We start from the raw sequence: 230,686 nt of genomic DNA, 5'->3' as shown, positions 1-230,686 counted from the left end.
GTACTCGTCAATTGAATTGACTAATAAAGGGAAATTACTCAATAACGAAGAAGTATTAATAGTTAAAGTATAAAAAAATTTAAATAAAGAATCGCTAAAATTTGCATGTTGAATAAAAATGAATAGGAGCTGTCAATACATGACATTAGATAAAAGTTTTTTATGGGGTGGAGCAACAGCTGCGAATCAGGCTGAAGGTGGCGTATTGGAAGGCGGTAGAAAGCTTTCTAATATTGATGTATTACCTTGTGGTGAAGATCGTAAAAAAGTTGCTCTAGGTGAATTAGAAATGCTGGATTGGCAGGATGGCTATTATTATCCAGCAAAAGAAGCAATTGATATGTACCATCGTTATATGGAAGATATTCAATTATTTGCGGAAATGGGTTTTAAAGTTTATCGAATGTCATTGTCATGGTCTCGTATTTTCCCTAATGGAGATGATGCTGAACCAAATGAGGAAGGTCTTGCATTCTATGAAAGTATTTTTAAAGAATTAAGAAAGCATCAAATTGAACCATTAGTAACAATTGCTCACTTTGATGTACCCATTCATTTGATTAAAACATATGGTGGTTGGAAGAACCGTCAGTTGATTGAATTTTATACACGGTATGCTGAAACAGTTTTGAAACGCTATAAAGGCTTAGTTAAGTATTGGTTAACCATTAATGAAATCAATATATTGTTACATCAACCTTTTGTTGGTGGAGGAATTATCTTTAAAGAAGGTGAAAATCAGGAAGAAATTAAATATCAAGCTGCTCATCATCAACTTGTGGCAAGTGCCTTAGCAACTAAAATTGCCCATGAGGTTGATTCAAGAAATCAGGTTGGCTGTATGTTAGCAGGCGGTAGCCATTACCCATATACTTGTCGCCCAGAAGATTATCAAGAAGCGATTAACCGTGATCGTGAAGGTTATTTTTTTATTGATGTCCAAGCGAGGGGGAAATACCCAAATTACGCCTTGAAAAAATTAGCACGAGAAGGTTTAAATATTGTGATGGAAGTAGGGGATAAAGAAATCCTTGCAGCCTCACCAGTTGATTTTGTGACTTTTTCTTATTATTGTTCACGGACCGTGAGTGCGCATTCAGAAGATTATGAGCAATCAACTGGTAACATTTTTGCTTCAATAAAAAATAAAAACTTACCCTCAACTGAATGGGGTTGGCAGATTGATCCCTTAGGTTTAAGAAATTCTCTAAATCAATTATATGATCGTTATCAAAAGCCTTTATTCATTGTTGAAAATGGCTTAGGTGCAATAGATATACCGGATAGTAATGGTTATGTAGAAGATGAGTACCGCATTGATTATTTACGAGAACACATTCAAGCTTTTAAAGATGCGGTAGAAATTGATGGTGTAGAATTACTTGGATATACAACTTGGGGATGTATTGATTTAGTTGCCGCTAGTACTGGACAAATGAGTAAACGCTATGGTTTCATTTATGTGGATCGTGATGACGAAGGAAATGGGTCACTGGCGCGTTCTAAAAAGAAATCTTTTTATTGGTATCAGCAAGTAATTGAGACAAATGGTGAGAATCTGTCTAGCGAAAATTTAAATATTGAAAAGTAAGAAATAGATTTTTTATTGCAATTAGTGGCTAAACATAGAATCTAAGTTAACGAATGCTAGCAGAATTCTTTATTTTTTATTCAATGTTAAATAGAGTTAAACGGATAATTAATTGGTTTGAATGGTAGGTTAACAGAGTTATATAAGTCATACTATACAGTTGAAATTTATTATCTATCTCAATATAGATTAAACTAAAAGAGCTGAAACAGTAGATTTGAAACCATTTTCAGCTCTTTTAGTTAATTAAAAGACATATAGTTAGTTGTGAAATACCTATAGTTTATTCATTTTTTTCAAAATTAAAAGATTTATACTTAATTAGGCAAGCAAATGTAAACGTTTTACTTAATACTTATATAAAAAAGGAGCTGATCTGTATGATTAATTATTAACCCAATAGGATACTTTGTTTTGATTCAATAAATTAAATACAATTTCATCCTATTATACGATATAAAATCGATAAAAGGGTGTAGATGATGAAAAAATATAAAAATATTTTAGCAACGTACAAAAAAATGAGTATAGTTTATTTGATATCGGGAATCCTTATTTCTTGGCTAAGTGCAGCAACTATTTTCTATTTTCAAAAAATAATAGATAGCTCAAGTTTACTTGTTGTAGATAAAAAAGCCGTTTTATTTTATGGGTTAACATTAATTTTTGTTCCAATTCTTTCTTATTTAGATGAATATCCTAAAAATTATTTAGCAAACAATCTGTATTTCCACTACAAACAAGAATCATTAAAAAAGGTTAGCTTAATTAGGTATGATCGCTATGTAAATATTGGTTTCGGAGTTTTGCTGCAACGGATAGAAAATGTGCTACAGCAGGAAAACAAGTTGTTTTTGATTTTTATTTTAGGATTGTCAGAGAATTGATTCCAGATATCTTATTTAATGTATTTTTCATTTTATTAATCAATAAAAAATTGATTATGTATCTGTTAATTGGCTATCTTGTTGTTTTCTTTACAACAAAATTTCTTTTAAAATTTCTGTATGGCATGAAAGAATCTATCTTAGTCAATGAAGAGCAAATTAATCGCGTACTTTCTAGAGGAATTATGGAATTAGTTACATTTAGAATCAATAAACGCTACGAAAAAGAATTAGCTGAATTAAATATCTTAATAAATGAAACGGTTGTGAGTCGAACACGCATCGCACTAATCCATGAGCTTTTTTTTACGCTCTTTGCGGTATTGGTTTCTTTAATTAAAATCTTAGTTGTTTGTTTATTTATTTTTAATCAATTAGAGGGTTCAATTGGAACTTTAGTAGCTTTGATTATTTATATTGATAAAATATATTCACCAATTGCTATTTTTAATGTTCTTTATGTTCAATTTAAAATGAACAGTGTATCATTTGATCGGTTAATAGAATTTTTAGAACTAGAAAATGAAGATAATTTAATCAATGGATATTATGAAGTAGACCCAATAGAATTTATTAATTTGGAAAACATTTCCTATTCAATTGATGAAACATTGATTCTAGATACTATTTTTCTGCAGTTTGAAAAAGGAAAAAGATACGCTTTGATAGGAGAAAGTGGTGCAGGGAAATCTACCCTAGTAAAGCTAATAGTAGGTTTAATAAAGCCAACTAAAGGAACTATTCGTTTCAATCAAAGGAATATAACAGAACTTAATTTTAACTCTCTCTATGAAAAAGTGACTTATATTTCTCAAGACTCACCAATATTTGATGGGTCGTTACGAGAAAATATTATTTTTGACAAAAAAGTAAGTGATGATAAAGTGATTGAAATGCTGAAAACATGTAGATTAGAAAAGTATTTTAATCAATTAGAGCATGGATTAGATGAACAATTGGGTGAAAAAGGTGTTAAATTATCAGGTGGTCAAAAACAGCGTATTGCTTTTGCTCGAATGGCATTTAGTGACTCTGATTTAATTATTTTAGATGAAGCTACTTCAGCTTTAGATCATTTAACTGAAAAAGCAGTTATGCAAAATATACTGCCTTTTTTTGAAAATAAAATAGTTATTTTTATTACCCATAAAATGAATTTTTTAGAATCAATAGATCAGATTATTTGTTTAAAAAATGGATTGGTTATTGAAGAAGGATCGTATGATGAATTAATAGAAAAACAAGGCTATTTATACGAACTAAAGCAAAATTCTAAAAAGGAATAAATGCTTTTTATCTCTTTAGACCAAGTAAAACAACTTGAGAATCCTCCCTCAGGTTGTTTTTTTGATAGAGTAGACAGTATTGACTTCCATAAAATTCTGTGATAAAGTGCCAATTAAGGAAGGTGCATAAAATGTATTGCGTTAAACCAGAACCATTTATTACGAGACTTAGCTCCCTACAACTTGATTTGATGAAGCGTTGTATGGAGCTTAATCGAGAAGTTTAGACTTCTCATATTCATCAGCCAATAGTTTGAAAATAGGTCTAAAAATTAGGCTTATTTGAGTGAAACTATTTGCTGAAGAATATATAGATTAAAGGACCCAAGACAAAGCTATTGTCTTGGGTCCTTTGTTTTTGTATTTTTTGGCAAATGAAATTTGAACCAAAAGCAGAAGGACAACGTATGAACGATACGTTTTCTTCTGCTTTTTTTTAGTAGAAAAGGGGAATTTAAAATGGGTTTATTAAAAGTTGAAAATTTATCACACAGTTTTGCAGATAAAGTTTTATATGAGAATGGTGCATTTAATTTATTTAAGAATGACCATATGGGAATCGTGGGTCAAAATGGCGCCGGTAAAAGTACATTAATGGATATTATTATTGGGAAAACAATTCCAGATGAGGGCAGTATTAAATGGCAATCTAATGTAAAAATAGGTCATTTAGATCAATATGCTGATGTAGATAGAGAGTTGAAAGTAGCAGATTATTTACAATTAGCCTTTAGTAAATTGTTTGAAATTGAAAAAAGAATGACAAATCTATATGAAGAAAGTGCTATTTCTGGCAATGAAGAGTTATTGCTACAAGCAGCAGAGTGCCAAGAACAACTTGAAATTCATGACTTTTATTCGATTGAAAGCACTATTAATAAGATTGTTGTTGGATTAGGGATAGATGTAATTGGTGTCAATCGAGAAATGAAAGTATTGAGTGGTGGGCAACGTGCCAAAGTTATTTTAGCAAAATTATTATTAGAAGAGCCAAATGTTCTCTTGTTAGATGAACCAACCAACTTTTTGGATAAAGAGCATGTTGAATGGTTGGCAAACTATTTAACAGGTTTTTCAGGAGCCTTTATTGTAATTTCACACGATTATGAGTTTTTAGAAAAAATTGCGACATGTATTTGTGATATTGAATTTGGAACCATAAAAAAATACAATGGTAAATATTCAGAGTTCTTAAAACAGAAAGAACATTTGAGAGAAGATTACGTTAGGCAGTATGGCGCACAGCAAAAGAAAATTAAAGAGACTGAGGAGTTTATTCGGAAGAATATTGCGGGAATCAATACGAAGATGGCACAAGGACGTAGAAAGCATTTGGAGCGTATGGAACGTCTGACTGAACCGAGCTTTACCCATAAACCGACGATTAAATTTAAAGAAGTTCCTTTGGCTTCACACAAAGTTTTGACGGTTAATCAGTTGTCTGTCGGGTATGATCACCCTCTGTTGAGTCATTTAAATTTTTCGATTTTAGGCAATCAAAAAATTGTTATTACTGGTTTTAATGGTATTGGTAAATCAACATTGCTTAAAACTTTAGTTGGTATGAATTCGTCTTTGGCTGGTGGTTTTCAATTTTCACCACAAGTAAAAGTTGGTTATTATGAACAGGATTTGGCTTGGGAGAATGGCTTATTAACGCCAATCCAAGTTGTTTCTGATGCGCATCCAAAATTAACGGTTAAAGAAATTCGTCGTCATTTAGCTCAATGTGGTGTAAATGATAAACATGTGACGCAAGGAATTGCAACGTTAAGTGGTGGTGAACAGGCAAAAGTGAAATTATGTATTCTTACTTTAAAAACGGTCAATTTTTTAATCATGGATGAACCAACCAACCATTTAGATGTGGAAGCCAAGGAAGCTTTAAAGGAAGCTTTAATAAAATTTGAAGGAACGGTATTACTTGTTTCCCATGAAGAAAAATTTTATCGGGATTGGACAGATAAAGTAATCTCAATTGAGCAAGAATCTATATAAAAAGTATCATTTGGCTAATGAATAAAAATAAAATAGCTTTAGTTCGCTAAAGAGATTTACAAACAAAGGGCTTTCATGTATAATTGAGTAAATTTTCAGAAAAATTAAAAATAGATTAGATTAGAATGAGGGAGTGGAAAGATGAAAAAGATTTTTGCAGAAGCAGATGACTATCATTTGAAAAGTTTTTTTGAAGAAAACAATTTAAATGTGACAGATTTTAGAATGGGAACTATTTCAATTTTACCAGGAGAAAGAGTCCCTAAAGAAGGACTTTCACGACATGAAGAAAACGAATATAGTTATATTATTTCTGGTGGAATGACTGGTGAAAGCGGTGGGGAAGCTTTTGAAATCAGTGGAGGAATGGGGACTTTAATTCCAGCAGGTGAGGAACATTGGTGTGTAAATAATGGCGATGTACCATGTGAAATTTGTTGGGTATTGATTAAATAGGCTTGACTAGGGGGAGTAATATGAAAAAAAGAATTGGATTAGGTTTAGTTAGTTTGGCTGTTATAACCATTACTTTAATTGGATGTGGATCTAAAAGCGATAAGGAAAATAAAAATGATGAAACAAGTAATCAACCGTTAAATTTGATGGTTGCTTCTGAAGTCACAACCTTAGATTCTTTAAATATGCTTGATTTTCCAGATGCAGTAACTCATACAGCCGTTTTTGAGGGCTTATATGGAATTGGAGAAAAGGAAACTGTCATTCCAGCAGTAGCTAAAGAGTTGCCGGAAATTTCAGAAGATGGTAAAACCTATACGATTAAATTGCGTGAAGATGCTGTTTGGTCGAATGGAACTAAAGTGACTGCCAATGATTTTATTTATGCTTGGAAAAAATTAGCAGATCCAGCAGAAGGGTTAGTCTATAGCTTTTTAATTCAACAAACTATCTTAAATGGTGAGGATGTTGTAAGTGGTAAAAAGCCAGTAGATGAGTTAGGCATCAAGGCCGTTGATGATTATACAATTGAGGTACAACTAAGTGAGCCGAAGCCTTTCTTTACATCAGTGTTAACATTTCCGGTTTTCTTTCCGCAGAATCAAGAATTTGTGGAAAAACAAGGTGATAATTATGGAACAACCAATGAAACTGTTATTTATAATGGACCATTTACGATGGGTAAATGGAAACAAGGTGAACTAGGCTGGGATTTGAAAAAAAATCCAACCTATCATGATAAAAAAAATGTGAAGTCCGATTTAATTCATTATGAAGTGATTAAGGAAAGTTCTACAGCGTTAAACTTATTTGATAATGATCAATTAGATGTTGCAACATTAACTGGAGTTATCGCCTCAGAAAACACCGAAAACCAGGACTTTTTATCTGTGCCAACATCGATTATTAACTATGTTCGTTTAAATCAAAAACGGAATGGCCAAGCAACACCTTTAGCAAATGAAAATGTACGTAAAGCGATGGCACTGGCATTAGATAAAGAGACGATGGCGGATAAAGTTGTAGCTGATGGATCAAATGCTTTAAATGGATTGATTCCATCTGGATTTGTGGGGAATCCGGAAACGAATGAAGATTTTCGTAAAGAAGCTGGCGATGTAATGGCTTTTGATAAGACCAAAGCACTTGATTATTGGAATAAAGCTAAAGCTGAGCTGGGTGATAAGATTGATATTGAGTTAATGGTAACAGATGACGGTGTGTATAAAAAAATGGGTGAATACATTCAAGGAAATTTAGAAGAAAATTTACCAGGGTTAAAATTAAGTATCCGTTCAATGCCAACTGAAGCAGCGTTGAATTTTGCTCGAGAAAGCAATTACGACATGTTCTTGATCTATTGGGCTCCGGATTATTTAGATCCAATCTCAACGTTAAATGTGTTCAAATCACCAAACGCAATGAATTATGAGAATCCAGCCTATAATGAGTTGTTAGAAAAGGCATCTGTAACTTATGCGTTAGATTTAGAAGCACGTTGGAAAACACTAATTGAAGCAGAGAAATTTTTACTAGAAGATGCTGGAACAATTGGACTTAGCCAACGAAATGATGCTATTTTGCAAAAACAAAATGTTAAAGGGATTCAATACCATTCCTTTGGTGCACCAGTTGTGCTTAAAGGAGCCTATAAAGAATAACACTAACGACCCCGTTTCTTTTCCTTTAGAGAAGAGTTAACGGGGTTGTTTGATGTGCTAAGTGCTTTCTTCAACTTGAATTTGAATTTCAGTTAAAAATTCAGCCTCTTTCAAAGTCTCATGAAAATCAATTTTATAAAGTTCAAAAGGCGGCCCAAGAGCAACGAGCTTATGTTCGTTAATATATGTGTATAGCTTCGATAAGTAGGTAAAACTTTGTTGGTAACTTCCACGATAATGAATGGACAGATAACTACCAGCAGCTAAGACAAAGTCAGGTTTAACTTGGTTTTCTTTTAAAATAAAGAAAACTGAGTTGAAACTGGCCTGTTTTTTTAAGTAAGAATTCTCACAATCAAAAAAGGCTCCAATTGCAGATTGGGTTAATAACGGAATTAGGCTTTCATTGCGTTTTTGCAATTTTTTCAAGGTATAATCAACTTCAATTGGACTTTCTAAGGGAGCCAATTCTTGGATACAATAACGAGATTGAAGCTTCAATACGTTAACTTCATTTGCTATTATTTTAGGAGACTCGTCCATTAAATTTATCCGTTCCTTTAGATAGGCTTGCGTTTTTTCAAGCTCTTGGATTTTTTCATTCACTAATTCATATTCGATGTTCAATAAATTTGTTGTCTGTTCGATGGTTCTTTTTTCTAAGTAGTTCCCAATTGCTTCTAGTGAAAAGTCAAGATTGCGTAAATCACGAATTAGATTTAGTTTATATAAATCTTGAACACTATATAAGCGATAGCCATTGCTACTTCGGGAAGGCTTTAATAACCCGATTTTATCATAATGTCTTAATGTATCTGTGCCTATATCATACAAATCAGCCATTTCTTTTATTTTAAAATAAGAGTTCATCTGCAACCTTCTTTTTAGTTTGGCTTGACCTTGGAATCGTTCTAAGGTTTATACTGAAACTATAGCAAAAAAACGAGCTTCCATCAAATTTTAGGCTAAATAAATGAGCTCATGCAGGAGGAAAAAAGAATGTTAGGTGTAGGCATGTTATTTGTAGGTGTTACATTAATTAGTAATGGTTTAGGTGGTTTATTAAAAATTGATAAAAAGTCTCTAGCGGTAATGAATGGATTTACAGGAGTATTATCGTTTATCATTAATTTAGTTTATTTATGGCGTGGCGATTATTATGCTGCTGCAACTGGTTTTTTATTTGCATTTACGTATTTGTTTGTCACACTGGTTTCAGTTTTTAATCTTGATGATCGAGTCTATGGAATTTTTTGTTTATTTGTGGCTATCAATACAGTTCCTTGTGCCTATATTAGTTTTGCTAGTGAAGGAGACTGGCGATTCGCGATTATTTGGTTAGTTTGGGGAGCGCTATGGCTAACTGGTTTTATTGAAACAGTTCTGGCAAAAAAAATAGGCATACCAGTTTATTATTTTGCGATTTTTACGGGGATTTTTACAGCATGGATTCCTGGTTTTCTTATGATAACTGAACTTTGGTAAACAAAATAAGCTTGAAGTAATGAAACTTCAGGCTTATTTTTAATTACTTATGTTTACATTTACGGCATTGGCATTGAGTTTTACTTTGCGATTGATTATCTAACTTTTTTAAGGCTAAATCAGATGAATACCAGGCAACTGCGCCAGTAATTAAGGTAGCACCTACTGCAATAGAAGCTGCTCCGACACTGATAAGTCCATTTCTAATGAGTCTTTTCATGTAATCATCTCCTTTTAGTATAGAATAGTGAAGACGGAATCTAGCTCCAACTTAAGATTAGTGAAAGTAGATTACCGTGATTAACTTGATTTTAGCACAATTTTAGACAGTTAGATACTAATAACCTGCGACGGAACTGAACTTTGTTTTACAATTATAAGGGATATTATTTGATTAATGTTTTATATAGGAGTACCATTAATATTGCAGAGAAGAAATGCAAATAATTGATGGAAGAAGGAATTTTAATGACTAATTACAGTAAGAAAGAGTTTAAAACCCTTGGTAAGATTGAGCACACAATTATTAAGCTGGATGAAACGTTAGGTAAGATGGAAGACACAGATAGCAAAATCAAACATTTCTTTGAACAAGAAAAAGCTATTCATGAAATCAAGAAAACGATTCGTGAAGCGAATAAACTAGATAAACTTGAAGCTAAAGAAATTGAAGCAGGAGCTGAAAATATTGCTTTTGATGAGCATGAAGAAGATCGCATTGTCGCAAGTATTGGCAAGCATTTTGATAAATTAGATGGTACATTAGATAAATTAGATGATACAGATAGTAAGGTAAAAGGCTATATTGAACAGAAAAAGGCAATCCATGAAGTTAAAAAGATTCTTCATAAAGCTGGTAAACTAGAAAAATATACAGAAGATGAATTAAATACACCGATTTAATGATTAGAGAGCTAGGGATTCCCTAGCTTTTTTGATTGTAAAAAATTGTAAATTAAATTAAGCTGTTCGCTTATTTTTTTTGATATATCGTGTTATAGTAAGATTTAATAATAAAACAGTGGAGTGAGTTTGATGATTTGGTATGGAGTACTAGGCTTAATTTTTTTTATTAGTATAATTGGAGGTTGTGTTTCAGGAATCATGTTGATTTTGTTTCGAATCGAATTACATACAGTAACAAAAAGAAAACCTAAAAAAAAGAAAAATATAGCTAGGTGGGAAAAAAGATTAAAACCTATTCGTTTAAAAGTTAACTATATGAAGTATTTATTTTTAACAAGTTTAGCTAGTGTGATCACGTTGTTTTTAATTTTGTGGATCTTTACGATTCAATTGCAAGTTACAAATCAATTACCAGATTTAGAGTTGAGATCTGAACAACAAGCAGAAAAATAAACTGAAAACAGAATAAGAGTAGAGGGAGAAATACTTTGAATAAAATTATTTCACTTTTTGTTTGCAACCCCTTTCTTTAAAGCGTAAAATAGAAGAGTATCATTTATTTTAATCAGACTAGTTCTTATGAGCCAACTCTTCGAGAAAAAGATGAAATTTCGAGATGGCAAAAAACGCCCTATCAAATTTCCCTATTTTCTTGCCAGAGCTAAGCGGCTCAACGAACTTTTTAATTAGACTAGTTCTTATGAGCCAACTCTTCGAGAAAAAGATGAAATTTCGAGATGGCAAAAAAACGCCCTATCAAATTTCCCTATTTTCTTGCCAGAGCTAAGCGGCTCAACGAACTTTTTAATCAAGCTAGTTCTTATGTACCAAAGCTTCAAAAATAGGAATGGAGGAAATAAAATGAATAAAATTGATTTAGGTAAAAGTGGTATACTGGCTTCTGAGATTGCATTAGGCTGTATGCGTATGGCAGATAATTCTGTTTCCGATGCAAGTAAAGTAATTCAAACTGCTTTTGATAACGGAATTGATTTCTATGATCATGCAGATATTTATGGGGGTGGTGCGTCAGAAGAAATTTTTGCGAAAGCACTAAAAGAAACCTCAATTAAGCGTGAAGATATTTTAATTCAATCAAAATGTGGAATCCGTAAGGGGAGTTTCGACTTTTCTAAGGAACATATTATTAACTCAGTGGAAGGTAGCCTAAAACGTTTAAATATGGATTATCTAGATGCTTTAGTCTTACATCGCCCAGATACATTGGTTGAGCCGGAAGAAGTAGCGGAGGCTTTTAATGAGTTACAGCAATCTGGCAAGGTGAAGCAATTTGGTGTGAGTAATCAAAATCCAATGCAAATTGAGCTGCTACAAAAATATATTGATCAAAAACTGATTGTGAATCAACTGCAGTTTGGAATTATGCATACTGGAATGATTGATGCAGGTATCAATGTTAATATGACGAATTCAAGAAGCATTGACCATGATGGCAGTGTGCTGGATTATTCTCGTCTTCACGATATGACGATTCAAGCTTGGTCTCCTTACCAATTTGGTTTCTTCGAAGGAGTCTTTTTGGATAATGACAAATTCCCAGAATTAAATGCAACAATTAATGAAATTGCTGCTACCAAAGGTGTGACAAATACAGCAATTGCAACAGCTTGGATTACAAGACATCCAGCTAAGATTCAAACGATTATTGGAACAATGAATCCAACTCGAATTAAAGATGCAGCAATGGCATCAACAATTACATTGAGTCGTGAAGAATGGTACAGTATTTATCGTGCAGCAGGAAATGTTTTACCATAAATAGAGCAAAAAAGAGCAGTCAGATTGCTATCTGGCTGCTCTTTTTTATTCTTTTCAAGAAAATCAGTTTAAAAATAAGACTTGTTTAGTCAGAATAAAATGTTATCTATCAGCCAAGTTTAAAGCTTTGCTTAAGTCTTAATGAAAACAGATGTAACATTAATTTTTTTTGTTATAATTTAACTGATAGTATAGGAGGCGAAAAAGAAAGTGAAAAAGAATGGAATAGCAATTATTGAACGAAAAATAGGGAATCAAAAATTTATTTTAATCCAAGAAAAAGCAATCGGGACTCCAGATGAAAAAGGTTTACTAGAGCTACCAAGTGGCGAAATAAAAGAAGATGAACAGGCAATTGAAGCCTTAAAACGTGAAGTCAAAGCTATGACAGGTTTATCAATTACAACGATTCAAACGGATAATGATGAAGCCTTTTTTGAAACTAAAACAGTTGAAATGACGGAAATGATTCACTTTCAAACTTATATTTGTGAAGCTACAGGAGTTCATTTAACCAAAAGTGATCAGTATAAAAATATTCGCTGGATTTCTTTAGGTGTCTTAAAAAAATGGCTTCAAACTCCAGAAAAAATTGCGGATCATCATTTTGACGTCTTAACGAAGTATACTGAACAATGCCATTCAAAATGAATAATAAAAAGAGATTCGGCTCATTGTCCAAATCTCTTTTTTGTCACATTAAAACAAGTAAAATTCCAGTCATAATAATCAATGAAATAATAATACTAGCTGAAGATAAAAAGCCTGTTATTGATTCTTTTGCTCCAAATGCGATGGAGTTAATTGTAGAAAGACTAGCAATTGGTGCAAAAGCGATGAGTACGAGGACTTTACGGACTAATTCTGGAAAAGGTAAAACAAAATAAAAAAGACAGGCTGCAATTGTCGCAAAAAAGTAACGTGTGACCAAAATTTTTGCTACAGTTTTTAAGCTTCCGCGATCAATGTTTATTTCCAAATAAAGTCCAATCATAAACATAGATAGAAATGCATTTCCACTAGAAAATAATTTAATAATAGATAAAGCCTTTTCGGGAATAAGTAAATGAAAAAGAGCTAGAACAAACATGACGATATAAATCGTAAAAGGTGGGGATTTAAAAAGTCTTTTTAAGCTACGAACAATGGAAAATTTTTCTTCTTTTTTACCAGTAATACCTTCTACTAAGGCAACGGTTCCCCCGGAAAGCATTAAGGCATTTCCCATATCAAAAATTCCGAGAATGGGGACAGCAGCACTGAAGAAGCCCTGAACAAAAGGAAGTGTAAAGTTTCCAATATTGTACCCGGCAATACTAAACATCAATAAACCGCGCTCAATAGGTTCTTTTTTTCGACCTAAAAAACCAGCTGTTGTAACTAAAATAATATTTGTTAAAAATCCGATTAAAATTAATAAAAAAAAGATTGAATTGACCTTTACTCCGTTAAAACCAACAATAATAGCGGCAGGTAATGTTAGATTTACAATAAGTTTAGACAAAATATGACCATCACTTGTTTTAAAAATACCGGCTTTTTTTAAGATATAGGCGACAAAAATAATTAGCAAAAAGCCAACAGCCTGCAATAGAATAGTCGACATAACTTTATATTCCCCCTTGAATGTAGACTTGACTAGAAAATACCTTTATAAGCATCACTACTTATTATGAAACTCTAATCAGTAAAGTGCAAGTGAAATAAAAAAATCAAGCTTGCTGAAAGTTAGGAATATGCTATACTTTAGGCAAATGAGGTAGAGCGCTTTCTTGTTTTAGAAAGAAAAGGGGGGATGAGCATATGCTGATTTTAAAAGCCGAAATTAAACATAATTTAGTCAAAAGCAATGGTACACCAGCAAAAATTCTTGATATTCAAGGAACTAATTTTTTTCAACCAATGATTTTATTAAATCAACAGCTATTTGCAGGAAGGTATTTAATCACCAGCTGTCAAATTGTACCGGGAGTTACTTACTTGATGGAAATTGGAATGGAAGCATTAACAACTAATAGGGATGTCGAAAAAATCATCTCAAAAAATGCTTCATTTGATATTTTTGAAAAAGAGCTGAAAGTAGGTTCTGGAAAATTGTTAGATTATTGGTTTGATCAAAATCCGCAACTATTTGATATTGAGATTGTGCATAGTTAAAGTAGCTGTTATTTTTTTGTGAAAGATAGAAAATTAGCTTTAATTTTAGCTAATAAAATGAAAAAATTATAAATGTAACTGTTATAAATTAGAACTATATTGTGCTTAAGTGCACAAAGTGTTTTCTATTTGCTCATAAAAGGCATATAATAGAAGTAAGTGATAGTTTTAGCTAGACATATAGGAGGAATGAACATGTTAATTGGAATACCAAAAGAGATTAAGAACAATGAAAATCGCGTTGCCATCGTACCAGCAGGCGTTTCTGAGTTAGTTGCAGCTGGTCACAAAGTTATTATTGAGACAAATGCCGGAACAAACGCTGGGTTTTCAGATGCAGCTTATGAAGCAGCAGGTGCAGAAATTAAAGCGGATGCAAAAAGTGTTTGGGCAGCTGAAATGGTGATGAAAGTGAAGGAACCTTTAGCTGAAGAGTATAATTATTTCTATGAAGGCTTAATTTTATTTACTTATTTACATTTAGCACCAGATTTTGTTTTAACGAAAACCTTAAAAGATGCTGGAGTAACAGCGATTGGTTATGAAACAATGAGAGGCGCAGATGGTAGTTTACCTTTGTTGACGCCTATGAGTGAAGTTGCCGGACGGATGGCTGTTCAAGTTGGAGCTCAGTTTTTAGAAAGTCAAAAGGGTGGAAGTGGCGTTTTATTAGCAGGTGTTCCAGGTGTTTCGCGAGGTAAAGTAACAATTATTGGTGGCGGAGTATCAGGTGTAAATGCTGCTAAAGTTGCGATTGGAATTGGTGCATCGGTAACTATTTTAGATGTGAATCCAAAACGTTTAGCTGAACTAGATGATTTATTTGGAAGCCAAATTGATACGCTTATTTCGAATAGCTATAATATCGCTCATTTACTAAAACATGCTGACCTAGTTATCGGCGCTGTTTTGATTCCGGGAGATAAAGCACCAAAATTGGTGTCAGAAGAAATGGTGAAAAATATGAAGCCAGGATCTGTGTTAGTTGATATTGCTATTGATCAAGGTGGAATATTTGAAACAACGGATCGTGTTACGACTCATGATCAACCAACGTATACGAAACACGGTGTCATTCATTACGCTGTTGCTAATATGCCAGGTGCAGTAGCTAAAACGTCTACGTTAGCTTTAACAAATGTAACCGCGCCTTACGCTTTGCAGATTGCAAACAAGGGCATTGTAGTAGCTGCTAAAGAAAACCCAACGATTTTAACTGGAATCAATTTAATCAATCATCAAATTACGTACCAAGCCGTTGCTAAAGCTCATGGTTTTGATTATGCAGTTGCTTTAGACGTAATATAATTAAATAATTTACTAAATGATAGGGCGCTAGATGTCCTATCATTTTTTGAAATAGAACAAAAGAAACCGTTTTTTAGTAAAGTTTCTGAACAAATTTAGGCATAAGGGTTTTGTTTTTTGTTGAAAAGCAATATACTAGTAGAGAGACAAGCAATTAATGAAGCCATCAAGTTATTAAATTAGTTAAAGGAGCGCGTTCATTTGGCGAGAGGTAATAAGGAAGTAAAAGTTGAAGTACGAGAAACTGAACGAAATACAGAAGATTTTGTTGAGTTAGAATTATTTATTAATGATGAAAAAATTGGAACTGTTCAACAAGAAGGTAAAAAAAATCCAACTGTGTCTATGAAAGACGGCAAGAGTTTTGTTGTTAAAACAGTCGATGCAGGGATTAATGATTTAATTATGGATTACAATTTACACAACTAATGAATGAGAATATTTAGCACCTTTTTCTAGGCTTTTGCCAGAGAAAGGTGCTTTTATTTTCTCCGCAAATCAACCATAACTTTTTTATTTGAAAATTAAATATGGTATGCTTATGATACTATTTTGCATTAGAAGGGAAGTTTTCCTAATGGAGCGCGTTATAAAATCTAAAAAGTCCAGAGAAAAAATTATAAGTGTTTTTCAACTAGCACAAAAAAATTGGGAGAATGCTAATGTTTCTTCCCAAGCAGCACAACTTGCCTATTTTGTCTTACTGTCATTATTTCCTATATTATTAGTAGCAGGTAATTTGATTCCTTTTTTACCAATTAGTACGGAAGAGATCATGCCTTATGTGCAATCCGCAGTTCCGCCAGATATTTTTAAATTATTGCAACCTATATTGGATAATATTTTGCATTCATCAAGTGGAACCGCAATTTCATTTGGGATTGTAACAGCTATTTGGTCGGCTTCAAGTGGCTTTAATGCTCTACAACAAGTGATGAATAATGTTTACGGTACAGAAATGCGTAAAAATTTTATTGTGGCACGAATTTTTTCTTTTATTATTGCATTAGTGATGATTGTTGTTCTAGGTTCAGTAATTTTAATTTTTGTTTTTGGTGAACAAGTCATTCGTTTTGTGCAAGAAAAATTAGCCTTAAATATGGATATTCTTTCTGAATTTACAAGTATTAAATGGGTTACAACGATTTTAGTGTTACTGATTGTCTTTATGATTCTTTATTGGTTAGTTCCAAATGTTCGATGGGGGATTAAATATGCTCTACCGGGCGCTGTTTTTGCAACAGTTGGTTGGCTGCTTTCCTCTCAAGCTTTTTCTATATATGTTCGTTTTCAAGGAGGAAAATCAATCGGCACAGGAACGCTTAGTATTTTTATTGTTTTGATGCTCTGGTTGTATTTAATTGCCACGATATTGCTACTAGGTGGCTTTATCAATGTAATGGTCTATCATTATTTAAAAGAAATTAAAGAACCACATCCAGATGATGATCAGGCAATTCCTCAGGCTAAAGGGATGAAACAGCGACGTAAATTAATACGAATTAAAGCCGAAAATGAAAATCTCATGAAATTTTAGCTGAATGCTCTTAAAATTGTGAGGTTAGATTCATCTTCCTAGAGACTCTATGCTAAAATGAGAGGGAGCGAAGTTGAAAAATTCGGATTATCTTTAATTAGGAGCGTATCTATTTTGAAAAAGAAAACAGCAACAAAATCGGTTTTAAAAACGCAGCAAAAAGTCGGTTTTTTACCATTGATGACCATTGTCATTGGTTCAGCTATTGGAGCGGGTATATTTAATTTAAGTAAAGATATGGCCCTTGGTGCAGCGCCAGGAGCAGTATTGATTAGTTGGGGTATTGTTGGCGTTGGGATTATTGCGTTGGCTTTATGTTTCCAAAATTTATCTGATAAAAGACCGGAATTAGATTCTGGGATTTTCCAATATGCGGAAGATGGTTTTGGAAAATTTGCTGGGTTTGTTAGTGCTTGGGGATACTGGCTATCAATCTGGCTTGGTAATGTAGCTTTTGCAACGATGTTAATGAGTAGTCTAGGCTTCTTCTTTCCAATTTTCAAAGGCGGACAAAATATTCCATCAATTATTGGAGCAAGTATTTTATTATGGTTACTTAACTACCTTGTGGCAAAGGGCGTTGAAAATGCGGCCTTTATTAATTTTGTTGTCACAGTCTGTAAGTTAATGCCGATTTTTGTCTTTATTGTTTTTGCTATAATGGCTTTTCAAACGTCTATTTTCACAGCTGATTTTTGGGGAACTATGACGCAACAGTTTGAGTTTAAAGATGTTATGAATCAAGTTAAATCAACAATGTTAATTACGATTTTTGTTTTTGTCGGAATTGAAGGTGCAAGTATCTTATCTGCTCGGGCTCGAAATAAAAAAGATGTTGGTCGAGCAACTATAATTGGCGTACTTTGCGTTTTAGTTGTCTATATGTTGGTAACGATTTTATCTTTTGGCGTGATGTCACAAAATCAATTAGCTAACCTACCAGAACCAGCAATGGCTTATGTTTTAGAAGAAATCGTTGGATATTGGGGTGCTGCTTTCATTTGTGGAGGTTTATCAATTTCGATTTTAGGCGTTTGGTTATCATGGACAATTTTACCAGCTGAAACTGGCTTAATTGCTGCTAAACAAGGCGTATTTCCTAGCATTTTCGGGCGAATTAATAAACACGGAGCTCCAGCAGAAGCTTTAACAATCACAAGTATGTGTATTCAATTATTTATGTTTACTTTCTTGATCACAGATCAAGCGTATCAATTTGTGGCTTCGTTAGTTTCTAGTGTTGTGATTATTACCTATATTTTTGTCACGATGTATCAAGTTAAATTTTCTTATCAACAACCAAAAGGGCGCCAAAGAACCATTCAATTGGTTATTGGACTAGTAGCAACGGCATTTCAAATTTGGGCCTTTGTCAGTGCTGGACTAAAGTTCATGTTACTGTTAACTTTATTATTTGTACCAGGAATTTTTGTTTATATCAAAGCTCAAAAAGAGCAGCACCAAAGACATTTCTTCTCACCAATCGAGAAAATTGTTGTTGCACTAATCTTTATCGGAAGCCTTTTTGCTATTTATTTCTTAGCAACTGGTACCATTACGATTTAAAAAAAACAGCATCCTTCTCAAATGAATGAGGAAGATGCTGTTTTTAGCTTATTCTTTTTGTTTCACAATCCCAATGAACTTTTGTAATTCATCTAGTTCCATGATATTTTTATTACATTGATGACTATCCTGACAAATATAATTCCCTTTAGATGTAAATTGTCCATCTTTATTATGCTTTCCAATATTCATAAATAAGGAAACTTGAGAAGAAGTGTGGCAAATAGCACAAAATCCTTTATGCGTAGTTGGAGAGAGCGTTCCTTCGATCCCGATTAATTTTTGTTGTTCAAAGAGAATTAAATATTTTCTTTGTTTCCCGGCATCATTCCAACCATAAAATGTATAGTCAGCTAAATTAAGTGTATCCCAATTAGGGATGTGTAATTTTTTAGTTTTGCGAAATAATTTTTTTAATGCTGCATCAGAAGGTTGCTCAAAAGGAATAATAAAATCCTCTAATAGGATTAAATAAGCATCCATTTCTTTTTGAGAATGGCTAAATTGCACGATTCGATTAAGAAGTTCTTTTTCTGATTCAGTTGGTTGATTAAAGCGAGTGAGTATTTTTTCAATGACTACTAATTTCATAGTTTGAATAGTAGCGAAGTCATTGAGTGAACGATGCGCTTTAAGCAATTCATTTGCTTGGAATTGAATAAAATTGTAAGTGTAGGGTTGGATAAATTTTTCCATTATAGTGTTTCCTCCGTATAAAAGTTCTATTTTGTTTAACAATAAAGTTAACTTTAGTAGGGAGGCTTACTATTAAAGTAACTGAAACGACACTACTAAAGTTGTCCCACCCATCGTATAGAAATGCATTTTATATGCACCATTTGATCACCACCTAAAATTTAGTTTATTTAAATTGATACGAAAAAAATTGTCGTTCCTATTATAATTCTAAGCCAGTATACTATAATTTTATAGACTGAATCAAGTTTAGTTAATTGAAACATACTAGAATTTCTAAGTTGAATGTAGCTTTCTTGTTAAAATGCGACTTGAAAAATAAATTTATAAAAAATGTAAGAATTTGGTAAAGATTTATTTCTGTAAATAGCTTATAATAGTAAATTGAGACAAGAATAATTAAACGACTTTTCATAGAAGCTATTTTGGAAGTTTTATTGAAAAATGGTACGTGAAATTCAGTTTATAATAGGGTATGATTAATGAAACAATAAATACAAGTTAATTTTTATGAACCAGCTCTTCGAAAAGAAGATGGAATTTCGAGGTGACAAAAAGCGTCACATCAAATTCCCCTATTTTCTTGCCAGAGCTACCCGGCTCAACAAACTTTTTATTAAGGCTAGTTCTTATGAGCCAACTCCTCGAGAAAAAGATGAAAATTTGAGATGGCAAAAAAACGCCATATCAATTTTCCCTATTTTCTTATCGGAGCTACCCGGCTCAACAAACTTTTTATTTACAAGGAGACTTTAGAAAACATGGCAGAAAACAGCAATAGTGAATCTAAAATAGATTATGGTATCATCTTATCCGTCATGTTACTGTGTATTATTAGTATCGCAACTATTTATTCAACAACAGTAATTGATATGGGCGGGAGTATTAAAGCAACGATTATGCATATCGCTTGGTATGTCATTGGAGCTATAGCGATTGCGGTCATTATGCAATTTGACTCAGAACAGCTTTGGAAATTAGCACCAATCGCCTACTGGGGTGGGATCGTCTTGCTGGTTCTGGTTTTATTCCTTTATGATCGACCAACTGAAGCTGTAACCGGAGCAAAGAGTTGGTTCAAAATTGGTGGTTTAACCTTCCAGCCTTCTGAGGTAATGAAAGTTGCCTTTATCTTAATGATGGCTCGTGTCGTTACGAAACACAATAGCCGTTTTAATCAACATCAACCTTCAACTGATTTTTTATTATTAGGTAAAATGTTTTTAACAGCCGCAATTCCACTAGGTCTTGTATTAATTCAAAATGACTTAGGAACAACGTTGGTATTTATAGCAATCATCGGTGGGATGGTCTTAATGTCAGGAATTACGTGGAAAATTTTGCTGCCGTTATTTACACTAGGATTTAGTACTTTTGGCGGTGCGTTATGGTTAGTTATGAATGACCGACCGTTCCTACTTAAATTAGGCTTTAAAAATTACCAATTTGCTCGGATTGATTCTTGGTTAAATCCTTATCACGATGTTTCAGGAGATGCTTACCAGCTAGTACAAAGTATGAAAGCCATTGGCTCTGGTAAAGTATTTGGTAAAGGCTTTGGTATTTTTGAAGTGTATGTGCCTGTTAGAGAGTCGGATATGATCTTCTCTACAATTGCGGAAAACTTTGGTTTTATTGGAAGTTGTATATTGATTTTCCTTTATTTCTTACTAATTTATCAAATGATTCGCGTATGTTTTGATACGAAAAATGAATTTTATACCTATATTTCAACTGGGGTTATTATGATGATTCTATTCCATGTTCTGGAGAATATTGGGATGAGTATCGGATTACTACCATTGACTGGTATTCCATTACCGTTTATTTCACAAGGTGGGACGGCGTTGCTAGGAAACATGATGGCTGTCGGCTTAATCTTATCGATGCGGTACCATTATAAGAGTTATATGTTCTCTGATGAAGAAAAAGAATTTTAGATTCAACTTTAACTGACAACGTAAATCATGTTATACTAAAGATAATAAAATTTTAGTGAAAAAGAACTCATGCTGAATTCGATTTTTCTAAATAAATTCTGGAGGTATACACACAATGATTCAATTTTACGAACACCCAAGATGTTCTACATGTAAAAAAGCTAGAGCTTGGTTAGATGAAAATAAAGTTGTCTATAACCAAATCAACCTTTTAGAAACGCCGCCAACAGCTAAGGAATTAGCTAGCTGGATTGAAGCTTCTGGTTTACCAATTCGTCGCTTTTTTAACACAAGTGGTGGGAAATACCGTGAACTAGGACTAAAAGATAAGATTGATGATATGGATATCGCTGAAGCCAGTGCATTGCTTGCTACAGATGGTATGCTGATTAAGCGACCGCTAATGACTGATGGTAAAAAATTAACATTAGGCTTCAAGGAAGCAGATTTCGAAAAAAACTGGAAATAAAGTTGGGAGTAGAGGACATGACAGTTTACTATAGTGAAAATGGCTTATGGCTAGAAGAAGTTCAAGAAGGTATAAAAGTAGGGATTTCTGCTAAAGGGCAAGATGATTTAGGTGAGGTTATGTTTGTTGATTTAACTCCTGAAACAACCCAAGTAGAAAAAGATGCAACTTTAATTGGTGTCGAAGCCGCAAAAGCTGTAACAGAATTAACTTCACCTGTAAAAGGTCAAGTTGTTGCGTGGAATCTTGAACTGAGTGAAAACCCAGAACTTTTAAATAGTACTAAAAAGGAAGATAACTGGATTGTTATTTTAGATCAAGTTGATAAAGAATTATTATCTAGTCTGGCAATTTCAGAGTAAGCCTTGACAGAAGGCTTTACCGTCTGCTAAACTTAGAACAATTAAAGAAAAGCGATGATAAGAAGAGTACGTTTTAATGTCATTTAAAAGAGAGCCTGGATAGCTGAAAAAAGGCAATGAATATAGAACTGAAGATGGTCTTTGAGCGAGGAGTAGGCGAATTGGTTTTACCAACAAGCTTATTACGGGAGCACCCGTTACAGTGCCACAGTATAAAAAGTTGTTTTTTTCTTTTGTACTGATTGAGGTCGACTTAGTGATGAGTCAACAAAACAAGGTGGTAACACGAAATGTCCAAAGCTTTCGTCCTTGAATCAAGTATGAAACTTGGTTTAAGGATGAGAGCTTTTTTGTTTTATTAATTAAGCAGATGTTACGAGGATGGAAAGGAACGATAAACAATGATTGAGTTAAAGGATATCAAAAAAATATTCCAAACGAAAAAAGGAACTGTTGAAGCTGTAAATGGGGTTAATTTATCCATCGAAAGTGGCGATATTTATGGAATCGTCGGTTATTCTGGCGCAGGTAAAAGCACATTAATTCGAATGTTTAATGGTCTAGAAGCTCCAAGTTCTGGAACTGTTTCTGTAAATGGAAAAGTGATTTCAACCTTGAAAGGGAGTTCGCTAAGAAAAGAGCGCCAAAAAATCGGGATGGTGTTTCAACATTTTAATTTATTATGGTCGCGTACCGTTGTTGAGAATATCTTGTTTCCTTTAGAAATTGCAGGTGTTCCAAAAGAAAAACGCTTGGCACGAGCCAATGAATTAGTAAAATTAGTGGGTCTTGAAGGCCGAGAAGATGCCTACCCAGCTCAATTATCTGGTGGTCAGAAGCAACGCGTAGGTATTGCTCGCTCGCTAGCCAATGATCCAACACTGCTATTATGTGATGAAGCGACGAGTGCGCTAGATCCGCAAACAACAGATGAGGTTTTAGATTTATTATTGGATATTAACAAACGTTTAAATTTGACGATTGTATTGATTACCCATGAAATGCATGTCATTCGTAAAATCTGTGATAAAGTTGCTGTCATGGAAAGTGGCAAAATTGTAGAACATGGCAATGTAATGGATGTTTTCAAACGTCCAAAAGAAGAAGTGACTAAACGTTTTATTCGTCAAGATTCTAATGACGAAGAAGATACTCATCTCGTTTTAGAAGAATTGTTAGCCGAGTATCCAGATGGAAAAGTCGTGCGCTTAACCTTCCATGGTGAACAAGCAAAACTGCCAATTATCTCTAAAATTGTTAAAGAAGATGAAGTCGATTTAACCATTATTGAAGGGAACATCAAGAAAACGCAAGAAGGCGCGATTGGCTCTTTGTATGTTCAATTAATGGGGCAACCAGAAAAAATTAATCAAGCCATTGAGAATTTAAGGAAAATGCGCGTTGAAGTTGAGGTGATTACAGATGTTAAATAAAATAGATTTTTCAGCCTACTTGGATTTTTCAACTGTTGATCCAGAAAAAATAAAAACGGCAACCTTACAAACACTAGGTATGACAGCAGGTTCTTTATTACTAGTCTTTATCTTAGGTTTGGTGCTAGGTTTAGTCCTATATGAAACAAATGGAAAAAACACGAAACTCGCTAAATTCTTTTATTGGTTCGTGTCAATTCTTGTTAATGTATTCCGTTCAGTGCCTTTTATCATCTTAATTGTTTTATTAATCCCAGTAACTAAAGCTTTAGTAGGGAAAATAATGGGGCCTACTGCAGCTTTGCCAGCACTAATTATTTCGGCAGCGCCTTTCTATGCGCGGATGGTTGAAATTGGCTTTAGAGAAATTGATAAGGGCGTTATCGAAGCAGCAGAAGCCATGGGGGCAAATAAATTTCAAGTTATTTATAAAGTTCTTTTACCAGAAAGCCTACCCGCAATTGTTTCAGGTATCACTGTAACAGCAATATCATTGGTGGGCTACACAGCTATGGCCGGTGTAATTGGTGCTGGTGGATTAGGAAACCTCGCTTACTTAGAAGGCTTCCAACGAAATCAAATGGGCGTGACAGTCGTTGCAACCTTTATTATTCTAGTAATTGTCTTTGCAATCCAGTTATTAGGCGACTTCGCTGTTAAAAAAATCGACAAGCGTTAATTTTAAATTAACGACTAATAAAGTAGAAAATTGGAGGAAAAGAGTATGAAAAAAACAAGAATTTTTGGATTAATTGTGGCTTTAGTTTTAGTAGTAACGTTAGCGGCTTGTGGGTCAAACGGTGCTAAAGAGGATAAAAAAGCTAAAGATAACGTATTGAAAATTGGAGCAAGTAATATCCCACATGCAGTTATTTTAGAACATGTGAAGCCAATCTTAGAAAAAGAAGGCATTGATTTACAAATAACAACTTATCAAGACTACATTTTGCCTAACAAAGCCTTAGCTGATGGTGAAATTGATGCAAACTATTTCCAACATATTCCTTATTTCAATTTACAAGTGAAAGAAAATGACTATGATTTTGTAAACGCAGGGGCGATTCACATTGAACCACTGGGTTTGTATTCTAAACGCGTTAAAAACTTAGACGACTTAAAAGACGGAGCAACAGTAATTGTCAGCAATTCAACAACCGACTGGGGCCGTGTTATCAGTATTTTACAAGATGCAGGCTTAGTTAAAGTCAAAGATGGTGTTGACATAACTACCGCATCATTTGACGACATCGTTGAAAATAAAAAGAATTTAAAATTCACATATGAAGCAGATCCAGCATTGATGACAACCTTCTTGAACAATGATGAAGGGGATATTGTGGCAATTAACTCAAACTTTGCCGTTGATAATGGATTAGATCCTTTGAAAGATGCGATTGCTTTAGAAAAAACAAGTTCACCATATGCGAATATTGTAGCAGTTCGAAAAGAAGATAAAGACAATGAAAATATTAAAAAATTAGTTGAAGTCTTAAAATCAAAAGATGTAAAAGAATGGATTTTAAAAGAATGGAACGGCGCAGTCGTACCAGTAGACTAAATCACTTAAAATTAAAAGCAGAAAAACTCATTATTTTGGGTTTTTCTGCTTTTTTGATGTCGGATTTACTTGGTTTTCAAAATTCTATGGTAAAATAAAAAGATAGCGAATGAGGAGCGGAGGATACATATGAAACGGTTAATTGTCGAAGAAGTAATGAAACAAGAAAAAGCAAAACTCCTCTTAAAAAATATAAGTTTTGATGTCGAGGAAGCTGAAGTAGTTGGGATAAAATGTTCAATAGACGAAAGTCATCTTTTATTTGATTTAATTGAAGGAGAAAAAATACCAACAAGTGGCAAGATACAACGCCAGTTAACTAGTATGGAATCGGATCGAAAGAACGACGGATTGTATGAAAAATTAACAGTAGAAAAGTATCTGACTTTCTTTAATCGTCTAAATGGTCAGAAAATTGACTTAGCCAATTTAAAAGAATCTTTTGCCTTAATAGATTGTTGGAAGACTGCAATTGAAAAACTATCCCTTGCACAAAAGAAGCGAGTCGGCCTTTTAAGAATCTATAGCGCACAACCTGATTTAGTTTTAATCGAAAGTCCGCTAACGGATTTAGATAATGAAGGAATTGAGCTTTATATAAAATGTTTAGAGATATTCAAAAAAGAAGCTATTGCGGTGCTAGTTACGGCACCTTATTTAGAAGAGCTCATTTTGCTTAGTTCAAAAGTCTATGTGAAGCATGAATCTGGTTTAAATCAAGTTGATTTGTCAGAAGAAAAAGGGAACGATGAACCAACTTATTCAGCCAATTTACAGCCAAATGTCTTTAAAATATTATGTAAAATTGATGATAAAATGATTTTCTTTAGTCCGACAGAAATTGATTATATTGAGAGTATTAACGGTGTCAGTCAAGTTCATGTTGGTGGCGAAAGCTTTCCATCGGCTTTGACTATGACTGAACTTGAAGCGCGGCTCATAAAATTTGGCTTTTTCCGCTGTCACCGAAGTTATCTAGTTAATCTGCAAAGGGTGAGGGAATTAGTCAGTTATTCCAGAAATAGTTTTACTTTAGTCTTAGCAGATGAAATCAAAACAAAGTTACCTTTATCCAGAACTCGCTTAGAGGAATTAAAACTATTGCTTGAGATTTAAGTGGTTCAAGGGTGAAGAAAAGGACTATAAACATATGTTTTTTGAATTCTGGGAATGACTAGAATTATTGCCTGGGAAATACTTCTGGCAAGCATCTAATCGTTCCATTTAGGTTAGACACAGTTTTTTTGAATATCACAGGAGGAAAGCACAATGAGTAGTTCCATGCGAAAAATACAGACACTATTTATGTTGAAATTAGAAATGATTTTGAAAAATTTAACGATTATGCTTGGGCCGATTATGGCAATCCTATTTGTTTTTATCTTTAAAACAGTTGTGGAAGTGCCCACTCCAGGGGGAACACAACCAGAATCAGTAGAATTTGTTACAGGGTATATTTTACAGATAGGCGTTATATTTAATGTTACAATGACGGGCATTATGGCGGCTAGTATGCCTTTAGCAGAAGAAAAAGAAATGCAGACGTTACGTGTTTTGTTGAGTTCATCTGTTAGTAAAGTGGAATTTCTGATTGGAAGTTTGGCACCAGTCTTAGTCATTATGACAGCAATCAATTTTATTTTGATTCCAATTAGCGGTGTATTCGTTGGGAACATGCTAGTCTATCTATTAATTACCACCATAGTTAGCGTAATTACAATCATTTTAGGTTTACTTATCGGTATGAGTGCCAAAAATCAAATGTCAGTGTCGTTATTATCAATGCCATTTATGCTTATTTTGATGATGATTCCATTACTTTTTCAACTAAACGATTTAGCTGGTAAAGCTTCTAGTTTTATTTATACAGGCACATTAAATGAAATAATTAGCCGTTTGGCTCAAAATGATCCCAATCCCGTTTCTTTAAAAAATGGTTTGGTTCTCGTAGCTTGGTTCATAGTTGCAAGTGGAAGCTGTCTTTATTTTTATAAGAAAAAAGGCCTGGAATCAGAATAAAATCTCTTTACCTAAAGCCTAAAAAAAGCTATGATAGAAGATAGACTTTGAGAGTTAAAACTATTTTTATAGAAGGAGGAAGCTATGTTAAAACTGTTAAAAACAAAAGAATTTTGGTTAAATTGCTTATTTTTAATTGCTTTACTCGTAATTAATTTTATTCCATCAATTTTATTTGGTGTTGGTATAGGAATGGGTTTATCCAACTCGCCTTTCTTTCCATATGTTGTTAGCTTACTCTTTTTAGCTTCAGTAGCAATTATCGTAATGCTTGCGCTAAAAAGAAAAATAATTACCTTTAAATGGGACTTCTTAACCGGAAGAAACTTGGCAATCATCTTTATTGCTTTCTTCTTAATGAAGGTCGTATCTGTTGTCATCGCGATGTTTATGACGACAGATACAACGGCAAATCAAGAAGCGATTAATCAATTAACGAGTTCAAATTCAAGCCTTTTAATGGCCGTTATGATTGTGATTGCAGCGCCAATTAATGAAGAAATCATCTTCCGAGCATCTATTACGCAATTATTCTTTAAAAAGCATCAAGTCGCAGCTTTGATTGTGACATCTGTCGTATTTGGACTATTTCATGGCCCAACAGACATTCAAAGCTTCTTATTGTATAGTTCAATGGGAGCCGCGTTAAGTGCCGTTTATTTGAAAACAGGTCGCATTGAATGTTCAATCGCTTTACATTTCTTAAATAATGGCCTCAGCTTTGTTGCGATGCAGTTTATTTAAAATACCCGGAGGTAAAAAATGAATTTACAAGCACTACATCATGTGGCGATTATTGTCTCAGATTATCAAAAGTCAAAAGAATTTTATGTTGATTTACTAGGCTTTGAAGTGATCAGAGAGAACTACCGTCCTGAACGGAATGATCATAAATTAGATTTGAAATTTGGCAACAGCGAGCTTGAAATTTTCGCAATGCCAAATAATCCCAAACGAGTTTCAAATCCAGAAGCATGTGGACTGAGACATTTAGCTTTTAAAGTCGATGCTATTGAGGAAGTCATTGCTGAATTAGCTGCTAAAGGAATTGACTGTGAGCCGATTCGGATCGATGATTACACGAATGAGAAGATGACCTTCTTTTTCGATCCAGATGGTTTGCCACTAGAATTACATGAATAAAAAGAGGATTTGAATCATTATAATTAGATACAGCAGGAAAGGTCACCTATAAAATACTTCAAGCATAAGTAAGTTAAAGGAACTAAAATTTTATACAGTAATAAACGATACACAATATGTAGTGAGTTTAAAATATAGGTATGCAATTAGTGGATATTTGATATGTTAGTTATTTTGAAATTTGTAAAATATTCTAGTGTGGCTATCAAGTTGAAACACATCAAAAATAAAGTACTCAATATCAAACACAACAAAAATTTAGGTAAATATTGTTATTGTACTAAAGAAAGAGCTAAACTAATCATAAAGACTAGTTTAGCTCTTTCTTTTTTGAACTTTAAATATGAGGAGCGTCTCCAAATGTTGAAATTATTGGGAATTGTGTTGTGATAGATATTAATAGTGATTCTTCAATAGTCATTATAACAACCTCCTAACTTTGTAATAGATAAATAGATGTTTATACAATAATGCTATCTTAATAATACGAAATATTGTATGATTAATCAAGGAGATAAAAAAATATATATAAGAAAGGACTACATTATGGCTACAAAATTTGGGGAAGAAATTAAGAAAAAAAGGTTAGAAAAAGGATTAACTCAAAAAGAATTATCAGAAAATATATGTACTCAAGCTACAGTGAGTAATCTAGAAAATGGAGCAAGTGTACCAACTATTTCTATTTTGTTGAAGCTAGCTGATAGATTAAACATTGAATTCAGTGACATTTCCGATTATACGTTAGATAATGATAGTGGAAATAATCGAATTTTTAAAGAAGTTAGAGATCTTTGTAGTAAAGCTTTGCATAATAAAGCGTATGAATTACTTAAATCTAGCATTGAATTAGATAAGCTGGAAACTATTTATGAAAAAAAGCTTTATTATTATTTTATGGGTATAACTAGTTTAATGGGAGAAAAAAGCCAAACAGACGTGATTTATTATTTTAATCAAGTATTAACTGGCGAATCAGATAATAGTATTGATTTTATTGATGTTTCTGCAATGAATGGTATTGGCATAGCATACTCTTTGCAAGATGAGGATGAGAAAGCATTAACTTATTTTGAAAAATCATTAGATCAATTGGATGAGTTGTTTAGTTTAATTGATACAATAAATGATAGCCCAGAAATTGCAAAAACCTATTACAATTCAGCAAAATTTTATTCTAAGATTGGAGAATATTCTAAGGCTGTAAATCTTTGTAGTTTAGGAATAGAGTTGTTAAATAAAGAAGGATTGGCTTATCATTTAGATTTTTTATTTTATGAAAAAGCGTTTAATTTAATGAAATTAGATGAAAAAAATGATTCAGCAAAATTTTATTTACGTGCCATGGTAATGGCTGATATAAATGACAATGAAATTTTAATGGAAATAATAAAAAATAATGTCCTAGAATATGATATTGAAGAATATAAATACTATTAAAGGCCTTCAAAAATCTAATTAAGGAGAGACTATTAATGAATGGCATTATAATAGAGGATGATGAAAGAAAATATACGAGCCTTAAGGAAATATTTAATGCTATAAACGATGAGCAAAAAAAGTATAACTGGCTGATAACTGGTAGTGAGTATGCTCCTTCAAATAAAGATATGAAAAATTATGATAGACCATTTGAATGGATATCTGGAGAAGAACTTACTGAAAGAGCTAACTTTGATGATGGTTTTTGGGTTTGGGGTGTATTATCTGCCTTTAATAAAGATATTTCTAAAGAAGAAGTTTTGAAATATGACTTTCCGTATGCCAATGGGTATGTTGGTTTTTGGAATAATCCGTTGACTATTTAACATCCTTTAGCAAGTGTGGAGTTTGTAGAATGGGATAGTACAGCATTTTTAGCTATTACTGAAAACGAAAAAATTATTACAGGGTTAAAAACTAACTTTTCTTCAGCAAGAAATTTAATTGACTATAATAGAGAACCGTAACATAGGGTTAGCGTTTTTGGAAACAAAAATATGGAAAAGAACTGAATGAAACCTTTTCAAATAGACAGATGATAAATAGAAAGTGAATGCTGGCTTGTATAAGCTGAATATTGTGCAAAAAAAGGAAGACTGGACAAAATCATCCAATCTTCCTTTTTTTGTTTATTTTGTTGTACTACGTTGAATTAAATCCGTGAACAACTGTTGCATAACTGGATCTGTTTCTTGCATCAATTCTGGATGCCACTGCACAGCTACAACGCTTTGATCCTGATCCTTAGCTTCGAAAGCTTCCACAAGTCCATCAGGGCTCCATGCTGTCGCCACAAAATCAGAGGCTAAGGTTTTAACCGCTTGATGGTGATAAGAATTAACGGAGTAATTACTACCCATTAATTGACCAAGATGGCTCTGTTCATTAATTGTAACCGTATGAATTCCAATCTCTGGATGGCTAGCTTGTAAATGCTGAACCGTCCATTCCGGATAAGCACTTAAATCTTGGTACAAATTGCCACCTTGTGCGACATTTAATAGTTGCATCCCACGGCAAACAGCTAGAATAGGTTTCTTTTGTTTAAAAGCTTCCTTAATCAAAGCTAGCTCAAATACATCACGTTTAGGTGCTGTTTCTTCCAATTTAATACTTGGTTCCTCACCATATAAGTGCGGCGAAATATCTTGCCCACCAGCCAATAATAAACCATCAACTTTAGCCATGTATTCTTTGGCTTCAGCTGGATCTCCAACTGGGAAGATAATTGGGATGCCTTCCGCTTTTTTGACACCGTCCACAAATCCTTGAGGTGTGTACGTGACAAAATTGTCGTGAAAAACACTCGCATGCTTCGTTAAACTATTTCCTGCAATTCCAATCATTGGTTTCATCCTGCATATCCTCGCTTTCATCATCTCTATCAAGAGGAAATTTTTAATAGGAATAAGATTCACTTTTAAATTAAAGTCATTCTTATCCAATGCTTTATTTTACAACAGAATACTAAAAAAAGCTAATAAAAAGTAAGTGATGTAAGAAACCTAACAATAACGGCACTTAATTGATAAGAATTCTAAAGAAGTAATCAAAAATGCCATTTTTCGCGATTTATTTAGGTTAAATTAGCTTAATTCATTGCGAAAGATTCTCAGTTGGGCTAAAATAAAGGAAGGTCATAAAATTTAAATCGTAAAAATCACACATTTAGTTGTGTAAATAAAAGAGAGCAAAGGGGAAAATAAAATGGCAGTTTTAGAAGTAAAAGATCTACATGTCTCTATAGAAGACAAAGAAATATTAAAAGGTGTCAATTTAGTCATGAATACAGGTGAAATTCATGCAATTATGGGACCAAATGGAACAGGTAAATCAACTTTATCTGCAGCAATTATGGGACACCCAAGTTACGAAGTTACCCAAGGTGAAATTTTATTAGATGGCGAAAATGTGTTAGAAATGGAAGTTGACGAGCGTGCTCGTGCTGGCCTTTTCTTAGCAATGCAATACCCAAGTGAAATTGCCGGAATTACCAACGCTGAATTTATGCGTGCCGCAATCAATGCGCGTCGCGGAGAAGACGATAAGATGTCAGTAATGGACTTTATTAAAAAATTAGATAGCAAAATGGATGTTTTAGATATGCCAGAAGAAATGGCTGAACGTTATTTAAACGAAGGCTTTTCTGGTGGAGAGAAAAAACGGAATGAAATTTTACAATTAATGATGATTGAACCAACTTTTGCTATTTTAGATGAAATCGATTCAGGATTAGATATCGATGCCCTTAAAGTTGTATCAAAAGGCGTGAATGCTATGCGTGGCGACAACTTTGGTTCATTAATTATTACCCATTACCAACGCCTATTAAACTATGTAACTCCAGATATCGTTCACGTAATGATGAACGGAGTTATTGTTAAAACAGGTGGAGCTGAATTAGCAAAACGCCTAGAAGCAGAAGGCTACAAAGGCATTCGTGATGAATTAGGGATTGACATTGAATTAGATGAAGACTAAGGAGGATTCAAGATGAAAGAGACAAAATTTACAGACCATCTTGATGCCTTACGTGATTTTTCATTAAGTCATGCTGAGCCAGAATGGATGTTAGACTTACGTATAACTATGTTAAATAAAATCGCCGAACTAGATTTACCGTTCTTTGAGCGTGTTAAAATCAACCGTTGGCCTTTACTAGAAACACCTGAAATTAACCTTGAAACAGAAGCATTAATGCTTGCTGATGATTTCTTAGAAGTTGATAATGATGCACCAAAAATTGTACAAATTGGACGCCACACGGCTTTAGAACAATTGCCAATGGAACTGATTGAAAAAGGCGTAATCTTTACCGATATCTTTACTGCTTTAACAGAGCATCCAGAATTAGTTAAAGAAGCCTATATGCAATTAGCCGTTAAACCAGATGAAGATAAATTAACAGCTTTCCATGCAGCCTTTATGAATAGTGGAATCTTCTTGTATGTGCCAAAAAATGTCGTGATTGAAGAGCCCTTAGAAGCGTTATTTGTTCAAAATAGCCAAATCAAAGAAAACTTCGTCAAGCACGTTCTAATTTTAGCAGATACAAACAGCGAATTTAGTTACGTTGAAAAATATCAAACAATTGGAAATGAAAAAAACACAGCGAATATCGTTGTTGAAGTCATTACCAAGCCAGGTTCAAAAGTTAAATTTTCAGCTGTTGATCAATTAGGTGAAAACACAACGACTTACTTTAACCGTCGTGGCCATTTGCTAAAAGATTCAACGATTAACTGGGCACTAGGTGTTATGAATACCGGTGATGTTGTCGCTGATTTCGATTCTGATTTAATCGGAGAAGGCAGTCACAGTGAAGTCAAAATTGTTGCCATCAGTATGGGCAAACAAGTTCAAGGAATTGATACGCGTGTTACTAACTATGGCCGTCATTCAATTGGACATATTTTACAACACGGTGTAATCAGAGATAAATCAACCCTAACCTTTAACGGAATTGGACATATTATCAAAGGAGCAAAAGGCGCAGATGCACAACAAGAAAGTCGTGTCCTAATGTTGTCTGATAAAGCTCGTGGCGATGCCAACCCAATTTTATTAATCGATGAAAATGATGTAACAGCAGGACATGCAGCCAGTGTTGGACGTGTTGATCCAGAAGAAATGTACTATCTAATGAGTCGTGGTTTGCGTAAACAAGATGCAGAACGTTTAGTAATTCGTGGTTTCCTAGGTTCCGTAATCGCTGCAATTCCAATCAAAGCCGTGCGTGACGAACTAGTAGAAGTTATCGAAAGGAAGCTAAGCTTATGATTCTTGATGCTGAAGCCTTGAAGAAAGATTTTCCGATTCTATTTCAAGAAGTCAACGATGAACCTCTTGTGTATTTGGATAATGCCGCTACAAGTCAAAAGCCTCAAGCCGTTTTAGATGCTCTTTCAGACTACTATCATTTTGATAATGCCAACGTTCATCGCGGGGTGCATACCCTAGCAGAACGCGCAACAGCAAAATACGAAGCTGCCAGAGAAAAAGTGCGCCATTTGATCAAAGCTAGCGAAACAGCTGAGATACTCTTTACGCGGGGCACAACCACCAGTCTAAACTGGGTTGCTAGAAGTTACGGAGAAGCAAACATAACAGAAAGCGATGAAATTGTGATTTCCTATATGGAACATCACTCAAACATCATTCCTTGGCAACAATTAGCCAAACAAAAAAAAGCGACACTAAAATATATCGACTTAACCCCAGATGGACAGTTAGATATGACAAGTGCTAAAAAACAAATTACCGAAAAAACGAAAATCGTAGCCATTGCTCACGTATCCAACGTTTTAGGCGTAGTCAACCCAATCAAAGAATTAGTTGAACTAGCACATCAAGTCGGAGCCGTTATCGTTGTTGATGGAGCACAATCTGTTCCCCATATGGACGTTGACGTCGTAGACTTAGACGCTGATTTCTATGCCTTTAGCGGACATAAAATGCTGGGACCAACCGGAATCGGGATTTTATACGGCAAACGCCACCTATTAGAAAAAATGGAGCCAATCGAATTTGGCGGTGAGATGATTGATTTCGTCTACCAAAACGACAGCACATGGAAAGAACTGCCTTGGAAATTTGAAGCAGGCACTCCGAATATTGCTGGCGCCATTGGATTAGGAGCAGCTGTTGACTATTTAAATCAAGTTGGTTTACCTGCAATTCATCAGTATGAACAAGAATTGGTGGCCTATGTTTTGCCTAAATTAATGGCAATCCCTGGCATTACTATCTATGGACCAACTGATCCAGCCATTCGCACAGGAGTTATTACCTTCAACTTAGAAGGTGTGCATCCTCACGATTTAGCAACAGCAATGGATATGGAAGGCGTTGCTGTTCGAGCCGGACATCATTGTGCGCAACCTTTAATGAACTATTTAAAGGTCAACTCGACAGCTAGAGCTAGTTTTTATTTCTATAATACCAAAGCCGATGCGGACCGCTTCATTGCAGCCCTTTTGGCGACGAAGGAGTTTTTCAGTCATGGCGCTATCTAGATTAGATAATTTATACAGACAAGTCATTTTGGATCATTCCAGTCACCCGCATCATCATGGCGTCTTAGATCAGTCTACGAACCAAATTGAATTAAACAATCCCACTTGTGGCGATGTGATTCAAATTCAACTGTTAGTCGAAGACGAAACCGTCAAAGACATTCGCTTTTCTGGCAGTGGTTGCACCATTAGTACAGCCAGTGCCAGTATGATGACCGATGCAGTGATTGGAAAACCAGTCAAAGAAGCCTTAGCCTTATCCGAAGAATTTTCATTACTCGTTCAAGGCAAAGAGCTAACCAACCCTGATAGTTTAGGCGACGCCCAGATTTTAAGTGGTGTAGCCAAATTCCCAGCTCGTATTAAGTGTGCGACATTAGGTTGGAAAGCTTTAGAAAAAGCGTTAATCGAAGGAACAAATACAGGAATTGATGGCCATTTAGCGAGCCACTAAAATCTTAAAAAATAGAGAGAAGGAGCGATCTAACATGAGTGAAATACCAGAAGTAAGTGGAGTACCCGAGTTAGACGAATACCAATATGGTTTTCATGACGACGTAGAATCGGTATTTACAACCGGTTCAGGCTTAAGTGAAGAAGTCGTCCGTGAAATTTCCCGGGTCAAAGAAGAACCAGAATGGATGTTAGATTTCCGTTTAAAATCATTAGAACAATTCAACAAAATGCCGATGCAAACATGGGGACCCGATTTATCTGATATCGATTACGATGCCTTAACCTACTACAAAAAATCAAGTGGTGGAGCAGCACGTGATTGGGAAGATGTCCCAGATAAAATCAAAGAAACCTTTGAACGCATTGGAATCCCAGAAGCCGAGCGTAAATACCTAGCCGGTGCTTCTGCCCAATACGAATCAGAAGTGGTTTACCACAATATGAAAGACGAGTTTTCAAAACTAGGCATCGTCTTTACCGATACCGATTCAGCCTTAAAAGAATACCCAGAACTATTTAAAGAATACTTCTCTAAACTAGTTCCGCCAACAGATAACAAACTAGCCGCATTAAATTCAGCAGTTTGGTCGGGTGGTACCTTTATCTATGTACCAAAAGGTGTCCGTTGTGACGTACCATTGCAAACCTATTTCCGAATCAATGCAGAAAACATGGGTCAATTTGAACGTACCTTAATCATCGTAGACGAAGGCGCAAGCGTTCATTATGTTGAAGGCTGTACAGCACCAACCTATTCAACCAATAGTTTGCATGCTGCGATTGTAGAAATCTTTGTTAAAAAAGATGCCTATTGCCGTTACACAACCATTCAAAACTGGTCAGACAACGTCTATAACCTAGTAACCAAACGTGCCAAAGCATTAGAAGGCGCAACAATGGAATGGATCGATGGCAACTTAGGAGCAAAAGTTACAATGAAGTACCCAAGTATCTTCCTAGACGGCCGTGGCGCTCGCGGTACGATGTTATCAATCGCTTTCGCTAGCGAAGGTCAAAACCAAGATACAGGCGCTAAGATGATTCATAACGCACCAAATACTTCAAGCTCGATTGTTTCAAAATCGATTGCTAAAGACGGTGGCGAAGTGAACTATCGTGGACAAGTTACCTTCGGTCGGAAATCAGAAGGATCGATTTCCCATATTGAGTGTGACACGATTATTATGGATGATTTATCGAAATCCGATACGATTCCATTTAACGAAATTCATAACAGTAATGTTTCTTTGGAGCATGAAGCGAAAGTTTCGAAGATTTCGGAAGAACAACTTTACTATTTAATGAGTCGTGGGTTGAGTGAGCAAGAAGCGACTGAAATGATTATTATGGGCTTTGTCGAGCCATTTACAAAAGAATTGCCAATGGAATACGCCGTTGAATTGAATCGCTTGATTCAATATGAAATGGAAGGTAGTGTGGGTTGATTTTTAAATACGAGCTAGAATCGTTGATATATCAATGTTTCTAGCTTTTTTGTTTGCCTGAATATTAAAAATGACCAGCTTTTGACCAGCTTATTTACTGATTAGCCATCATATCAGCAAAGTCCTGACCAGTCTTCTTAGGCGCATTGTTTGTGATATGAACATAAATATCCAATGTGACTTTACTATTTTCATGCCCTAACCGATGTTGAACCACCTTGATAGATTCCCCTGCTTCTAGTAATAAGCTAGCATGAGTATGTCTGAACCCGTGCGGAGTAATACGAGACAATTTATATTTTTTTATGATATATCTTAACCAATCGTTCACGGTATTTGGAACGTACAAGGTGTTCTTAAGGCTTGTAAAAACATGTTGGTTATCTGAGCTAGTATTATAACCTAACTTAAGATAGTCTGTTCTTTGTTATATTCTCCAATCGTTTAAGATTGCCAATGTTTCAGTATCAAGTGATATAGTTCTTTTTGATGCTTTTGTTTTAGGTGTTTGAAGTATGATGTTCTTTTCTTATGTTCATCTATAGCTACAGTTTTGTTAACATGTAGTTCCTTGTTAAAAACATCAATATCTTTCCATTGTAAGGCTAAAGCTTCGCTTTTTCTCATACCTGTGTATGCTACCAATCTAAAAAAAGCATACTGTTTAGTGTTACCAAAGTTTTTGAAAGAATCTAGTAAGGTCTTTAATTCTTCTTTAGTATAGAACTTGCGTTGTTCTTCATGCTCCTTTCTACGAGGAAGCAGGGTACTTCTCATGACATTTTCAATATATTCCTGAGAAATGCCATAGCTTAAAATTTGAGCTGTTTGTTTTCTCATAGTGTCATAAGTTTTATACTTTTTATGCCAATTGTTCACCATTTTTTGACAATAGGAAACAGTAATATCAGTGATTTTCATCTTTCCAAATGCTGGTAGTATTTGGTTCTTAGCATATCTAACATTGATAGATATAGTAGATTTTTTTACACTTGAATGTTGGAAATCAATCAACTCTTCATATAAATCTTCAAAAGTCATGTCGCTAGCTTTTTTTTAGTTCCATATCTTATCTGTTATGCTAGCTCGTCATGTGCTTGTTGAGCTTCTTGTCTAGTTTTAAAGCCTCTACGTGTAGTATTTACTTTCTGACCAGTCCTTGGATCTGTGGCTACATGTCCTTTGAACATCCAAGCTATTTGACCGTTATTTTTTTGTACTTTGTTACTTTTACCATTTGTTTTCCTCCTAGATATTGGTCAATAGATATAGTCTATTGGGAGCAATATTTGAAGTAAATCTAGGTTTTAGCTTCTGCTTGCTTTAAGATGTTACGTTCAGTATCGCTCCATCTTAAACACCTCCATTAGGTTGATCTATATTTTGATGGGCTTATTAAAGAGCAAGAACTTAATAATTTCTATTATGAATTTTTGAATCGGATGGGAGAAACAATTCATCGCATTGAAGGGACTTGGAGTCAAACTACCATTGGGGATTCATTTGAAAACAGGAGACTTTTGTTGTTATATTGAAAATTTGACATTAGAACCATTAATAGCTTAGCTCGCAGAGTACATTCAGACAAATTTTATAGGGATATAGATATAAAAATAATTAAAAGTAATCAAAATAAGATTTGCAAAATTATAAATAAGGAGTTTAAGAGATTAGCGAAATTAAGATTTAATTTTACGAGTAATCATTTAAATTTAAAAGACACAGAACAGCTAGTGAAAATGTTAGAAAATAAAGGAATGAAAATACCGAAAACTATATTGCTGGGCGAGTGTTTAAAGAGATAAGAAATGATTATATATATATCATCGATTTTATGGAAAAATCAAAAGAACAGGAAGAGAATATCATAGATTTTGCTATAGAAAAATTATATAATTTACAACTAGAAACAATGTCGAATGAAGACCTAATAATTTTTAGTAATGGCTTATTTATTTTTTTGAAAAAATAAAAATAAAATGATTGTAAAAATATTACTTAGTAGATTATAATTCTATGAGTTAAGAGGTATATTAGGCAGATTTGAGGTAGAATAAAAATATAGACATCATACATAATAGAGAAAAGTAAAAGACCAATAATTAGGTTATCCGTAGTTATTTTTGAAAGCACACTATTTCTAGTGAGGTCGTTCAAAATAAAAACACCTATAAAAAATGCAAAAAAAATATGACGGTGACTAGATAATTTTTAGAGAATCGTAGTAGTAGATGAAAAATACTAAATAAAAAGAAACACAGAAAAAACGTTCCTAAAAAGATATTAGTAAAGTTTAATAAACTTGCTATAATACTGATATTATGAACTTTAAAGTAATTTTTTTTGTAATTAACTCAACTAAGTATTTTAATGAATCCAACAATTTATATACCACGTTCTAAGTGGACTGTTATTAGTCCCATTGTAACATGTTATTTCTCTAAAATTAAGAGAAATAGGACTTATTTTAGTCCCAAAGGTGTGTTAAACTTGAGAGAAGAAAATATTATTGATTGTAATATACGACGTATTCTTATAAAAAAGGGATGGGACAAACTGAGTTAGTTATTTTTTTGCAATTGAATAATGTTAAGATTATTAGAGAAACATTGGTAAATATTGAGAGTAGAAAACATTATATTAAATTGGAACAATTAAAGAGCATAAAAAATATTGGTAGTAGCGCCCGATGATATTCTGATTAAATAAGTAGGTTATATTGAGAAAATATTAAAAAAATAAAATTAGGAGGGGAATATTATGAAAAGAGTTTTTTTGTCACATAGCAGTAAACAAAAAGAAAGTTATTTAAGACCCGTAGTAAAGAAATTACAGGCAGATAGAGGGAAAGAAAGATTTGTTTATGATGAAGAAACATTTGAAGAGGGTTTGAAAAATGATGAATTGATAACGTCATGGTTAGAAAAAACTGATTTGTTTGTATTGTTTATTTCTGACGAGGCATTAGAATCGCCATGGGTAAGAAAGGAAATATTTGAAGCGAAAGAGTTGCAAAAAAGTGGATACTTGAACAAAATTTACCCTATTATTATTGATGCTCAAATTACACATGAAGATTCTCGTATTCCAGATTGGATGAGAAAGCAATATAATTTGAGACTAGTAAGTAAACCTTCAGTTGCAGCGAGAAAAATAATTAGCAGAATGACAGAGATATCATGGGAAAAAAATCCTAAGTTAAAAGAAATACAGCAATTATTTGTTGGTAGAAATGACATGATGCAGGAATTAGAAATAAGATTGGACTCATTTGATAAGTCTGCACCTAATACGTTAATTGCCACGGGTATGTATAGTATGGGGAGAAGGACTTTTCTAAAAAAAGGATTGACTAAGCTAAATTTTATTTCAGAAAGTTATTCACTTCCAACTATCAAGTTAGATGCACATCAGAGCATTGAGGATTTTATATTACTAATTAATGATTTCGGTATATCAAGTGTGGATATAAGTATTTTTAATTTGATGACAATGAAACAAGTAGAGAAGATTGATTTAGCTGTCCAAATGCTAATAGAAATTAATGATGCAAAAGATATACTGCTGATTATAGATGATGGTGCTATTGTATCTCCTATTAGAGAGATTAGTAAATGGTTTTTAGAAGTAAATAAAGCTATCTCGAATAGAAGCTCAGATATCTATATGTGCGTAGTGAGTAAATATAGAACTAATGTTAAGTCTTTATTTGATAAAGACTATATATATTCTCTTCATGTTCCGGAGCTTTCACTAAGTGAGAGAAAAGGGCTCTTGAAGAGATATTCTAAATTGATTAACCTTCAATTAGAACTTTCTGATATGAATTATATTTCTTCATTTTTTTCGGGATTACCAGAAGAAATTGTTTATACATGTGATGTTATCAAGGAAAATGGAGTTGGATACATTAAAGGTAAAACTGAACTTATTAGTGATTATTCGGATAGAAAAGTATCAAGAGTTATCTCAATATATGATGATAATGAGGAAGCGAAATCTTTATTATCACTAATAGCTCTATTTGATTTTGTTAGTTCAGATATGCTTAAAGATATTATAGGAGAAGATGTAAAATATCTTGCACTTTTAAATGATTTTTTTGCACAAGGGATATGCGACAATATAGGAAGTAATGGTGAGTACTTAGTTTTAAACTCAGCAATAAAAAATTATGTATCAAGACAGAGAATTCCGTTAACTAAAAAATTTAAAAAAGGTATACAAAATCATGTAAAAGATTTTGTTGTTAATTATGAGGAAAATGACGAAGGTAGAGATGTTGCAGATGTGTTTTTCTCTCTAAAAGAGAGTTTAATATTGGGGGAAGATTTAAATACTCATATGCTTATTCCGTCTCATTATTTGAAATCAATGAAGGAACTGTATGATAGAAGAAATAGTGATTTGGAAGTTATTAAATTAGCAGATGCTATTTTGGAACAAGAAGAATTTATGGATAATCATATTATAAGAGAAATCAGATATTTTTTATGTTCCTCACTCGCAAGAATGAAGGATGATAGATTTAAATCAGAGGTCCAATTTATTTCCGGGGCGGAGCATAATTTTTTATTTGGCTTTTATTATAGACATGTTGGAAAAGATGAAGAAGCTGCGGATAGATTAAATAAGGCTTTGAATGAGAGGCCAAGATTTTCGAGAGCAAAAAGAGAGTTAGTAACAGTTTATAATAGTTTAGATGAATATGATAAAGCATATGAATTAGCAAGAGAAAACTATGAAGAAAACAGATCTAATGAATATCATATACAAGCGTATTTTCAAGCGCTGTCATCAATGAGAAATTTGAAGATGAGTAATACTGAAAAGAAAAATATTATGAACCAATTGTTGGAAGATATGAATAAAATTGAATCTGAAAAAGCTAAAAATATGTATTTAATAATGTATGCAAAGTATTATTTATATATTGAAGAAGATATTGAAATGGCAAAAAAATATGTTGAAGAGGCGAACGAAGATTCTCCTGATAATATGTATGTACTGTTGTGTCAGTTTGATATTTATGAAAAGGCTAATGATATAGATAAATTAGGGGAAATAATAAAAGCAATTGAGAATAATATAAAAAACTCACGGAGTAAATATTTCAGAGAATTCAAAAAATGTCAAGCTCTATATCAAGCTAAAATCGGTAATATTTCAAATGCACGAAGTATTGCCAAATCATCTTATTTACCTGAAAATAGCAAACAAATACTTCTAGCTAGAATAGATAAAATGGTAATTCTTTAAAAAAATTGACGGATAATAATAATTTCTAAAACGATACATTAGAGGTAAGAAGATATGGATAGCACAACTGAAGTTTATATTATAGGCTGAGGAATGGTGTTATACTAAAACCATTTTAAATGGCTAGAAATCGAATTAAAATAAAAATTTACTAGTAAAATAAACTGAATTGCTATTGGAGTGGAAGGATATAGAATTCCATAGAGGAATTTTTTATTTTAAATCAATCGAATATCTCGATATTTTAGTATGCAATGAGGATATTTGATTTTTGAAATAGCTCCTCAAAAACGTCAAAATACTAAATGCATATCAAATGCTATTTGGTTGTAACTACCTGATGTTGAATGTTTCAAAGTTGATAAGTTATAACCATTGATATCAAGCCCCTCTGACTATCAATAATTGATTGGAAATAAAAAAAGGTTCTGTGGGATAGTCATTGAACACAAGCTCTAAGTGTAGAAATATCAGGGTTGTTTGTCAAATGATGTGGATAAAGGTTATTGTCAAATGCTGTAGATGAGTGATTGACTAAAGTCTTAGACGATCTGAACTGATTGTGGTTCAGATCGTTTTTTCTTTACTTATAATTGAGGAAGATTCAGTAGCCATAGGCTGTACGTTTGATCACTTTTTTTATTGATACTCCCTTCCGATGGACCATTTGATAGCTTACTTTGAAATGTTTTTTTATCCTCTCTTCATGTTTTCTCAGGGTTCGTAGTGCAGTCGACATATAGTCAGATATCTGTTCTTGGGGGCTGGAAAGAATAGACTCTAGTAAGTTACTATTGTTTTGATTTATGCATAAAGTAGGTCTTGATAACAGTTATAGGTTGCTTTTAAGGTGAAATTTAAGGAAAGTAAATAGTCGGAAATTTCAGAATGGGCATGATTTTTCTAAAGAGTCGGTGATACTGATAGTCTGTATAATTTACTTTCTGAGAGTCTTCTAAATGTAATTTCCAATACCGTTTCAGCTTTCTATAGTCCTTCGCTTCTTCTGGTTTCCACCGTTTAAATTGGTTCATAAGCCGAATCCGGGTTTTATTTAAAGCGATAGTGAGTAATTGAACCAAATGAAATCGGTCAATGATGATCTTCGGATTAGGAATGAGTTCTTTGGCGAGTGTAAAATAACCTGCATTCATATCCACCACAATAGATTGAACCATTGAACGTTCCTTTAATGAATAATGAAGAAAGTGAGCTCTCAAGGTAATTAGTTTTCGATCTGGAAGAATGTCAATAAGACCATGCGTTATGGCGTCATAGTAAATAAAACTCATTTTTTCCTCCAATCGTTTCACCGTTTTAAATTCGTCAAAACAAAGATGGAAAGGTAATGAATCGAACCCATTTAAACAGGTTTTCCCACACGCCACAAGTACTCTGAGGACAGTTGTATCACTAAATAAAATGACGTTTCGCAATGTTTTTTCTTGAGCTGTTATCTTCTAGCTCAAAGGCAACAGATTGTTTCACTCGATTGGAAATGAAATAATTCTTGGTAATCTCCATTTTTATTTTCGATGTGAGAAAGCCATCTTTAACAATGGAAAACTGAGTATTTAAACAACCACAACGTTTACAACAAGCGGGTTTATAGGTGAGTGTGGCATAAATAAGTTTTGTTCTTCTTCCTTTAATTACACGCTCCTCACAATAATTTTCTGGAAACGAGATATTTTTATCTTTTAAATCAATTAGAGTTCGGATACAATGGGTAAGGGACATATGAATTTTCCTTTCAGAGTGGTTTTGGCCGACTTTATTCTATTGGAAAAATTCACATCTATTTTTTATACAAAAATAGATGTGAATGAAGAATCTCTTCATCCACACCAAAAATTATACAACCTAAACATTGTTAAATAAATGTTTGTAGCTTTTTTATTTAGAAATTTTTTGATAATACAGTGAATTATTTAGTGAAATCAATTAGTTTAGCGTCGACAAGTTTGCTATAATGACATTAGTAAGTATTTTTAGCTATTTAATTTGATAATCTAATTATTTAAGAAAGGTGGGTCTTAATCTTAATGACTAATTGGTTAATTCCATGTAATCCTTTAAAGTATGATGTAGAAGGGGTTTTTCAAGAAATATCTGAGATTGATTGGAAGCAAAGTAATCCTATAAAATATGCTGAAATAGGAGATAAGGTTTATATTTATATAAGTAAGCCAGTACAGGCTGTAAAATATTATTGTGAGGTTATAAGTGTAAATAAAAAAGAATCTACTATTGATGATAGCTCATTCGTCATGGAAGGTTCAACATATAAGAATTATGGTCGCTATATGACATTGAGATTGATAAAGAAAATGAATGAGCCTGTAAGAATAGATGAATTGAGTGAGATTGGTATTAGACCTCCTCAAGGACCACATCGTCTCAAACCAGAGATTACGTCTCTTTTTGAAGAGTATATTAATATTGATGAAGTAATTGAAAGTGTAGGGAAAGATTTTCAAAGTATTGTTTATAAAGAAGGAAAGCGAATAGGTTTATATACTTATTGTTACGAGCGTAATCAAAAACTGAGAAAGAAAGCTATTGAAATACATGGGACAAGATGTTTAGGATGTAGATTTAGTTTTTTAGAAATGTATGGAGAATATGGGGAAGATTATATAGAAATTCACCATACCAAACCTTTAAGCAGTATCAAAGAAGAAGTTATTGTTAATCCAGATACTGATTTAGTTCCATTATGTTCAAATTGCCACAGGATAGTTCATAGGAGAAAAGAAATTTTAACTATAAACGAGTTGAAAATGCTAATAAAACAAGCAACAGAACGATTTTAAATTTTAAGTGTATTTATTTTTTATTTCTTGATAGGAATCTAAATTTAGTATAATAAAGAATAAAAGTCGAATCCTGATATATCTATATTTAAAGTCTATTAAAAAAAAGCATCCTAACATTGGAAAATGTTGAGGATGCTTTTTAAGAAATGAGTTTAATTTTTATTATTCATAGTTCACTAATTCAAATACCCCTGCAAGTGTTCTGCAGTATAAGAACCAGTGGCTTCCAATAAATCAATTGGATACCCTTGAAAAAGCACATTACCTCCTAAATTTCCTCCGCCTAAGCCCATATCAATAATCCATTGCGCTTGGCTAATAATTTGCAGGTTATGCTCTAATACAATTAAAGTTTTATTTTTTTTTCAGAAGTTTTTTGAACAAAGATAGCAAGTTCAGCACATCAGCTTCATGTAGTCCCGTGCTAGGTTCATCTAATATCAGTAAATTATCCGTAGTTTGATGAATTATTTTAACAATTTTTAATCGTTGAAGCTCTCCACCTGAAAATGTATCTAAAGACTGTCCCAATTTTACATAGCCTAAATTAACGTCAATTAAATTTTGAATAGCTTCTTTTAATGATGGATCATCAAATAAATCAACGGCTTCCCCAATTATTAACTGCAAAATATCATAAATAGACCTAGCATGCGAGCTTACAGATAACGCTTCTTCATTATATCTTTTCCCATGACATTTCTCACAAGGTTGCTCTACATCGCCCATATAAGTCAAGTCCAATTTTATATAGCCTTTCCCTTTTTAAGCCTTCAATGATTGTTGTCATGCCTAGAATATCTTCTGGATGAAGACCAACACTAGGCTCATCGAAAATGTACAAGACATCTGCAAGGGCGCTAGTTAAATGCTTGGTCATTTTGATTCGTTGGGATTCGCCACCTGAAAGAGTTGAAGTCGGACGATTGAGAAATAAATAGCTTAATCCGACAGTCATTAAGCTTTCTAATTTTTTGATTAAATCTTTAAGAACAATTTCAACACTAGGGGAATCTATTTGGTTGACAAAGGAAATTAAGTCAGAAATAGGCATCATCACGCAATCTGCAATCGATTTTCCGTCTATTTTGGCAGAACGAACCAAATCATTGACTCTTGTACCAAGGCATTCAGGGCAATCTTCCACGTGCAGGATTGTGTTAAGCTGAGACGCATATTTAGGATCTTCTTTTTCGATAAAACTTTTAGTAATTCTGGGAATAACCCCAATATAAGTGGATGTTTTTGGCCATTGTTCCGTTGGGTGAATAGGAGCACTTCCAGTATTGTACAAAAAGAAATTCGCGTTCATTTGTTGTAAAGTCATTAATTTTTTTATCATTATCAAAGTTTCCTGTTTCAGTATATCTAGTTAAACGCCAGCCACCTGGTTGAAAAGTCGGAAAATTGATGGCACCTTCATTCAGTGATTTATCAAAGTTGATTAAATGGTCTAAATCAATTTCTTTTGACTCGCCTAAGCCTTTACATAGTGGACACATGCCTTGAGGATTATTAAATGAGTAAACCATGGAGTAGCCGATAAAAGGCTCAGCAATTCTTGAAAATAACAACCTTAAACTAGTATAAATATCCGTCACTGTGCCAACTGTTGAGCGGGCATTCCCACCAATTTTTTTCTGATTAATGACAATAGAGACAGGTAAGTTTTCAATTTCATCCACAACAGGTTGAGCATAATGAGGCAGCAATTGTTGAATATAGCTAGAGTAGGTATCATTTAGCAAGCGTTGGGACTCGGCTGCTAAAGTGTCAAAGATTAATGAGGATTTTCCTGAACCTGAAACACCAGTTGCAACGGTTATTTTGTGTTTAGGAATAGTTAGTGAGATATTTTTAAGGTTATTTGTTCGTGCACCTTTTATAGTAATAAAATCACTCATGAAAGCCCGTCCTTTCTTCTTTAAGTGCATTAGAAAATTTGCTTGAGAGTTGTGCAAACTTTATCTTTTCTTCTTCTGTAAATATGCTGTCTGCTAATTGTGAAAGTTGTTGATGCCCTAAATTGATAGTTTGAAGAAATTGTTTGCCACTATCAGATAGACTTGTTATGAGTTCACGTCCATCTTTTTCACTTGGTTTTTGGATAATATATCCTGTTAATTTGAGTTCTTTTAAAGCTTTAGAAAGTTTGGTACGGCTAATACCAAGGACGATACTAATTTCAGAAGGCAACTGCTCTTCTTTTAAAGATAAGTGGTGCAAAATATCATATTGAAGCCAACTAATATTTTGTGGATTTTTCATATTTCTTTCCGCGACAAGTTCACACTGCAAATCGATGAGTGCATTTGTTAATAAAGTCATACTTTTCACCTCGGATATAATTTCTATATAGAAACTATATCTTATTTGCAATTAAATTTCGAGTAAGTCTGTTTGTGGGTTAAGCAATTAAATGATAATAATTATTTATCTATTATTAAACATATAGTTATGTTAAAATTATGATAACTAGCGTGTAGTATAAGAAAGGAGTAATAAAAATGAAAATCAAGGAAATTATACAGGAAAATTTAATTTTACGGATAGTTCTCTATTTATTGATAGGCATCCCTGTGGGTTTATTAATGATAGATAACGAAATAGTGGCAGGTTTAGGAATAATGTTATTATTCTTAACTGCACTTAAAACGGAGAGTTCCAAAAAAAGAAAACCGAAAAATAAAATTTAGCAGGTAATTTATGCCTAATTAAATCAAAAAGAAGTTTTATAATATGGTTGTCCATTTGCAAATGGAATAGAGGTTTTGAAGAAACCTTTAAGTATTCAACATCCCTTGGTCAGTGCTGAAGTGGTAGAATGGGATGGTTTAGTATTTTTAGCTAGTACTGAAAAAAATATAATAGTTTTGAAATTAATTTCTTTTAAACGGAAGATTTGGTTTGTGTATAATAATGAACCAAAGAATCAAGTGGTTAAAAAGTCTATTTATAAGTAGAATGGGCTTTTTTATTTATCAAATTAATTTTAGAAATTCACATAAAAATGTAGGGAAAATCATTAAACATAAAATTTGAAGTTAACTTCAAATAATGTTAAAATTAACATTGAATAGAAGTTTACTTCAAAGGAGTGATAGAGATGTTTCAAAGACCTACTTACCTTAAGCAACTTATCCAATTTAAAGATTCTGACTTCATAAAGGTTATTACAGGAGTACGCCGTTCTGGAAAGTCAGTCTTATTAATGCTTTTTAAGGAATACTTACTACAAGAAAATGTACCTGAGGATCACATCATTTACATGAATTTTGAAAGCTTTGACTATCAGACAATTACAACTGAAGAAAAATTTCGTGAAAAATTGAACGAATTGATCCCAAAAGATAATGAAAAAATTTATTTGTTGTTTGATGAAATTCAAGTTGTGGAAGGTTGGCAGCGAGTTGTTAATGGTATTCGAGTTAGTTTCGATAGTGACATCATCATTACAGGATCAAATGCAAATATGCTTTCAGGGGAGCTAGCGACACTTTTAAGTGGACGGTATATTGAAATTCCAATTTATCCATTCTCTTTTCATGAATTTTTAAGCATAAAAGGCATTGAAGCAGATTCTCGTAAAGTAGATGGTGCTTATGTGGAATATGAAAAATATGGTGGATTTCCTAGTGTTGTCATTGCAGAAGAATCCATTAAAGATACTATTTTATCTGGAATTTTTGATACAATCGTTTTAAATGATGTTGCGTTAAGAGCAGGTGTAAAAGATCCTACAGCCTTAAAATCAATCATTCGCTTTTTGTCAGATAATGTGGGTCAGTTAGTTAATGCATCAAAAATTGTAAATACTTTAAAAAATGAAGGTGTTGATACAACGGTTCATACTGTAAATCGTTATTTAGATTTGCTTGAGAATGGCTATTTATTTTATCGAGCCAAACAATATGATATTCGTGGACGAGAATACCTTAGAACTAATGGGAAATATTTTATTGTAGACTCTGGATTACGTAGAAATGCTGTTGGTAGAAAAGATGGTAATTACAGTAATCGTTTAGAAAATATTGTTTTTATAGAATTAAAGAGAAGAGGGTACACGGTAGATGTTGGCAGACTTGATAGTAAAGAAATCGATTTTGTTGCTAGAAAACTAGATGAGACTCTTTACGTACAAGTGGCATACGAATTACCAAATAATACACATGAAACGGATAACCTTTTAAATATCAAAGATAATTATAAAAAAATAGTGGTAACGGGTAGATATCATGATGTGGAGCAAATAGACGGTATTCCAATTATTTATATTGCAGATTGGTTATTGGCAGAGTAATCAATTAACTTTGTTAGGGTGGTGTACAGATGGAAAAGATACAGGTTAACTATGAAGAAATGTATAATAGATCAGACGAAATAGAGTTTTTGAAAAAGCAATTTGAACAATATAAAAAAGAAGCGTATTTTTTTAATAGTTCGGCAGAAGAGATTGCTTTTCTCTATAATTTAGGTTTGTTCTTTTCAGAACATCATGAAAAAAATATTGATTTGAAACATGAGGAGTATATTCAGTATATATTTAGAAATGCAAATGATTACTACTATTCGATATACTGTTACTTACAAGGAATAAAGATTTTTGAAAATAATCTAGATACTTTGGGATACGATGAATCATTCATTGATGAAATAATGAAAAGGTGTTACGTGAACTTAGGAAATGAGCTAAGCAACCATTACAGAACGATTGATGCCTTACACTATTTTAACAAAGCACTATTACTTGATTATAACTTTTCAATGGCTAGAGGTAATCGAGCATTTTGTTTAGAAAAACATTCACCATTCATTGGTTATAATGAACAAGACAAAGTGTTCAACTATATACACGATGAGTACTGGGCAATTGACATATCTGAGGTAGAAAACGGAGAAAGGTTATTTTTAACAAGTATGTTACGATATGATACTTTAAAAAAATCTTATTTAACTAGCCTTACTCAAGGTAAAGATCCACAGTACAGTCCCTTAAATCTATTATCGTCAATTGATTACAAAGAAGAAAGCTATGAAACCTGGTCTGTAAAGAATATCTTGTATTTAAATTTTTTAAATGATTATTGGAGTTTTGAAGAAGCCAAATTTGATATAAATATTGATGACTTTTGTTCAGAGAGAAAAGTACCCGAAACATCTAAGGAGATACTTAATAATATGATAAACAATTTCGTCTCATTGAGAGAAGATTTTTATAAAAATATAAACGACGACGATGAGAATTATTACAGATTAGCAAACATTTTTTGTTCCTCATTTTCTTTTTTTGATAAGGTATCGTTTTTCTTGTATAAGCATTTCGAACTAATTCCACCAAATAATAATGAGCGAAGAGTTAACATGAACAGTATTTGGAACTGTATAAATTCTGAAGGATACAAATTACTGGATCATAAAAATACTTTTCTTTTTAATCTTTATTGGATGAGGAAAGAATATAGGGACGAAAATGATTTAGAATTAAGAAATTTTTTGTTACCAGATGCTCAAGAATTATCAGACTATCGAAACTATTTGGAACATAAAGCTTTTTCTTTTAATGAAAATTCAGAACTTTATTTTATAGATCCTCAATTGTTAGAATCAAAAACATTGAGGTTAATGCAATTAGTTAGAAATATGATTCTTTCAATAATTGGTTTATTAGATATCGATAGTAAATTAATTGATAAAAAATCTGGAAAGAGGGATATTAATTTAACATATCTTAGTTATCAATTATTTTAAGGTGAAGCATACTAATATGTTAACGACGATTTAAATTTAACCTAATTCATAAGTGTGATTGATAGTCAAAAAAGATACAAAATTTTAGAATTGTTTAATATAAAATAGAAGGAGGTTACAGTAATTATGGAAGAACTATTAAATTCTAATGGAGTGATTTTGATAAATAGTTTTATTTACTTTACTTCAGAAGAGAAAAAAGAACTAGAACAAAAATTTGAAAAAAATAATATGAAAATATTTTACTTGGAACAAAGAGGCATTCAAAATTCTATTTTTGAGGGTATGGAAATCATACTGAATAATAATTTATTCAACATGTTAGTTGGTGGATTACTCATGCCAGTAGCCTATGATATTTTAAAAACTAGTTTAGTTAGCATTGTGAATAAAATTAAGAATAGTAATGGTAAAATTGTACGTGCTCATAGAGCTGCTGAGTCAGTAAATGCTGTGATAAAAATTAAAATGGATGCTGGGGAAATAATAGCTTCAATTGAACAAGAACTTTCAACTGAAGAGGTTGAAAAGTATATACAAGCATTTGTTAAAGCGTATGAAATTGCTAATAATACTCCTAATGGGAAAAATCAATACTTTATTGTAGATAAAACATCTGATAATAATCTGGAAATTTTAACTTTACCCGATTATTTGAAGAAGCATAATAAAATTTGAGTGAAAAATACTTTTATATTTAGAAGTTTACTTCAAACTGATACATCATCATAGATGATATAATTGTCATATGTTACCTAAAAATGGTATTAAATTTCTATTAAAAATGAGAATTTAACTGAAAAGGATTTCTTTTGAATAACTAATTATATTAGTATTCATTCTAGCTCGCATATATTTTCTTACTAAAATTTTCAAAAATATCCATAGTAACATATTGAAATAGTTCATAACTAACTATAATTAGCAAAAATTAACGGGATACAACAGTATTCACTAGAAAAACAGAATGCTGTTATATCAACGTTTAGAGCCCCGTAGAGCAATCAGAAAAAGCTAACTTTCTGCTGGAAGGTAGTGTGGGGTGAAATCCTTTTCAGTACTAGAAACGTTGATTTATCAATGTTTCTAGTGTTTTTTTGGTAACGATTTCAATATTCATGGAGGTATCAATTGGGAAAGCAAATTGTTGTTGATGATAATAGAGAATTACTGAACTGGGGAAATCAAATTAACTGACAATAGATTGGATAGTTAGATAAGAAACAAAGCTTTCTCTGTCTTCATTCATGATTTTAGGAAGCCATAAGGGTTCTTACCATCAAATGTTTTTTGTGACATAAATCATGTGATGAAAACAGGGATGCCTAGATACTTTAAAAAAGCCCCCTCTATGAGTGATAGAGGAGGAAGATTGGAAAGCATCATTACTGTGAATAGGGATAGGACGAACGAAGTCATTTGGGTGAAAGTGACGGGGAAGGGGAGCTGTAGATCATTGATAGCGTAGATTACTTTTTCTACGTTCCAAATGCTGGTGTAGCTTTTAACTTTTTTCATATTTTCATACCTTACTTGGTATAATAGTAATGATAGAAAATGAATTTGAGAGGGTTGGTTTCATGAATATAATTGATATTTTAATTTGGGGTGTGTTTATGACGTTTATTGTTATTAACTTACATAAAGCATACGAAAATAACTGGTACAAAAAATGGATAACGGGACGACTACATGGAGAAAAAATTAAATCTCCGGTAATGGAAAGAAGAGAATTTTACGAAAAATTTTATTCTGAAGAAATAAAGGAGATAAAAAGAAAAATACAGAGAAGGGTACTAAAAAAACACCTAGAAAGAATAAAGTCAAAAATTCAAGAATCATTCAATCTAGAAACAACAAATTCAAAATTAATTTTTTTAGCTACTTGTTTAATAATTTTACTGAAATTGATAAATATATCGCCTTGGGTTAATTTTTCACTGATATTGATTAGTCTCACTATTTTTAGTTATATTGCTTATGATAAATTAATGAACTTTGTAAAAAGAGATCCTAGGGGGAGTATTGGGTATCTTATAATTTTTCCTTTGATGGGTTTTGCTTATACCTTTTTATTTCTAGTTGTTATTGATGATGAGATAATAGCGTTGCCTATGTTAATTCTTTCAGTATATTTCATGATAGTTACATTAGTATTTGCAATTAATATATCGAATGTTGTTATTAAGCCTAAATTAATCAAATTACTCTATACTCTATTATTATCTACAGGAATTCTTTTTATGTCTTATTTTGCCTTTGGCTATGCATTGTACATTTTAGAATATGGAGTAAACAATACAAATATATTTATTAATACGGGTTACAAAGAAATCGTTGAGTTTTTTTCATTTGTAATAGCGTATGGACAATCTACTATTCTAAAAATTCCAGAATTAGTATTTATCAATGAAGAGTCTGCTAATAATATTGAGCCAGTAAAAGCCTCTATTTTACAAGTACATATTATCGGGGCTGCATATTTATCAATTCTTACGTCATTAAATTTTGCTTATCTTTCACGAATTATTTTTCAAGAAAATGAGGAATCTATTGGGCAAAGAAATAGTAAACCAAAAGCCAATTTATTTACTAAACGCTGGTAAATAAATTGGCATATAGTCAAAGATTTTATGGAAAGTTATCAAATAGCTTAACTTCTTTTCCGTTAAAATCTTTTAATCTAAAAAAGGTTAGCCTTAGTTCACTGTTCCTTCTCTGTACTGGTTATTGAAATCTTTTTCAGTCATGTAGTATATATCAGTATACTTATAGAGTAAGTCATAGGGCCTGCAAATATTTATTTGCTTCCCTTCTTTAAAATAATGGCCTAATAAAGTGTTATTTCGAATGTTAGTTATGCAACAAATTTTGTCATCTATCTGGATAATTGGGCATTCTCTATTTAATATATAGCGCTTTGCACCAAAATACATGATAATCATCAGGCTTACAAAGCTAATTAAGGTACCCAAAAGATAGTATATATTTAAAAATGAATCAGCAGGACTTCTTTTTAATTGATATCCCATAAAAAACACAATAGTGAATCCAATAAATAGAATTCCTAGGAAATTTTTAAAATAGACATCGTCTCCAAGTAATAATGACTTCCTTACATCGATTGTAAGGGTAACATAAACACAGGAAAACATAAATGCTAATGCTGTCCCAGAAAGAAAAAATTGTATAATTGTCTCGCCCATATTGTTCCTCCAATAAAAAGTTAATTAAGTTAAGCATAAACAAAAAACTTTTTAATGTAAATACTTATATGGTTTTACTGGCCTAAATATTCAAATATCCCATGTGAAGTCTCAAGGAAATTCCCTTCAATTTCCATATCACGTCCCAAAGCATCATAATCAATTTAATTTTGCAAGTTACTTGGCACCTCCCCCAGCATCCCAGTTTCTTCAACATAATATTGGGCTACTTCCCCCATATCATTTGTCCTTTTGTAAAACAGCCCCAAACTAACATCAAAACTAACTACAATTGGCAAAAAATAACAGGATTAAACAGTATCCGTGAAAAATCTGAAATACTGTTATAACAACCTATAGAGCACATTGAGACCTACGGAAACTCCAATCAGTCTCCTGGGAGGGTCTGTGGGGTAACCTTTGAACAAAATCTCTAAGTATTGGTATATCAATACTTAGAGATTTTTTGTGTTGTTAAAAAGTAACATACGATGGGAATCTTTCGTCAATTTCTTTTACTTTCTCTGGAGAACTATAAGCTTAAATGTCGATCGTTATTTTAACGTATTTATGTCCCAAGCGTTTTTGTACTTCCTTGATACTTGCTCCTGATTCAAGTAATAAAATATAATAATGGTAGCTCCTGTTATAAAGTAGTTGTTTTTGACGACTGTGCTTTATTGTAATTAGTAGCTATCTTTTTTGAATTTTAAGTAAACTAAAAAAATGTTTGACAACGTTTTCTTTTAATGCTAAAGTAGGTTCATAAGTTAGATACAGGAGTGTTACTGATACGATCAGGCACCACCAAGTCAATAATAACGTTAAGGGATTCCCTTATTCATTTTGCGATGAAAGTTATTTACGATGTTGGTGTTTTTTTCTGTTTTTGAAGGGGGAAACCGAATGTTGACTGTTGTGAAATCTTTAAATAATAATATCATATTAGCTGTTAATAAAGTGGGCAACGAGTTAGTAGCATTTGGAACTGGCATAGGATTTAAGCGGAAAAAAGGTGACCAAGTACCGATGGAAGAGGTGACTAAAGTTTTTCAATCCGGAATGAACCATCAAGCCAGTCGATTGTTAGAAGGATTAAGTCCAGAATTATTAAGTGTCACTGAAAAAATGATTAGCCTAGGTGAGAACAAATTAAATTTAGACATAAATTCATCCTTACTTTTTACTCTTGCAGATCATTTAAGATATGCTATTGAGCGAAAGGAACAAAAGATAGATATTGATACACCTTTCCAGTGGGAGATACCTCATCTATATTTTAAGGAGTATGAAATCGGCATAGAATCGTTGCAGTTAATTCAAATAGAACTTGGGATTGAACTACCAACTACTGAAGCTTCATTTATTGCTTTGCATTTTGTTAACGCTCAAATGGATAATCAATCGATGAATCAAACGATTCGTATGACAACGTTAACCAAAGACATTGTTAAGATTATTCAAGCATGTTTCAATATAAATTTGGATAAGACGACGATGACCTATTCTCGCTTTATTACTCATTTACGCTATTTTATTGCAAGACAAGAATCGGAAAAATTGCAGAGTGCACCGATGGATAGTACGTTAAAAACTATTATTCAAGAACGATATAGTAAAAGTTATGAGTGTGGTTTAATGATTAAAGATATGTTATTAAAGGTATATGGATGGCAAATTTCGGAAGATGAGCTAGTGTACTTAGTCATTCATATTGAAAGAATAATTAAATAACGTTTTGTCTATGGTGTGTTACTGAAAACAGGCATTAACCTAAACAAAAATGTGCAAAGCTTAATTTTATCATTAAGTTGGCAGATTTTTGTTTAGGTTTTTTTTATAGAAAAATAGATAGAAAAGAGGACTGAGCATGGATAAAAAAGAGTTAGCAAAAGCAATTATTAAAGAAATAGGGGGATCAGAAAATATAAATCAAAGTTGGCATTGTATTACTCGACTGCGCTTTAATTATAAGGACAAGGACCAAATTAATCTAGAGAAAATTCGCCAGTTAGAAGGGGTCTTAGGTGCACAATTTCAAAGTGGACAATTTCAAATTATTATTGGTAACGAGGTGACAAGTGTTTATGCTGAAATTAGTCAGTTATTAGATGGAAAAATACAGGAAAGTACAAAATCTGGTCATCATGGTAATCCAATCGAAGTTGTTCTCGATACAATTTCAGGTATATTTACACCTCTATTACCAGCTATTACTGGCGGTGGTTTACTTAAAGGTGTTATGGCTTTACTTGTTGCGATGAAGCTTTTATCGGAAACAAGTTCAAGTTATGAGATTTTAGCTATGATTTCAGATGCACCTTTTCATTTTTTACCATTTTTAATTGCTTATTCAGCAGCTAAACGCTTTAAAACGGATCAATCTTTAGCGGTTACTTTAGCTGGGATTTTAATGTATCCAACAATTATGAATTACGCAAATGGTGGGGAAGTTAATTATCTGAAATTTTTAGGTATAAATGTTCCAATGAATAATTATGCTTCATCCGTTCTACCGATTATTTTAGGTGTCTTATTATTAAGCTACATTCACAAATATATGAACCAGATTGTTCCAAAATCAGTAAAAATTATTTTTGTACCATTACTAACTTTAGTCATTACAGCGCCCATTTTATTAATGGTAATTGCGCCATTAGGAAACTACATCGGTGTATACTTAGAGCGCTTCTTTGCAACTATGTTTGCAGTTGCAGGACCATTAGCAGGTATGTTGATGGGTGGATTAATGCCACTGATTGTTATTACTGGTATGCATTATGCTTTCTTTCCTGGAACTTTCGCTAGTTTAGATAAAGTTGGTTACGATATCATGTTGCTACCAATGAACTTTGTGGCAAATTTAGCCCAAGCAGGAGCTGTTTTGGGAGTCTTAATTAAAACAAAAGATAAAAAAATGAAACAGCTATCTTTCTCAACGATTATTCCAGCCATTTTCGGGATTACAGAACCAGCAATTTATGGTGTCACGATGAAACTCAAGAAACCATTTTATGCCAGTTTAGCTGGAGGAGCTATTGGTGGCGCAATCTTCGGACTATTTAATGTTAAGAGCTTTGCTTTTGCAGTTCCTGGTATTATGTCATTGCCATCTTATTTAGAAAAAGGTACGAATAATTTTATGTTAGCTGTCATTGGGATTGGTGTGAGTTTCAGTGTCTCGCTGATTATTACTTTATTGCTAAACTTTGAAGAGAGTTCGATTGAAACGCAACAAGCTGAATTTTCTCAGCCTGTCCTCCCAATTAATAAAGACTTGCCAATTGATGTTTTAAGTCCCTTAAGTGGGGAAATTTATCCATTAGAAACGGTTCCAGATGCAACTTTTTCAAATGAAATGGTCGGTAAAGGCGTAGCAATTATGCCTAATGAAGGGATGGTTAAAGCGCCATTTTCAGGAACTGTCACAATGTTAACATCAACGAATCATGCAATTGGTTTAACGTCAGATGAAGGTGTAGAGCTTCTAATTCATATTGGTCTAGAGACTGTTGAATTGGCTGGAAAAGGTTTTGATTTACTCGTAACAAAAGGACAATCTGTTAAACGTGGTCAAGATATTTTAGCTTTTGATTTAGAAACAATGAAAAAAGCGGGAATGAATATGATTTCGCCTATAGTCGTTACAAATTCATCTCAGTATCTTGATGTCATTCACACAGCAAATTTAGTAGTAACTGCTGGTGAAAGTAAATTATTAATGCTAATTAACTAAGGTAACACAGTTCGTTTAGCAATTAAGCTATGCGACTTAAAAATAACTCAACCATTATAGGAGGAATTTACGATGATGAAGGAATTACAAACAGGATTTCCAAAAGGATTTTTATGGGGTGGCGCAACAGCAGCTAATCAAATTGAAGGAGCTTTTGATGAAGGAGGGAAAGGTTTATCAACAAGTGATTTTGCCGCATTTAAAGATCCATATGCCGGAGGAGCAGTTGATAATTTTACTTTTAATGTTAGCTCTCAGGAATTAACCGAATATACTGAAAACCCAGAAAAATATTTATTTCCTAAGCGTTGGGGAATCGACTTTTACCATCGTTATATAGAAGATATTGCGCTTTTTGCTGAGATGGGCTTTAAAACTTTTCGAATTTCAATTTCGTGGGCACGCATTTTCCCAACAGGATTAGAAACAGAGCCGAATGAAGAGGGATTAGCTTTTTATGATAAAGTTTTTGATGAATGTTTAAAATATGGCATTGAACCTTTAGTCACAATGTCACATTATGAAATGCCGATTGAATTAACACGTCGTTATAATGGATGGGTTAGTCGTGAATTAATTCCACTATTTGAAAATTATGCTCGTGCTATTTTTAAACGTTATGCAGAAAAAGTAAAGTATTGGATTACGTTTAATGAAATGAATATGAATTTAAATAGTTTATACACTGGAGCAGGAGCTCAAATTGACCGAGTAGATAATGTTTTACAAGCGACTTATCAAGCTTCACATCATCAATTTTTAGCTAGTGCAATTGTGGTTAAATTAGCCCATGAAATGATGCCACAGGCACAAATTGGTTGCATGATTAACCAAATTGAGTCGTATGCTAAGACAACTAAACCAGAGGATCAATTGCAAGCCTTGAAATCAAACCAATTAAATATGTTTTATCCAGATGTACAAGCCCGAGGAGAATATCCAACATATATGACTCGTTACTTTTCTGATAATAACTTAACAATTGAAATGGTGGAGGGGGACGCTGAAATTCTAAAAGCTGGAGTTGTTGACTTTGTTGCAATTAGCTATTATATGACTCATGTGACAGAGGCTCGTCCAGATGCAAGTAAATTAGCGGGTTCATTTGACAGCCCAATTAAAAATGAGCATTTAGAGTTATCTCAATGGGATTGGCCAATTGATCCAATTGGGTTAAGGATTTCGTTGATGAAATTGTATGATCGTTATGAGTTGCCGTTGTTCATTTGTGAAAATGGGTTAGGAGCTAAAGATGTTGTTTCAGCAGATGGTAAAATTCATGATGACTATCGGATTGATTATATTAAAAAACATATTGAACAAATGAAAGAAGCAATTAAAGATGGTGTTGATTTAATGGGTTACACAACATGGGGATGTATCGATTTAGTAAGTTGTGGCACATCACAAATGAGTAAACGTTATGGATTTATCTATGTTGATCAAGATGATGAAGGTAATGGAACGCTAGCTAGAATACCAAAATCTTCATTTTATTGGTACAAAGAAGTAATTGCAACAAATGGTGAAAATTTAGAAGGATAGATAGTTTGAGCAAGCTAATGAGTGATTAATTAGCTTGTTTCTTTGTTTACGTGGCATAGGTATACTTTTGTCGGTTCACTGGTTCCAATTGTTCCGCTTATTAAAAACCTTTTCAAAGGATTACCTGTAATTTGAAGATGATGCTCTAAGACAATTTTTCTTTCAGAAGTTTTTTGAACAAAGATAGCCAATTCATCGAATAGTAGGAAATTATCCGTAGTTTGATACATTATTTTTAATCGTTGGAGCTCCTTAGCAGAAAATGAATTTAATGACTGTCCCCATTTTAAATTAACGTCAATAAAAAAGTTTTTGTTGACAAAATTAAAAGCGCTTACTATAATACATGTTAAGACGGCTTAATACATGTTAATACAAGTTGAAGAGAAGGGGGATACAATGAAAAAAGAAATTTCTGGAAGCACTCTAGTTCCACTCTATAACCAGTTAGCTAATCTGATTGAAAATAAGATACTATCTGGTAGTTATCAATATGGTGAGAAACTTCCTTCTGAAGGTGAATGGATGAAAACATATGATATTAGTCGCGTTACGGTTAGAAATGCTTTAAAGATGCTTGTTGATCGAGGGATTGTTGAAAAAAAACAAGGGAAAGGCGCTTATGTTGTATTTCCTGTCTACAAAGAAACAATTAGTGCCGGCGGTAGTTTTACGTCAGCAGGTGTCACATCTAATAGTATTCCGACTACCAAAATTTTAAAAAAGGAATACCTAGGTTTAAGTGACGGTCAAAAAGCAGAATTGGGATTTATCGAGTCTGAAATAATTTCCTTAAAGCGTATCCGAAGCATTGATTATCAACCGGTTATTTTTGAAATTGATTACGTTGTGAAAGAAATGGAAGCGCTTGTTGATAATTTGACAGAATCTGATTCCTTAATTGAGGTGTTGAAGTCGCAGGGATATCACATCAATCATTTTGATAATGTCATTGACGTGTCAATTGCATCAGCTGAAGTAGCTCAATATTTGCAAGTTGAAGAAGGGGATCCGTTGCTTCACATTAAGCAACAAGTCTTAAATGCTTCCAACAAACTTATTTACTTCAACGAACAGTTCATTAATTCTAAATTATATAAAGTTGCCATTCGTTCTTATTAAGATAAAAAGGAGATGTACCATGAAAAAAATAATTATTGCAACCCATGGAGAGTTGGCGCTAGGCATTAAAAATGCACTTGAGTTGATTGCTGGTAGTATGGCTAAAGAGATTTCGACCTATTCTTTGACACCTGGGAAAAGTGCTACAGATTTTGTGGCAGAGATTGAAAAGGAGATGATTGACCATCCTGATCAGCAGTTTATTGTTATGGGAGATATGTACGGAGCTAGCGTGGTAAACGCTATGTTAAGTTTGGTAAATTATCCCAATGGTGTGTTGCTTTCTGGTGTGAATTTAAGTTTGGCGTTGCAAGTACTTCTAGATGGATCAGAAATGATTTCAGATGAATCAATTGATGAGATGATTAAAGAAGCTCAGAAAGGGATTCTTCGTATTCAACTTGATCAAATAGAGTTAGAAGAAGAAGATTTTTAGAGAGGAAGTTATCAAATGTCGGAAAAAAAATTATTTTTAGATATTTTTAATACAAGAAAACCAATTATTGCCATGATTCATTTAAAAGGAGAGTCAGAAGCAGAGATTCAAGAGCGTGCCAAAAAGGAAATTGCGATTTATGTTGAAGAAGGCGTAGATTGTATCATGATGGAAAATTATTATGGGGATTTTATTCAGCTTGAAAAAGCCATCCAATACATTGTTTCCCTGAAATTGCCAATTCCAATTGGAGTAAATTGTTTGAATTTAGATAGTATGGGTTTTTACTTGGCAAATAAATACGAGCTAGATATTGTTCAAGTCGATTCAGTTGTTGGTCATGTCAAGCAGCGAGATGAAGCGACGCTCCAAGCTTTCTTTGATCTAGAACGAGGACGAACCAAAGCTTGCTTAATCGGTGGTGTCCGCTTTAAATATCAACCAGAATTATCAGAAAAGAGCTTATCAGAGGATTTAAACATTGCTAAAACAAGATGTGATGCTGTAGCAGTGACTCAAAATGCAACTGGCGAAGAAACATCAATGGAAAAGATTCAAGAATTTAGAGATTCTCTAGGTGAGTTTCCTTTGGTGGTAGCAGCAGGTGTAACAGATGATAATGTCTTGGCACAATTAGCAATTTGTGATGCAGCAATTGTGGGAAGTTGTTTTAAGGATACAAAAAAAGATACTGGCGATGTCAGTCGTGAAAATGTACGAAAATTTATGAAATTGATAAAAAAACATAGGGAGGCGTTATAGTTATGAGTATTAAATTAGTGAGAGTAGATCACCGTTTGATTCATGGACAAGTTGGATTTACCTGGACAAAGTTTTTACAGACCAATTGTATCTTAATTGCTAGTGATACAATTATGCAGGATCCGTTGAAGATGACAGCGATGAAGATGGCTGTGCCAACTGGTGTTAAACTAGTTATGAAAAGCATTGATGATTCTATCGCAGCATTAAATTCAGGTGTAACAGATAAGTATAGTTTATTGATTTTATGTGAGTCAATAGAAGACGTAGCCAAATTAGCCAGTCAAGTGCCGTTGATTAAGGAAATTAATTTAGGTGGCATGAAGGATGGTGCGGATAGAAAGCAAGTCTCAAAATCAGTTCACTTATCAGCAGATGATATCGAGTTGATTCAACAATTGTTAAAAACAGGTGTTGATCTAACCGTTCAGATGGTACCTGATGAGCAAGCTGTTGACATCAGAAAATTGATTTAAGGAGGAGAAATAAATGGAGATTACTGCTGGAAATATAATCTTGATGTTTTTAATTGCATTTTTTGCATACATGCATAGCTTCTTTGGTTCAACTATGTGGAATCGACCGATTGTTGTTGGCCCTTTAGTGGGAGTGGCGCTTGGTGATGTAGAGGCTGGTTTGAAATTAGGTGCTACCCTTGAACTCGTCTTTATGGGAGCCTTTCCAGTTGGTGCTAGCAATCCGCCAGATTTTGTTTCTGGAACGATTATTGCTACAGCATATGTTATTATGAGTGGTCAATCAATTTCAAGTGCCGTTTTACTGGCTGTGCCAATTGCCACATTGGTGCTTTTAATTGATAACTTGCAAATGACCTTTCTCTTAACTCATGCGAGCCACAAAGCTGATAAATATGCCCAAGAGGGGAATATAAAAGGCGTTGAACGAACGCAAATTATCTATTCAATCTTGAATAAATTCATACTTGCTTTGGTGGTTGCCGTTGGATTTGCTCTTGGTGTACCAGCAATTGAGAAAATTTTATCTTTTGTTCCTGCATTTATTACCCATGGCCTTGATATTGCAGCAGGCATCATCCCAGCTATCGGGTTCGCCATGTTGGCTAAAATGATGTTAACCAAAAATATGGTGCCTTTTCTTTTACTAGGTTTTCTATTAACGGCTTATTTAAATGTAACTGTTGTAGGTGTGGCACTTTTCGGGATTGTAGCAGTGATGTTAATGATGTCCGTTAGTAAAAATAAGACACAACAGGAGGATTTTGTCGATGACAACGAATTCTAAACCATTAAATGAAGTAGCAGAAGGATCTAAATTAACACGGAAAGATTTTTGGTCAGTGTTCTTTCGTTCGCTGACACTGGATGCCTCATGGAATTATGAGCGCATGCAGAACGTAGCATTTGCCTACACGATGGCGCCTATTATTAAGAGACTATATGAAACCAAGGAAGAGCGGGCCTTAGCTCTGCAGCGTCACCTAGAGTTTATGTCGATTACACCACATATTTCCACTTTGTTATTTGGTATCACGAGTGCTATGGAAGAGGAAAATGCCCGCAACAATGATTTTGATTCTTCCTCGATAAGTGCCGTTAAATCAAGTTTAATGGGACCGATTGCTGGAGTTGGTGATTCATTTTTCTGGGGAACCCTTAAAGTGATTGCTACAGGAATTGCCATCTCATTATCTAATCAGGGAAGTATCTTTGGTCCCATCGCCTTTTTGCTGATTATTAATGTGCCACACTTTGCGCTGAGATATATCTGTTTAGATAAAGGGATTAAGTTTGGTGCTAAGTTCTTTGGTGAATTAGGAAACAGTGGTTTAGTTCAATCTATTACTCAGTCAGCTTCGATTCTTGGGTTAATGGTAATCGGTGCGATGACGGCATCTAACGTTAAATTTGAGTTAATTATGAAAGTTGGTGGCGGAAAAATTGCTGAGTCATTACAAACCTATGTTGACCAAATTATGTTAGGCTTTTTCCCAGCAATGTTCTTTTTAATTATTTATTGGTTATTAGGGAAGAAAGTCAAAACAACGGTATTATTGTTAGGTGTTATTCTGTTTTCAATAGCAGTAGCATTAGTTGGATTAGCTTAAAAGAGGATTAAAGTCACTATCTATGACATTTGTCTTATTGATAAAAATTTATATCTAAGCAAAAAAGAAATAAAACAAGGTCTGTTTTATTTCTTTTTTGTTTTTAGTATCTGTAACATAAGCACTTTTTTACGTTATCAACTGCCTAGATTAATTAAACCTTTAAAAATGTAAGCAACTCCCGAAGTAACTCATTATCGTTATATTTATCAATAGCTGCGACAATATTTTGATTATTACGAGTTGTTTCTAAATCGCTAATATTGATATGATATTTTTCTTCCAAGGTCCCATCATTTATTCCTGAATATAAGAATACCAGGCCTTTCCCAACTGAAACTAAAGATAAGCCTTTATTCAAGCCTTTTACATAAGAATTTACCTTTAAATTTAATCCATTTTTAATCCCTTGGCTAATGACAAAATCAACAATAACCGGGGACTGCTGTCTTTCAAATAAGATAAAGGTTTCTTGACTTAAATCAGCAAAATTTAATTTTTTGATGACTTAATTTACTGGTATAATAAGGTAGAAGTGAGTTTATGTATCAGCGTTTTTCAGACCCAATAAAAATACAAACAAAGCGAGGGAATGCCACTATGGACTTTAAAAAGTTTGAAGAAAATGACTTAGTTAAATGTACAAAAACGTTTATCGAGATTTTTAATGACCATCCATGGAATGATAAATGGACCGTTGAAAGAGCCAAAAACTATCTATCTGATTACTATCATACACCTGGATTTACTGGGATTTTAGCGCTGGAAGAGAATGAAATAGTTGGCTTTATTTATGGTGTGAGTAAAGTCTGGTGGGATGGAAATGAATTTTATATACATGAAATGGGTGTAAAGAGAAACTTTCAAAATAAAGGAATTGGTAAAGCCCTTTTGAATCATTTAATTAAGGAACTTGACAGTAGTGATATTAATAATTTTGCGCTTCTAACGGATCGCGGAGTGCCTGCTGAAGAATTTTATAAAAGAAACGGTTTTAAAGAAATAGAGAGGCTTGTATTTTATAGTCGAGACCTTTAATTGTTAATTGCTCTCTTTACTGGTACAATAAGCGAATAGATAAGAAGGACAATACTCTTGTAGTATAGCTGTTCCAAGCAATAAAAAATAGAAGAAACTGTTCGAAATAATCTGAGAAATAAGAGGAGCAAAATAAAAACTATGAGAAATATAAAACTTACGATTGAATATGATGGGAAACGTTACTTAGGTTGGCAGAGACTGGGTGATTCTGATAATACGATTCAAGGGAAAATTGAAAATATTTTAAAACAAATGACCACTGAAAAAATTGAAATCATTGGTTCTGGTCGGACAGATGCAGGAACCCATGCGCGAGGACAAATTGCTAATTTTAAAACAGAATCAACGATGGAGTTGGCAAAAATGCTTGAGTTTATGAATCGCTATTTGCCACGTGATATTATCATCAAAAAAGTCGAAGAAGTTCCTGAAAGATTCCATTCTAGATACAATGCGACTGGAAAAAAATATAGTTATTATATCTGGAATGATGCGATTCCTTCAGCATTTGAACGCCAGTATACTTTTCAATATGCAAAAAAATTAGATATTGATCGAATGAATAAAGCGTGCAGTCTATTAATTGGAAGCCACGACTTTATTGGTTTTTCTTCACTTAAAAAGTCGAAAAAATCAACGGTTCGAACAATTGAAGAGCTGTCTATCCAGAGAGAGGGTAAGAAAATTCATTTTACCTTTGTGGGGGATGGTTTCTTACACAATATGGTTAGAATCATCATGGGGACGCTTTTAGAAATTGGTGCAGGCACAATGATTGTGGACTCTATTGAAGAAGTTTTTGAAAGTAAAATTAGACAATATGCGGGGGAAACTGTACCTTCCCAAGGTCTTTTCCTAGATGAAGTTTATTACCGTTAAGATTGAACTGAATAAATTGAAAAGGAACCCATTCAATTTTGAATGAGTTCCTTTTTTGTTTAATAAAGTAGTCTTACCCAATAATTGTGAATGTTACTCTTTTTCTTTAGCCCATGAAATCATGAAAGATAATAAGAATAAACTAATGACTGTTCCTTCACGTACAACAATAGGCAATTGATAAAGCAAGGAAAGAAGCAATGAAAAAGATACGCAGAAGATATCGATGCTATAACGATAGAATTTGAAGCTATGATTACTTCGGTTGGCAATTAAGACACAAAAATGTTCGATTGGAAATTTCAATAGATTTAAGGATAAAGCACGTCCGGTGCTATATCCACTAATTGTTGTTCCGACAATAAATAGGAGGACACGTAGAAAGTAATTAGAAATAGTGACAGATTTTAAAAAGGTATATAGAAAAAGATTAATTATAGTACCAAATAAGAGTAACGCCATAAGCATCAAGAAATAAGGCTTAATCGCACGTTGATTGTCGAGAAACCAACAGAGTAGTAAAAAACAACAGTTAATGATTGTCGTAATAGTTCCAATTTTAATTGTCGTAACGTTTGCTAGAGCAACGTTGAGAGAATTGAAGCTACTGACTCCAATCATTGCTTTAATGGTTAGGCTAATTCCAAAAGCACTAAACATATAAAAAATAAGCGATTTAATTAATTTGTTTGTATTCATTCAAAGAACTCCTTTAGGATTTTCCTTAATTATATGGTAAAATCGATCTAGACTATATGAGATATCTCATAGTTTAAAGGGGTAATTTTATGATTAAAACTGCTTATCAAGTTTCAAGTAAAAAACAACTTTTGCAACAAATCAATTTTTTCTCAGAAGAAACCTTAAAAAATAGTTTTATTTTTGAATTTGGTATGAACGAATTTATTCAGCAAGAAGGGAATGAAATGCCTTTTATCTTTTATATTTTGCAGGGTAAAGCCAAAATTTTAAAGACAGAAGAAAATGGAAAACGTTTGATTATTCAGTTCATTGAACGAAATGATTTTATTGGTGAATTATCGCTAGTCAAAGCTGAAGAGCGAGGGAAAGACGTTGTTTCACTTGGTCAGACAATTTGTTTGGGAATTCCAATGTCTTATGCTCAGTCAGTTTTGTTGAATGATGTCCATTTTTTGCAAAAAATTAGTCAATATATTGGACATAAATTATTGATTCGTATGGAGCATTTTGCAGCAAACCAATCCTTTGATTTGAAGTATCGGCTAGCAGAATTAATGCTTGCGGTTTCAGTAGATGATTTATACAAGGAAAAACACACAGAAATTTCCGAATATCTAGGGGTAAGCTACCGTCATTTATTGCATATATTTAGTCAATTCAAAGAATGGGGATTTATTGAAAAAAAAGGTCAAAACTATCAAATTCATCGAAAGAACTTAGAGCTATTTTTAAGGGAGAAACAGAGTTAATTCTTTTTTTAGGAGAACATAAATAAAAAAAAGGCGTTCCAGTTAAGGAAGCGCCTGTTGGATTAAAAAGTGTGTCCATATATTAGTCATTATTTTCCTTTAAATAATCGACCAAGTTTCTTAAACAAACCATCTTCAATGATATCAATGCCCAATCCCCAATTACTGTTGCGAATTTGATTATTTATCTTGATGTAGTCTTCTAACTCTTTGCCAGAAAGAGTTAAATTACGATATGTTTGATAATTCAAGTAGCAAGAAACACCATGTTCAGAGACTTTTTTAGTCACACGATGTTGTAGGTATTTCGACTTAAAGTCACATTCTTGTCGTGTAAAAATTTCTTGTTGGTCAATAGACTGATCAACGGTCAAATGAATTTCCATCTTAACTGAGTTACGGTCGACCCATAATGGGAAATCTTTATGATGATGATTTTCTGCTTCATCATTTAAAAAATAATTTCGGTCCCAATAATGTAAAAAGCGTTTATTGCCTTCTTTTAAATAGGGCTCAGAAATTGTCGCCTTATAAATGACTTTAAGTTCATTTAATTCTTTATTGTCTTCAATGATTTGAATCGAGGTATCACTAAAATGGTTATCAATTTCGTTTTGCTCATACTTATTGTACAAAACCATATTCGAATAAATAGATCCATTAAAACGTGAAATAATATCTTTATTTGCTTGGTTTTTAAACATTTCCCTCGTATTATTGGCAACCCCACCACGCATTGTTCCTTCTAAGGTGAAAGTAGCAACGTCCTCTTTCACATCACAGTGAATAATTTCTTCAATAGCTGGCAATTGATCTTGAAAAGGTGCTTGCTTTTGCAAAGTCGTTCCAGCTTTAATTTCTAAATAATTCATAAAACTATCTTTGCGACGTTTTTCTAAAAATCCTTGATCATTTGCGACTGTAGCATCAACAAAATAAATGTGATTATCAATATAAATTTTCAAAATTGCATGATTAAAATTAAAGGGTGACGGAGTATAAATCGGTAAAAAGATATCTCCATTGTAATTAACTAAGACGATTTCTGAATCAACACCTAAAGAGTCTAAAATCACCTTTAATAAGACTGTCTTAGCTTTGCAATCTCCTTGTTTCGTTTGATAGGTAACTTCAGCAGCTTGTGGCTCATGTCCATCCATTTCAGAGCTATTGTAAAGATAATAGATTTCTTTTTGAACAAAATCTATAGCATACTTAATTTTAGATTCTAAAGAAGGCAAAGCTTCTAAATCTTTAAGTAAATCAGCAGCAAAAATTCCTATCTCTACTTGGTAAAATTGTTTATACAAGTTTGCTAAGGTATCCGTAATTTCTGGATAGCTTTTTTGCGTAGCAAAATCAATAAACGGTGCAATTTCTAAATCTTTTAGCTCTTTTCCAGTATACTGTTGTTCTTCAATGATAAATGAATCTTGATCTTCTAGAACAATTTTTTCTTTCTCTAAAATAGTGTCTGACTCATCTCGGAAATAACGATAATGACCTTCAATGGTTTGGCCTGTTTCGTTTTTTAATTCCCATTGATAATTGCTGTAAGCCCAATAAGGACCTGGATAGGTATAAAGATATCGGAAAAACTTGTTGCGGATGCTGTCACTAGCATAAGTACGCTCAATCGTTGTTTCAATTAAGAAGATATCATTTAAATGAAGATCTCGAATCAAAATAGTGACGCTTTTTTCATTATCAAAATTGCCATAGTTTTCATCTCGAACATGATCTAGAACTTTGACATTAATGTCGTTTAATTTATCAATAACTTGTCCATTGCGTACAACAGCTAATGTATGAATAATAAGCACTTCGTCTTCCCTTAAAATAAAATTAGTTTTAGCCGCTGAATTTAGTGTATTCGGATCATTTAAGGTATAAGACATGGATGTATAACTCTCTAGTGAGTTTGGTTTTGCCGTTTCGACAATCCGACACCAGAAGCAGTAGTCTCGTTCTTGTGCTACTTGCGCATGATAAAAATCTGTTTTTTGAATGGATAACCAATTTTCAATATTTTCTTGCTTTGTTTCTGCAGAACGTAATGCAGGATTTAATCGATAATATTCTTTTCCCATTAGACAAACTCCCCAACTCTTTTTATTTTATTGTATCTTACTTTATAAAGGAATAAAAGATGCAAAATCACAAACGTTGCATAAATAGCGTTTTAATTCAGTTGGGCACTATGAGAAAAAAATATCAGTCTGCCAATAGGTTCGTTCTAAATGCTGAAAAGAATCTGTCAAAATGAGTCCGTTTTCACTATCTGTGAGTTTTATCCTTTATAATAAAGTGTAAATACAGCGATGAAGGAGTCCTCATAATGAAAATTGAACACATTGGTTTATGGACAAAAGATTTAGAAGGCATGCGTAGATTTTATGAAAATTATTTTAATGCCCAAGCGTCAGAATTATATCACAATACTAAAACAGGCTTTCATTCGTATTTTTTAACGTTCGAAAGTGGCGCCAGATTGGAAATTATGTATCGCCAAGACATTACTCATCGTATAGTTGGTGGAGAAATTCTTGGTTTTGCTCATTTAGCAATTGCACTTGGAAATAAAGAAAAAGTGGATGCGTTAACGAAACAACTTGTCGAAGATGGATATGAGTGTTTAAGTCCAAGCCGGACAACTGGTGATGGCTATTATGAATCAGTCATTGCTGATCCAGAAGGAAATCGGATTGAAATTACAGCATAATGGAGGAAAAATAATGAATGTAAAAGCAATAGTTTTAGATATTGATGGAACACTTTTAAATGATGAAAAAAAGTTAACCGAAAAAACGAAAGAAGCGTTAATTAATGCACAACAACAAGGGATTAAAGTGGTCTTAGCTTCAGGCAGACCAACACCTGGTATGTTGAAATATGTCGAAGAATTACAAATGGATCGTTATAATGGTTTGCTTGTATCTTATAATGGTGCCCATGTTTATGATGTTACGGCAGAAAAAGAGTTATTTAGTCAACCGCTATCAGTCAACACTAGTCAGCATATTTTGGAACATTTGAAGCAGTTTGATGTTTTACCTATGATTGCAAAAGATGAGTATATGTACGTAAATAATGTCTTTAATGGGATGTTAGATTTAGGTGAACCGATGGGGATCTTTAATATTATTGAGTATGAATCACGAGGCGGTAACTTCCAGTTGTGTGAAAAAGAAGATTTAGCTGCTTTTGTTGATTTTCCCTTGCATAAAATTCTAGTAGCTGCCCAACCAGAATATCTAAATGAGAATTGGAAAAAAATTATCGCTCCATTTGAAGCAAAAGTCAGCGGTGTTTTTTCAGCTCCAATGTATTTTGAATTTACAGACAAAGGCATTGATAAAGCCAACGCATTAGATAAAACCTTAACTCCTTTAGGAATTGAAAGAGAACACATCATTTCATTTGGTGATGGGCACAATGACTTATCCTTGATTGAATACGCTGGAATGGGTGTTGCGATGGGGAATGCAGTGGATGAATTAAAAAATAATGCTGATAAAATTACGTTAACCAACAATGAAGATGGCATTGCCAAAGCCTTAGCAGAATTATTGTAAGGATAAAAAGATGAGATGAAATAAATCTCGTCTTTTTTTGCGCTTAAATGGTCAAAATCGTTTATACTAGAGTGAGACAATAAGGGAAAGGAATCAAAACTCAATGAATGTTCTTTTAAAATTAAAAAATTTAAAGCACTTGACGACAAGTGAAACAGTGCTAGTTAACTTTATTTTAGCCAGTCCTGAGAAAGTTATTTATTTTTCACCAAAAGAATTAGCTGAAGCTTCTTTTGTGTCTATTTCGACAATTTATCGTTTAATTAATAAACTAAAACTTGATGGTTTAAACGATTTAAAGCTTGAATTGGTTAAGTATTTAAATGCTCATACCTCTGAAACGATCATTGACATTAATTATCCAATTTCGTCAGAAGATAACAATTACGCAGTTATGAAAAATTTACAAACGGTATACGATCAAACAGTCCAAGCAACGATTGCTACAAATGATTTAGAAAATTTGATGGGCACTAGTATTCTTTTGCAAGAAGCTGAGGTGATTGATGTTTATACCACATCAGCCAATCTTTATTTTGCTGAAAACTTTAAATTTCAAATGCAAGAAATCGGGAAAACGGTCCACGTGCCAAAGGATAATTATACACAAAATTTAACGGCAGCCAATAGTACCAAGCAACATCTAGCAATTGTTGTATCATTTGAAGGACGTGGCACGAATATCCCCCAACTATTTGCCATATTAAAGAAAAATAACTGCAAAATCTTACTGATTACTGCAGAGAATAGTCCACTACTCAGTGAAAAAGTCGATAGTCACTTTCTTTTTCCCTCTCTTGAAAGTCATTATCATAAAATTTCATCCTTTTCGACTAGAACGTCGTTAATGTATATATTTGATATCTTATACCTAAGCTATTTCAACAAAGACTATGACAAAAATATTGCGTATAAACTAGAAAATTATAAAAAAATGAATCCTGATTTGGTCTAAAAATGAGAATGGTGGGACATAGATGAAGCAGTTTAAAATGATTAGCTCATAATGTTTATTTTGTTTTGAAAATACTTTTTAGAAATTAACACGTTCATTTCTTTATAAAATAACTCAACGAGTTTACAATGAGTACACAAAGGGATGATTAGAATGGGAGCAAATGCACCGACTGTAAAAGATGATTATATTCGTGTTCGAACGAATAAAGAATTGAAGAAGAAGGCTACTGAAATTGTAGAAAGCATGCAATTAGATATGAGTACAGTAATCAATATGATACTAGACCAAATTGTGAGACACAATGGTTTACCTTTTGATGTTACGAATGAAGATGAGGCGGAAATTCAATTTAAAAAATTACAGTTAGAAGTAGCTAAAGACACGACAGCGGTTAAAGCTGGAAAAGTAAAGGATATTGATGAAGTAAGAGCTTTATTTACTAAATCAAATTTGGATTAAAGCATGGAAGCCTATGGATTACAGTTATCAGAGCTAGCTATACAGGATTTATTGCAAATAGAAGACTATATAGCTAGTTATTTATTACATAGAGGATAACGATCTAGTTATCACTGTTTCCAGAATATTTCATCAAAAACAAGAGTATAACAAGTTATTTTGATGAGTGTCACTATCATAAAGTACATTAGATAAATAAAATAACCTCAAAGTAGGGATTGGTTATCCTTACTTTGAGGTTGTTTTTATACGATTAACATTTAAAAACCATAAGCATCTTCTTGCTCTTGCCACATTTGTTGATAAGCTTTTGTCAAAACAATTGCGTCTTCAACTAACTTATCTAAGCGAAATAAGACATCGTCGTTTACAATTTCGTTCTGATTAAAATCAACCTCTTCAACAAAAACGTAATTGGGAACTAAATTCCCTTTCATATAATTGATAATGGGTTTTAATTGGGTTTCAGCAACAAGAAAATGTTTTGCTGAACCAGCAGTCATTGCCAAACCAATAATTTTTCCTTGAAAAGCATTTTGAGGCAATAAATCAAAGATATTCTTTAAGGTCCCTGGAATAGAGGCTTGAAACGTTGGAGAACCAATTAAAATAATATCAGCATCCATTATGCTTCTAGTAACAAATCCTGTATCTCCATCATAATCTAAAAAGTTGCGACCATCACTAAACTGAATAGTTAATTCTTTTAAATTTAAGAAAGTTAATTCTACATCAGAATAGTTCGTTTGAATCTTTTGTTCAATGGTTTTCATCATTGTTTGGGTTTTTGATCCTACAGTTGAACCTGATAATAAGACGATTTTCATTTAGTATTAGACTCCTTTGCCGTATATTTTTTAACAGCAGGCAAAATTTCATTTCCGATTAATTCAATATTTTTCATGATTTTATCAAAAGGAACCCCGCCGAAATCTAATTGAGCAACGTAACGTTGATGCCCAAACATCTCATGTTGATAAAGAATTTTTTCAATAATTTGTTGTGGTGATCCAACATTAATAATACTACGCTTATCGGTTGCCTGAGCGAAAGCTTGTTTAGGAAAACCTTGTCCATTACTTAATTGGATTCCTTCATTGACATGTGGATAGTATTCTTTCATCGCATCCTGAGAAGTTTCAGCAACATAAAAGAGTCCTGCTGTAGCAATCGGTAGAGTTGTTTCATCATATCCGACTTCAGCAGCAGATTGACGATACGCATCAATTGTTTGCTTAAATACACTAGCAGGACCACCTAGATGGGCCATATACATTGGAACACCAGCACGTCCAGCTCGAATTGCACTTCCAGGAGAACCTCCTACAGCACGCCAAATTGGCAATTGTCCGCCATTTGGTCGAGGAATAATATGTGCATTAGTAAGAGGACGACGGAATTGACCTTCCCAATTAATGTACTCATTTTGATTGATTTTTAATAATAAATCAAATTTTTCCTCAAATAATTCTTCATAGTCCTGCAAATCATACCCTAATAACTCGAATAAACCGACTCGTGAAGCACGTCCAGCCACAAGTTCAACCCGACCGTCTGATAACAAATCAATCGTAGAAAAATTTTCAAATACGCGAACAGGATCAGATGTACTCATAATCGTTGCGCCACTTGAGACTTTGATTTTGGACGTTGCTTGAGCAATTGCTGATAAAACAACAGCATGGGCTTGTGTGACAAAATAGTCCTGATGACTTTCGCCGACAACAAAGGTATCTAGACCTGCTTGTTCAGATAGAATGGCCATTTCTCTAATATCCTTTAAACGCTGTCCAGCTGAAATTTGAGCACCTGTATGGGGATTCGCGATATGGTCTCCTAAAGTATATAAACCAAATTCAATCCCTTTGGTTGAATCAAACTGTGGTAAATAATTTAAATTCTTTTTCATTCATAACACTCCTTAATAAATAGTTTGTTGAGCCGTTTAGGCCTGGCAGAAAAATAGGAAATTCCAATAAAAGTGTCCTTTTACTTTTTTGGGAATTTATCTTTTTTCCGAAGGACTGGTTCAAAAGAACTGGCCTAATAAATAGTTTGTTGAGCCGTTTAGGCCTGGCAGAAAAATAGGAAATTCCAATAAAAGTGTCCTTTTACTTTTTTGGGAATTTATCTTTTTTCCGAAGGACTGGTTCAAAAGAACAGACCCGATAAAACTATATTTCTTAGTTACTTACTAATAGTAACTTATTTTCAATAATGTTGCAACTATTTGACTTATCAGTAGACAAAGCAACTTTCTACTACAAATGATAAAAAAGTGGATGAAAATAGTTTCTTGCTAAAATTTTTCTGAAGAGACTAAGGAATACATGTAACCCACGTATAAAAGGATTTGTTCTGATTTTTGCATGAAAATATTTTCACGTTTCTTTGAACGAAAAGAAAATACTTGAAAAAATTACCGTAATCGTTTTCTTTTTCGTTCATCCAGAGTATATTTAATAAGAACAAAGGCGAAAGGAGAATAGAAAATGAAGAAGATACATGTAGTAGCCCATACTCATTGGGACCGTGAATGGTATTTTAGTGACAATGAAGCATTTATTCAATTTTCATATCACATGGATGAGGTCATTTATGCATTAGAAAATGGTGAACTAGACTATTACTATTTAGATGGTCAACTTAGTATTTTAGATGATTACCTAAAAGTATATCCAAATCAAGAAACAAAAATTAAAGAGTTAGTTGAGGGGAATAAATTATTTATTGGTCCTTGGTATACACAAATGGATGAATTCGTTGTAGCGGGTGAGTCAGTTGTGAAAAATTTACAAATTGGAATTGATATGTCGAAACGCTTAGGTGGACATACTGCCTTAGGTTACTTACCGGATTCCTTTGGACAAGGGAAAGATATGCCGAAAATTTATAATGGATTTGGGATTGAAGATGCTGTTTTTTGGCGAGGTATGCCAAATGAAGTGACAAAAAGCCGGGAATTTTATTGGACAGCAGAAGATGGATCAAAAGTCCTGACAATCAATATTCGAAATGGTTACTATGCAGGAGTGGCCCTTGTTGAAGGTGAAATTTACCAAAAAAAAGCCATCTTAGATATCGTTTCCGAAGACAGCGCGACAACTAATATAACCTTACCAGTCGGTGGTGACCAGCGAGCAGTCGATCGAAACTTAAAAGCCATTATTGAAGAGGCGAATAAAGAATTCGCTGAAGAGTACCAAATAGAAGAAAGCAATTATCCACATATTTTTAATTTATTAAAAAAAGAAGCCACAGATTTACCAACAGTTCAAGGCGAGTTTATGAGCGGTAGCGTATCAAAAATTCATCGTTCTATCTACTCATCAAGATACGATTTGAAAAAAATCAATGACACAATTGAAAATCGCTTAATTTTTCAATTAGAGCCACTAATGTTGATGGCAGATGACTTAGGAATTCCATTTAAACGTGAATTAATGGATTATACATGGAAATTAATCCTAAAAAATCATGCTCATGATAGCATAGGCGGCTGTAACACAGATAAAACCAATGAAATGATTATGGCCCGTTACAAAGAAGCCGACCAACTATCCTATTCAACCGTTGATTATCTCGTTAGAAAAATCGCAGAATCAATTGAAGGCATTCAAGAAAATGATTTAGTTCTTTTCAATACCTTACCATATAGAAGAACAGAGCCTTACACGCTTGAAGTCAGCACGAAAAAAACAACCATTAAGCTTTTCGATGATCAGCGCCATGAGATTCCATTCCAGTTGATCTCAACCGAAAAAGTCTATGCTGGCGAAGTTAGACGTTCCGAAAGCGACTACGATGAAGCCAAATATTATTACATCCACAAAATCAGTTTTATAAATGAACTACCTGCACTTTCCTATCAGATTGTCTCAGTCGAAGAACAAGACGAATCTGCTACTCAGGAAAAGCCAGTTGCTTCAGAAGAAACCATAATTGAAAATGCGACCTATAAAATTACATTTTCAAATGGTCAGTTTTCTATACTTGCTAAAGAACAAGGCATAACTTATAAAAATTGTTTACATGTCGAAGAATCAGGTGATGAAGGGGATACCTATGACTATTCACCTGCATATTTTGACAGCATTCATCACTTGTTATTTGAGACAGCCGAGGTAGCTATTCAATCTGGAAAGTTCCTTTCAACAATGAGTGTGACAGGAAGTTGGTTTGTACCAAAAGATTTAGCAGCCAGAAAAGCTCAAAAAGTAGATACTGAAATCGAATATACGTTAACTTTATCTTTAAAAAATGACTCAAAACGTGTTGATATGAAATTAAGCGTAAACAATCAAGCGTTAGATCATCGCATGAGATTAGTAGTCAAAACACCAGTGAAAAGTCAGGTAAGTTATGCAGATACGTTATTTGGTATCGTTGAAAGAAATAATCACGATCCACACATTCATGACTGGAGAGAACTCGGTTGGAAAGAAGAGCCAACTGAAATTTATCCAATGATTCATTACGCTAATACTCATGATTTGGAAACAAGTTGGACAGTAATGAGTAAAGGGATTAAAGAATACCAAGTCATTGATAGTGATATGTATATTACCTTGTTTAGAGGTGTAGGATTCTTAGGACGCCCAGAATTATTAAGAAGACCCGGTGATGCTTCTGGTAACCAATTCCGTTACATCCCAACACCAGATAGTCAATTGCTAGGGACCTTGGAAATGGAGCTATCTTTAATAATTGCTACTGACTATAATCCGGCTAAAATTCAAAGAGAGTACCAAATGTATTCTGTTGATGCACCTTATTATCAAGTGCAGACACTAAATCGCTTTACTAATCCAATTCAGTATTTCCAAAGCAATAAAGTCGATCATTTAACCACATTAAAAAAATCGATTGATTTAAGTGAGTTGCCGTTAGTTTTCAGTGCAATTGAATTAAGTAGAGATGGGGAATGGATCAATATCCGACTATATAATCCATTACTAGAAGAAACTGTGAAAGCTGAGATAATTCCTTTAGCAACTCAAGCTCATGTTCGCTTTGTTAATTTAAATGGGGACTTAATCACGTCACTTGGACTAATAAATGAAATTCCATTAGGTGATTTCAAACCAGGACAAATTAAAACAATATCAATAAAAAGATAGAGATAAGGAAGGTAGCGTAAAAAATGAAAATAAATGTTGAGAAACTTCAAGAACCTTTACTAAAAATTGCCAATAAAGTGGATAATAATAGTGTCTTACAGGCCATCAAGAATGCCTTTATTAGCAGTATTCCTTTTACTGTAGTTGGTTCATTTTCAAATCTGATTAAAATGCAAATTGACGCGTTTTTTGGAGACACGTCAATTGGACAAACGGCCTCAAAAATATTTGGCAATGTGTATCTTGGAACCTTAGGGATCGTTGCTTTACTAATCGTATTTTCTACAGCATATAATTATGCGAGAGAGTTGATGCGAAAACATCCGGAAGCTAATATTAATCCTTTGTTAGCAACACTATTGGCTTTTGCAGCGTACTTTGTAATGGTACCAAATAATGTCAACTTTGCAGATAGTACAGCAGATATAGTACAAGGTTACGCCAATAACTTTTTCAGTTATGAAGGGATGTTTACGGCTCTTATTGTAGGATTGTTAGCTGTTTTCTTCTATTCCGTATTAGCTAAACGTAAAATTGCCATTAAATTACCAGGAAATGTTCCACCTAACGTATTTGATTCATTTTTCGCCTTGATTCCAATTTCAATTGTTTTATTAGGCTGTTCAGTAGTAAAAGTTGCGATTGAAGCATTTGACTTCAATTCATTTATGGACTTAGTTAGTCAACTGTTTGTCCAACCTTTAACATCAGTAGGAACGGGATTGCCAGCGATAGTTGTTGTTATTTTACTGCAACAAATTCTATGGTTCCTAGGTTTACATGGCTTTAATATTGTCTGGGGTGTTGTTTCTGCTTTATGGTTGCCAGTTTTCTTAGAAAACGTAGCCAAATTTGCTGAAACAAATAGCTTTGATAATATTTCAATTGCTCCAAATACAATGACAAATGTCTATGCTATGATTGGTGGTTCTGGAGCCACATTTGGATTAATTTTAGCTATTCTAATCTTTACGCCTAAAACCTATAGTGGACGAGAAGTTGCAAAACTTTCATTTATTCCAGGACTATTTGGTATCAACGAACCAATTATTTTCGGTTTCCCAATCGTTTTAAACCCATTAATGTTCATTCCTTTTGTTTTTGTTCCAATTTTTAATGCTGTTGTCGCTTATATAGTGACAAAAATTGGCTGGGTTGTACCATTAGTTGTGTTAAATTCAGGAAATGAACCAATATTTATTAGTACATGGATTTTAGGAGCTTTCCATTTAAGTCCCGTAATTTTGACAGCCGTTTTAGTTGTCCTAGACGTGATTATCTATGCACCATTTGTTCGTATGAATATGAAATTTGATCAAAGTCAATTGCTTAATGCGGAAAATCAAGCTTAAAAGAAACGAATAGAACTGAGATAAAGCTAACTAGTTTTATCTCAGTCTCTAATTTTTTATCATGGCCATCTCTTATGAGTCAATTCCTTGAGAAAAAGATAAAAATTCAAGGTGGCAAAAAGCGCCACATCAATTTTTCCTATTTTCTTGTCGGAGCTAACCGACTCAACAAGCTTTTTATTAAGGCCAGCTCTTATGAGTCAACTCCTCGAGAAAAAGATAAAAATTCGAGGTGGCAAAAAGCGCCACATCAATTTTTCCTATTTTCTTGTCGGAGCTAACCGACTCAACGAGCTTTTTATTAAGGAGGAGTGAGTTAAATGGAAAGCTATATTGAATTAACCATTCAGGCGAATGAAAAGAAGTTTACGGACGTTGAAAAAATTATTGCGCAGTATTTTCTTGATGGAAATAAAGAACTAGGTATTCAAGAATTGGCTAAAGAACTCAGCGTTTCTAACTCTTCTATTACACGATTTTGTAAAAAAATTGGCTTAGCGAATTATAAAGAATTAATTTATCTTTATAAGTACTCTAGCAAAGATAAGCAAAAAGAAGCAGATTCAAGTATTAGTTATGTGAATCAGAATTACTCACTATTACTAAACGATATTATTGAAAAATTAAACCGTGATGAAGTCAAGAAAGCAGCCTTAATGATTGATGCTGGCCGGATTATTCATTATTGGGGAACAGGTTATAACGCTTTTTGTGGAGAAGATTTTCAATTTAAATTTTCACGATTAGGAAAAATTATCAATGTCATAAAAGATGAGCATTCAATTGTAATGATGGCTCACGGGGTTCAAGAAGGTGATCTTGTCGTTTTGTCATCATTGTCAGGAGAAAATAACGCTGTGTTAACAGCTTTGAAAATTGTGGCAGAAAAACGAGCAAAAGCCATAGTGATTACTGCAAATGAAAAAAGTCCTTATAAAAAATTCTCAGAAGCTTTTTGTTTAACTAGCTCAATGGGGAAAAAAGACATGGGTGGGATTTCACCACAAATTCCAGTTTTAACCGTTATTGATACATTATATACCGAAATCTTAGCCATGTACCATGAAGATACCGTTAAATCATGGATCAAATCAGAAGTCATTTTAAAAGGAAAATAGCAAAGGTGGAAAGAATATGACCATTCAATATTCCAAAGAAGTCATCGAAACATTAAAAGCAACTGTAGCCCAAAAATCTAGTAATCCTAGATGGAGTGAAGTCTTTTCTAATTGTTTTGATAATACCTTAGAAACTACAGTGAAATTAACAGAAGCAGAAGATATATTTGTGATAACAGGAGACATACCAGCTATGTGGTTGCGAGATTCCTCTGCTCAAATCAAACCTTATTTAGTAATCGCAAATCAAGATCCAAAAATAAAAGAAATGATTCAAGGATTGTTAGAGCGTCAAGTTAAATGTATCTTAATTGATCCTTATGCAAATGCCTTTAATGAAACCGAAAATGGGGCGTGCTATCACCAAGATATCACTGAAATGAATGGCTGGATTTGGGAGCGTAAATACGAAGTAGACTCCTTATGTTATCCAATCGAGCTAGCTTATCTACTATGGAAAAAAACAGGCGAAACCAACCATTTCACTAAAGAATTTAAGCAAGCAGCCGAAACAATCATTAAGCTTTTTAAAAGGGAGCAACGTCACGAAAATTCTACTTACCGGTTCGAACGTTTTGGTGAACGTCCAGAAGATACATTATCAAACGATGGCTTAGGAGAACCTTGTGGCTACACTGGAATGACTTGGTCAGGATTTCGTCCAAGTGATGATAGCTGTACCTTTAATTATTTAGTTCCAGCAAATATGTTTGCAGTCGTTATTTTAGGTTATTTGGCAGAAATCTTCGAGGAAATATATCACGAAAAGACAGCAGTTGAAGAAGCAAACCAACTAAAAGAAGAAATAAATCGAGGTATAGAAGAATGGGGCATCGTCGAACATGAAGGCAAAAAAGTTTATGCTTATGAAGTTGATGGCTTGGGGAATTATGTATTAATGGACGATGCCAATGTCCCTAGTTTATTAGCTGCTCCATATTTAGGATACTGTGAAATAGACGATGCTATTTACCAACAAACAAGAGCAGTGCTTTTATCGGAAAAAAATCCTTATTATTATGAAGGAAACTATTTAAAAGGTATTGGCAGTGAACATACACCTAAAGAATATGTTTGGCCAATTGCACTGGCTATTCAAGGTTTAACAACCAATAAGAAAGCTGAAAAAATAGAAATGCTAAATAAGTTAGTTGAAACCGAAGCAGGGACAAATTACATGCATGAAGGAATCAATGTGAATAATCCTAACGAATATACAAGAGAATGGTTTTCATGGGCGAATATGATGTTTTGTGAACTGTTACTGGATTGTTTAGAACTGTAATTTTAAGTATTTGTATGGAAAATGAAGCACTACAATGGAGAAAAAACATTGTAGTGCTTTTTTTGAGTAAAAAATAAGTAGAGCTTAGTGTTGACATAAAGCAGAATAAAGCTTAAGATAAAACATACCGAATGAATGTTTTTTTGAAAGGAGAAAAATAATGAGTAAAAAATATAATACAGAAGAAACGATTAAAGCTATTTTAGATGTTTCAACACAATTATTTGTTGAAAAAGGTTATGAGAAAACGACCATTCAAGATATTGTCAACAATTTAGATGGTTTATCACGTGGGGCTATTTACCATCATTTTCAATCAAAAGAAGAAATTATTGATGGTGTAATCAAAAGACTAGTACCAAATACTAAATATATAGACGCGATTAGTAACCGAAAAGATTTAAATGGCTTAGAAAAGATGCAACACTTACTTTTGGAGACTTTATTAAATAAAGAAGTTGGTACATCATTTGGCTTAACCTATTCTTTATTTAACAACCCCAAATTTTTTATGCTCTATATGCGAAATAGCAGCGAAGTCCTATCACCGCAAATTGAAGCCTATATCATTGAAGGAAACCAAGATGGATCTTTATTTGTGAAATTTCCTAAGCAAATCGGTGAGATTGTTGTGTTATTGCTAAATACATGGTTTACTCTTGCTTTGTTTCCCAATACAGTCGACACTTTTTGGGATAAAATTCAAGCATCAAAATATGTTTTAGATTCCATAGGAGTGAATATTTTAAGTGATGAAATAATTAGCAGAATTAAGCATGAAATTAAAGAAAAAGAGGGAAAGTATGAATAAAAATAAACGAAATAAGCCAATCTTGAAATTTTTGAAAATAGGAGCACTGTCTTTGATAGGGTTGATCGTCATAGCCTTTGGAAGTATCTATGTTGCTCACCAAATAAGTTTGAAAAACGAGGAGTCTAAAATAGAGTCCTATGGACAAAAAATAGATGTTTTTGATGGGACCATGAATGTTCTTGTCGAAGGAAAAGGAAAAGAGACGGTTGTATTGCTGACGGGGTATGGGACAGCAAGCCCAGGACTTGATTTTAAGCCGTTAATAAAAGAGCTGAAAACTAAGTATAAGGTTGTTGTAATTGAGCCTTTTGGCTACGGATTAAGCAGTCAAACCAAACGTGAACGAACAGCAGAAAATATGGTTGAAGAAATTCACGCTGTTACAGAAAAGTTAAAACTAGATTCATTTATTCTAATGGGGCATTCAATTGCTGGAATCTATGGTTTAAATTATGTAAATACCTATCCAGAAAATGTTGAAGCATTTGTAGGAATTGACTCCAGTACCCCAAATCAACCTTGGCCAGGTTTTAAAGATGCATTTCCAAACTTCCTACAAAAATCAGGAATCTTTAGATTGATGGTTAAATTAAACCCAGAGAGCTTTAAAGTCGGAGATATGGATGATGCAACTTTTGAACAAATACGTTTACTAACCATGAAAAATATGAGCAATGAGACCATGCGTAAGGAAGGTTATGCCTTAGATCAAAGTTTTGAATCAGCTAAAAAGCTATCTTTTCCAAAAGAGTTACCGGTACTTTTATTTGTAGCTGAAAAAAATGAATCAACTCTTGACGGATGGCTCGAATTACATCAAGAACAAATAGCTCATTCAGTCAAAGGAGAAGTCATTGAATTACCAGGAACACATTATTTGCATCATACGCAATCCAAACAAATAGTCAAAGATTTAAACCAGTTTTTGAATTAAAAAATAGTGGCTCTAACTAGCAAAAAATCCCTAAAGCATCTTTTTTATCAGGTGCTTTAGGGATTTTCGATTACAGCTATTTTATTCTTTTACTAGCTTCTCTTTAACTAAGTAGTTGTGAGCTATAGTTTTAGGAGATTTTCCTTCGACATTGACAGCATAATTCATTTTACGCATTTCAGCATCAGTAATTTTTCCTGCTAGTTTTGATAAAATAGTTTCTAATTCAGGATATTTCTCTATTGTTTTTGTTAAAAGTAAAGGTGCACCTTGGTAAGGTGGGAATAATTCTTTATCATCTTTTAAAACAGTTAACTTGTATTGGGCTAGTTCACTATCTGTTGAGTAAGCATCTAAGACGTTAATACTACCAGATTCAATGGCAGAATAACGCAATTTTGGTTCCATCGTTTGGACCGATTTAAAGGTTAATTTATACAAATCTTGAATACCTTTATAGCCATCTTGACGGTCAGTAAATTCTAAAGTAAAGCCTGCTTTAGCAGTATCTGCTAAAGGAATTAAATCAGAAATAGTTTTTAATTTGTAGTCGTTGGCCAGTTGCGGTGAAACGGCTAAGGCGTAGGTATTATTATAAGCCATTGGTTTCAAATAACTCATTTGAAATTTCTTAGCGACACCATTTTTAGCTTGTTGGTAAACTTTATCAGGGTTATGAGTTTCTGCATTTTCTTCTAAGAAAGTTTCCAGCACAGTTCCAGTAAATTCTGGATAAATATCGATATCGCCATTTTTTAAAGCATTAAATAAAAAGCTAGTTTTTCCCATATTTGGTTTCAATGTCACGGTTAAATCAGAGTCAGTTTCAATTAATTCTTTGTACATATTAATCAAAATATCTGGTTCTGCTCCCAATTTACCACCGATTACGATTTCTTTTTGAGGTTGATTGAGTAAAGGCAAAAGAATAAAGCCTAACATAATAACTGTGATTCCACCAAGTGTTAGCAATGTTTTTTTGAAAGAAATCCGTTCAAAGAAACGCAATAGATAGTCAAATAAAATCGCTAATAAAGCCGCTGGAATAGCACCTAATAAAATTAATTGATTATTATTACGATCAATTCCCAATAGAATTAAGCTTCCAAGACCTCCAGCACCAATTAAAGCTGCTAACGTTGCTGTTCCAATAATTAAAACCATGGCGTTACGAATTCCAGCCATAATCATGGGCATAGCAAGTGGTATTTGCACTTTAGATAAGCGGCGCCATAGATTCATTCCCATAGCATTACTGGCTTCAATTAGAGAGGAATCGACTTCAATAATGCCTGTGTAGGTATTTCGTAAAATAGGCAATAAAGCATAAATGACTAAGGCAATAGTAGCAGGCAATGTTCCAATACCTACCAAAGGAATTAAGAGTCCTAGTAAGGCTAATGAAGGGATTGTTTGAAAAATCGCGGTAATTTGAATAATCGGTTCTGCAATTTTACGATGATTACTTAAATAAATCCCTAGAGGTAGGGCAATTAGGACTGCAATTAAAAGTGCTATAAATGAAATTTGAATGTGTTGAAGTAACGCAGTAGTTAATTCATCTTTCCGTTCAAGTAACGTATCAAAGAAAAGTTTCATAGGGGCGCACCTCCTGTTTGGAGTTTAGACGCAAGAAAAGCAACAAGATGCTCCGCTGTAATTGTCCCAATAAGAAGAGAACTCTCTGGATTTTTAATTGAAATCTCAGATGCATTTGTTAGTTTAAGAACTAAGCTATCTATAGAGTCGGAAGGGACTAAAAAATTGGAATCTAGATCATTTAGTAGATCAGTTGTTAAACAAGCGTAACAATTTGCATCCAATAAATCCTGAACGGTTCCAGCCTCCTCAATTGGAATATGACCAGATTGAAGAAATTCTCGGACAAACTCATTTTTTGGTTGTGCAGCAAGCTCTGCTGGAGTCCCAATTTGTTCAACCAGCCCATCTCGCATAATACAGATTCGATCGCCCAAAGCCAAAGCTTCTTGCATGTCATGGGTGACGAAAACGACTGTCTTCTGAACTTTTTTTTGAAGTTTAGCAACATCTTCTTGTAATTTTTTACGGCTAATAGGATCAAGAGCACTAAACGGCTCATCCATCAGAATAATATCAGGGTCAGCTGCCAGAGCACGAAGAACACCGACACGTTGTTGTTCTCCGCCAGAAAGTTCAGCAGGCTTTCGATGACGATAACTTTCAGCATCTAATCCGACACTATTTAGTAAGTCCGTTACTCGATTTGCCAACTGATCCTTGGGCCATTTTTTCATTTCAGGCACAATTGTGATATTTTCTTCGATAGTCATATTCGGAAAGAGCGCAATTTGTTGAAGAACGTAACCGATATTCCAGCGTAATTCATTTAAATTATACTCACTAATTGGTTTTCCTTGAATTCTGATTGTACCAGTAGTCAGAGGAATTAAACGGTTAATCATTTTCAAAGTGGTCGTTTTCCCGCTACCACTAGGACCAATTAATACAAAAAATTCTCCAGCTTTTATTTCTAAATTTAAACTAGAAACAACTGGTGTATCTGCTTGGTATTCTTTTGTAACATTTTCAAATTTAATCATTTCTTTCCTCCTTAAAGTAGAATATAGATAGCTATAGCTCGAAATTTAATTTTTTACCATGGAAATGGAACGCATTCAAAAAAGTGAATGCATAATTGTAGGCCTGGTTAGAAAGTCGGAAAATAATCTAAGATGTCAATCCAGTTCGTATCTCTAACCGTGACTCTAGGCTTAACCAAAAGCTAAGAGCTAACCGAACAAAAAATTGGTTTAATTTAGTAACATTGTCTACCAATTCATTATACCGAACCTTTGTTCTTTTTGTAAAGCGAACAAGTTATGAAGTTTAGATTATCTTTCTAATCAGTAAATGTGACTATCAAAAAGTATAACAGTTTATACGAAAATAATTAATATATTTGCTTGGAAAAAAAAGACCTTTATCCTGAATATAGGATAAAGGTCTTCTTATTTGCTTTAGTTTGCTAAGCGAAGTTCTAAACGTTTTGAAACAAGAGAAAGTGCATAACAGACAATAAAGTATAAAAATGCCATAGCGGCAAACATTGGTAAGACAGCATTCGTATCTTGCCCGTAAATAATTTTAGCATTGTGGGTTAATTCAGGTAAAGAAATAATCACAGCTAACGAAGTATCTTTAATCAATGCAATAAACTGGCTGACAATAGGTGGCAACATTTGTTTAAAGGCTTGTGGAAAAATGATACTAACTAATGTTTGAGAATAAGTTAGGCCTGTTGAACGACCTGCTTCCATCTGTCCTTTTGGAACTGCATTTAATCCGGCACGAATAATTTCTGATAGCATAGCTGATTCAAAAATCGTTAAGGCCGCAACAGAAGCCCAGAAGATACTTAATCGAATCCCGATTTGCGGTAAGGCAAAATAAGTAAAGAAAATGATTAAAAGCAAGGGTAAATTACGAATAATATCTGTTAGAATACCAACTAGTTTTGAGGCTACAGGTACTTTCATAAAACGTACTAGACCAATTAGTCCGCCAATCACAAAACTGAAGAGAATTGAGAATAAGGCAACTTGAACAGTTACTAACAGTCCATCTAATAAAAAGCGGATATTAATCCACGAAAATGCGTCAAAAAATTGCAATCAAATCTCCTCCTTTAGGCTTGGACTTCTAAGCGGCGTTCGACATACTTCATTAAATAAGAGAGTGGCAACGTTAAAATTAAATAAAAGGCTGCAACTACAATATAGGTATCAAATGTATTAAATGTTTCACTGGCAATTAAATCACCTTGATACATTAAATCTAACCCAGCAACTATTGCTAAAACTGATGAGTTTTTAACTAAGTTGATAAATTGATTCCCTAGTGGTGGAATAACAATTTTAAAAGCTTGCGGCAAAACAATATACCACATTGCTTGGACATATGTGAAGCCAGAAGAAAGTCCCGCTTCCATTTGTCCTCGTGGAACTCCATCGATTCCTGCTCTGACAGTTTCTGCAATAAAAGCAGAAGTATAGATAGTTAAGCCAATAGTTCCTGCTGTAAAACCATCGATTTGGAACCAATAAAGTGGAACAACAACATAGAAAAACATAACAATAACAAGCAAAGGAATATTTCTGAAAAATTCAACATAGGCTTTTGCTAAATTTCTAATTAGTTTCGTATGAGATAACTGAAAAATGGCCATTAATGTTCCGATGATTAAACTGAAAAGTAACGCTAAAATACTTGAATAAAGAGTAAATTTAAAGCCTTCCAGTAAAGCGTCAGAGTAATTTGAAAAAATAGTGAACATCAGCCCACCTCGCTTTCTTTTGGTTTGATTTTAATTGGGTTATTTAGGGAACCATTTGTCATAAATTTTATCATAAGTCCCGTTAGCTTTTAGTGTCGCCAAGGCTTCATTCACACGATTTAAAAAAGGTTCTTGTCCTTTATTAATGGCGATACCATAAGGTTCATCTGTAAAAATATCACCTGCTAAGGTATAGTCAGGGTTTTCTTCAGCAATCCCTAATAAAATACTATTATCTGTTGTCATGGCATCCCCTTGACCAGATTTTAAAGCCGTGAAAGCTTCTGCATAATTTTCTAATTCTAAAATTTTAGCTTCAGGAGCTTTTTTACGAATATTAACGGCGGAAGTTGACCCTTTTACTGCAAGTACGGTTGTATTAGCATTTAGGCTTTCTATTCCTTTAATCGGACTGCCTTTTTTTACTAATAACGATTGTCCAGCATCAAAGTAAACATCAGAAAAATCAACTACTTTTTTACGTTCGTCTGAAATGGTCATGGTAGCAATGATGGCATCGATATTCCCATTTTTCAAAAGAGGAATCCGTGTTTTTGATGTTACTTCAACAAATTCAGCGTGTCCTTTTGAGCCAAGAATTTCTTTCGTAATGGCTTTAGCAATATCAATATCAAAGCCTTCCACATTACCTGTACCAATATTAATTAAGCCAAATAACCGCGTATCGGTTTTAACTCCCCAAACAATCTCTTGATCTTTTTCAATTCGTTCTAAAATATCTTCTCCAGCAACACTTTTTTGACCACAGGCCCCTAAAAGGCTGGTCGAAAGGAGAACAAAAAATAAAAGAGCAATTTTATTCCATTTTTTCTTCATTTTTGGACCTCCTTATTAATGATTGATGATCTTACTTAGGAATTGCTGTGCTCTAATTTCTTTAGGTGCTTCATAAAAAGTATGAGCTTCTTCGTCTTCTAAAATTTGACCATCTGCCATAAAAATAACACGGTCTGCAACTTCTCTAGCAAAACCCATCTCATGAGTAACAACGACCATAGACATTCCTTCACGAGCTAAATTTTTCATAACTTCTAAAACTTCTCCAATCATTTCAGGATCTAGAGCAGAAGTAGGTTCATCAAATAACATGACTTCTGGTTGCATTGCTAAACCACGAGCAATCGCAATCCGTTGTTGTTGCCCACCTGAAAGTTGAGAGGGGTAGGAATCTTTTTTATCTAGCATGCCAACTTTTTCAAGTAATGTTTCGGCTAAGGCATTAGCTTCTTCTTTTGTTTTTTTCAAAACCTTGATTGGAGCTAACGTAATGTTTTCCAAAACCGTTTTGTGAGGGTATAGGTTGAAATGTTGAAAAACCATTCCCATATTTTTACGAACTTCATTGATATTGGTTGTTTTACTATGCAAATCAATGTCATTGATTAAAAGAGAACCTTCCGTAATATCTTCTAACCCATTAATACAACGCAACATCGTACTTTTACCAGAGCCAGAAGGTCCGATAACGACCACCACTTCACCTTTTTTAATTGATAAATTAATATTTTTTAGTGCATGAAATTGACCATAATACTTTTCCACATTCTTAAATTCAATCATAATGCCACACTCCTTCTTATAAAATTAGAAAAGCTTCACCATCTCAAAAACAAACGAGTAGCGAAGATTTAGTACACTAGTATTAAAAATGATTCTTAACACGTTGGGAATCATTTTTGGACTCTTGTTAACTATCATGTAAGAAAAGATTACATGTTTTATTTAGATTAGAAAACGGTTAACAAAAGCTTCATTCATTTCTCATTATAATCTGAAAAAGTTTGATTTGTAAAGCCCTTCGATTAAAAAAAAATACTAGTACGCTTTCATTGTTGTTAAAAGAGCATTTGAAATAACGCTTGAAGTAATGAATTTAATTTGTTATGATAAGAGAAATTGAGATACATAGAGAAATGGAGGTGTGAAAAGATGAGTAAAGCAGAAAAAAGCATGGCTAATTTTACAATCTTATTTGTAACATTTTGTCATAGTGTTATTTTTAATCCAGTACTAACAAGGGTGGAGTCTGCCCATAATTGGAATTACCAACTTAAAAATAAACTGCCAGCTTGTCTTTCTTACACCTATTAAATAAACAATAGTGAACTGTAAAATGAAATGAGTAAGAGGGCAGGTAGGGCTAATTAGCGCTACTTGTCTTTTTTTCTGTGATTTGCCATGGTTCTTGTTGCTTTGTCATGGTTCTTGTTGCTTTAGCAACTTAGAACCATGATACACATCCATCAAAGATGGACTGTGTTCCTATGAGAGAAGCAACATATGCATCGACCAACAGGGAAGGATATAATCCCAAAATAGAGGTCTGAAAATAGAGTGTATTTATTCGGTTAGGCTCAAAGCTGGCGCTAAGGAGCACATACAAAATGTACATTCATATACAAGAAATAGAAAAAAGTTACGGGAGCTTGCTTTTATTCGAAGAACTATCACTAAAAATTCCCCAAGGACATAAGATTGGTTTAGTGGGAGATAACGGTAGTGGAAAATCGAGCTTGTTTAAATTAATTACAGGAGAAGAGAGTCCTGATAAAGGTCTAGTGATTCGAAAAAAAAATCTCGTATTAGGTTATCTAGAACAATTACCAGAAGTGCAAGGAACCACCTCTGTTCAAGAAGTTATTGAAGCTGATTTTAAGGAATTAATTGAGATACAACAGCACTTGAAAGAGCTAGAAAAGCAGATGGAACAAAGTGTTGAGGGGGTAATCATAAAAAAATACGGTGTTTTACAAGAGAAATTTATTCAGTTAGGTGGTTACGAACTTGCCTACCAAATTGAAAAGATGGCTTCAGGCTTAGGTATTCAACAGTTACTAAATAAACCATTTAATCAGCTAAGTGGCGGAGAACAAACAAAAGTTGGATTAGTAAAGGTTTTATTAAAAGAGCCAGATTTATTATTGCTTGATGAACCTACGAACCATTTAGATTTACATGCAATTGAATGGTTAGAACACTATCTAAAAAGTTATCAAGGAACCTTATTTACGATTTCCCATGATAGGCATTTTTTAGACCAAGTCGTTACAGAAATCTATGACCTAGAAGATGGAGAAATTCAAGTTTATCAAGGAAACTATACTCAATACCAAAAAGCTAAAAAAACACGCCTGCTTAAAGAACAACAAAATTATGAAGAGCAGCAAAAGAAAATTAAAAAATTAGAAGATGCTATTCGACGTTACAGACAATGGGGCAACGAGAGTGGTAATGAAGATATGTTCAAAAAAGCTAAGAGTTTAGAAAAACGCTTAGCTCGTATGACTCAACTCACACGCCCAGTCTTAGAGAAAAAGCACATCCAATTGAAACTTGCTGTTAATCAGCGAAGTGGAAAAAAAGTCGTTACATTTTCAAATGTACAAAAAAGTTACGGTGCAAAGCAGCTTTTTCAACAGCTTAATTTCCAATTACAGTGGGCCAAACATATCGGGATTGTAGGTGAAAATGGTGTTGGAAAATCAACGTTAATTCGTTTACTTTTACAAGAAGAACAGCCGGATTGTGGAACGATTGAACTCGGCGAGCAAGTTAAAATTGGTTACTTGCCGCAAAAAATTGAGTTTTCAGATGAAAATAAATCTGTATTAGAAAGTTTTCGTTTTTATGTAGCAATGGAAGAAGGGGAGAGCCGAGGATTTTTAGCTCAATTTTTATTCTATGGCAGTGATGTCTTTAGATTGGTGAAGAATCTTAGTGGTGGACAGAGAATGCGTCTAAAATTAGCTATTTTAATGAAAGAAGAGACGAATTTATTGATTTTAGATGAACCAACGAATCATTTGGATATTGCTACTCGTGAGGTTGTAGAAGATGTGTTAGCTAATTATACTGGAACTTTATTGGCTATTTCCCATGATCGCTATTTTCTTGATAAATTATTTAATGAAATTCTTTGGCTGACACCAACTGATATAACGCTTTTTAATGGAAATTATCAATGGGCTAAGAAAAAGGAAGAAGAGCAAGCTACCCTTTTGGAAAAGCAAGACATAAGTGAACGTGAAAATGGAAAGAAATTAAGTAAAGTAAAAACTGGAAAAATGGCTAAAGCTCCAACCTTGACTGATATTGAAAATTCACTACAAAATCAAGCTAAAATAGTTACAGAATTAGATGAGAAATTAGCACACGAAACAAACCTTGAACAACTTTATAAGTGGAGCCAAGAACGTGATGAAGTTCTATTAAAAGTTAAACAGTTAGAGGATCAGTGGATAGAACTAGCGGATGAATAATGTGAATGATAGACTAATAAATTAAAAGAAGAGGATAAGTTGATTGACTTATCCTCTTCTTTATCTAGCTGAAACGCAATTATTTTTTTCTAACGCTAACAAATAACGTTTTTTAGCAATGCCTATTTCAGAAGCACCACTATAGCCTGTCATACTGCCATTTTTACCAATAATTCGATGGCAAGGAATAACGATAGGCAAAGGATTATTTCGATTTGCTTGTCCAATTGCTCGAACGGCTTTAGGATTCTCAATTGCCACAGCAATGTCAGCATAGCTTTGGGTGGACCCATAAGGAACATTTTGAAGAGCTTGCCAAACATGTTGCTGAAAAGGGGTTCCTACTTGTAGGGAAAGAGGTACAGTAAATTTTTTTAATTCCCCAGAAAAATAGCGTTCTAATTCCAACGCTAGTTGCTTACCAAATGGTCCAGTTGTGACTTTTTTTATAGCTAAGGATTCTTCTTCATTTACAAAAATAATGTTTGTAATTCCTTGTTGATCTTCAAGGATGTGTAGAAATCCAATAGGACTATTTATAAGCATAGTAAACACCTCTTTTTTAATTTATCAAACTGTTTTCTTCTATTATATAGTATTTTTCAATGAAAGGTAGCAGTAATTGTCCTATCTTGTTTTATTTCCATCAGCATTATGAGCTAAATGACTAAAAGATTGGTATAATAAAAGAGGAACAAATTTATTGCAAAGAAGGGTAACGTATGGAACGAGTTCATATTTATCATACAAATGATTTACATTCACACTTTGAGAATTGGCCTCGAATTGAAGCTTACTTAGCTCAGCAACAAAAAGCTCATCAAGAACAGAAGGAGAATGTTTTTACATTTGATATTGGTGATGCTTGCGATCGAGTACACCCTCTAACTGAAGCTACCGATGGTCAAGCTAATATTCAATTATTGAATGAAGGGCACTATGATGCTGTTACTGTTGGAAATAATGAAGGCATCGGAAATTCTAAAAAACAATTAAATCAATTATACACAAAGGCTAATTTTGATGTTGTTTTAGCTAATTTAGCGGATATCAGAACAGGAGAAGCGCCGGATTGGGCGTTGCCTTTTAAAATTTATGAAACAAAAGATGGATTTCGGTTTGGAGTTTTTGGTTTAACAGCACCGTTTCCGACAAGCTATGTACCAAATGGATGGCAGGTTAGTGAACCAGATAGTATTATCCCAGAAATATTGGAACTTCTGACTCCTTTAGTTGATGCAGTGATTCTGTTATCTCATTTGGGGATTATGGAAGATCGTCGTATTGCTGAAATGTATCCAATGATTGATTTAATTATTGGCTCACATACCCACCATCTATTGCCAGATGGAGAAATTGTACGACAAACATTGATTACAGCTGCTGGTAAGTTTGGAATGTATGTTGGACATATTGAACTTAAAATCGATGACTTTAAACGATTAACTGTTACTAAAGCTAGTGTAATTGAGACTGCAAGGTTACCTGTTGCCAGTCATGAAGTAGAACGTATCAAAGAGTATGAGATAAAGGGACATCGTTTATTAAAAACTCAAAAAGTTGCTTATTTGCCTAATGATTTGCCAGTTGATTGGTTTGCTTCATCGCCACTTGTCGAAATGGGGTTAAAAGCCGTAAAAGATTATGCTAAAACTGAAGTGTCGATTTTAAATGCAGGTTTGTTTATGAAAGGATTGACTGCAGGGCTTATTTCGAAAGATGATTTGCACACCTTGTTACCTCATCCAATGCGCGTAATGCGCTGTACCCTTTCTGGGGCAAATATTGCCAGAATGATTCTTGAAATGGAAAAAAATCGAGGTTATCTAAAAAGTTTTCCAATTAAAGGGATGGGATTCCGAGGAAAACTATTTGGAGAAATTTGTTACGATGGCATTGAATACGATGCTACGACTAGGAGTATCAAATGGTTGGGAGAGCCTCTTGATGAGTATAGGGAGTATACATTTGCGACAGTTGATCATTTCTTATATATCCCTTACTTTCCAACCATCGAAATTTGTGGCGTCAACGAAGTGATCTTTCCTTATTTTATTCGAAATGTCTTCGGACAATATTTAACAAGGAACTATCCAATTGAGTAAAAATTAAGTATAATAAACTAGAGCTTTAATAAAAAAGTTAAGTGATTTGAAAATATAAAGCGCGTGAAAGGCGGTGACTTCATTTGTCAGATGAAAAAGAAGTAGAAGTTATTCAAGAGAGTTCAACTGCAAAAGAACAAGATACAACGGAGTTAACAACTGCGGAAGCAACTGAATTAACAGTTGAAGAAGAAAATTTAGTTGTGCGGATGATAGATGAAACGAATTTGATTGTTGAGGGACGTAAGTATGAATTAGTGCTTAATTACCGAGACGGTTTCAATAGTGAAAAATTAGCTGAAAGATATAGCGATATTTTAAGTAAATATGATTTTATTGTAGCAGATTGGGGCTTTGATCAACTGAGATTAAAAGGTTTTTATGAAGATAAAAATCGAAAAGTGCCACAAGAGCAGCGAATTGGCTCGTTAGAAGATTATTTATATGAGTTTTGTAACTTTGGCTGTGCTTATTTTGTTTTGAAACGTACAGGTGGAAGAAAAGAAAAAACAGTTCGACCAAAAAGAACGAGAACAAAAAATACGCAAATTTCTGCTACTAAAGCGGAATCAACTAAACCGACAAGAGAAGTAGCAACAAAAAGTCAAAAAACAGCTAGGCCAACTAAGCAACGTTCTGATAAATCACGTTCAGACAATCAAAAAAATAAGAATAAAAGTTTTGTTGCAAAACAAGTCAAAGAAAAGTCTGAAGCACCAGTTGTTTCAAAACCGGCAGTAGAAACGGTAAAGGAAAAAAATGGTCAACGCCATTTTAATATTCGACGTAATGATGTAGAAAAGGTGAAGAATAAAGAATAAAGGCGGGATATGATGAAGTATAAAGGCTATTTGATTGATTTAGATGGAACGATGTATCGAGGAAGTGAGCCAATTCCAGCGGCTACTGCTTTCATTAAACGTCTACAGGCAGAGAAAATCCCATTTTTATTTGTGACAAATAATACGACGAAATCACAAGAAGAAGTTGTCAAAAATCTAAGCACAAATTTTGATATTCATGTCACGGAAGCTGAAGTTTATACAGGTTCTATTGCGACAGCGGCCTATTTAAAATCTTTAGATAAAGGCAATAAAGTCTATGCAATTGGCGAAGCAGGTTTAAAATTAGCCTTATCAGAAGCTGGTTTTGTTGAAGAAGAAACGAATCCAGACTATGTTGTTGTTGCTTTGGATCGAAATGTTCATTACCATAATTTCGAACTGGCAACACTAGCCATTCATCGTGGAGCTCGTTTTATATCAACAAATAAAGATACGAATCTTCCCAGTGAAAAAGGCTTAATTCCTGGAGCAGGTGCTTTAACTGCCTTAATTATCGCTTCAACTAAAAAACAACCAACCTATATTGGAAAGCCAGAAGCCATTATCATGGAAGAGGCGTTAAAAGTAATTGGTTTGGATAAATCGGATGTTTTAATGGTAGGAGATAATTATGAAACGGATATTATGGCAGGTATTCAAAACGAGATTGATAGCTTACTCGTCTTATCCGGTTTCACAAGTGAAAAAGATTTAGAAAAGGTAGCTAAACAGCCGACTTATGTTGTTAAGTCATTAGCTGAATGGGAATTTTAATGAAATTAAAAACAATTCATTTTTTTGGAATTCTAAGCATCTTTTTATTCATTATTTCGGTTGGGATAGCTTTGACAATCAATATGTTTCCACTCTACTGGTTTGATATTGACTATTTAGGCATTGCAGAATATGTAGGTGTGCCAAAGGAAATTCTTGTGGAGAATTACACAGCTTTGATGCGCTATTTAAATTTACCTTGGGTGACAACCTTAAATATGCCTGATTTTCCAAGTTCAGCTAACGGTCTGTTACACTTTTATGAAGTGAAGCGTTTGTTCTTATTGGATTACGCTGTATTAATCGGTAGCGGAATTGGTAGCTTTTTCTTTATACGTTATTTGAAAATAAAAAAATTGATTTGGATTTTGATTCGTCCTTTCCAAATTGCTTTAGTAGCTCCAGTAGTTGTGCTGTTTTTTGTAGCAGTTAGCTTTGATCGATTATTTGTTTTGTTTCATGAGGTCTTTTTCAATAACGATGCATGGATATTTAATCCAGCAACTGACCCTATTATCGAAGCTTTGCCGCAAGAATTTTTTATGCATTGCTTCATACTAGCTTTTGTATTAATTGAGGTTCAATTTTTATTGGGCTATCTTTTAACAAGAAGAGAATTAAAAAAATAAAAAACACTCAAATTTCAGCGAATGGAATTTGAGTGTTTTTTTATTAGTGGGTAATGTCACTTTTAGAAGGATCGGCATGAGCAAGTCTGCTGGCAGCAGAAGCTGCAATTGCGCCGATAATATCATCTAAGAAAGTATGAATTTCCCCAGAGTTATGATCATTTAATTTTTTTAAAATGCCAGGTTTAACTTTGTCAATATAACCAAAATTAGTAAAGCCGATTGATCCGTATACATTGACAATTGAAAGAGCCATAATTTCATCAATTCCGTACAAACCTTCATCTTCTGCAATAATATCTTGTAAAGGTTGCATTAACAAGTTTTGTTCAGCTAGAATATCCAACTGGATTCCAGTGATGATGGCATTTTGAACTTCACGTTTTTTTAATACAGCATTCACATGCTCTAAACAAATCTCAATGGTTAAATCTTGAACATATGATTGTTGTAGAAACATGACTAATTCAGCAATATCAGTTAATTCCACTTGTCTTTCCTTAATTAAGTCAAGTGCTTTTTGGTAGAGTAGATTTGAATCTTTTACCATAACTTCACCCCATTCATAGTAATAGTATAACCTAGATTAGTAAAATTGACAGGATTTAAGTTAATTATTTTTCAAAAAAAAGGAAAAACATGGTACAATTAATTCTGAACTTAGTAGTGATTTGTCATAGAAATTGACTATAGATGTTTGAAAATGATAAAGAAAGGAAGAATCGTTCAAATGGATCCCATTGTCGAATTTTGTGTAAATAACGCTGCTAACGGAACCCAACCTATTATTGAACAACTTGAAAAAGACGGAAAAGTAGAAGTCGTTTCATATGATTGTTTAAATGAATGTGTGGTTTGTGCAAAAGACTTCTTTGCCTTAGCTGAAGGAAAGCTTGTTCGGGCAGATACTCCAGAAGAGCTGTTAACTAAAATATATAGCTCTTTAGAAGAAGAGGGCTGGCTATAGAATAGAAAAAACATCAAACTTGTTAAAGTTTGATGTTTTTTTGTTAGGCGAGCTCTTTTGAGTCAGTCCTTCGGAAAAAAGATAAATTCCCAAAAAAGCAAAGAGACACTTTTCTTGGAATTTCCTATTTTCTGCCAGGCCTAACCGACTCAACGAGCTTTTTATTAAAATAAACTTGTGCTGTGCATCGGTTGAACTTTTTTATCAGGATAAATATAACTCATGGCATTGTTTATTGCTGTTGGCGCTTCGCCAAAACCTGCTGCAATTAATTTTACCTTGCCGTTATAGGTGCAAATATCACCAGCAGCATAAATTCCTGGGATTGTTGTTTCCATTTTGCTGTTAACAACAATAGCATTTTTTTCGATATCTAAGCCCCAATTTTTAATGGCACCGATTGAAGAAACAAAACCATAGTTAATCAGAAAGTCATCGACAACTAACTCTTCAACTTGATCACCTCGGACTTCTTTTAAGGTAATACTATCTAAAGCTTCTTTTGAACCATTTATTTTGGCTGGGATAAATGGCGTTTTAAGTTGAACAGTTGATTTATCTAATAAAGAAACACTATGTTCATGAGCTCTAAATTGATTGCGACGATGAATCAAAAAGACTTCCTTAGCCACAGGCTCTAACATTAAAGCCCAATCTACTGCAGAATCTCCGCCTCCACAAATCGCAACTTTTCGGTTTTTAAAACGTTCCAAGTTATCAACAAAATAATGAAGTGAAGTTCCTTCGTAACGTATCGCATTATCTAACTCTAGGCGTCTAGGCTGAAAGGCTCCATTACCAGCTGTGATGATAATCGCTTTAGAGTAATGTGTGTGCTTTGTTGTTTCCAAAACGAATAGTCCCTCTGCATCTTTCTCGACAGATAAAACCTCTTCTTCTAAACAAATCGTTGTTTCAAAACGAGACATTTGCTTTTCCAGATTATCAACTAATTCTTGAGCTTTGACTTCAGGAAAACCAGCGATATCATAGATTTTTTTTTCGGGATATAGTGTTGCAAGTTGACCACCTAATTTGGGTAAACTTTCAATTATTTTAACTTTAGCGTTGCGCATACCACCATAAAAGGCAGCAAACATACCGACAGGACCACCACCGATAATGGTAATATCAAATACATCATCTATTGAATCCATTGTTCATTCCTCCATAATGGTAATTTTTTGCTGAGAATGATTATCAGTATAGCATAAAAATAGAAAAATTACTTACTAAACGTAATAAAAAACTAGATTAATCGAATTTTACTATGAAAACAAGGATAAGCTCTAGTTAATCCTGTTCTACGAGTATATTCTTTAATCTAGTTTCTCTTAGTAATTGAAATAGTTAAGGATAGCTCGAACCAGATAGGCCATCGCGATTCCAGTAAATATTCCAAACAAAACTTCTAATGGTTTATGACCTAGATACTCCTTAATATGTTTATCACGTTGTTTTCTTTTTGGGCTTTCGCCGGATTCATTTGATTTAATTTTTAAATTTTGTAAATCAATAATCAATTGATTTAGGACGAGTCCTTGTTCGCCACTTTGTCTGCGAACACCCATTGCATCGAACATAACGATGACCCCAAAAGTAACAGCAATTGCAACGTATGGTGATTCCCAGCCATAGTTTAAAATTAATGCTGTAATCAAAGCTGTTACACCAGCAGAATGAGAACTAGGCATACCGCCTGTTGAAACTGCTAACGCCCACGTTGTATTCTTCTTTAATAAAAATGCAATGGGGACTTTAATAAACTGTGAAAAACAAATTGCACTTAATGCAGCAATTAGTGGATAATTCGTTAGAATTTGCATAGGAAACCCGCCTTTAGAAAAACTTAATAGTTGATGTCTTTATCATATCACGAAATAAGGCTGAAAAACGAAAAAAAATTAATTCTTACAAAATTTAATAAAAAAGATTGGTAAAAATCGAAAGAGTTGGTTATGATAGGAGAGTAAAATAATTTTGTAGGAGGACTGCTGAATATGACTCAATTTCCACAATTATCGACAGAAGTGGCAGCAAACGAAAAATTAGTAACAATGAAAACGACAATGGGAGATATTAAACTTAAATTATTCCCAGATTTAGCTCCTAAAACAGTTGAAAACTTTTTAGGTTTAGCAGCAAAAGGTTATTATGATGGAATTATTTTTCACCGTGTTATTCCTGACTTCATGATTCAAGGTGGCGACCCAACTGGAACAGGTATGGGTGGCGAAAGTCTATGGGGTGAAGAGTTTAATGATGAATTCTCAAAACAAGCCTTTAACCTAAATGGTGCACTTTCAATGGCTAATGCGGGTCCTAATACTAATGGAAGCCAATTCTTTATTGTTTCAAATACAGAAGTACCGCAAAATATGTTAACTCAATTAGAAGGCGCTGGTTATGAGAAAGAAGTAATTGATGCTTATGCTAAAAACGGAGGAACTCCTTGGTTGGATTTCCGTCATACTGTTTTTGGTCATGTAATTGAAGGCATGGATGTTGTTTACGATATCCAAAATGTAAAACGTGGTGCGCAAGATAAACCGGTTAATGGCGTACGTATTGAATCAATTGAAATTGCTGATTAATTAGCAAAAGACTGGAGATGAAAATCTTCAGTCTTTTTTTGTCGTGTAGATTAAAACTAGAAATTTAGGCAAAGTGCACAGATTTTAATTAAATTGTGAAAACGGCATCATTTTAAAAAAAATTTATGCTACAATAAAGATGCAAAATAAACCTGTAGTTAAGAAAGGAAGTTACATGAATGATGTATGGGGCAATTGAAGCTGGCGGGACTAAATTTGTTTGTGCAATCAGCGATGAAAACTTTGAAATTAAAGAACGAGTAAGTATACCAACCACAACACCTGAAGAGACCTTAAGCCACGTTTTTGAGTTTTTTGATCAATTTAAGTTGGATTCAATTGGAATTGGCTCGTTTGGACCAATTGACGTTAATAAAAAATCAGCGACCTATGGATATGTTACAACGACTCCAAAAGTTGCTTGGACTAATTTTGATTTTTTAGGAGCAGTAAAAAAACGTTATGAAATTCCTGTTGGTTGGACAACAGATGTGAATGCAGCAGCACTTGGCGAATTGAAAAAGGGTGCGGCAATTGGGTTAGACAGTTGTGTGTATTTAACTGTGGGAACTGGTATTGGTGGCGGAGCTGTTGTAAATGGGAAGCTGCTAGCGGGATATGGTCATCCAGAAATGGGACATATGTTAGTTAGATTGCATCCAGATGAGAGCTATGGTGGATTTTGTCCATACCATGGAAATTGCTTAGAAGGAATTGCTGCAGGTCCGGCTATTGAAGGACGTTACGGTGTGAAAGGTCATGAATTGGCAGATAAAATAGAAGTCTGGCAAATGGAAGCCTATTATTTAGCGCAAGCATTAATGAATTATACTCTAATTTTAAGTCCAGAAAGAATTGTTTTAGGTGGCGGAGTAATGAAGCAAAACCAACTCTATACATTAGTTAGAGAAGAGTTTAAAAAATTAATGGCTGGTTATGTAGCTGTTCCTCCATTAGAAGAATATATAGTTGCTCCAGGCTTAGGTGATAATGCTGGAGTTACAGGCTGTTTATTATTAGCAGCAGATGAATTAACTAAATAAAAAAAATGCGACTAGTAATTCTAGTCGCATTTTTTATTTAGTTTAAATTTATTTAGTTAAAGCTACTTTTAAGCGTTCTAAGCCTTCTTTCAAAGTAGCCCGAGAAGTAGCGATATTCATTCGCATAAATTGACTGCCGTTTGGTCCAAAGCTAATTCCAGGATTTAAGCCTAAGCGTCCCACGTTAACTAATTGCTTCCTTAAGGCGGAATCGCTTAATCCTAAGTAAGAACAATCAAACCAAATTAGATAAGTTGCTTCTGGTTTTAAAAATTTAACTTGTGGCAATTCCTTTTCCAAAAATTTACAGGCATAATCTAAATTTTCACTAAGATAGTCTAATAGCTCTTCTAGCCAAACTTCGCCTGTGTTGTAGGCAGCTTCTGTGGCAACATAGCCAAAAGTATTAATGCCGTCTTGTTCGCTTTTGTGTTGCTCCATCGCAATTTTTGCTTTTAATTCTTTATTTTTAACAAAAATCATGGAGTGCTTCACACCAGCCATATTAAATGTTTTGGTAGCAGCAGTTAGTGTAACGACAAACTCTTGATAACTTGGATCAAGCGTAACGACAGAAGTAAATGAGTGTGGTGCGAAAACCAAGTCACCATGAATTTCATCGCTAACTAAAATGACCTTATATTTTTTACATAACTCAGCAAGTTGTTTCAACTCGGTTGTCGACCAAACCCGTCCACCAGGATTATGAGGATTGCATAGAATAAATAATTTGACTGAATGATTCTTCAATTTTTCTTCGATATCAACAAAATCCATTTTAAATTGTTTATTTTCAATGATTAAGCTAGAACGAACTAATTGCCGTTGATTACTTCTTACAACTTCTGTAAATGGTGGATAGACAGGATCATGTATCATAACGCTATCCCCTGGTTCAGTTAGAGCTGTAACCATTAATGCTAAACTAGGTACAACGCCAGGTGAAAATAAAATGTCGGATTTATTCAAATTTAGCTGATGGTGGTTACTTTGCCAATCAATTATGGCGTCATATAATCCATCACTAGGAATTGAGTAGCCAAGAATTTGAACATCTAGACTTTTTTTCAAGGCAGATAGAATTGTCTTAGGTGTAGCAAAATCCATATCCGCGACCCACATAGGTAAAACGTCCTCAGAGCCGAATTTTTCTGTCAGCATATCCCACTTAACAGAATTAGTGCCTTTACGGTTTATAATTTCATCAAAATTTGCTTGCATAAATACACATCCTTCTCCATTAAATAAGTTCTCTTTACTCATTATACTGCAAAGGAAAGGTTTTCTCAAAAGTCAGACTTAAAATTACGGGATTGAGTTTTTTCGAAAGGCAAATAAAACTCCCTTTTTTTAAAAGTGGTGGTATAATATAAGAGAGAATACTACAGGATGATGGAAAAAATGAGGTGAAGGAATGACATATAAAATTGGCATGATTGTAAAAGGCAAGGTTACAGGCATTCAACCTTACGGAGCTTTTGTTTCTTTAGATAAAGACACCCAAGGCTTAGTGCACATCTCCGAATGTAAACATGGGTTTGTAAAAAATTTAAATGAAGTTTTGCAGGTTGGAGAAGAAATAGAAGTAATGGTTATTGATATAGATGAATATACCAAAAAAATAAGTTTATCTATGCGCTCGTTAGAACAAAAGTCGACGATGCACTATCATTATAAAAAACGGAAATATCGACCAGATAAAGCAGATAAAGTCGGGTTTGAATCATTACGACAAATGATGCCGAAATGGATTGAAGAAGCAAAAAATGACGAAAAAAAAAGGCAGAAATAAATCTTTTTCATTGAACATCTTTTAATTTTAGAAAAATGTGTTATGATACAGAATGTAAATCTTTCAAAATTATAGTGTGGGGTGCATACAAAAATGATAGAGAAGCAATGGGTTGCTGGAACAGTGATGACTATGGATCAAGAAGGTAGATCAGTATTTTTAGTGTCAAATAAAACTGGGGAAACAGCTAATTTTAGTTTTCCATCAGCAAAAATAGCAGAAAACAGAACAGGACTTGCTAGTATTTTAGAGGACTTAAAACATAAGTTAACCATTGATGTCTCATCATTACATTTGTTTGAATTAACGAATGCAATTGTTGCAGACGTGCGGATACCGTTATTTGTATTTGAACTAACAGAAAACCTAGATGACTTAGAAAGTTTGTTAAAAGTGTCAAAGGATGATACTTTATCATGGCAACACACAGATGCTATTCGTGGTGCTTTATCAACATGGGAAATTTCTGGTGTACCACAATTTTAGAACATATATTTCAAGAGCAGCAAATTCCTAAAAAGATTTGCTGTTTTTTCTTGCAATTTTTATGAAAAACTACTAAAGTATAAGAGCAGTATAGTGAGAAAAGTTTCACAAAAATTTGATGTCGGAGGGTTTAACATGCCACATATTCAATTTGATTATTCAAAGATTGATAAGTTCTTACAACCACATGAAGTAGCGTATTTACAACAACAAGTTACAACAGCTGATGAAATGCTACGTAAAGGAACAGGCCAAGGAAATGATTTCCTAGGATGGATTGATTTGCCAAAAAATTACGATAAAGATGAATTTGCTCGTATTAAAGCAGCAGCTAAAAAAATTCAATCTGACTCAGAAGTATTAATTGTTATCGGAATTGGTGGTTCTTATTTAGGAGCTAAAGCAGCACTAGATTTCTTGAATCATTCTTTCTATAATCTACAAGATTCTAAAGATCGCAAAGCCCCACAAATCTTTTTTGCAGGAAATAGTATTAGTTCAAGCTATTTACATGACTTAATTGATATTATTGGAGATCGTGATTTTTCAGTAAATATTATTTCAAAATCAGGTACAACAACTGAACCAGCAATTGCGTTCCGTGTCTTTAAAGAATTGTTAGTTAAAAAATACGGTGCTGAAGAAGCTAAAAAACGTATTTATGCAACAACAGATAAAGCACAAGGCGCTTTAAAAAATGAAGCTAATGCTGAAGGCTATGAATCGTTCATTATTCCAGATGATGTTGGTGGGCGTTTTTCAGTGTTAACTCCAGTTGGTTTATTACCAATTGCTGCTAGTGGAGCTGATATTGATAGCTTAATGAAAGGTGCAGCAGATGCAAGTGAAGCTTACTCTAATCCTAAATTAGAAGAAAATGAAGCTTATCAATATGCGGCTGTCCGTAATGCTTTATACCGTAAAGGCAAAGTAACAGAACTTTTAATTAATTATGAGCCAAGTTTGCAATACTTCTCTGAGTGGTGGAAACAATTATTCGGCGAGTCTGAAGGAAAAGATCAAAAAGGCATCTACCCTTCAAGTGCAAACTTCTCAACAGATTTACATTCTTTAGGGCAGTATATCCAAGAAGGACGTCGCAATATTTTTGAGACAGTGATCAAAGTAGATAAAGCACGTCATGATATTAAAATCCCAGTAACTGAAGCAGATTTAGATGGTTTAGGTTATTTACAAGGGAAAGAAATTGATTTTGTTAACACAAAAGCGTTCCAAGGAACATTATTAGCCCATACAGATGGGGATGTCCCAAATCTATTAGTAACAATTCCTGAAACAGATGCTTATACATTAGGCTATCTGATGTATTTCTTTGAAATTGCAGTTGGAATCTCTGGTTATTTAAATGGAGTGAATCCATTTGATCAACCAGGAGTTGAAGCTTACAAAAAGAACATGTTTGCTTTATTAGGCAAACCTGGCTTTGAAGAATTAGCTAAAGAATTGAACGAACGTTTATAAAACAACATTTTGGGCGAAATGTTGAACTAAAATAAATACCCTGAAAATATTGAAAAGTGGTTCGTGGTTCCGTAGTGGTTCCGTTTCGATACCACTTTTCAATTTATAGGGTATTTTTACATATTTACAATTAACTTTTTCTTGTACTCATTATATTTTTTCATTGCGTTTTGATTTGCAACAGGAGAGAAGGACGCATAGATAAATGTAGCCTCAATATTTTTATGGCCAAGAATATCTTTTATATCCTCTAAGGTCACACCTGCTTCACGTAACATGATAGCAAAAGTATGCCTCATATCGTGTATCGTGATTTTTGGAACGTCTCCGTTACATTTAGTCGTAATCCTATCAAAAGCTCCTGAGAGCGTTCTGTGTGCGATTGGACGAGCATCTGAAAAGCAATAAACGAAATCATATTCTGGATACTTTCTTTTAAATCCATTTTTCAAATTATTTGATCGTTGAATTTTTTTCAATTCAATTAAAGAGTCATATAATTCATCTGACATGATCAGCGTTCGAAAGCCGGAGTTTGTCTTTGGAGGTCCGAAAACAATTTGATCCTTGTTTTCTTGTCTGTATAGCCGACATTTATTGATATCAATTTCTTTCTTTTCCAAATCGATATCAGACCACTGCAAAGCCATAGCTTCTGAAATACGCAACCCTGTGTTTAAACAAGCAAGAAAGATGTAATAAAAAATATAAGCTCTTTCTTTTTTTGCTTGTTCTAAAAAAATGGATGCTTGTTTTTGGTTAAAATAAACGAGTTCTTCTTGCTTACTTACTACTTTTTTTCGGAACTCAGCACCTTCGCATGGATTGTTTTTAATTAACTCCATACGTTTTGCTTTTTTCATTGCATTATGAAGAGTACCGTTAATTAACCGAATAGTAGAAGTTGCTAGTTTACAATCATCATAAAGCTTATTAATGAATTTTTGATGCTTTGAAAGAGTGTATTCCGTTAATTTAGTGAATCCTATATGCGGAATAATATAGTGATTAATGTTATACGTATGAACTTTTATCGTTCCAGGTTTAACATCAATCTTGTAATGAGTGATCCATTCGTCTAAATAATCTTTTATTAACATATCTGAGGTTTCAACATCTAATTCCCCAATGGTATAAAGATATTCAGCTTCCTTTGCAGCTTCTTTAGCAGCTGCACGAGTTCTAAACCCGCGTTTTCCTACTTTTTTTTCTTTACCAGTTGCTGGGTTAATACCAGCTCTGATTTGGTAACGCCATAGCTTTTTACCGCTTTTTAACTTATAAGGCACTATTGATGCCATGAAAATTCCTCCTACAGCTGGCAGGCTCATTAAAAAGGAATTCAAAGAATGAACTATGCTGTCATAGTTCCGAATCACCTCCTTTCAAGAAAGAAATTTATTTTAAAATGTTTAATAATCTGCAGATTATAGAAAATTTTCTGTAGATGTAGATTAGGATATATTTAGTTTATTCAAATTCGACTTCAGATAATCCTTCGTTTACATTTTCGATAACTTCATTTTCTTCAATGAAAGCAATCCATTTCTGAGTACCATTTAGTGCTGGAATGCCTATTTGGGTCTTTAATTGTCCATATAGCGTATCCATTGCTTGTGTCCACATTTGTGATGTAGCACGTTCTACTTTAGCTTCATTCCATTTAGCTTTACTAGCTCGGGCTTTGTTTTTTTCTAACTGGAAATTTTTAGCTTTTTCCATGAAAAAGGTGTAACTTGTTAAATTTTCTTGCATGTATTCCACAAAGTCTTGATAATTCATTATATTTACTTCCTTTCGAATGTATGTTCTTTTTTATTTTTAAAGAAAAGCCCGAAGGCTAGTCTTTATTTATTTAGATTTGTAATTGCATAGTCAGCTTCTTCTGGAGTAAATCTTGAACCATACTCAGAAGTTAATTGATCCCTAATTGCCTCAGGAGACATAGCCATTGTATCCTGATAATATTTAGCAGTTTTAAGAGCATTTGCATTCCAATCTGCTTGAATATTATCAATAGCATATTGTCCAGCTTCAGGAGAAAATTGTCCGCCATATTCAGAAGTTAACTGGTCATATATCCCCATACGGGACATGTTCATTGAATTAGCGTAATATTCAGCTGATTTTAAAGCAGACTTGTATTCAGCTGGAGCATTTGCGACTGCTTCTTTAGCTCTTTTTTCCGCTTCTTTTTGTTCGGATTCAGCTTGTGCTTTAGCTTGAGATTCTGCAGCAAGTTTATCGTCAGCTTCTTTTTTTATCCTATCTTGTTCAGCTTTAGCTTCGGCTGCAAGTTTTTCTTCAGCTTCTTTTTTTATTCGGTTTTCTTCTTGGGTTTGCCTAACTTGTTCGCCAATTAGTCTATTTTTTTCAGCCTCAGCCGTTTTCTTTTCTTCAAAATCTTTGTCTAAAGGAAGAATTGTAATTTTAGCTTTTTTTGTCCCAGCTTTAATTATTAATGATTGTTCCTTCAAAGTACCATTTACTTTTAAATTAAAATTACCATCAGAATCAACTTCCGATAGTTCTATATCATTACCATCTTCATCTTCAACAGCCACTGAACCTTTACCAGTAAACTTTCCAGTAATATAGACATAACCTTGGAAATCTTCGTTAGGATCCATTTCTTTTTCATTAACTGTTAATGTTTCTGTAACCGCTTTTTGTTTCTCGTGGTAACTAGCACTTTTTTTGTCATCAGAAGTTTTTGGCAATGCAATGAAACCTACTATGATAAATGCAAACGATATACCAAGTATTATAGAGTTCCGTTTTGTTTTTGAATTCTTTTTAAACGCTCCAATAATAAATAAAACAATACTAGCTAAAAAACTAATAAAACCTACTAGAATCATTAACACTCCTAAAATAACCATCGTACAAATAATCTCCTTTTATTATAAGTTTATAAACTGTAAAAATTAGTTTTACTTAAAAAAATCATTTTGCTTCAATTTTAGTTAATAAAATTATTTACAATAGCAATTAATTCCTTTTCGTGTGAAGAAATCTCAAATGGACCTTCCAAATCGTAAGTGGATTTATTTGTATCATTTAGGACGATTTTAATTCTAGTGGTAGTGGAGTATACATATACCCGAACAATCCACTTTCTTATATTATCGTCTAATAAAATGTTAAAGTAACTCCGGTTATCTCGATAAGTAATTCTTTCTAGAGTAACAGTATCTTTTAACATTAGCTTAACAATAGTATAAGCTTCAAGTTCTTCAGCAGTAGTAACAATTCCATCATCTTCAATTTTAATTTCTTCTTTCACTTCAGAAATATCCTCCTGAATAGAAGTAGAAGTATTTAACGCAGCACTTAGTTTAGCATTAACTTTTTCAGTAATAAACTGATTGAATCCTTTTTTTATAATAGGAGTAAACTTATCAATAGTTGCTTTAGTTTTGAGTCCATCAAATATTTCACTAACAAAATATTTGATAAATTCATCTGAAGGAGAATCAAGTTGTTCATTTAAAAAAGATTTTAAATTGTTCAAATACTTCAGCTCAGAAGCACTACTGGTAATTGTTTCAATATTAAAGTTATCTTTATGGAACTTCGCAATTTCAGGTATTTGATTTTCTTTTAAGTCTGTTAAATTAATTGTTAAAAAAGGAGTAGAATCCATTTTATTTGGTTCATCAAGATCAGTGAAAAATTTATATTCTTCTCCATTTGTTAAAATCCCGAATCTAGAAGTAGTAGTACCAAAGTATCTAAATAGTTGTGAATCATGTTTCGTTAATTTCTCAGTAATAGATTTAGCTTCTACTAAAATTACTGGAATAGCGTCGAGAACAACTGCATAATCAACTTTTTCCCCTTTTTTGATACCTACATCAGCAGTGAATTCTGGTACAAATTCTGTTGGATTAAATACATCATATCCTAGCAATTGAAAAAATGGCATTATTAAAGAAGTTTTAGTTGCTTCTTCAGTTGCAATATTCCCTTTTAAATTAGTGACCCTAGTGCTTAAAATTTTCAAATCTTCTTTGAATTTTGAAATATCCATTATGTCTCCTTTTTAAACTGTATTTTATTAACATGTTTGTGATATAATATATTTGTAATAGTACTATTTGCTCTAACTAGTCCCCACGACAGGTTAGGGCTTTTTTTATATTCAAAATTAGTTTGGAAAAATTATTTTAAGACTGTCTGCAATTCCAAAAACAAATCTACACCCTTTGTGGTCAAAAATTAAACCATGTGCATCTTTATAATAATTAATTGAACTCCACAAATATTTGGGCGTTATTTCAAGGAATTCAGCTATTTCCCAATATTCCGTTAATCCTAGTTTATAACAAGTAATTAGTTCATCAAGAGAAACCAAGTAACGATATCCGTACTGTCTAGCTCGTTTCTCTTGTTGTTTTTTTTCAATTGTATCTAATATTGATAAGTCGCCTACAGAAGTTTCGTAATGCCCTAATTCTTCAGCAATATGGCCTATTATGTTTTCATATGAATTATTTTTATTAATGTAAATGTCTGTGTCAATTATAAAAGCACCATGTTTATTATGCATATCTTTTTTAAAATTGAACTTTAATTCAGAATAGTCATTCATCATTTCTTCTAATCTATTCATTAGACACCTTCTATTTTTTAGATTTCTTAATTAATTCAATATACTTTAAAATATCTTCCATATCTTTTTCTGTTACATCATCATCAATATGCGAAGCTATTAATTTTACATTGTCATCTTTCACGTCATTTTCACTTAGTCCAGAGTATTTTTTTGAAGAGTTGTCACCATTTAAAAGGTAGTCTACTGTTACTCCGTACATAGAAGCTAAATCTACTAATGCTTTAGTATCAGGTTCTCTAGTTCCATACTCCCAATTGGCGTAAGTAGCCATATTTTTCAGGCCTAATTTATTAGCTACTAAAGTCTTTGTCCAACCATTCAGCTCTCTTAATTCTTCAAGTCTTTTAGCTAGTTCAGATTTTTCCAATGTATTCACCTCGTTTAAGTAATTATACTATAGTTAAACATATTATTTAGAAAGTTAAACAAAAAGTGTAAATAAATATTGACTTAAACAAAATGTTTAGTTATACTGACGATATAAAGTTAAACAAAATGTTTAACTATGAATAAGGAGGTAAGTCATGGATCTTGGTAAAGAAGCATACAAAAAAATGAGAGACATCCGCATTGAAAAAGGAATCACTCAAAAATTCGTTTCAGAGCAATTAGGTTTCCAATCATCTCAAACATACGCCAATATAGAGTATGGCAATACTGAATTGAAATTGAGTATAGCTCTACAAGTTGCAACTATTTTAGGTGTATCAGTTTATGATTTTTTATCTAAATAAGTTAAACAAAATGTTTATGTTTTAGTCGTTAAGTAAATTCTATCACCAAAATCCCCGAACTAAAAGCTAGTCAAGTACGAAAAGGAGGGAAAGAAAATGGAAAATAAAGAATTCAATGAACTTTATAAAGAAGCGATTAATTCTAGTTTGGTTCTTGTTAAACAAATTTGCGAATTACAAGAAACAGAAACAAACCCAGCAATGGTTGCATCCATCGCTGAGCTTATAAAGGTAATTACTGAATGTCAATATAACTAATTTCTACTGCATTCATCGCAACTTTATTAGTACCTATAAAGTTGTAGGTTAAAGATTCATTTAATGGTATTTCAGAAAAATCAGAATTAATAGCCGTCCAAGTTCCTCTGTGAAGGTATTTGATTTCTTTTAAGCCTGGTACAGAAATTATTTTACCACTTTTTAAATATATAGTTAATTCCATTTTTATCACCTCACTTTCAATTTAATTATATCAATTGAATTAGAGAACAAACAGCGAACAGGAGGAAACGCATCTATGAAAAACAATGAAGGATATTTTAAAAAGGGTGATTGCATTGAGATTAGTGGTAAAAAAACTTATATCGTAGTTGCAGCTAATGAAGATGAAGTTCAAGTAAGAAGTATCATGTGGTATAAAAATCCACCAATATTAGAAAATAGAATTGATATATATAGTAACAGTACCGAAAACTATTCATCTAAGTATTGGATAAAAATAGTTCCGGCACCGCTAGAATATGGATCAGAAATTCTTAATGTTTTAGCCAACTAACTAAAGGGTGAGTAAGTACTGAAAAGAGAGGAGTGAAAAAATGAACGAAGGAAAAGTAGTTTTAGATGTAGAAATTACTGATATGGATGAAAATTTAGAAAAAGCTAAAAAATTAGTAAACCTACTAAAAGAAGCCAAATCCCTATCAGAAGAATTGGCTTCAATCGAGTTTGAATTTTCGGTAAAAAAATAATTAGAATTTAAGTTCTAGCTTAACATCTTTATTGCAGTAAGGACATTTGCTAGTACCAACTTTAACCTTAATCATTTTTTTACAGTGTTCACAGTTGATTTCATAGGTACTTTTTAAAGCATCATCTTTTGCAAATTGTTTACCTTGTTTTTCTAAATCACGCATCAATTTATCCATAAAATTCACCTCGCTTTCAAATTAATTATATCAATGAGAAGAGGGAACAAATAGCGAACAGGAGGAAACACACACATGAATATTATCGAAGAGTTAACAAAAGATGTAATTGAAAAAAAGGAGTATTACAAATTAAAACGAATTGCTGAAATCATTGGCAATAATGTTTTGGAAGGAAATAAAACCGCTAGATTGCCATTTACATTTAATGAAATTGAAGATTATGCGGATCAACTGGAATCATCAAATATTTTAGTTTTAGTAGAACCAGAAACAAACCGAGTAACACTTGATTGGGGGCTAGCAAGTTGAGTTCAAAAGTAATTAGTCCATTTTTAATAGAAGCATCTGGAAGAAAACATATCCAACAAACTCATTTAGCTAGAGAAATACATCGTGCTAAATCAACTGTGAACGGATATTACAACGGAGGTCCAACTCCTGTTGATGCAATGGTAGAAATTGCATCAGTGATAAATGATTCAGAATTAAGCCAACAACTGGCGCACGAGAGTTTTGGTACTTTACCGAATTTTAACTCTGATAAGTACGAAGAATCAGCATTTGCAATGGATGTTTTCCAAAGAAAAGAATCAAACGAACGAAAAGCAATGAAAGAGCAAGCTGAGTTGGCATTAACGATACTCAATCATAAGTTAACAGATTCGGATAAGTCAGTATTAGCAGCATATGCAAATGAGTTTTTAGATGAAATTTTAATTGAGCTGAAAATAGTAAGTTTAATTAATAGAAAGATTGATGTATCAACCAATCAGTTAATAAAGATAAGAATTCCTTATTGGCTTTCAGAAGGTTACCTAACATAAGGAGGAGTGGTTATGCAACAAGTTGCTGAATGGAAAACAGTCAAAGAGGTTGCCGCACATTTTAAAGTTTCAACTAAAACGATATATAGATGGACAAACGATCGAAATAATCCTTTGCCGAATGATCGTAAAGATTCTATTATCCGGATTGATTTAATTGAGGCAGATAATTGGTTTAAAAATAAATCGCAGGCAGGCGGAAAGGTAAGCAAATGAATGAATTTATTGGTGTTGTGATAGGAGTATTAATCAGCGTTTCGGTTATTACTAACTTGCACTTATCTGAAAACAAAGCACATTCGAAAGATGAAAGTAAAAAAATTATCTCAGGGGGTATGATCCATGGAAGAAAAAGTAAAAACAGCAGTAAGTAGCCTAAATGATTATTTTGGAATTGAAAATAAAAACATGGCTTTGTGGTTTTACGGCGGTTTAGGTTTTCCAATCGCATGTGGCGCAATCGTTTTACTTGTATCGGTGGTGATATAAATGGAAATTATCAAGGATGAAAAAATGTCTCCTGAAATTTGTCGCACTTGTGAAAGATGCGGATTTGACCGAATTAAACATGATCATAAATTTTGCGGAATTTGCGGATTACCACAAAAAAAGACCAACCAGGATTGCACTCCCAGTTAGTCGGCTTAGAAAAATATATTAAAGTAATTCTACCATATTAGGAGGAACACAACAATGAAAAAAATTGAATTAATCAATATGAAAGTACGGAACTTTAAAGGATTTAAGGAGTTTGAGTTAGCAGCGAACGTTAAGAATGTTCAAGTTTTCGGTGATAATGCTACAGGTAAAACAACCTTATACGATGCCTTTCTATGGTGCTTATTCGGTAAAGATAGCAAGGATTCAACCAAGTTTTCATGGAAGCCGCTGGATCAGAATAATCAAGAAATTCATCATTTAGAGACCGAAGTTGTGCTTGAATTACTAATTGATGGTGAAGAAATCGAGTTTTCTCGTATGAATAAAGAGAAGTGGACTAAGAAACGAGGTTCGAACGCTGAAACATTTGAAGGCCACGATGCCACATATAGGATTGACGGATTAAAACAAACTCAAATTAAGTTTAAAAAGCGAATTGAAGAAATTGTTAACGAAGAAACATTTAAACAAATTACAAATATCTACTATATAGCTGAGAAGATGCCAGCCAAAGATAGACGTAAAATGTTATTCAGCCTAGTAGAAGATTTAACAGATATTCAAGTAATTGAGAGTAACAAAGAACTTAAACCGTTGCTAGATATCCTTGGAAAGCATTCAGTAGAAGATAAGCGCCAAATGATTGCTGAAGAACGAAGAAACATTAACAAGGACTTAGATAATATTCCTCAAAGAATTGATGAAGTGGACCGGTCAATTAATCCAGACTTAACTATTCAAAATAGAATAAGTTTAGAAGCTAAAAAAACCAGTCGTGAAACCGAACTAGCCAAAAATGAACAGGAACTAGCCAGTAAAACAAATGGAACGTATCTTACAAACAAACGTTCAGAGTTAACTACCAAAGTAGCTGAACTTGAAGCAGATAAAAGTAATTACACGATTAAACAGAACGAAAAAATAGCAGGTTTACAATCAGGTAAGCAAATTGTATATGAACAAGCTATGTCGGCTCAAAATGAAGTCTTAGAGGAAGAGAAGCATATTTCTAGTTTGAAAACTGATATTGAATCCGAAAAAAGTTATATCAGCAGACTTCAACAGGAAAAAGAAGGTTTGAGAAATAAATATATTTCTATCCGAGATAACAATTTTCCAGACTTTGACGAACATAAAACAACTTGTCAGTTCTGTAACCAAGATCTTCCAGTTGAACAGCAGGCGACAATTAAAGAAACCTATCAAAAAGAACGTGAAGCTTTCAATTTAAACCGAGCTAGCGAATTAGAACAAATAAACGAGCAAGGAACGAGCCTTTCAAAAGAAGAGGAAGTACACGAAGAATTACTTCAAGACCTACAAAATCAGGTGGCTGATACAACAGAACTTGATAAACGAATAAAAGTACGTGATGACCTAAAAAGCCAACACACAGCAATTATTAAGCAAATTGAAGCAATTCAAAATAATGCTACTCCTTTCATTGAAACAGAACAGTATAAAAAGAAAATTGTTGAAATTGAAGCAATTAAGCAAGAAATCATCACAATTCAAACTGGCGATGATAAAGAGCTTCAATCGCAAAAAGAGGTTATCAGTAACATTAAATTATCTATTAATCAGCTGAACGAACAGCTTTATGAGTATGTTTTATCTGAAAAACAAGAAGCTCGTAAGCAAGAATTGATTGAGGAAGAAAAACTTTTATCAGTTAAATTCGGTGAGTTAGATCAACAACTCTATTTACTAGATGAATTTATTAGAACAAAAGTTGACCTACTAACTAGTAAAATTAACGCCAAATTTAATTATGTTGATTTCAAACTGTTTGAAGAACAAATAAACGGCGGTCTTAAAGAAGTATGCGAGGTAACTGTTAAGGGCGTTCCTTATTCATCAGGACTAAACAACGCTGCAAGAATTAATGCAGGGTTAGATATTATCAACACAGTAACCGAAATCAACCAAATAAACGCACCAATTTTTATTGACAATGCAGAATCAATTAATGATTTATTAGCAGTACAAGCCCAAACAATCACGTTAAGCGTAAGTAAAGACAAAGACTTGAAAATGGAGGTAGCGTAATGGATATGGAAAAATACGAGGCTGAGTGGAAGTTAAAACGAACGCTACACGAAAATTTCCATATAAGAACCTGGATCAATCGCAAGAAATGTTATTTTCACGTATCAACTACATGCACCGTTGATGCAGGATATGAAACGATGGTTTTCCCTTCGAATCAAGCAGAAGAAATAATTGATTTTGGAGATATTTATTGCAAACGATACTCAAATGAAGAGGATGCAATTAAAGGGCATGAGGAAACAATCAGAAAAATATTTCAGGAGGTAATCAAATAATGACAACTAACCAAGCGCCTATGGTCATTCAAAAAGATATTACAGATACAGTAGCAAAAAGAATTAATGAAATGGAGAGCGATGGTTTAGCACTACCAACTTCTTATAGCTCAGCCAATGCTTTAAAATCAGCATTTTTCGCAATGACAAATTCATCTAATGGTAATTTACTAGAAAAATGCTCGAAAGAGTCAATTGCAAATTCACTTTTAGACATGGTTATTCAAGGGTTAAGCCCAGCTAAGACTCAATGTTACTTTGTACCATATGGAAATAATCTTAAAATGACACGATCATATTTTGGCACTCAGGCAGTTCTTAAACGCCTTAGTGGAGTTAAAGATATATGGGCCAATATCATTTTTAAAGGTGATGACTTTGTTATTGCAATTGAAAAAGGAAAAGAAATACTACTCAAACATGATACGAAGTTCGAAAACAGAGACAATGAAATCATTGGAGTTTATGCAATTATTGAAAAAGAAGATGGTGATCAAGTTCTAACTACAATGACTAAAAAAGAAATTGATGCATCTTGGAGCCAAGCGAAAACAACGAATGTTCAGAAGAAATTCCCGCAAGAAATGGCTAAGCGTACTGTCATTAACAGAGCAGCAAAAGCCTTTATAAATACTAGCGATGACAGTGATTTACTAATTGAAGCTATTAATAATACAACTGAAAATGAGTATGATAATGGTCCTAAAGAGGTTGAAGCGGTAGAAGATGAAGTTAAAGCTGAAATCAAAGAGAATGCTAATAAAGAAATAATTGACTTTATAACGGAAGAAGAGCCTCCGATTTATCAAGAAAACGAAGGTCCTGAAATTGAACAAAGTCAGCTCTTTGATGAAGTTAATCCACCGATTGAGCCAGCATTTTAATTATGAATATCGAAGTATTTGGCTCAAGCAGTAAAGGGAATGCTTATAAAATCAGTGATGGTGAGCGTTCTTTGCTACTTGAAGCAGGAATAAAGTTAAACAAAATAAAATGTGATTGGCAGTCGATTGATGGCTGCTTAATCACACATGAACATGGTGATCACTCTAAATACGCTAACGAGCTATTAAAAACAACTAGTATTGATACTTTCACCAGTAAAGGAACTCAAGAGGCCTTGAAACTTCCAAGTTATCGGGTCCATTGTTTAGAACCGTTAAAACAGAAACAAATAGGGAACTGGAGTATTATTCCATTTCCAACGGAACACGATGCGAGCGAGCCTTTTGGCTATCTAATTCATTCCAGTAAAACAAACGAAAAACTACTTTTTGCAACGGACACTTATTATATCCGTTACAAATTTAAAGGGATCACGCATCTAATGATTGAATGTAATTATGCCTTAGATATTTTAAACGAAAATGTTAAAAATGGGCGTATAGGAGCCTATTTAAAGAATCGGGTATTAAAGAGTCACTTCTCATTAGAGAACGTCAAAGAGTTCATAAAAGCGACTGATTTAAGCGAGTTAAAAGAAGTTTGGTTGCTTCATCTATCTGATAGCAATTCAAATGCTGAACGTTTTAAAAAAGAAATACAAGCAATTACAGGTACACCAGTTTATATAGCATAAGGAAGGAGGTAGCCAATTGAATTATTTATCACAGTTACAAGCGTTTAGAGATTACAAGATGTATGAAACTAAATTATCCAGTGGACAAATTGCTTTATGGTACGCATTGATGGAAATAAACAATAAATGTGCATGGATTGAATGGTTTACAGCTGCTAATCAAACGCTTGAAACACTTTCGGGATTATCTAGAGCTGGCATAAATAAAAACAGAAATGTTTTAAAGCAGCTAGGCTTGATTGATTTCAAAAGTAACGGTAAAAAAGCTACTTCTTATAAGGTATGTGTACTCTATACGTCAAATAGTATACAAGACAGTACACAACAGAGTATACAACGCAGTGTACAAGGGAGTATACAAGACGGTATACAACAGAGTAGTACATTAACTAAACAGAAACTAAACAAAACAGAAACTAAACAGAAACAAGACCAGACGACGACAGCGGATGCGTATTGGCTTAAATTTGTTGAAGTCACAGCAAGCCCTTATATTCTTGAAAATTTAAAAATGTGGGCAGAGGATTTTAATGGCAACGACGATATTGTTATTCATGGCATTGAAACGATGCTTGCTAACAACGTTCGTAGCTATAAGTATCTTGAAACAATATTGAAAAACTGGGAATCAAAAGGCTTTAGCACTAGAGAGGATGTTCTTACTTTTGAGGAACAGCGTAAGCAGAAGAAACAGCCAAACCAAGGCGTTAATCGTAAAGAAACATTGCCAGATTGGGCTAAAGATGACTACAAACCGCCTAAACAAATGATAGAGCGTACTTCTGACGAAGAATTTTTAAAAGAAATGAGTGAGGATGAATAATGAATTGGTCTGTAGCAATGTTAAACGTGAACAAGTATAACGATCTGCCAGATTGGGTTGTTGAACCATCTAAAGATAAATTTAAAGCCTTAAAGGCTGAGGGAAAAAGTCCATCTAGCGAAGAAGGCAAAAAGCTATTTAAAAACTTTTTTATCATTGCGAACGTTTGGCTCTATCAAAATAAATTTATTGACTATTTTAATATGAGCGAAGCAGTTCGAATGGATGCTGATGAATTTTTATAATAGATATAAAACCAATTAAACCGAGGTTGTCCCCCACTCAATAATATTTAACCACGAGGGACAACCCAGCAATGGCAAGGAGTGAAAGGCGAGTGATAGAAGGCACTGGATATTTAAAATTTGTGAAATCTAAAGGCCATTTATACGTTTACCTTCATGGCCGGTTGCAAGGGGAGAAATCCAAAAAGCACCTGTTTAAATTTGGTCGTAGCGAGTGTGCTCTTGAAAATCTTTACTGCATGAGAGAAGCAAATAGGCTGCCTAACGAGTTAGCTAAAATGGGTTTTACTTTTGATGACTTGGATCAATGGATTTTAACAATCGAAACTAGGGTAACGCCTACAGGGAAGAAAATAAATATATGAAGAGGTGGAGTAAGTGATCAAAATATTAGAATTTTTTGGTGGGATTGGTGCTCCAAAAAAAGCCTTAATCAATTTAAAAATAAAGCATAAAAGCATTGATTACGTTGAATGGAACGAAAAAGCAGTCCGTAGTTACAACGCAATGTTTGATAACCGATATGCTGCCCAAGATGTTCGAGGATATAATTTAAGGCCTGATTGGTTGATACATGGTTCACCTTGCCAAGATTATTCGATTGGCGGTAAACAATACGGGGGAAACGTTGAAGATGGGACTAGAAGTAGTCTGATGTTTGAAACTATTCAAATAATACAGAATTTAGGTGTGTGGAAGCCTTCAGTTGTGATTTGGGAGAATGTTCCAAACGTTTTAAATAAAAAACATTTACCAGCATTTAATCGATATATTAACGATCTCGATAAACTAGGATACACAACAAACTATGAGATATTAAACTCTTTGGATTTTGGAATACCTCAACATCGAAAAAGACTTTTTGCAATTAGTTGTTTAAACGGCAATGTTTTTGATTACTCAAAGTTAGAAAAAACTACAGCGCCGATTATAACAGACTTTCTTGAAGCATCATTTGATGAAAAATATATTTTGACTCAGCCTAGCATGATTAAAAAATTGCCAGGAAATGAAAATCATTCGAATTTCAATGGAATGTTAGAAGAAATCACAACACATGCTTTTACTATCACGACAAAGCAAGTAAGATGTCCTAACGCAGGAGTGATAAAAATATCAAATGACAAGTATCGGATATTAACAGAGCGTGAGTGTTGGCGCTTAATGGGCTTTACCGATGAAGATTTTGATCGAGCTAATAAAGAACATCATGGTATGCAAGGGAAGCTAAACGGAACATTGTACCACCAAGCAGGCAATTCAATAGTTGTTCAAGTGTTAGAAGCAATATTCAAAGTATTACTAAGTGGAAATTATGGCGGTGGTATTAAGCAAGAAAGCTTATTTTAATGGAGGGAAAACACATGAAAACATTTAATTACACAACAGCACGGGAAGCTAAAATTTCAATCGATGAATCAATTTACAACAAGGAATGGTTAGAAGAATTTTCAAAATCAATGTACGATCTTGATAATATTAACGATTTAGGTAAGCACATTCTCAAAGTCCTTTTAAGACTAGGAATTGATACTCATGTTGAAGGTGTCGGAGACATCAAAGTAAACGGAGAATATCCAGATTGGGCTACAGAATTTTCAATAGCTAAAGGGATTGAAGTTTTAGTTGATTTAGACGAAATTGAAATTTATTAGGAAGGTGTGAGGGAATGAATGATTTCTTGAAAAAATATTACGATTTAATAGATAAAGTTACCTATATCGTAGAAGAAAAGTTGTGTTTATATCCCACTTATGTTGCGTTAGGAGTAACAGAGTCATTAGAAAATGATGGATTGATTTGTGAGGAAAACAAACAAATATCTGAGATTCAGCACTCTTTACTTGAAAAAATCGAGTATGTATCTCAATGAAATGTACTTGAAGATTTTTACGAAGGCAGGTTAGCTATAAAAATTAAAGATACAGATTATTGTATTTGCGTTGAATATACAACTTAAGAGAGGTGTGAGGAAATGAGTAAAACAGAAGAAACGCCAGAAATAGTTACTATTTTTTGGGACAACGTAGAGTGGCATATGAAAAATAAAGGGTTAAGCATGCATAAAGTGTTTGGTTCCAATCAAGGGTTTTATGCTACAAGACCGAGTTGTACTTTAAAAAAAGTGCAAGAAATTGCTGGATTATTAAATATTGACGATTACGCGATTTTGTTTGAGAAAGCGGAGGACTTAGAATGGCTAAATTAAATGAGGATCAGCAGGTTGTGCTGGATTGGATGAAAAGAGATCTTCCAAACTTAGGAGTAGATAGCTTGCTTAGTGAGTTAACATTTTTAAGTTGCACTGGTGGATGGATGAAAAATGAGGTAACAGCTAGGGCTTATCGCAACCTATCAGATATTGAGCGGTTGCAAGTATTACAAGCATTCGCAGAATGGGGGTTAAGTCAATATGACTGAACTAAAAATGATTGATTGTGAAGTAAAGGTATTAAAAGAATGGAAATCAGCGAAATTAGTTGGTTTTTATCAATGTAGTTACGTAAAGCAATCGATTTTAATTGGAGAGATTGGTGGAGTTATTGCCTATCCAGTAGCATTAGTTTGTGTTGATAGCCATTTTCAAACAGTAGATGCTAATTTAGTTAGGTTGGTGATTGAAGAATGAAAGTACACGAACTCAAAATTGAACCTAAATATTTCGAGGCAGTGAAGGACGGTAGGAAAAAGTTTGAGATTAGAAAGAATGATCGTAACTTTCAAGAAGGAGACGTTTTAATTTTAAAAGAATATGATCCAATTACTCAGTTGTTTTCGGGCGAAATCATAAAAGTTGAAATATCGTACATGCCAGATTTTCCGCTGAAAGATGACTATGTTGTTCTTGGGATTGAGGAAATATGGGAGGGTTAGCATGGCTAATAAATTAATCTATCAAGTGAAAATTGAAGAAGATATAAAAATTATTGAAATGCTACTCAACAGGATCTATGTTGTTTCAAGAACTGAAGACATGATGATTCATGAAAAATTAGAAGAGCTGCATAAAGGTATTGATGACTTGAAAAGATTTGTTTAGGAGGGTTAAGAATGAGCAATGTTAAATCATTTAGAAGTCAATCTGATTATTCGCAAGAACAAGTTGTTAAAATGATTGATTTCGCAGATGAACAGAATATTCCTTTGTTCGATGTAATGAAACGAGTTGAAAATTTAATGTGTGAGGGTATGACATTTGATGAAGCGTTCAACCAAGAAGTAGGAGCTGATTAAATAATGATTAAACGAATTATAATGTTCAAAGCTGATGACTGGAAGCATATCTGGTTTCTGTTTAAGAATATGATTGTGCAGTTCTTGAAAGGTGATTTTTTAGAAGCAAAAGATGCATGGTATTGAATCAGAATACATGTTGAATTCAACTCGAAAAGAGTAAAGTAAAGGAGAATGAAAATGGGCCAATTAATGATAAAACCAGCTGTAAGTACAATTGATAGTCGGGAAGTTGCTGAAATGGTGAGTAAGCAGCATAAAGAACTTTTACGAGATATTCGTAAATATGCAAGTGTTTTAACCAGCGCAGGGTTGCGCTCGTTGGATTATTTTATTCCTAGCGAGTATTTAGATGTAAAAAAAGAAATTCGTCCTTGTTATGAATTAACTATCATCGGATGTGATCTTGTAGCAAATAAGCTCATAGGTGAAAAAGGAATTTTATTTACAGCTCAATATGCTAAAAGATTTCGTGAAATGGAAGAGAATGAACGCAATTCAACAATTAAGGTCCATTTACCTTCTTATCCGGAGGCTTTACGATTATATGCAGATGAAATGGAACGAAATAGCCAGCTAAGTATTAAAAACCAAGAACAAGCTGTTTTAATTGAATCTTATGAGCTTAAAGTTAATTATTTGAATGAAATTTTACATTCTAAAAGCACCTTAAATATTACTCAAATTGCTGCCGATTATGATTTGACTGCCCAGGAGTTGAACAAGATTTTACATGAAGAAAAGATTCAGAAAAAGTCAGGCAATCAGTGGGTTTTATGTAAAAAGTATTTTGGCCAAGATTATGTGAAGTCTGATACCTACAGTTTTTCTCATAAAAATGGGAATCGAGATGTTAGTCTCCATACTAAATGGACCCAAAAAGGAAGAATGCTTATTCATGAGATTTTAAAAGAAAGAACTATTTATGCTATTTTGGATAAATAAAAAAAGACAGGTTCCCCTGCCTAGCCAATTTCATTATAACATGAGGGGGACCATCTTTGGAATTTAAACAAGTAGAATTATCTCAATTAAATGAATTAGAACTGAACAACACAATTATCATTGTTAGCAACGGAATGATTAAGATGGCCAATTTACCAGCTTTTGCTGATATTAAGCTAACAACGAATGAAAACAAGGTCACAGTAGTTAAATGTGAGACCAAAACTAAATTTTAAAGTCTGACTAGAAAACTAGAGGACACTTTAACAGCGTAGCAATACGTTTGTTGAGGTGTCCTTTTTTGTTACTTATAAGGAGGAAAACACACATGAAATTTGCTGACGAATTAATAAACGAATATACAACTGATTTAAAGCCAATAAAAGCTCTCTACAGTTATTATAGAAATCATAGGAATGTTTGTCTTATCTTGTTCAAAGAATGCGAAGAGGCGCAAGAATGGGAGCTTTCTGTTGAGTTTAGAAATGATTATCAATACTATAAAGCTCGAGCAAAGGAACTAGGTTCTATTATCTCTAGTAGCGAGTATTCAATTCAATGGTTACGTGATGCTAAAGAACCTGGCAATCGTAGAGAAATTGGGAGAAGGTCTAGATATCAACGAACAGAGTTATGGGGAGAAATAGAAGCAGCAGCTTTAAAGAACTACAGAGATAGTGATTTAGAAAACTTAACAAATGAAGATAAAAAAGTTCTAAAGGAAATTTTAAGTTGTCTATCTCCAAGAGAGTACGAATCTTACGTCTCGATTTTTGGAAAAGGAAATAGTTATCAAGAAACAGCGGATTATATGCAGTTGAGTAGGAGTTCTGTTCAAACTTTAATCAATCGTTCAATTCAAAAAATTAATGAGGTGATTAAATATGGTGCAAATACAAGTTTATTTTAGTAAAATTAATATGTGAGGAGGAATTGTTTTGAAACAAAATAAAATAAAAGAAATAAATAAAGAGCTAACTTTAATATTTTCTGATTTAAAGGTTCTGGCTGACGAAGATAGAAACGAAAGAAGTTCTAGTACTAGAGGTCCACTAGGAAATTTTTCACTAAGTAATATTGGATTGGTTTCTAAAATGAAAGTTGCATCTATTCTTTTTGAAGAAAGTTGGATAAACAGTAACTTTACTTATAAAGAATTAGATAAGCAAATTTTAAATTTTTGTATAGAAAATCGTACAAATGAGGATAAGAAAGACTTTCTTGTGCTTGAAAAATTTTTGAAAGAACTTTTAGGTCCAGAAGTCGAGCATACAGTTATATCAATATTAAGAGGTGTAGAAAATGTAAATGTTGAATTAACTATTGGAGATTTTAGAATATATCCATCTAAATTAATAGATAAACATATTAAATGTGATAATTGGGAACGAATAAAAAATGATATTATTACTGATTTTGCTGATGAAATAATGATTGAAACCTCTGTCTTTTCTTCCGATAGAGAAAGGGCTAAAGAAATTGCTAATGAACGAATGGATAATTTTATTAACATACTTTATTTCTTTTTATTCGCAAAAAAAGGTGGGTATAGTTTAAGGTTAGGCACTTCTGAGTCTTCTTCAATATTTATTAACATAATAAATTTTTCTGGAAAAGTTTATGTTCATAACAAGTTAGATGGTGATTGGAAAAATGTTGATTTGAACGAAATAATTAATTACTATGAGGAGCCGTTAAATAAAGTTCTTGAAATAGAGAAAAAATTATGGTTCGATCGCAAGAACGTAAATGAAATGGAAAAAAGAATATATGGATCCATTCAATGGGCTGGAAGAGCGTTAAAAGAAAAGTACGCAGATGAAAAATTTATTCAAGCAATGTTTGGGATGGAGGCATTAATACAAGAGAAAAATAAAAATAATGTGATTTCGCCTTCAATAACATCACAAATGAGTGAAGTTATAATCTTTTGTTTAGGTGATACTTATGAAAGAAGAAGCGAAATTGAACAAGAATTTAAGCAATTGTATACTACAAGATCGAACATTGCCCATGGGGAGCGAACTCAAGTTAGTGAATATGAATCTAATTTAGTGTTAGATTATTTAAGGCATATCATTTTTTATTTTTTAAAAAATGATACTTTTAAAACATTTAAAGATGTTAATGAATTTATTAAAAATGAAAAGTATAAGAAAATGTAAATATTGTCATACAGATGCCACCAACAAGTGAAGGGTAAATTATTCTTCACATTCGTGTGTTTTTCCTCCTGGCTCTCATGGTTGTGCGTGAGAGTTACATATGCCGAAGAAATTTGGCATATTAAAGTATTCTGAGATACTTTGATATTGTTGCTGAGAAGCAACTGATTGATACACTCGCAACTCCAAGGACGGAGGTTGTGAGTGTATTTTATTATCTCGTAGTTATGTTGAATGTTATTTGATATAATAATGAAAAGGAGATGATTTTATTGAGTATTAGTTGGGATGGCGTATTAAGTATTGATGGTGTTTTAGGTTTTATTGGAGCGTTAATTGGAGTTTTTAGTGCATATTTAGTAGTTAATCACCAATTAAAAAAAGAAAATGAGCAAGCATTAGACACCGAAAAAAGATTAAAAGAACCACTAATTGTTCCAGGAACAGCCAAATTTGATGATGTTGAAATACATCCTGGTAAGGATTTAGTAAAAGACGGAAAATATTTCCATGACTTGAAAAGATTTTCTGATGTTACAATTCCTATTATTAACGGGGGGACTACACCTGTATTTGATATTACTTATTACTTTGAAATCGAAAATATAGAAGAATTTGCAAAGATATTTAGTAAAGATAATACTCTGAAAGAATCAATTCCTAGTGCGTATTTTCAAAGTACAGAAGAAAAAGAGTACTCATTTATATATGAATATATCTATAAAAATGATGAAAAAGTACAGAGAAGAAAAGAATATGAAAAAGCATTAAAATACACCAATGTACTTTCTGTAATAATGCCTGGTGAAACTGAACATATTAACTTATCAAAATTAGTTATTATGTTTTTATCGTATTATTTAGAAATGTATGATATGTTTTATCGTACTGATACAGGTAAAGAAGAAATTTTCCCTGAAATAAAGGTTCATATTAAGTATAAAGATTATGAGATGAAGGCAAGAAAATATGAGTATAACCTGATTTTAGGTTCGCGTAATATGTCAAAAAATATGCTAAGATATCAATTAGTTCCAAAAAATTATGAAAGTAATTACTCAAGAAATATTTAAGAGACCCTTTGTGGTCTTTTTATTTTGCTCTAAATACATAGATCACTTAACGGTGATTACAAAAAAACACAAAGTGAGGTGAATAGATTTGAGATAATATATTTAGTTATATAAATTGTTTGTTTTAATTGTTATAATCAAAACAAACAGTTAAAAGGAGAAACAATGGAAAAATATTTTTTAGGAAATAATAGAAATAACTCTATTTATGGTGAAATTAATGAAAAAGAATATCGCACATTTTTAAAATTTTATACATTATACAAAAGATATGAAAATTTTTGCCAAGCTTTTTTAGTTAGTAATGATTCAAAAATTGAATATGAGGATTTAAAAAAAAGTGTTGAGTTAGAAAAAAATGTTGATTTGGATAAATTACATGTTATTGCTATTGGTGTCGTAACAAGATATGTTTTAACAAATCGCATGGCAGTGGATAATGCTAAGGCATATTATAACGAGTGCAGTATAAATAATAGTTTTTTAATAGATAAAGAAAAAAACAATAAAAGTTTTGCTATTTTCAAAATATTACGAAATTATGCTCAACATTACTCTATACCCATATCTAATACGACTGTTGTTCTAAATATATTAACAAATACAAGTAAAGTTGAGTTTTCTATTTCAAAAGAAGAAATTTTACAGAATAATTTTAGAGGAAAGGATAGGGAGTACATTGTGACAAGTTTTCCGGAAACAATTATTTTTGAAGAAATAACTGAAGAATGTAATAGAGTTATGGATGAATTATTTTTGGATATTACTGAAAAAACAAAAATTAAAGTAAAGAAAAGATTTATTAAATTGTTGAAAAATAGGATACAAATATTTACAAGAGAACATGACGGTAGAACAATTAATGCTCTTTTTGTAAAGAAAGAGGGTGATCCTACAAAGGTTTATTGTTTTGACGAAAAAATATTTTTTGGATTTATTACGCTGTTATCGAGTAGATTTTCTGAAGTTTGATAAAAAAATTAGTTACAGATTTATTGTTTATTATAAAAGATGCATAATTGAGCATCTTTTTTTATTTTAATTTGATTACATTAATTAAAGAGAAAGGGTGGTTTTGATGGCAAAGGAATTATCAGATGTTACAAGACAAAAGTATGATCTATTTGTTGCTGCTTATATTCGTTGTTTCAATGCCACTAAGGCAGCCGTTGAAGCTGGTTATAAAGCAAGTAATGCTAAGAATCAGGGGAGCAACATGCTTACTTATCCCTACATTAAAGAAAAAATCAACGTTGAACTTGGAAGGTTGCGGCAACGCTTTGCTGACGAGGGTAACAGGGCTTTTGCTGACCTGCTGAACATTCTATCAGATTTAGATTTAAAACTCCGTAGGCACGACGAGGCGGAGCTGAAAATCAATAAATATGAGAATGAGCTTATTAAAGATAATAATTCGTTTAGCATTTTAAATAGGCAAATAGAAAAGCTAGCTCGGAAAATAAAAGCGATTGATGGCCGTAAAAAAGATAGTAAAGAGATCAAAAAGACTTTACTCATTGAAATTGAAGAACTGCAAGATGAATCATTTCAAATGGGCTTAGATTTACGTAATAAACGAAGGCTGGTTGAAATAGAACATAGCAATATTTTGAAGCCAGCACAGTGGGAGAAAATGCTCTCTCTTAAAGCTGATGTACTTCAAGATATACTTGATAGAGGTGGTTTTAAACCGCCTGATAAGGTAGAACATAGTGGTCATTTAGGCATACCTGTTAATCCGGAACTAACTAAATTAACGAAAAAGGAGCTAGAAGTCATTGCTAAGCAATTTAGAGATGGAAACACTAGCTAAGCAAGCGGAAAGCGTGCTAAATCAAAACTATTTTGACCACTATGTCAAATTTGCACACAACGGACAATATGAACACTTTAGACATACAAAACTTGTATGTAAATACTTGCAACGCATTGCAGATGGGGAACAGCTCGCACTTATGATTGAAATGCCACCTCGGCATGGAAAATCAATGACAGTGACAGAGTCGTTTCCTTCTTTTTATTTAGGTAAGAATCCTGATAAGAGAGTTATTACAGCTTCTTACTCGGATAGTTTAGCTAAAAAGTTTGGTAGAAAGAATAAAGATAAGTTTAAAGAATTCGCTGGACCACTAAATAATTTAGAGTTATCTAAAACTAATGCTGCAGTCAAAGATTGGGGTATTGAAGGTCATTCAGGTGGAATGCTTTCAACTGGTGTAGGTGGCTCTATTACTGGTCATGGTGCAGATTTAATGATTATTGATGATCCAATTAAGAACCAACAAGATGCATCATCTGAAACAATTAGAGAGAAAATTTGGGATGAATGGGAGTCTACACTATCAACGCGTTTACATGGTGGCGCTTCTGTCATCGTTGTAATGACTCGCTGGAACGAAGATGATATTATTGGTCGTTTGTTAAAACAAAGCGCTCGTCCTTGGATTCGTTTGAGATTACCTGCAGTTGCAGAAGATGAAACAGATTTACTTCACCGAAAAATTGGTGAGGTTCTTTGTCCTGAACTTGGTTATGACGAGAAATGGGCGAAACAGAAGCAAAAAGAAGTAGGATCAAGAACGTGGTCTTCCTTGTATCAACAACGCCCAACTCCTGCTGGAGGAAGCATATTTAAACGTAAATGGGTTAAGTATTATGTGCCAAGTCGAGAAGTAAAAGACAGATTGAATTTATCGGATGAAACAATCATTCTTCCTCGTTTATTTGATAAACAAGTCCAGTCTTGGGATTGCACTTTTAAGGATGCCGAGACCAGTGATTTCGTTGCAGGTCAAGTATGGGCTAAGAAAAAAGCTGATTATTTCTTATTAGCAAGGAGAAAAGAAAAGTTGAATTTCACTGCTACTTTAAAAGCTATACGTGAAATGTCTGAGAACTGGCCCAATGCTAGAGCTAAATATGTGGAGGATAAAGCCAATGGTTCAGCTGTTATTTCAGTATTAGAAAATGAAATATCTGGAATCATTCCTGTTAATCCGGAAGGCGGTAAAGAAGTGAGAGCAAACGCTGTCGCACCAGTGTGGGAAAGCGGAAATGTTTATTTACCGCATCCTGACTATGCACCTTGGGTAAATGATTTTCTTGATGAACTTGAAGCATTTCCAAATGGCGCACATGACGATGAAGTGGATGCAATGACGCAAGCATTAATTAAGATTACTAGTAGTGGCAGAAGTTTGCTAGAAAGATACAGGAATGGATAGGGAGGAATTTTTATGGATTTTGGGACAGCGTTTAAACAAGTAAAAGAAGGCAAAGCAATGCGCCTTCCAAACTGGAGCTCAGATGTTTTGATTAAGGTACAGTATCCAGATGAACACAGTAAAATGACAGCTCCATACTTGTTTGTTGAAAGTTGTTTTGGTCGTGTACCGTGGCGAGAAACAAACATTGAATTATTTTCAGAGGATTGGGAAGTCATTGAACTGGAGGAAATTAAGGCATGAAAAATACAGTAACCCAAGAAAAAATTGACACTATATTGATTGGTAGCACGTTCGAAACATTTCATAGAGTATTCGGCAAACAGTGCATAGTAGTTGCTGAACTTCCGAATGGTTTCACTATTGTTGGCGAAAGTGCATGTGTTGATCCAGCTAATTATGATAATAAAATTGGTTTTGAACTAGCCATTAAGAAAATTAAAGACCGGTTATGGGAGCTTGAAGGATATAAACTTCAAAATGAGCTCTATCAAAAGTAGGGCACTTAAAAATGAAGGGTGGTGATTAAGTGGGATCAGCAAAAATATTACTGACTGACAAGAAAGGCAGTATAATCAATGATTTTATGATTGGAAATGGAAAAGGGTATGCTAAAGACAATTTGACTAGGCAAGTGCCAGGACAAAGACGACAATTAGCACCTTCTGATTTAGAGGATCTTTATAGTTCAAACTCTATGGCTGCTAATATTATTGATATCCCAGCTGAGGATATGACTAGAAGCGGATGGACTATCAAAATGAAAGATGAAAAATTAAAAGCCCTGTATGAATCACGTTTGAGACAATTGAAGACTAAAGATATGTTTAAACAGTTAAATATATTCGATAGGCTTTATGGGGATGGATTCATTAGTTTAGGTTTGATTCAAAAAAACACATTTGAGTTGAGTGATGCAATTAAACTGGATGACTTGAAGAAAATATCCTATTTGAATGCATTTTCTAGTAAAAAAGTAAATAACCGAGTAATTGATGAAGATGTTTTTAGTCCGAGGTATGGTAAATCCGAATCATTTGAGATTAATAACCGGTCTAGAACTGGAATTGAAATTGCAGGTCAAACTCAAGTATCTGTTCACCATTCACGCTTAATTCATCAACAATCAACGAGATTCGAGGACGAAATCGAAGGTACTTCACTACTTGAAAGCCTATATGATATTCTTACCGTAATGGATACTAGTCTTTGGTCGGTAGGTCAAATTATGTATGATTTTGTCTTTAAAGTCTTTAAATCTAAAGACATTGATGGAATGAATAATGCTGACAAAGCAGAGCTTGGAATGCTTATGGATTATAAATTCAGAACTGAAGCTTTAGCAGTTATCGCAAATGATGAAGAACTTGGTAAAGAATCAACTAATGTTTCAGGTATTAACCAATTGCTCGACTTTACATGGGATTATCTGGCAGGTGCTGCTAGGATGCCTAAAACAGTATTAAAAGGCCAAGAAGCAGGAACTTTAACAGGCGCTCAATATGATGTAATGAACTATTATTCTCGGATAGCCTCAATGCAAGAGAATTCAATGCGACCACAGCTAGAATATCTTGTTAGACTATTGATGTGGTGTGAAGATGAGTGCGGTGGTCGAATAGATCCCGATTCAATCGAATGGTCTATTGAATTTAATCCGCTTTGGAGCGTTGATAGCAAAACAGATGCTGAGATTCGTAAACTTACAGCTGAATCAGATAAAATTTATATTGAGAGCGGTGTGCTGGATCCTTCAGATGTTCAAGAAGCAAGGTTTGGTCGTTTTGGTGTTACAGAAACTAGCAAGTTTAATGCAGATTCAGCAACTGATATTGATAAGTTAGCCGAATCTGTTTATAAAAAATACAAGGAAAATCGAGCAGATGGCTAGGATACCTCGTACTAGATACCCGTTGAACATCGAAAAAAGTTATGCTAAAAACATAAATAAATTAGTAAGTGAACTTGATTCTCTTATTTTGTACGAGTTTGATAAAATAATTAGTCCTTTAATAGATGATGAAAGAATGACTAAAGACTCAATTATTAGTGATTCTTTTTTTGATGTTGCTAAAAAAGCAATTGAAAAAATAAAATTCCTATCATTAGGTGCTTTTAATAGTAATGATATTAATAAGGTTTCTACAAAGTATATTAGTTCGTTAAATAGTGCAAATAAAAGTAATTTGAATAGTCAATTAAAAACAAAAGGTGTCAATCCTTTAGATTCTGAACCTTGGTTAAAAGAATATTCCAATTCAAAAATAGCTGAAAATGTCAGCTATATAACAAACATCCGAGATGAATATTCTTCTAAAATAGAACAAATAATCTATCGAGGAGTGACAAATGGTCAATCTTCTGCAGAAATGCGTGAAGAGCTGATTAATCAATCTGGTATAGCTAGAAAAAAAGCCGATTTTATTGCGCGAGATCAAACGGGTTCAATATTAGGTCAAATGACAGCTAAGAGACATGAAAAATCTGGAATTCGAGCATTTAGGTGGAGTGATAGCGGAGACTCTAAAGTTAGAGATTCACATCATGAACGAGATGGTAAAATTTATTATTATGCTGACAATCCTTTATTACCAGGTGAAGAATACAACTGTAGATGTGTAGCAGAGCCTATTTTTGATGATGAGCTAGCTCAAATTGAAGCAGAGCAGGCCTTGAATGAGCTAACTGAAAATGAAGAGTATGCAATTAATACTTATATTAGTTCAGAAGCCTATCGTATAAATGATAAGCTTAGAAATGGTTATGATTTAGATGAGAAGGACTCGAAACTTCTTAAAGAATTAGATAGTGCTCTTAGTAAGATGGATAAGTTTGAAGGTGATTTAAATCGATCGTATACCTTTAGGTCACAAGAAGATTTAATAAATTTTGTTACTCCGTTAAGAATTGGAGAGACTAGAAGATTTAAAGAATACATGTCAACTTCAATCGATGTTTATGATCCAGGTAATCAGTTGCTCCTAATCATTAGAAATGCCAAAAAGGGTAGAAATATTAGTCAAATAAACGAAAATGAGCTTGAAGTCTTGTATGAAAGAGGAGCTACCTTTATAGTTATAGAAAGATACCGACTTGAAACAGGTGTCTTAGTAATTGAATTGGAGGAATTCCATGACTAAAAAATACAAACCTTATGAGCATCCAAGATGGAAAGATAACCCGATAAGTGAACATGTCGGTTTTGTTCCTGAACAACTTTCTAAAGAAGAACAGAAAGAGCGTGACCGTAAAGAAAAAGAGTTTATGGATGGTGTTAATGATCTTGCCAAAACTCTTAAAAAAAATGATTAGGACCTGCTAAATTAGCTAGGTCTATTTTTGTACCTTAAATTTGAAAGGTGGTGAGGGTATGGGAAAACAGAAAAAAGAAGCGGTTCAAGAAGCTGAATCAGCAAGTACAGTGGAGGTTAAGCCAGTTAAAGCTATAAAGACTCCACCAACTGAATTTATGGAGACTAAGCCAGCAATTCATATTGTAGATGAAGGAGAAACGCTTTATTCGATTGCTACAAAGCATGGCATAACTGTAGGATTGTTAAAGGAATTGAATTTCAATGACACAAATCCAAGCGTTTATGTTGGTCAACAATTAAAATTAATGGGATAGGGGGCTAAATCTGATGGGACGTGTTAACCTCTATGACAAAGCACTGATTGAAGATTTTAGCGAAACTGATGAGGGCTATCTTACTGTCAAAGCACCAATCACTAGACCTGGCGTGTTTCCTTATTTAACAAAAGATGGAGCTGTAGAAATGCAGGCAAAGCTACCAGAAGAGTTGTTTTCTGATAAAACAATTAAATCTGCAAATGCTAAACCAGTTACAGATGACCATCCACATGAGGCAGTTACTGCGAATAATTTCACAAAATACTCAAAAGGTATGACTCATACTGATGCAAGGGTTGAAAATAATACTTTAGTAGTGTCATTTACTGTCACAGATTCTGCTACAATTCAAAAAATTAAGGCTGGGAAACGTGAATTGTCAATTGGTTTTAGTGCTGATGTCAAAGACGAAAAAGGGAATTATAGCGGTATGAACTATGATTCTGTTCAAAGAAATATGCAAGTTAATCATCTAGCGATAGTTGATAAAGGCCGGGCGGGTCCAGAGGTTGCAATCCTCAATGATTCTGTCGATTTTGTCATGGATTCAAAAAAAAATAAACAAAATGGAGGTAATAAAATGCCACAAATTATTATTGATGGTTCCGAGTTTGAAGTAGACACAGCTGTTAAATCAAAATTTGACGCTTTATCTGCACAGGCAGATGCTGCTGAAACTAAAGCAAAAGGATTAGATGCTTTGCAGGGGGAACGTGATGCATTAAAAGAAAAATTAGATGCTAAAGAAGCTGAGATTACTGAGCTTAAGAAAAATCAAGTAAACGAAGACGAGATGGATACACGTGTTCAAGCACGGATTGAATTAGTTGAAAAAGCTAAACCTATTCTTGGTGATTCTTTTGAATTTAATGGTAAATCAGATCGTACGGTTAAAGAAGCAGCTATCTTAGAAACAAAAAAAGATTTTAAGGCTGATGGGAAATCAGATGATTATATTGATGCATTCTTTGACTCAATGACTGAACTAGTTGCTGATAAAGGATTCACTCACGGAGTTAATTTCTCTGATGCTAAAGATAAAGAAAAGGCTGCAGATGAAGAAATTAATCAAAAGAAACAAAATCGCTTAAATATGAATAAGAAGGGAGAAAAATAATCATGACAATTCCATACCCACAAAAGTATATGTCTCCAGAGTTAGGTATTGGCAAGTTAGCCAACTATCAAAATACGCAAGCTGATTCCAAAGCAGTTGGTACGAATAGCATTAAATTTGGGCAAGCTGTTCAAGTTAATGAAAGCATTGCAGCACCTTGTGACACAGGTAATTTCTTTGGTGTTGCTCTTGCTAAGAATTATGTTGACGAAATCAAATTCAATGATGATAAAAAAACAGGAGAATATCGTCAAGGTAAGATGGTAGCTGTTTTACGAAAAGGATCTATCTGGGTTCAAGTAGATGATGATGTTAAAGAAGGCGAATATGCTAGTGTTAAAGCGACTGGTAATTTTGGTATTGTTTCTACAGCAGAAGACTCAACAGATAAGCCAATTGGTATTTTTCAAACAAGTGCACAAGCAGGCGGCTTAGCAATTTTACAAATTAACTTACCTTAAAAAGGAGGAATAAATAAATGTCAAATCAACCAACAGCAACATTAGAAGCACGTGATTTACAAGCAATTGATAAAGTGCTTTATGAGGCACCGAAAGAGGAGCTTGTCGCACGATTAATTTTTAACATTAAAACAGATATCCATCCAGGGGCAGAAACATATGGTTATAACGTAATGACCCGTAGTGGAGCAGCTAAAATCATTGCTAACGGAGCAGATGATCTTCCGCTAGTAGATACAGATTTACAAAGATTTCAACAACCTATTTATACAATTGCAGCAGGGATTAGAATTAGCGTTCAAGAATTACGTCAAGCGCAATTAGTAGGTCAATCTGTAGATGCAACTAAAACAGAAACAGCTCGACGTGCTATTGCCGAAAAAGAAAATAGTATTATTTTCACAGGTGATCCAAAAGTTAATGTTAAAGGGATCGCTAATGCTGACGGTATTCAAGTTGTTAACGTTGCAAAAACATGGAAAACAGCAACAAGTGATGAAATTGTGGAACAAGTACGAACTACTCGGGCAAAAATTACCGTTATTCCAGGGTATCGTACAGCATCGCTTAAAATGTTAGTCTCTTCAACTCAATACGAAGAACTAAATCGTCGTTATAGCGATTTTGATTCACGTACAATCTTAAAAGTTATTGAAGAGAATCAATGGTTTGAGTCAATTATTCCTGTTTCTGATTTAGATAAAGCAGGTACAAATAAAACGGACTGTTTTATTATTATGGATACTCGTTCATCAACTTGTGAAATTTTATTGCCGATGGATGTTGTACGTTTTGAACAAGAATGGGCTTATCCAAACTGGAAAGTACCATTTGAAGAGCGTTGCGGTGGTGCATTAATCCGTACACCTTATGCAATTGTTCGAGCAGACGGAATTTAAAAACAAGGAGGAAAACATATGTTAGTACAAAATAAAGGGAAATATATTCGTCATTTTGGAAGTATTATGATTATTCCAGGAGGAAACGAATTAAACGAAGAACAGGAAAAAGAATTCTCAAAAGAAATGAAACTTCCTTTAAATGCTGTCTTATTAGATAAAGAAATATGTGTTGTAGGAAGTCTTAACACTTCTAGTTTTATTGATTTAAATAAGGAGGAAGCCTTAGAACTAATCAGTGATACGTTTGATTTAGCTTTGTTAAATAAATTTGCTGAGGATGAAAAAGGCAAAGGAAATAAGGCTCGTAAATCTTTAATCAGTGCAATTGAAATTCAAATCGAATCAATTAAAAATCCTCCTGAAGACTCTGTTGTTAAAACGGAAGATTAGGAGGTTTTTAATATGTCTAAAACTACAGTTGATAAAGTAAAACTAACGGCCAAAGAAATAGTATCATTAAGTGATAGTGCAATAAGTCTTTTTATTGAAGATGCATTTTTAGATGTTCAAGAGCAAAATTTCCCATCAAATATTGAGGAAAAAGCAAATCGCTATTTAGCAGCACATTTGGCAATAATGAGTGATAAAAATGTCACTTCTGAAGCTGTAGGTTCATTAAAACGAGAATATAGTAGCAAGGATTCTAGTTTAAAAGGCCTTGAATTAACAGCATATGGTCAAGAATTTTTACGCTTAAAAAAAGAATATGTGCGGTCTGGAATAAGCTTGGTGGTGGTCTAATGAAAGTGACTAATGATTTTTCAGGTATGAAACGAATTGAAAGTGAACTTGAAAAACTAAATAAAAAAAGTTTGCAAATTGGAATATTCGGTGAAGACGATTCTTTTATGGCTATGATTGCGGGTGTTAATGAATTTGGTGCTACAATCAGACCAAAAAAACAGTATCTTACAATTCCAACTCCTGAGGCTAAAGGCAGAAAAGCAAGAGATATACCTGGTCTTTTCAAACCTAAAGGTAAAAAGATTTTAGCAATATCTGATGGAAAAAAAGGACTAAAAGTTATGTTTTATCTTGTTAAAGAAGTAAACATACCTGAAAGATCGTTTTTAAGGTCAACTTTTGATGAAAGAGAAGCAGAATGGCATGAATTTTTTTCTAGTAACATTGATAGAATTTTAGCTGGTGAGATAACTGCTAATCAGATATATGAGCAGCTAGGTGCTAAAATTGCTAGCAATATTCAGAATAAAATCAAAGAGACCTCAAGTCCTTCAAATGCTCCAGCTACAATTGCTAATAAAGGTGTAGATAACCCTTTAATTAATACTGGTAGATTAAGGCAATCAGTTACTTGGAAGGTTGTGGACTAATGGAAAAAATGGATTTTCTATCTCTTCTAAGTTCATTTGGAGTGCCAATTTCAATCCATTTAAAAGCTGAGGAAGAAGGGAATTGGATAAGTGGGGAATGGGTAAAAAGTGACAATGAATCCATATTAGAAGTAGAAGAACCCTTTATCCCATCATCGTTAGCTACTCAGCTGCCGTTCTCTACAAATTATGGAGAAGGTGGGTATTTTGAAAAGTATGAAATGATATGGTTTTCTTCTCAAAAAGTACCTCTAAAAACTATTGTCACTCATAATAATTTGAATTATTCAGTTGAACATGCAATTGATTATAAAGATTATTCAAATGTGACTCAGTATGGATGTAGGGCGGTGGAACAATTTGGTAACAGGAAAATATGATTATAAACACCTAGCTGATACTTTAATTAATGTTGTTGCTAGTACAAGTAATCTAAAAATGATTGAAAGTAACTCGTCAGGTCCTCAACCAGACTATCCTTTTTGGACATATACAATAATTTCTCCATATCTTTCTATCACGAGTGATATCGTCACTGGAGAGCAATTTGAGGTAGTTATTTCGTTAACATGTCATGCGATGTCAAGTCTAGAGGTCTTAAATCAAGCTATGAATCTTAACAAGGATTTTAGATCGTTTGAGATATTAAATTATCTCAAACAAACTGGAATTACTTTAGTGGAACTATCAAATACAACAAAACGTGATAATTTTATTTCTATTGATTATGAGCGATTGTCAGGCTTTGATATGCGATTAAGAGTAAGAGATTCATATGTAGATGATGTTGAAATGATTGATAATATAGAATTATAGGAGGGAATAAAATAATGGTAGAAGCAATTACAGATGTAACAGTATCCATTAATGTTCAACAACCACAACCTAAAATTGGATTAGGTATTCCAGCTATTTTTGCTGTTGGGATTGAACAAACATTTAAAGAATATTCTAGTTTGGATGGGTTGGTTAAAGATTTTGGCGAAAATACTACAGTTTATAAAAAAGCTAAAGCAGTGTTTGCCCAAGTAAATATGCCTAAAAATATCGTTGTTATCACCTATAAGGAAGAAGAATCTGCACCAGATCGTCTTGGAACTTCTGGTAATATTGTAAAAGCAGCGGAGGAATACTTTTTTGAAAATTGGCATTTTGCTTTACTTGCAGAATTTGAATCAGATACTGGCTTAGCATTAAGCAATTTTATTGAAGAACAAAAATTCAAATTTTTAGTATTACAAGTTGCTAAAGCGAGTGATTTAACACCTTTTGCTAAAAATTCGCTGACTATTGGAGTTGTCCATTCTTTAGCAGAAGAATATTTGGATGCTGCATTAATTGGGAATACTGCTAATTTAACTGTAGGATCCGTAACATGGAAGGGACGACCTAATTTAATAGGGATTACAGCGCAAAAATTAATGGTTTCAAACCTTGAAGAAATTCATAAAGCTGGTGGTTTAGCCTATGTTGAAAAAGCTGGAATTCCTCAAACTTCAGAAGGTAAAACGATTAGTGGTGAATTTATTGACTCGCTTCATGGAGATCATTGGATTAAATCAAATATTGAATCGCGTTTACAACGTTTATTATCTAATACTGATAAAATCACTTTTGATTCAAATGGTATTGCGTTACTTCGTAATGAATTAACAACAGTATTCGAGGAAGCATTCAGTAACGGTATTATTGATGTTGTCGATGAAACCGGAAATGGGAATTACTCAATTACAGCATTACAACGTACTGATTTAAAACCAGAAGATATTGCAGCACGAAATTATAAAGGCCTTTCATTCACTTATAAACGTTCTGGAGCAATCCATTCTGTTGACGTAAGTGGAACAATTGAAGTTTAAAAAAGGAGGAAATTAATCTATGGAAGATATGTTAACCTATGATGCCCGTGCGGTATCAATAATTGTAGATAGTATTAATCTGTTTGGATTTGGTGACGGAGATATGGTTACCTGTTCGAAAGATGCTAATAATGCTGAAATCAAAGTCGATGCACAAGGCCAAGCATCAGCAGCGATTAATAATGATAATTTAGGAACGATTAAAATTGAGCTAGCTCAAACATCACCTTGTTACCCTAAAATGATGGCAATTGCTAACGAGAAGAAAATTGTTCCGGTTCGAGTGGTCAATGGAACAGAAGTAATTGGCGGTTCTAAAGCGATCATTGAGAAGCTACCGGATGCCGGGTTTGGCAAGTCGGTTGGTGCTCGTTCATTCAGTTTTAAAGTCTTAGATTATAAGCATACAGTCGATTAAGCACTCTCTTAAAAGAGTGCTTTTTTATGTGATTAAAAATTAGGAGGAAAATATCATGACAGAAAAAACTAAAACAATCAAAGCAGTAGAAGCTAAAAATTCAATTCCTGAGGAAGAAAAAACACCACTTAAAAAATTTGGTAAACAAGAAACAGTTACAGTTGAAGGTGTGGAATATAAGTTTCAGTTCCCTGGTATTCGCAAGGCGCAACAAATTCTTGATGGGTCAAAAATGTTAAACGGTATCATCAGTGATGAAGCCTATAATCATCAGTTGATGGAAATTGTTATCATTGAACCAAAAACGAATTGGGATTATTGGGATGAAAATGCTGGATATCGTGAGGTTATGGCATTAGCTGATAACTTTCTTGGGAGATTGTTCAACTAGTCCTGACAGCCGGAAAATTGAGAGAGAAGTCAATAAAGATTATGGTTATTGGCTTCCTGTAATTGCAGGTATAGCAAATAAAGAAGAAATAGAAGTCGCTACAGCTAAAGAATTAGCTATTTATAATCAAGTAGCAATTGAAAAAATAAAACTAATGAGAGGTGGTATGTAATATGTCTGGAGCATTAAGAAAAACAGTTATTGAGATTGATTGGAAAATTAATAATGATGGATTACATCAAGCTAATGCAGAAACAGATCGTTTAATTGAACAGGCTGGAAAAGCCGAACAATCATACAGAAGAACTGATTCTAGCATTGATTCTGCCACCTCGTCATTACGCACAATGAATAATACGACGCGTACTGGAACTAGCAATGTTGTAGAGTTAGCAAGCCGTACGCGTTCTACATATAATGGCGCGAGGGATTCTATTCGAGATACAACGCGAGAATTAGATAACCAAGATAGAGAAATTCAAGATAATACAAGAAATATTCGCTCATTTGGTACTACGGCAAGAACTGCTTTAGCACAAGCAGGACAAGGTGCAGAAACTGCTAAAAATAAATTAAGTAGTGTTGGAGATTCATTAGATAAAGTAAATTCAAAAATCAACAATGGATTTAAAACAGTTGCTAGGACATCAGCTGTCGCAGGTGCAGCATTAGTAGCTGTAGGAAGTTATGCTTTTAATGCTGCTTCTGATACGAATGAGTCACTAAATAAAGTTGAAGTGGCATTTGATGATAATGCGAATACGGTTAAAAAATGGTCTGAAACTACGTTAGATAAAATCGGTTTAGCAAAGGGGACTGCACTTGATTTAGCAGCCACGTTTGGCGATATGTCAACATCAATGGGCATAAATACAGGAGAAGCTGCTAAAATGTCAACTGGCATGGTTGATTTGGCAGGAGATTTAGCTTCATTTAAAAATATTGATATAGATAGAGCTTATACAGCTTTAAATGGAGTATTTACTGGTGAGACTGAGGCTTTGAAATCATTAGGAATTGTAATGACTCAGACTAATTTACAACAATTTGCAGTTTCAAGTGGTGCTGTGCAGAATGCTACAGATAGTGCAGCTGCTGAAAAAGGAGCAATTGCTAGAGAAAAAGCTCAAAAAACATTAAATAATGCAATTGCTAAACATGGAGAGAATTCGTTAGAAGCTCGTGATGCTCAGATGAAGTTGCAGGAAGTAGAAAAAGCTGCAAATGCTACAGCTGATGTCTCACTTGCGAAATTATCACAAGCTGAGTTAGTTCGCTTGCGTTACAATTACGTTCTAGATAAAACAAAAAATGCTCAAGGTGATTTTGCGAATACGAGTGATCAAGCCGCTAATGCTACTCGCGTGTTTAGCGAATCGGTAAAAGAACTTGCCAGTGATGCAGGTCAGCATTTATTGCCAATATTTACACCATTAATAATTAAAGCATCTGATTTTGTAAAAAAAGCTGATTTTATACCAGAGATGTTTGAAAAAATCGGAAAAGCTTCAGTGCCTGCAATGGAAATGACGAGTAAATATTTTGGCTTAGCTAAGGATTATTTTGTTGATGAGCTTATACCAACAGCGAAAGCGGCTGGTGAGGCATTAGGACCAGGGATTGCAGAAGGATTAAAAACGACAGGTGAAATCATTCGAGGAACTATTGATAACGTTGTGAAACCGGCAATATCTTTTATCAGAGATTTTTCAGAAGAACATCCCGGAATGATGAAAAAGATAAGCAAGTGGGCGACTTTTGGGATTGCGGGTTTGCTTGGATTTAGTGCAGTTAGTAAACCCATATTTGGAGCAACAACAAAAGTTTTAGGTTTAGTTGCAATGTTAAAGAAAATAGGACCAGCTAGTACAGCGGCAGCAGTTCAAACTTCTGCTTCAATGAATATTATCGGACAGTCAGCTTCATCAGTAACAACTAGACAAGGTATTGCTACTGCTACTGGTGGTATAGGAACGCGAGCAGGTACAAGTGCTGCTAGTACTGGACGTTTTGGACGTATTGGTAATGCTTTATTTGGAGTCGGAAGAGGAACAACTACTGCAGTGGCAGATGTTGGAGCTCGTACTGCTGCTAGAACTGCAAGTTCAGGAATATTATCTAAAGGACTTGGTGCTTTAAAAGGAGTAGGGAAAGCTATTCCGGGTATTTCTTTGTTAGGTGCTGGATTAAATTTAGTTGGTACAAATAAAAAGAATGTTGGCGAAAAAGTTGGTGGTTCTGGCGGAATGCTTGCTGGGGGAGCTGCTGGAGCAGCAATAGGAACAGCCATATTCCCGGGAATAGGTACAGCAATCGGGGGAATAATTGGTACAGCAGCAGGATCATCATTCGGGCAAAAATTCGGACAATTTATTCAAAAAAATTGGAAATCAATTACAAAAACAACTAGCGATTTATGGGAATCCGCTAAAGACAATAAAACTTTTGGTAAATATTTCAAAAATGCCGAAATTATAGCAAAAGCAAGTGCAACTAGTATTAAAGAAACCTATCACTCTGCTAAAGATAGCATAACCGAATTTTTTGCGGATCCATTCGAAACCAAAATAAAAGCTAAAAATGGAGTTTCCAAAAAGACTGCTAAGAGCGTAAATTCATATATGGATAATAGTAATAAACTTATTTCTAATCAAGCAGAACAAAGTATTACTGGAAAAATGATGACTGAAAAAGAGTTTACAGAAAACATATCTACTTTAGATAAGATGGAAGATCAGGTCGTTTCTTCTTTGAATAAAAAGAAAGAAAAATCGGCTAAAAATATTGATAAGTTATCAAGTTTAGGTTTAATTGACCAATCGGTTGTTGATAGTGCTAAACGGCAAGGTGAAGAACTCAATAGTTTCCGTACTAAAAAGTATCAAGAAGGGAATCAAAAGCTAAAGGATATTGAAACAAAACAGTGGAATGAGTCATTGACTGCAACTAAAAAATATGAAGATGAAGCGAATGCAATTAAAGTAAAAGCACAACAAGAAGGTCGTGCCTTAACTCAGGAAGAGCAAAATCGAATTACCCGTATTGAAGAAATTGCAAATGCAGAACGTAAATCAATTAGCCAAAAATATGATGAAGAAAAAAAGACTTTAATAGAAAATCAAAATAAAAAAGCTGTTTCTGCTTTATCTCAATCAGCAAAAGAGCAAAAAATAATTTTAGGAAATTTAGAAGATAGCACGTCAAAAATGAGTGCGAAACAAGCTGCTAGTATTGTTGAAAGTTCTTATAAGGCAAAAGAAGGTGCTGTTAAAGCTGCTAATGATAAGTTTAATGAAACGAAACGTATTTTAGATGAAGAGCGATTTGTTACAGGGAGTATTAGTAAAGAAGCTTATGAAAAGGCAATAAAAACAGCTAAAGAGCAAAGAGACGGAACAGTTAAAGCAGCTGAAGAAACCCATGATGGAGTTGTTACACAAGCAAAAAAACAAGCTGAAGGGCATATTCAAGAAGTTGATTGGGAAAAGGGTGAGGTCCTAAGTAAATGGGATCAATTGAAAGCCTCAACTATACAAAATTTCATTGATACAAAAGATCAAGCAGTTGAAAAATGGAATGAATTTAAACAAGGCTTTAATGATATATCAACGAATATAGCAGAAACCTCAATGGCTATTTGGCGTCAATTCAAAGTGGATTTTGCTTCCAACCTTAATGGATTTTTATTTGGTATCAATAAAGTTCTAGAGTTTTTCAATCTTTCACCAATAAAACCTTATAACCCAGAAGGGTTAGACAGTGGGAAAAGTTATTCAGAACCTTCAAGTGGAAGCATGCCAATGAATTACCAGGGAAATTCTAGTTTTAACGGAGGAAATTCTTTAGTAGGAGAAGAAGGGTTTGAATTAGCTTATGATAAATCAACCTCAACAGCAAGAGTCTTAGGCGCTAACGGTCCCGAAATAGCTAATATTTCAGCCAATACTAAGATTTTAAACCATAAAGACTCTAAAAAAGTTGTTAGTGGTGGATTAGGAAAAGGAACAGTATTACCTGGATTTGATAAAGGAAATTCTAGCTTAGGTGATTTTGTAGGAAACGTGAAAAATAAAGTTTCGGATACTGCTGAAAATATAGGAGGAGCTATATCAGGAGCAGCAAAAACAGCTTATGATTGGATATCTGATCCCGTTGGAAAAGTAACAGAGTTATTAAGCAGTTTCAATAAATATAAGAAAGAGAGCACTATAAATGGTTTTGGTTTTGGCGGATTAACCAAAGTAGGAGAAAGTGCAAAAGGTTGGGTACAAGACAAACTAAGCGCTATTAGCATTAGCCCACCAGGAGAAGGTGCAGAGCGTTGGAGACCAACAGTAATGAAATCTCTTGCATTAAATGGTTTACCAGCATCGGAGGCTTATGTGGGTGCTTGGTTACGTCAAATTCAATCAGAGTCCGGAGGAAATGAAAAAGCTGTACAAGGTGATATTGGTGACATTAACAATAAAACTGGTGATTTAGCAAAAGGATTATTACAAACAATTTCTGCAACGTTTAATGCTTATAAACATGCTGGTCATGGCGATATTTTTAACGGCTTTGATAATATGCTTGCTGCGATGAACTATGCGAAAAGTCGTTATGGTGCAACTTCTATGCTTGGCGTAATTGGTCATGGACATGGTTATAAAAATGGTGGTCGTCCACCAATCAAGGAATCAATACTTGTAGGTGAAGAAGGTCCTGAAATTGTTGAAATGGATTCTCCCGGAACTATTCATTCAAACAGTAAGACGAAAGAATTATTGAATAACCCTAAAGAAAGAAACAAAGGGCAAACAATTAACTTTAGTCCTATTATAAATATTTCTATGGGAGATAACTCAAGCGGAGTTAGTGAGTCGCAGATTAAAAAAGCTGTAGATGAAGCACTTGAAAGAGCTTTTGAAACATTTAGACGTCAATTCGGAACTGGGGTGGCATATTAATAATGGCCAAGTTAGATGGAATTTATATTGTGAATGAAACGGACTCAGCAACCTATGCTGTGACAGTAACCGAATATCCAGTTGAAGAAGGATTACCCTTATCCGATGCTGTGATAAAAGTACCTGATACATTTTCAGTTACTGGATTTATTATTTCCAAAAATGCCGAAAATGAACTAAACTCTTTAAAATCTAAAATGGAAAAAGGGACTATTGTAAAGTATGTCGGGAGAATGATTGCTTCCGATGTGCTTATTACTGATATTTCTGCAAGTTATGCTAAAGAAGTTGGGAATGGTCTTGGTGTAACGATTAATTTAAAAAAAATAAGAATACCAAAAAGTCCATGGATAAAAAAAGTAACACAACCTTCAAATTCAGGTAACAAACCTGTAGTGTCAAATAACAGCAAACTTTTCCATCTTGTACGAGCAGGAGACACGTATTGGGGAGTTTCTCAAAAGTATGGAAAAAACCTTAATACTATTATGAATTATCCTGAAAATCCTTGGCCAGCTCGCGTAATTCCTATAGGAGTGAAAATTAGATATCAGTAAAAAGAGATATAGAAAGGAGATCAATTAATGAAATATAACTCAATGATTGATTTCAGTGTGGAAGAGGTTCCAGTCATTTTTGAAGTTAAGCTAGGGAATGCAGTATATTTGATGGGAATCAACTATAATGATAATTTTGACTATTTCACAATTGATTTATACAAGTTAGATAAAACCCCTATAATTTTGGCAGAGAAATTAATATTAAATCAACCGCTTTTCGAGGGGATGGTTGATGATCGTTTACCAGCTCCAGTAATCATCCCTTCAAATACTGCAAACATAGAAGAGCGAGTTAATAAACTTAATTTTGGTAAAACGGTATTTCTTTATATTGATGATGGAGGTGGAAATTGATGACGGATTTAGAAGCAAAACTTTTAGATGTTCACTTTGAAGATGTTGGGGCAGGAAACTTTGTTATATATCGTTACCCATCGATGGAAATCCATGTAGATATTCCGTTTGATGATGATCCTACACCGAATGAGTGTACTGTAAGCATTTTTAATTTGAGCCAATCTTCTATCTCAAAAATGAAAAAAGGTATCAACATGTCTGTTTTTGCAGGTAATCCAAAAGATTGGGGAGCTTTATTAGAGGGTACATGCGCAAAAGTTGAGACTCGTTATAATGGTCCAACAAAGGAAACAGTCATCACCTTGACCGACTATGGAAATTTTAATGCTAAACCTGCTAATATAACATTTGCAAATAACACAAGAGCATCAACAATTCTCAATCGATTATGTGCAGAAATGGGTTCTGCAGCCGCAGTTTTAGAGTTGCCTGAAGATAAACTATACACTTCTGGATATAAGGTGAGCGGTACAATTGGAGATGCTTTTAATGAAGTAATTGCAGATTGTAAAGCTTCTATGTATTTACGACGTGGACGAATTTATATTCGAAATCTAAAGAAAGGTGATGATGAACGATTTAAGTTAAGTAGTGCAACTGGCTTAATCGGATCACCTGAACGAGTAGAAACTGAAGATTACAAAGGATATAACATCCGATGCATACTACAACATAAAATAAGTACTGCAAGTATCATTGAATTAGATACTAAGGATGTAAAAGGAACTTTTAGAGCTAAGTCAGGAAGACATAGCTTTGACGGTTCTTCTTTTATTACAGAAGCGTTGGTGATTGAATGAGTAATGCTAGTATGTTTTTTGAAGAATACAAAAGAAATATTTTGCAAAGTATCAACACATGCAGTCTAGGTAGGATAGTTTCTATAAATGGAAATAGAGCGAATGTGCAACCTCTTTTTATGATGAAGTCTACCACTGGCGAATTATTTAAACAAACAATCATTAATGATGTACCAATTACGAAGCATTGTGTTGACGACGCAACTGTCGGAGCTACGGTTGTCTATATTGCGGCTCAACGTTCAATAGCGAATATGAACGGAAGTAACTTTATAGATCCTGCGGCGCATTCATTAATGAACGATAATGATGCAATCATTTTGGGGGTGCTATGATGAAAAGTATTCAATTAACTAAAGATGGTGACCTGAAACTTGAAGGTAATTCTTTTATAATGATTGATAATGAAAGTGAAGTTTTACAGTCTATTACCTCTCTTTTAAAAGTAAGACTAGAAGAGTTTTATTTGGATGAGCACATCGGATTAGAACGAAAAAATTTACTTGGAAAAAATTTTAATGCAGATGAAGCACGAGATGACTTAATAGAATGTATTTCTCAAGATGATCGTATAGAAGTTATTAATGACCTAACTATAACTATTTTAGGTAGGGTTGCTTCTATTTTTTTTGAAGCTAAGTTGATTTCTACAGAGTATGAAGCAAATTCTACAATAACTGGGGAGGTGCAATTGGGTGTTTAATGAGAAAGGATTAAAAATACTAACATATTCCGAACTTTTAGATGAAATGGAGCTTAAAGCTAAGGATATGTTTGGTGAAGACATTAATACGCGAAGTTATACGCCTTTAGGGATTATTTTAAGAATTTATGCGTGGTTTTTGTCGGTTGTATGGCAAGTGTTGGAGAAAGTATATTTTTCCGGATTTATCAAGTCAAGCGAAGGTATCCAGCTAGATAGACATGGTGGAAATAGAAATATCGCTCGTAATGCTGCCAAAGAAAGTACAGTTTTCTTGACTGTAATTGGAACAGCGGGATATCAATTGAAAATAGGCTCTTTTTTTGAAACAAATGACGGGATTCGTTTCTTAATTATTGAAAAAGCTATCCTAAATGACGAGGGTCAGGCTTTAGTTGAAGCAGTTTCGGTTAATAAAGGTGCGGTTAATAATGTTCCGGCAAATACAATTACAGTTATAAGTGAGCCTGTTGAACAATTAACCTCTGTGAATAACTTAAAAGAAGCGACAGGGGGAATTGACGAAGAAAGTGATCTAGCTTATCGCCAACGTTTGATAAAAGGAAATTTAGCACAAAATAATGCAACTGTTGATGCTATTATCTCAAAAGTAAGTAATGTTCCAGGTGTAGTGAGTGTTCAAGTAAACGTTAATAATACAATGGTTCAAAAAGATGGAATTCCACCTAAATCAATAAATGTCTTAGCAGTTGGTGGTAATGAATCTGACATTGGAAAAATGATTTTTGATACTATTGGTGCAGGAGTAGGTACTAGTGGCGAAACAAAGTATATGGCTGTTGCATTAGATGGCAATAAACACGAAATTAATTTTAGTAAAGCGACAACCAAAGTGGTTTATATGGAAATAGAGATTGAAGTCTCTAATTTATTTCCAGCTGAAGGAACCCAAATAATGAAAGATTCCATTATTGAATATGTAGGAGGCAGTACATCGGATGAAAAGTATCATAATGGACTAGGTTTATCTGAAACGCTTGTTTATACGAAACTATTCAGGCCTATTTATGAAGTCCCGGGCGTATTAAATTCTACAGTGAAAATAGGATTAGATAAAAGTAATCTATCAAGTTCTGATATTATTCCCCCAATCAAAACGATTCTTATTACTTCTTTGGAAGCAATTGAGGTGATTGTTAATGTTAAATAAAATGTTAGGTATGATTCCGGATGCTTTTGCAAAAACTAAAGAAACAAACTTCGGTAAGCTATTTATTATTTTAAACCAACAAATCACAAGTTTAACTCAAACTCTTGAAAAGGTTGAAAATTGGCGATCTATTGATGAAGCAAGAGGGACTGTTTTAGATAAAATCGGCGCAGATTTAGAACAGTATAGAGGACTTGCTGATGATGAAATTTATAGACTATTGATTAAGTCACGAATCATTAGAGCTCAATCATCGGGGACATTTGATGATATCATCCGTGCTATTTGTGCAACAGTAGACTGTCATCCTAGTGACATTAGTGTAATTGCTGCAACTGAAAGTAATGATTTAAATTTAAATGATGAACCTTTAGCAGTAGTGATTGAACGAACACCGCTAGGATCATTAAATGCTATTGGTATGAATGTTGGCACATTTACTAAAATAGTTGAACATTCTGTTATGGCTGGTGTTCGAGTTATCTCTATTAATTTAGAAGGAACATTTGAATTCAGTGAATCTTATGATGATTATGATGAATTAAAAGGTTTTGCTAATGAAGAAGCAACCATTGGTGGTTTTTTTGGAGACACCTATTTAGATACAGGAGTAGATTTACCAATATAGAAAGGAGCATAAATAATGGGATTAAAAAAAGAGGTTCCAGATTGGAAAAATGCAGGAATTGAACCTTCAGAAAATTTGAAATCCGAAGGACATAAAGCAGGAGTTAAGCCTCCAGCTTCTTTGTTTAATTGGTTCTGGTACAAAGTTTCTGAATTTCTTTCTGAAATAAAAGAACGAGTCTATACAAAAGATGAGACATATACGAAAGATGAAGTAGATGTCAGCATTGCAAAAAAAGCAGATAAAAATTTATTCGAAAACCATACAAGTAATAAAAATAATCCACACAGTGTAGACAAAATCCAAGTAGGACTTTCAAATGTCGATAATAGTAAACAGGCTACAAAGGTAGAGTTTGATAGTCACGTTGCTAGCAAGACCAACCCACATTCGGTTACGAAAGTACAGGTTGGTCTAAGTAATGTTGATAATATTCAGCAGGCAACAAAAGCGGAATTTAATTCTCACAATACGGATATTACTAAACACATTACAGATACGGAGAGAATCAATTGGAATAGTAAAGCCACAGGAGATCATAGTCATAATTTTAGTGAAATAAAAAATGTGCCATCTGCTTCATCATCTATTTCAGGAATTACAAGGCTTATTGATTCAGTCGTAAGTTCAGATATTTCATCCGCAGCTACTCCAAAATCAGTTAAAAGTGCTTATGATGCAGCAAAATCTAGTGAAGCTCAATTAAATGTTCATATTGCAGATAAAGGTAATCCGCACGACGTTAGCAAAGTGCAGATTGGACTAAGTAATGTTGATAATATCCAACAAGCAACAAAAGTTGAGTTTACTGCGCATTTGAACAACAAATTAAATCCTCATGGTGTATCAAAATCTCAGGTTGGCTTAGGTAATGTAGATAATAGTAAACAGGCTACAAAAGTTGAGTTTACTGCGCATTTGAACAACAAATTAAATCCTCATGGTGTATCAAAATCTCAGGTTGGCTTAGGTAATGTAGATAATAGTAAACAGGCTACAAAGGTAGAATTTGATAATCACGTTGCTAGCAAGACCAACCCACATTTGGTTACGAAGGTACAGGTTGGACTAAGTAATGTTGATAATATTCAGCAGGCTACAAAAACGGAATTTGATTCTCACAATACGGATACTAGTAAACATATTACTGAGGATGAACGAATAAAATGGAATGCTAAACAAGAGGTATCAAAATTATCAAAAGATGAATTACTTTACTCAGGGGGACTATTAATGAGTGAAGATCATATTATCACTTTATCGAAAACTCTTGCTAATTGCGAAAATGGATGGTTACTAAAGTGGTTACCTTATAACGCTAACACAAGTACAGCAGATAAAATATATCCAAGTTTCCAATTTATACCTAAAATAAACGGAAATGGGTCAGAAGGAACAGCTGGATTTACATTTCCTAAAGTTGGTTATTCTACAGCAGGAACAAAATTATTAACGTACACTTCAAGCACTATTAAAGGTCATGCTAATAATGTTGTTGGAGATAATAAATGGGGATATTTAAAAGAAGTGTGGAGTTATTAAAATAAAAAGTAGGTGCATTTATGGCAGACAACGAAGAACAATTATGGAGAGATATTCTTGTCAAACTAGCTCGTATCGAGGAGCAAACTAAGGGACTTGACGAATTAACAAGAGATGTAAGCCGAGCATTGGCTATTTCAAAAGAAAATCAAAAGGCAATCGTTGAAATGAAAGCAAATAATAAATGGGCATGGGGATTTATCATCACCATTGGCATTTCATTTATTACTTATTTCATCACAAAATTATAATTGAAAGGAGGTGATTTGATGAAAGTAAATTGGAAAGTCCGTTTTAAATCTAAAGCTTTTTGGGTAGCAATTGTGCCAGCCTTCTTATTGTTAATTCAATTATTGTTAAAGCCTCTGGGATTTAATTTAGACATTGATTTTCTAGGTGGTTATTTCTTAGATGTTGTTAATGCAGTATTTGTATTACTTACAATTTTAGGAGTTGTGAATGATCCAACTGTTTTTGGTTTTAAAGACAGCGAGCAGGCGTTAAATTATGAAGAACCTAAAAAAGACTAGCTCCCGAATTAATTTGGGAGCTATTTTTTATATCAAAAAAAGGAGAGTGTAAAATGAAAAAAGTAAATAAAGTATTATTCAGCTTAACCCTGATTTTAGTTTTAATGTTCCCGACCGTTGCAGGTGCAGTGAGCGTTGAACAGCGACCAATGCCGTTTGTGCCGTCTACAGGACTAAGTACAAATGAATTTGTTATTGCTCACGAATCGGGAAATAGTAATAACGCAGGGCCTGATTCTCTTGAACGAGAAATTTCTTTCATGTCAAATAATTTTAACAGTGCTTTTGTAAGCCATTGGGTTGGTGGTGGAGGTCGTGCGGTTCAGATTGCGCCAACTGGATTTATCCAATGGGGAGCAGGTCCAAGAGCGAACGGAAGAGCATATGCTCAAGTAGAGTTAGCTAGAACTAACAACGCTGAAACTTTCAAAAAAGATTATGTGACTTATGTTAATTTGTTACGTCAATTGGCTAAAGAAGCAAGAATTCCTGTTAGTCTAGATGTTTATGGTAAAGGGATTAAATCTCATTTATGGGTTACTCAAAATTTAGGTGGAACAGATCATTCAGACCCTTATGCTTATTTAGCAAAGTGGGGAATCAGTAAGTCTCGATTTGCTGCAGATGTAGCGAACGGGATTGGTTCAACTAATGAAGTGAAGCCTGATCCGATTCAACCGCCAGTTAATCCAAGTCCACCAGTTACAACCCCTAGTACAGGTAAAACTTTGAATTTACCAGGCACTTCAACAAGTTGGAGAATCTACGGTTTAAATTCTAGTCCTGTTGCTGGTAACGAAGTTGGGTTCTTGAATCCTAGTCTTTTCGGCGGATTAAGTTATTCAATTCTTGCTGATCGAGGCAATGGTGTTTATGAAATTAATACAAGAGATTTTGGACGAGTGCAAATCTATGGTGCTGCTTCGACAGGAGCAACTGTAACTGGGGGAACGACAACAGCTCCGCCTACAAATACAAACGGTAGAATTAGCCAAACTGGCACTTTCTTCATGGATCGCACTATCAATGTTCGTCATGGTAGCCCTTCAATATCTGCACCAATTAAAGCTCAATATTTCGCTGGTGAAAACCTAACTTATGATAGCTATATTAAGTCAGAAGGCTATATCTGGTTATCTTACACAGTTGGAAGTCAACGCTATTATGTTGCTTGGAAAGTAATTGATGGTGAAGAATGGGGAATCATTAAGTAAAAAAAGCCACCTAAATTTAGGTGGCATACATAAAAGCGTTAATAGTTTTATCTAAATGGGCTAACTAATAAACTAGCTCCATATAAGCCTGACAATGTTCCATTTAAAAAAATAAGGGCATCTTTTTTTGTTATCAGAGAATTTGAAGAAGTCATTTGAAAGAGTAAGCTATTATCCAGCTTTGAAATTTCGCTATATTGACCTTTAATGAAATCATTATAGGCATTTAAAGTAGTGTAAGTTGAGTCAGTTTCATCAACCCATTCTTTAAAATCATAAGGAGCATAGTAAACTAAGTCGGTTTCGTGTTGATCGCACAACGTCCCATACTGTAGTGGGTCATTAGTCGCATTTTTAGAAAATGTCGTAGCAAATTCAGCTATATCTTTAGATTTATCAATTTTCATTTCTATACTTGGGATATTTAAAGGTTCATCTTGCTCGCCGTATTTGTCAATTAAATCATTAGTTTTATTGTTAATAAGATTTAATATTTGAGTAAAATAAGCATCCATAATGTGAGTATCTAAATCAGTTTTTAATAATAAGTTTTGTTGCAAGACTGTAGTGACAAATCCTAAATGATATAGTTCACTAGCCGGTTCCTTTAATTTATTTATTGCTCTTTCTACAGATGTTGTTCTTTCGAATAGCATAATAAAACCTCCTAATTAGTGTGATATAGTAATCATACCATAATTACCGATGCTTGATTAATTACAACAGAAGCTTATTTTTTCCTACTATATAATAGTCATAAAATGAGCCTACCAGCTAAAAATTATTTTGTGGTTCCGTCTGTGGTTCCGTTTAGTTGTCCACACTAGTCCATCATTGTCTTTTGCAAATAGATAAAATTTGTACAAACGAGGAAAACAAACTATTTTTGTCCTTCAAAGTCCACCATGGACCATTCGGAAAAATGATTAGCCTACAAAAAGAACATGTTTGCTTTATTAGGCAAACCTGGCTTTGAAGAATTAGCTAAAGAATTGAACGAACGTTTATAAAACAAGAATGAATTAATTAGATATCTCGAAATGATTAAAGTAGATTCAGGCAGTAGTCTGGGGCTGTCTTTGAACATTTCGAGATATTTTTATTTATATGGAGAATTCGTTTTAATTTGTTAGGGTCAGACTGATTTTTCTTATAGTAATATGTTTTTAAAGCTAGTGACAAGGTTTTAAAGCATATGGTACAATCGTCTTACTTATAAAAAACTAGTAAATTTAAACTTACTATAGAAGGAAAGAACTAAAAAAAGAATAGGGGAGCGATAAAGTGGGGAATAAAGTTGTACTACATCAAGCAAAAACAAGTGATTTAGGTTTAATTGAAGGGATGCTCTATGAGACTGCAAGTTGGCTAAAATCGATAGGATCTAAGCAGTGGAATGGTGTTCTTGAGGGGAAAGATAATCATAATACTCCGCAAGCTATTGAAAGAGGTGAAGTATTTTATTGTACGATCAACGATGAACCAGTAGGAATGTTTATTTTATGGAGCAACCAGAGCGAATGGGATGCGCAATTATGGGGGGCAGAGGATTCAAGTCAGTATTTTTATTTGCATCGTCTTAACTTAGTTAGAAAATTTTCAGGACAGGGCATTGCAAATGAAATCTTAGCTGAAATTAAAGCATACAGTCAAAAAAAAGGGAAAAGTGCTGTTCGCTTAGATTGTATTTCAAGTAATGCTGTTTTAAATAAGCTTTATCAATCAGCAGATTTTGCCTTTTTAAAGACTATTTATGATCATGATGCAGGAGAACAAGTTGCTGACTTCAATTTGTATGAATATGACTGTAAATAAAAAACGAACGATGGAGATTTCTAAATGAAATATAGTTGTTTATAATTAAGGGAAATGGTGACATAAAACGAATTACTATAGCTTGTTTAAATGTTAATGTACGTTTTAATAAAAAAATGCATAAAAATAAGATTTTTCTATTGACCATTAAATAGAAACTTGGTATAGTAATTGATGTCGCTAAGAGCTAACAACTCTTTCAACGGCGTAAAAAAACTTTTTAAATTAAGTGTTGACAATTAGTTGCCTTATGTGATAATATTTTGAAGTCGCGTTGAATAAACGCAACTAAACGTTGAATAAATATTCAACAACAAAATAAAATATTCAAAAAAAGTTTTAAAAAGTGTTGACAACAAATTAACCATGTGTTAATATTTAGAAGTTGTCAAAACGACAAACGAAACAACTTAGACCTTTGAAAACTGAACAAAGTAAGACGAACCAAATGTGTAGGATGACTCAACAAGGTTGAGTCAAACAAGCAAGAAAGTGAATAATTATTCGCTAGCAAAAACTAATGAGCTTCAAGCATCATTTTATATGAGAGTTTGATCCTGGCTCAGGACGAACGCTGGCGGCGTGCCTAATACATGCAAGTCGAACGCACGAAGTTGAAGAGCTTGCTCTTTAACCAAGTGAGTGGCGGACGGGTGAGTAACACGTGGGTAACCTGCCCATTAGAGGGGGATAACATTCGGAAACGGATGCTAATACCGCATAGTTTCAGGAATCGCATGATTCTTGAAGGAAAGGTGGCTTCGGCTACCACTAATGGATGGACCCGCGGCGTATTAGCTAGTTGGTGAGGTAATGGCTCACCAAGGCAATGATACGTAGCCGACCTGAGAGGGTGATCGGCCACACTGGGACTGAGACACGGCCCAGACTCCTACGGGAGGCAGCAGTAGGGAATCTTCCGCAATGGACGAAAGTCTGACGGAGCAACGCCGCGTGAGTGAAGAAGGTTTTCGGATCGTAAAACTCTGTTGTTAAAGAAGAACAAGGATGAGAGTAACTGCTCATCCCCTGACGGTATTTAACCAGAAAGCCACGGCTAACTACGTGCCAGCAGCCGCGGTAATACGTAGGTGGCAAGCGTTGTCCGGATTTATTGGGCGTAAAGCGAGCGCAGGCGGTTCTTTAAGTCTGATGTGAAAGCCCCCGGCTCAACCGGGGAGGGTCATTGGAAACTGGAGAACTTGAGTGCAGAAGAGGAGAGTGGAATTCCACGTGTAGCGGTGAAATGCGTAGATATGTGGAGGAACACCAGTGGCGAAGGCGACTCTCTGGTCTGTAACTGACGCTGAGGCTCGAAAGCGTGGGGAGCAAACAGGATTAGATACCCTGGTAGTCCACGCCGTAAACGATGAGTGCTAAGTGTTGGAGGGTTTCCGCCCTTCAGTGCTGCAGCTAACGCATTAAGCACTCCGCCTGGGGAGTACGGCCGCAAGGCTGAAACTCAAAGGAATTGACGGGGACCCGCACAAGCGGTGGAGCATGTGGTTTAATTCGAAGCAACGCGAAGAACCTTACCAGGTCTTGACATCCTTTGACCACTCTAGAGATAGAGCTTTCCCTTCGGGGACAAAGTGACAGGTGGTGCATGGTTGTCGTCAGCTCGTGTCGTGAGATGTTGGGTTAAGTCCCGCAACGAGCGCAACCCTTATTACTAGTTGCCAGCATTTAGTTGGGCACTCTAGTGAGACTGCCGGTGACAAACCGGAGGAAGGTGGGGATGACGTCAAATCATCATGCCCCTTATGACCTGGGCTACACACGTGCTACAATGGATGGTACAACGAGTCGCAAGGTCGCGAGGCCAAGCTAATCTCTTAAAGCCATTCTCAGTTCGGATTGTAGGCTGCAACTCGCCTACATGAAGCCGGAATCGCTAGTAATCGCGGATCAGAACGCCGCGGTGAATACGTTCCCGGGTCTTGTACACACCGCCCGTCACACCACGAGAGTTTGTAACACCCGAAGCCGGTGAGGTAACCTTTTAGGAGCCAGCCGTCTAAGGTGGGATAGATAATTGGGGTGAAGTCGTAACAAGGTAGCCGTATCGGAAGGTGCGGCTGGATCACCTCCTTTCTAAGGAATATTACGGAAATCCCACACATTCGTTTTTACTTTGTTCAGTTTTGAGAGGTCTAACTCTCAAAACGATTCATCTCTATTCATTAGAGGTCAATCACATTTTGTTCTTTGAAAACTGGATACTGTTTAAAAAGTAATTAAAGTAAGAAACCGAGAAAACACCGCGTTTTAAATGAGTTTTTTAATTAGTTCTTATCGTAAGATAATGAATAAAATCATTGACTAACATCATGAGATTCCTTCGGGAATACCATCGATAAAAATTTTGTGCTAATGCGAAGCAATTCGAGGAAATGAGTGTTTGAGAAACGGAGCGTACTAGCGTACGTGAGTATCACAAAACACGAAATTAACGAAGAAGTGTGAAGTAGTAGTGCCAAAATTAGGTTAAGTTAATAAGGGCGCACGGTGGATGCCTTGGCACTAAGAGCCGATGAAGGACGGGACTAACTCCGATATGCTTTGGGGAGCTGTAAGTAAGCTTTGATCCAAAGATTTCCGAATGGGGGAACCCAGCATTTTTTATAGAATGTTACTGCTAGCTGAATACATAGGCTAGTAGAGGTAGACGCAGAGAACTGAAACATCTAAGTACCTGCAGGAAGAGAAAGAAAATTCGATTCCCTGAGTAGCGGCGAGCGAAACGGGAAGAGCCCAAACCAAAGAGCTTGCTCTTTGGGGTTGTAGGACACGACATTAAGAGTCATAAATGAGTTTTGTAGAAGAAGCGATCTGGAAAGGTCCGCCGAAGAGGGTAAAAGCCCCGTAATCGAAACAAAGTTCACTCTGTTGTGTATCCTGAGTACGGCGGAACACGAGAAATTCCGTCGGAATCCGCGGGGACCATCCCGCAAGGCTAAATACTCCTTAGTGACCGATAGTGAACCAGTACCGTGAGGGAAAGGTGAAAAGAACCCCGGAAGGGGAGTGAAAGAGCTCCTGAAACCGTGTGCTTACAAATAGTTAGAGCCCGTTAATGGGTGATAGCGTGCCTTTTGTAGAATGAACCGGCGAGTTACGATTACATGCGAGGTTAAGTTGATAAGACGGAGCCGTAGCGAAAGCGAGTCTGAATAGGGCGAATGAGTATGTGGTCGTAGACCCGAAACCAAGTGACCTACCCATGTCCAGGTTGAAGGTGCGGTAATACGCACTGGAGGACCGAACCCACGTATGTTGAAAAATGCGGGGATGAGGTGTGGGTAGCGGAGAAATTCCAATCGAACTTGGAGATAGCTGGTTCTCTCCGAAATAGCTTTAGGGCTAGCCTCGGAATTAAGAATCATGGAGGTAGAGCCACTGTTTGGACTAGGGGCCCTTCTAGGGTTACCGAATTCAGATAAACTCCGAATGCCATTGATTTATATCCGGGAGTCAGACTGCGAGTGATAAGATCCGTAGTCGAAAGGGAAACAGCCCAGACCACCAGCTAAGGTCCCAAAGTTACTATTAAGTGGAAAAGGATGTGGGGTTGCTTAGACAACTAGGATGTTGGCTCAGAAGCAGCCATCATTTAAAGAGTGCGTAATAGCTCACTAGTCGAGTGACCCTGCGCCGAAAATTTACCGGGGCTAAATAGTACACCGAAGCTGTGGATAGAACCTTAGGGTTCTATGGTAGGAGAGCGTTCTAAGGGCGTCGAAGCTAGACCGTGAGGACTAGTGGAGCGCTTAGAAGTGAGAATGCCGGTATGAGTAGCGAAAGACGGGTGAGAATCCCGTCCACCGTATGACTAAGGTTTCCTGGGGAAGGCTCGTCCTCCCAGGGTTAGTCGGGACCTAAGCCGAGGCCGATAGGCGTAGGCGATGGACAACAGGTTGATATTCCTGTACCAGTTTCTTTTGTTTGAACAATGGAGGGACGCAGGAGGCTAAGAAATGCGCACTGTTGGATATGTGCGTCTAAGCAATGAGTCTTGAGGTGAGTTAAATGCTTGCTTCTGTACGGACAAGTTGTGATGGGGAGGGAAATTACAGTACCGAAGTTTCTGATGTCACACTGCCAAGAAAAGCTTCTAGTTAGAAAGAAATTGCCCGTACCGCAAACCGACACAGGTAGTCGAGGAGAGTATCCTAAGGTGTGCGAGAGAACTCTCGTTAAGGAACTCGGCAAAATGACCCCGTAACTTCGGGAGAAGGGGTGCTGATCGAAAGATCAGCCGCAGTGAATAGGCCCAAGCGACTGTTTATCAAAAACACAGGTCTCTGCAAAATCGAAAGATGACGTATAGGGGCTGACGCCTGCCCGGTGCTGGAAGGTTAAGAGGATTGGTTAGCTTCGGCGAAGCTAAGAATTGAAGCCCCAGTAAACGGCGGCCGTAACTATAACGGTCCTAAGGTAGCGAAATTCCTTGTCGGGTAAGTTCCGACCCGCACGAAAGGCGTAACGATTTGGGCACTGTCTCAACGAGAGACTCGGTGAAATTATAGTACCTGTGAAGATGCAGGTTACCCGCGACAGGACGGAAAGACCCCATGGAGCTTTACTGCAGTTTGATATTGAGTGTTTGTACAGCTTGTACAGGATAGGTAGGAGCCATAGAAGTCAGGACGCCAGTCTTGATGGAGGCATTGGTGGGATACTACCCTTGCTGTATGACCACTCTAACCCTAGCCACTAATCGTGGCTGGAGACAGTGTCAGACGGGCAGTTTGACTGGGGCGGTCGCCTCCTAAAGAGTAACGGAGGCGCCCAAAGGTTCCCTCAGAATGGTTGGAAATCATTCGTAGAGTGTAAAGGCAGAAGGGAGCTTGACTGCGAGACCTACAAGTCGAGCAGGGACGAAAGTCGGGCTTAGTGATCCGGTGGTTCCGCATGGAAGGGCCATCGCTCAACGGATAAAAGCTACCCTGGGGATAACAGGCTTATCTCCCCCAAGAGTCCACATCGACGGGGAGGTTTGGCACCTCGATGTCGGCTCATCGCATCCTGGGGCTGTAGTCGGTCCCAAGGGTTGGGCTGTTCGCCCATTAAAGCGGTACGCGAGCTGGGTTCAGAACGTCGTGAGACAGTTCGGTCCCTATCCGTCGCGGGCGCAGGAAATTTGAGAGGAGCTGTCCTTAGTACGAGAGGACCGGGATGGACACACCGCTGGTGTACCAGTTGTTCTGCCAAGAGCATCGCTGGGTAGCTATGTGTGGAAGGGATAAACGCTGAAAGCATCTAAGCGTGAAGCCCCCCTCGAGATGAGATTTCCCATCACGTAAGTGAGTAAGACCCCTGAGAGATGATCAGGTAGATAGGTTGGAAGTGGAAGTACAGCGATGTATGGAGCGGACCAATACTAATCGGTCGAGGACTTAACCAAGAAATAAACGGTGAAGAACGTTTCCAAAACAATTACTTTTTAAACAGTTCCAGTTTTGAGAGATCAAACTCTCTACAACTAAATAATTGAATCGCAGTTTAGTGTCGATGTAACCATCAACCTAAACAAGCATTTTTTAACAAATTGCAAGCTAATCAAGGATGTAACTGAGCGAACCCCGGAATGCACTAGTGTGCATGAGGAGTGGAGTAAAGGAAACAGACGCAGAGTAGCGCCGTAAGTTGTAAAAAAATTGTGTGGTGGCGATAGCGAAAAGGATACACCTGTTCCCATGCCGAACACAGCAGTTAAGCTTTTCAGCGCCGAGAGTAGTTGGGGGTTTCCCCCTGTGAGGGTAGGACGTTGCCACGCGAATTCAATACATTTAGTCAAAATATCCATTCATTTTGGGGGTTTAGCTCAGTTGGGAGAGCATCTGCCTTACAAGCAGAGGGTCAGCGGTTCGAGCCCGTTAACCCCCACCATGAGTCATTAGCTCAGTTGGTAGAGCATCTGACTTTTAATCAGAGGGTCGTAGGTTCGAATCCTACATGACTCATAACTAAACATTATAAAATGATTAGTTAATAGCCATATTTTAGCGGGTGTGGCGGAATTGGCAGACGCACTAGATTTAGGATCTAGCGTTGTAAGACGTGGGGGTTCAAGTCCCTTCACCCGCACTTTAACTTTTAGCCGGCTTAGCTCAGTTGGTAGAGCATCTGATTTGTAATCAGAGGGTCGAGGGTTCAACTCCTTTAGCCGGCACCATTTTTATTAAATAAATAATTGCGATGCGAAAGTAGTTCAGTGGTAGAACATCACCTTGCCAAGGTGGGGGTCGCGGGTTCGAACCCCGTCTTTCGCTTACTAGATTCGTCTAGGTTGCCCAGATTTCTTTGAAATCTGATCCACATTCCATGCCGGGGTGGCGGAACTGGCAGACGCACAGGACTTAAAATCCTGCGGTGAGTGATCACCGTGCCGGTTCGATTCCGGCCCTCGGCACCATTTGCACCCATAGCTCAATTGGATAGAGTACTTGACTACGAATCAAGCGGTTAGAGGTTCGACTCCTCTTGGGTGCATAGCTTTAGTAAGATTATAAAGCGTAGTTTTTAAACGGGAAGTAGCTCAGCTTGGTAGAGCACTTGGTTTGGGACCAAGGGGTCGCAGGTTCGAATCCTGTCTTCCCGATTTATAAGTTAATAAGGGGCCTTAGCTCAGCTGGGAGAGCGCCTGCCTTGCACGCAGGAGGTCAGCGGTTCGATCCCGCTAGGCTCCACTTAGAAGACTTATAAACAATTAATTATTTTGGCGGTGTAGCTCAGCTGGCTAGAGCGTCCGGTTCATACCCGGGAGGTCGGGGGTTCGATCCCCTTCGCCGCTATTATATTTTTAAAAAGGCCTTATATTGGACCTTTAGCTCAGTTGGTTAGAGCAGACGGCTCATAACCGTCCGGTCGTAGGTTCGAGTCCTACAAGGTCCATAGATAGTTTATTTCTATTGAAAGCCTTGTGATTATTTATTCCGGAGGATTACCCAAGTCCGGCTGAAGGGAACGGTCTTGAAAACCGTCAGGCGGGTAAAACCGTGCAAGGGTTCGAATCCCTTATCCTCCTTAGTTTTAAATTTATACCTTTCAGTAGCTTGCAAAGAAAGCTACAATTATCGCGGGGTGGAGCAGTTGGCAGCTCGTCGGGCTCATAACCCGAAGGTCACAGGTTCAAGTCCTGTCCCCGCAATTTCTTTAAAACTTATGTTGAAAAGAAAAGTGACGTAACACAAAAACAATTTGGTTTGGTAGTTCAGCTGGTTAGAATGCCTGCCTGTCACGCAGGAGGTCGCGGGTTCGAGTCCCGTCCAGACCGTTTTAAATTTTTTATGGCTCAGTAGCTCAGTTGGTAGAGCAATGGATTGAAGCTCCATGTGTCGGCAGTTCGATTCTGTCCTGCGCCATTTTATAATGCGGGTGTAGTTTAGTGGTAAAACCACAGCCTTCCAAGCTGTTGTCGCGAGTTCGATTCTCGTCACCCGCTTTTTGGGCCTATAGCTCAGCTGGTTAGAGCGCACGCCTGATAAGCGTGAGGTCGATGGTTCGAGTCCATTTAGGCCCATTATAAAAAATTATTATTACTTGGGGAAGTACTCAAGCGGCTCAAGAGGTGCCCCTGCTAAGGGTATAGATCGCGTAAGCGGTGCGAGGGTTCGAATCCCTCCTTCTCCGTATCTTTTATATTAAGGCCCGTTGGTCAAGCGGTTAAGACACCGCCCTTTCACGGCGGTATCACGGGTTCGATTCCCGTACGGGTCATTTTAGATTTATCTAAAAAAATAGTTGCATTAAATGGTACTTGTATTATATAATGTAGAAGCTGGTTTTTATGGAGGATTACCCAAGTCCGGCTGAAGGGAACGGTCTTGAAAACCGTCAGGCGGGTAAAACCGTGCAAGGGTTCGAATCCCTTATCCTCCTTAGTTTTAAATTTATACCTTTCAGTAGCTTGCAAAGAAAGCTACAATTATCGCGGGGTGGAGCAGTTGGCAGCTCGTCGGGCTCATAACCCGAAGGTCACAGGTTCAAGTCCTGTCCCCGCAATTTCTTTAAAACTTATGTTGAAAAGAAAAGTGACGTAACACAAAAACAATTTGGTTTGGTAGTTCAGCTGGTTAGAATGCCTGCCTGTCACGCAGGAGGTCGCGGGTTCGAGTCCCGTCCAGACCGTTTTAATTTTATATTTTATAAACTACTGCGGGTGTAGTTTAGTGGTAAAACCACAGCCTTCCAAGCTGTTGTCGCGAGTTCGATTCTCGTCACCCGCTTTTTTTTTGGGCCTATAGCTCAGCTGGTTAGAGCGCACGCCTGATAAGCGTGAGGTCGATGGTTCGAGTCCATTTAGGCCCATTATAAAATTATTGGATTTGGGGAAGTACTCAAGTGGCTCAAGAGGTGCCCCTGCTAAGGGTATAGGCCGCGTAAGCGGTGCGAGGGTTCGAATCCCTCCTTCTCCGTATCTTTTATATTAAGGCCCGTTGGTCAAGCGGTTAAGACACCGCCCTTTCACGGCGGTATCACGGGTTCGATTCCCGTACGGGTCATAAAAAGAACTTTCAATTGAAAGTTCTTTTTTTTGTACAAAATAAAAGAGCTAGTTCCTTCGTCTTCTTTAAGGAAGATGAAGGAACTAAACTCTATTTTTTATTTTAATAATATGGTCAAGCTAGCAATCAGAATATAGGTAAGTTGAAACAGCAATAATGTTTTGAATTTAATACTAGTAGAATATTTAGCACGATTTGGTTTCATAATAACAATCAAACGAAGTGCGATAGGTAAGGTTAAAAGTTGTAGCCATAAATAAGGATAGGTTGTTTTGAAAATAAAGAATATAACTAGATTAGATAAATAGAGGAGAGTAAGAATCGCTATAAAAATTAAATGATTTTGTTTATTTACTTCTGGTGTTTTATTAGAAAGGACGACATCCTTAGTAAATGAAACAAGTAAAGCTAATAATATCAGTGAAATACTCCAGTAATATAGATTTTGACTAATAAATTTAGCTTGAATAAAGTAGCTTAGATACGTTATTATCCCACCTTTAAAGAAACTATTTAGAATTAGACCATAGAGCGTCTCAGTCAAATTATAAGGGAAATACTGAAAATGAATGGCAAAAAGATAAACAATCATAAGCAAGAAGACTAGGTAATTTAGTTGGAAAATAAAATAAATACTAAGAATAATTGCTAAAAGTTCAAATAAAATTAAAGGAAACAAGCGAATAGGCTGTTGTTTTTTTACATAGTTGCTTAAAATAGTTTCAATAAACTGTGTGGCCAAAATAAAAAGATAAAAGAAAAAGAAATTTAGCCAGTGAATTTTTGTAAACTGTAAGGCGTACAATGTCCCAAATAAAATAGCAGAGATCGGATTAATGAAAATTAAAAATAGTGGATGATAGAATAAATTATTTTTGATAGATTGAAACAAATAAAAACCTCCTGAATCACATTTAATACTCTAACCTATCTTACCAAAAAAAGAGAAAAAGTACAGTATAAAATAAAAGCTCGTTGAACTGCTTAGCTCTGGCAGAAAAATAGATAATTTTAGTAGGAAAGTTTAAAAAAAGGAGAAAAAAGGAAAGGAATCTGTTATAATGACTAAGTTACAAAGATTTCCCGAAAGGATTCGTAAGCAATTACGGAGGCGCCTTGTAACCGAAATGATAAAGGGGGAAGATGATAGATGATGGAAAGAAGACTTTTTACTTCTGAATCTGTTTCAGAAGGTCATCCAGATAAAATTGCTGATCAAATCAGTGATGGTATTTTGGATGCAATTTTAGCGAAAGACCCAGATGCCCGTGTTGCCTGTGAAACAACTGTTACAACAGGTTTAGTATTGGTAGTTGGGGAGATATCAACATCAACCTATGTTGATATTCAAAAGGTTGTACGTAACACAATTCGAGGAATTGGGTATACCCGTGCAAAGTATGGATTTGATGCAGATACTTGTGCCGTAATGGTTGCAATTGATGAACAATCAAGTGACATTGCGCAAGGTGTAGACGATTCAGTTGAGTTTAAGGCCGACGAAGAAGATAAATTAAATCAGATTGGTGCTGGAGATCAAGGCTTAATGTTTGGCTTTGCTATCGATGAAACCCCTGAGTTAATGCCTCTTCCAATTGCACTTAGCCATAGACTGACAAAACGTTTAGCCACTGTGAGAAAAACAGGGTTAGTTAGTTATCTACGTCCTGATGCGAAAGCTCAAGTTACAGTTGAATACGATGAGTTAGGGAAACCTTTCCGTGTGGATACAATTGTTATTAGCACACAACATCATCCAGATACAGAAATATCAGAATTAAAAAAAGATATATTGGATTTGGTCATTAATGAAGTGATTCCTAGTGAATTATTAGATGCTGAAACAAAATATTTTATTAACCCAACTGGGCGATTTGTTATTGGAGGACCACAAGGCGATTCAGGTTTAACTGGTCGTAAGATTATCGTGGATACCTATGGTGGCTATGCACGTCATGGTGGTGGTGCTTTTTCTGGTAAAGATCCAACCAAAGTTGATCGTTCTGCAAGTTATGCAGCTCGTTATATTGCTAAGAATATTGTTGCAGCTGGATTTGCTACAAAATGCGAAGTTCAATTAGCTTATGCTATTGGAGTTGCTCAGCCTGTGTCAATAGCTATAGACACTTTTGGTACTGGAACGGTTAGTGAAAGTGAATTAATTAAAGCTGTTCGAGCTAATTTTGATTTACGTCCTGCCGGAATTATTAAAATGTTAGACTTACAAAGACCTATTTATCAGCAAACAGCTGCATATGGACATTTTGGTCGTACAGATATAGATTTAACTTGGGAAGCAACAGATAAAGTTGAAGCTCTTAAGGCAAGTATTGGAAAATAAATAAAGTATTTAAGAGGCGGTCTTTATCAGGCGAATTCCTGATAAAGATCGTTTTTAAAATAGATTTTTAACTAAGTAGACTAAACGAGCTAAAACATCAGAAACCTCAAATTAGCTGTATAATTAAACAGCTTTTGAAAATTACTTAGACTAGATTCAACTGTTACTAAATAGAAAGAGGGTTTGAAATGGAGACAAAGAAAAAACAAACAAATGTCCTACTAGTTACAATTGCGATTTTTGTAGGAACATTTATGACAGCTGTGGAAGGAACGATTGTATCAACAGCAATGCCAACAATTGTTGGTAGTTTAGAAGGTATGGCCATCATGAATTGGGTATTTTCAATTTATTTATTAACGAACGCAATGATGACGCCAGTATATGGTAAATTATCTGATATGATTGGGCGTAAACCGATCTTTATTATAGGAGCAATTATTTTTGTTATCGGTTCATCATTATGTGGATTAGCTCAAACAATGGATCAATTAATTCTATTTAGAGCTATTCAAGGTATTGGCGCAGGAGCGATTATGCCTGTATCATTTACAATTATTGCGGATATTTATCCCTATGAAAAGCGTGCTAAAGTAATGGGAATGAACGGAGCTGCATGGGGAATTGCTGGGATTTTTGGACCTTTATTGGGTGGTTTCATTGTTGATCAATTAAGTTGGCATTGGATCTTTTACATTAATGTTCCAGTTGGAATTATCACCATTATTTTAATTGCTTTATTTTTACATGAAGATTTTAGTTTTGAGAAAAAACCAATTGACTTTTTAGGCTGTTTTTCTTTAATGGCAGCTTTATTATTTTTACTTTATGGTTTCCAAATTGTTGGTGATACGGGAGAATTTTCAGCATCAATGGCTGGTGTTTTTGCGTTAGCGGTTGGAATGTTTGCCTTGTTTATTTTTGCTGAAAAACGAGCAATTGACCCGATTATTCCGTTGAGTTTGTTTAATAATCGAACTTTTGTGATTCAGAATATTGTCGCTGCTTTAGTCAGTGGATTTTTAATTGGGATTGATGTGTACATTCCGATGTGGATGCAAGGTCTATTGGGAATGAAGGCAGCAATGGGTGGATTTGCAATAACGCCAATGTCTTTAACTTGGATTATTGGTTCATTTATAGCTGGTCGAGTCATTTTAAAACATCCAGTTAAGTCGATTTTATCTAGTAGTTTGGTGATTGTTGGAATTAGTGGTCTGATGATGGTTTTAGCTCCAATGACAACACCATTTGCCTTTTTCTTATTGGTAACAGCGATTATTGGTATTGGAATGGGAATCACGATTACAACGACGACTGTAACAGCTCAAAGTGTTGTTCCACAAGATCAAATCGGCGTTGCAACGTCTTCAAATACACTGTTTAGAATTTTGGGACAAACAGTGATGGTTTCTGTTTATGGAATTGTTTTAAATAGTTCGATTGCAAAACATATTGCTGCTCAGACAGTAGATGGGGTTAACGAAAAAATGATGAATAAGTTAATTAATCCACTGACGGCTGTTGATTTAGATCCTAAAATTGTTCAACCATTACGTGAAATTTTGTATGATGGGTTGCACAGTGTCTTTATTTTAGCATTAGTTGTGGTTGTTTTAGCTTTTGTAATCAATCAGTTTGATAAAAAGAATGCGCCAAAAATTAGTGTTTAAAAAAAAGAACCACAACTAGCATTTTTAGCTAGTGTGGTTCTTTTTATTTCTTTTCGATAGCAAGTAAAAAAGGGGGCTGGTTGCGTTGATTAATAAAACCATATTGTAAGACATTGAATTCTTCTTGTGGAAGTGTTTGGCAGTAATTTAAAACCGCATCTTTTTCTGCTAGCCCACCATCATGACCATAATAAACGACTATAACAACTAAGCCTGTTTTTCTTAATCGTGGTAAAATGTGTTCGATTGCTAAAAGGGTCGTATCAGCTTGTGTAATGATTGATTTATCACTTGTAGGTAAATACCCTAAATTGAAAATAGCAGCAGCTATTTGACTGTTTTTAGGCAAAACAGAGTCAATTGTTTCATGACCTTGTTGAAATAATTCAACTTGTTCAGTTAAACCAGTTAATAACAGTTTTTGCTGAGTCGTTTCGATGGCCTCTTTTTGAATATCAAATCCGAAAACTTTACCAAAAGGACCTACTAAAGAAGCTAAAAAAACAGTATCCCCACCATTACCAACTGTAGCATCAATAACAGAATCACCATTAGTAATGGCTTGTTTTAAAAGTGTATGACTATAGTGCATAGCACGTTCCAACATGTGATGACCTCCTAAATAAAAAGTTTGTTGAACCGCATAGGCCTGGCAGAAAAATAGGAAATTCCAAGAAAAGTTGCTCTTTACTTTTTAAGGAATTTATCTTTTTTCCGAAGGACTGGTTCAAAAGAACTGGCCTAAATAAAAAGTTTGTTGAACCGAATAGGCCTGGCGGAAAAATAGGGAATTCCAAGAAAAGTCGCTCTTTACTTTTTAAGGAATTTATCTTTTTTCCGAAGGACTGGTTCAAAAGAACTAGCCATGTAAACGAATATTTTTTGATCCTTGGAATGTATTTCGTTGTTTTAGTTCTCGATCAATTGCATTTAATACTTCCCATTTCTTTAAACTCCAAAGTGGGCCGATAATTGTATCTCGTGGGGCGTCCCCAGTCAATCGATGAATGATAATTTCAGGTGGAATTTGTTCAACTTGGTCACAAATTAGATTGACATAGGTTTCCATATCCATAAATTCCAGTCGACCTTCATGATAATCACGAACCATTTTTGTGTTACGCATTAGGTGCAATAAATGCAGTTTAACGCCTTGGATATCAGAGTCTAAAATCATACGCTTATTACTCTCTAGCATCATTTCAGTCGTTTCGCCGGGTAAACCATTAATTAGGTGGGTACAAACATTAATGTTGTGTTTCCTTAATTTTTCAACTCCATCTAAATACGTTTGATAGTCATGAGCTCGATTAATAAGTTGACTAGTTTTTTCATGAATCGTTTGTAGCCCCAACTCAACCCAAAGATAGTAACGTTGATTTAATTCAGCTAAGTAATCTACAACATCGTCTGGTAGACAGTCAGGTCTAGTGGCAATTTGAATTCCAACAACGCCTTTTTCATTGACTACTTGTTCAAATTTGTGCCGTAACTCGGCAACTGGTGCATGTGTATTTGTAAAGTTTTGGAAGTAAGCAATGTATTTTGTGACATTGGGCCATTTGTTATGCATCATTTGAACTTCTTTTTGAAATTGAATGGGCAAGGGATCGATTCGGTCTCCAGCAAAATCACCAGAACCCGAAACGCTACAAAATGTACAGCCACCGTGAGCAACAGTACCGTCTCGATTTGGACAGTCAAAACCACCATCTAAAGGAACTTTGAAAACTTTTTCGCCAAATTGTTCCCGTAAAGCATAATTCCAAGTATGGTAACGTTTATTTGGATCGTTTGTAAATTTAAATTGGTTCATTTTATTTTCACCTCATAGAATAGTTTACCACGAAAAGATAAATTTTGATGAAAAAATAAGGTGAAAAAGGATGGAATGCTAAAAATCTATTTTGCATAACCCAAACAATAGTGTAAACTGTTAGGGTTGGTTAATTTTATTTAATGTAGAAGGGACATGATGCAAATGAATAAAAAGGAAAGATTGCCTCGTGATCTATGGATTGTCGCAATTGGAATGGTTTTATTATATACAGGTTTGTCTTTTATTTGGCCTTTTAATATGCTTTATATGACAGAAAATTTAGGGATGTCCGATACAGCTGCAGGAACGGCTTTGTTGGTTAATTCTGGAATCGGTATTATTGGAAGTGTAATCGGTGGAATTATTTTTGACAGAGTCTCTGGTTATGTTTCGTTAGCAATTGGTACGGGTATTTTAGTTTTAACAACGGGTTCTTTATTTTTATTTCATGGGCATCCAGCTTTTATTTATAATATTTGGGCTGTTAGTGTAGCAATGGGAATGGTTTTTGCAGGTTTATACACAGCAGCAGGTCTGACTCATCCTAGTGGTGGACGGACTGGATTTAATACGATCTATGTTGCCCAAAATATCGGAGTAGCTGTTGGCCCATTTTTAGCTGGTTTTTTGGCAAAAGATGGATTGGGTAATGTTTACACTGGATCGTTTGCTTTTGCACTTATTTATGCTTTATTCTTTTTTGTTTATTTCCGTAAAATAGATTGGCACTCAAATAAGGTAACCAGCGAGACAAAACATAAACAAAAAGGAACAGTTAGAGGGAAAGCAACTAAAATTGGTTTAATTTCATTTGGGTTATTACTCTTAACGTATCTATTTTGTCAGTTGCCTCATGTGCAATGGCAGTCAAACCTTTCAACGTACATGACTAGTCAAAAAGGGGTTACAACAGCTCAATATGGAAACTTATGGAGTATTAATGGAACGTTAATTTTAATTGGACAAGTTCTGATTATTCCTTTAGTAGCAAGATTTAAAGAGAAATTAAGTCTTCAAATTTATATTGGAATTGGCTTATTCTTCTGTTCGTTTTTATTCGCGATGCAAGCAGAGTCTTATGGTGGATTTTTACTAGGGATGATTTTATTAACGCTAGGAGAAATGTTTGCTTGGCCAGCAATTCCGACAATTGCTTATAAATTAGCTCCAGTTGGGCAAGCGGGTTTGTATCAAGGTTTGGTTAACGGAACTGCAACAGCAGCACGTATGATTGCTCCGATATTTGGAGCAGTAGTGGTTGCCAATTTAGGTGGCATTACAAGTTTATTCATCGCTATTTTTATTTTGTTAGGTTTAGCTATCGTATCTTTATTCCTCCAACAAAAAACACAAAAAATGATGGATATCTAAACTAGTTAATACAAAAAAGCTTTAGAATTGGTATGTTCACCAATTCTAAAGCTTTTTTTATTTAGCCAGTAGTTGAAGTGCTTTTGATTGAAACCATTGACTCCATTTTTCATAGTAAGCAAGAGCCAAAGCCATCCATGAAAAAGCAAGTAGATAGCCACCTAGAATATCACTAGGAAAGTGAACGCCAGCATAAATACGACTCATCCCAATAGAAACAATCATAAAACTAGCAATAAGACAGACGATGATTTGTAACTTATTTGAGCGAATGAATTGGCAAAGAATAAAGGCCACGCTAAAATAAAAAACCATAGAACCCATTGCATGACCACTAGGAAAACTAAATGTATTTTCATTGACCAGATGTTCAATAATTGGACGTGGGCGTCTGAAAATATTTTTCATCGTTAGATTTAGTAAACCTGCTCCTATAGCTAAATTAACAACAAACCAACACGCATTTCCCCAATCTTTCTTTCGGAAAATTAAAAACAGACAAAAAATAAAGCCCATAAAAATAATTAATTTTACACTCCCGAATTGAGTAATTGGAAGATAAAAATTAGATTTTCCAGTTGTGATAGGGTCTCGAATTAGAGTGGTTAGATTTTGATCAAAAGTTAGAACCCAAGTAGCCTTCAACATTACACTACTAGCGACAAAGCCAAAACCCAAAAGAGCTAGTAAACTAGCAAATACCCATTTTTTTTGATAGTGATTCATAAAATACCTCAAACTTTCATAGATAGTGAAGATGAAATAAAAACTAACCTTTCTTTTAAAAGGAAAGGTTAGTTTTGTTTCTTCTTATTATAATTGTAGCTTAAATTCATTTTTATGTCTTTTAAAATTAGCTTAAGTTCTTAATCAAAATCCTCATCATCATTTTCATAAGCGCTATGATTAACTTCTATATCTCCAGCGTTAGTTTTTAAATTCATTTTATACTTGCCAGCTCCAAAAGTTTGTTCACGATTATTTTGATCAAAAATATCCATTTCCCCTAGATCAGTGGCAGCTATTACTGTTAGATTAGTTGGTTTTGACTCGCTTTGCACATCGATACTTCCGAAGTTCGTTTGTAAGTCAATATTTTGATTAATTGTTTTATTTGTTAAATCTATTTCACCCGCGTTACTTGTTGCCACAAGATCACCAGTTACCTGATTTAAATCAATGTTTCCAGCGCTAGTATTCAGTTTCGTTTTTGAACTTACTAAACTGTTTACATAAAGGGCACCAGCACTGGCTTTTAGATCAGTATTCGTAATGGCAGATTGAGAAAGGGAAATACTTCCCGCATTTGTTTTAGCATTTAAATCAGTTAATTTCAAGCCAGATAAATTAATATCTCCAGCATCTGTTTTAAGCTCAAGACTTTCACCGACAAAATTATTTGTATAAATCTCCCCAAAATTTGTTTTAACAGTTGCTTGCTTAACTGATTTTGGTAAAGAAACAGTAGCAGAGCGGTTATTATAATTAAAAAATAGCACAAAATTCATTTCTATTAATTTAGGTTCATCAAATGTAACTTCTAATGTATCTCCATTTTGTTTTGTTTTAATGTCAAATTTATCCGCAGATTGCGTTTCTCCATTGACAGAAACATGAATTTTATTATCAGGAGAATCAGCTAAAGTGATATCCATTGAAGTCCCTTTAACAGAAACTTGCTTAACTGAAGAAGCATCGACTGTTTTGTTGAGATCCAAAGTGACTTTTTTATGAGCCATTGGATAGGTAACGATTGATCCAACAGCTCCGATTGCTAACATGCTCAGACTTAAAATTACCATTCGTTTAATAAGTTTAGTTTTCATAGTAAGGTCCTCCAAAAATTGTTCTAACATTCCATAATACATAACGTTTTACTAATTTGAAAATTAGTATAGTAATTGGATAGAGAAGGGTAAGTAGGAGCAAACCAACGCCGCATAATAAAATCGTAAAGAAAAATTGGAAGAGGCTAGCTGTTGAGAAGGCTGTTACAATCATAAAAATACCGCCCAGTGGCGTTAAAGTAAAAGCGATACTAGTAATCCATCCGGCAAATAAACAACCTAAAAGTGCAACTGCAGGTCCTAAAACAAAGACTAAATTGAAAAATCCTAAGCCGATAAATTTAAAAACGGTCATTAAAGGACTATTTGGATTATGACGTCTAGGTTGGTAACTTGGTTCTTGATAGGGATTTTTCTCATTTTCAAATGAAACCCAATCTCCTTGACTGTATTCTGGTCCTTTTACTTGAGGTTTGACACCTAAAGTTGTTAAAATTTCTTTCGCGATTTGGGAAGGACTTCCCAGTTCTTTCGCAATTTGCTCTTCGGTCTTTCCTTCTACCAATCCATTTTCAAAATGTTCTAGATAGTCGCGCATCACATCTTGACGTTCACTTTCATCTAAATCACGCAAACTCAATTTTAATTCAATCATAAAATGTTCTTTATTCATTGTCTCATTCATCTCCTATTTCAATAATTGTATCAACACTTTTTATAAACTCTTTCCATTCAATCAATTGCTTTCCTAAATAAGCGACTCCATCTTCTGTAACCTGGTAATATTTACGGCTAGGCCCTTCGTTGGATTCTTGTAAGTAAGTTGTGCAAAGTCCTTCTTTTGTTAATTTTCTTAACAAGGGGTAGATCGTTCCTTCAGATATTTCAATGTGTTTTGAAATAGTTTCAATCAACTCATATCCGTAACAATCTTTTTTTTCTAAAATAACTAACACACACAGTTCTAAGACACCTTTTTTAAATTGGGTATTCAATTTTTCACCTGCTTACATAGTAAGTTTGTTTTGCGATACATTAAATATACTCGCTACTATTATCTATTACAAGGTAGTAAGTAAAAAACAAGACTAAAGTCTGATGTGTAGTCAGTCTTACTGCGGATAGAAGGATTGGACTTTAGAAAGCGATATCAAATAATCTAAGAAAAGTCACACTTTCTTTACTTTATTTTAAGAAATGTCTGGTAAAGTGTAAATAGATTAAAGAAAGAGGGAGCGTGGCGTCCTATGCTAATTGATGATAGTATCTTAAAAAATGAATATGGTTGCGGCCAAATTAAAAATGTTGATTTTCCTAAAATTACAATAGAAACTGAAGAGGGTCAAATACTAGAACTTAAAATAACTAAAAAACAAAAAAGAGATCCAATCTTTTGGAAATCAATTAAAGATATTTGGCAAGCTGGAATTTGGATTCCATTTAATAAAAAATTATCTAACTTAATTGAGTCTGATTGGCTAGTTGAACCCAATCCTGCTTTTGCTTAAAAATTTTGTCATAACTCAGTAATCAAACATACTTAAAGCGCTAAAAAAAACAGCTATAAAATGTAACTTCTACTATAAATAGGAGCTCATTTTATAGTTGTTTTTTTATGGGAAAGTACTAGGTAAAGGCAAAAAGGCGCTATATTTGTGAAATTATAAGCAAAAATTCAACTAGATTATTTTGTTACGAAAATGTGACGATTATTAAGAATTTCGAAAATGTCCGTTATTTCTTTAAAAAAAATTTAAATAACGCTATAATGAAGTGTAACTTAGTGTGAATTTAATTGTCGTACTTAGTCATTTAGAAGTATTGGCTAGACTTTTAAGAAGTCCAGTGATGAAAATTAGCTTTAAACAGGAGGGTTTACTTTGGAAAAGACTAGAAAAGAACGTATTACCGCAAAAAAAGCAACACAAAGATTAGAGCAGTTTAAAGAAAGTAATGTTGTTGTAAAGAAAGGTTTAGCCTTTGTTAGCACAACTTTAATTGTAGGTTCATTAAGTTTACCTACCTTTTCTGCAGTAGCTAGTGCAAATGAATTGGCAAATTCAAGCCAAAAGAAAATCGAAGAAAATAATGAAACGCCTATTGAAGGAACTAAAGAAGCAATTGAACCTGCATCTACAGTTGACAGCAGTGTTGCTGACAGTAGCGAAGCAGCTTCAAGTGAAAGTGAGTCAGTGGATTCTAGTGAAGTTGCTCCTGAAGCGGAAGAACCAGCTAAAGAAGAAACTGTACCTGTGATTGAGACTGAAGAACCACTTTCCAAAGAAGAAGTCAAAGAACAAGATATTTCTGAAGTTCAAGCGCCAGTTGCTAACTATGCAGTAGCAGAACAAATGTTGATGTCTCGTAGTATGGCTCCACAAGCTTTTATTAATCAAATAGCAAGTTCAGCACAAACCATTGCTAATTCAAATGATTTGTATGCATCAGTGATGATTGCTCAAGCGATATTAGAAAGTGGCTGGGGAAACAGTGCATTAGCATCAAGCCCTAACTTTAATTTATTTGGTATCAAAGGCAATTATAATGGTCAATCTGTAGCAATGAAAACCTTAGAAGATGATGGACACGGCAATTATTATGAAATTATAGATTATTTTAGAAAATACCCTTCTTATCACCAATCATTAGAAGATTATGCATCAGTTCTTCGTAATGGCCCTAGTTGGAACCACAACTATTACTCTGGTGCTTGGAAGAGCAATACGAGCTCATATCGTGATGCTACAGCTTATCTACAAGGACGTTACGCAACCGATACATCATATGCATCTAAATTAAACAGTGTTATTGCTGCGAATAATTTAACGCAATACGATACTGGTGGTGGCGGTAATGTAACACCTGATCCAAATCCAGGTGGAGAAACTGGAAACGGAAATGGTGGTTCAACAGGAACTGAAACAACTTATACAGTTAAATCAGGCGATTCATTATGGGGAATTGCAAGTAAACATGGTGTTTCTGTAGCTAACTTGAAATCTTGGAATAATTTAAAATCAGATATGATTTTTGTTGGACAAAAACTGATTGTAAAAGGCGGAACAACAACACCAACGCCTAAACCAGACCCAACACCAACACCGGATCCAACTCCAAACCCTGGAACAAGTTCAACTTATACAGTTAAAGCTGGTGATTCATTATGGAGCATTGCTAATAAACATGGTGTTTCTGTAGCAAACTTGAAATCTTGGAATAATTTGAAATCTGACATTATTTTAGTTGGACAAAAATTAACGGTTAAAGGTGGAACAACAACTCCAGCACCAAATCCAGGGACTGGAAATGGTTCAAATAATGGAAACGGCGGAGGAACCTCAACTGGTTCAACCTATACAGTTAAATCAGGCGATTCATTATGGGCAATTGCTAATAAACATGGTGTTTCTGTGGCTAACTTAAAAGCATGGAACAATCTATCATCAGACACGATTCATATTGGTCAAACATTGACTATTAAAGGTGGAACAACGGCGCCAGCACCAAATCCAGGAACTGGTTCAAATAATGGAAACGGCGGAGGAACTACAACTGGTTCGACTTATACAGTTAAATCTGGTGACTCATTATGGTCGATTGCAAACAGTAACGGTGTTTCTGTAGCCAACTTAAAAGCGTGGAATAATCTATCATCAGATACGATTCTTGTTGGACAAAAATTAACAATTAAAGGTGGAACTACGACGCCAGCACCAAATCCAGGAACAGGTTCAAATAATGGAAATGGTGGAGGAACAACAACTGGTTCAACCTATACAGTTAAATCAGGTGATTCATTGTGGGCGATTGCCAACAAAAATAATGTTTCAGTAGCGAATTTGAAGGCTTGGAATAACCTGTCATCAGATACAATTCATATTGGTCAAAAATTAACAATAAAAGGTGGAACAGCAACACCAGCACCAAATCCAGGAACAGGATCAACTACTGGAAATACTGGTGGAACTACAGCTGGATCAACTTATACAGTTAAATCGGGCGACTCATTATGGATGATTGCAAATAAAAATAATGTTTCAGTAGCGAATTTAAAATCATGGAACAAATTAAGTTCAGATGTGATTTTTGTTGGTCAAAAACTAGTGCTTAAAGCTGGTGGTTCAACAACCAATACAAACACAAATACAAACCCAACGTCAAATAAAACGTATAAAGTTATTAGTGGCGATTCATTATGGGTAATCGCAAATAAAAATGGTACAACTGTAGCCAATTTAAAAGCGTGGAATAATCTTAAGTCAGATGTGATTTTAGTAGGTCAAACTTTAATTATAAATAAATAATCAAAAAGTAAAGAATCTGCATTGAGTTTAATGCAGATTCTTTGTTATTAATAATTGGAAAATTAATGAGATTTAGCTCTTTTTTTAATTTAAAAAAACTCGTTTAAAAGGCTAAATACTGCTATTTAATCAACCCTCTTTAGAAAAAATTAAAAAATGCTGTTTTTATTCTTGACAGCTACTTTGTTATTTGATATTATAAGCTATGTTAAATCAGTTGAAACCGATTTCTTGTGACTATTCAATTAGGCAAGGAAAACTATGTAGGCTATGAGTCTATGTAATTTTCCTTGCCTAATTTTTTTTCATTCGGTTTTATGCAATGCACTTATTTTTTAGGCAAGAGGTTCTAACAAAAAAGTTTTAGGAGGAAAAAGAAAATGATGAAATATTTTCAACGTATTGGTCGTTCATTGATGCTTCCTGTAGCTGTTTTACCAGCAGCAGCAGTATTGATGGGGATAGGGTATTGGATTGATCCATCTGGATGGGGTGGAGATAGTGCAATGGCTGCTTTCTTAATTAAAGCAGGTTCTTCAATTATTGACAACATGGCCGTTTTATTTGCTGTTGGTATTGCTTTAGGAATGTCAAAAGACAAAGATGGTTCTGCAGCACTGAGTGGTTTAGTTGCCTTTCTAGTTGTCACAACTTTACTATCAACAGATTCTGTTGCAATGTTACAAGGAATCAAACCAGAGGCTGTTAACCCAGCATTTGCTAAAATTGGAAATCAATTTATTGGAATATTATCTGGTTTAATTGCTGCTGAAATGTACAATCGTTTTAGTCATGTTCAGCTGCCACAGGCTTTGGCCTTCTTTAGTGGAAAACGGCTCGTGCCAATTATGTCTGCAGTAGCAATGATTATTGCTTCTGCTATTCTCTTCTTTGTATGGCCAGTTATCTTTACTGCGCTCGTTTCATTTGGTACAGCTATTAGTAAATTAGGCTGGGTCGGAGCTGGTTTATATGGTTTCTTCAACCGTTTATTAATCCCTACAGGTTTACATCATGCGTTAAATTCTGTTTTCTGGTTTGATGTCGCTGGAATTAATGATATTGGGAACTTCTGGGCTGGAACAGGTACTAAAGGTATCACTGGTATGTATCAAGCTGGTTTCTTCCCAGTAATGATGTTTGGTTTACCAGCAGGTGCATTTGCGATGTATCAAGCTGCACGTCCAGAAAAGAAAAAAGTAGTAGCTTCATTAATGATTGCTGCAGGCTTCGCATCATTCTTTACTGGTGTAACTGAGCCTTTAGAATTCTCATTTATGTTTGTAGCTCCAGCATTATACTTTGTACATGCTGTATTAACAGGACTTTCATTAGCTGTAGCAGCATTCTTCCATTGGACTGCTGGTTTTGGATTTAGTGCAGGACTTGTCGATTTCGTTTTAAGTTTTAGATTACCATTAGCAAACCAACCTTATATGTTAATTTTACAAGGTTTAGTCTTTGCAGCTTTATATTACTTCCTATTTAAATTCTTAATTGCTAAATTCAATTTAATGACTCCAGGTCGTGAAGAGGGTGAAGGCGAAGAAGATGAAGATATGCCGACTGAAAAAACAGTTGATGTTCCAGAAGGTGGAAATAAATTTACACCAATGGCAACTAAAATTTATGCTGGTTTAGGCGGAGATGAAAATGTAACAGCGGTTGATAATTGTACAACACGCTTGCGTATTCAGGTCAAAGATATGGATAAAGTTGATCAAAAAGCAATAAAAGCAACTGGTGTACCAGGCATTAATGTCGTTGGTAAAAATGATATTCAAGTCATCGTCGGGACTGAAGTTCAATTTGTTGCAGACGAGATTAATAAAATTAAAAAATAGATAGTTGTAGAAACTCTGAGGTTGTATAATCTCAGAGTTTTTTTGTTCTTTTTTTGAAAAAAGCTATTGTGAGTTAACTAATTAAGTTTATTGTCAGACATAGGAAAAAGTGTTAATCAAATGCTTAAATCTGTATGTGCAAGCATGAAAGAAGAGTATTCAATTAGGTTGGTTATGTGAATGAAACAACTACCGGACAATCTTGTGAAATTGTCCGTTGGTTAGATAGCGTTTTCATTGTATAGTTTTGTTGTAGAAGTGAAGGAGGAATTTAAATGGAATAGATTTTTAATCGTCTTTTTATAACTCTATGTATTTTTCACAATCTTTTTTTAAGAAATTTTTTAATCGGCTCTTATTTTTCACTATTATTTTATCTTTTCAATAATTAATGGTACGATAACAGTATCAGTAATTGAAATCGTTTTCTATAAATAAAACAAACTTAAGGAGATGTTTTAAATGGAAAGTTTTTATGCTGAGTTAATTGGAACGATGGTCTTGATTGTTTTTGGAAGTGGTGTTGTTGCAGGAAATTTATTAATTAAGTCAAAAGCCTATAATATGGGCTGGGTGGGAATTACGATTTCCTGGGCTTTAGGTGTGACACTAGGTGTTTATGTTGTAGCAGGAGGTAGTGCTGCGCATTTAAATCCAGCTGTCACACTAGCATTTGCGGCAATCGGGGCATTTCCTTGGGCGGAGGTTCCTCAATACATTGCAGGGCAGTTAATTGGTGCTTTTTTAGGAGCTATAATTGTTTATTTAGTTTATGTGAAACATTGGAAAGTAACTGAAGATAAAGGCGCTAAATTAGGTGTTTTCGCAACTGGTCCAGCAATTAGAAGTCCATTTGCAAATTTGATGACAGAAGCTATTGGTACATTTATTTTAGTTTTCGGTCTATTATCAATCGGAGCAAATGAATTTGCAGTGGGCTTAAATCCGATTATTGTTGGATTACTGATCTTAGGTATTGGTTTAGCTTTAGGTGGACCAACAGGTTATGCAATAAATCCAGCTCGCGATCTAATGCCACGTATTGCTCATGCTATTTTACCAATTGCCGGTAAAGGCGATTCAGATTGGAGTTATGCTTGGATTCCAGTTGTCGGACCGATTATTGGTGCCTTGGCAGGAGGATTTTTCTATAAGGTGGTTTATTTTGAGTCTTCTATTATTGGTTTAATTATTTTTATAATTGTATTAGCTAGTTTAGTAATTGGAACAAAAGAAAAGAATTAAATGGGGGTATAGATATATGGAGAAAAAATATGTTTTAGCAATTGATCAAGGGACAACGAGTACGAGAGCGATTTTATTTAATAAAAAAGGAGAAATTGTGCATACATCACAGCGTGAGTTTACACAATATTTTCCAGAGCCTGGCTGGGTTGAACATGATGCCAATGAAATTTGGGTAACGACATTGGCTGTTATTGCAGGTGTTTTAATTGAGTCGGATACAAAGCCTACTGAAATTCATTCAATTGGGATTACAAATCAACGTGAAACGACGGTTGTATGGGATAAGAATACAGGATTGCCAGTTTATCATGCTTTAGTCTGGCAATCTCGTCAAACTAGTGATATTGCCAACCAAATTATAGCGGATGGTTATGAAGAATTAGTTAAAAGCAAAACGGGTTTGAGGGTAGATGCTTATTTTTCAGGAACAAAAGTTAGATGGATTTTAGACAATGTTGAAGGCGCCAGAGCTCGTGCTGAAAAAGGAGATTTATTATTTGGAACAATTGATACTTGGTTGATTTGGAAATTAACGGGAAATAAAGTCCATGTCACAGATTATACAAACGCTTCTAGAACGATGATGTTTAATATTCATGAGTTGAAATGGGATGATGAATTATTAGATATTTTAACGATTCCTAAAAAAATGTTACCAGAAGTACGCTCTTCTTCAGAAGTTTATGGAGAAACGGTTGAATACCATATGTTTGGACAGCGGGTTCCAATTGCTGGTGTTGCTGGAGATCAGCAAGCAGCTTTATTTGGTCAAAATTGTTTTGAAGAAGGAATGATTAAAAATACCTATGGAACAGGTTGTTTCATTTTAATGAATACTGGTGAGAAAGCTGTTAACTCAGAGAATGGTTTAATTACGACGATTGCTTACGGTTTAGATGGTAAAGTTAATTATGCGTTAGAGGGCAGTGTGTTCGTTGCAGGTTCGGCTGTTCAATGGTTGCGAGATGGCTTGAAAATGTTTACGGATGCTGGTGAAACTGAAGAGTATGCCTTGCGAGCCGGAAATTCGGATGGTGTTTACATGGTGCCAGCTTTTGTTGGGTTAGGTGCGCCGCATTGGGATACAGATGCCCGAGGAGCGATTTTTGGATTAACGAGAGGTACCTCAAAAGATGTCTTCATTCGGGCTACGCTAGAGTCGATTGCCTATCAGTCCAAAGATGTGATGGAGACCATGATTAAAGATTCTGGTATTCCAATTACAGAAATGCGTGTCGATGGTGGAGCAGCTAAAAATAATTTCTTAATGCAATTTCAAAGTGATATTTTAAATATTGAGATTAAACGACCAAAAGTTAGTGAAACAACAGCTTTAGGTGCAGCATATTTAGCGGGCTTAGCTACTGGTTTTTGGGAAAGTATTGAAGATATTAAGGCAAATTGGTTATTAGATAAGAGTTATGAACCTAAGATGGAAGATGCAGAACGTGATGTGTTATACCACGGTTGGGAAAAAGCTGTAACTGCAACAAGAAGTTTTAAAAATTAAGGAATAAGTTGCGAGTCAAATAGTAGAAAAAGGAAGTGTGTGATGATGAAATTTTCTAAACAAACTAGGCAGGATAATATTGAAAAAATGCAAAAAGCACCGCTTGATCTTTTGGTTATTGGCGGTGGGATTACGGGAGCAGGAATTACGTTAGATGCACAAGATAGAGGCTTACAAGTAGGTGTTTTAGAGATGCGAGATTTTGCTTCTGGAACGTCTAGTCGTTCAACAAAATTAGTCCATGGCGGTTTGCGATATCTAAAACAATTTGAAATTAAAGTTGTGCAAGAAGTTGGGCAAGAACGGGCTATTGTTTATGAAAATGCCCCGCATGTTACTACACCTTTATGGATGGTACTCCCATTTTATAAAGGGGGGACTTTTGGATCCTTTACGACCGCTATTGGGTTAGAAATGTACGATCATTTAGCAAAGGTTAAAAAGAATGAACGTCGTTATATGCTGAAACCAGAACGAGCTGTTGAAAAAGAACCTTATCTAAAGAAAAATGGTTTAAAGGGTGCCGGCGTATATGTTGAATATCGAACAGATGATGCACGTTTAACAATCGAAGTTCTAAAAAAAGCTGCTGAGAAAGGGGCATATATTGCCAATTATGTTAAAGTCGAACGTTTTATTTATGATGTAGATGGTAGAGTTAAAGGCGTTTATTTTCATGATGAATTGACTGGGGAGACGGGTCAGATTTATGCGAAAAAAATTATTAATGCCTCAGGTCCGTGGGTGGATGATTTACGCGAGTTAGACGATTCTAAAAAAGGAAAGACGATGCATTTAACAAAGGGAGTTCATTTAGTTATTGATGAAAGCAAGTTCCCGATTAGTAATGCGATTTATTTTGATACACCTTTTGATGATAAACGCATGATGTTTGCCATTCCTAGAGAAGGAAAAACATATATTGGGACAACGGATACGAATTACAAAGGGGATCCCAAAGAACCTGGGGTAACTTTAGCAGATGTTGAGTATATTCTTGCTGCGGCAAATCAAATGTTCGATATTACGCCAATTCAAGTTGCAGATGTGGAATCTAGTTGGTCAGGAGTTAGACCATTGATTCATGAGGAAGGCAAGGATCCTTCCGAAATTTCTCGAAAAGATGAGATTTTTCATTCGGAAAGTGGACTGTTTACTATTGCAGGTGGTAAATTAACTGGTTATCGTAAGATGTCTGAAAAAGTGGTCGATCAAGTAATGCTTGAATTATCGATTGAAGAGGGACGGGCTTATCGAAAATCAGCGACTAAAAATTTAATTCTATCAGGTGGCGATGTTGGTGGTGGAGATCTTTTTGATCAATTTGTTGCTGAAAAAGTTGAAGTAGGTACTCATTTAGGGCTAGATTCATTAACAGCAGAAGCACTTGTTCATCGTTATGGCTCTAATGTTGATGAGGTATATAGTTATTTAAAAGCTAGTCAAGGGAGTGAGTTAGAACCAGTTGACTATTTAATGCTACATTACGGGCTGGAACATGAGATGGTGATTAAACCAATTGACTACTTATTGCGCCGTAGCAGCCAATTACTGTTTGATAGTGAACATGCAAAAGCTGTGAAAGAGTTAATTGTAGACGAGATGGCTGAATATTATGACTGGGATGAGGCAGTGAGAGCAGAGTATTTAGATGAAGTTGAGCAACAACTTACAGCTAGTATAACTTTTAATTAAAGTACTTTAGACGCATTGTTTTTGATTAAAAACAATTGTGGGACTTGAAAAAATTAAAAGTAGATGATGGACCATATATAGATAGACAAAAAATTCAAGAGACTCACCAAACCCCCATATCCGGCTAGATATGGGGGTTTTTGCTATACATATGTATAGCTTGGCGTTATCTAGTCACCTAGTGTCTATTTTTTATCTCCGGTTTTTGCAATAAAAAAAGCGGGTGTTCGGATTAAAAATGATTGGAACTGTGGTATACTTTTAGTGAGTAAATTGAAATGAGGGATAGCTAGTGAGAATGAATTGGGACCAATTATTAAATGATGAACGTCGTCGTAAAACGACAGTGAACTATGCGAAATCAAGAGACGTTCGAAGTGCTTTTGAAAATGATTATCAGCGAATTGTGATGAGTGCTTCTTTTCGTCGTTTACAAGATAAAGCTCAAGTCTTTCCATTGGAAAAAAGTGATTTTATTCGCACGCGTTTAACACATTCTTTAGAAGTATCAACAATTGCAAAATCAATGGGTGGAATGGTTGCCTATCATTTACTAGAGAATCAATTAGATGATGCCTTTACAAAAGAGCACGCAGAAAAAATCCCAGAAGTTTTAGCTTGTGCCGGCTTATTACATGATATGGGAAATCCACCTTTTGGGCATTTTGGTGAAGAATCAATTCGTGAGTGGTTTCAAGAGAATAGTCATGTACTTGTTTATGGAGATAGAACACTTGCTGAGGTCTTAGATAAAAGTATGCTACAAGACTTTTTCAATTTTGAAGGGAATGCTCAAGTCTTGAGAGTGATTTCAAAATTACATTATCAATTCGATGAGTATGGGATGAATTTAACCTATGCAACACTAAATAGTATTATGAAGTATCCTGTTTCTTCAACCGAAATTAATAAAAAACAAATTCGCAGTAAGAAAATGGGCTATTTCCACTCAGACCAGCAATTATTTGATGAGATAACAGAATCAACTGGGGCGCTGAATCGTCGCCATCCGTTAACTTATTTACTAGAAGTTGCCGATGACATTGCCTATTTGAATGCTGATTTAGAAGATGGAATCAAAAAGGATATTGTTTCAATTGCCCAAATTTTAAATGAGTTTGAAGCTGTTGAAAATCCAAATCGCGTGACTGCAACTGTTCATCAAGAGTTGATTAAGCGCAGTGAGCGTTATAAGAATCACGATGATAGCTTTACTGGTCAACAATGGATTGCTTCAAGTTTAAGAGGGCAGTTAATTAATCGTTCGCTGGAAGTTTTTTATGAAAATTATGAAGCGATTATGGCTGGCACGTTTAATGAATCGTTACTAGATGCTTCTGAAGCAGATCAATTGGTAACGACTTTACAAGGACTTTCAAGAAAGTATCTTTATGTCGATAAAGGCGTTGTAGAAACCGAATTGGCTGGAAGTGAAATTATTGGCTCTTTATTAGATATGTTTATTCCTGCAGCAATTTATTATGATAGTGAATTATCGGATCGAGCGACACAGAAGAGTAAACGGCTTATGTCTTTAATATCAGATAACTATATTGGTTGCTACCATAAAAATGCAGAAGGTCAAACAGATGAAATGAAGCTGTATTTACGCTTATTGTTAATTACCGATTTTATTTGTGGCATGACCGATAGTTATGCAAAAGATTTATATCAAAAATTACATGGTTTAATTTAAAAAAACAAGCTGAGATTTAACTATCTCAGCTTGTTTTTATTGATTCGTTAAGTCAGGGGTGGGGAGATTGTTCTCCTGTTCCAAATCATGCTGAATTTCTTCAGTCGTGCGTTTGCCACGTTTAAAGACAATTTGCTTACTTGTTACATAATTGATTAATGAAGCAACTAGATTAGCAGCTAATTTAGCCCATAGAGCATTTATGCCAAAAATAGTTAAAAGAAGCCACATTGTAAAAGTATCAAAAAAACCTGAAACAAGACGAAATCCAACAAAATGGCTAGCTTCATAAATTGTTTCTTTTAATTGCTTCGGGGGAGTTTTAAAAACAAAACGCCGATTTGTATAGTAACCAAATAATACGGTTACGACCCAGACGATTCCATTTATAACCAAATAATGAATAGGCACTGTTAGGATGAGTAATTCATAGAGGCCTAAATTTATTCCTGTTGCAATCAAACCCCAAAAAAAATAACGAAGAAACTCTTGATACGTGCTAATTAATTTTTTTCCTTTTAGTTTCACGTAAATTCAGCTCCTTTCGTCTCATTGTAGATATGCAATATCCTTTATTATACGCTTTTTTTCAAATTTAACAATTATTTTCTCTGAATTTGCTAAAAAGTATTGTAATTATTTGAAAATACCATAAAATAGAATGGGTGTATTTTATTAAAATAAGACTGTTTTATAACTATTAAATGAGATTGAATAAAAATTAGGAGCGATATGATGGGGAAAGTTTGGCAACAGTATAAAGCGTCAGTTTTATTATTAGGTGGATTGATTATTGGCGGAATTGCTGGAGTTGTGTTTGGAGAGAAAGCGACTGTAGTTCAACCATTAGGTGATTTATTTTTAAATTTAATGTTTGTTATGTTAGTGCCGTTAGTTTTCTTTAGTATTTCATCGGCTATAGCGAATATGAATGGCATGAAACGATTAGGAAAAATTATGGGAAGTACTTTTTTTATTTTTTTTGCGACAGCTTTAGTAGCTGCAGTTGTAGGGTATATCGGGGTTGTATTATACAATCCAATTAAAGGGATTGATGTAGATAGTGTCAAAGCTTTAATGGGGACACCAGAGGCGAGTAGTACAGCAGATATGGGTTTGTTAGAGCGAATAGTGAATACGTTAACGGTTCCAGATTTTCATTTGTTACTGTCTAAATCAAATATGCTTCAACTAATTGTTTTTTCAATTTTAGTCGGTGTATCTACATCAATGGCTGATGAAGCAGGAAAACCAGTTGCTAAATTATTAGCATCAGGAAATGCTGTGATGATGAAGATGGTTTCAGTGATTATGTATTATGCACCAATTGGATTAGGCTGTTATTTTGCTAGTGTAATTGGGACATTAGGATCAAAAATTTTAGGTGGGTATGCTCGGAGTATGATTTTATATGTAGTCATTGCAGTTATCTATTATCTTCTATTCTTTTCTATGTATGCCTTTATTGCAGGAGGCAAGGCAGGTTTGAAGATTTATTGGCGCAATATCGCTCCGCCATCAATAACTGCAATTGCTACATGTTCTAGTGCAGCTTCTATCCCAGTAAATCTGGAGTATGCGAAGAAGATGGGAATTACACCTGATATTGCTGAAACAGTCATACCTTTAGGTGCGAATACACATAAAGATGGATCAGTTATTGGCGGTGTCATAAAAATTGCCTTTTTATTTGGTATTTTTGGTAAGGAAATGACAACACCTTCAGCTATGGTTACAGTTATTCTTGGGGCCTTTTTAGTTGGAGCCGTAATGGGTGCAATACCTGGTGGTGGCATGATTGCAGAAATGCTAATTGTAAATATTTTTGGTTTTCCGTTAGAAGCAGTTCCTGTTATTGTCATTATTAGTACGATTATTGATATGCCTGCAACATTGATAAATTCTTCCGGGAATTTGGCATCAGGAATGTTGGTTACTCGGATTGTTGAAGGCAAAAATTGGCTAAAAGATTTTTTAACAGATACACCGGCTTGAGGATAATTAAAAACCGATTTCTTCTTATCTGCTAATTGCATAGGAAGAAATCGGTTTTTTAGTGGTTAAATCATTTTAGTAGCATCTACCCATAAATCAAATTCAGCTTCTGTGACAAAATTTAAAGCAAGAGCAGATTCTCGTAAGGATAGATTTTCAGCTAACGCTTTTTTCGCAATCGTTGCACTTTTTTCATAACCAATATGTGGGCTTAAGGCAGTAACTAACATTAGTGAACGTTCAACTAATGTTCCCATAGCCGCTTCGTTTGCTTCTAAACCAACTAAACAATTCAGTCTAAAAGAGCGCATAGCATCACTTAATAAGGTCACAGACTGTAAAAAATTAAGAATAATAACAGGTTTATAAACATTTAATTCAAAATTCCCTTGGCTAGCAGCTACATTAATGGTCACATCATTTCCCATAACTTGAGCAACTACCATTGTGAGAGCCTCAGACTGAGTTGGATTGATTTTACCAGGCATAATCGAACTGCCAGGTTCGTTTGCTGGAATAGTGATTTCACCAATGCCGCTACGGGGGCCACTGGCTAACCAGCGTACATCATTAGCGATTTTCATTAAATCACTAGCCAAACTACGAATGGCACCATGAGTATAGCTTAAATCAGAATGACTTGTTAAGGCGTAAAATTTATTTGGAGCACTTTTAAAGGGATGTCCCATAGCTAAGCTGAGTTCATTGGCAACAGCTTCACCGAAGCCAGCAGGAGCATTTAACCCAGTCCCAACAGCAGTTCCACCTATCGCTAACTCTAATATACTTTGACTACTCGTTTCAATAAAATGCAGACCACGTTCAATCATTGTTTTCCAACCACTAATTTCTTGGCCAAAGGTTAAAGGTGTTGCATCTTGCAGATGAGTGCGTCCAATTTTAACTAGGTTCTGATAAGCTTCTATTTTTTCTTCTAAAACCTCAATCATTTTTTTACATTCTGGAATTAATTCAGAAATAACCGCATCATAAGCCGCAATATTCATTGCTGTTGGAAACGTATCATTAGAACTTTGCGACATATTTACATGGTCATTAGGATGGATGGTCAAGTTTGTGCCTTCAGATTGTTGATTTGCTAAATGAGCAATGACTTCATTCATATTCATATTACTTTGTGTACCACTGCCAGTTTGCCATGTGACAAGTGGGAAATGCTCCATATATTCCCCCGTCAAAATTGCGTCTGTTGCCGCAACAATCGCCTCTTTAATCTGTGGATCAAGAGTCTTATTTTGTTCGTTGACAATAGCAGTAGCGCGTTTTAATTGAGCAAAAGCTAAAATAACGGAAGCTGGTATCTTTTCAGTTCCAATTTTAAAATTAGCCAGACTGCGTTCGGTTTGGGCACCCCAGAATTTATCATTTGCGACTTTGATTTCTCCTAAAGAATCTTTTTCAATGCGGTATTGTTGGTGAGTATCGGGCATTTTATCTGTCACTCCATTTCTAATTTTGGATGTCACTCTATTTTAGCATGATAGAGACCGAGATGGGAGTTAGAAAATTAAAATACTTAGATAAATGATTCAGCTATCTTGCAACTGGTGCAGATATTTGTTAGAATATAGACAATATCATGAAAAGACAGTGAAAAGGAATAGTAGTAAGGCATCTTTGATAGAGAGTGCATGGTTGGTGGAAATGTACAAAGATAAATTATGAACTCGCCTTGTGAGTCGCTTTTTTGAACGTAATCATTGGTTGATTAGCAAATAGAAAAAGTCGTAGCGCCTGCGTTAAAGGTATGAGGAGTCTATAAGTCTAGTTTATTTACTTATAGAAAATATAGGTGGTACCACGAAATTGTCCAGTCAATTCGTCCTATGAACACTAAAAAAGAGTTATTTTTATTTGGTGTTCATAGGGCGAATTTTTTATGTTGTTAAATAGATTAAATTCGACCGTGACTGAGTAGTAATGTATCAAACTAAATAACGATGGAGAGAGGAACAAAGACAATGAGTTATAATCACAAAACGATTGAAAAAAAATGGCAAAAATATTGGGCAGCCCATAATAGCTTCAATACAACTGAAGATCCAAAAAAAGAGAATTTTTATGCACTAGATATGTTCCCTTACCCATCTGGCCAAGGCTTGCATGTCGGACATCCAGAAGGCTATACAGCGACGGATATTTTAGCAAGAATGAAACGTTCACAAGGCTATAATGTCTTACATCCAATGGGATGGGATGCTTTTGGCTTGCCAGCTGAGCAATATGCTTTAGATACAGGTAATGATCCAGCTGAATTTACAGAGCACAATATTGGAACGTTTCGTCGTCAAATTAATTCACTAGGATTTAGTTATGATTGGAATCGCGAAATCAATACAACAGATCCTCATTATTATAAATGGACTCAATGGATTTTTACTAAACTTTATGAAAAAGGTTTGGCTTATGAAGCTGAAGTTGCCGTTAACTGGTGTCCAGCATTGGGAACCGTTTTAGCAAATGAAGAAGTCATTGATGGCAAAAGTGAACGTGGAGGATTCCCAGTTTACCGTAAACCAATGAAACAATGGATGCTTAAAATTACGGCATACGCAGAACGCTTACTAGACGATTTAGAGACTGTAGATTGGCCTGAAAGCATTAAAGATATGCAACGAAATTGGATTGGTAAGTCAGTTGGTGCAAATGTAACCTTTAAAATTAAAGATAGATCTGAAGATTTTACTGTTTTTACAACACGCCCAGATACTTTGTTCGGAGCGACTTATGCTGTGCTAGCTCCAGAGTTAGATTTGGTTAAAGAAATCACAACTCCTGAACAAAAAGAAGCTGTTGAAGCGTATATTACTGAAGTTAGTTTAAAAACAGATTTGGATCGAACTGATTTAGCAAAATCGAAAACGGGTGTCTTTACAGGTGCTTATGCTGTAAATCCAGTTAATGGTCAAGAGATTCCAATTTGGATTGCAGACTATGTATTAGCGACCTATGGTACTGGTGCGATTATGGCCGTTCCAGCTCATGATGAACGCGATTATGAATTTGCAAAAACCTTCAATTTAACTATTATCCCTGTTTTAGAAGGTGGAAATGTTGCTGAAGAACCTTATACTGGTGATGGAGTCCATGTTAATTCTGGATTTTTAGATGGGTTAGATAAAGAAACAGCGATTGAAGTCATGAATAAATGGTTAGAAGAAAACGGTCATGGCAAGAAAGAAATCACGTATCGTCTACGCGATTGGCTGTTTTCTCGTCAACGTTATTGGGGTGAACCAATTCCAGTTATTCATTGGGAAGATGGTACAACAACGGCACTTCCAGAATCAGAATTGCCATTGTTATTGCCTAAAACAGATGAAATTAAACCTAGTGGTACAGGTGAGTCTCCGTTAGCGAACATTTCAGAATGGGTCAATGTAGTAGATCCTGAAACGGGAATGAAAGGGCGTCGTGAAACGAATACAATGCCACAATGGGCGGGTAGCTCATGGTATTTCTTACGCTTTATCGATCCTCACAATAAGAATGAAATTGCCAGTAAAGAAAAATTAGAAAAATGGTTGCCTGTTGATATTTATATTGGTGGAGCAGAACATGCGGTTCTTCATTTACTTTATGCACGTTTCTGGCATAAATTCTTGTATGATATCGGTGTAGTTCCAACCAAAGAACCATTCCAAAAATTATACAATCAAGGAATGATTCTTGGTGAAAATAATGAGAAGATGTCTAAATCAAAAGGCAATGTTGTGAACCCTGATGATGTTGTTGAAAAATTTGGTGCTGATACATTACGTATGTACGAAATGTTCATGGGACCTTTAGATTCAGCTATTGCTTGGAGCGAAAATGGGCTTGAAGGAAGTCGTAAATTCTTGGACCGTGTTTGGCGCTTGGTTGTTGATGAAGAAGGCAAACTACGTGATCGCATTACAACCATTAATAATGGTAAACTTGATCGAGTGTATCATCAAACTGTAAAAAAAGTGACGGAAGATTATCAAAGCTTACATTTTAATACGGCTATTTCTCAAATGATGGTATTTGTCAATGAAGCCTATAAAACAGATGCTTTGCCAATTGAGTATGTAGCTGGATTAGTTCAATTATTAGCTCCTATTGCGCCACATGTTTCTGAAGAACTTTGGGAAAAATTAGGAAATGAAAGTAGCTTAACATATGTTAGCTGGCCAACTTATGATGAAAGTTTCCTAGTTGAATCTGAAGTTGAAGTTATTTTCCAAGTCAACGGCAAAGTAAAAGCCAAAGCAATGGTTCCAAAAGACATTGCAAAAGACGATATGGAAACATTAGCGACAGAAAATGAAGCGATAAAAGAAGCGCTTGTTGGTAAAACTGTTCGCAAAGTAATTGTAGTACCTGGAAAATTAGTTAATATTGTTGCAAATTAATTAAAAAAAGATGAAGTCAAAAATGACTTCATCTTTTTTGTTGCCTTTATTTGCGATCTGACCAACTTTTTTTCGCATGGTCTTCAACATTTTCTTGTGTTTCTTTAGCTAGTTCAATTTCTTTTTCAACATCTTCAACAGCCAAACGTGTAATTCGGCCTTCTAATTTTTGGAAAACTAGCTCATTAATAAAACGATTATCATCTTCTTCAGCGATTAAAATTAGACCTGTGTCACCTTCATGAATGATATCTATTGTTTCTTCAAAGACGGACATAGCACCTTTAATTTCTTTTGCATCTTGAACAGATCCAATTAGACTACCTGTAAACCAACCTAATAAAACACCTAGTGGACCGGCTAAAACGCCAACTAGCATTCCAATTAAGCCACCTTTCATATTCTTATCAGGACCATTAAAATCGATAAATTCTTTTGGCTCTAGTTGATGATTTGGCTTATGCTCTAAAATAGCCATTTGTTCACCTTTAATTTGTTTTTCAACATGCATTTTTTTGATCTCAGAAAAGGCTTGATACGATTTACTTTCTGAATCAAAGTTCATAATAATAACATTATTACTCATTGATAGTCACGCTCCATTCGGTTAATTTCAGTACATGTTAAGTATACTAGATTAAGAAAGCATCTGTCTAATTTAAAGAATAATTGATTGGAAAGTTTTGGTTAACATTAAAAACGTATGGAGTCATTCTTATAAAAGCTTGTGACTAATGTATAACCTAATACAATTTGCCAAAAAATCAAAAATGTTTGATTAGTAGACAAGAAATTTAAGCCAGGATTTAGATTCGCAATTTGCACGTTGAAAAAAGTAAATAAAATACTTGGAATGCCTAAAAAAGTTAATTTGGCTAAATTGATGCGCCATTGCCCTGATTTATTTATTTGTGAGACTAAAAATTCAATCCCGATTAAAACACCTAAGAAAATAGTGGTAATATATTTTGCAAAGAACATCCATAAAGACTCTTTATTTTGGACACTAAAAATCCCAATTCTGAAATTAACGTAGCAAATGAGAAAAACACCCAGTCCCATAATCAGGAAAAATAATAAATAATGTAGCCACTTGTTTTTATCTTTCATTGTAAATCCTCCTTAGAATAGTAGTTTATTGTCAGAAAAGTCTTTGATTTTAAGTCCTTTAAATCTGTTTGAAATAAAGGCTAATTAGTTTTGAATAGAAAATTTTTTATAAATTTGAAACACTTCTATTTTAACATATAGAAGATTAAATACTAGTGATATTTTTAAGTAGCTGAAATGGTAAATATATGTTATAAATTAAGAAGTGAAATTCATGCTTAGGACCGATAGCTTTTATTAAAAGAAAATTTTAAAATAGAGTTAGATTCTTACTCTATTATAAAGTTTAATAAAAAAATAAGAAATTTTAAAGGATATAAAAAAATTAAATAGGTATTCTAATAAAGAGCTATAAAAGGAGGCGCTAAAGTGGAGGCAAAAGTACAACAAGTTGGATTAACAACAGAAGAAGTTGCCAGCCGATTAGCAAGAGGCGAAAATAATAAACCTTTAGAGCCTATGACCAAGAGTTTTAAGAGCATATTTTATGACAATATATGTACACTTTTTAACTTTATAAATATTGTCATTGCAGGTTTTATTATATATACAGGAAGTTACAAAAACTTAATTTTTTTGGGAGTTATTGTAGCGAATACTTGTATTGGTATTTTTCAAGAAATCCGAGCTAAGCGAAATGTGGATCAGTTGAGCTTGTTAAATCAAGCTAAGATAACGGTTATTAGAAATGGTAGTCACGTTCAGATTCAACAGCATGAACTTGTGCAAGATGATCTGATGATAGTTCGTCGTGGAGAGCAATTGTGTGTCGATGGAATCGTGATTGAAACAGAAGGACTTGAATTAGATGAGTCGCAATTAACTGGTGAAGCAGATCCAGTCAATAAATGGACAGATTCAGAAGTTTTATCTGGTAGTTACGTGATTAGTGGAAATGCATTGGTTAAAGCGACCAAAGTAGGAGAGGAAAGTTATTCTTCTAAAATTGCTTTGGAAGCTAAAAAAGGAAAAGAAATATATAGCGAATTAGTTAAAACCTTAAAAAGAATTATTAAAATGCTGACATTTGCGATTATTCCTATTGGGGGTCTTTTATTCTTTTCAAATTACATGGGAAATATGATTACAATTGAACAGGCTATCTTAGGGACTGCTGCAGCGATTATTGGGATGATTCCAGAAGGGCTGATCTTGATTACGTCAATTGCATTAGCTGTGGGTGTGATCAATTTAACGAAACGTAAAGTCTTAGTTAAGACGATGGGTTCTATTGAAACACTAGCTCGAGTTGATTTATTATGTTTAGATAAGACTGGAACTATTACCGATGGGAACTTAAAAGTAATTAATCTTTTACCTTATCAAAAGACAACTAAAGAAGAGCTAGAGAAAATAATTAGTAACCTTGTTGAGGGATTACAAGATGACAATTCAACCAGTTTAGCTTTGCAAAAAGCAGTAGAAAAAAACTTTGAGTGGAATTTGACACGAGCAGTACCCTTTTCATCTATTCGTAAATGGAGTGGTGCCACATTTGAGGGGGAAGGAACCTACATTATGGGAGCTCCTGAGTACTTATTTGCGGAATTACCTGTAGAGATTCAACTTAAAATAAATGAAGCAATTGAAAGTGGGAACCGTGTATTAGCTTTTGCGGCTAGTCAAGAACCGTTAGCAAGTAATCATTTACCAGATGATTTAAACTTGATTGGTTTGGTCTTTATGGAAGATACCATTCGACCTGAGGCTCCGGCTACATTAGCTTATTTTGAGCAACAAGGAGTAGAAGTTAGAATAATTTCTGGGGATAATCCCAAAACAGTTTCGCATATTGCGAAAAGAGCTGGCGTAGCAAATGGTGATCGATTTATTGACATGAGTAAAATAGAAGAGGACAGTGATTTAACCGAAATCGCTGAAGCCTACACTGTTTTTGGGCGTGTTAGCCCAACTCAAAAACGTGAATTGGTTAAAGCAATGAAAAAAGCTGGACACACCGTGGGTATGACAGGTGACGGCGTAAATGATATTTTAGCGTTAAAAGAAGCTGATTGTAGTATTGCGATGGCTGAGGGAAGTGACGCTGCAAAAGGTGTTTCTGATTTTGTTTTATTGGACTCTAATTTTGATTCGATGGTGGGAGTGGTTATGGAAGGTCGGCGAGTTGTGAATAATATCCAACGAGTTGCGTCTTTATACCTAACAAAAACAGTTTATTCGGCTGTTTTAGCTGTTATTTTCATTTTTTTACGGACAGCATATCCGTTTGAACCCATTCAATTAAGTCCAATTAACGCGTTAACGGTTGGTATTCCATCCTTCTTTTTGGCATTACGTCCTAATTATAGCCAAATCAAAGGTGGATTTCTGAAAAATGTATTAAAACCAGCGTTTTCTGCAGGCTTAACAGTTGTAATTTATATTTTAACGATTCTAGTAGTAGGAAAAATGTTAAATTTAAGTTTTTCTACAACGTCAACTTTAAGTGTTTTATTAACTGGGGCAGTTTGTTTTACTGCGTTAATTCATATTTCAAGACCGCTTGATCGAAAAATAATGGCTATGATTGCCAGCTTAATTGCGTTATTTTTAATTATTTTTATTTTCTTTGGTTCTGTTTTTTCACTTGTAAGTTTGTTTAATATACAATTGTTACTTTTTGCTGTTCCATTATTGGCAACAGTCGTTCCATTGTATCATTTAATGCGTCGTATAGTGACAAGAATAGCAGATGGAAAACCAGAAGCAATATAATCTGATGGAGTAAATAGTCAGGATTCTTTCTTTTAAGAATCGTGGCTATTTATTTTTTGTCGATGGATAATCTTGTTATTTAAAAAAAAGGCACCATGAAAAATTTCTGAAAGGTGGTATAATGTAAAAGGAAATTGAAAGGGGTAAGAAAGATGGGAAATGTGATTCAAAGTTATCAAATGGACCCAAAAGTCCAAAAAAATAGATGGTTAATCTTAGTTGCAGTCGGTTTATTTACATTTATGTCGACATTAGACGGAAGCATTGTTAACATAGCAATTCCAGTGATTTCAGAGCGATTAGGAGTACCTATGAATCAATCAGAATGGATTGTTTCAGTATACTTAATGACCGTTTGTATTCTCATTTTACTATTTGGTAAGATTGGGGATTTGATTGGCAAGATTAAAGTTTTTCGGTGGGGAACGTTTATTTTTGTTTTAGGTTCTTTACTGTGTGGGATTGAGATTAATTTAGGCTTTTTATTAGTGGCAAGAATCATTCAAGCGATTGGAGCGAGTATGACGATGTCAGCTAATTATGGGATTATTACAGAGATTTTCCCTATCAAGGAACGTGGCAAAGCGTTAGGATTAATGGGTTCATTTGTTTCGCTAGGTAGTATTGCTGGCCCTGGAATCGGTGGAATCTTATTAGCGCATTTTGACTGGTCATCCATTTTTTTAATTAATGTACCAGTAGGATTAATTACTATTTTTATGGGTATGAAAATATTGCCAAAAGATTTATTTTTAAAAGAGGAAAAAATTGATTATGCAGGATTTTTAGCATTTGCTTTATTTATTGGAACATTATTTATCGGTATTTTTATTGGTCAAGAAATCGGTTTTCTTCATGGTATAGTAATAGGGATGTTTAGTATCGCTGTGATTAGTTTTATTGCCTTTATCCGAATTGAAAATAAGGTAGAAAAGCCACTTGTTCATTTTGGTTTGTTTAAGAATAGTTTATTTTCAATTAGTCTACTGTGTGCTTTTTTAATTTTTGTCACCAATTTTTTCTTTAATGTTATGATGCCTTTTTATTTACAAGGAACCTTGAGTTTACCACCTAGCCAAGCTGGTTTATTATTGATGGTTTTCCCAATGGTTATGGTCATTGCAGCTCCAATTAGTGGGAGCTTATCAGATAAAATTGGAGCAGAAATTTTAACATTTATTGGTTTGGCAGTATTAACGCTCGTTCAATTAGCCTATATATTTATTGGAGTAGATACCAATCTCATTTGGTTTGCTGTCTTAACTGGCTTGATGGGCTTAGGAAGTGCCTTATTCCAATCACCAAACAATGCGATTGTGATGTCATCAGTCCCTAAAGATCAATTAGGGATTGCAGGGAGTATGAATTCATTAGCTCGTAATTTAGGGATGGTTTTTGGAATTTCCTTTGCTACAACAATTTTATATTGGGCAATGAGTTCAAAAGCTGGATTCAAGGTAACGACATACCTAGCAGATCAACCTCAGTTGTTCGTTTATGGCATGCACGTTACATTTACCGTATCGTTTGCTATTTGTTTATTTGCTACTTGTTTGACAGGTTATCGCTTATTAAAAAAATAAAGCCGATTTTTTGAGGGAGGATGAGTCTGTGAAGAAAATTAAAGTGGGACATTACCAAGCTTTTAGTCAGGTACCTAATGAGGGAAATCCGGCGGGAGTTGTTTTTGGAGCAGAGGAATTGTCTGTTAAAGAGATGCAAAAAATTGCTCAGACTGTAGGATTTAATGAGACAGTATTTGTGTTGGCATCTGAACAAGCAGATTATCGTTTGCGTTATTTTACTCCGGGTCATGAAATCGACTTATGTGGACACGGAACGATGGCAGCTACGTATGGAATTTGTCAAAACTACGGAGTACAAGAAGAATTCCATTTTGAAACAAACGTAGGTCAAATAAAAGTTGAGTATCATATAGCATCAGGAAAAATAAAAATGGAACAAGCAGATGCAAAATTTAAACCATTTACTGGAAATGTAAAAGCACTGTGTGGTGCTATAGGAATAGAGGTTACAGAGCTAGATGACCGGTATCCAATAGAATATGGGAATACCGGAATTTGGACATTGTTGCTACCCATAAAAAAATTAGATAGCTTTAAGAGGATGCAACCACAGAACCAACTATTTTCTAAAATATTAACAGAAATTCCGACAGCTTCCATTCATCCATTTTCATTGGAAGCATACGGTGAGCGGGTTAATTTACATGGTCGTCACTTTTCCAGCAGTTTTTCAGGTACTGTAGAAGATCCAGTGACAGGAACAGCCTCGGGAGTCATGGGAGCATACTATTTAAAGGAAATTGCAAAAGTACCTATAGTTGAGTTGGCGATTGAACAGGGCCATGAAATGAGCAGGCCAGGTGAGGTTTCTGTAATGGCAAAGCAGCTAGGGAATAAGATTGAAGTTGCAATTTCAGGAGTTGCTTGTTTTGTTGAAGAGTTGGAAGTTGAATATTAGAAGATACGGAAAAACAGAGTTGGACTAGAGTGCCTAGTCCAACTCTGTTTTTATCTATATTTGTATTCTTGGATATCATATTTTTCTAAGTCACTTTTTATTACATTAATAGCATGCTGATTTTTAAGAATATCAGCTATCACTAAAGCATAAAGATAGTATTTTTCTGCTTCATGTGTTTTTTGCAATTTCATTAGATTAAAGCCTTTTTCATAGAGCAAGTATTCTAAATAATAAGTTAAATCTTCATCTTGTAATAATTGTATTCCTAGGCTACAGAGATTGACAGCCTTATTATATTCACCTATTTTAGAATAATGGATAGCAGTATTATAATAAACTTTTGAAAGTTCGGGACTAGTACTAATAGTGTCAAGAGTAGGTAAAAGCTCATCTAATTGTGCTAAAGATTTTTCAAAATATGTCTTTGCTTTGTCATCTTCATCTGCTATATCATAAGCAATGCCAATACCATTAGTTGAAGAAACATCTATATAATCAAGAGGCTTTCCTGTTTCAATTGTGAGGGCTTGATTGAAACAATAAATAGCATCTGAGATGTTTTCGTAAGCAATCAAGCCAGATATTCCCTTAAAATAGTAGTATTGTTTTTTTTCGTAAGTAGATTCTAACTGATGAAAATCAACACTGCTAGTCAGTAATGTATATGCATCTTTATGATTTTTAGCACATAATTTTCTAACTTTTTTGAAAATCTGATTGTAGCCATTTGGATTACCCAAAGTATATTCATAAATTTCATTGAATTCAATTTTTAATCGATCTGTAATTTGTAATAGGATAGAGGTTGTAGGTAAACTGCCTTTATTTTCTAAATTACTAATAGTTGCTTGCGTGCAAATATCCTTTGCAAGTTCAGCTTGAGTAAGTTTTTCAGCTAAGCGCTTTTTTTTAATTGCATCTCCAATTTTTATAGTCATGCCGTTCTCCTTTTTAAATATTTTTTTGAATTTTATTTATAACAAAAACACCGTCGAAGTCAAAATAAATAATCTTGATTAACCGGTGCTTTTTATTTGCAAATGATTATTATCGTCTATTTACTAATTTTTTCTCGATATTTATATTCTTGGATATCATATCGTTCTAAATCATTTTTGATAATGCTAAGAAGATAGTCATTCTTATGGATATCTGCAATGACTAAGGCATATAAATAAATTTTTTCAGCCTCTTTATTTTTCCCCAATTTCATTAGGTTAAAACCTTTTTCGTAAAGAAGATGTTCTAAATAATAAGTAAGGTCTTCATTTTGAAGTAATTGTATTCCTAAACTGCAAAGATTAACAGCTTTATTATATTCTCCTATTTTTGAATAAAATTTTGCAGTATTATAATATATTTTTGGAATTTCTGGACTATTACTAATGGTATCAATAATCGTTAGAAGTTCATCTAATTGTTCCAATGATTTTTCATAATAAGTTAGGGCTTTATCATCTTCATTTGCAATATCATAAGCAATACCAATTCCATTAGTTGCAGAAACATCTAAAAAATCAAGTGTATTTCCTGCTTCGCTGGCTAGAGCTTGGTTGAAGTAATAAATAGCATCTGAAGCATTTTTATATGCAATTAGTCCAGAAATACCCATAAAATAGTAGAATTGTTTAATATCATAAATAGTATCTAATTTCCTGAAATCAATAGAAGTAATAAGTAAATCATGTGCTTCTTTGTGATGTTGCGTACTGCATAAAGTTCTAACTTTTTTTAAAATATGATTGTATCCATTTTGATTATTTAGAGAGTACTCATAAATTTCATTAAATTCAATCTTTAATCTGTCAGTAACTTTTAATAAAATCGTTGTTGTTGGCAAGCTCCCTTTATTTTCTAAATTACTGATAGTAGCTTGTGTGCAGATATCTTCAGCTAACTCAGATTGAGTAAGACCTTGAAGTAATCTTTTTTCTTTAATTATTTTCCCAATTTGTGTAGTCATACTATATCCTTTCCTTTATACATTTTTATATTCTTGATTAATCATACAATATTTTGTATGATTAATACAGTATTATCTGAGTAAAAAAATAATTGAAGGAGGAAACAAAATGTCTATAGAAGAAAGCTGTTTATTAATATTGATTAACCAGTCTCCAATTATTTCCACGTTTGGTAATGCAGAGCATGCGTAATTAATTTATGAGTGAGTAATTGAAAATATTTATTTAGAAGATAAGTCAACTTTTTAGTCTTTTTATTTCCAATTTTTAACCATACTTTAGAGTTAGTTTAATATAGATTAGAGTTAAGCTATGTTTTAGCTCAACTCTAATCTTCTATTTACATCCACATTTTGTATATTATATAACTTAACATCACTTATAACTACATCCACGATATGTTGGTTTTTTTTGATATCAGCTAGAATTAAAGCGTACAAGTAGTATTTTTCTGCTTCATATGTTTTTTTTATTTGCAATAAATTAAAACCTTTTTCGTAGAATAAAAATTCTAGATAATAAGTTAAATTTTCATTTTGTAATACTTTGATTCCTAATGTACATAATTCTATCGCTGTAGTATAGTCTTCAATTTTAGAATAAAATTTAGCCGTATTGAAGTAAACCTTAGCAATTTCAATTTTATCTTTGATGGTCTCAATAAATAGTGGTAATTTATTTAACTGTGTAATTGACTGTTGGTAATAGTTTAACGCTTTATCATCCTCATTGTTTATATCATAAGCAATCGCAATTCCGTTTAATGCAGATATATCTAAGTAATCTGTATTTTCCTTTGATTTTTTAGCTAAAGCTTGGTTGAAATAATAAATACCATCCGAAATTTTATCATATCCAATCATTCCAGTGATGCCTATATAGTAATAGTATCTTTTTATATCGAAAATAGACTCCAACTGATCAAATTGAATATTGGTTTTTATTAAATCATAGGCTTCTTTGTGTCTTTGTACTCTGCATAGTTCTTGAACTTCTCTAAAAATATGTCCATGATCACTTGATTTTCCTGATGTATAGGCATAAACTTCACTAAACTCCATACCTAGCCGATCAATGATTTTTAATAGAATCGAAATTGTTGGTAAACTACCTTTATTTTCTAGATTACTAATGGATGCTTGTGTACATATATCAGCGGCTAACTCTTCTTGTGTCAATTTATTCGCTAAGCGCTTTCTTTTTATTATATCCCCTATTTGTGTGTTCATGGTGTAATCCCTTCCTTTAGTTTATTTTAATCCTTATACTAAGGATACAACATTTGTCTCTATTAATATAGTAGTTATTTTTATACGATCAAATTATTTGAATAGATATGCGATAAATAATTTTAAAGGAAATTGAATCAAGCAAATTAGTACGTAACAGATTTAGTCTTAAAAAATGTAAAAAAAGAAAAAAATAACGATTATATTATGTGAAATGCGAAATTTAACGAATTAAAATATAACTTTACCAGAATATTAACCATTAATAATAACGCAATAATCTTGATGTACTGTTAAATTTTTGTTAAATGTCTCACGAAATCTTTGAGAAGTGATTGCAACCCCATCAATTAACAAGTAAAATAGATAAAGACAATATAAGATGAGGGTAGGTTTAATATGATGCCAAATTCTCCAATTAATCTGGAAGAAGCAGCAGTAGAAGAGCAAAGTGCTCAAGAGAAAATGATTCGTGGATCAGCTTGGATGACAGGTGGTAGTATTTTTTCACGTGTCTTAGGTGCTATTTATATTATTCCTTGGATGGCATGGATGGGAAGTGCAGCAACAGGGAAGGCTGCTAATGGATTATACGCGTTAGGTTACACACCTTACGCTTTATTTTTAACAATCGCAACAGCCGGAGTTCCTTCAGCAATTGCTAAACAAGTCTCCTATTATAACGCGTTAGGGGAATACAATACAGGTAGGAAATTATTTAAAAAAGGCATGGGCTTAATGGTCGTTACCGGGGTCGTTTGCTTTTTGATTATGTATTTATTAGCGCCAGTCATTGGCGTGGGGGAGCCGGATCAGATTCAAGTTATCCGTTCTCTAAGTTGGGCGTTATTAATTATTCCTGGAATGAGCTTGATTCGTGGCTTCTTTCAAGGATATCAAGAAATGGCTCCATCAGCGATTTCTCAATTAATTGAACAAATTGCGCGTATTATTTTTATGCTAGCATCTGTTTACTTAATTATGCAAGTGTTTAATGGTCAAATGGTGACGGCTGTCACGGCTTCAACTTTTGCTGCTTTTATTGGAGCACTCTTTAGTTTACTGGCTTTAGGCTATTATTGGTTAAAGCAAAAGCCCAGAATGGATGCCTTAGCTGCAACAAGTTTAGATAAAATTGATGTTTCAACAAATGAAATTTTAGTTGAAATGATTAAAGAAGCCATTCCATTTGTAATTATTGGTTCTGGAATTACCTTCTTTCAGTTGATTGATCAATATACTTTTGAACGAATTGTTATTGCTACAACGAACACAACGGCAGTTCTAGCCAGAGAGATGTTTGCGGTGTTTGCTTTTAACGCCAATAAATTGATTATGATTACTATTTCGATTGCTGTTTCAATGGCAGTGACGGCGATTCCTTTAATTACAGAAGCATTTACCAAAAACTTAATTAAAGAAGTTCGGAAACAAGTTTCAACAAATATTCAACTGTTCTGTTTTGTGATGTTTCCAGCAGCAATTGGGATGGCAGCAGTTGCAGAACCTTTATATACGGTATTTTACCAACATAGTGATTTAGGAACAACGATTCTACAAATTTCTTGTTATATGAGTATTATTTTAGGTTTGTATACAGTTTTATCGGCGATTCTTCAATCGATGAATCAAAATAAGTATGCTATTTTTTGTTTGGTAGTTGGAGTGCTTGTTAAGGCCGCTGTTCAATATCCATTAGTAAAAATGTTCCAAGCAGAAGGTGCTTTATATGCTACAATTTTTGGTTTTAGTGTTTCTTCCTTGATGCTGTTATGGACATTGCGTAGATTAACTCGCTTTAATGTTCGCTTTATTTTTAAGCGAATTTTATTGATTACTTTGATGACACTTTTGATGGCTGTTGTGACTATTTTAGTTCGAGAACTTTGTTATCTATTTGTTAGCCCAATGAGTCGTGAATGGGCTTTAGTGGTGACTATCGTTTCAGCAATTGCTGGTGGGTTTTCATATCTTTATCTTTCTTTGAAAACTCGTTTAGCCGATCGTTTATTAGGTGCTAAAGTTGCTGGAATACGTCGCCGTTTACGAATTAAATAAAAAACTACATTCTATAATCAAAACCCACTTATGAAACTCCAATTCGGATTTCAGTAAGTGGGTTTTTTATTAATATTTATTTCAAATAAACATAAAGTCTAGCGTAATGATAGGAATAATTGATTTAAAATGAATTCGTTAATCTTAAAAAATAAAAATTAAAGTTGACAAGATTAGAAAACTCTGTTAAATTTAATTCAAATCTAATTTAATTCTAATTTTAAAACAACTTTGAAGAGAAGAGTATGTTTGCGCAGAAGTTTTACAGAGAGTCCCGTTAGCTGAAAAAGGACAATGGATGCAGAACAGAAGATGGTCTCTGAGTGGATTGGGTGAGCTGATTGTTTACTATCAGTAAGGTCAAAACGGGAGCGCCCGTTATAGCGCCAGAGTATGCAAAATCTGTAGTGATTTTAAGTACTTGGTAAGGCGAAAATAGTGATATTTTCGTAAAACAAGGTGGTACCACGTTGGTTTATACAGATAAACTCCCGTCCTTGAATCATGCATAGTGCATGTATTCAAGGACGTTTTTTTGTTTATAAGAAAAATGTTTGTTCATTAAAATAAAAGGAGGGTCAAAATAATGAAAATAGAATCGTTAATTGTTCAAGGAATTCCAGCTAAAAATAATGAAAATGGAGCCATTGTTCCACCTATTTATCTAGCCTCCACTTATGTACAACCATCGATTGAAGAGCATCAAACTTATGCGTATGGACGTGGTGGGAATCCTACTAGAAATGCATTGGAGGAATTAATCAGCAAAATTGAAGGTGTCGATTATGGTTTTGCTTTTGCTTCTGGGATGGCAGCAACGACGACTGCGTTTAATTTATTCAAATCAGGAGATAAAATTTTAGTGAACAGCAATGTGTATGGGGGAACCTATCGCTATTTAGACACTGTTTTTCAGCAACAAGAATTAAGCTATGAATTAGTTGATGACTTTAACTTATTGTCAGAAGAGGATATAGATACAACGGTTAAAGCTTTATTTATTGAAACGCCGTCTAATCCTTTGTTGCAAGTGACAGATATTCAAAGGTTGGCAGCTATTGCCCATCAAAAAGGAATATTAATTATTGTAGACAACACCTTTGCTACACCTTATTTACAGAAACCTTTTGAATTAGGAGCTGATATTGTTTTATACTCAGCAACGAAATATTTAAGTGGGCATGCTGATGTTATTGCAGGTTTACTTACTGTCGCTGATAGTGGATTGGCAGCTAGAATCAAACATCTACAAAATACATTGGGAAATATTTTAAGTCCTTTTGACTCTTATAGCCTAATTCGTGGCATTAAAACGTTAAGTGTGCGAATGGATCGTCAAGAAGCGAATACAGTTAAAATTCTAGCTTTTCTAAAAGAACATGAAGCTATTGCTAGATTAAATTATCCGGGATCAGCTTCTCCAGAAGAAGCTGCTATTCAGAAAAAAAAACACGTGGAAACGGTTCGGTCTTTTCAATTGAATTGACCGAGGAGTATAACCCGTTAAAATTTGTGGAGGAACTGGATTTGTTTGATTTAGCCGTTAGTTTAGGCGGAGTAGAAAGCTTAGTATGCCATCCTAGCACAATGACCCATGAATCCTACGCAATTGAATTACAAGAAAAAATTGGGATTAGCGCTGGATTGTTTCGTTTTGCAATTGGAATTGAGCATGTAGATGATTTAATTAATGACTTAGCACAAGCATTGGATCTGGCTAAGAAGTAGTTTGCAGAATGAATAAAATTGGGGGAAATGAAATGAAAAAAAATAAAATTGTGTGGTTAATCAGTTTTTTACTAGTGGGTATTTTTGTTTTAATTGGATGTGGCCAGTCAGAAAAAGCAGCAGATAATCAAGAAAATGTTGATAGTTTAGCCGCTATAAAAAAGGCGGGCACGTTAAAGGTAGGTATTGAAGGAACCTTTCCACCATTTAATTTTCATGATGAAAAAGATCAGTTAAAAGGGTTTGAAGTGGAATTAGCAGAAGCCGTTGCTAAAAAAATTGGGGTTAAGGCTGAGTTTGTTGAAACAAAATGGGACTCTTTGATTGCTGGGTTAGATGTAAATAAATATGATGTTGTCTTTAATAATGTTTCGGTGACAGAAGAACGACAGAAAAAATATGATTTTACGAATCCCTATGCATATTCACATGCTACTTTGGCTGTTAAGGAAGATTCAGAAATTAAGACATTAGCTGATTTGAAAGGGAAAAAAAGCGCTCAAACAGTTTCAAGTAACTATGCTCAAGATGCTGAAAAATTAGGTGCCGAAGTCGTACCAACTGATGGATTTGCTCAGTCAATTGAACTAGTTCTAGGGAATAGGGCGGATGGGACAGTGAATGATGATGTGACGTTCTTCTATTATCAGAAGGAAAAGCCAGAGAACAAAATTCGCTTGATTGATGAAGCTATTGCTACGAGTGAAATTGCTGCAATTACAAATAAAAATAATCCTGAATTAACCAAAGCTATCGATGGTGCTTTAGCTGAATTGAAAAAAGAAGGAATCACAAGTAAACTCTCAATTACTTACTTTGGGAAAGATATTACAGAAAATAAGTAACTGAAAATAGAGGTTAGAATTCGAAGAACAGGAGGAACTTTTTGTGAGTGAGACGATTGAATTACTAGTAACTTCTTTTTGGCCAATTTTAAAAGCTGGATTACTGATTACAATTCCGCTGACTTTGATTGCATTTACATTAGGTCTACTCATTGCAGTTGTAACAGCATTAGTTCGATTATCAAAGTTACGTGTATTAAAATTTTTCTTTGCTGGTTATGTTTGGATTTTTCGAGGCACGCCACTTTTAGTTCAATTATTTATTGTCTTTTTCGGATTACCAAAAGCGGGTATTGAATTTAGTGCATGGGCTGCGGCCATTATTACATTCTCTTTAAACGTGGGTGCATATAGCTCAGAATCTATTCGCTCGGCTATTTTAGCAATTCCGAGAGGCCAATGGGAAGCAGCGTATTCGATTGGCATGTCAAAAGGAATGGTACTTTGGCGAATTATTGCTCCACAAGCTTTACGAATTAGTGTTCCACCTTTATCCAATACGTTTATTGGTTTAGTCAAAGATACCTCCTTAGCTTCTAGTATTACAATTGTTGAAATGTTTATGGTAGGGCAACAAATTGCCTCAAGAACGTACGAACCGTTATTGTTGTATTCTTTAGTTGCTGCTATCTATTTAGTTTTTTGTACATTTTTAACTGTTTTACAAGGGAAATTAGAGATTGCTACGTCAAAGCATATTCGGAAATAGGTGATAAAACATGTTGCAAGTAAAGCAAATCAGTAAAAAATTTAATGAACAGTTAGCACTGAAGGAGATTAATTTAAGTTTTGAAACAGGAAGCACAACGGTAATTGTAGGTCCATCAGGTTCAGGAAAGTCGACTTTATTACGATGTCTTAATTTGCTAGAAATTCCTGAAAATGGAACGTTATCTTTAGGTGCTAGTTATTTTGATTTTACAAAGGAATTAAAGCAAAAGGATGTCTTAGCTTTGCGACGAAAAACTGGAATGGTCTTTCAAGGTTTCCATTTATTCCCGCATTTAACGATTTTAAAAAATGTAATGGAAGGGCCTGTCTATGTTCGAAAGGAGTCTAAAGTCACAGCTGAAAACAAAGCCAGAGCGTTATTAAAGAAAGTTGGTTTGGCAGAAAAAGTTGATCGTTATCCAGATGAATTGTCGGGAGGACAACAACAAAGAGCCGCGATTGCGAGAGCACTTGCAATGAATCCCGAATTTTTATTGTTTGATGAGCCGACTAGCGCGCTTGATCCAGAATTAGAAGCAGAAGTATTAAGTGTCTTACGTGGCTTAGTTGAGGAAGGAAATTCTTTGATTATTGTCACTCATAACTTAGCCTTTGCAAGGGAAGTTGCCGATCGAATTTTATTTTTAGAAAATGGAGAAATTCTTTTTGAAGGAACACCAGAACTATTTTTCCAAGGATCGGGATCGAAACGAATTGAGGGATTTATTTCAGCTATGCTACCTAATAAATAAAAATAGAAAAGGAATGGTGAAACAATGACTAAAGTAAAAAGTTCAAATTTAGGGTATCCACGTCTGGGAGAGAAGCGCGAGTGGAAACGTGCACTAGAAAAATTTTGGAATGGTCAATTAACTGAAGCGGAATTAGTAGCGACAACTAAAAAAATTCGTTTAGCGGCTTTAGAGAAGCAAAAAAAACAAGGGATTGATTTGATTCCTGTGGCTGATTTTTCTTTGTATGATCATATTTTAGATACAAGTATTGCTTTTAATGTGATTCCCCAACGTTTTCAAAAAGAAGCCGTAAATGAGAGCAAATTAACGACTTATTTTAAATTAGCTCGTGGGAGCAAAGCAGGTGTAGCATCAGAAATGACTAAATGGTTTAATACCAATTATCACTATATTGTTCCTGAATTGGAGCATGCACAGCCAGAATTAAAAGAGAACTTAGCTTTAACTTATTATTTAGAAGCTAAAGAGGAGTTAGGTATTGAAGGGAAACCTGTTATTGTAGGACCTATTACGTACTTGAAACTAGGTAAAGGCTATCAAGCAAAAGAATTTCCACTTTTATTAAAAAAATTCATTCCACTTTATCAGCAATTATTAAAAGAACTTGAAGCTGCCGGAGTAGAATGGGTGCAGATTGATGAGCCCTATTTAGCAACGGGAGAGGCTAAAGCTGATATTGAACTTTATCGAAAGACCTACCAAGATTTAAAAAAAGCCGCACCAAATTTGAAAATCGAGTTGCAAACTTATTTTGAAAGTGTAGATGCTTATGAAGCGGTTGTCACTCTTCCAGTAGAGGCTATTGGTTTAGATTTTATTCATGATCATGGCGAAACGTTAGCAGCGATTGAAAAAAATGGCTTCCCGGAAGATAAAATCTTAGCTGCCGGAATTATTGATGGACGTAATGTATGGGCAAGTAATTTAGCCGAGAAATTAGAGTTAATTAAGCAGCTGTTAAAACAAGTTGCACCAGAACGATTATGGCTCCAACCATCTAATAGTTTATTGCATGTCCCGATTACGAAAAAAAGTGAAAAAGAGTTAGATCCAGTTTTACTAGGTGGATTAGCTTTTGCAGATGAAAAATTAATCGAACTAACTTTATTAACCAAAGCTGTTAACAATGGTAGAGAAAGTATCTCAAAAGAATTAGCTGAAAATCAAAGGAATAACGAGGCTTTAAATCATTCTTCTCAGCGAAATAATCCAGCGGTTAAGGAGGCTATTCTTAATTTAGAAAAATTAAAGGTTGAGCGAAAAGCGCCATTTTCTGAACGAATTAAGGTACAAAAGGACTGGTTAAATTTACCGATTTTGCCAACGACGACAATTGGAAGTTTCCCTCAGTCACCTGAAGTTCGTAAAAAACGAGCAGAATGGTTGAGAGGGGATTTATCAAAAACTGATTATGAAGGCTATATTAATCAAGAGATAGCTCGTTGGATTAAAATTCAAGAGGAGCTAGACTTAGACGTTTTGGTTCATGGGGAATTTGAGCGCACTGATATGGTTGAATACTTTGGTCAAAAACTAGCTGGTTTTCAAGCGACAAAATTTGGATGGGTTCAATCTTATGGATCAAGAGCGGTTCGTCCGCCATTAATTTATGGAGATGTTGCTTTTATTGAACCGATTACTGTTAAAGAAAGTGTCTATGCTCAATCTCTGACTAAACGTCCAGTTAAAGGGATGTTGACAGCTCCAGTAACGATTATTAATTGGTCTTTTGTACGAGACGATGTTCCAAAAGCCACAGTTGGAAATCAAATCGGGTTAGCTTTGCGAAAAGAAGTTGAAGCCCTTGAAGCAGCAGGAATTAAAATTATTCAAGTGGATGAACCGGCTTTAAGAGAAGGATTGCCATTGAAGCGTGAAAGATGGAAAGCTTATCTAGATGCAGCCGTATATTCTTTTAAATTAACGACTACTTCGGTAGCCAATGATACGCAAATTCATACACATATGTGTTATGCAGAATTTGATGATGTAATCGAAACGATTGATGCGCTAGATGCAGATGTGATTTCAATTGAAGCTTCGAGAAGTCATGGTGAAATTATTTCGACTTTTGAAAAAAATACCTATGACAAGGAAATCGGATTAGGTGTATATGATATTCATAGTCCGCGAGTTCCAAGTGTTGAAGAAATTCTAGTAAATATTAGACGTCCGTTAAAGGTAATTCCAATTGATCAATTTTGGATCAATCCTGATTGCGGTTTAAAAACGAGAAAAGAGCCAGAAACAATTGAAGCCTTGAAAAAAATGGTTGAGGCAACAAAAATTATTCGAGCAAGCTATTAGAAGGAATAGGTAGCTGAAAGGAGAAAGTAGGCGATTGGATTGGGATTAAAAGAAGTTTTAGGGACTAAATTATTGATTGCTGATGGAGCAATGGGCACATTACTTTATCAATATGGTATTGATCGCTCTCATGAAGAATTAAATTGTTCTCATCCAGAAGCTATTTTGAAAATTCATCAAGATTACCTTGCAGCTGGTGCAGATATTATTCAAACGAATACCTATGGAGCCAATTATATTAAATTGGCTCGGTATGGTTTAGAAGATCAAGTTCAGAAAATTAATCGAGCTGGAATTACCCTAGCCAAAGAAGCGCGAGGGGATAAAGAAGCGTTTATTTTAGGGACGATTGGTGGTATCTATGGAGCAGTTGATACAAAAATACATGATCCTGGTATGGAAGAAATTAGTCGTAGTTTTAAGGAGCAATTGTATTGTTTATTATTAGGTGGTGTTGATGGTATTTTATTAGAAACATACTATGATTTAAATGAGCTGAAAACGGTTCTAGCAATTGCAAGAGAAGCTACGGATATTCCCATTATTGCAAATGTATCCATTCACGAAGTTGGTATATTAGCAAATGGACAGTCATTAGCAACAGCTTTAGAGGAACTAGCTGATTTGGGTGCAAATGTTGTCGGGACGAATTGCTTATTAGGTCCACATTTTATGGCTCAATCTTTTGAATCAGTGCCTTTAATTCCTGGGAAAGTTTTAGCGGCTTATCCTAATGCTAGCTTTCCTACAATGGAGAATGGACGGATTGTTTATCAAAAAGAAACAGACTATTTTAAATTATTTGGTGAATTATTTCGAAAAGAGGGAGTGGGTTTAATTGGTGGCTGTTGCGGTACAACTCCAGAACACATTGCAGCTTATCGCGAAGGTTTAACTACGTTAGATTTAGTTGCTCAAAAAAAGGTGAAAGCTTTAACCACATACAGGTTTCAAGCTAAACAAGAAACGGGAAAAGAGCGATTACTAGATAAAGTTCAAAGAGAGTTTACAGTATTGGTTGAATTAGATCCGCCGCGTACTTTTAATACAACTGCTTTTTTTAAAGGTGCTGCTCGTTTGAAAGAAGTTGGGGTTGATGCGATTACATTATCCGATAATTCTTTAGCTAGCGCACGTATTAGCAATATGGCTTTAAGTGCAATGTTAAAATATGAGTATGATATCCAGCCTTTGGTTCATTTGACAACTAGGGACCATAATTTAATCGGATTGAATTCGCAGATTATGGGTTTTCATAAGTTAGGTATTCAAGATGTTCTGGCGGTAACGGGTGACCCAGCTAAAGTTGGTGATTTTCCTGGCGCATCTTCAGTATTTGATGTAAGTTCTTTTGAATTAATCAAGTTAATAAAAAATTTCAATCAAGGAATTGCTTATACAGGGAAGAATTTACGAGAGAAAACTAATTTTCAAGTAGCAGCCGCATTTAATCCAAATATTCCTCGGTTAGAAAAAGCTGGACGCCTTTTGAAAAAGAAACAAGAAGCTGGTGCAGATTATTTCATCACACAACCGATTTTTGATAGTGAAAAAGTCAAGATATTAAAAGAAGTGATGAAAACTGCAGGAGTTACTATTCCAATATTTATTGGGGTCATTCCCTTGGTTTCAAGTCGGAATGCAGAATTTCTACACAATGAAGTTCCAGGAATCCTATTGACTGATGAAACAAGAGAACGAATGAGGATGGCTGAAGAAGAAGGACGAGGTTTAGAGGTTGGTATGACAATTGCTAAAGAATTAATTGATGAAATTTGTCAGGAATTTAATGGAATTTATTTAATGACTCCATTTATGAATTATGAAATTTCAGCAGAATTATGTGAGTATATTCAAGCTAAAAAACAGCAAGAAAAAAGTATTTGTTCATGTGGTCAAGTTCATAGTCAGTGATTTATCTAACTTTTTGAACCAACTCTTCGAGAAAAAGATAAAAATTCGAGGTGGAAAAAAGCGCCACATCAATTTTTCCTATTTTCTTGCCAAGTCCAGCTTTTTTGAGTTAGCCTCTCGGAAGAAAGATGAAATTTCGAGGTGACAAAAAACGTCACATCGAATTTCCCTATTCTTCATTCGAGCCTGAGCGAACTCAACAAACTTTTGATAGAGTTACCCGGTTCAACAAGCTTTTTATTTAGGCTAGCTTTTTTGAACCAACTCTTCGAGAAAAAGATAAAAATTCGAGGTGGCAAAAAACGCCACATCAATTTTTCCTATTTTTTTGTCAGAGCTGAACGGTTCAACAAGCTTTTTATTGAATATTGAAATCTAGCTATTTTTTCTCTATACTAGTAGAGAAGAAAGAGTTGGAGGGGAAAACGTGCGTTTAGATAAGTTTTTAGCTCATACAGGTTTTGGTACGAGAAAGTCAGTTAAAAGTATCATTAAAGCGAAGCAAGTCAGGATAAATGATAAAATCGCTAAGGATGGAAAAGAGCAAGTTAAACCAGAAGTAGATCAGGTTTTTGTTTTAGACGAAAAGGTCCACTATCAAGAGTTTATTTATTTAATGCTCCATAAACCTCAGGGAGTTGTAAGTGCGACTATTGATAATGTTCATCCTACAGTGATTAGTTTACTGGGTCCTAATGAACAACTTTTCGACCCGTTTCCAGTCGGTCGTTTAGATAAAGATACTGAGGGTTTATTGTTGGTAACGAACGATGGTACTTTAGCCCACAACTTATTATCGCCTAAAAAGCATGTGGCAAAATGCTATCAGGCTACAATTCAGGGGATTGTGACAAAAGAAGACCAAGTTGAATTTGAAAAAGGACTAACATTAAATGATGGATTTCTCTGCCAGCCAGCGGAGTTGGACATTTTAGAAGTAGATGAAAGCCAGAAAATTTCTCAAATTCAAGTGACGATTCATGAAGGCAAATTCCATCAAGTCAAGCGTATGTTTGAGGCAGTGGATAAAAAAGTTACTTATTTAAAACGTCTGTCAATGGGCCCAATTCGATTAGATGAAAGGTTGGACTTAGGAGAATATCGAGCTTTGACAGAAGCTGAAATGGATTTGTTACAAGGGATACAAAAGGAAAATTAAAAGAAGAGGAAAGAAATCAGATATCTGATTTCTTTCCTCTTCTTTTTAAAAGTCAAATTTTGTAGCAAAATCTTTCATGGTTTTTGGTATTAGTTGAATAATTTGAGTAGGCAAGGTTACGTAGTGAGTTTTAGCCAATTGATCGGCAATATAGCTATGCAGAAAAACAGAAGCCAAGACTGCTGTTTTGTGATTTGGAAATTGTGCTAAAAATCCTGCTAACATTCCTGTTAGAGCATCTCCCATTCCTCCCGTAGCCATTGCTGGATTTCCAGCAGTATTTTGCCAAACTTCATCTTCAAAATAAATTTCTGAATGGTGTTTTTTCAGAACCACTGTTGCATTCAATTGTTTTCTAAAGTGAGCATTTAAGTCTTTTGTTTGTTCTTCGGGTTTTAGTTTACTTAGTCTTTGCCATTCGCCCAAATGAGGAGTGTAGACAGTTTTAGCTTTTGGCGTTTTTAAGTTTTCTTGCGCCATTAAGGTAATAGCCGATCCATCAATCACAATTTGTTGGTGGCTAGAGGCAGTTGCTAAGACTGTTTTCAAGATATCTAATGCTTCTTTTTCTAAGCCCAGTCCAGGTCCAATTACAATTACATCTGATTTTTTTATTTGATTGATCAATTTTTCAGAGTGATATGCATTTAGAACCATTGCTTCAGGCAATCGTCCATGAAGTGCTGCATGATTATTGGGATGAGTAGCTACAGTAACTAAACCTGCTCCGCTATAGACTGCCCCGCTGGCTGCAATCATAATTGCTCCGCCCATTTCTTCATTTCCACCAATCAAAAGGACACGACCATAATTTGTTTTGTAACTTTCATTTTTTCGTTTAGGTAAAATACCTTGTACAATGTTTTGATCTAATTTTTGCATAACTAACGCCTCCGATTGTAATAAAAAGCTCGTTGAGCCGGGTAGCTCTATCAAAAGTTTGTTGAGTTGGCTTAAAAGAGCTAGCCTAATAGAGTGTTGAGAGTGTTTATTTCTCTTTTAAGTAGATTGAGAGAATTCTCTATACTGTATCTATTATAGAATGAAATAAACCAATTTGCACGAGGAGTTCGTTAAAATTGAAAATAAATTTATTTCTCAGACTAAAAATACAGATAAGCATGGTAAAATAGCCCGAAAATTGATATGATTAGGATGTTGAAATTCAGAAATAGAGGAGTGTTTGTAAATGGGAATCGATTGGAAAAAAGAAGTAGAAGCCCGCAAAGACGATATGTTTGCTGACTTATTTACACTGCTAAAAATTGATAGCGTCAGAGATGATAGCAAAGCGACAGAGGATGCTCCTGTAGGGCCAGGTCCTAAAGAAGCTTTATTGAAGTTCTTAGAAATTGGTGAACGTGATGGTTTTATTACTAAAAACGTTGGCAATTTAGCTGGACATATTGAATATGGAAGTGGTTCTGAGACGTTAGGTGTTTTTGCCCACGTTGACGTTGTTCCGGTTGGGACAGGTTGGACACATGACCCATTTGATCCAATTGTTAAAGATGGTCGAATTTATGCTCGCGGTTCAAGTGATGATAAAGGACCTGGCATGGCTGGGTATTATGCGCTTAAAATAATTAAAGAGTTAGGTTTACCTGTTTCTAAAAGAGTTCGTTTTATTATTGGAACAGATGAAGAGAGTGGCTGGAAGTGTATGGACCACTATTTATCGGTTGAAGAAAAACCTGATTTTGGTTTCTCACCAGACGCTGAGTTTCCAATTATTAACGGTGAAAAAGGAATTCTATCTGTCTATTTAAATTTTAAAGGCGATAATCAAGGAGCAGCGAATGAACTAGTTCGTTTTGATGCTGGTTTACGTGAAAATATGGTTCCTCAAGATGCATCTGCTGTAGTAATCAGCGATGAAGCTGAAAAAATGAAGTCAGATTTCTTTGATTTTGTTGAACAACATCCTATTTCTGGAACGTGTGAAGTAGCTGATAATCAAGTGACGTTTACTGTTGTAGGTAAAGGCGCTCATGGAATGGAGCCGCGTGGTGGAATTAATGCAGCAACATTCTTAGCGACTTTCTTGACTCGTTATGCATTTGGTGGCGATGCTAAAAATTATTTAGCAGTAACTGCTAAGTATTTACATGATGATTCTCGTGCACATAAATTAGCTTTAAATTACGTAGATGATGTGATGGGTGATTTGACAATGAATCCAGGAGTGTTTACATTTACTCCAGAAAAAGGAGGACAAATTGTCTTAAACTTCCGCTTCCCTCAAGGCGTAACTGTTGAAGGGATTGAGAGTTCACTGACCAACCAATTAGCAGACTATGGGATTACATTAAGCCGTGGAAAAGCCCAACTGCCTCACTATGTACCTGCGGATGATCCAATGGTAAAAGTTTTATTAGATGTTTATGAAAAACATACAGGCGAAAAAGGTGCAGAGAAAACAATTGGTGGAGGCACATATGGACGTTTATTAGAACGTGGTGTTGCCTATGGAGCAATGTTCCCTAATAGCATTGATACCATGCATCAAACAGACGAGTTTATGGCGATTGATGACTTAGTGAATGCAACAATTATTTACGCAGATGCTATGTACGAATTGATTAAATAGAGCAATAAATATTAAAAAGGAAGATGGAAGGATAATTATCCTTTCTCATCTTCCTTTTTTTCTATTTTATAGAGCGTTTTGGTAAATTTTACGACTGATTTCTAATGTTTGGTCTTGTCTTTCTGAAAGTTTACTTAAACCGTGTTTATCTAATTGGTCAACTAAAATATCCACTACCTCAGCATCTAAATCATAGTCATTAAAATGAGTCGGAGCTCCTAAACTTTCGAAAAATTCACGTGTTTTATTGATAGCTAAAGTTGCTTTTTCCTCATCTGTACCATCAGTAATCAACCAAACGCGTTCTGCATATTGAACGAGCTTATCTAATTTTTCAGTTTTACGTATTTCTAATAAAGAAGGCAAGACAATTGCTAACGTCCGGGCATGATCAATATGGTAAAGTGCTGTAATCTCGTGGCCGAGACTGTGTGAAGCCCAGTCTTGTGGCACGCCAGGCGAAAGAATACCATTTAAAGCATTGGTTGCAGTCCACATAAAGTTTGCTCTTAGGTTGTAATCGTGATTGGTTTCATCAATTACTTTTGGTCCAATTTCAATTAAGGTTTGCAATAAGCCTTCCGCAAAACGGTCTTGAACCATTGCACCAACTGGATATGTCATATATTGCTCCATTATATGGACAAAAGAATCAATTACACCATTAGCAAGTTGACGTTTTGGAAGAGTGTAGGTTAACTCAGGATCTAAAATAGAGAATTGTGGGAATGTCACTGGACTTCCAAAGCCAAGCTTGGCTTTTTTTTCAACAAAAGTGACAACACCACCACTATTCATTTCTGAACCAGTTGCTGGTAAGGTTAAAATAGATCCAAAAGGTAGAGCTTTTGTGATTGGCAACTTGTCGCCAATACCTGCTCCAAAAATATGAATTGGATCACGATCAAATAAAGCGCCAGCTGCGATAAACTTTGTGCCATCAATAACAGAACCGCCACCAACAGCTAAAAGATAATCATAACCATCACGTTTAACTAGTTCAACAGCTTTCATCAAAGTTTCATAGGTAGGGTTCGCTTCAATTCCGCCAAATTCACCAATTTGATAGCCAGCTAAAGCTGCTTTGACTTTATCAAGAGTTCCAAAACGCACTACGCTTCCGCCGCCGTATAAAAGTAAAACTTTTTTATCTTTAGGTACCAAAGTGGCTAATTCTTCGATTCGATTTTTACCAAAGATTATTTTTGTGGGGTTGTAGTAATTAAAATTTGCAATTTCTGTATTCATTTGACACCATCCTTTTTATAAAAATAGTATACCATAAGAATCCTTAAAATCTCATCGATAGAGCTTGACCATTCCCTACTAGTTTATTTTTTCTACAGTAATATGGGGAATTTCTTGCAGTGCTTCGACTAGCTCCATTTCTTCAGTAGAATTTTTAGTGCGAATGCTAAAATAAATATGATATACTTTGGTTTCTTCGAAAATTTCACGTTTTGATTCAAAATTTTGATAGACTTTTTGTTTTTCTTTTAATAATCCAGTAACTAAAGGAATAGATTCAGCTTTTGTTGTAGAAAGTGTTAGAGTTGTTGTATGATAGTCAATTTTTCGGAAAAAAATGGCAGAAAACTCAAAGCCAATAATAGTTAAAATAGTAGCACCGATGCTGACAATATACATCCCACCACCGACAGCCAAACCAATGCCAGATGTTGCCCAAATTCCAGCAGCACTTGTCAACCCAACGACGTTTTGTTTTTGAATAATAATCATACCCGCACCGATAAACCCGATTCCACTAACAACTTGTGCTGCGACGCGACTTACGTCTAAAGAAAAACCAGGTGTCCCAACAACGTCACTAAAACCATGTTGAGAGATAATCATTAAAAGGGCACTTCCTAAACAAACTAGAGAGTGCGTTCGGATGCCAGCTTCTTTCGCTCTAAACTCTCGATCAAAGCCAATAATACCACCTAATAGACCAGCCAAGGCTAAACGTGATAAAAATAAAATATTCATGTTATCCATAATTAATCATCCTTTATTTTTTGTATAACTATAGTGTAACATAGATAGAGCTGTTTTTTCGACTAGTTTAATGGTGCATAGGGGAAGGATTAGTGCTAAAATATAGGATGAAAGTACTGGAGAAAACTGATAAAATTAAAAAGCTAAAAAGGGTGTGAATGATGATGAAAAAGATTTTAGTTTTTGGTGGAAATCGCTTTTTTGGACAAAAGACTGTACAAGCTTTAATTCAAAAAGGCTATTTGGTAACGATAGCGAATCGTGGATTACGATCCGATGATTTTGGTGATAACGTTAACCGCATAAAGGTAGATCGCACAGATCCAACGAGTAGTGGCTGGCAAGAAATTAGTCAGAGCTATTGGGATGTGGTAATTGATAATATTTGCTATACAAAAGAAGAAGCGCAAATTGCGATTGATTATTTAACTGGGAAAGTTGGACAATATATTTTCACTTCCTCATTATCAGTATATGAAGGGGAACAAATTGGCTTTAGTGAGACTGATTTTAGACCAGACACCTTCATAATTGATCCTGCTAGTGAACTGAATTATTCTGAAGGGAAGCGTCAAGCTGAAGCTACCTTTGTAGCAGCAAGTGATTTTCCAGTGGCTATTTTACGAATTCCTATTGTGTTAGATGATGACGATTATACTGAACGACTGCATTATTATATTCGGAAAATAAGAAATGAAGAGACGATTTTAGTTCGTGATTTATCGGCACAAATGAGTTTTATCAAAGGAAGCGAAGTGGCTAAAGTGATACTTTGGTTAATCGACATAAATTTCAAAGGGATTATTAATGCAAGTTCAAAAGAAATCATCTCGATGAATGAGTTAATGAATTGGGTTGAAGAAGTGGTTAAGGTTGAGCCATTAGTGATTGAATCAGACCAAGATGAAAATCAGTCGCCATTTAGTGTTGAAAAAGATTGGTATCTTGATTGCCAAAAAATGAGTGAATTAGGGTATCCATTACCAGATTTAAGTTCATGGCTAGTTCCTTTAATAAGAAGATTAAATGAAAAAATGGCAATGAATGCATAGAAAGAAGGCAGAATTTTGAAAAAAATTGATCAAGGAATTGATTTTTTAACAAATTGGAAACAGCTGTTTCAATGTCCAGTTTGTCAAAGTAGGTTTGATGAAATCAAAGGGACTAGTTTTAATTGTGAGAATGGTCATAGTTTTGATGTGTCAAAAAAGGGGACTCTTTATTTTTTAACAGGGAGTGCTAAAAATGAATATGATAAAGAGATGCTTAGTCCACGTTTTTCAATTGCGCAAGCAGGTTTATTTAATCCTCTATTGGAACAAATTTATCCGTTAATTAATACAGATTCAAAAGAAATTAAAACATTGTTAGATGTAGGGTGTGGAGAAGGCTCACAATTAGATTATTTAACTCAATTGGGTCTAGAGGGGCCGAAAATAGGTTTTGATATTTCTAAAGATGCCATCCAATTGGCAAGTACACATTTTTCTAGTGCTTTTTGGTGTGTCGCAGATTTGGCTAAATCGCCTTTTGCATCTAAGCAATATGATACAATTCTAAATATTTTTTCTCCATCTAATTATCAAGAATTTAAACGCTTGTTAAAAAATGATGGAAAGGTTATTAAGGTTGTGCCAAATACAGACTATTTAATTGAGCTGAGAAAACTTTTTTATCAAGATCAAGAAGCAAAACAGAGCTATCAAAATGACGCAGTTGTGAACAAATTTAGCCAACATTTCTCAAAGGTTACTGTGGAACAGTGTCGTTATAGCTTTGATTTAACGCCAGAATTATTCTCAGATTTAATGAAAATGACTCCTTTAGCATGGGGAGCAAGTCAAGCAGCAAAGGATTTTGCCTTAAAAAATCCCTTGAAAAAAGTGACAGTTGATGTAAGTATTTTAATTGGTATGAGTGAGTAGTCAAATGTGGATGAAATGTGAACAAGAAATAGATGGATAACGCTTACAATAGGTTGATTGACCCTAATGGGTTGCAACAGTTCCATAGTGGTGTTATATTATCAGTAAGCTATTTAGTTCATTCGTTTTTATCAGAGATCCATCAGATTCTGATAAAAGTTAGTGAGTGAGAATGTGCTTCACTAACGTATCATTTCGCAGTGCTAGACACCGAAGTGATGCGTTTTTTTCTGCTTTTTTTTGGAAAGTCTAGATCGTGCATATAAATAAGCAAGACAAATTCTAATAATAAATTCGTCTTTGTTTGAATAAAGGAGTTGAGTGATCATGAGTGGAACGAGTCTTTCGTTAAAAGAGCGGATTATTCAAGAAAGCCAACGAATTGGTATTGATAAAATTGGTTTTGCTTCAGCAGAACCTTTTAGCAACTTAGAGAAAAAGCTTGAAGAACAACAAGAAAAAGGCCATCATTCCGGTTTTGAGCATCCGGTCATAAAGGAACGAATTTATCCAGAATTAATTTTTGATGAACCCCGTTCTATTATTTCGATTGCATTGGCCTATCCAACTAAGATGAACGAACCACCTGAGCGAGTCAAAGGCCAACGTCGAGGGCAATTTGCGAGGGCTTCGTGGGGGACTGATTATCATGATATTTTAAGAGAAAAACTTGCTAGGCTAATTGAATTTATTAAGCAAGAAGCCAAGGAAGAAGTCTTATTTAAGCCGATGGTAGATACTGGAGAATTAATTGATGTAGCAGTCGCACAACGAGCTGGCTTAGGCTTTATTGGAAAGAATGGCTTATTGATTACCGAGGAATTTGGCTCGTATGTCTATTTAGGTGAAATTATCACGAATTTAGAATTTGAATTTGATGAAGCGGTAGCAAATGGTTGTGGTGATTGTACACGGTGTATTACCGGGTGCCCGACGACGGCTTTGCTTGGTGATGGGCGAATGAATGCGAAGAAATGTCTATCTTTCCAAACCCAAACTAAAGGAATGATGCCTGTTGAGTATCGAAAAAAAATGGGTCATGTGATTTATGGCTGCGATATTTGTCAGATGGTTTGTCCTTATAATAAAGGGAAAAATTTTCATTTTCATGAAGAAATGGAACCTGTACCGGAGGATGTTGCACCATTACTACAGCCTTTATTATCCATTAGCAACAAAGAGTTTAAACAACGTTTTGGTGTAATGGCTGGTTCTTGGCGGGGGAAAAAACCGATTCAACGTAATGCTATTATTGCATTAGCTAATTATCGGGATAAAACCGCATTGCCAGCATTGTTACGCTGTATTGAAGAAGATCCTAGACCAGTGATTCGAGGGACAGCTGCCTGGGCAATTGGTCAAATAGTTGCAAAACAAGATGTCACTGTGATTGAATTTTTAAGAACAGCGTACCAAAAAGAAGAAGATGAAGAAGCGCGTGTTGAGTTTAAACAAGCTCTTCAAACGTTAGAAGAAAAAAGTAGTTAATTTACGGGAAGTATTGTGTTTAAAGTCTAAATGCACCCTATTTTATTGGAGGAAAAATTATGCCAAATCATATTGTTTTATTCGAACCACAAATTCCAGCAAATACGGGAAATATTGCCCGTACTTGTGCTGCGACAAATAGTACGTTACATTTAATTGAACCACTGGGTTTTTCAACTGATGACAAACAACTAAAACGAGCGGGATTAGATTATTGGAATGATGTGGCGATTCGTTATCATTCAGATTTAGCCGCATTTTTGAAAGTTGCTGAATCTGGTCAACTTCACTTAATCACAAAATTCGGTCATGAAGTCTATAGCGATGTTGATTTAACAGATTCTAAATTAGATCATTATTTTATTTTCGGAAAAGAAACGACAGGATTACCAGAAGAATTTATGCGTCAATATGAGCAAGAGTGCTTACGAATTCCTATGAATGATGAGCATGTCCGATCGCTAAATTTATCAAATACAGCGGCTATTTTAGTTTATGAAGCATTGCGTCAACAGAATTTTGAGAATATGGAATTAACGCATAATTACGGTGAAATCGATAAATTAAGCTGATTTTGAATCGTTAATTCTAAATATAAATGAGAACCTGCTAGTTTAACTAGCAGGTTCTTTTTATTAAGCCTAGCTCTTATGAGCCAACTCCTCGAGAAAAAGATAAAAATTCGAGAGGACAAAAAACGTCCTATCAATTTTTCCTATTTTCTTACCGGAGCTAACCGGCTCAATGAGCTTTTTATCAAGGCTAGCTCTTATGAGCCAACTCCTAGAGAAAAAGATAAAAATTCGAGAGGACAAAAAGCGTCCTATCAATTTTTCCTATTTTCTTGCCGGAGCTAACCGGCTCAATGAGCTTTTTATCAAGGCTAGCTCTTATGAGCCAACTCCTAGAGAAAAAGATAAAAATTCGAGAGGACAAAAAGCGTCCTATCAATTTTTCCTATTTTCTTGCCGGAGCTAACCGGCTCAATGAGCTTTTTATTTTTAAATGACAATAATGTAAGTTGATTTTCTTGATTTGTAAGATTTTTCATAGGACTTTTATTTGCTTATTTTTGTATACTAAAATAAGCAAATAAAGGAGTGTGTCAAAATGGAGATGGTAAAAAAAGGGTTAACAGGTTTTCAACTTAAAGTATTAGGACTTGTTTTAATGGTGTTCGATCATATAGCAGAGTTTTTCTTAGAGATGGGTGTACCATTTTGGTTTCATTGGTTAGGGCGTTTAGTCGCACCTATTTTTTTATTCACTAGTTCAGAAGGATATATTCATACGCGTAACAAGAAAAAATATCTGTTTCGCTTGTTAGTAGGTTTTTGGATTATGAGTATCGGAAATTATGTGGTCAATCGTTACGTGGCTGAAGGGATAGGCATTTTTAATAATATTTTTGGAACGATATTTTTAGGTGTTTTATATATGTATTTAATTGATTTATTTAAAGCAGCGTGGCAGAAGAAACAAGTTTTAAGTGTTTTAGGAGCAATTATTTTAATGGTTTTACCGATTGCAGCAGGTTTTCTTATTATGTGGTTACCAGAAGTTAATTTTTTAGCTTTTAATATTCTATTTTTATTTGTACCGACTGTTTTAACAACAGAAGGTGGCTTTTTACTAGTTGTTTTAGCTGTATTATTTTATTTGTTCCATGGGAAAAAAAGTTTACAAGTTGCAGCCTTATTGATTATTTCAGCACTGAGTTATTTTAGTGCAGGTGGGAATCCTTTTACAGAAAACTATCAATGGATGATGGGGTTAGCAAGTATTCCAATTATTTTATACAACGGGGAAAAAGGTCGTGGTATGCGTAATTTCTTTTATTACTTTTATCCAGCCCATATTTACGTGCTCTTTTTTATTGCCCACTGGTTGCAAAAATAGACGATTAAAAAAACTCCGACTAAACTAATTTAGTCGGAGTTTTTTTAATTTAGTATTCCAATTGATTAATGGCCGCCTAAGAAAAACATTTGGATAAAGAATAGAACGGCAAAAACATAAACGAGTGGATGAACATCTTTAAATTTGCCTGTTACAGCTTTAGTTATTGGGTAGGTAATAAACCCTAATGCTAAACCAGTTGCAATACTGTTTGTTAAAGGCATTGTGACAATGACGATAAAGGCTGGAAAAGCTTCGGATAAATCATCCCAATGAATTTCAGCAGCACTTGCCATCATCATTGAACCAACGATAACTAATGCTGGAGCGGTAATGGCACTGACACTTGAAATAGCACTGACAACTGGAAAGAAGAAGCTTGAAATTGCAAACATAACTGCAATTGTTAAAGCTGTTAAACCCGTTCTACCACCTGCAGCAACGCCAGTTCCAGATTCAATATAGGCACTAGTTGGACTTGTTCCAAAAACCGCACCAACTGTTGTTCCAACAGCGTCTGCTAGAAGTGCTTGTTTTGCATTTTCTAAATTACCATCTTTCATCAAACCAGCTTTTTTAGTAACAGCAATCATTGTGCCAGTTGTATCAAAAATAGTGATTAGTAAGAATGAAAGAACAGCACCGTATAATCCATTTTCAATCACATCTTTAAAAGGAGTGATTGGGTTTGTAATCATTAAATCATGTCCAAAATTTGGTAAGGCCATAAAGCCATCAAATTTGATTTGACCTGTAAAATAACTAATAAAGGCAATAACGACCATACTAATGAATAACGCACCACGAACATTTAAAAGCATTAAAATGACACTTAATATAATTCCGATTAATGTTAAAATGACACCTAAACTGTGTAGATCACCTAATTTAACTAAGTTGGCTTCATCTGCTACAATCACACCAGATAAACGTAAACCAACAAAAGCAATAAATAGGCCAATACCGGCAGTAATAGCCGATTTCAACGTTTCTGGTATCGCGATAATTAATTTTTCACGTAAACTTGTAAAAGATAATAGTAAGAAGATTAATCCGGCAATAAAAACAGAAGCAAAAGCTGTTTTGTAATCAACACCACTCGCAACCACTGTTACAAAGTAGGCATTCATTCCTAAACCTGGTGCAATCCCAATCGGATAATTAGCAGCTAAGGCCATCCAACCGGTTCCGACTACAGCAGCTAGGATAGTTGCCATAAAAACTTGATTAAAAGGCACTCCAGCAGCACTTAAAATGACAGGGTTCACAACAATGATATAAGCCATTGTTAAAAAGGTCGTTAGTCCTGCGATAATTTCTGTTTGAATCGTGGTATTATTTTCTTTCAAGCGAAAGAAGTTTGACATGGTAAATCCTCCTAAAAACGAATATTTAATAAGAACAGATTTAATGATATTCGTTTTTAGGTGAAAAAGCAAGCCTTTTTTAGAAAAATATAAAGAAAAAACACGAATATTCGGGAAATAACCGTTTACACTTAATTGAGGTTAAAGTCTGTTAAGAAAGGAATCTTTGTTATGCAAGAAAAGACTAGGAAAATTTCCCTAGTCTTTTCTGACTTACTATTTTGTTTAATTATTTCCAGGAGGGCGTCCACCTCCGCCTCCCATACCGCCAGTAGTGATACTAGCACCTGTTTCTGAAATACTTGTGCTGACATCAGTAAGTGTTGCAGTTGTCAGCTGTGTTCCAATTGTGTAAGAACCATTTTGATATAATCCATCGGTAGTTGTTCCGGAATGGCTACCACCAGAGTATAATGTGTATTTACTACCTTGTAGCATATCAGGAGTACTGATAACAATGGATTGGAAATTCTTAGTTGGAGCAAAGGTTAGGACTTCATCCCCATTTTCATCTTCGATGTGAACTAATGTTCCGGCTTGTTGTGTGTTAGAAAAAATTAAATTTAAAGAGGCTTGAGTGGAAGATGTACTCGGTGTTTCAGCCATACCTGAGCTACCAGATGCAACTAGGGTCCCGCCATTTAAATTAAAGGTTCCATCAAAATCTATCGCACCATTTCCATTATCTGTTGGACCATTGACTAAAACAACTCCGCCACTCATATCAATGTCCCCATTTGAGTCTAAACCGTCTCCGCCTGCATCAACTACGATTCGGCCACCTGTAATAGTTAAACCGTAATCACTACCAGAACTGAAATTGTCTTTTTGTCCTCCTGGTCCAATCTCATCAGTTGTTCCATCACTACCACCAGCTGCATTAATTCCATCATCTGAACTAGTAACATGAATCGTTCCATCTTTAATTACAATGAAGGCTGCTTCAAGACCTTCATAAGATTTTTTTATATCAATCGTTCCAGCATTTATTGTTAAAGTATCATCTGCATGCATGCCATCATCACCAGTCGAAATAGAAAATTCACCACCATTGATTGTAATAATGCCATTAGTATGAAGAGCATCATCTTCGGCATTAAGTGTAAATGAGCCATCTTGAATGGTTAATTGTTCAGTTGCTTTGAGCGCTTTAAAGCTGTTAGAATTTTCTGCAGTTGTGCTTGTATTCGTAGTTACGGAAGTTTGACTATCACTTCCAGCACCTGTTTTAATAGTAAAATTCCCATTAGAAATTAAAAGGGAACTTTCGGCTTGAATGCCATCATGAGCTGCTGTGATTGTATAGGTACCACCATCAATTCCGATCCAACCTTTCGTTGTATCCTCTGAATTATTGGCTTGAATTCCATCATTGCCAGCTTTAAGCACAAATGTTCCAGCTAAAATAGAAACGGAGTCTTTTCCGCGCAGAGCATGATTTTTAGCATCAACTGTAATCGTTCCATCCGTAATAACTAGGTCATCTTTACTTGCAATTCCATTATTATAATTTCCGGAAATGTTTAAAGCTCCAGAACCGTTAATTGTTAAATCATCTTTACTAAAAATTGCAGCATCAGGTTCATCTGTCGTTGCATCTGGGTAACTATATTCAGTTGCATCACTAACTTTATTTTCAGTTTTATCAGCTAAGGTCAGAATCATTTTATCAGCTTGTTGAACATAAATAGGAGATGTTGTTGAACTAGTGATATCAACTCCATTTAGAATAATTCTCACAGTATCTTCTTTACTGGCATTAACCTTAATTTGCCCGTCTGTTAATGTACCAGAAACGATATAAGTTCCAGCTGCTGTAATTGTAACAATGCTATCTGTAGCAGAAGCTCCAGAACCGTCTACTTTAATAGAAGTTTTGTTTAATTGGATAGTCGTTCCACTCGTTTCATCCCAGTTACTGTCCTGATCTTCTGCTGTGTAGGTTCCAAATAGGCCATTATCATCTGTTGTTGTCGTGGCTATATTTGTAGAAGTAGAAGTAGTTTCCGTTGAACTAGATGATTTTGAGGTAGAGGTAGACGAATTCGTCGCTGTACCACAACTTGCTAAAGTCACTAGTAACGAGAGTACTAGCATTAATTTAATTGTCTTTTTTTTCATAGTTATACACCTCTTTGAATTAAATTTTAAAGTTCATCTTTATTCGTTGCTACTTTTCCGCAAATAATGGTTAGATTGCCATTGCGACGTCTAATTTCATCAATCATTGCTTTTTCTTCTCGGTTATCTTTTAACATAATTTGATACATTAGTTCATACAAACTGCCCATATTGGTTGTTTTTACACGATCTAAATGAGCTTCATACGTATACTTATCAAACAAGTCATCAAATAAACCTGTATAGTCTAAGTTTTCAGGAATCGTTATTTTTAAAGATTTTTCAGTCCGTTTACTTTGTCCAAAGTGGATGGTATTTAAAAAGAGGAGCATACATCCAATAATTAGCGAAAATAAGAAAACATAGACTAAGTAACCCATACCTGTAGCTAATCCAATTCCCATAGCCCAGAAAATACTACTTATTTCTCTTGCACCACCTGCAACAGAACGAAAACGAATCAGACTAAAGGCCCCTAAAACGGCAACCCCTGTGCCTAAGTTTCCATTAACTAACATAATAACGGTTTGAACTAAAACTGGTAGAATTGCTAATGTAACAACAAAACTTTTTGAGTAAACATTACGATACATATGGACACTTGCCGCTAAAACCCCCAAAAGTAAAGAGGAAATGGTACAAAATAAGATTTGTAAAATCGTAATATCTCCAGTTGTAGATGATAAAATACTTGCTAACATAATTGATCGACCCTTTCTTGATATAAATAATTTTTGTAACAGGTTCCGTATTTTGAAAATGAGACAGGATAAAGTTCATGATTGGCCAAAATTTGTGTCAGCCAAAAAGGAATCGCTCCTAGCGCTTTGATTTCCATTAAACATTCATCTTTTGGAATTAAATAGGCTCCATGATCTCCAGCACTTAAATCTAAGTTTGTAGATCGCCAACGCACTTTGAAATCAAAGGTAATTCGAAAATCGAGATCTTCTTTGCCAAAAAGGGCAATTCGATCATAGGCAATTAAAACTTTTGGAGTTAGTTGATGACGTGAATAGAACCAATCAATTTCTTGCATAATCTGATTGTTTTCTAATGGAATGTTAGTGGAAGATAAGTAAGTAGTCGCTTCCGCCAAACTTAATGATACGCGTCTTTTATAAACGACGCCTTCAAATTTTTTCTTCAGTTCTAAAAAAATCATATCTGTAGCTGTAGGAATTCCATAGCTGCGAATTCTAAATTTTTCACGGTAGATTGGTTTTTCAATTGATTTTTGAATCAACTGAAAATCATCAGTGTCGTAATAAAGAGACGAGATTGTCTGCATCCCACATTTATCTTGTTCCATATAGAAGAGTAACTCTTTAAACAAGTCTTCGAATTGATCTAAGGACAGCCTATATTTTTTTTCTTTACGTTGAAAAATGTTTTTATTTTTACTCATGTCTAAAACTCCTTTTTAATAAGTCTTGGTAGTTATGAACTTAGTTTACGTTGGGGAACTTAAAATAACCTTAAAAACTTAATCCTGTTATTTTATAATGAGAGTTAAATGTGAATACCATGTGAACAGAAAGTGTGACAGAATAGCGACTAATTTTTCCCAGGGATAAAAAAAGGAATTACAAATGCTATATTTAATGGAGTAAACGTATACGATAACTCATTAGTGTAGTGGAGTCACAGTTTTCTAAATCTTTTTTTTACTGTATAAAAAAATGAAAATTTTTTGTGGAATTCTGTTATAGATTAAGAATAAAAAACAAATTAATTAAGTTTATGGAGGAATGTTTATGCAACTTAAAAAAATTATTTCAATCGGTCTAATTGCTAGTTTAGTATCACCAGTTTTGACTACGGGGAAGGTTATCGCTGAGGAAACTCAAACTTCAGTAGATACTTCTAATCAAGAAATTAGTGTGGTTCCGGATGTTGAGTTTCAACGACTTATTCGAACGACTTTAAGATTAGCAGACGATGCAATTGTTACAAAAGAAGTGATGGAGAACTTGACTAGCCTTTCAATTGGAAGCTCAAAAATAACTGATTTTACAGGCTTAGAGTATGCGATAAATGTCACAAATATACGTATAAATGGTCAAGCGCTGGATTCTTCTTTATTTCCTGATTTATCTGGCTTAAGTTTATTAACACATATTGATTTGGATCGGACAGAGAGTGATAATGTAATCATTGAGAAATTAGCAAATATAACTAGTTTACAGTCAATTAATATTCAAAGAAATCCCCAAATTACCGATGTCTCAGTTTTGGCAAATTTACCTAACTTACAAGCTCTGAATATTCAATTTAATGGGGTTTCTGATTTTAGATGGGTCAATGATGCTCCAAAATTAACGAGATTATCAGCGACAGGGCAAAACACAGGCAGAGATAATGCTGCTGTGAATTTGATGCGCTCTAAATTGATTTATGATAGTGAAAGAAAAACAATTACACTTCCTTTTGCTGAATTTCCTAAACAATTAACTAATTTTGACGGATATACCCCTTCATTTAGTACCGCTTTATCAGATACTTATTTCGTATTTGATGGAGTAGAAATGGGAGCAGATCGCCTAACAATTGATACAAATGGATTAACAATCAATCAAATTGAACCTGATGCATATGAAAATGCTACATCTTTTATTTATAATGCACGTTATAATAATCCGTTTGGAACCTATGAAATTCCAGTAGGGTTCACTTTTTATGCTATTTCTGCGGGAACCTATTACCAAAGCTTTGCTATTGAGAATGATCCAATTGCAGGTGCTCCAGTAAATGTCCATTATGTAGACGAAGAAAATAATGAATTAGCACCTGTTGAGGAATTAAATGGAAATGTGAATGAAAGTTATCAGGCGCAAGAAAAAGATATACCTGATTGGGTTCTAAAAGAAGTTCCTGATAATGTCAGCGGACTATTTACAACAGATGTACAAACCGTTACCTATGTATATGAGAAAAAAGCTGGGGAGCCAGTGACTGTTTATTACCAAGATGAAGCTGGAAACGAATTAGCTCCGGCTGAACAGTTAAGCGGAAAATTAGATTTTCCATATTCAACAAGTGAAAAAGAACTAGCAGGTTGGGTAGTAAAAGAAGTCCCAGCTAATGCAGAGGGTTTATTTACGGATAAAAATCAAACAGTTGTCTATATTTATGAAAAGGCAACGGCAGCACCAATTACTGTTTACTATCAAGACGAAGAAGGACATGATTTAATTCCTTCAGAACAATTGGATGGAAAACTAGATGCTCCTTATGAGGCAAGCATAAAAGAGATAGCTGGTTGGGTGTTGAAAACAAGTCCTGAAAATACCAAAGGCCTATTTACAGATAAACCTCAGACTATTGTGTATATCTACGAGAAAGCCAATGGTGCGCCAGTTACAGTTGATTACCAAGATACCGAAGGCAGTAAACTTAGTCCATCTGAGCAATTAACTGGGCAACTAGATGCTACTTATGAAACGATGGCGAAATCCTTTATTGGTTGGGAATTAAAACAAGTACCAACCAATGCCAAAGGACTATTTACATCTGAAAATCAATCGGTTGTATATATTTATCAAAAGCAACAACCGGGTACTAGTATAAGCCAGATTCAACCACCTTTTAAGACAGCAAATCCATTACCAGCAACAGCTAAAGTAAGTAAAAATAGCTTGCCAGAAACTGGTGAAAAACAATCATTAAATTACAGTCTGGCTGGAGTTGGAATTATGGGGCTAGCTGTGTTAGCAATTTTAAGAAAAAGAACCAAAAATAAATAGAAAAAACCCTGAGAATCAATTGATTTCTCAGGGTTTTTGTTAATTTGAATTACATTTCGTCTGGTGCACCAACACCAAGCAAGCGTAAATCTTCTTTTAATATAATCGTTACAGCTTTAACTAAAGCTAAACGAGCAGGTTTTTGCGCATCATCATTCAAAACTTTAACTTGTGCATAATAACGGTTAAAGGCTTGAGCTAAATGAATCGCATGCTTCGCAATAACAGATGGTTCTAGTTTATCATAGGCACGTAAAACAGTTGTTGGATATTCTTGAATTAGTTTGATGACTTCCCAGCTGTATTCGTCATCCAATGCCAACGATGCTGAATCAAAAGAGACATCAGCAGCTTTGCGTAAAATACTCATAGCTCTGGCACGTGTATATTGAACATAAGGTCCAGTTTCACCTTCAAAACGAACAACTTCCTCTAAAACGAAGTCAAAATTATTTAAACGATCATTTTTCAAATCATGGAAAATAACAGCACCAATTCCAACTTGGCTAGCAGTAGTATCTTTATCTGCTAAATCAGGATTTTTCTCAGTAATTTGTTGATTCGCTAAATTAACAGCTTCATTTAAAACTTCCTCTAATAAGACAATCTTGCCTTTTCTAGTAGACAGTTTTTTACCACCTTGCGTAATTAAACCAAAAGGCACATGATGCATTTGATCAGCCCAATCAAAGCCTAATTCTTTTAAGACCGCTTTTAACTGTTTGAAATGGTTGCTTTGTTCATTTCCAACTACATATAAAGACTGAGCGAAATTATACGTACGATGACGGTAAAGTGCAGCTGCTAAATCACGAGTAATATATAAGGTTGCGCCATCTGATTTCCGGATCAACGCTGGATTTAAATTGTATTTCTCTAAATCAACAATAGTTGCACCATTATCGACAGTTAGAATGTGTTTTTCTTCTAATAAATCTAAAACTTCATCCATTTTGTCATTATAAAAAGCTTCACCATTATAAGAATCAAATTCAATCCCTAATAATTTGTAAATATGGTTGAATTCAGTTAAAGATTCTTCTCTGAACCATTTCCATAAAGCTACGGCTTCTTCGTCTCCATCTTCTAAACGTTTGAACCAAGCGCGTGCTTCGTCATCTAATTCAGGTTTTTCCTCTGCTTCAGCATGGAATTTCACGTAAAGTCGTAATAATTCATTAATTGGTTCAGCTTTAACACTTTCTTCATTGCCCCACAGTTTATAGGCTACGATTAATTTCCCAAATTGAGTTCCCCAATCGCCTAGGTGGTTGATCCGAATAGGTTTAAAGCCAAGTTTTTCAGCAATATTCGCAATAGAATTTCCAATAACAGTCGAACGCAAATGTCCCATTGAAATAGGTTTTGCTATATTTGGTGAAGATAAATCAATTGGAATAGTTTGACCTAAGCCAATTGATTGGTTGCCGTATGTTGTTCCAGCATCTAAAACTTCTTTAAGAACTGTAGAACTAACTCTTTCTTTATTTAAAAAGAAGTTTAAATAAGGACCTACAACATCAATTTTAGCGATAAGCGGATCTGTAATTTTAGTTCCTAAGTCAGTCGCAATTTGTTGTGGAGCTTTCCGAAAAGCCTTAGCTAAAGCAAAAGTTGGGAAAGCAATATCCCCGTGATCAGCTGATTTTGGTTTTTCTAATAAGTTGAAAATTTGTTCAGTTGTTAATGTTTCGCCAATTTCTTTTTGTAATAATTCAGCGACAAGTAATTTATAATCCATTAAAAATTCCTCCTATTTTGGTTTCTTCAGTCTCGTTTTGTTGACAAAAAGGCATAAAAAAAACGCCCAAATTTGAATGAATTCAAATAAGAGACGAGAATAGGCCCGCGGTACCACTCTTGTTGCTAAGGGTTATTCTCTTAGCCACTTGTTGATTGATAACGGATAACAAATCCGAATAATTCTACTATAATGTTCAAATTATTTTTTCCAAAGTGCGCTTCTTTTTTCAACTGTTATTGGCTTACACCGTCCCAATTCGCTTTAAACTTAGTTGGAAAAATACTCTCTTTGTCGACAAAATTTTGATATGAAATTAGATTTAGTATAACAAATCATGCTACGAAATACCATCTTTATTTTTGATTTCTAATTTTTAGTAAAAAAGCAGAGGAAATAAAAGCAGAAATGGGTTTGATTTGGTATAATGTGAAGTAGGAACCAAAAACAAAGGGGGTTTTCTTAAATGAAGAAAACAAACAGGCAAATGGTGATTAAACAAATTATTAATAACCACGATGTGGCAACACAAGAAGAGCTGTTACAATTCCTTAAAGCAGAAGGTGTTGAGGCAACTCAAGCCACAATTTCACGAGATATTAAAGAAATGAACTTAGTAAAAACAACATCCTCAAAGGGCACTGTTAAATATATTTTATTCCAGCACAATAAAATGTCGGACAAAGAAAAATTGGAACAAACGATTGGCGAAGTGGTAATAAAACTTACGCGTGTTCAATTTATGACAATTATCATGACAATTCCAGGCAATGCCCATGTGGTCGCAGCTTTACTTGACTCAATCGATTTTCCAGAGATGGTTGGAACTGTCGGCGGAAATGATACGATTTTGGTTATTTCTCCAAGTGAGGAAGAAGCTATTCGCATGTACGATTATTTTAATAAGTGGACCAGCTTTTAAAAGCTAATTCTTTCTGAACTTATATGAATCAACGAGTTATTATTTATCCTAACAAAGGGGAGTAGAATAAATGAATGAATCAAGTATTCCAGTCTTAAATGCTTTACAAAATGGCTCAGATGTTAGAGGAATTGCACTTACAACTGAGGACAAAGTCATGAATTTAACAGATGACCGAGTTGAAAGGATAGCATATGGGTTTGCCTCATGGCTAAAAGAAATCAAGAAGTTAGCGGTTGACGATCCACATTATCCAATACGTGTGGCTGTAGGACATGATAGCCGCCTTTCTGCTGACAGAATTAAAAGCGCTTTAATTGAAGGATTGGTAAATGCTAACTTTGAAGTGTTTGATGTCGGACTAGCGACCACACCAGCTATGTTTATGGCTACTCAATATGTTGACTATGATTGTGATGCCGCTATTATGATTACTGCTAGCCACTTGCCATATGAATATAACGGTTTGAAATTTTTTACAAAAGATGGCGGAGCTGAAAAAGAGGACATTACCTATATCTTAGAACATGCTGATTGGGAATATGTTTTTTGGGGAAATATGAAAGGCTTTGTAACGCCACGTTTCTTACTAAAAGATTATGCAAATGATTTGGTTGATAAAATCCGAGTAGGCATTCAAGATGAAGAAAATTATCAGCAACCTTTATTGGGGCGCCACATTATTGTTGATGCAGGAAACGGCGCAGGAGGCTTCTTTGCGACTCAAGTTTTAGAAGTTTTGGGAGCAAACATTACAGGGAGTCAATTTTTAGAGCCAGATGGACATTTTCCTAACCATATTCCAAATCCAGATAATAAAGCTGCAATGGCAAGTATTCAATCTGCAGTTTTAGCACATAATGCTGATTTAGGAGTTATTTTTGACACTGATGTTGATCGCTCAGCATTAGTGGATAAGCAAGGAAAAACGTTAAATCGTAATAATTTAATTGGGATTATTTCAGCAATCGTTATTAAAGAAAATCCTGGAACAACAATCGTTACAAATTCAACAACCTCAGAACATTTAAAAAACTTTATTGAAAGTCTGGGTGGGAAACAAAATCGGTACATTACTGGATATCGGAATGTGATTAATCGTGCAATTCAGCTTAATAAAGATGGTATTCCAACTTCATTAGCGATTGAAACTAGTGGTCATGCAGCTTTAAAAGAAAATTATTTTTTAGATGATGGTGCTTATTTAGTTGCAAAAATTTTAATGACGGATGCAGCTTTAACAAAAGAAGGCAAAGAATTAAGTTCTTTAATTACAAACTTAAAACAACCGGTTGAAACAGATGAAGTCCGTTTCAAGATTTTATCGGAAGATATTAGTCTTGTTGGAGCAGATGCAATGGAAGATTTCAGAGGATTTATTTATAAAACAGCTGATTTAGAAGTTGAACCACGCAACTTGGAGGGTGTTCGAGTAAATACTTCTGGGAAGTATGGAACTGGTTGGATGTTATTGCGTTTAAGCTTACATGAACCGTTACTTGTGTTAAATTTTGAAAGCGATCAAAAAGGTGCTATTGCTTTACTGAGAAAAGATTTGAAAAACTTCTTTGAAGAGAATGATGAATTGGATGCGTCTCTTTTGTAAGTTTTAAGAAAGTACATTACAATAAACAGACGGACAAAAATAAAATATACAGTCTGAAATATAAAATTAGGAGTTGACTAGTGAATGGAATTAGCAATTACAAACAGTTTGAAAATGGCAAATGGTGTTGAGATTCCACAATTAGGATTAGGCGTCTTTTTAGTAAAAGAAGAAGATGAGCTAAATATGGCTGTGAAATCGGCTATTTATGATGGCTACCGTCACATTGATACGGCAATGATTTATAATAATGAAGAATTTGTTGGAAAAGCAATCAAAGAAACAGAAATTCCACGTGAAGAATTATTTATAACTTCAAAAGTTTGGAATTATGATCATGGATATGAAGAAACCAAAGCAGCTTTTGAAGCAACTTTAAAACGACTAGATACAGATTATTTAGACCTGTATTTAATTCATTGGGCTTCACCGAATTATATTGAAACTTGGCAAGCGATGGAAGAATTATATGAGGCGGGTAAAATTAAGGCAATCGGTG

General features: G+C 34.5%; 228 protein-coding genes, 26 tRNA genes, 3 rRNA genes, 6 pseudogenes, 1 riboswitch and 3 other annotated features (2 of these 267 only partly in view). Of the genes and pseudogenes, 202 read left to right on the top strand and 61 right to left on the bottom strand.

The annotated features are described in order from the left end of the window. The 7 genes from MHI00_RS12400 to MHI00_RS12370 all read left to right on the top strand — a co-directional run. A protein-coding gene (locus MHI00_RS12400; protein ID WP_015075789.1) for a beta-glucoside-specific PTS transporter subunit IIABC crosses the window boundary here: on the top strand, positions 1-73 show its end. It extends 1,775 nt beyond the left edge of the window; the window shows 73 of its 1,848 coding nt (coding positions 1,776-1,848); its start codon lies beyond the left edge, outside the window; its stop codon occupies positions 71-73. 66 nt (positions 74-139) lie between these two features. Continuing rightward, positions 140-1,591, top strand: coding sequence for a 6-phospho-beta-glucosidase (locus tag MHI00_RS12395; protein ID WP_187958446.1), 1,452 nt, complete (start codon positions 140-142; stop codon positions 1,589-1,591). A 482-nt stretch (positions 1,592-2,073) separates the two neighbouring features. Next, positions 2,074-2,478, top strand: a complete 405-nt coding sequence (locus tag MHI00_RS12390; RefSeq protein ID WP_341113997.1) for a hypothetical protein — start codon at positions 2,074-2,076, stop codon at positions 2,476-2,478. Next, on the top strand, positions 2,475-3,764 hold the full coding sequence (locus MHI00_RS12385; protein ID WP_341113995.1) for an ABC transporter ATP-binding protein: 1,290 nt from the start codon (positions 2,475-2,477) through the stop codon (positions 3,762-3,764). The genes MHI00_RS12390 and MHI00_RS12385 overlap by 4 nt, the downstream gene beginning before the upstream one ends. A gap of 459 nt (positions 3,765-4,223) precedes the next feature. After that, on the top strand, positions 4,224-5,762 hold the full coding sequence (locus tag MHI00_RS12380; RefSeq protein ID WP_016356355.1) for an ABC-F family ATP-binding cassette domain-containing protein: 1,539 nt from the start codon (positions 4,224-4,226) through the stop codon (positions 5,760-5,762). Between the two features lie 141 nt (positions 5,763-5,903). Next, positions 5,904-6,218, top strand: coding sequence for a cupin domain-containing protein (locus MHI00_RS12375; protein ID WP_135054407.1), 315 nt, complete (start codon positions 5,904-5,906; stop codon positions 6,216-6,218). A gap of 20 nt (positions 6,219-6,238) precedes the next feature. Further along, positions 6,239-7,879 (top strand): peptide ABC transporter substrate-binding protein, encoded by a 1,641-nt coding sequence (locus tag MHI00_RS12370; RefSeq protein ID WP_341113988.1) that lies wholly within the window; start codon positions 6,239-6,241, stop codon positions 7,877-7,879. A 57-nt stretch (positions 7,880-7,936) separates the two neighbouring features. Here the strand turns inward: MHI00_RS12370 and MHI00_RS12365 are convergent, their stop codons facing one another. Further along, positions 7,937-8,749: a MerR family transcriptional regulator gene (locus MHI00_RS12365; RefSeq protein ID WP_135054411.1), complete on the bottom strand. Its 813-nt coding sequence runs from the start codon at positions 8,747-8,749 to the stop codon at positions 7,937-7,939. A 129-nt stretch (positions 8,750-8,878) separates the two neighbouring features. Here MHI00_RS12365 and MHI00_RS12360 point away from each other — a divergent pair, with 129 nt between their 5' ends. Then, entirely contained in the window at positions 8,879-9,364 is a 486-nt protein-coding gene (locus tag MHI00_RS12360) for an AmiS/UreI family transporter (protein ID WP_010050983.1), read from the top strand. Between the two features lie 43 nt (positions 9,365-9,407). Here MHI00_RS12360 and MHI00_RS12355 read toward each other — a convergent pair whose 3' ends face one another. Then, a complete protein-coding gene (locus tag MHI00_RS12355) occupies positions 9,408-9,584 on the bottom strand; it encodes a hypothetical protein (RefSeq protein ID WP_015075799.1) in 177 nt (58 codons plus the stop codon). Positions 9,585-9,832: 248 nt separating this feature from the next. On the opposite strand from MHI00_RS12355, the gene MHI00_RS12350 reads away from it, so the two are divergent. The 4 genes from MHI00_RS12350 to MHI00_RS12335 all read left to right on the top strand — a co-directional run bounded on the left by MHI00_RS12350 (position 9,833) and on the right by MHI00_RS12335 (position 12,700). Further along, the gene (locus tag MHI00_RS12350; RefSeq protein WP_341113980.1) at positions 9,833-10,267 is read left to right on the top strand and encodes a hypothetical protein; all 435 of its coding nucleotides are present in this window, start codon (positions 9,833-9,835) and stop codon (positions 10,265-10,267) included. Between the two features lie 132 nt (positions 10,268-10,399). Further along, positions 10,400-10,723: a hypothetical protein gene (locus MHI00_RS12345; RefSeq protein WP_016356356.1), complete on the top strand. Its 324-nt coding sequence runs from the start codon at positions 10,400-10,402 to the stop codon at positions 10,721-10,723. A 408-nt stretch (positions 10,724-11,131) separates the two neighbouring features. Further along, complete coding sequence (locus MHI00_RS12340; protein WP_187958451.1) at positions 11,132-12,049, top strand: aldo/keto reductase; 918 nt, start codon at positions 11,132-11,134, stop codon at positions 12,047-12,049. Between the two features lie 210 nt (positions 12,050-12,259). Next, on the top strand, positions 12,260-12,700 hold the full coding sequence (locus MHI00_RS12335) for an NUDIX hydrolase (protein ID WP_341113978.1): 441 nt from the start codon (positions 12,260-12,262) through the stop codon (positions 12,698-12,700). 43 nt (positions 12,701-12,743) lie between these two features. Here the strand turns inward: MHI00_RS12335 and MHI00_RS12330 are convergent, their stop codons facing one another. Next, positions 12,744-13,655: an AEC family transporter gene (locus MHI00_RS12330; protein WP_010050988.1), complete on the bottom strand. Its 912-nt coding sequence runs from the start codon at positions 13,653-13,655 to the stop codon at positions 12,744-12,746. Between the two features lie 197 nt (positions 13,656-13,852). Here MHI00_RS12330 and MHI00_RS12325 point away from each other — a divergent pair, with 197 nt between their 5' ends. The 5 genes from MHI00_RS12325 (at position 13,853) to arcD (ending at position 18,617) form a co-directional block, all read left to right on the top strand. Further along, positions 13,853-14,206: a hypothetical protein gene (locus tag MHI00_RS12325; RefSeq protein ID WP_056999704.1), complete on the top strand. Its 354-nt coding sequence runs from the start codon at positions 13,853-13,855 to the stop codon at positions 14,204-14,206. A 195-nt stretch (positions 14,207-14,401) separates the two neighbouring features. Further along, positions 14,402-15,514, top strand: a complete 1,113-nt coding sequence (ald, locus tag MHI00_RS12320; protein ID WP_057000630.1) for an alanine dehydrogenase — start codon at positions 14,402-14,404, stop codon at positions 15,512-15,514. Positions 15,515-15,715: 201 nt separating this feature from the next. After that, positions 15,716-15,943, top strand: a complete 228-nt coding sequence (locus MHI00_RS12315) for a DUF2969 domain-containing protein (protein WP_010050996.1) — start codon at positions 15,716-15,718, stop codon at positions 15,941-15,943. A 148-nt stretch (positions 15,944-16,091) separates the two neighbouring features. Next, on the top strand, positions 16,092-17,051 hold the full coding sequence (locus MHI00_RS12310) for a YihY/virulence factor BrkB family protein (RefSeq protein ID WP_015075810.1): 960 nt from the start codon (positions 16,092-16,094) through the stop codon (positions 17,049-17,051). Positions 17,052-17,165: 114 nt separating this feature from the next. Next, positions 17,166-18,617 carry an arginine-ornithine antiporter gene (arcD, locus tag MHI00_RS12305; protein ID WP_010050998.1) on the top strand — a complete coding sequence of 484 codons (1,452 nt, stop codon included), beginning with the start codon at positions 17,166-17,168 and terminating at the stop codon, positions 18,615-18,617. Between the two features lie 48 nt (positions 18,618-18,665). Here arcD and MHI00_RS12300 read toward each other — a convergent pair whose 3' ends face one another. Next, positions 18,666-19,313, bottom strand: a complete 648-nt coding sequence (locus tag MHI00_RS12300; protein WP_341113969.1) for a FusB/FusC family EF-G-binding protein — start codon at positions 19,311-19,313, stop codon at positions 18,666-18,668. A gap of 761 nt (positions 19,314-20,074) precedes the next feature. Between MHI00_RS12300 and MHI00_RS12295 the strand changes: the two genes are divergently transcribed. The 12 genes from MHI00_RS12295 to MHI00_RS12240 all read left to right on the top strand — a co-directional run bounded on the left by MHI00_RS12295 (position 20,075) and on the right by MHI00_RS12240 (position 30,045). After that, positions 20,075-21,253, top strand: a complete 1,179-nt coding sequence (locus MHI00_RS12295; protein WP_057000632.1) for an FtsW/RodA/SpoVE family cell cycle protein — start codon at positions 20,075-20,077, stop codon at positions 21,251-21,253. Between the two features lie 115 nt (positions 21,254-21,368). Then, the gene (locus MHI00_RS12290; protein WP_010051002.1) at positions 21,369-21,722 is read left to right on the top strand and encodes an arsenate reductase family protein; all 354 of its coding nucleotides are present in this window, start codon (positions 21,369-21,371) and stop codon (positions 21,720-21,722) included. Between the two features lie 17 nt (positions 21,723-21,739). Further along, the gene (locus MHI00_RS12285; protein ID WP_015075814.1) at positions 21,740-22,084 is read left to right on the top strand and encodes a glycine cleavage system protein H; all 345 of its coding nucleotides are present in this window, start codon (positions 21,740-21,742) and stop codon (positions 22,082-22,084) included. Positions 22,085-22,129: 45 nt separating this feature from the next. Then, positions 22,130-22,398: a binding site (T-box leader), on the top strand. 87 nt (positions 22,399-22,485) lie between these two features. Beyond that, positions 22,486-23,517: a methionine ABC transporter ATP-binding protein gene (locus MHI00_RS12280; RefSeq protein ID WP_010051007.1), complete on the top strand. Its 1,032-nt coding sequence runs from the start codon at positions 22,486-22,488 to the stop codon at positions 23,515-23,517. Continuing rightward, on the top strand, positions 23,507-24,196 hold the full coding sequence (locus MHI00_RS12275; RefSeq protein WP_051926688.1) for a methionine ABC transporter permease: 690 nt from the start codon (positions 23,507-23,509) through the stop codon (positions 24,194-24,196). Before MHI00_RS12280 ends, MHI00_RS12275 begins: the two co-directional genes overlap by 11 nt. Before the next feature lie 45 nt (positions 24,197-24,241). Further along, on the top strand, positions 24,242-25,075 hold the full coding sequence (locus MHI00_RS12270) for a MetQ/NlpA family ABC transporter substrate-binding protein (RefSeq protein ID WP_010051010.1): 834 nt from the start codon (positions 24,242-24,244) through the stop codon (positions 25,073-25,075). 129 nt (positions 25,076-25,204) lie between these two features. Further along, positions 25,205-26,191, top strand: a complete 987-nt coding sequence (locus tag MHI00_RS12265; protein ID WP_135054427.1) for a LytTR family transcriptional regulator DNA-binding domain-containing protein — start codon at positions 25,205-25,207, stop codon at positions 26,189-26,191. A gap of 153 nt (positions 26,192-26,344) precedes the next feature. After that, positions 26,345-27,094, top strand: a complete 750-nt coding sequence (locus MHI00_RS12260; RefSeq protein WP_229252336.1) for an ABC transporter permease — start codon at positions 26,345-26,347, stop codon at positions 27,092-27,094. An 84-nt stretch (positions 27,095-27,178) separates the two neighbouring features. After that, positions 27,179-27,838: a CPBP family intramembrane glutamic endopeptidase gene (locus MHI00_RS12255; RefSeq protein WP_056999709.1), complete on the top strand. Its 660-nt coding sequence runs from the start codon at positions 27,179-27,181 to the stop codon at positions 27,836-27,838. An 18-nt stretch (positions 27,839-27,856) separates the two neighbouring features. Next, a complete protein-coding gene (gene gloA2 / locus MHI00_RS12250) occupies positions 27,857-28,237 on the top strand; it encodes an SMU1112c/YaeR family gloxylase I-like metalloprotein (RefSeq protein ID WP_010051018.1) in 381 nt (126 codons plus the stop codon). 546 nt (positions 28,238-28,783) lie between these two features. Then, entirely contained in the window at positions 28,784-29,677 is an 894-nt protein-coding gene (locus tag MHI00_RS12245; protein ID WP_317912432.1) for a helix-turn-helix transcriptional regulator, read from the top strand. Positions 29,678-29,712: 35 nt separating this feature from the next. After that, complete coding sequence (locus tag MHI00_RS12240) at positions 29,713-30,045, top strand: hypothetical protein (protein ID WP_317912433.1); 333 nt, start codon at positions 29,713-29,715, stop codon at positions 30,043-30,045. A gap of 303 nt (positions 30,046-30,348) precedes the next feature. Here MHI00_RS12240 and MHI00_RS12235 read toward each other — a convergent pair whose 3' ends face one another. Beyond that, complete coding sequence (locus MHI00_RS12235; protein ID WP_317912434.1) at positions 30,349-31,074, bottom strand: gamma-glutamyl-gamma-aminobutyrate hydrolase family protein; 726 nt, start codon at positions 31,072-31,074, stop codon at positions 30,349-30,351. A gap of 352 nt (positions 31,075-31,426) precedes the next feature. Here MHI00_RS12235 and sufC point away from each other — a divergent pair, with 352 nt between their 5' ends. The 5 genes from sufC to sufB are packed head-to-tail and all read left to right on the top strand — an operon-like array spanning position 31,427 to position 36,635. Continuing rightward, entirely contained in the window at positions 31,427-32,200 is a 774-nt protein-coding gene (sufC, locus tag MHI00_RS12230; RefSeq protein ID WP_010051023.1) for a Fe-S cluster assembly ATPase SufC, read from the top strand. 12 nt (positions 32,201-32,212) lie between these two features. Then, positions 32,213-33,499 carry a Fe-S cluster assembly protein SufD gene (gene sufD / locus MHI00_RS12225; RefSeq protein ID WP_015075827.1) on the top strand — a complete coding sequence of 429 codons (1,287 nt, stop codon included), beginning with the start codon at positions 32,213-32,215 and terminating at the stop codon, positions 33,497-33,499. Further along, positions 33,496-34,734 (top strand): cysteine desulfurase, encoded by a 1,239-nt coding sequence (locus MHI00_RS12220; RefSeq protein ID WP_445662554.1) that lies wholly within the window; start codon positions 33,496-33,498, stop codon positions 34,732-34,734. The genes sufD and MHI00_RS12220 overlap by 4 nt, the downstream gene beginning before the upstream one ends. Next, positions 34,721-35,188, top strand: coding sequence for a Fe-S cluster assembly sulfur transfer protein SufU (gene sufU, locus MHI00_RS12215; RefSeq protein ID WP_015075829.1), 468 nt, complete (start codon positions 34,721-34,723; stop codon positions 35,186-35,188). The genes MHI00_RS12220 and sufU overlap by 14 nt, the downstream gene beginning before the upstream one ends. A 34-nt stretch (positions 35,189-35,222) precedes the next feature. Beyond that, on the top strand, positions 35,223-36,635 hold the full coding sequence (gene sufB, locus MHI00_RS12210) for a Fe-S cluster assembly protein SufB (protein ID WP_010051029.1): 1,413 nt from the start codon (positions 35,223-35,225) through the stop codon (positions 36,633-36,635). 94 nt (positions 36,636-36,729) lie between these two features. On the opposite strand, the pseudogene MHI00_RS12205 reads toward sufB, so the two are convergent. Continuing rightward, positions 36,730-37,872 (bottom strand): annotated as a pseudogene (locus tag MHI00_RS12205) (tyrosine-type recombinase/integrase). Between the two features lie 1,523 nt (positions 37,873-39,395). On the opposite strand from MHI00_RS12205, the gene MHI00_RS12200 reads away from it, so the two are divergent. Beyond that, positions 39,396-41,894 carry a TIR domain-containing protein gene (locus MHI00_RS12200; protein ID WP_341113949.1) on the top strand — a complete coding sequence of 833 codons (2,499 nt, stop codon included), beginning with the start codon at positions 39,396-39,398 and terminating at the stop codon, positions 41,892-41,894. An 857-nt stretch (positions 41,895-42,751) separates the two neighbouring features. Here MHI00_RS12200 and MHI00_RS12195 read toward each other — a convergent pair. Then, on the bottom strand, positions 42,752-43,282 hold the full coding sequence (locus MHI00_RS12195) for a transposase (protein WP_341115155.1): 531 nt from the start codon (positions 43,280-43,282) through the stop codon (positions 42,752-42,754). Between the two features lie 657 nt (positions 43,283-43,939). Between MHI00_RS12195 and MHI00_RS12190 the strand changes: the two genes are divergently transcribed. After that, positions 43,940-44,710: an HNH endonuclease gene (locus MHI00_RS12190; protein ID WP_341113945.1), complete on the top strand. Its 771-nt coding sequence runs from the start codon at positions 43,940-43,942 to the stop codon at positions 44,708-44,710. 357 nt (positions 44,711-45,067) lie between these two features. On the opposite strand, the gene MHI00_RS12185 is transcribed toward MHI00_RS12190, so the two are convergent. The 4 genes from MHI00_RS12185 to MHI00_RS12170 all read right to left on the bottom strand — a co-directional run bounded on the left by MHI00_RS12185 (position 45,068) and on the right by MHI00_RS12170 (position 47,041). Further along, entirely contained in the window at positions 45,068-45,442 is a 375-nt protein-coding gene (locus MHI00_RS12185) for an ATP-binding cassette domain-containing protein (RefSeq protein WP_341113943.1), read from the bottom strand. Then, positions 45,417-45,818, bottom strand: a complete 402-nt coding sequence (locus tag MHI00_RS12180; protein ID WP_341113941.1) for a hypothetical protein — start codon at positions 45,816-45,818, stop codon at positions 45,417-45,419. Before MHI00_RS12180 ends, MHI00_RS12185 begins: the two co-directional genes overlap by 26 nt. 100 nt (positions 45,819-45,918) lie before the next feature. Continuing rightward, positions 45,919-46,617 (bottom strand): excinuclease ATPase, encoded by a 699-nt coding sequence (locus MHI00_RS12175; RefSeq protein WP_341113939.1) that lies wholly within the window; start codon positions 46,615-46,617, stop codon positions 45,919-45,921. Further along, positions 46,610-47,041 carry a MarR family transcriptional regulator gene (locus MHI00_RS12170; RefSeq protein ID WP_010051093.1) on the bottom strand — a complete coding sequence of 144 codons (432 nt, stop codon included), beginning with the start codon at positions 47,039-47,041 and terminating at the stop codon, positions 46,610-46,612. Before MHI00_RS12170 ends, MHI00_RS12175 begins: the two co-directional genes overlap by 8 nt. Before the next feature lie 179 nt (positions 47,042-47,220). Here MHI00_RS12170 and MHI00_RS12165 point away from each other — a divergent pair, with 179 nt between their 5' ends. The 4 genes from MHI00_RS12165 to MHI00_RS12150 all read left to right on the top strand — a co-directional run bounded on the left by MHI00_RS12165 (position 47,221) and on the right by MHI00_RS12150 (position 51,139). Further along, positions 47,221-47,409 (top strand): hypothetical protein, encoded by a 189-nt coding sequence (locus MHI00_RS12165; protein ID WP_010051095.1) that lies wholly within the window; start codon positions 47,221-47,223, stop codon positions 47,407-47,409. Between the two features lie 410 nt (positions 47,410-47,819). Beyond that, complete coding sequence (locus tag MHI00_RS12160; RefSeq protein ID WP_341113936.1) at positions 47,820-49,013, top strand: ATP-binding protein; 1,194 nt, start codon at positions 47,820-47,822, stop codon at positions 49,011-49,013. Positions 49,014-49,042: 29 nt separating this feature from the next. Beyond that, entirely contained in the window at positions 49,043-50,461 is a 1,419-nt protein-coding gene (locus MHI00_RS12155) for an LA2681 family HEPN domain-containing protein (RefSeq protein WP_010051100.1), read from the top strand. A gap of 126 nt (positions 50,462-50,587) precedes the next feature. Then, positions 50,588-51,139 carry a hypothetical protein gene (locus MHI00_RS12150; protein ID WP_341113932.1) on the top strand — a complete coding sequence of 184 codons (552 nt, stop codon included), beginning with the start codon at positions 50,588-50,590 and terminating at the stop codon, positions 51,137-51,139. Between the two features lie 388 nt (positions 51,140-51,527). Here the strand turns inward: MHI00_RS12150 and MHI00_RS12145 are convergent. After that, positions 51,528-51,716: pseudogene (locus MHI00_RS12145) on the bottom strand (hypothetical protein); the annotation flags it as partial. Positions 51,717-51,766: 50 nt separating this feature from the next. After that, positions 51,767-51,979: pseudogene (locus MHI00_RS12140) on the bottom strand (TcpE family conjugal transfer membrane protein); the annotation flags it as partial. Positions 51,980-52,041: 62 nt separating this feature from the next. Between MHI00_RS12140 and MHI00_RS12135 the strand changes: the two are divergent. Next, entirely contained in the window at positions 52,042-53,067 is a 1,026-nt protein-coding gene (locus tag MHI00_RS12135; protein ID WP_341113929.1) for a hypothetical protein, read from the top strand. 93 nt (positions 53,068-53,160) lie between these two features. On the opposite strand, the gene MHI00_RS12130 is transcribed toward MHI00_RS12135, so the two are convergent. Together MHI00_RS12130 and MHI00_RS12125 are read right to left on the bottom strand one after the other, a co-directional pair. Beyond that, positions 53,161-53,667, bottom strand: a complete 507-nt coding sequence (locus MHI00_RS12130) for a hypothetical protein (protein ID WP_341113928.1) — start codon at positions 53,665-53,667, stop codon at positions 53,161-53,163. Between the two features lie 74 nt (positions 53,668-53,741). Then, positions 53,742-53,906: pseudogene (locus MHI00_RS12125) on the bottom strand (antirestriction protein ArdA); the annotation flags it as partial. A 667-nt stretch (positions 53,907-54,573) separates the two neighbouring features. Here MHI00_RS12125 and MHI00_RS12120 point away from each other — a divergent pair. From MHI00_RS12120 to truA, 11 genes are all read left to right on the top strand, one after another. Continuing rightward, on the top strand, positions 54,574-55,401 hold the full coding sequence (locus tag MHI00_RS12120; protein WP_010051107.1) for a PRD domain-containing protein: 828 nt from the start codon (positions 54,574-54,576) through the stop codon (positions 55,399-55,401). Positions 55,402-55,537: 136 nt separating this feature from the next. Beyond that, positions 55,538-57,403 (top strand): beta-glucoside-specific PTS transporter subunit IIABC, encoded by a 1,866-nt coding sequence (locus MHI00_RS12115; RefSeq protein WP_341113924.1) that lies wholly within the window; start codon positions 55,538-55,540, stop codon positions 57,401-57,403. A gap of 75 nt (positions 57,404-57,478) precedes the next feature. Next, positions 57,479-58,948 (top strand): glycoside hydrolase family 1 protein, encoded by a 1,470-nt coding sequence (locus MHI00_RS12110; protein ID WP_229252368.1) that lies wholly within the window; start codon positions 57,479-57,481, stop codon positions 58,946-58,948. Positions 58,949-59,347: 399 nt separating this feature from the next. Further along, entirely contained in the window at positions 59,348-60,070 is a 723-nt protein-coding gene (locus MHI00_RS12105) for a GntR family transcriptional regulator (RefSeq protein WP_015075840.1), read from the top strand. 19 nt (positions 60,071-60,089) lie between these two features. Further along, a complete protein-coding gene (locus MHI00_RS12100; RefSeq protein ID WP_229252347.1) occupies positions 60,090-60,506 on the top strand; it encodes a PTS sugar transporter subunit IIA in 417 nt (138 codons plus the stop codon). 15 nt (positions 60,507-60,521) lie between these two features. Then, on the top strand, positions 60,522-61,268 hold the full coding sequence (locus MHI00_RS12095) for a BtpA/SgcQ family protein (protein WP_057000643.1): 747 nt from the start codon (positions 60,522-60,524) through the stop codon (positions 61,266-61,268). A gap of 2 nt (positions 61,269-61,270) precedes the next feature. Continuing rightward, the gene (locus MHI00_RS12090; protein ID WP_010051122.1) at positions 61,271-61,744 is read left to right on the top strand and encodes a PTS system mannose/fructose/N-acetylgalactosamine-transporter subunit IIB; all 474 of its coding nucleotides are present in this window, start codon (positions 61,271-61,273) and stop codon (positions 61,742-61,744) included. A gap of 13 nt (positions 61,745-61,757) precedes the next feature. Then, a complete protein-coding gene (locus MHI00_RS12085) occupies positions 61,758-62,531 on the top strand; it encodes a PTS mannose/fructose/sorbose/N-acetylgalactosamine transporter subunit IIC (protein WP_229252349.1) in 774 nt (257 codons plus the stop codon). Continuing rightward, a complete protein-coding gene (locus MHI00_RS12080) occupies positions 62,515-63,354 on the top strand; it encodes a PTS system mannose/fructose/sorbose family transporter subunit IID (protein WP_010051124.1) in 840 nt (279 codons plus the stop codon). The genes MHI00_RS12085 and MHI00_RS12080 overlap by 17 nt, the downstream gene beginning before the upstream one ends. Positions 63,355-63,897: 543 nt before the next feature. After that, a complete protein-coding gene (locus MHI00_RS12075; protein ID WP_341113919.1) occupies positions 63,898-64,392 on the top strand; it encodes a GNAT family N-acetyltransferase in 495 nt (164 codons plus the stop codon). Between the two features lie 141 nt (positions 64,393-64,533). Further along, a complete protein-coding gene (truA, locus tag MHI00_RS12070; protein WP_010051131.1) occupies positions 64,534-65,274 on the top strand; it encodes a tRNA pseudouridine(38-40) synthase TruA in 741 nt (246 codons plus the stop codon). Between the two features lie 93 nt (positions 65,275-65,367). On the opposite strand, the gene MHI00_RS12065 is transcribed toward truA, so the two are convergent. Further along, entirely contained in the window at positions 65,368-65,973 is a 606-nt protein-coding gene (locus MHI00_RS12065) for a YczE/YyaS/YitT family protein (protein ID WP_057000649.1), read from the bottom strand. Positions 65,974-66,062: 89 nt separating this feature from the next. On the opposite strand from MHI00_RS12065, the gene yeiL reads away from it, so the two are divergent. Then, on the top strand, positions 66,063-66,725 hold the full coding sequence (gene yeiL / locus MHI00_RS12060; protein ID WP_015075847.1) for a transcriptional regulator YeiL: 663 nt from the start codon (positions 66,063-66,065) through the stop codon (positions 66,723-66,725). A gap of 89 nt (positions 66,726-66,814) precedes the next feature. On the opposite strand, the gene MHI00_RS12055 is transcribed toward yeiL, so the two are convergent. Further along, a complete protein-coding gene (locus tag MHI00_RS12055; RefSeq protein WP_341113914.1) occupies positions 66,815-68,815 on the bottom strand; it encodes a transglutaminase family protein in 2,001 nt (666 codons plus the stop codon). A gap of 248 nt (positions 68,816-69,063) precedes the next feature. Here MHI00_RS12055 and MHI00_RS12050 point away from each other — a divergent pair, with 248 nt between their 5' ends. The 4 genes from MHI00_RS12050 to MHI00_RS12035 all read left to right on the top strand — a co-directional run bounded on the left by MHI00_RS12050 (position 69,064) and on the right by MHI00_RS12035 (position 71,717). Further along, positions 69,064-69,447 (top strand): VOC family protein, encoded by a 384-nt coding sequence (locus tag MHI00_RS12050; RefSeq protein ID WP_341113913.1) that lies wholly within the window; start codon positions 69,064-69,066, stop codon positions 69,445-69,447. A 13-nt stretch (positions 69,448-69,460) separates the two neighbouring features. Beyond that, positions 69,461-70,300, top strand: coding sequence for a Cof-type HAD-IIB family hydrolase (locus MHI00_RS12045; protein ID WP_341113911.1), 840 nt, complete (start codon positions 69,461-69,463; stop codon positions 70,298-70,300). A gap of 103 nt (positions 70,301-70,403) precedes the next feature. Continuing rightward, positions 70,404-71,255, top strand: a complete 852-nt coding sequence (locus tag MHI00_RS12040) for a MurR/RpiR family transcriptional regulator (protein WP_341113909.1) — start codon at positions 70,404-70,406, stop codon at positions 71,253-71,255. A gap of 153 nt (positions 71,256-71,408) precedes the next feature. Then, positions 71,409-71,717, top strand: coding sequence for a type II toxin-antitoxin system RelB/DinJ family antitoxin (locus MHI00_RS12035; protein ID WP_229252356.1), 309 nt, complete (start codon positions 71,409-71,411; stop codon positions 71,715-71,717). Positions 71,718-71,977: 260 nt separating this feature from the next. Here MHI00_RS12035 and MHI00_RS12030 read toward each other — a convergent pair whose 3' ends face one another. Together MHI00_RS12030 and MHI00_RS12025 are read right to left on the bottom strand one after the other, a co-directional pair. Beyond that, positions 71,978-72,544 (bottom strand): NADPH-dependent FMN reductase, encoded by a 567-nt coding sequence (locus MHI00_RS12030; RefSeq protein WP_187958996.1) that lies wholly within the window; start codon positions 72,542-72,544, stop codon positions 71,978-71,980. After that, complete coding sequence (locus MHI00_RS12025; RefSeq protein WP_229252357.1) at positions 72,541-73,626, bottom strand: LLM class flavin-dependent oxidoreductase; 1,086 nt, start codon at positions 73,624-73,626, stop codon at positions 72,541-72,543. The genes MHI00_RS12030 and MHI00_RS12025 overlap by 4 nt, the downstream gene beginning before the upstream one ends. Before the next feature lie 583 nt (positions 73,627-74,209). On the opposite strand from MHI00_RS12025, the gene MHI00_RS12020 reads away from it, so the two are divergent. From MHI00_RS12020 to MHI00_RS11995, 6 genes are all read left to right on the top strand, one after another. Beyond that, positions 74,210-76,837 (top strand): glycoside hydrolase family 38 N-terminal domain-containing protein, encoded by a 2,628-nt coding sequence (locus tag MHI00_RS12020; protein WP_332630370.1) that lies wholly within the window; start codon positions 74,210-74,212, stop codon positions 76,835-76,837. A gap of 23 nt (positions 76,838-76,860) precedes the next feature. Next, on the top strand, positions 76,861-78,189 hold the full coding sequence (locus tag MHI00_RS12015) for a PTS sugar transporter subunit IIC (protein WP_015075860.1): 1,329 nt from the start codon (positions 76,861-76,863) through the stop codon (positions 78,187-78,189). Between the two features lie 320 nt (positions 78,190-78,509). Then, positions 78,510-79,307, top strand: coding sequence for a MurR/RpiR family transcriptional regulator (locus MHI00_RS12010; RefSeq protein ID WP_010051152.1), 798 nt, complete (start codon positions 78,510-78,512; stop codon positions 79,305-79,307). Positions 79,308-79,323: 16 nt separating this feature from the next. Then, complete coding sequence (locus MHI00_RS12005) at positions 79,324-80,592, top strand: glycoside hydrolase family 125 protein (protein WP_317913522.1); 1,269 nt, start codon at positions 79,324-79,326, stop codon at positions 80,590-80,592. A gap of 160 nt (positions 80,593-80,752) precedes the next feature. Further along, positions 80,753-81,403 carry a TetR/AcrR family transcriptional regulator gene (locus MHI00_RS12000; protein WP_318588946.1) on the top strand — a complete coding sequence of 217 codons (651 nt, stop codon included), beginning with the start codon at positions 80,753-80,755 and terminating at the stop codon, positions 81,401-81,403. Then, on the top strand, positions 81,396-82,340 hold the full coding sequence (locus tag MHI00_RS11995; RefSeq protein ID WP_010051160.1) for an alpha/beta fold hydrolase: 945 nt from the start codon (positions 81,396-81,398) through the stop codon (positions 82,338-82,340). Before MHI00_RS12000 ends, MHI00_RS11995 begins: the two co-directional genes overlap by 8 nt. An 81-nt stretch (positions 82,341-82,421) precedes the next feature. Here MHI00_RS11995 and MHI00_RS11990 read toward each other — a convergent pair whose 3' ends face one another. From MHI00_RS11990 to MHI00_RS11965, 6 genes are all read right to left on the bottom strand, one after another. Then, positions 82,422-83,939, bottom strand: coding sequence for an ABC transporter permease/substrate-binding protein (locus MHI00_RS11990; RefSeq protein WP_341113899.1), 1,518 nt, complete (start codon positions 83,937-83,939; stop codon positions 82,422-82,424). After that, positions 83,936-84,922 (bottom strand): ABC transporter ATP-binding protein, encoded by a 987-nt coding sequence (locus MHI00_RS11985; RefSeq protein WP_010051164.1) that lies wholly within the window; start codon positions 84,920-84,922, stop codon positions 83,936-83,938. Before MHI00_RS11985 ends, MHI00_RS11990 begins: the two co-directional genes overlap by 4 nt. Before the next feature lie 417 nt (positions 84,923-85,339). Continuing rightward, a complete protein-coding gene (locus tag MHI00_RS11980; RefSeq protein WP_010051165.1) occupies positions 85,340-85,993 on the bottom strand; it encodes an amino acid ABC transporter permease in 654 nt (217 codons plus the stop codon). Between the two features lie 14 nt (positions 85,994-86,007). Further along, a complete protein-coding gene (locus MHI00_RS11975; RefSeq protein WP_015075867.1) occupies positions 86,008-86,655 on the bottom strand; it encodes an amino acid ABC transporter permease in 648 nt (215 codons plus the stop codon). Between the two features lie 39 nt (positions 86,656-86,694). Further along, entirely contained in the window at positions 86,695-87,492 is a 798-nt protein-coding gene (locus MHI00_RS11970) for a transporter substrate-binding domain-containing protein (protein ID WP_010051167.1), read from the bottom strand. Positions 87,493-87,507: 15 nt separating this feature from the next. Further along, entirely contained in the window at positions 87,508-88,236 is a 729-nt protein-coding gene (locus tag MHI00_RS11965; protein WP_010051168.1) for an amino acid ABC transporter ATP-binding protein, read from the bottom strand. 369 nt (positions 88,237-88,605) lie between these two features. Between MHI00_RS11965 and MHI00_RS11960 the strand changes: the two genes are divergently transcribed. Both MHI00_RS11960 and abc-f read left to right on the top strand, forming a co-directional pair. Further along, positions 88,606-88,767: a hypothetical protein gene (locus MHI00_RS11960; protein WP_155520290.1), complete on the top strand. Its 162-nt coding sequence runs from the start codon at positions 88,606-88,608 to the stop codon at positions 88,765-88,767. Between the two features lie 293 nt (positions 88,768-89,060). Next, positions 89,061-90,935 (top strand): ribosomal protection-like ABC-F family protein, encoded by a 1,875-nt coding sequence (gene abc-f, locus MHI00_RS11955; protein WP_341113889.1) that lies wholly within the window; start codon positions 89,061-89,063, stop codon positions 90,933-90,935. A 60-nt stretch (positions 90,936-90,995) separates the two neighbouring features. Here the strand turns inward: abc-f and MHI00_RS11950 are convergent, their stop codons facing one another. Beyond that, complete coding sequence (locus tag MHI00_RS11950; RefSeq protein WP_157455030.1) at positions 90,996-91,481, bottom strand: methylated-DNA--[protein]-cysteine S-methyltransferase; 486 nt, start codon at positions 91,479-91,481, stop codon at positions 90,996-90,998. A 176-nt stretch (positions 91,482-91,657) separates the two neighbouring features. Between MHI00_RS11950 and MHI00_RS11945 the strand changes: the two genes are divergently transcribed. From MHI00_RS11945 to MHI00_RS11930, 4 genes are all read left to right on the top strand, one after another. Then, positions 91,658-93,040: a bifunctional metallophosphatase/5'-nucleotidase gene (locus MHI00_RS11945; protein WP_341113887.1), complete on the top strand. Its 1,383-nt coding sequence runs from the start codon at positions 91,658-91,660 to the stop codon at positions 93,038-93,040. Between the two features lie 83 nt (positions 93,041-93,123). After that, a complete protein-coding gene (locus tag MHI00_RS11940; RefSeq protein ID WP_015075872.1) occupies positions 93,124-93,861 on the top strand; it encodes a YutD family protein in 738 nt (245 codons plus the stop codon). Between the two features lie 12 nt (positions 93,862-93,873). Continuing rightward, entirely contained in the window at positions 93,874-94,638 is a 765-nt protein-coding gene (locus MHI00_RS11935; RefSeq protein WP_010051177.1) for a TIGR01457 family HAD-type hydrolase, read from the top strand. Then, on the top strand, positions 94,638-95,267 hold the full coding sequence (locus MHI00_RS11930; protein ID WP_029451159.1) for a TIGR01906 family membrane protein: 630 nt from the start codon (positions 94,638-94,640) through the stop codon (positions 95,265-95,267). The genes MHI00_RS11935 and MHI00_RS11930 overlap by 1 nt, the downstream gene beginning before the upstream one ends. A gap of 43 nt (positions 95,268-95,310) precedes the next feature. Here MHI00_RS11930 and MHI00_RS11925 read toward each other — a convergent pair whose 3' ends face one another. After that, a complete protein-coding gene (locus MHI00_RS11925) occupies positions 95,311-95,817 on the bottom strand; it encodes a phosphatidylglycerophosphatase A family protein (RefSeq protein ID WP_010051182.1) in 507 nt (168 codons plus the stop codon). Positions 95,818-95,970: 153 nt separating this feature from the next. Between MHI00_RS11925 and MHI00_RS11920 the strand changes: the two genes are divergently transcribed. Then, positions 95,971-96,234: a YuzB family protein gene (locus MHI00_RS11920; RefSeq protein ID WP_231620906.1), complete on the top strand. Its 264-nt coding sequence runs from the start codon at positions 95,971-95,973 to the stop codon at positions 96,232-96,234. Positions 96,235-96,398: 164 nt separating this feature from the next. On the opposite strand, the gene MHI00_RS11915 is transcribed toward MHI00_RS11920, so the two are convergent. Both MHI00_RS11915 and MHI00_RS11910 read right to left on the bottom strand, forming a co-directional pair. Then, complete coding sequence (locus tag MHI00_RS11915) at positions 96,399-97,391, bottom strand: NAD(P)/FAD-dependent oxidoreductase (RefSeq protein WP_010051185.1); 993 nt, start codon at positions 97,389-97,391, stop codon at positions 96,399-96,401. Positions 97,392-97,568: 177 nt separating this feature from the next. Further along, on the bottom strand, positions 97,569-98,060 hold the full coding sequence (locus tag MHI00_RS11910) for a divergent PAP2 family protein (RefSeq protein WP_010051187.1): 492 nt from the start codon (positions 98,058-98,060) through the stop codon (positions 97,569-97,571). A 174-nt stretch (positions 98,061-98,234) separates the two neighbouring features. On the opposite strand from MHI00_RS11910, the gene MHI00_RS11905 reads away from it, so the two are divergent. Next, positions 98,235-98,828, top strand: coding sequence for a peptidylprolyl isomerase (locus MHI00_RS11905; protein WP_010051188.1), 594 nt, complete (start codon positions 98,235-98,237; stop codon positions 98,826-98,828). Between the two features lie 179 nt (positions 98,829-99,007). Continuing rightward, positions 99,008-99,871, top strand: coding sequence for an ROK family protein (locus MHI00_RS11900; RefSeq protein WP_010051189.1), 864 nt, complete (start codon positions 99,008-99,010; stop codon positions 99,869-99,871). Positions 99,872-99,919: 48 nt separating this feature from the next. On the opposite strand, the gene MHI00_RS11895 is transcribed toward MHI00_RS11900, so the two are convergent. Beyond that, positions 99,920-101,092 carry a MalY/PatB family protein gene (locus MHI00_RS11895; protein WP_056999741.1) on the bottom strand — a complete coding sequence of 391 codons (1,173 nt, stop codon included), beginning with the start codon at positions 101,090-101,092 and terminating at the stop codon, positions 99,920-99,922. Positions 101,093-101,285: 193 nt separating this feature from the next. Between MHI00_RS11895 and MHI00_RS11890 the strand changes: the two genes are divergently transcribed. From MHI00_RS11890 to MHI00_RS11880, 3 genes are all read left to right on the top strand, one after another. After that, positions 101,286-101,663: a CvfD/Ygs/GSP13 family RNA-binding post-transcriptional regulator gene (locus MHI00_RS11890; RefSeq protein ID WP_010051191.1), complete on the top strand. Its 378-nt coding sequence runs from the start codon at positions 101,286-101,288 to the stop codon at positions 101,661-101,663. 93 nt (positions 101,664-101,756) lie between these two features. After that, entirely contained in the window at positions 101,757-102,149 is a 393-nt protein-coding gene (locus MHI00_RS11885; protein ID WP_010051193.1) for a hypothetical protein, read from the top strand. 135 nt (positions 102,150-102,284) lie between these two features. Further along, positions 102,285-103,631 carry a glucose-6-phosphate isomerase gene (locus MHI00_RS11880; RefSeq protein WP_010051195.1) on the top strand — a complete coding sequence of 449 codons (1,347 nt, stop codon included), beginning with the start codon at positions 102,285-102,287 and terminating at the stop codon, positions 103,629-103,631. A 116-nt stretch (positions 103,632-103,747) separates the two neighbouring features. On the opposite strand, the gene MHI00_RS11875 is transcribed toward MHI00_RS11880, so the two are convergent. From MHI00_RS11875 to MHI00_RS11850, 6 genes and pseudogenes are all read right to left on the bottom strand, one after another. Then, entirely contained in the window at positions 103,748-104,932 is a 1,185-nt protein-coding gene (locus MHI00_RS11875) for a tyrosine-type recombinase/integrase (RefSeq protein ID WP_341113865.1), read from the bottom strand. Between the two features lie 169 nt (positions 104,933-105,101). After that, the gene (locus MHI00_RS11870) at positions 105,102-105,413 is read right to left on the bottom strand and encodes a hypothetical protein (RefSeq protein WP_341113863.1); all 312 of its coding nucleotides are present in this window, start codon (positions 105,411-105,413) and stop codon (positions 105,102-105,104) included. Positions 105,414-105,478: 65 nt separating this feature from the next. Then, a pseudogene (locus MHI00_RS17730) lies at positions 105,479-105,784 on the bottom strand (Ltp family lipoprotein); the annotation flags it as partial. An 809-nt stretch (positions 105,785-106,593) separates the two neighbouring features. Then, the gene (locus MHI00_RS11860) at positions 106,594-107,664 is read right to left on the bottom strand and encodes a type I restriction endonuclease (protein WP_034564714.1); all 1,071 of its coding nucleotides are present in this window, start codon (positions 107,662-107,664) and stop codon (positions 106,594-106,596) included. A gap of 117 nt (positions 107,665-107,781) precedes the next feature. After that, on the bottom strand, positions 107,782-108,246 hold the full coding sequence (locus MHI00_RS11855) for an ImmA/IrrE family metallo-endopeptidase (protein ID WP_051934035.1): 465 nt from the start codon (positions 108,244-108,246) through the stop codon (positions 107,782-107,784). Positions 108,247-108,256: 10 nt separating this feature from the next. Next, complete coding sequence (locus MHI00_RS11850) at positions 108,257-108,616, bottom strand: helix-turn-helix domain-containing protein (RefSeq protein WP_034564717.1); 360 nt, start codon at positions 108,614-108,616, stop codon at positions 108,257-108,259. Between the two features lie 157 nt (positions 108,617-108,773). On the opposite strand from MHI00_RS11850, the gene MHI00_RS11845 reads away from it, so the two are divergent. Both MHI00_RS11845 and MHI00_RS11840 read left to right on the top strand, forming a co-directional pair. Continuing rightward, positions 108,774-108,983 carry a helix-turn-helix transcriptional regulator gene (locus MHI00_RS11845; protein ID WP_034564719.1) on the top strand — a complete coding sequence of 70 codons (210 nt, stop codon included), beginning with the start codon at positions 108,774-108,776 and terminating at the stop codon, positions 108,981-108,983. Positions 108,984-109,079: 96 nt separating this feature from the next. Beyond that, the gene (locus MHI00_RS11840) at positions 109,080-109,241 is read left to right on the top strand and encodes a hypothetical protein (protein WP_157464101.1); all 162 of its coding nucleotides are present in this window, start codon (positions 109,080-109,082) and stop codon (positions 109,239-109,241) included. Here MHI00_RS11840 and MHI00_RS11835 read toward each other — a convergent pair. Beyond that, positions 109,219-109,425, bottom strand: coding sequence for a hypothetical protein (locus MHI00_RS11835; RefSeq protein ID WP_034564722.1), 207 nt, complete (start codon positions 109,423-109,425; stop codon positions 109,219-109,221). The two genes, MHI00_RS11840 and MHI00_RS11835, sit on opposite strands and share 23 nt — an antisense overlap. A 75-nt stretch (positions 109,426-109,500) precedes the next feature. Here MHI00_RS11835 and MHI00_RS11830 point away from each other — a divergent pair, with 75 nt between their 5' ends. Both MHI00_RS11830 and MHI00_RS11825 read left to right on the top strand, forming a co-directional pair. Beyond that, a complete protein-coding gene (locus MHI00_RS11830; protein WP_034564724.1) occupies positions 109,501-109,758 on the top strand; it encodes a hypothetical protein in 258 nt (85 codons plus the stop codon). Positions 109,759-109,798: 40 nt separating this feature from the next. After that, positions 109,799-109,951: a hypothetical protein gene (locus MHI00_RS11825; protein ID WP_162922006.1), complete on the top strand. Its 153-nt coding sequence runs from the start codon at positions 109,799-109,801 to the stop codon at positions 109,949-109,951. Here MHI00_RS11825 and MHI00_RS11820 read toward each other — a convergent pair whose 3' ends face one another. Then, positions 109,952-110,128 carry a hypothetical protein gene (locus tag MHI00_RS11820; RefSeq protein WP_155520293.1) on the bottom strand — a complete coding sequence of 59 codons (177 nt, stop codon included), beginning with the start codon at positions 110,126-110,128 and terminating at the stop codon, positions 109,952-109,954. It abuts the gene before it with no gap. A gap of 75 nt (positions 110,129-110,203) precedes the next feature. Here MHI00_RS11820 and MHI00_RS11815 point away from each other — a divergent pair, with 75 nt between their 5' ends. The 58 genes from MHI00_RS11815 (at position 110,204) to MHI00_RS11530 (ending at position 149,797) form a co-directional block, all read left to right on the top strand. Continuing rightward, entirely contained in the window at positions 110,204-110,440 is a 237-nt protein-coding gene (locus tag MHI00_RS11815; RefSeq protein ID WP_135089109.1) for a hypothetical protein, read from the top strand. Then, on the top strand, positions 110,437-110,955 hold the full coding sequence (locus tag MHI00_RS11810) for a hypothetical protein (protein ID WP_035064317.1): 519 nt from the start codon (positions 110,437-110,439) through the stop codon (positions 110,953-110,955). The genes MHI00_RS11815 and MHI00_RS11810 overlap by 4 nt, the downstream gene beginning before the upstream one ends. Positions 110,956-110,967: 12 nt before the next feature. After that, a complete protein-coding gene (locus MHI00_RS11805; RefSeq protein WP_341113833.1) occupies positions 110,968-111,171 on the top strand; it encodes a helix-turn-helix domain-containing protein in 204 nt (67 codons plus the stop codon). 126 nt (positions 111,172-111,297) lie between these two features. Continuing rightward, positions 111,298-111,444, top strand: a complete 147-nt coding sequence (locus MHI00_RS11800; protein WP_015076757.1) for a hypothetical protein — start codon at positions 111,298-111,300, stop codon at positions 111,442-111,444. A gap of 204 nt (positions 111,445-111,648) precedes the next feature. Then, the gene (locus MHI00_RS11795) at positions 111,649-113,664 is read left to right on the top strand and encodes an AAA family ATPase (protein ID WP_341113829.1); all 2,016 of its coding nucleotides are present in this window, start codon (positions 111,649-111,651) and stop codon (positions 113,662-113,664) included. Further along, positions 113,664-113,942 (top strand): hypothetical protein, encoded by a 279-nt coding sequence (locus tag MHI00_RS11790; protein ID WP_035064308.1) that lies wholly within the window; start codon positions 113,664-113,666, stop codon positions 113,940-113,942. The genes MHI00_RS11795 and MHI00_RS11790 overlap by 1 nt, the downstream gene beginning before the upstream one ends. After that, complete coding sequence (locus MHI00_RS11785; protein ID WP_035064305.1) at positions 113,942-114,826, top strand: recombinase RecT; 885 nt, start codon at positions 113,942-113,944, stop codon at positions 114,824-114,826. Before MHI00_RS11790 ends, MHI00_RS11785 begins: the two co-directional genes overlap by 1 nt. 2 nt (positions 114,827-114,828) lie before the next feature. Next, positions 114,829-115,521: an MBL fold metallo-hydrolase gene (locus MHI00_RS11780; protein ID WP_035064302.1), complete on the top strand. Its 693-nt coding sequence runs from the start codon at positions 114,829-114,831 to the stop codon at positions 115,519-115,521. A gap of 16 nt (positions 115,522-115,537) precedes the next feature. Next, complete coding sequence (locus tag MHI00_RS11775) at positions 115,538-116,344, top strand: DnaD domain protein (protein ID WP_035064300.1); 807 nt, start codon at positions 115,538-115,540, stop codon at positions 116,342-116,344. Then, positions 116,344-116,589, top strand: a complete 246-nt coding sequence (locus MHI00_RS11770; RefSeq protein WP_035064297.1) for a hypothetical protein — start codon at positions 116,344-116,346, stop codon at positions 116,587-116,589. Before MHI00_RS11775 ends, MHI00_RS11770 begins: the two co-directional genes overlap by 1 nt. Positions 116,590-116,681: 92 nt before the next feature. Further along, the gene (locus MHI00_RS11765) at positions 116,682-116,954 is read left to right on the top strand and encodes a hypothetical protein (RefSeq protein ID WP_080732537.1); all 273 of its coding nucleotides are present in this window, start codon (positions 116,682-116,684) and stop codon (positions 116,952-116,954) included. A 13-nt stretch (positions 116,955-116,967) separates the two neighbouring features. Further along, positions 116,968-117,939, top strand: a complete 972-nt coding sequence (locus MHI00_RS11760; RefSeq protein WP_341113816.1) for a DNA cytosine methyltransferase — start codon at positions 116,968-116,970, stop codon at positions 117,937-117,939. 14 nt (positions 117,940-117,953) lie between these two features. Continuing rightward, positions 117,954-118,244, top strand: a complete 291-nt coding sequence (locus tag MHI00_RS11755) for a hypothetical protein (protein ID WP_035064292.1) — start codon at positions 117,954-117,956, stop codon at positions 118,242-118,244. 14 nt (positions 118,245-118,258) lie between these two features. Then, positions 118,259-118,462, top strand: a complete 204-nt coding sequence (locus MHI00_RS11750; protein WP_035064290.1) for a hypothetical protein — start codon at positions 118,259-118,261, stop codon at positions 118,460-118,462. Between the two features lie 102 nt (positions 118,463-118,564). Next, positions 118,565-118,798, top strand: coding sequence for a hypothetical protein (locus tag MHI00_RS11745; protein ID WP_035064288.1), 234 nt, complete (start codon positions 118,565-118,567; stop codon positions 118,796-118,798). After that, positions 118,786-119,010 (top strand): hypothetical protein, encoded by a 225-nt coding sequence (locus tag MHI00_RS11740; RefSeq protein ID WP_051926683.1) that lies wholly within the window; start codon positions 118,786-118,788, stop codon positions 119,008-119,010. The genes MHI00_RS11745 and MHI00_RS11740 overlap by 13 nt, the downstream gene beginning before the upstream one ends. Beyond that, complete coding sequence (locus tag MHI00_RS11735) at positions 119,003-119,218, top strand: hypothetical protein (RefSeq protein WP_035064286.1); 216 nt, start codon at positions 119,003-119,005, stop codon at positions 119,216-119,218. The genes MHI00_RS11740 and MHI00_RS11735 overlap by 8 nt, the downstream gene beginning before the upstream one ends. Next, positions 119,215-119,463 carry an ASCH/PUA domain-containing protein gene (locus MHI00_RS11730; RefSeq protein WP_119906417.1) on the top strand — a complete coding sequence of 83 codons (249 nt, stop codon included), beginning with the start codon at positions 119,215-119,217 and terminating at the stop codon, positions 119,461-119,463. The genes MHI00_RS11735 and MHI00_RS11730 overlap by 4 nt, the downstream gene beginning before the upstream one ends. Before the next feature lies 1 nt (position 119,464). Then, a complete protein-coding gene (locus tag MHI00_RS11725) occupies positions 119,465-119,629 on the top strand; it encodes a hypothetical protein (RefSeq protein WP_162922007.1) in 165 nt (54 codons plus the stop codon). 11 nt (positions 119,630-119,640) lie between these two features. Beyond that, a complete protein-coding gene (locus MHI00_RS11720; protein WP_035064281.1) occupies positions 119,641-119,823 on the top strand; it encodes a hypothetical protein in 183 nt (60 codons plus the stop codon). A gap of 180 nt (positions 119,824-120,003) precedes the next feature. Continuing rightward, positions 120,004-120,768, top strand: a complete 765-nt coding sequence (locus tag MHI00_RS11715) for a Rha family transcriptional regulator (RefSeq protein WP_341113805.1) — start codon at positions 120,004-120,006, stop codon at positions 120,766-120,768. A gap of 56 nt (positions 120,769-120,824) precedes the next feature. Next, positions 120,825-121,004: an XtrA/YqaO family protein gene (locus MHI00_RS11710; protein WP_035064277.1), complete on the top strand. Its 180-nt coding sequence runs from the start codon at positions 120,825-120,827 to the stop codon at positions 121,002-121,004. Positions 121,005-121,096: 92 nt separating this feature from the next. Beyond that, entirely contained in the window at positions 121,097-121,678 is a 582-nt protein-coding gene (locus MHI00_RS11705; RefSeq protein WP_051926681.1) for a sigma factor-like helix-turn-helix DNA-binding protein, read from the top strand. Between the two features lie 28 nt (positions 121,679-121,706). Further along, entirely contained in the window at positions 121,707-122,933 is a 1,227-nt protein-coding gene (locus tag MHI00_RS11700; protein ID WP_035064275.1) for a HEPN domain-containing protein, read from the top strand. A 272-nt stretch (positions 122,934-123,205) separates the two neighbouring features. After that, a complete protein-coding gene (locus tag MHI00_RS11695; RefSeq protein ID WP_035064273.1) occupies positions 123,206-124,006 on the top strand; it encodes a hypothetical protein in 801 nt (266 codons plus the stop codon). 165 nt (positions 124,007-124,171) lie between these two features. Further along, entirely contained in the window at positions 124,172-124,978 is an 807-nt protein-coding gene (locus tag MHI00_RS11690) for a hypothetical protein (RefSeq protein WP_035064270.1), read from the top strand. A 106-nt stretch (positions 124,979-125,084) separates the two neighbouring features. Beyond that, complete coding sequence (locus MHI00_RS11685; RefSeq protein WP_035064268.1) at positions 125,085-125,819, top strand: terminase small subunit; 735 nt, start codon at positions 125,085-125,087, stop codon at positions 125,817-125,819. Continuing rightward, positions 125,803-127,230, top strand: a complete 1,428-nt coding sequence (gene terL, locus MHI00_RS11680) for a phage terminase large subunit (RefSeq protein ID WP_413517886.1) — start codon at positions 125,803-125,805, stop codon at positions 127,228-127,230. The genes MHI00_RS11685 and terL overlap by 17 nt, the downstream gene beginning before the upstream one ends. A gap of 12 nt (positions 127,231-127,242) precedes the next feature. Beyond that, on the top strand, positions 127,243-127,473 hold the full coding sequence (locus tag MHI00_RS11675; protein WP_341113792.1) for a Thoeris anti-defense Tad2 family protein: 231 nt from the start codon (positions 127,243-127,245) through the stop codon (positions 127,471-127,473). After that, positions 127,470-127,730, top strand: a complete 261-nt coding sequence (locus MHI00_RS11670; protein WP_341113791.1) for a Gp49 family protein — start codon at positions 127,470-127,472, stop codon at positions 127,728-127,730. The genes MHI00_RS11675 and MHI00_RS11670 overlap by 4 nt, the downstream gene beginning before the upstream one ends. Before the next feature lie 29 nt (positions 127,731-127,759). Continuing rightward, positions 127,760-129,121 carry an anti-CBASS protein Acb1 family protein gene (locus MHI00_RS11665; RefSeq protein WP_341113790.1) on the top strand — a complete coding sequence of 454 codons (1,362 nt, stop codon included), beginning with the start codon at positions 127,760-127,762 and terminating at the stop codon, positions 129,119-129,121. Then, positions 129,114-130,370: a phage head morphogenesis protein gene (locus MHI00_RS11660; RefSeq protein ID WP_035064264.1), complete on the top strand. Its 1,257-nt coding sequence runs from the start codon at positions 129,114-129,116 to the stop codon at positions 130,368-130,370. The genes MHI00_RS11665 and MHI00_RS11660 overlap by 8 nt, the downstream gene beginning before the upstream one ends. After that, complete coding sequence (locus MHI00_RS11655) at positions 130,363-130,542, top strand: hypothetical protein (RefSeq protein WP_035064261.1); 180 nt, start codon at positions 130,363-130,365, stop codon at positions 130,540-130,542. The genes MHI00_RS11660 and MHI00_RS11655 overlap by 8 nt, the downstream gene beginning before the upstream one ends. Positions 130,543-130,600: 58 nt before the next feature. After that, positions 130,601-130,858, top strand: coding sequence for a LysM peptidoglycan-binding domain-containing protein (locus tag MHI00_RS11650; protein ID WP_119906421.1), 258 nt, complete (start codon positions 130,601-130,603; stop codon positions 130,856-130,858). Between the two features lie 13 nt (positions 130,859-130,871). Beyond that, positions 130,872-131,978 (top strand): DUF2213 domain-containing protein, encoded by a 1,107-nt coding sequence (locus MHI00_RS11645; protein WP_035064258.1) that lies wholly within the window; start codon positions 130,872-130,874, stop codon positions 131,976-131,978. 2 nt (positions 131,979-131,980) lie between these two features. After that, on the top strand, positions 131,981-132,439 hold the full coding sequence (locus MHI00_RS11640; RefSeq protein ID WP_341113784.1) for a structural cement protein Gp24: 459 nt from the start codon (positions 131,981-131,983) through the stop codon (positions 132,437-132,439). 17 nt (positions 132,440-132,456) lie between these two features. Beyond that, complete coding sequence (locus MHI00_RS11635; RefSeq protein WP_035064252.1) at positions 132,457-133,338, top strand: DUF2184 domain-containing protein; 882 nt, start codon at positions 132,457-132,459, stop codon at positions 133,336-133,338. Positions 133,339-133,356: 18 nt separating this feature from the next. Then, positions 133,357-133,731, top strand: a complete 375-nt coding sequence (locus MHI00_RS11630) for a hypothetical protein (RefSeq protein WP_341113780.1) — start codon at positions 133,357-133,359, stop codon at positions 133,729-133,731. Positions 133,732-133,743: 12 nt separating this feature from the next. Continuing rightward, positions 133,744-134,082 (top strand): DUF4054 domain-containing protein, encoded by a 339-nt coding sequence (locus MHI00_RS11625; protein WP_034564790.1) that lies wholly within the window; start codon positions 133,744-133,746, stop codon positions 134,080-134,082. Then, positions 134,082-134,675, top strand: a complete 594-nt coding sequence (locus MHI00_RS11620; protein ID WP_341113778.1) for a hypothetical protein — start codon at positions 134,082-134,084, stop codon at positions 134,673-134,675. Before MHI00_RS11625 ends, MHI00_RS11620 begins: the two co-directional genes overlap by 1 nt. After that, the gene (locus MHI00_RS11615; RefSeq protein WP_187958720.1) at positions 134,675-135,055 is read left to right on the top strand and encodes a hypothetical protein; all 381 of its coding nucleotides are present in this window, start codon (positions 134,675-134,677) and stop codon (positions 135,053-135,055) included. The genes MHI00_RS11620 and MHI00_RS11615 overlap by 1 nt, the downstream gene beginning before the upstream one ends. After that, complete coding sequence (locus MHI00_RS11610; RefSeq protein WP_238339089.1) at positions 135,036-135,491, top strand: phage neck terminator protein; 456 nt, start codon at positions 135,036-135,038, stop codon at positions 135,489-135,491. The genes MHI00_RS11615 and MHI00_RS11610 overlap by 20 nt, the downstream gene beginning before the upstream one ends. A 14-nt stretch (positions 135,492-135,505) precedes the next feature. Next, complete coding sequence (locus tag MHI00_RS11605; protein WP_341113774.1) at positions 135,506-136,534, top strand: DUF3383 family protein; 1,029 nt, start codon at positions 135,506-135,508, stop codon at positions 136,532-136,534. A gap of 19 nt (positions 136,535-136,553) precedes the next feature. Then, positions 136,554-136,952 carry a phage structural protein gene (locus MHI00_RS11600; protein WP_015076511.1) on the top strand — a complete coding sequence of 133 codons (399 nt, stop codon included), beginning with the start codon at positions 136,554-136,556 and terminating at the stop codon, positions 136,950-136,952. Between the two features lie 55 nt (positions 136,953-137,007). Then, on the top strand, positions 137,008-137,343 hold the full coding sequence (locus MHI00_RS11595) for a hypothetical protein (RefSeq protein ID WP_341113772.1): 336 nt from the start codon (positions 137,008-137,010) through the stop codon (positions 137,341-137,343). Next, on the top strand, positions 137,324-137,515 hold the full coding sequence (locus MHI00_RS11590) for a hypothetical protein (RefSeq protein ID WP_015076509.1): 192 nt from the start codon (positions 137,324-137,326) through the stop codon (positions 137,513-137,515). Before MHI00_RS11595 ends, MHI00_RS11590 begins: the two co-directional genes overlap by 20 nt. A gap of 1 nt (position 137,516) precedes the next feature. Then, positions 137,517-142,292: a peptidase M23 gene (locus tag MHI00_RS11585; protein WP_341113768.1), complete on the top strand. Its 4,776-nt coding sequence runs from the start codon at positions 137,517-137,519 to the stop codon at positions 142,290-142,292. Between the two features lie 2 nt (positions 142,293-142,294). Then, on the top strand, positions 142,295-142,849 hold the full coding sequence (locus MHI00_RS11580) for a phage baseplate protein (protein WP_341113765.1): 555 nt from the start codon (positions 142,295-142,297) through the stop codon (positions 142,847-142,849). A 27-nt stretch (positions 142,850-142,876) separates the two neighbouring features. After that, positions 142,877-143,206 carry a phage baseplate plug family protein gene (locus MHI00_RS11575; protein ID WP_341113764.1) on the top strand — a complete coding sequence of 110 codons (330 nt, stop codon included), beginning with the start codon at positions 142,877-142,879 and terminating at the stop codon, positions 143,204-143,206. Continuing rightward, positions 143,206-144,009 carry a phage protein gene (locus MHI00_RS11570; protein WP_341113761.1) on the top strand — a complete coding sequence of 268 codons (804 nt, stop codon included), beginning with the start codon at positions 143,206-143,208 and terminating at the stop codon, positions 144,007-144,009. The genes MHI00_RS11575 and MHI00_RS11570 overlap by 1 nt, the downstream gene beginning before the upstream one ends. 119 nt (positions 144,010-144,128) lie before the next feature. After that, entirely contained in the window at positions 144,129-144,344 is a 216-nt protein-coding gene (locus MHI00_RS11565; RefSeq protein WP_341113758.1) for a hypothetical protein, read from the top strand. Then, positions 144,344-144,712 (top strand): hypothetical protein, encoded by a 369-nt coding sequence (locus MHI00_RS11560; protein ID WP_341113755.1) that lies wholly within the window; start codon positions 144,344-144,346, stop codon positions 144,710-144,712. Before MHI00_RS11565 ends, MHI00_RS11560 begins: the two co-directional genes overlap by 1 nt. Continuing rightward, positions 144,705-145,883, top strand: coding sequence for a baseplate J/gp47 family protein (locus MHI00_RS11555; protein WP_341113754.1), 1,179 nt, complete (start codon positions 144,705-144,707; stop codon positions 145,881-145,883). Before MHI00_RS11560 ends, MHI00_RS11555 begins: the two co-directional genes overlap by 8 nt. After that, positions 145,873-146,511 carry a hypothetical protein gene (locus MHI00_RS11550; protein ID WP_341113752.1) on the top strand — a complete coding sequence of 213 codons (639 nt, stop codon included), beginning with the start codon at positions 145,873-145,875 and terminating at the stop codon, positions 146,509-146,511. The genes MHI00_RS11555 and MHI00_RS11550 overlap by 11 nt, the downstream gene beginning before the upstream one ends. Positions 146,512-146,526: 15 nt before the next feature. After that, on the top strand, positions 146,527-148,053 hold the full coding sequence (locus MHI00_RS11545) for a tail fiber protein (protein ID WP_341113749.1): 1,527 nt from the start codon (positions 146,527-146,529) through the stop codon (positions 148,051-148,053). A 20-nt stretch (positions 148,054-148,073) separates the two neighbouring features. Next, a complete protein-coding gene (locus MHI00_RS11540; RefSeq protein ID WP_341113746.1) occupies positions 148,074-148,304 on the top strand; it encodes a hemolysin XhlA family protein in 231 nt (76 codons plus the stop codon). A gap of 18 nt (positions 148,305-148,322) precedes the next feature. Then, a complete protein-coding gene (locus MHI00_RS11535) occupies positions 148,323-148,583 on the top strand; it encodes a phage holin (RefSeq protein ID WP_034564825.1) in 261 nt (86 codons plus the stop codon). Positions 148,584-148,636: 53 nt separating this feature from the next. Further along, complete coding sequence (locus MHI00_RS11530; RefSeq protein WP_119906433.1) at positions 148,637-149,797, top strand: SH3 domain-containing protein; 1,161 nt, start codon at positions 148,637-148,639, stop codon at positions 149,795-149,797. Between the two features lie 47 nt (positions 149,798-149,844). On the opposite strand, the gene MHI00_RS11525 is transcribed toward MHI00_RS11530, so the two are convergent. Next, positions 149,845-150,453 carry a hypothetical protein gene (locus tag MHI00_RS11525; protein ID WP_035064211.1) on the bottom strand — a complete coding sequence of 203 codons (609 nt, stop codon included), beginning with the start codon at positions 150,451-150,453 and terminating at the stop codon, positions 149,845-149,847. 628 nt (positions 150,454-151,081) lie between these two features. Here MHI00_RS11525 and MHI00_RS11520 point away from each other — a divergent pair. From MHI00_RS11520 to MHI00_RS11375, 30 genes are all read left to right on the top strand, one after another. Next, the gene (locus MHI00_RS11520) at positions 151,082-151,612 is read left to right on the top strand and encodes a GNAT family N-acetyltransferase (RefSeq protein ID WP_341113734.1); all 531 of its coding nucleotides are present in this window, start codon (positions 151,082-151,084) and stop codon (positions 151,610-151,612) included. A 539-nt stretch (positions 151,613-152,151) separates the two neighbouring features. Further along, positions 152,152-153,706: ribosomal RNA gene (locus MHI00_RS11515) — 16S ribosomal RNA — on the top strand. Positions 153,707-154,097: 391 nt separating this feature from the next. After that, a 23S ribosomal RNA gene (locus MHI00_RS11510) occupies positions 154,098-157,019 on the top strand. 256 nt (positions 157,020-157,275) lie between these two features. Continuing rightward, positions 157,276-157,391 (top strand): 5S ribosomal RNA (gene rrf, locus MHI00_RS11505). Together the 16S, 23S and 5S rRNA genes with 26 tRNA genes alongside form the textbook arrangement of a ribosomal RNA operon. Before the next feature lie 37 nt (positions 157,392-157,428). Beyond that, a tRNA-Val gene (locus tag MHI00_RS11500) sits at positions 157,429-157,504 on the top strand. Between the two features lies 1 nt (position 157,505). Continuing rightward, positions 157,506-157,578 (top strand) — tRNA-Lys (locus tag MHI00_RS11495). Positions 157,579-157,620: 42 nt separating this feature from the next. After that, positions 157,621-157,702 (top strand) — tRNA-Leu (locus MHI00_RS11490). A 12-nt stretch (positions 157,703-157,714) separates the two neighbouring features. Continuing rightward, positions 157,715-157,790, top strand: a tRNA-Thr gene (locus MHI00_RS11485). 25 nt (positions 157,791-157,815) lie between these two features. After that, positions 157,816-157,887: transfer RNA gene (locus tag MHI00_RS11480), tRNA-Gly, on the top strand. A 54-nt stretch (positions 157,888-157,941) separates the two neighbouring features. Further along, positions 157,942-158,030, top strand: a tRNA-Leu gene (locus MHI00_RS11475). Between the two features lie 3 nt (positions 158,031-158,033). After that, positions 158,034-158,107, top strand: a tRNA-Arg gene (locus MHI00_RS11470). A gap of 35 nt (positions 158,108-158,142) precedes the next feature. Next, positions 158,143-158,216: transfer RNA gene (locus MHI00_RS11465), tRNA-Pro, on the top strand. A gap of 15 nt (positions 158,217-158,231) precedes the next feature. After that, a tRNA-Ala gene (locus MHI00_RS11460) sits at positions 158,232-158,304 on the top strand. 31 nt (positions 158,305-158,335) lie between these two features. Beyond that, positions 158,336-158,409 (top strand) — tRNA-Met (locus tag MHI00_RS11455). 26 nt (positions 158,410-158,435) lie between these two features. Continuing rightward, positions 158,436-158,509: transfer RNA gene (locus MHI00_RS11450), tRNA-Ile, on the top strand. 43 nt (positions 158,510-158,552) lie between these two features. Beyond that, a tRNA-Ser gene (locus MHI00_RS11445) sits at positions 158,553-158,642 on the top strand. 50 nt (positions 158,643-158,692) lie between these two features. Beyond that, a tRNA-Met gene (locus MHI00_RS11440) sits at positions 158,693-158,765 on the top strand. Between the two features lie 52 nt (positions 158,766-158,817). Continuing rightward, positions 158,818-158,891 (top strand) — tRNA-Asp (locus MHI00_RS11435). Positions 158,892-158,906: 15 nt separating this feature from the next. Then, positions 158,907-158,979, top strand: a tRNA-Phe gene (locus tag MHI00_RS11430). 9 nt (positions 158,980-158,988) lie between these two features. Then, a tRNA-Gly gene (locus tag MHI00_RS11425) sits at positions 158,989-159,059 on the top strand. Positions 159,060-159,063: 4 nt separating this feature from the next. Next, a tRNA-Ile gene (locus tag MHI00_RS11420) sits at positions 159,064-159,137 on the top strand. 22 nt (positions 159,138-159,159) lie between these two features. After that, positions 159,160-159,247 (top strand) — tRNA-Ser (locus MHI00_RS11415). A gap of 15 nt (positions 159,248-159,262) precedes the next feature. Continuing rightward, positions 159,263-159,334, top strand: a tRNA-Glu gene (locus tag MHI00_RS11410). 72 nt (positions 159,335-159,406) lie between these two features. Further along, a tRNA-Ser gene (locus MHI00_RS11405) sits at positions 159,407-159,496 on the top strand. A gap of 50 nt (positions 159,497-159,546) precedes the next feature. Beyond that, positions 159,547-159,619: transfer RNA gene (locus tag MHI00_RS11400), tRNA-Met, on the top strand. 52 nt (positions 159,620-159,671) lie between these two features. After that, positions 159,672-159,745 (top strand) — tRNA-Asp (locus MHI00_RS11395). Between the two features lie 27 nt (positions 159,746-159,772). After that, positions 159,773-159,843 (top strand) — tRNA-Gly (locus MHI00_RS11390). A gap of 8 nt (positions 159,844-159,851) precedes the next feature. Further along, positions 159,852-159,925, top strand: a tRNA-Ile gene (locus MHI00_RS11385). Positions 159,926-159,944: 19 nt separating this feature from the next. Next, positions 159,945-160,032, top strand: a tRNA-Ser gene (locus MHI00_RS11380). A 15-nt stretch (positions 160,033-160,047) separates the two neighbouring features. Continuing rightward, positions 160,048-160,119, top strand: a tRNA-Glu gene (locus tag MHI00_RS11375). Positions 160,120-160,219: 100 nt separating this feature from the next. On the opposite strand, the gene MHI00_RS11370 is transcribed toward MHI00_RS11375, so the two are convergent. Beyond that, on the bottom strand, positions 160,220-161,014 hold the full coding sequence (locus MHI00_RS11370) for a 1,4-dihydroxy-2-naphthoate octaprenyltransferase (protein WP_341113731.1): 795 nt from the start codon (positions 161,012-161,014) through the stop codon (positions 160,220-160,222). A gap of 173 nt (positions 161,015-161,187) precedes the next feature. Continuing rightward, positions 161,188-161,275, top strand: a riboswitch (SMK box riboswitch). Between MHI00_RS11370 and metK the strand changes: the two genes are divergently transcribed. Both metK and MHI00_RS11360 read left to right on the top strand, forming a co-directional pair. Beyond that, complete coding sequence (gene metK / locus MHI00_RS11365; protein WP_010050173.1) at positions 161,273-162,463, top strand: methionine adenosyltransferase; 1,191 nt, start codon at positions 161,273-161,275, stop codon at positions 162,461-162,463. Its footprint overlaps the riboswitch before it by 3 nt. Before the next feature lie 188 nt (positions 162,464-162,651). Further along, positions 162,652-164,136: an MDR family MFS transporter gene (locus MHI00_RS11360; RefSeq protein WP_010050171.1), complete on the top strand. Its 1,485-nt coding sequence runs from the start codon at positions 162,652-162,654 to the stop codon at positions 164,134-164,136. A 43-nt stretch (positions 164,137-164,179) separates the two neighbouring features. Here MHI00_RS11360 and MHI00_RS11355 read toward each other — a convergent pair whose 3' ends face one another. Both MHI00_RS11355 and MHI00_RS11350 read right to left on the bottom strand, forming a co-directional pair. Continuing rightward, positions 164,180-164,743 (bottom strand): class I SAM-dependent methyltransferase, encoded by a 564-nt coding sequence (locus MHI00_RS11355; protein WP_010050168.1) that lies wholly within the window; start codon positions 164,741-164,743, stop codon positions 164,180-164,182. A 252-nt stretch (positions 164,744-164,995) separates the two neighbouring features. Next, positions 164,996-165,952 (bottom strand): TIGR01212 family radical SAM protein, encoded by a 957-nt coding sequence (locus tag MHI00_RS11350; protein ID WP_035064208.1) that lies wholly within the window; start codon positions 165,950-165,952, stop codon positions 164,996-164,998. Between the two features lie 159 nt (positions 165,953-166,111). On the opposite strand from MHI00_RS11350, the gene MHI00_RS11345 reads away from it, so the two are divergent. After that, positions 166,112-167,326 carry an MFS transporter gene (locus tag MHI00_RS11345; RefSeq protein ID WP_010050165.1) on the top strand — a complete coding sequence of 405 codons (1,215 nt, stop codon included), beginning with the start codon at positions 166,112-166,114 and terminating at the stop codon, positions 167,324-167,326. A gap of 57 nt (positions 167,327-167,383) precedes the next feature. Here the strand turns inward: MHI00_RS11345 and MHI00_RS11340 are convergent, their stop codons facing one another. The 4 genes from MHI00_RS11340 to MHI00_RS11325 form a co-directional block, all read right to left on the bottom strand. Beyond that, positions 167,384-168,052: a phosphatase PAP2 family protein gene (locus MHI00_RS11340; RefSeq protein WP_010050217.1), complete on the bottom strand. Its 669-nt coding sequence runs from the start codon at positions 168,050-168,052 to the stop codon at positions 167,384-167,386. 140 nt (positions 168,053-168,192) lie between these two features. Then, positions 168,193-169,152 carry a DUF4097 family beta strand repeat-containing protein gene (locus MHI00_RS11335; protein ID WP_341113724.1) on the bottom strand — a complete coding sequence of 320 codons (960 nt, stop codon included), beginning with the start codon at positions 169,150-169,152 and terminating at the stop codon, positions 168,193-168,195. Beyond that, positions 169,142-169,786: a DUF1700 domain-containing protein gene (locus MHI00_RS11330; protein WP_341113723.1), complete on the bottom strand. Its 645-nt coding sequence runs from the start codon at positions 169,784-169,786 to the stop codon at positions 169,142-169,144. Before MHI00_RS11330 ends, MHI00_RS11335 begins: the two co-directional genes overlap by 11 nt. Before the next feature lie 4 nt (positions 169,787-169,790). After that, positions 169,791-170,108, bottom strand: coding sequence for a PadR family transcriptional regulator (locus MHI00_RS11325; RefSeq protein ID WP_015075881.1), 318 nt, complete (start codon positions 170,106-170,108; stop codon positions 169,791-169,793). 252 nt (positions 170,109-170,360) lie between these two features. On the opposite strand from MHI00_RS11325, the gene MHI00_RS11320 reads away from it, so the two are divergent. From MHI00_RS11320 to MHI00_RS11290, 7 genes and pseudogenes are all read left to right on the top strand, one after another. Next, positions 170,361-170,621, top strand: coding sequence for a hypothetical protein (locus tag MHI00_RS11320; RefSeq protein ID WP_010050227.1), 261 nt, complete (start codon positions 170,361-170,363; stop codon positions 170,619-170,621). 372 nt (positions 170,622-170,993) lie between these two features. Beyond that, positions 170,994-173,417, top strand: a complete 2,424-nt coding sequence (locus MHI00_RS11315; RefSeq protein ID WP_187958676.1) for a LysM peptidoglycan-binding domain-containing protein — start codon at positions 170,994-170,996, stop codon at positions 173,415-173,417. A gap of 380 nt (positions 173,418-173,797) precedes the next feature. Continuing rightward, a pseudogene (gene nagE / locus MHI00_RS11310) lies at positions 173,798-175,258 on the top strand (N-acetylglucosamine-specific PTS transporter subunit IIBC); the annotation flags it as partial. 465 nt (positions 175,259-175,723) lie between these two features. After that, positions 175,724-176,506, top strand: a complete 783-nt coding sequence (locus MHI00_RS11305; RefSeq protein WP_015075885.1) for an MIP/aquaporin family protein — start codon at positions 175,724-175,726, stop codon at positions 176,504-176,506. A gap of 16 nt (positions 176,507-176,522) precedes the next feature. Beyond that, the gene (glpK, locus tag MHI00_RS11300; protein ID WP_010050233.1) at positions 176,523-178,019 is read left to right on the top strand and encodes a glycerol kinase GlpK; all 1,497 of its coding nucleotides are present in this window, start codon (positions 176,523-176,525) and stop codon (positions 178,017-178,019) included. Positions 178,020-178,061: 42 nt separating this feature from the next. Continuing rightward, on the top strand, positions 178,062-179,714 hold the full coding sequence (locus MHI00_RS11295; protein WP_341113717.1) for a glycerol-3-phosphate dehydrogenase/oxidase: 1,653 nt from the start codon (positions 178,062-178,064) through the stop codon (positions 179,712-179,714). 298 nt (positions 179,715-180,012) lie between these two features. Continuing rightward, positions 180,013-181,410: a deoxyguanosinetriphosphate triphosphohydrolase gene (locus MHI00_RS11290; protein WP_341115149.1), complete on the top strand. Its 1,398-nt coding sequence runs from the start codon at positions 180,013-180,015 to the stop codon at positions 181,408-181,410. A 36-nt stretch (positions 181,411-181,446) separates the two neighbouring features. On the opposite strand, the gene MHI00_RS11285 is transcribed toward MHI00_RS11290, so the two are convergent. Next, positions 181,447-181,938, bottom strand: coding sequence for a GtrA family protein (locus MHI00_RS11285; RefSeq protein WP_157455044.1), 492 nt, complete (start codon positions 181,936-181,938; stop codon positions 181,447-181,449). Positions 181,939-182,145: 207 nt separating this feature from the next. Here MHI00_RS11285 and MHI00_RS11280 point away from each other — a divergent pair, with 207 nt between their 5' ends. After that, complete coding sequence (locus MHI00_RS11280; RefSeq protein ID WP_016356364.1) at positions 182,146-183,405, top strand: dicarboxylate/amino acid:cation symporter; 1,260 nt, start codon at positions 182,146-182,148, stop codon at positions 183,403-183,405. A 65-nt stretch (positions 183,406-183,470) separates the two neighbouring features. Here the strand turns inward: MHI00_RS11280 and fumC are convergent, their stop codons facing one another. Beyond that, the gene (gene fumC, locus MHI00_RS11275) at positions 183,471-184,856 is read right to left on the bottom strand and encodes a class II fumarate hydratase (RefSeq protein ID WP_087115268.1); all 1,386 of its coding nucleotides are present in this window, start codon (positions 184,854-184,856) and stop codon (positions 183,471-183,473) included. A gap of 151 nt (positions 184,857-185,007) precedes the next feature. Continuing rightward, positions 185,008-185,256, top strand: a binding site (T-box leader). A 131-nt stretch (positions 185,257-185,387) separates the two neighbouring features. Between fumC and leuS the strand changes: the two genes are divergently transcribed. Next, positions 185,388-187,802 (top strand): leucine--tRNA ligase, encoded by a 2,415-nt coding sequence (leuS, locus tag MHI00_RS11270; protein ID WP_015075892.1) that lies wholly within the window; start codon positions 185,388-185,390, stop codon positions 187,800-187,802. Between the two features lie 46 nt (positions 187,803-187,848). On the opposite strand, the gene MHI00_RS11265 is transcribed toward leuS, so the two are convergent. Together MHI00_RS11265 and MHI00_RS11260 are read right to left on the bottom strand one after the other, a co-directional pair. Continuing rightward, positions 187,849-188,388 carry a DUF1269 domain-containing protein gene (locus MHI00_RS11265; RefSeq protein ID WP_015075893.1) on the bottom strand — a complete coding sequence of 180 codons (540 nt, stop codon included), beginning with the start codon at positions 188,386-188,388 and terminating at the stop codon, positions 187,849-187,851. A gap of 107 nt (positions 188,389-188,495) precedes the next feature. After that, the gene (locus tag MHI00_RS11260; RefSeq protein WP_056999915.1) at positions 188,496-188,912 is read right to left on the bottom strand and encodes a hypothetical protein; all 417 of its coding nucleotides are present in this window, start codon (positions 188,910-188,912) and stop codon (positions 188,496-188,498) included. Between the two features lie 369 nt (positions 188,913-189,281). Between MHI00_RS11260 and MHI00_RS11255 the strand changes: the two genes are divergently transcribed. From MHI00_RS11255 to MHI00_RS11245, 3 genes are all read left to right on the top strand, one after another. Then, positions 189,282-191,627 carry a cation-translocating P-type ATPase gene (locus MHI00_RS11255; RefSeq protein WP_315528451.1) on the top strand — a complete coding sequence of 782 codons (2,346 nt, stop codon included), beginning with the start codon at positions 189,282-189,284 and terminating at the stop codon, positions 191,625-191,627. Between the two features lie 152 nt (positions 191,628-191,779). Then, positions 191,780-193,210: an MFS transporter gene (locus tag MHI00_RS11250; RefSeq protein ID WP_010050252.1), complete on the top strand. Its 1,431-nt coding sequence runs from the start codon at positions 191,780-191,782 to the stop codon at positions 193,208-193,210. Between the two features lie 28 nt (positions 193,211-193,238). Next, the gene (locus MHI00_RS11245; protein ID WP_087115136.1) at positions 193,239-194,111 is read left to right on the top strand and encodes a PhzF family phenazine biosynthesis protein; all 873 of its coding nucleotides are present in this window, start codon (positions 193,239-193,241) and stop codon (positions 194,109-194,111) included. A gap of 50 nt (positions 194,112-194,161) precedes the next feature. On the opposite strand, the gene MHI00_RS11240 is transcribed toward MHI00_RS11245, so the two are convergent. From MHI00_RS11240 to MHI00_RS11230, 3 genes are all read right to left on the bottom strand, one after another. Further along, the gene (locus MHI00_RS11240; protein ID WP_287429969.1) at positions 194,162-195,052 is read right to left on the bottom strand and encodes a helix-turn-helix transcriptional regulator; all 891 of its coding nucleotides are present in this window, start codon (positions 195,050-195,052) and stop codon (positions 194,162-194,164) included. A 116-nt stretch (positions 195,053-195,168) separates the two neighbouring features. Next, positions 195,169-196,077: a helix-turn-helix domain-containing protein gene (locus MHI00_RS11235; RefSeq protein WP_087115138.1), complete on the bottom strand. Its 909-nt coding sequence runs from the start codon at positions 196,075-196,077 to the stop codon at positions 195,169-195,171. A 318-nt stretch (positions 196,078-196,395) separates the two neighbouring features. Beyond that, entirely contained in the window at positions 196,396-197,307 is a 912-nt protein-coding gene (locus MHI00_RS11230) for a helix-turn-helix domain-containing protein (protein WP_087115140.1), read from the bottom strand. Between the two features lie 399 nt (positions 197,308-197,706). Between MHI00_RS11230 and MHI00_RS11225 the strand changes: the two genes are divergently transcribed. From MHI00_RS11225 to MHI00_RS11185, 9 genes are all read left to right on the top strand, one after another. After that, complete coding sequence (locus MHI00_RS11225; RefSeq protein WP_010050257.1) at positions 197,707-199,365, top strand: putative polysaccharide biosynthesis protein; 1,659 nt, start codon at positions 197,707-197,709, stop codon at positions 199,363-199,365. A gap of 586 nt (positions 199,366-199,951) precedes the next feature. Next, positions 199,952-200,851 (top strand): trans-sulfuration enzyme family protein, encoded by a 900-nt coding sequence (locus MHI00_RS11220; protein WP_341113695.1) that lies wholly within the window; start codon positions 199,952-199,954, stop codon positions 200,849-200,851. Positions 200,852-200,892: 41 nt separating this feature from the next. Then, complete coding sequence (locus tag MHI00_RS11215; protein WP_445662553.1) at positions 200,893-201,093, top strand: PLP-dependent transferase; 201 nt, start codon at positions 200,893-200,895, stop codon at positions 201,091-201,093. Between the two features lie 32 nt (positions 201,094-201,125). Next, on the top strand, positions 201,126-201,938 hold the full coding sequence (locus MHI00_RS11210; RefSeq protein WP_081039757.1) for a transporter substrate-binding domain-containing protein: 813 nt from the start codon (positions 201,126-201,128) through the stop codon (positions 201,936-201,938). Between the two features lie 43 nt (positions 201,939-201,981). Continuing rightward, complete coding sequence (locus tag MHI00_RS11205) at positions 201,982-202,647, top strand: amino acid ABC transporter permease (protein ID WP_057001505.1); 666 nt, start codon at positions 201,982-201,984, stop codon at positions 202,645-202,647. Positions 202,648-202,657: 10 nt separating this feature from the next. Beyond that, positions 202,658-203,401, top strand: coding sequence for an amino acid ABC transporter ATP-binding protein (locus tag MHI00_RS11200; protein ID WP_056999923.1), 744 nt, complete (start codon positions 202,658-202,660; stop codon positions 203,399-203,401). Between the two features lie 24 nt (positions 203,402-203,425). Then, entirely contained in the window at positions 203,426-205,711 is a 2,286-nt protein-coding gene (gene metE, locus MHI00_RS11195; protein ID WP_287429983.1) for a 5-methyltetrahydropteroyltriglutamate--homocysteine S-methyltransferase, read from the top strand. Between the two features lie 39 nt (positions 205,712-205,750). Further along, complete coding sequence (locus MHI00_RS11190; protein ID WP_341113687.1) at positions 205,751-207,625, top strand: bifunctional homocysteine S-methyltransferase/methylenetetrahydrofolate reductase; 1,875 nt, start codon at positions 205,751-205,753, stop codon at positions 207,623-207,625. 427 nt (positions 207,626-208,052) lie between these two features. Beyond that, positions 208,053-208,784 carry a pseudouridine synthase gene (locus MHI00_RS11185; protein WP_341113686.1) on the top strand — a complete coding sequence of 244 codons (732 nt, stop codon included), beginning with the start codon at positions 208,053-208,055 and terminating at the stop codon, positions 208,782-208,784. Between the two features lie 45 nt (positions 208,785-208,829). Here the strand turns inward: MHI00_RS11185 and MHI00_RS11180 are convergent, their stop codons facing one another. Further along, a complete protein-coding gene (locus MHI00_RS11180) occupies positions 208,830-209,666 on the bottom strand; it encodes an NAD(P)H-hydrate dehydratase (protein ID WP_341113684.1) in 837 nt (278 codons plus the stop codon). Between the two features lie 307 nt (positions 209,667-209,973). Here MHI00_RS11180 and pepV point away from each other — a divergent pair, with 307 nt between their 5' ends. Further along, positions 209,974-211,374: a dipeptidase PepV gene (pepV, locus tag MHI00_RS11175; protein WP_135054557.1), complete on the top strand. Its 1,401-nt coding sequence runs from the start codon at positions 209,974-209,976 to the stop codon at positions 211,372-211,374. Positions 211,375-211,440: 66 nt separating this feature from the next. Here pepV and MHI00_RS11170 read toward each other — a convergent pair whose 3' ends face one another. Together MHI00_RS11170 and MHI00_RS11165 are read right to left on the bottom strand one after the other, a co-directional pair. Further along, positions 211,441-212,622: an iron-containing alcohol dehydrogenase gene (locus MHI00_RS11170; RefSeq protein WP_341113680.1), complete on the bottom strand. Its 1,182-nt coding sequence runs from the start codon at positions 212,620-212,622 to the stop codon at positions 211,441-211,443. Between the two features lie 78 nt (positions 212,623-212,700). Further along, entirely contained in the window at positions 212,701-213,372 is a 672-nt protein-coding gene (locus MHI00_RS11165) for an MgtC/SapB family protein (RefSeq protein WP_010054099.1), read from the bottom strand. Between the two features lie 164 nt (positions 213,373-213,536). On the opposite strand from MHI00_RS11165, the gene MHI00_RS11160 reads away from it, so the two are divergent. The 6 genes from MHI00_RS11160 to MHI00_RS11135 all read left to right on the top strand — a co-directional run bounded on the left by MHI00_RS11160 (position 213,537) and on the right by MHI00_RS11135 (position 218,684). Next, complete coding sequence (locus tag MHI00_RS11160; protein ID WP_341113678.1) at positions 213,537-214,424, top strand: NAD-dependent epimerase/dehydratase family protein; 888 nt, start codon at positions 213,537-213,539, stop codon at positions 214,422-214,424. 15 nt (positions 214,425-214,439) lie between these two features. Next, positions 214,440-215,297 (top strand): methyltransferase domain-containing protein, encoded by an 858-nt coding sequence (locus MHI00_RS11155; RefSeq protein ID WP_010054102.1) that lies wholly within the window; start codon positions 214,440-214,442, stop codon positions 215,295-215,297. A gap of 327 nt (positions 215,298-215,624) precedes the next feature. After that, positions 215,625-216,785: a tRNA epoxyqueuosine(34) reductase QueG gene (queG, locus tag MHI00_RS11150; protein WP_015075913.1), complete on the top strand. Its 1,161-nt coding sequence runs from the start codon at positions 215,625-215,627 to the stop codon at positions 216,783-216,785. A 59-nt stretch (positions 216,786-216,844) separates the two neighbouring features. Then, the gene (trmL, locus tag MHI00_RS11145; protein ID WP_010054105.1) at positions 216,845-217,357 is read left to right on the top strand and encodes a tRNA (uridine(34)/cytosine(34)/5-carboxymethylaminomethyluridine(34)-2'-O)-methyltransferase TrmL; all 513 of its coding nucleotides are present in this window, start codon (positions 216,845-216,847) and stop codon (positions 217,355-217,357) included. Between the two features lie 172 nt (positions 217,358-217,529). Next, positions 217,530-217,763, top strand: coding sequence for a hypothetical protein (locus MHI00_RS11140; protein WP_341113672.1), 234 nt, complete (start codon positions 217,530-217,532; stop codon positions 217,761-217,763). A 132-nt stretch (positions 217,764-217,895) separates the two neighbouring features. Next, complete coding sequence (locus MHI00_RS11135) at positions 217,896-218,684, top strand: TraX family protein (protein WP_015075914.1); 789 nt, start codon at positions 217,896-217,898, stop codon at positions 218,682-218,684. Positions 218,685-218,749: 65 nt separating this feature from the next. Here MHI00_RS11135 and MHI00_RS11130 read toward each other — a convergent pair whose 3' ends face one another. From MHI00_RS11130 to MHI00_RS11115, 4 genes are all read right to left on the bottom strand, one after another. Beyond that, complete coding sequence (locus tag MHI00_RS11130) at positions 218,750-220,051, bottom strand: NCS2 family permease (protein WP_229251749.1); 1,302 nt, start codon at positions 220,049-220,051, stop codon at positions 218,750-218,752. A 225-nt stretch (positions 220,052-220,276) separates the two neighbouring features. Continuing rightward, on the bottom strand, positions 220,277-222,172 hold the full coding sequence (locus tag MHI00_RS11125) for a carbohydrate-binding domain-containing protein (RefSeq protein ID WP_341113669.1): 1,896 nt from the start codon (positions 222,170-222,172) through the stop codon (positions 220,277-220,279). 26 nt (positions 222,173-222,198) lie between these two features. After that, entirely contained in the window at positions 222,199-222,873 is a 675-nt protein-coding gene (locus tag MHI00_RS11120; protein WP_341113668.1) for a DUF4956 domain-containing protein, read from the bottom strand. Continuing rightward, complete coding sequence (locus tag MHI00_RS11115) at positions 222,867-223,580, bottom strand: polyphosphate polymerase domain-containing protein (protein WP_341113664.1); 714 nt, start codon at positions 223,578-223,580, stop codon at positions 222,867-222,869. The genes MHI00_RS11120 and MHI00_RS11115 overlap by 7 nt, the downstream gene beginning before the upstream one ends. Before the next feature lie 349 nt (positions 223,581-223,929). On the opposite strand from MHI00_RS11115, the gene MHI00_RS11110 reads away from it, so the two are divergent. Beyond that, entirely contained in the window at positions 223,930-225,918 is a 1,989-nt protein-coding gene (locus MHI00_RS11110; RefSeq protein WP_341113663.1) for a MucBP domain-containing protein, read from the top strand. Positions 225,919-225,967: 49 nt separating this feature from the next. On the opposite strand, the gene argS is transcribed toward MHI00_RS11110, so the two are convergent. Continuing rightward, the gene (gene argS, locus MHI00_RS11105) at positions 225,968-227,659 is read right to left on the bottom strand and encodes an arginine--tRNA ligase (protein WP_341113661.1); all 1,692 of its coding nucleotides are present in this window, start codon (positions 227,657-227,659) and stop codon (positions 225,968-225,970) included. 86 nt (positions 227,660-227,745) lie between these two features. Next, positions 227,746-227,966, bottom strand: a binding site (T-box leader). A gap of 159 nt (positions 227,967-228,125) precedes the next feature. Here argS and argR point away from each other — a divergent pair. The 3 genes from argR to MHI00_RS11090 all read left to right on the top strand — a co-directional run. Continuing rightward, positions 228,126-228,581 carry an arginine repressor gene (argR, locus tag MHI00_RS11100; protein WP_010051814.1) on the top strand — a complete coding sequence of 152 codons (456 nt, stop codon included), beginning with the start codon at positions 228,126-228,128 and terminating at the stop codon, positions 228,579-228,581. A gap of 70 nt (positions 228,582-228,651) precedes the next feature. Then, on the top strand, positions 228,652-230,187 hold the full coding sequence (locus MHI00_RS11095; protein WP_341113659.1) for a phosphomannomutase/phosphoglucomutase: 1,536 nt from the start codon (positions 228,652-228,654) through the stop codon (positions 230,185-230,187). An 84-nt stretch (positions 230,188-230,271) separates the two neighbouring features. After that, positions 230,272-230,686: the 5' end (the start) of an aldo/keto reductase gene (locus MHI00_RS11090; protein ID WP_187957704.1), read on the top strand. The gene runs 446 nt beyond the window's last position; the window shows 415 of its 861 coding nt (coding positions 1-415); it begins with the start codon at positions 230,272-230,274; its stop codon lies beyond the right edge, outside the window.

Source organism: Carnobacterium sp. FSL E2-0243 (assembly GCF_038003605.1).
In the GTDB taxonomy this organism is placed as follows: Bacteria; Bacillota; Bacilli; order Lactobacillales; family Carnobacteriaceae; genus Carnobacterium; species Carnobacterium maltaromaticum.
The sequence above is the reverse complement of the archived record's forward strand: the minus strand, read 5'-3'. Positions and strand labels throughout refer to the sequence as shown.

What these genes read in the sequence shown, in the direction of transcription:
- MHI00_RS12395 (WP_187958446.1), top strand. Translation starts at nt 140, where the DNA reads ATGACATTAGATAAAAGTTTTTTATGGGGTGGAGCAACAGCTGCGAAT.
- MHI00_RS12390 (WP_341113997.1), top strand. Translation starts at nt 2,074, where the DNA reads ATGAAAAAATATAAAAATATTTTAGCAACGTACAAAAAAATGAGTATA.
- MHI00_RS12380 (WP_016356355.1), top strand. Translation starts at nt 4,224, where the DNA reads ATGGGTTTATTAAAAGTTGAAAATTTATCACACAGTTTTGCAGATAAA.
- MHI00_RS12375 (WP_135054407.1), top strand. Translation starts at nt 5,904, where the DNA reads ATGAAAAAGATTTTTGCAGAAGCAGATGACTATCATTTGAAAAGTTTT.
- MHI00_RS12370 (WP_341113988.1), top strand. Translation starts at nt 6,239, where the DNA reads ATGAAAAAAAGAATTGGATTAGGTTTAGTTAGTTTGGCTGTTATAACC.
- MHI00_RS12365 (WP_135054411.1), bottom strand. Translation starts at nt 8,749, where the DNA reads ATGAACTCTTATTTTAAAATAAAAGAAATGGCTGATTTGTATGATATA.
- MHI00_RS12360 (WP_010050983.1), top strand. Translation starts at nt 8,879, where the DNA reads ATGTTAGGTGTAGGCATGTTATTTGTAGGTGTTACATTAATTAGTAAT.
- MHI00_RS12355 (WP_015075799.1), bottom strand. Translation starts at nt 9,584, where the DNA reads ATGAAAAGACTCATTAGAAATGGACTTATCAGTGTCGGAGCAGCTTCT.
- MHI00_RS12350 (WP_341113980.1), top strand. Translation starts at nt 9,833, where the DNA reads ATGACTAATTACAGTAAGAAAGAGTTTAAAACCCTTGGTAAGATTGAG.
- MHI00_RS12345 (WP_016356356.1), top strand. Translation starts at nt 10,400, where the DNA reads ATGATTTGGTATGGAGTACTAGGCTTAATTTTTTTTATTAGTATAATT.
- MHI00_RS12340 (WP_187958451.1), top strand. Translation starts at nt 11,132, where the DNA reads ATGAATAAAATTGATTTAGGTAAAAGTGGTATACTGGCTTCTGAGATT.
- MHI00_RS12330 (WP_010050988.1), bottom strand. Translation starts at nt 13,655, where the DNA reads ATGTCGACTATTCTATTGCAGGCTGTTGGCTTTTTGCTAATTATTTTT.
- MHI00_RS12325 (WP_056999704.1), top strand. Translation starts at nt 13,853, where the DNA reads ATGCTGATTTTAAAAGCCGAAATTAAACATAATTTAGTCAAAAGCAAT.
- ald (WP_057000630.1), top strand. Translation starts at nt 14,402, where the DNA reads ATGTTAATTGGAATACCAAAAGAGATTAAGAACAATGAAAATCGCGTT.
- MHI00_RS12310 (WP_015075810.1), top strand. Translation starts at nt 16,092, where the DNA reads ATGGAGCGCGTTATAAAATCTAAAAAGTCCAGAGAAAAAATTATAAGT.
- MHI00_RS12300 (WP_341113969.1), bottom strand. Translation starts at nt 19,313, where the DNA reads ATGGAAAAATTTATCCAACCCTACACTTACAATTTTATTCAATTCCAA.
- MHI00_RS12295 (WP_057000632.1), top strand. Translation starts at nt 20,075, where the DNA reads ATGGCAGAAAACAGCAATAGTGAATCTAAAATAGATTATGGTATCATC.
- MHI00_RS12290 (WP_010051002.1), top strand. Translation starts at nt 21,369, where the DNA reads ATGATTCAATTTTACGAACACCCAAGATGTTCTACATGTAAAAAAGCT.
- MHI00_RS12285 (WP_015075814.1), top strand. Translation starts at nt 21,740, where the DNA reads ATGACAGTTTACTATAGTGAAAATGGCTTATGGCTAGAAGAAGTTCAA.
- MHI00_RS12280 (WP_010051007.1), top strand. Translation starts at nt 22,486, where the DNA reads ATGATTGAGTTAAAGGATATCAAAAAAATATTCCAAACGAAAAAAGGA.
- MHI00_RS12275 (WP_051926688.1), top strand. Translation starts at nt 23,507, where the DNA reads ATGTTAAATAAAATAGATTTTTCAGCCTACTTGGATTTTTCAACTGTT.
- MHI00_RS12270 (WP_010051010.1), top strand. Translation starts at nt 24,242, where the DNA reads ATGAAAAAAACAAGAATTTTTGGATTAATTGTGGCTTTAGTTTTAGTA.
- MHI00_RS12265 (WP_135054427.1), top strand. Translation starts at nt 25,205, where the DNA reads ATGAAACGGTTAATTGTCGAAGAAGTAATGAAACAAGAAAAAGCAAAA.
- MHI00_RS12260 (WP_229252336.1), top strand. Translation starts at nt 26,345, where the DNA reads ATGAGTAGTTCCATGCGAAAAATACAGACACTATTTATGTTGAAATTA.
- MHI00_RS12255 (WP_056999709.1), top strand. Translation starts at nt 27,179, where the DNA reads ATGTTAAAACTGTTAAAAACAAAAGAATTTTGGTTAAATTGCTTATTT.
- gloA2 (WP_010051018.1), top strand. Translation starts at nt 27,857, where the DNA reads ATGAATTTACAAGCACTACATCATGTGGCGATTATTGTCTCAGATTAT.
- MHI00_RS12245 (WP_317912432.1), top strand. Translation starts at nt 28,784, where the DNA reads ATGGCTACAAAATTTGGGGAAGAAATTAAGAAAAAAAGGTTAGAAAAA.
- MHI00_RS12240 (WP_317912433.1), top strand. Translation starts at nt 29,713, where the DNA reads ATGAATGGCATTATAATAGAGGATGATGAAAGAAAATATACGAGCCTT.
- MHI00_RS12235 (WP_317912434.1), bottom strand. Translation starts at nt 31,074, where the DNA reads ATGAAACCAATGATTGGAATTGCAGGAAATAGTTTAACGAAGCATGCG.
- sufC (WP_010051023.1), top strand. Translation starts at nt 31,427, where the DNA reads ATGGCAGTTTTAGAAGTAAAAGATCTACATGTCTCTATAGAAGACAAA.
- sufD (WP_015075827.1), top strand. Translation starts at nt 32,213, where the DNA reads ATGAAAGAGACAAAATTTACAGACCATCTTGATGCCTTACGTGATTTT.
- MHI00_RS12220 (WP_445662554.1), top strand. Translation starts at nt 33,496, where the DNA reads ATGATTCTTGATGCTGAAGCCTTGAAGAAAGATTTTCCGATTCTATTT.
- sufU (WP_015075829.1), top strand. Translation starts at nt 34,721, where the DNA reads ATGGCGCTATCTAGATTAGATAATTTATACAGACAAGTCATTTTGGAT.
- sufB (WP_010051029.1), top strand. Translation starts at nt 35,223, where the DNA reads ATGAGTGAAATACCAGAAGTAAGTGGAGTACCCGAGTTAGACGAATAC.
- MHI00_RS12200 (WP_341113949.1), top strand. Translation starts at nt 39,396, where the DNA reads ATGAAAAGAGTTTTTTTGTCACATAGCAGTAAACAAAAAGAAAGTTAT.
- MHI00_RS12190 (WP_341113945.1), top strand. Translation starts at nt 43,940, where the DNA reads ATGACTAATTGGTTAATTCCATGTAATCCTTTAAAGTATGATGTAGAA.
- MHI00_RS12185 (WP_341113943.1), bottom strand. Translation starts at nt 45,442, where the DNA reads ATGGGCGATGTAGAGCAACCTTGTGAGAAATGTCATGGGAAAAGATAT.
- MHI00_RS12175 (WP_341113939.1), bottom strand. Translation starts at nt 46,617, where the DNA reads ATGAGTGATTTTATTACTATAAAAGGTGCACGAACAAATAACCTTAAA.
- MHI00_RS12170 (WP_010051093.1), bottom strand. Translation starts at nt 47,041, where the DNA reads ATGACTTTATTAACAAATGCACTCATCGATTTGCAGTGTGAACTTGTC.
- MHI00_RS12165 (WP_010051095.1), top strand. Translation starts at nt 47,221, where the DNA reads ATGAAAATCAAGGAAATTATACAGGAAAATTTAATTTTACGGATAGTT.
- MHI00_RS12160 (WP_341113936.1), top strand. Translation starts at nt 47,820, where the DNA reads ATGTTTCAAAGACCTACTTACCTTAAGCAACTTATCCAATTTAAAGAT.
- MHI00_RS12155 (WP_010051100.1), top strand. Translation starts at nt 49,043, where the DNA reads ATGGAAAAGATACAGGTTAACTATGAAGAAATGTATAATAGATCAGAC.
- MHI00_RS12150 (WP_341113932.1), top strand. Translation starts at nt 50,588, where the DNA reads ATGGAAGAACTATTAAATTCTAATGGAGTGATTTTGATAAATAGTTTT.
- MHI00_RS12135 (WP_341113929.1), top strand. Translation starts at nt 52,042, where the DNA reads ATGAATATAATTGATATTTTAATTTGGGGTGTGTTTATGACGTTTATT.
- MHI00_RS12130 (WP_341113928.1), bottom strand. Translation starts at nt 53,667, where the DNA reads ATGGGCGAGACAATTATACAATTTTTTCTTTCTGGGACAGCATTAGCA.
- MHI00_RS12120 (WP_010051107.1), top strand. Translation starts at nt 54,574, where the DNA reads ATGTTGACTGTTGTGAAATCTTTAAATAATAATATCATATTAGCTGTT.
- MHI00_RS12115 (WP_341113924.1), top strand. Translation starts at nt 55,538, where the DNA reads ATGGATAAAAAAGAGTTAGCAAAAGCAATTATTAAAGAAATAGGGGGA.
- MHI00_RS12110 (WP_229252368.1), top strand. Translation starts at nt 57,479, where the DNA reads ATGAAGGAATTACAAACAGGATTTCCAAAAGGATTTTTATGGGGTGGC.
- MHI00_RS12105 (WP_015075840.1), top strand. Translation starts at nt 59,348, where the DNA reads ATGAAAAAAGAAATTTCTGGAAGCACTCTAGTTCCACTCTATAACCAG.
- MHI00_RS12100 (WP_229252347.1), top strand. Translation starts at nt 60,090, where the DNA reads ATGAAAAAAATAATTATTGCAACCCATGGAGAGTTGGCGCTAGGCATT.
- MHI00_RS12095 (WP_057000643.1), top strand. Translation starts at nt 60,522, where the DNA reads ATGTCGGAAAAAAAATTATTTTTAGATATTTTTAATACAAGAAAACCA.
- MHI00_RS12090 (WP_010051122.1), top strand. Translation starts at nt 61,271, where the DNA reads ATGAGTATTAAATTAGTGAGAGTAGATCACCGTTTGATTCATGGACAA.
- MHI00_RS12085 (WP_229252349.1), top strand. Translation starts at nt 61,758, where the DNA reads ATGGAGATTACTGCTGGAAATATAATCTTGATGTTTTTAATTGCATTT.
- MHI00_RS12080 (WP_010051124.1), top strand. Translation starts at nt 62,515, where the DNA reads ATGACAACGAATTCTAAACCATTAAATGAAGTAGCAGAAGGATCTAAA.
- MHI00_RS12075 (WP_341113919.1), top strand. Translation starts at nt 63,898, where the DNA reads ATGTATCAGCGTTTTTCAGACCCAATAAAAATACAAACAAAGCGAGGG.
- truA (WP_010051131.1), top strand. Translation starts at nt 64,534, where the DNA reads ATGAGAAATATAAAACTTACGATTGAATATGATGGGAAACGTTACTTA.
- MHI00_RS12065 (WP_057000649.1), bottom strand. Translation starts at nt 65,973, where the DNA reads ATGAATACAAACAAATTAATTAAATCGCTTATTTTTTATATGTTTAGT.
- yeiL (WP_015075847.1), top strand. Translation starts at nt 66,063, where the DNA reads ATGATTAAAACTGCTTATCAAGTTTCAAGTAAAAAACAACTTTTGCAA.
- MHI00_RS12055 (WP_341113914.1), bottom strand. Translation starts at nt 68,815, where the DNA reads ATGGGAAAAGAATATTATCGATTAAATCCTGCATTACGTTCTGCAGAA.
- MHI00_RS12050 (WP_341113913.1), top strand. Translation starts at nt 69,064, where the DNA reads ATGAAAATTGAACACATTGGTTTATGGACAAAAGATTTAGAAGGCATG.
- MHI00_RS12045 (WP_341113911.1), top strand. Translation starts at nt 69,461, where the DNA reads ATGAATGTAAAAGCAATAGTTTTAGATATTGATGGAACACTTTTAAAT.
- MHI00_RS12040 (WP_341113909.1), top strand. Translation starts at nt 70,404, where the DNA reads ATGAATGTTCTTTTAAAATTAAAAAATTTAAAGCACTTGACGACAAGT.
- MHI00_RS12035 (WP_229252356.1), top strand. Translation starts at nt 71,409, where the DNA reads ATGGGAGCAAATGCACCGACTGTAAAAGATGATTATATTCGTGTTCGA.
- MHI00_RS12030 (WP_187958996.1), bottom strand. Translation starts at nt 72,544, where the DNA reads ATGAAAATCGTCTTATTATCAGGTTCAACTGTAGGATCAAAAACCCAA.
- MHI00_RS12025 (WP_229252357.1), bottom strand. Translation starts at nt 73,626, where the DNA reads ATGAAAAAGAATTTAAATTATTTACCACAGTTTGATTCAACCAAAGGG.
- MHI00_RS12020 (WP_332630370.1), top strand. Translation starts at nt 74,210, where the DNA reads ATGAAGAAGATACATGTAGTAGCCCATACTCATTGGGACCGTGAATGG.
- MHI00_RS12015 (WP_015075860.1), top strand. Translation starts at nt 76,861, where the DNA reads ATGAAAATAAATGTTGAGAAACTTCAAGAACCTTTACTAAAAATTGCC.
- MHI00_RS12010 (WP_010051152.1), top strand. Translation starts at nt 78,510, where the DNA reads ATGGAAAGCTATATTGAATTAACCATTCAGGCGAATGAAAAGAAGTTT.
- MHI00_RS12005 (WP_317913522.1), top strand. Translation starts at nt 79,324, where the DNA reads ATGACCATTCAATATTCCAAAGAAGTCATCGAAACATTAAAAGCAACT.
- MHI00_RS12000 (WP_318588946.1), top strand. Translation starts at nt 80,753, where the DNA reads ATGAGTAAAAAATATAATACAGAAGAAACGATTAAAGCTATTTTAGAT.
- MHI00_RS11995 (WP_010051160.1), top strand. Translation starts at nt 81,396, where the DNA reads ATGAATAAAAATAAACGAAATAAGCCAATCTTGAAATTTTTGAAAATA.
- MHI00_RS11990 (WP_341113899.1), bottom strand. Translation starts at nt 83,939, where the DNA reads ATGAAACTTTTCTTTGATACGTTACTTGAACGGAAAGATGAATTAACT.
- MHI00_RS11985 (WP_010051164.1), bottom strand. Translation starts at nt 84,922, where the DNA reads ATGATTAAATTTGAAAATGTTACAAAAGAATACCAAGCAGATACACCA.
- MHI00_RS11975 (WP_015075867.1), bottom strand. Translation starts at nt 86,655, where the DNA reads ATGTTCACTATTTTTTCAAATTACTCTGACGCTTTACTGGAAGGCTTT.
- MHI00_RS11970 (WP_010051167.1), bottom strand. Translation starts at nt 87,492, where the DNA reads ATGAAGAAAAAATGGAATAAAATTGCTCTTTTATTTTTTGTTCTCCTT.
- MHI00_RS11965 (WP_010051168.1), bottom strand. Translation starts at nt 88,236, where the DNA reads ATGATTGAATTTAAGAATGTGGAAAAGTATTATGGTCAATTTCATGCA.
- MHI00_RS11960 (WP_155520290.1), top strand. Translation starts at nt 88,606, where the DNA reads ATGAGTAAAGCAGAAAAAAGCATGGCTAATTTTACAATCTTATTTGTA.
- abc-f (WP_341113889.1), top strand. Translation starts at nt 89,061, where the DNA reads ATGTACATTCATATACAAGAAATAGAAAAAAGTTACGGGAGCTTGCTT.
- MHI00_RS11950 (WP_157455030.1), bottom strand. Translation starts at nt 91,481, where the DNA reads ATGCTTATAAATAGTCCTATTGGATTTCTACACATCCTTGAAGATCAA.
- MHI00_RS11945 (WP_341113887.1), top strand. Translation starts at nt 91,658, where the DNA reads ATGGAACGAGTTCATATTTATCATACAAATGATTTACATTCACACTTT.
- MHI00_RS11935 (WP_010051177.1), top strand. Translation starts at nt 93,874, where the DNA reads ATGAAGTATAAAGGCTATTTGATTGATTTAGATGGAACGATGTATCGA.
- MHI00_RS11930 (WP_029451159.1), top strand. Translation starts at nt 94,638, where the DNA reads ATGAAATTAAAAACAATTCATTTTTTTGGAATTCTAAGCATCTTTTTA.
- MHI00_RS11925 (WP_010051182.1), bottom strand. Translation starts at nt 95,817, where the DNA reads ATGGTAAAAGATTCAAATCTACTCTACCAAAAAGCACTTGACTTAATT.
- MHI00_RS11920 (WP_231620906.1), top strand. Translation starts at nt 95,971, where the DNA reads ATGATAAAGAAAGGAAGAATCGTTCAAATGGATCCCATTGTCGAATTT.
- MHI00_RS11915 (WP_010051185.1), bottom strand. Translation starts at nt 97,391, where the DNA reads ATGGATTCAATAGATGATGTATTTGATATTACCATTATCGGTGGTGGT.
- MHI00_RS11910 (WP_010051187.1), bottom strand. Translation starts at nt 98,060, where the DNA reads ATGCAAATTCTAACGAATTATCCACTAATTGCTGCATTAAGTGCAATT.
- MHI00_RS11905 (WP_010051188.1), top strand. Translation starts at nt 98,235, where the DNA reads ATGACTCAATTTCCACAATTATCGACAGAAGTGGCAGCAAACGAAAAA.
- MHI00_RS11900 (WP_010051189.1), top strand. Translation starts at nt 99,008, where the DNA reads ATGATGTATGGGGCAATTGAAGCTGGCGGGACTAAATTTGTTTGTGCA.
- MHI00_RS11895 (WP_056999741.1), bottom strand. Translation starts at nt 101,092, where the DNA reads ATGCAAGCAAATTTTGATGAAATTATAAACCGTAAAGGCACTAATTCT.
- MHI00_RS11890 (WP_010051191.1), top strand. Translation starts at nt 101,286, where the DNA reads ATGACATATAAAATTGGCATGATTGTAAAAGGCAAGGTTACAGGCATT.
- MHI00_RS11885 (WP_010051193.1), top strand. Translation starts at nt 101,757, where the DNA reads ATGATAGAGAAGCAATGGGTTGCTGGAACAGTGATGACTATGGATCAA.
- MHI00_RS11880 (WP_010051195.1), top strand. Translation starts at nt 102,285, where the DNA reads ATGCCACATATTCAATTTGATTATTCAAAGATTGATAAGTTCTTACAA.
- MHI00_RS11875 (WP_341113865.1), bottom strand. Translation starts at nt 104,932, where the DNA reads ATGGCATCAATAGTGCCTTATAAGTTAAAAAGCGGTAAAAAGCTATGG.
- MHI00_RS11870 (WP_341113863.1), bottom strand. Translation starts at nt 105,413, where the DNA reads ATGAATTATCAAGACTTTGTGGAATACATGCAAGAAAATTTAACAAGT.
- MHI00_RS11860 (WP_034564714.1), bottom strand. Translation starts at nt 107,664, where the DNA reads ATGGATATTTCAAAATTCAAAGAAGATTTGAAAATTTTAAGCACTAGG.
- MHI00_RS11855 (WP_051934035.1), bottom strand. Translation starts at nt 108,246, where the DNA reads ATGAATAGATTAGAAGAAATGATGAATGACTATTCTGAATTAAAGTTC.
- MHI00_RS11845 (WP_034564719.1), top strand. Translation starts at nt 108,774, where the DNA reads ATGGATCTTGGTAAAGAAGCATACAAAAAAATGAGAGACATCCGCATT.
- MHI00_RS11840 (WP_157464101.1), top strand. Translation starts at nt 109,080, where the DNA reads ATGGAAAATAAAGAATTCAATGAACTTTATAAAGAAGCGATTAATTCT.
- MHI00_RS11835 (WP_034564722.1), bottom strand. Translation starts at nt 109,425, where the DNA reads ATGGAATTAACTATATATTTAAAAAGTGGTAAAATAATTTCTGTACCA.
- MHI00_RS11830 (WP_034564724.1), top strand. Translation starts at nt 109,501, where the DNA reads ATGAAAAACAATGAAGGATATTTTAAAAAGGGTGATTGCATTGAGATT.
- MHI00_RS11825 (WP_162922006.1), top strand. Translation starts at nt 109,799, where the DNA reads ATGAACGAAGGAAAAGTAGTTTTAGATGTAGAAATTACTGATATGGAT.
- MHI00_RS11820 (WP_155520293.1), bottom strand. Translation starts at nt 110,128, where the DNA reads ATGGATAAATTGATGCGTGATTTAGAAAAACAAGGTAAACAATTTGCA.
- MHI00_RS11815 (WP_135089109.1), top strand. Translation starts at nt 110,204, where the DNA reads ATGAATATTATCGAAGAGTTAACAAAAGATGTAATTGAAAAAAAGGAG.
- MHI00_RS11805 (WP_341113833.1), top strand. Translation starts at nt 110,968, where the DNA reads ATGCAACAAGTTGCTGAATGGAAAACAGTCAAAGAGGTTGCCGCACAT.
- MHI00_RS11800 (WP_015076757.1), top strand. Translation starts at nt 111,298, where the DNA reads ATGGAAGAAAAAGTAAAAACAGCAGTAAGTAGCCTAAATGATTATTTT.
- MHI00_RS11795 (WP_341113829.1), top strand. Translation starts at nt 111,649, where the DNA reads ATGAAAAAAATTGAATTAATCAATATGAAAGTACGGAACTTTAAAGGA.
- MHI00_RS11790 (WP_035064308.1), top strand. Translation starts at nt 113,664, where the DNA reads ATGGATATGGAAAAATACGAGGCTGAGTGGAAGTTAAAACGAACGCTA.
- MHI00_RS11785 (WP_035064305.1), top strand. Translation starts at nt 113,942, where the DNA reads ATGACAACTAACCAAGCGCCTATGGTCATTCAAAAAGATATTACAGAT.
- MHI00_RS11780 (WP_035064302.1), top strand. Translation starts at nt 114,829, where the DNA reads ATGAATATCGAAGTATTTGGCTCAAGCAGTAAAGGGAATGCTTATAAA.
- MHI00_RS11770 (WP_035064297.1), top strand. Translation starts at nt 116,344, where the DNA reads ATGAATTGGTCTGTAGCAATGTTAAACGTGAACAAGTATAACGATCTG.
- MHI00_RS11755 (WP_035064292.1), top strand. Translation starts at nt 117,954, where the DNA reads ATGAAAACATTTAATTACACAACAGCACGGGAAGCTAAAATTTCAATC.
- MHI00_RS11750 (WP_035064290.1), top strand. Translation starts at nt 118,259, where the DNA reads ATGAATGATTTCTTGAAAAAATATTACGATTTAATAGATAAAGTTACC.
- MHI00_RS11745 (WP_035064288.1), top strand. Translation starts at nt 118,565, where the DNA reads ATGAGTAAAACAGAAGAAACGCCAGAAATAGTTACTATTTTTTGGGAC.
- MHI00_RS11740 (WP_051926683.1), top strand. Translation starts at nt 118,786, where the DNA reads ATGGCTAAATTAAATGAGGATCAGCAGGTTGTGCTGGATTGGATGAAA.
- MHI00_RS11735 (WP_035064286.1), top strand. Translation starts at nt 119,003, where the DNA reads ATGACTGAACTAAAAATGATTGATTGTGAAGTAAAGGTATTAAAAGAA.
- MHI00_RS11730 (WP_119906417.1), top strand. Translation starts at nt 119,215, where the DNA reads ATGAAAGTACACGAACTCAAAATTGAACCTAAATATTTCGAGGCAGTG.
- MHI00_RS11725 (WP_162922007.1), top strand. Translation starts at nt 119,465, where the DNA reads ATGGCTAATAAATTAATCTATCAAGTGAAAATTGAAGAAGATATAAAA.
- MHI00_RS11720 (WP_035064281.1), top strand. Translation starts at nt 119,641, where the DNA reads ATGAGCAATGTTAAATCATTTAGAAGTCAATCTGATTATTCGCAAGAA.
- MHI00_RS11715 (WP_341113805.1), top strand. Translation starts at nt 120,004, where the DNA reads ATGGGCCAATTAATGATAAAACCAGCTGTAAGTACAATTGATAGTCGG.
- MHI00_RS11705 (WP_051926681.1), top strand. Translation starts at nt 121,097, where the DNA reads ATGAAATTTGCTGACGAATTAATAAACGAATATACAACTGATTTAAAG.
- MHI00_RS11690 (WP_035064270.1), top strand. Translation starts at nt 124,172, where the DNA reads ATGGAAAAATATTTTTTAGGAAATAATAGAAATAACTCTATTTATGGT.
- MHI00_RS11685 (WP_035064268.1), top strand. Translation starts at nt 125,085, where the DNA reads ATGGCAAAGGAATTATCAGATGTTACAAGACAAAAGTATGATCTATTT.
- terL (WP_413517886.1), top strand. Translation starts at nt 125,803, where the DNA reads ATGGAAACACTAGCTAAGCAAGCGGAAAGCGTGCTAAATCAAAACTAT.
- MHI00_RS11675 (WP_341113792.1), top strand. Translation starts at nt 127,243, where the DNA reads ATGGATTTTGGGACAGCGTTTAAACAAGTAAAAGAAGGCAAAGCAATG.
- MHI00_RS11670 (WP_341113791.1), top strand. Translation starts at nt 127,470, where the DNA reads ATGAAAAATACAGTAACCCAAGAAAAAATTGACACTATATTGATTGGT.
- MHI00_RS11660 (WP_035064264.1), top strand. Translation starts at nt 129,114, where the DNA reads ATGGCTAGGATACCTCGTACTAGATACCCGTTGAACATCGAAAAAAGT.
- MHI00_RS11655 (WP_035064261.1), top strand. Translation starts at nt 130,363, where the DNA reads ATGACTAAAAAATACAAACCTTATGAGCATCCAAGATGGAAAGATAAC.
- MHI00_RS11650 (WP_119906421.1), top strand. Translation starts at nt 130,601, where the DNA reads ATGGGAAAACAGAAAAAAGAAGCGGTTCAAGAAGCTGAATCAGCAAGT.
- MHI00_RS11645 (WP_035064258.1), top strand. Translation starts at nt 130,872, where the DNA reads ATGGGACGTGTTAACCTCTATGACAAAGCACTGATTGAAGATTTTAGC.
- MHI00_RS11640 (WP_341113784.1), top strand. Translation starts at nt 131,981, where the DNA reads ATGACAATTCCATACCCACAAAAGTATATGTCTCCAGAGTTAGGTATT.
- MHI00_RS11635 (WP_035064252.1), top strand. Translation starts at nt 132,457, where the DNA reads ATGTCAAATCAACCAACAGCAACATTAGAAGCACGTGATTTACAAGCA.
- MHI00_RS11630 (WP_341113780.1), top strand. Translation starts at nt 133,357, where the DNA reads ATGTTAGTACAAAATAAAGGGAAATATATTCGTCATTTTGGAAGTATT.
- MHI00_RS11625 (WP_034564790.1), top strand. Translation starts at nt 133,744, where the DNA reads ATGTCTAAAACTACAGTTGATAAAGTAAAACTAACGGCCAAAGAAATA.
- MHI00_RS11620 (WP_341113778.1), top strand. Translation starts at nt 134,082, where the DNA reads ATGAAAGTGACTAATGATTTTTCAGGTATGAAACGAATTGAAAGTGAA.
- MHI00_RS11615 (WP_187958720.1), top strand. Translation starts at nt 134,675, where the DNA reads ATGGAAAAAATGGATTTTCTATCTCTTCTAAGTTCATTTGGAGTGCCA.
- MHI00_RS11605 (WP_341113774.1), top strand. Translation starts at nt 135,506, where the DNA reads ATGGTAGAAGCAATTACAGATGTAACAGTATCCATTAATGTTCAACAA.
- MHI00_RS11600 (WP_015076511.1), top strand. Translation starts at nt 136,554, where the DNA reads ATGGAAGATATGTTAACCTATGATGCCCGTGCGGTATCAATAATTGTA.
- MHI00_RS11595 (WP_341113772.1), top strand. Translation starts at nt 137,008, where the DNA reads ATGACAGAAAAAACTAAAACAATCAAAGCAGTAGAAGCTAAAAATTCA.
- MHI00_RS11585 (WP_341113768.1), top strand. Translation starts at nt 137,517, where the DNA reads ATGTCTGGAGCATTAAGAAAAACAGTTATTGAGATTGATTGGAAAATT.
- MHI00_RS11580 (WP_341113765.1), top strand. Translation starts at nt 142,295, where the DNA reads ATGGCCAAGTTAGATGGAATTTATATTGTGAATGAAACGGACTCAGCA.
- MHI00_RS11575 (WP_341113764.1), top strand. Translation starts at nt 142,877, where the DNA reads ATGAAATATAACTCAATGATTGATTTCAGTGTGGAAGAGGTTCCAGTC.
- MHI00_RS11570 (WP_341113761.1), top strand. Translation starts at nt 143,206, where the DNA reads ATGACGGATTTAGAAGCAAAACTTTTAGATGTTCACTTTGAAGATGTT.
- MHI00_RS11565 (WP_341113758.1), top strand. Translation starts at nt 144,129, where the DNA reads ATGATGAAGTCTACCACTGGCGAATTATTTAAACAAACAATCATTAAT.
- MHI00_RS11560 (WP_341113755.1), top strand. Translation starts at nt 144,344, where the DNA reads ATGAAAAGTATTCAATTAACTAAAGATGGTGACCTGAAACTTGAAGGT.
- MHI00_RS11550 (WP_341113752.1), top strand. Translation starts at nt 145,873, where the DNA reads ATGTTAAATAAAATGTTAGGTATGATTCCGGATGCTTTTGCAAAAACT.
- MHI00_RS11545 (WP_341113749.1), top strand. Translation starts at nt 146,527, where the DNA reads ATGGGATTAAAAAAAGAGGTTCCAGATTGGAAAAATGCAGGAATTGAA.
- MHI00_RS11540 (WP_341113746.1), top strand. Translation starts at nt 148,074, where the DNA reads ATGGCAGACAACGAAGAACAATTATGGAGAGATATTCTTGTCAAACTA.
- MHI00_RS11535 (WP_034564825.1), top strand. Translation starts at nt 148,323, where the DNA reads ATGAAAGTAAATTGGAAAGTCCGTTTTAAATCTAAAGCTTTTTGGGTA.
- MHI00_RS11530 (WP_119906433.1), top strand. Translation starts at nt 148,637, where the DNA reads ATGAAAAAAGTAAATAAAGTATTATTCAGCTTAACCCTGATTTTAGTT.
- MHI00_RS11525 (WP_035064211.1), bottom strand. Translation starts at nt 150,453, where the DNA reads ATGCTATTCGAAAGAACAACATCTGTAGAAAGAGCAATAAATAAATTA.
- metK (WP_010050173.1), top strand. Translation starts at nt 161,273, where the DNA reads ATGATGGAAAGAAGACTTTTTACTTCTGAATCTGTTTCAGAAGGTCAT.
- MHI00_RS11360 (WP_010050171.1), top strand. Translation starts at nt 162,652, where the DNA reads ATGGAGACAAAGAAAAAACAAACAAATGTCCTACTAGTTACAATTGCG.
- MHI00_RS11355 (WP_010050168.1), bottom strand. Translation starts at nt 164,743, where the DNA reads ATGTTGGAACGTGCTATGCACTATAGTCATACACTTTTAAAACAAGCC.
- MHI00_RS11350 (WP_035064208.1), bottom strand. Translation starts at nt 165,952, where the DNA reads ATGAACCAATTTAAATTTACAAACGATCCAAATAAACGTTACCATACT.
- MHI00_RS11345 (WP_010050165.1), top strand. Translation starts at nt 166,112, where the DNA reads ATGCAAATGAATAAAAAGGAAAGATTGCCTCGTGATCTATGGATTGTC.
- MHI00_RS11340 (WP_010050217.1), bottom strand. Translation starts at nt 168,052, where the DNA reads ATGAATCACTATCAAAAAAAATGGGTATTTGCTAGTTTACTAGCTCTT.
- MHI00_RS11335 (WP_341113724.1), bottom strand. Translation starts at nt 169,152, where the DNA reads ATGAAAACTAAACTTATTAAACGAATGGTAATTTTAAGTCTGAGCATG.
- MHI00_RS11330 (WP_341113723.1), bottom strand. Translation starts at nt 169,786, where the DNA reads ATGAATAAAGAACATTTTATGATTGAATTAAAATTGAGTTTGCGTGAT.
- MHI00_RS11320 (WP_010050227.1), top strand. Translation starts at nt 170,361, where the DNA reads ATGCTAATTGATGATAGTATCTTAAAAAATGAATATGGTTGCGGCCAA.
- MHI00_RS11305 (WP_015075885.1), top strand. Translation starts at nt 175,724, where the DNA reads ATGGAAAGTTTTTATGCTGAGTTAATTGGAACGATGGTCTTGATTGTT.
- glpK (WP_010050233.1), top strand. Translation starts at nt 176,523, where the DNA reads ATGGAGAAAAAATATGTTTTAGCAATTGATCAAGGGACAACGAGTACG.
- MHI00_RS11295 (WP_341113717.1), top strand. Translation starts at nt 178,062, where the DNA reads ATGATGAAATTTTCTAAACAAACTAGGCAGGATAATATTGAAAAAATG.
- MHI00_RS11290 (WP_341115149.1), top strand. Translation starts at nt 180,013, where the DNA reads ATGAATTGGGACCAATTATTAAATGATGAACGTCGTCGTAAAACGACA.
- MHI00_RS11280 (WP_016356364.1), top strand. Translation starts at nt 182,146, where the DNA reads ATGGGGAAAGTTTGGCAACAGTATAAAGCGTCAGTTTTATTATTAGGT.
- fumC (WP_087115268.1), bottom strand. Translation starts at nt 184,856, where the DNA reads ATGCCCGATACTCACCAACAATACCGCATTGAAAAAGATTCTTTAGGA.
- leuS (WP_015075892.1), top strand. Translation starts at nt 185,388, where the DNA reads ATGAGTTATAATCACAAAACGATTGAAAAAAAATGGCAAAAATATTGG.
- MHI00_RS11265 (WP_015075893.1), bottom strand. Translation starts at nt 188,388, where the DNA reads ATGAGTAATAATGTTATTATTATGAACTTTGATTCAGAAAGTAAATCG.
- MHI00_RS11260 (WP_056999915.1), bottom strand. Translation starts at nt 188,912, where the DNA reads ATGAAAGATAAAAACAAGTGGCTACATTATTTATTATTTTTCCTGATT.
- MHI00_RS11250 (WP_010050252.1), top strand. Translation starts at nt 191,780, where the DNA reads ATGGGAAATGTGATTCAAAGTTATCAAATGGACCCAAAAGTCCAAAAA.
- MHI00_RS11240 (WP_287429969.1), bottom strand. Translation starts at nt 195,052, where the DNA reads ATGACTATAAAAATTGGAGATGCAATTAAAAAAAAGCGCTTAGCTGAA.
- MHI00_RS11235 (WP_087115138.1), bottom strand. Translation starts at nt 196,077, where the DNA reads ATGACTACACAAATTGGGAAAATAATTAAAGAAAAAAGATTACTTCAA.
- MHI00_RS11230 (WP_087115140.1), bottom strand. Translation starts at nt 197,307, where the DNA reads ATGAACACACAAATAGGGGATATAATAAAAAGAAAGCGCTTAGCGAAT.
- MHI00_RS11225 (WP_010050257.1), top strand. Translation starts at nt 197,707, where the DNA reads ATGATGCCAAATTCTCCAATTAATCTGGAAGAAGCAGCAGTAGAAGAG.
- MHI00_RS11220 (WP_341113695.1), top strand. Translation starts at nt 199,952, where the DNA reads ATGAAAATAGAATCGTTAATTGTTCAAGGAATTCCAGCTAAAAATAAT.
- MHI00_RS11210 (WP_081039757.1), top strand. Translation starts at nt 201,126, where the DNA reads ATGAAAAAAAATAAAATTGTGTGGTTAATCAGTTTTTTACTAGTGGGT.
- MHI00_RS11200 (WP_056999923.1), top strand. Translation starts at nt 202,658, where the DNA reads ATGTTGCAAGTAAAGCAAATCAGTAAAAAATTTAATGAACAGTTAGCA.
- metE (WP_287429983.1), top strand. Translation starts at nt 203,426, where the DNA reads ATGACTAAAGTAAAAAGTTCAAATTTAGGGTATCCACGTCTGGGAGAG.
- MHI00_RS11180 (WP_341113684.1), bottom strand. Translation starts at nt 209,666, where the DNA reads ATGCAAAAATTAGATCAAAACATTGTACAAGGTATTTTACCTAAACGA.
- pepV (WP_135054557.1), top strand. Translation starts at nt 209,974, where the DNA reads ATGGGAATCGATTGGAAAAAAGAAGTAGAAGCCCGCAAAGACGATATG.
- MHI00_RS11170 (WP_341113680.1), bottom strand. Translation starts at nt 212,622, where the DNA reads ATGAATACAGAAATTGCAAATTTTAATTACTACAACCCCACAAAAATA.
- MHI00_RS11165 (WP_010054099.1), bottom strand. Translation starts at nt 213,372, where the DNA reads ATGGATAACATGAATATTTTATTTTTATCACGTTTAGCCTTGGCTGGT.
- MHI00_RS11160 (WP_341113678.1), top strand. Translation starts at nt 213,537, where the DNA reads ATGAAAAAGATTTTAGTTTTTGGTGGAAATCGCTTTTTTGGACAAAAG.
- queG (WP_015075913.1), top strand. Translation starts at nt 215,625, where the DNA reads ATGAGTGGAACGAGTCTTTCGTTAAAAGAGCGGATTATTCAAGAAAGC.
- trmL (WP_010054105.1), top strand. Translation starts at nt 216,845, where the DNA reads ATGCCAAATCATATTGTTTTATTCGAACCACAAATTCCAGCAAATACG.
- MHI00_RS11140 (WP_341113672.1), top strand. Translation starts at nt 217,530, where the DNA reads ATGAGCTTTTTATCAAGGCTAGCTCTTATGAGCCAACTCCTAGAGAAA.
- MHI00_RS11135 (WP_015075914.1), top strand. Translation starts at nt 217,896, where the DNA reads ATGGAGATGGTAAAAAAAGGGTTAACAGGTTTTCAACTTAAAGTATTA.
- MHI00_RS11130 (WP_229251749.1), bottom strand. Translation starts at nt 220,051, where the DNA reads ATGTCAAACTTCTTTCGCTTGAAAGAAAATAATACCACGATTCAAACA.
- MHI00_RS11125 (WP_341113669.1), bottom strand. Translation starts at nt 222,172, where the DNA reads ATGAAAAAAAAGACAATTAAATTAATGCTAGTACTCTCGTTACTAGTG.
- MHI00_RS11120 (WP_341113668.1), bottom strand. Translation starts at nt 222,873, where the DNA reads ATGTTAGCAAGTATTTTATCATCTACAACTGGAGATATTACGATTTTA.
- MHI00_RS11115 (WP_341113664.1), bottom strand. Translation starts at nt 223,580, where the DNA reads ATGAGTAAAAATAAAAACATTTTTCAACGTAAAGAAAAAAAATATAGG.
- MHI00_RS11110 (WP_341113663.1), top strand. Translation starts at nt 223,930, where the DNA reads ATGCAACTTAAAAAAATTATTTCAATCGGTCTAATTGCTAGTTTAGTA.
- argS (WP_341113661.1), bottom strand. Translation starts at nt 227,659, where the DNA reads ATGGATTATAAATTACTTGTCGCTGAATTATTACAAAAAGAAATTGGC.
- argR (WP_010051814.1), top strand. Translation starts at nt 228,126, where the DNA reads ATGAAGAAAACAAACAGGCAAATGGTGATTAAACAAATTATTAATAAC.
- MHI00_RS11095 (WP_341113659.1), top strand. Translation starts at nt 228,652, where the DNA reads ATGAATGAATCAAGTATTCCAGTCTTAAATGCTTTACAAAATGGCTCA.